This window comes from Kitasatospora aureofaciens (assembly GCF_001188955.3).
Lineage (GTDB): Bacteria > Actinomycetota > Actinomycetes > Streptomycetales > Streptomycetaceae > Kitasatospora > Kitasatospora aureofaciens.
The window spans coordinates 1-206,855 of sequence record NZ_JPRF03000014.1; the positions used below are offsets into that span (position 1 = coordinate 1).

General features: G+C 73.3%; 183 protein-coding genes, 1 rRNA gene, 8 pseudogenes and 4 riboswitches. Of the genes and pseudogenes, 102 read left to right on the forward strand and 90 right to left on the reverse strand.

The features are described from left to right. Window positions 1-2,082: ATP-dependent zinc metalloprotease FtsH (gene ftsH / locus HS99_RS07045; RefSeq protein WP_107406508.1), on the reverse strand; the 2,082-nt coding region annotated here is incomplete at its 3' end. Between the two features lie 504 nt (window positions 2,083-2,586). Here ftsH and HS99_RS07050 point away from each other — a divergent pair. Continuing rightward, complete coding sequence (locus HS99_RS07050) at window positions 2,587-2,976, forward strand: hypothetical protein (RefSeq protein WP_050366391.1); 390 nt, start codon at window positions 2,587-2,589, stop codon at window positions 2,974-2,976. A gap of 125 nt (window positions 2,977-3,101) precedes the next feature. On the opposite strand, the gene HS99_RS07055 is transcribed toward HS99_RS07050, so the two are convergent. Further along, window positions 3,102-3,740, reverse strand: coding sequence for a mycothiol-dependent nitroreductase Rv2466c family protein (locus tag HS99_RS07055; RefSeq protein ID WP_037829360.1), 639 nt, complete (start codon window positions 3,738-3,740; stop codon window positions 3,102-3,104). A 58-nt stretch (window positions 3,741-3,798) separates the two neighbouring features. Further along, window positions 3,799-5,367: an alpha/beta hydrolase gene (locus HS99_RS07060; RefSeq protein WP_030553567.1), complete on the reverse strand. Its 1,569-nt coding sequence runs from the start codon at window positions 5,365-5,367 to the stop codon at window positions 3,799-3,801. Window positions 5,368-6,053: 686 nt separating this feature from the next. Here HS99_RS07060 and HS99_RS46355 point away from each other — a divergent pair. Beyond that, window positions 6,054-6,596 (forward strand): MazG-like family protein, encoded by a 543-nt coding sequence (locus HS99_RS46355; RefSeq protein WP_107050783.1) that lies wholly within the window; start codon window positions 6,054-6,056, stop codon window positions 6,594-6,596. A 240-nt stretch (window positions 6,597-6,836) separates the two neighbouring features. On the opposite strand, the gene HS99_RS07070 is transcribed toward HS99_RS46355, so the two are convergent. Then, on the reverse strand, window positions 6,837-7,514 hold the full coding sequence (locus HS99_RS07070; RefSeq protein ID WP_046386810.1) for a DUF6461 domain-containing protein: 678 nt from the start codon (window positions 7,512-7,514) through the stop codon (window positions 6,837-6,839). A 150-nt stretch (window positions 7,515-7,664) separates the two neighbouring features. Here HS99_RS07070 and HS99_RS07075 point away from each other — a divergent pair, with 150 nt between their 5' ends. The 3 genes and pseudogenes from HS99_RS07075 to HS99_RS48360 all read left to right on the forward strand — a co-directional run bounded on the left by HS99_RS07075 (window position 7,665) and on the right by HS99_RS48360 (window position 10,404). After that, window positions 7,665-8,285: an ArsR/SmtB family transcription factor gene (locus HS99_RS07075; protein WP_232543155.1), complete on the forward strand. Its 621-nt coding sequence runs from the start codon at window positions 7,665-7,667 to the stop codon at window positions 8,283-8,285. Between the two features lie 92 nt (window positions 8,286-8,377). Then, window positions 8,378-9,592 (forward strand): annotated as a pseudogene (locus HS99_RS07080) (MFS transporter); the annotation flags it as partial. A 494-nt stretch (window positions 9,593-10,086) separates the two neighbouring features. Then, window positions 10,087-10,404 (forward strand): transposase, encoded by a 318-nt coding sequence (locus HS99_RS48360; protein ID WP_157846587.1) that lies wholly within the window; start codon window positions 10,087-10,089, stop codon window positions 10,402-10,404. A 665-nt stretch (window positions 10,405-11,069) separates the two neighbouring features. Here the strand turns inward: HS99_RS48360 and HS99_RS07085 are convergent. Next, a pseudogene (locus tag HS99_RS07085) lies at window positions 11,070-12,384 on the reverse strand (IS256 family transposase). Window positions 12,385-12,420: 36 nt separating this feature from the next. Further along, complete coding sequence (locus tag HS99_RS07090) at window positions 12,421-13,935, reverse strand: purine-cytosine permease family protein (RefSeq protein WP_030553575.1); 1,515 nt, start codon at window positions 13,933-13,935, stop codon at window positions 12,421-12,423. 71 nt (window positions 13,936-14,006) lie between these two features. Between HS99_RS07090 and HS99_RS07095 the strand changes: the two genes are divergently transcribed. From HS99_RS07095 to HS99_RS07105, 3 genes are all read left to right on the forward strand, one after another. Then, on the forward strand, window positions 14,007-14,639 hold the full coding sequence (locus HS99_RS07095) for a TetR/AcrR family transcriptional regulator (protein WP_030553577.1): 633 nt from the start codon (window positions 14,007-14,009) through the stop codon (window positions 14,637-14,639). An 82-nt stretch (window positions 14,640-14,721) separates the two neighbouring features. Continuing rightward, on the forward strand, window positions 14,722-16,371 hold the full coding sequence (locus HS99_RS07100; RefSeq protein WP_030554436.1) for an amidohydrolase: 1,650 nt from the start codon (window positions 14,722-14,724) through the stop codon (window positions 16,369-16,371). A gap of 252 nt (window positions 16,372-16,623) precedes the next feature. Then, entirely contained in the window at window positions 16,624-18,048 is a 1,425-nt protein-coding gene (locus HS99_RS07105) for an erythromycin esterase family protein (protein ID WP_078939041.1), read from the forward strand. Between the two features lie 116 nt (window positions 18,049-18,164). Here the strand turns inward: HS99_RS07105 and fabV are convergent, their stop codons facing one another. Beyond that, the gene (gene fabV / locus HS99_RS07110; RefSeq protein ID WP_030554442.1) at window positions 18,165-19,373 is read right to left on the reverse strand and encodes an enoyl-[acyl-carrier-protein] reductase FabV; all 1,209 of its coding nucleotides are present in this window, start codon (window positions 19,371-19,373) and stop codon (window positions 18,165-18,167) included. Between the two features lie 285 nt (window positions 19,374-19,658). Between fabV and HS99_RS44685 the strand changes: the two genes are divergently transcribed. Together HS99_RS44685 and HS99_RS07120 are read left to right on the forward strand one after the other, a co-directional pair. Then, window positions 19,659-19,994, forward strand: coding sequence for a hypothetical protein (locus tag HS99_RS44685; protein ID WP_030554444.1), 336 nt, complete (start codon window positions 19,659-19,661; stop codon window positions 19,992-19,994). Between the two features lie 74 nt (window positions 19,995-20,068). Next, window positions 20,069-21,193 carry an MFS transporter gene (locus HS99_RS07120; protein ID WP_046386602.1) on the forward strand — a complete coding sequence of 375 codons (1,125 nt, stop codon included), beginning with the start codon at window positions 20,069-20,071 and terminating at the stop codon, window positions 21,191-21,193. A 29-nt stretch (window positions 21,194-21,222) separates the two neighbouring features. On the opposite strand, the gene HS99_RS07125 is transcribed toward HS99_RS07120, so the two are convergent. Further along, the gene (locus HS99_RS07125; RefSeq protein ID WP_030283252.1) at window positions 21,223-22,173 is read right to left on the reverse strand and encodes an alpha/beta hydrolase; all 951 of its coding nucleotides are present in this window, start codon (window positions 22,171-22,173) and stop codon (window positions 21,223-21,225) included. 43 nt (window positions 22,174-22,216) lie between these two features. Here HS99_RS07125 and HS99_RS07130 point away from each other — a divergent pair, with 43 nt between their 5' ends. Then, the gene (locus HS99_RS07130; protein WP_046386601.1) at window positions 22,217-22,711 is read left to right on the forward strand and encodes a MarR family winged helix-turn-helix transcriptional regulator; all 495 of its coding nucleotides are present in this window, start codon (window positions 22,217-22,219) and stop codon (window positions 22,709-22,711) included. Between the two features lie 103 nt (window positions 22,712-22,814). Continuing rightward, entirely contained in the window at window positions 22,815-23,273 is a 459-nt protein-coding gene (locus tag HS99_RS07135) for a MarR family winged helix-turn-helix transcriptional regulator (RefSeq protein WP_030283247.1), read from the forward strand. Between the two features lie 143 nt (window positions 23,274-23,416). Here HS99_RS07135 and HS99_RS07140 read toward each other — a convergent pair whose 3' ends face one another. Together HS99_RS07140 and HS99_RS07145 are read right to left on the reverse strand one after the other, a co-directional pair. Further along, complete coding sequence (locus HS99_RS07140; RefSeq protein WP_050366392.1) at window positions 23,417-24,139, reverse strand: maleylpyruvate isomerase family mycothiol-dependent enzyme; 723 nt, start codon at window positions 24,137-24,139, stop codon at window positions 23,417-23,419. Window positions 24,140-24,146: 7 nt separating this feature from the next. After that, window positions 24,147-24,677, reverse strand: coding sequence for an SRPBCC family protein (locus tag HS99_RS07145; protein WP_030554449.1), 531 nt, complete (start codon window positions 24,675-24,677; stop codon window positions 24,147-24,149). A 243-nt stretch (window positions 24,678-24,920) separates the two neighbouring features. Here HS99_RS07145 and HS99_RS07150 point away from each other — a divergent pair, with 243 nt between their 5' ends. Continuing rightward, a complete protein-coding gene (locus tag HS99_RS07150) occupies window positions 24,921-25,844 on the forward strand; it encodes a LysR family transcriptional regulator (protein WP_030283241.1) in 924 nt (307 codons plus the stop codon). 153 nt (window positions 25,845-25,997) lie between these two features. Here HS99_RS07150 and HS99_RS07155 read toward each other — a convergent pair whose 3' ends face one another. Beyond that, on the reverse strand, window positions 25,998-26,768 hold the full coding sequence (locus HS99_RS07155; protein WP_030554452.1) for a GNAT family N-acetyltransferase: 771 nt from the start codon (window positions 26,766-26,768) through the stop codon (window positions 25,998-26,000). A gap of 274 nt (window positions 26,769-27,042) precedes the next feature. After that, on the reverse strand, window positions 27,043-28,014 hold the full coding sequence (locus HS99_RS07160) for a helix-turn-helix transcriptional regulator (protein WP_030554455.1): 972 nt from the start codon (window positions 28,012-28,014) through the stop codon (window positions 27,043-27,045). Between the two features lie 99 nt (window positions 28,015-28,113). Between HS99_RS07160 and HS99_RS07165 the strand changes: the two genes are divergently transcribed. Next, window positions 28,114-28,668: a DinB family protein gene (locus tag HS99_RS07165; protein WP_030554457.1), complete on the forward strand. Its 555-nt coding sequence runs from the start codon at window positions 28,114-28,116 to the stop codon at window positions 28,666-28,668. A 56-nt stretch (window positions 28,669-28,724) separates the two neighbouring features. Here the strand turns inward: HS99_RS07165 and HS99_RS07170 are convergent, their stop codons facing one another. Then, window positions 28,725-28,940 carry a heavy-metal-associated domain-containing protein gene (locus HS99_RS07170; protein ID WP_030283232.1) on the reverse strand — a complete coding sequence of 72 codons (216 nt, stop codon included), beginning with the start codon at window positions 28,938-28,940 and terminating at the stop codon, window positions 28,725-28,727. 355 nt (window positions 28,941-29,295) lie between these two features. Between HS99_RS07170 and HS99_RS07175 the strand changes: the two genes are divergently transcribed. Together HS99_RS07175 and HS99_RS07180 are read left to right on the forward strand one after the other, a co-directional pair. Beyond that, window positions 29,296-29,973 carry a DUF3152 domain-containing protein gene (locus tag HS99_RS07175; RefSeq protein ID WP_050366393.1) on the forward strand — a complete coding sequence of 226 codons (678 nt, stop codon included), beginning with the start codon at window positions 29,296-29,298 and terminating at the stop codon, window positions 29,971-29,973. A 156-nt stretch (window positions 29,974-30,129) separates the two neighbouring features. Next, window positions 30,130-31,050, forward strand: coding sequence for a glutaminase (locus HS99_RS07180; RefSeq protein ID WP_030283228.1), 921 nt, complete (start codon window positions 30,130-30,132; stop codon window positions 31,048-31,050). Window positions 31,051-31,113: 63 nt separating this feature from the next. On the opposite strand, the gene glmS is transcribed toward HS99_RS07180, so the two are convergent. Continuing rightward, complete coding sequence (glmS, locus tag HS99_RS07185) at window positions 31,114-32,940, reverse strand: glutamine--fructose-6-phosphate transaminase (isomerizing) (protein WP_030283226.1); 1,827 nt, start codon at window positions 32,938-32,940, stop codon at window positions 31,114-31,116. A gap of 109 nt (window positions 32,941-33,049) precedes the next feature. Beyond that, complete coding sequence (locus tag HS99_RS07190) at window positions 33,050-33,325, reverse strand: hypothetical protein (RefSeq protein WP_030283224.1); 276 nt, start codon at window positions 33,323-33,325, stop codon at window positions 33,050-33,052. Window positions 33,326-33,517: 192 nt separating this feature from the next. On the opposite strand from HS99_RS07190, the gene asnB reads away from it, so the two are divergent. The 4 genes from asnB (at window position 33,518) to HS99_RS07210 (ending at window position 38,868) form a co-directional block, all read left to right on the forward strand. Continuing rightward, complete coding sequence (gene asnB, locus HS99_RS07195; RefSeq protein WP_030554462.1) at window positions 33,518-35,368, forward strand: asparagine synthase (glutamine-hydrolyzing); 1,851 nt, start codon at window positions 33,518-33,520, stop codon at window positions 35,366-35,368. Between the two features lie 269 nt (window positions 35,369-35,637). Further along, complete coding sequence (locus tag HS99_RS07200) at window positions 35,638-36,753, forward strand: hypothetical protein (RefSeq protein ID WP_030283219.1); 1,116 nt, start codon at window positions 35,638-35,640, stop codon at window positions 36,751-36,753. A gap of 187 nt (window positions 36,754-36,940) precedes the next feature. Then, window positions 36,941-38,365 (forward strand): pyridoxal phosphate-dependent decarboxylase family protein, encoded by a 1,425-nt coding sequence (locus tag HS99_RS07205; protein WP_046386119.1) that lies wholly within the window; start codon window positions 36,941-36,943, stop codon window positions 38,363-38,365. Window positions 38,366-38,442: 77 nt separating this feature from the next. Further along, entirely contained in the window at window positions 38,443-38,868 is a 426-nt protein-coding gene (locus HS99_RS07210) for a hypothetical protein (RefSeq protein WP_030554464.1), read from the forward strand. Between the two features lie 12 nt (window positions 38,869-38,880). On the opposite strand, the gene HS99_RS07215 is transcribed toward HS99_RS07210, so the two are convergent. From HS99_RS07215 to HS99_RS07225, 3 genes are all read right to left on the reverse strand, one after another. Beyond that, the gene (locus tag HS99_RS07215; RefSeq protein ID WP_141763677.1) at window positions 38,881-39,558 is read right to left on the reverse strand and encodes a hypothetical protein; all 678 of its coding nucleotides are present in this window, start codon (window positions 39,556-39,558) and stop codon (window positions 38,881-38,883) included. Between the two features lie 149 nt (window positions 39,559-39,707). Continuing rightward, window positions 39,708-39,953, reverse strand: coding sequence for a hypothetical protein (locus HS99_RS07220; protein ID WP_030554467.1), 246 nt, complete (start codon window positions 39,951-39,953; stop codon window positions 39,708-39,710). 129 nt (window positions 39,954-40,082) lie between these two features. After that, entirely contained in the window at window positions 40,083-40,295 is a 213-nt protein-coding gene (locus HS99_RS07225; RefSeq protein WP_030283211.1) for a hypothetical protein, read from the reverse strand. A 149-nt stretch (window positions 40,296-40,444) separates the two neighbouring features. Here HS99_RS07225 and HS99_RS46360 point away from each other — a divergent pair, with 149 nt between their 5' ends. The 7 genes from HS99_RS46360 (at window position 40,445) to HS99_RS07260 (ending at window position 47,472) form a co-directional block, all read left to right on the forward strand. Beyond that, window positions 40,445-41,140, forward strand: a complete 696-nt coding sequence (locus HS99_RS46360; protein ID WP_030283210.1) for a GNAT family N-acetyltransferase — start codon at window positions 40,445-40,447, stop codon at window positions 41,138-41,140. Window positions 41,141-41,402: 262 nt separating this feature from the next. Beyond that, on the forward strand, window positions 41,403-42,665 hold the full coding sequence (locus tag HS99_RS07235) for a MurT ligase domain-containing protein (protein WP_030283208.1): 1,263 nt from the start codon (window positions 41,403-41,405) through the stop codon (window positions 42,663-42,665). Window positions 42,666-42,711: 46 nt separating this feature from the next. Further along, window positions 42,712-43,440, forward strand: a complete 729-nt coding sequence (locus HS99_RS07240) for a type 1 glutamine amidotransferase (protein WP_030283205.1) — start codon at window positions 42,712-42,714, stop codon at window positions 43,438-43,440. A gap of 397 nt (window positions 43,441-43,837) precedes the next feature. After that, complete coding sequence (locus HS99_RS07245; protein ID WP_030283203.1) at window positions 43,838-44,863, forward strand: 6-phosphofructokinase; 1,026 nt, start codon at window positions 43,838-43,840, stop codon at window positions 44,861-44,863. 148 nt (window positions 44,864-45,011) lie between these two features. Next, on the forward strand, window positions 45,012-45,206 hold the full coding sequence (locus tag HS99_RS07250; RefSeq protein WP_030283201.1) for a hypothetical protein: 195 nt from the start codon (window positions 45,012-45,014) through the stop codon (window positions 45,204-45,206). Between the two features lie 97 nt (window positions 45,207-45,303). Then, entirely contained in the window at window positions 45,304-47,067 is a 1,764-nt protein-coding gene (locus tag HS99_RS07255; protein WP_030554470.1) for a YcaO-like family protein, read from the forward strand. Between the two features lie 198 nt (window positions 47,068-47,265). After that, a complete protein-coding gene (locus tag HS99_RS07260) occupies window positions 47,266-47,472 on the forward strand; it encodes a hypothetical protein (protein ID WP_030554472.1) in 207 nt (68 codons plus the stop codon). Between the two features lie 82 nt (window positions 47,473-47,554). Here HS99_RS07260 and HS99_RS07265 read toward each other — a convergent pair whose 3' ends face one another. Next, entirely contained in the window at window positions 47,555-50,515 is a 2,961-nt protein-coding gene (locus HS99_RS07265) for an AfsR/SARP family transcriptional regulator (RefSeq protein WP_232543154.1), read from the reverse strand. Window positions 50,516-50,671: 156 nt separating this feature from the next. On the opposite strand from HS99_RS07265, the gene HS99_RS07270 reads away from it, so the two are divergent. Next, window positions 50,672-51,175: a DinB family protein gene (locus HS99_RS07270; RefSeq protein ID WP_030554476.1), complete on the forward strand. Its 504-nt coding sequence runs from the start codon at window positions 50,672-50,674 to the stop codon at window positions 51,173-51,175. A 9-nt stretch (window positions 51,176-51,184) separates the two neighbouring features. Here HS99_RS07270 and HS99_RS07275 read toward each other — a convergent pair whose 3' ends face one another. From HS99_RS07275 to HS99_RS07285, 3 genes are all read right to left on the reverse strand, one after another. Next, on the reverse strand, window positions 51,185-52,087 hold the full coding sequence (locus tag HS99_RS07275; protein ID WP_030554479.1) for a UTP--glucose-1-phosphate uridylyltransferase: 903 nt from the start codon (window positions 52,085-52,087) through the stop codon (window positions 51,185-51,187). 138 nt (window positions 52,088-52,225) lie between these two features. Beyond that, entirely contained in the window at window positions 52,226-52,969 is a 744-nt protein-coding gene (locus HS99_RS07280) for a 3-oxoacyl-ACP reductase family protein (protein WP_030283188.1), read from the reverse strand. A gap of 70 nt (window positions 52,970-53,039) precedes the next feature. After that, window positions 53,040-54,578, reverse strand: coding sequence for an MFS transporter (locus HS99_RS07285; RefSeq protein ID WP_046386992.1), 1,539 nt, complete (start codon window positions 54,576-54,578; stop codon window positions 53,040-53,042). A 210-nt stretch (window positions 54,579-54,788) separates the two neighbouring features. Between HS99_RS07285 and HS99_RS07290 the strand changes: the two genes are divergently transcribed. Both HS99_RS07290 and HS99_RS07295 read left to right on the forward strand, forming a co-directional pair. Beyond that, window positions 54,789-55,160 (forward strand): YciI family protein, encoded by a 372-nt coding sequence (locus tag HS99_RS07290; protein ID WP_030283185.1) that lies wholly within the window; start codon window positions 54,789-54,791, stop codon window positions 55,158-55,160. Continuing rightward, window positions 55,157-56,374: an RNA polymerase sigma factor gene (locus HS99_RS07295; protein ID WP_030554483.1), complete on the forward strand. Its 1,218-nt coding sequence runs from the start codon at window positions 55,157-55,159 to the stop codon at window positions 56,372-56,374. Before HS99_RS07290 ends, HS99_RS07295 begins: the two co-directional genes overlap by 4 nt. 100 nt (window positions 56,375-56,474) lie before the next feature. On the opposite strand, the gene HS99_RS07300 is transcribed toward HS99_RS07295, so the two are convergent. Then, a complete protein-coding gene (locus tag HS99_RS07300) occupies window positions 56,475-57,359 on the reverse strand; it encodes an NAD-dependent epimerase/dehydratase family protein (RefSeq protein WP_107050789.1) in 885 nt (294 codons plus the stop codon). 97 nt (window positions 57,360-57,456) lie between these two features. Here HS99_RS07300 and HS99_RS07305 point away from each other — a divergent pair, with 97 nt between their 5' ends. Further along, window positions 57,457-58,473 carry a cytochrome c oxidase assembly protein gene (locus HS99_RS07305; RefSeq protein ID WP_078958700.1) on the forward strand — a complete coding sequence of 339 codons (1,017 nt, stop codon included), beginning with the start codon at window positions 57,457-57,459 and terminating at the stop codon, window positions 58,471-58,473. Between the two features lie 154 nt (window positions 58,474-58,627). After that, window positions 58,628-59,266 carry a YdcF family protein gene (locus HS99_RS07310; RefSeq protein WP_050366399.1) on the forward strand — a complete coding sequence of 213 codons (639 nt, stop codon included), beginning with the start codon at window positions 58,628-58,630 and terminating at the stop codon, window positions 59,264-59,266. Between the two features lie 126 nt (window positions 59,267-59,392). Here HS99_RS07310 and HS99_RS07315 read toward each other — a convergent pair whose 3' ends face one another. Next, entirely contained in the window at window positions 59,393-61,612 is a 2,220-nt protein-coding gene (locus tag HS99_RS07315) for an NADP-dependent isocitrate dehydrogenase (protein ID WP_030554490.1), read from the reverse strand. Between the two features lie 403 nt (window positions 61,613-62,015). Here HS99_RS07315 and HS99_RS07320 point away from each other — a divergent pair, with 403 nt between their 5' ends. Both HS99_RS07320 and HS99_RS07325 read left to right on the forward strand, forming a co-directional pair. Further along, window positions 62,016-62,333, forward strand: a complete 318-nt coding sequence (locus HS99_RS07320; RefSeq protein ID WP_050366400.1) for an SAV_915 family protein — start codon at window positions 62,016-62,018, stop codon at window positions 62,331-62,333. Then, window positions 62,330-62,659: a hypothetical protein gene (locus HS99_RS07325; protein WP_033352980.1), complete on the forward strand. Its 330-nt coding sequence runs from the start codon at window positions 62,330-62,332 to the stop codon at window positions 62,657-62,659. The genes HS99_RS07320 and HS99_RS07325 overlap by 4 nt, the downstream gene beginning before the upstream one ends. A gap of 132 nt (window positions 62,660-62,791) precedes the next feature. Here HS99_RS07325 and HS99_RS07330 read toward each other — a convergent pair whose 3' ends face one another. Further along, window positions 62,792-63,043: a hypothetical protein gene (locus tag HS99_RS07330; RefSeq protein WP_030287673.1), complete on the reverse strand. Its 252-nt coding sequence runs from the start codon at window positions 63,041-63,043 to the stop codon at window positions 62,792-62,794. Between the two features lie 281 nt (window positions 63,044-63,324). Continuing rightward, entirely contained in the window at window positions 63,325-64,182 is an 858-nt protein-coding gene (locus tag HS99_RS07335; RefSeq protein WP_030554494.1) for a DMT family transporter, read from the reverse strand. Window positions 64,183-64,435: 253 nt separating this feature from the next. Here HS99_RS07335 and HS99_RS07340 point away from each other — a divergent pair, with 253 nt between their 5' ends. Both HS99_RS07340 and HS99_RS07345 read left to right on the forward strand, forming a co-directional pair. Continuing rightward, complete coding sequence (locus HS99_RS07340) at window positions 64,436-65,356, forward strand: serine/threonine dehydratase (protein ID WP_030554496.1); 921 nt, start codon at window positions 64,436-64,438, stop codon at window positions 65,354-65,356. A gap of 322 nt (window positions 65,357-65,678) precedes the next feature. Further along, complete coding sequence (locus tag HS99_RS07345) at window positions 65,679-67,337, forward strand: APC family permease (protein ID WP_030287679.1); 1,659 nt, start codon at window positions 65,679-65,681, stop codon at window positions 67,335-67,337. Window positions 67,338-67,437: 100 nt separating this feature from the next. Here the strand turns inward: HS99_RS07345 and HS99_RS07350 are convergent, their stop codons facing one another. After that, window positions 67,438-69,063: an FAD-dependent oxidoreductase gene (locus HS99_RS07350; RefSeq protein ID WP_030554499.1), complete on the reverse strand. Its 1,626-nt coding sequence runs from the start codon at window positions 69,061-69,063 to the stop codon at window positions 67,438-67,440. Window positions 69,064-69,369: 306 nt separating this feature from the next. Between HS99_RS07350 and HS99_RS07355 the strand changes: the two genes are divergently transcribed. The 9 genes from HS99_RS07355 to HS99_RS07395 all read left to right on the forward strand — a co-directional run bounded on the left by HS99_RS07355 (window position 69,370) and on the right by HS99_RS07395 (window position 76,313). Next, window positions 69,370-70,536, forward strand: a complete 1,167-nt coding sequence (locus HS99_RS07355; protein WP_030287683.1) for a SchA/CurD-like domain-containing protein — start codon at window positions 69,370-69,372, stop codon at window positions 70,534-70,536. Between the two features lie 31 nt (window positions 70,537-70,567). Next, complete coding sequence (locus HS99_RS07360; RefSeq protein WP_030287686.1) at window positions 70,568-70,993, forward strand: cupin domain-containing protein; 426 nt, start codon at window positions 70,568-70,570, stop codon at window positions 70,991-70,993. Next, window positions 70,990-72,246, forward strand: coding sequence for a beta-ketoacyl-[acyl-carrier-protein] synthase family protein (locus HS99_RS07365; protein ID WP_030287692.1), 1,257 nt, complete (start codon window positions 70,990-70,992; stop codon window positions 72,244-72,246). The genes HS99_RS07360 and HS99_RS07365 overlap by 4 nt, the downstream gene beginning before the upstream one ends. Before the next feature lie 5 nt (window positions 72,247-72,251). Next, complete coding sequence (locus HS99_RS07370; protein ID WP_030287694.1) at window positions 72,252-73,493, forward strand: beta-ketoacyl synthase N-terminal-like domain-containing protein; 1,242 nt, start codon at window positions 72,252-72,254, stop codon at window positions 73,491-73,493. 43 nt (window positions 73,494-73,536) lie between these two features. Then, window positions 73,537-73,797, forward strand: a complete 261-nt coding sequence (locus HS99_RS07375; protein WP_030287696.1) for an acyl carrier protein — start codon at window positions 73,537-73,539, stop codon at window positions 73,795-73,797. Between the two features lies 1 nt (window position 73,798). After that, on the forward strand, window positions 73,799-74,254 hold the full coding sequence (locus tag HS99_RS07380) for an SRPBCC family protein (protein ID WP_030287699.1): 456 nt from the start codon (window positions 73,799-73,801) through the stop codon (window positions 74,252-74,254). After that, entirely contained in the window at window positions 74,251-74,580 is a 330-nt protein-coding gene (locus tag HS99_RS07385) for a TcmI family type II polyketide cyclase (RefSeq protein WP_223885896.1), read from the forward strand. The genes HS99_RS07380 and HS99_RS07385 overlap by 4 nt, the downstream gene beginning before the upstream one ends. A 366-nt stretch (window positions 74,581-74,946) precedes the next feature. After that, a complete protein-coding gene (locus HS99_RS07390) occupies window positions 74,947-75,489 on the forward strand; it encodes a hypothetical protein (RefSeq protein ID WP_030554502.1) in 543 nt (180 codons plus the stop codon). Window positions 75,490-75,599: 110 nt separating this feature from the next. Next, window positions 75,600-76,313, forward strand: a complete 714-nt coding sequence (locus HS99_RS07395) for a class F sortase (RefSeq protein WP_046386239.1) — start codon at window positions 75,600-75,602, stop codon at window positions 76,311-76,313. Window positions 76,314-76,407: 94 nt separating this feature from the next. On the opposite strand, the gene HS99_RS07400 is transcribed toward HS99_RS07395, so the two are convergent. After that, entirely contained in the window at window positions 76,408-77,442 is a 1,035-nt protein-coding gene (locus tag HS99_RS07400; protein ID WP_030287708.1) for a methyltransferase, read from the reverse strand. 25 nt (window positions 77,443-77,467) lie between these two features. Continuing rightward, entirely contained in the window at window positions 77,468-78,541 is a 1,074-nt protein-coding gene (locus tag HS99_RS07405; RefSeq protein ID WP_030287710.1) for a right-handed parallel beta-helix repeat-containing protein, read from the reverse strand. A gap of 290 nt (window positions 78,542-78,831) precedes the next feature. Between HS99_RS07405 and HS99_RS07410 the strand changes: the two genes are divergently transcribed. Continuing rightward, entirely contained in the window at window positions 78,832-79,773 is a 942-nt protein-coding gene (locus tag HS99_RS07410; protein ID WP_030287713.1) for a deoxyribonuclease IV, read from the forward strand. A 98-nt stretch (window positions 79,774-79,871) separates the two neighbouring features. On the opposite strand, the gene HS99_RS07415 is transcribed toward HS99_RS07410, so the two are convergent. Continuing rightward, window positions 79,872-80,099, reverse strand: coding sequence for a hypothetical protein (locus HS99_RS07415; protein ID WP_030287715.1), 228 nt, complete (start codon window positions 80,097-80,099; stop codon window positions 79,872-79,874). 416 nt (window positions 80,100-80,515) lie between these two features. On the opposite strand from HS99_RS07415, the gene HS99_RS07420 reads away from it, so the two are divergent. Beyond that, window positions 80,516-81,943, forward strand: coding sequence for an amino acid permease (locus tag HS99_RS07420; RefSeq protein WP_030554507.1), 1,428 nt, complete (start codon window positions 80,516-80,518; stop codon window positions 81,941-81,943). A 520-nt stretch (window positions 81,944-82,463) separates the two neighbouring features. On the opposite strand, the gene HS99_RS07425 is transcribed toward HS99_RS07420, so the two are convergent. The 3 genes from HS99_RS07425 to HS99_RS07435 form a co-directional block, all read right to left on the reverse strand. Further along, window positions 82,464-83,438, reverse strand: a complete 975-nt coding sequence (locus HS99_RS07425; RefSeq protein WP_050366401.1) for a hypothetical protein — start codon at window positions 83,436-83,438, stop codon at window positions 82,464-82,466. A gap of 14 nt (window positions 83,439-83,452) precedes the next feature. Next, complete coding sequence (locus HS99_RS07430) at window positions 83,453-84,256, reverse strand: papain-like cysteine protease family protein (protein WP_050366402.1); 804 nt, start codon at window positions 84,254-84,256, stop codon at window positions 83,453-83,455. Window positions 84,257-85,098: 842 nt separating this feature from the next. Further along, complete coding sequence (locus HS99_RS07435) at window positions 85,099-85,530, reverse strand: aggregation-promoting factor C-terminal-like domain-containing protein (protein WP_030287723.1); 432 nt, start codon at window positions 85,528-85,530, stop codon at window positions 85,099-85,101. Window positions 85,531-85,533: 3 nt separating this feature from the next. Next, window positions 85,534-85,696, reverse strand: a riboswitch (cyclic di-AMP (ydaO/yuaA leader). A 414-nt stretch (window positions 85,697-86,110) separates the two neighbouring features. Here HS99_RS07435 and HS99_RS07440 point away from each other — a divergent pair. After that, a complete protein-coding gene (locus tag HS99_RS07440; RefSeq protein ID WP_030287724.1) occupies window positions 86,111-87,076 on the forward strand; it encodes a LysR family transcriptional regulator in 966 nt (321 codons plus the stop codon). A 77-nt stretch (window positions 87,077-87,153) separates the two neighbouring features. Here HS99_RS07440 and HS99_RS07445 read toward each other — a convergent pair whose 3' ends face one another. The 9 genes from HS99_RS07445 to HS99_RS07485 form a co-directional block, all read right to left on the reverse strand. Next, window positions 87,154-87,756: a metallopeptidase domain-containing protein gene (locus tag HS99_RS07445; RefSeq protein ID WP_050366403.1), complete on the reverse strand. Its 603-nt coding sequence runs from the start codon at window positions 87,754-87,756 to the stop codon at window positions 87,154-87,156. Between the two features lie 310 nt (window positions 87,757-88,066). After that, window positions 88,067-89,242, reverse strand: coding sequence for a M6 family metalloprotease domain-containing protein (locus HS99_RS07450; protein WP_030554511.1), 1,176 nt, complete (start codon window positions 89,240-89,242; stop codon window positions 88,067-88,069). Window positions 89,243-89,284: 42 nt separating this feature from the next. Further along, the gene (locus tag HS99_RS07455) at window positions 89,285-90,571 is read right to left on the reverse strand and encodes an alpha/beta fold hydrolase (RefSeq protein ID WP_232543153.1); all 1,287 of its coding nucleotides are present in this window, start codon (window positions 90,569-90,571) and stop codon (window positions 89,285-89,287) included. Further along, on the reverse strand, window positions 90,568-91,575 hold the full coding sequence (locus HS99_RS07460; RefSeq protein ID WP_050366404.1) for an ABC transporter ATP-binding protein: 1,008 nt from the start codon (window positions 91,573-91,575) through the stop codon (window positions 90,568-90,570). The genes HS99_RS07455 and HS99_RS07460 overlap by 4 nt, the downstream gene beginning before the upstream one ends. A 26-nt stretch (window positions 91,576-91,601) precedes the next feature. Further along, window positions 91,602-92,414: an ABC transporter ATP-binding protein gene (locus HS99_RS07465; RefSeq protein WP_050366405.1), complete on the reverse strand. Its 813-nt coding sequence runs from the start codon at window positions 92,412-92,414 to the stop codon at window positions 91,602-91,604. Next, the gene (locus HS99_RS07470) at window positions 92,411-93,403 is read right to left on the reverse strand and encodes an ABC transporter permease (protein WP_030287736.1); all 993 of its coding nucleotides are present in this window, start codon (window positions 93,401-93,403) and stop codon (window positions 92,411-92,413) included. Before HS99_RS07470 ends, HS99_RS07465 begins: the two co-directional genes overlap by 4 nt. Next, window positions 93,400-94,281, reverse strand: a complete 882-nt coding sequence (locus HS99_RS07475; protein WP_046385651.1) for an ABC transporter permease — start codon at window positions 94,279-94,281, stop codon at window positions 93,400-93,402. Before HS99_RS07475 ends, HS99_RS07470 begins: the two co-directional genes overlap by 4 nt. Further along, entirely contained in the window at window positions 94,278-95,960 is a 1,683-nt protein-coding gene (locus HS99_RS07480) for an ABC transporter substrate-binding protein (RefSeq protein WP_043480958.1), read from the reverse strand. Before HS99_RS07480 ends, HS99_RS07475 begins: the two co-directional genes overlap by 4 nt. A 568-nt stretch (window positions 95,961-96,528) precedes the next feature. Next, window positions 96,529-97,185 (reverse strand): hypothetical protein, encoded by a 657-nt coding sequence (locus HS99_RS07485; RefSeq protein WP_141763679.1) that lies wholly within the window; start codon window positions 97,183-97,185, stop codon window positions 96,529-96,531. A gap of 262 nt (window positions 97,186-97,447) precedes the next feature. On the opposite strand from HS99_RS07485, the gene HS99_RS07490 reads away from it, so the two are divergent. The 9 genes and pseudogenes from HS99_RS07490 (at window position 97,448) to HS99_RS07525 (ending at window position 106,468) form a co-directional block, all read left to right on the forward strand. Continuing rightward, window positions 97,448-98,836, forward strand: coding sequence for a UDP-N-acetylmuramoyl-tripeptide--D-alanyl-D-alanine ligase (locus HS99_RS07490; protein ID WP_030554520.1), 1,389 nt, complete (start codon window positions 97,448-97,450; stop codon window positions 98,834-98,836). Window positions 98,837-99,101: 265 nt separating this feature from the next. Beyond that, window positions 99,102-99,743 (forward strand): L-threonylcarbamoyladenylate synthase, encoded by a 642-nt coding sequence (locus HS99_RS07495; RefSeq protein WP_030554522.1) that lies wholly within the window; start codon window positions 99,102-99,104, stop codon window positions 99,741-99,743. A gap of 161 nt (window positions 99,744-99,904) precedes the next feature. Beyond that, window positions 99,905-100,630 (forward strand): annotated as a pseudogene (locus HS99_RS48365) (nucleoside hydrolase); the annotation flags it as partial. A 442-nt stretch (window positions 100,631-101,072) separates the two neighbouring features. Then, a complete protein-coding gene (locus HS99_RS07500) occupies window positions 101,073-101,261 on the forward strand; it encodes a YegP family protein (protein WP_030287750.1) in 189 nt (62 codons plus the stop codon). Between the two features lie 112 nt (window positions 101,262-101,373). Next, window positions 101,374-102,627: a glycosyltransferase family 4 protein gene (locus tag HS99_RS07505; RefSeq protein ID WP_078938550.1), complete on the forward strand. Its 1,254-nt coding sequence runs from the start codon at window positions 101,374-101,376 to the stop codon at window positions 102,625-102,627. Beyond that, entirely contained in the window at window positions 102,624-103,847 is a 1,224-nt protein-coding gene (locus HS99_RS07510) for a glycosyltransferase (RefSeq protein ID WP_078867507.1), read from the forward strand. The genes HS99_RS07505 and HS99_RS07510 overlap by 4 nt, the downstream gene beginning before the upstream one ends. Beyond that, complete coding sequence (locus tag HS99_RS07515) at window positions 103,822-104,736, forward strand: SGNH/GDSL hydrolase family protein (RefSeq protein WP_078867508.1); 915 nt, start codon at window positions 103,822-103,824, stop codon at window positions 104,734-104,736. Before HS99_RS07510 ends, HS99_RS07515 begins: the two co-directional genes overlap by 26 nt. Before the next feature lie 153 nt (window positions 104,737-104,889). Continuing rightward, the gene (locus HS99_RS47680) at window positions 104,890-106,086 is read left to right on the forward strand and encodes an NUDIX hydrolase (RefSeq protein ID WP_050366406.1); all 1,197 of its coding nucleotides are present in this window, start codon (window positions 104,890-104,892) and stop codon (window positions 106,084-106,086) included. Then, complete coding sequence (locus HS99_RS07525; RefSeq protein WP_030287761.1) at window positions 106,067-106,468, forward strand: DUF6188 family protein; 402 nt, start codon at window positions 106,067-106,069, stop codon at window positions 106,466-106,468. Before HS99_RS47680 ends, HS99_RS07525 begins: the two co-directional genes overlap by 20 nt. Window positions 106,469-106,555: 87 nt before the next feature. Here HS99_RS07525 and HS99_RS07530 read toward each other — a convergent pair whose 3' ends face one another. The 7 genes from HS99_RS07530 to HS99_RS07560 form a co-directional block, all read right to left on the reverse strand. After that, window positions 106,556-106,930 carry a hypothetical protein gene (locus HS99_RS07530; protein ID WP_030287764.1) on the reverse strand — a complete coding sequence of 125 codons (375 nt, stop codon included), beginning with the start codon at window positions 106,928-106,930 and terminating at the stop codon, window positions 106,556-106,558. 79 nt (window positions 106,931-107,009) lie between these two features. Continuing rightward, entirely contained in the window at window positions 107,010-107,405 is a 396-nt protein-coding gene (locus HS99_RS07535) for a roadblock/LC7 domain-containing protein (protein ID WP_305953101.1), read from the reverse strand. 82 nt (window positions 107,406-107,487) lie between these two features. Beyond that, complete coding sequence (locus HS99_RS07540; RefSeq protein ID WP_050366408.1) at window positions 107,488-108,327, reverse strand: hypothetical protein; 840 nt, start codon at window positions 108,325-108,327, stop codon at window positions 107,488-107,490. 260 nt (window positions 108,328-108,587) lie between these two features. Next, on the reverse strand, window positions 108,588-108,971 hold the full coding sequence (locus HS99_RS07545; RefSeq protein ID WP_030287771.1) for a hypothetical protein: 384 nt from the start codon (window positions 108,969-108,971) through the stop codon (window positions 108,588-108,590). Window positions 108,972-109,590: 619 nt separating this feature from the next. Further along, window positions 109,591-110,619 carry an LLM class flavin-dependent oxidoreductase gene (locus HS99_RS07550; protein ID WP_030287773.1) on the reverse strand — a complete coding sequence of 343 codons (1,029 nt, stop codon included), beginning with the start codon at window positions 110,617-110,619 and terminating at the stop codon, window positions 109,591-109,593. An 81-nt stretch (window positions 110,620-110,700) separates the two neighbouring features. Further along, window positions 110,701-111,378 (reverse strand): hypothetical protein, encoded by a 678-nt coding sequence (locus HS99_RS07555; RefSeq protein WP_078968653.1) that lies wholly within the window; start codon window positions 111,376-111,378, stop codon window positions 110,701-110,703. A gap of 200 nt (window positions 111,379-111,578) precedes the next feature. Next, window positions 111,579-112,760: a peptidoglycan-binding protein gene (locus HS99_RS07560; protein ID WP_030287777.1), complete on the reverse strand. Its 1,182-nt coding sequence runs from the start codon at window positions 112,758-112,760 to the stop codon at window positions 111,579-111,581. Window positions 112,761-113,506: 746 nt separating this feature from the next. Between HS99_RS07560 and HS99_RS42345 the strand changes: the two genes are divergently transcribed. From HS99_RS42345 to HS99_RS07605, 10 genes and pseudogenes are all read left to right on the forward strand, one after another. Then, complete coding sequence (locus HS99_RS42345; protein WP_030554536.1) at window positions 113,507-114,604, forward strand: hypothetical protein; 1,098 nt, start codon at window positions 113,507-113,509, stop codon at window positions 114,602-114,604. A 251-nt stretch (window positions 114,605-114,855) separates the two neighbouring features. Next, window positions 114,856-116,466 (forward strand): annotated as a pseudogene (locus HS99_RS07570) (AMP-binding protein); the annotation flags it as partial. Further along, entirely contained in the window at window positions 116,467-116,991 is a 525-nt protein-coding gene (locus HS99_RS46385; RefSeq protein WP_232543157.1) for an acyl-CoA thioesterase, read from the forward strand. Next, window positions 116,988-119,366, forward strand: coding sequence for an oxidoreductase (locus tag HS99_RS07575; RefSeq protein ID WP_046385929.1), 2,379 nt, complete (start codon window positions 116,988-116,990; stop codon window positions 119,364-119,366). Before HS99_RS46385 ends, HS99_RS07575 begins: the two co-directional genes overlap by 4 nt. 2 nt (window positions 119,367-119,368) lie before the next feature. Further along, on the forward strand, window positions 119,369-120,340 hold the full coding sequence (locus tag HS99_RS07580; protein ID WP_046385928.1) for a carbon-nitrogen hydrolase family protein: 972 nt from the start codon (window positions 119,369-119,371) through the stop codon (window positions 120,338-120,340). Next, a complete protein-coding gene (locus HS99_RS07585; RefSeq protein ID WP_030287787.1) occupies window positions 120,337-121,461 on the forward strand; it encodes a cupin domain-containing protein in 1,125 nt (374 codons plus the stop codon). Before HS99_RS07580 ends, HS99_RS07585 begins: the two co-directional genes overlap by 4 nt. 16 nt (window positions 121,462-121,477) lie before the next feature. Further along, window positions 121,478-122,371, forward strand: a complete 894-nt coding sequence (locus tag HS99_RS07590) for a fumarylacetoacetate hydrolase family protein (RefSeq protein ID WP_030554544.1) — start codon at window positions 121,478-121,480, stop codon at window positions 122,369-122,371. 120 nt (window positions 122,372-122,491) lie between these two features. Continuing rightward, entirely contained in the window at window positions 122,492-123,244 is a 753-nt protein-coding gene (locus HS99_RS07595; protein WP_030287791.1) for a maleate cis-trans isomerase family protein, read from the forward strand. A gap of 49 nt (window positions 123,245-123,293) precedes the next feature. After that, entirely contained in the window at window positions 123,294-124,136 is an 843-nt protein-coding gene (locus HS99_RS07600) for a PaaX family transcriptional regulator (RefSeq protein WP_030554546.1), read from the forward strand. Next, window positions 124,133-125,746 (forward strand): amidohydrolase, encoded by a 1,614-nt coding sequence (locus HS99_RS07605; RefSeq protein WP_030554548.1) that lies wholly within the window; start codon window positions 124,133-124,135, stop codon window positions 125,744-125,746. The genes HS99_RS07600 and HS99_RS07605 overlap by 4 nt, the downstream gene beginning before the upstream one ends. A 55-nt stretch (window positions 125,747-125,801) precedes the next feature. Here the strand turns inward: HS99_RS07605 and HS99_RS07610 are convergent, their stop codons facing one another. Further along, complete coding sequence (locus HS99_RS07610) at window positions 125,802-126,323, reverse strand: universal stress protein (protein WP_030287797.1); 522 nt, start codon at window positions 126,321-126,323, stop codon at window positions 125,802-125,804. A 131-nt stretch (window positions 126,324-126,454) separates the two neighbouring features. Continuing rightward, window positions 126,455-127,048, reverse strand: a complete 594-nt coding sequence (locus HS99_RS07615) for a hypothetical protein (RefSeq protein WP_030287799.1) — start codon at window positions 127,046-127,048, stop codon at window positions 126,455-126,457. Window positions 127,049-127,123: 75 nt separating this feature from the next. Between HS99_RS07615 and HS99_RS07620 the strand changes: the two genes are divergently transcribed. Both HS99_RS07620 and HS99_RS44695 read left to right on the forward strand, forming a co-directional pair. Continuing rightward, window positions 127,124-127,759: an alpha-ketoglutarate-dependent dioxygenase AlkB gene (locus HS99_RS07620; protein WP_030287801.1), complete on the forward strand. Its 636-nt coding sequence runs from the start codon at window positions 127,124-127,126 to the stop codon at window positions 127,757-127,759. 67 nt (window positions 127,760-127,826) lie between these two features. Further along, window positions 127,827-128,609: a VOC family protein gene (locus HS99_RS44695; RefSeq protein ID WP_030554550.1), complete on the forward strand. Its 783-nt coding sequence runs from the start codon at window positions 127,827-127,829 to the stop codon at window positions 128,607-128,609. Window positions 128,610-128,769: 160 nt separating this feature from the next. Here the strand turns inward: HS99_RS44695 and HS99_RS46390 are convergent. Next, window positions 128,770-129,103: pseudogene (locus HS99_RS46390) on the reverse strand (ABC transporter permease family protein); the annotation flags it as partial. Here HS99_RS46390 and HS99_RS07630 point away from each other — a divergent pair. Both HS99_RS07630 and HS99_RS07635 read left to right on the forward strand, forming a co-directional pair. Further along, entirely contained in the window at window positions 129,016-129,519 is a 504-nt protein-coding gene (locus HS99_RS07630) for an IclR family transcriptional regulator (RefSeq protein WP_420896644.1), read from the forward strand. The pseudogene HS99_RS46390 and the gene HS99_RS07630 sit on opposite strands and share 88 nt — an antisense overlap. Before the next feature lie 226 nt (window positions 129,520-129,745). Beyond that, window positions 129,746-130,459 (forward strand): alpha/beta hydrolase, encoded by a 714-nt coding sequence (locus HS99_RS07635; RefSeq protein WP_030287807.1) that lies wholly within the window; start codon window positions 129,746-129,748, stop codon window positions 130,457-130,459. 323 nt (window positions 130,460-130,782) lie between these two features. Here the strand turns inward: HS99_RS07635 and HS99_RS07640 are convergent, their stop codons facing one another. Beyond that, window positions 130,783-131,319: a universal stress protein gene (locus HS99_RS07640; protein ID WP_030287810.1), complete on the reverse strand. Its 537-nt coding sequence runs from the start codon at window positions 131,317-131,319 to the stop codon at window positions 130,783-130,785. Between the two features lie 184 nt (window positions 131,320-131,503). Then, entirely contained in the window at window positions 131,504-132,175 is a 672-nt protein-coding gene (locus HS99_RS07645; RefSeq protein ID WP_030287812.1) for a TetR/AcrR family transcriptional regulator, read from the reverse strand. A 120-nt stretch (window positions 132,176-132,295) separates the two neighbouring features. Between HS99_RS07645 and HS99_RS07650 the strand changes: the two genes are divergently transcribed. Further along, a complete protein-coding gene (locus HS99_RS07650; protein ID WP_030287815.1) occupies window positions 132,296-133,111 on the forward strand; it encodes an MOSC domain-containing protein in 816 nt (271 codons plus the stop codon). 79 nt (window positions 133,112-133,190) lie between these two features. On the opposite strand, the gene HS99_RS07655 is transcribed toward HS99_RS07650, so the two are convergent. Next, entirely contained in the window at window positions 133,191-133,583 is a 393-nt protein-coding gene (locus HS99_RS07655; protein WP_030287817.1) for a ribonuclease, read from the reverse strand. A 289-nt stretch (window positions 133,584-133,872) separates the two neighbouring features. On the opposite strand from HS99_RS07655, the gene HS99_RS07660 reads away from it, so the two are divergent. Beyond that, entirely contained in the window at window positions 133,873-135,558 is a 1,686-nt protein-coding gene (locus HS99_RS07660; protein ID WP_078867510.1) for a carboxyl transferase domain-containing protein, read from the forward strand. A 519-nt stretch (window positions 135,559-136,077) separates the two neighbouring features. Further along, window positions 136,078-136,452 carry an aggregation-promoting factor C-terminal-like domain-containing protein gene (locus HS99_RS07665; RefSeq protein WP_223885899.1) on the forward strand — a complete coding sequence of 125 codons (375 nt, stop codon included), beginning with the start codon at window positions 136,078-136,080 and terminating at the stop codon, window positions 136,450-136,452. Window positions 136,453-136,680: 228 nt separating this feature from the next. On the opposite strand, the gene HS99_RS07670 is transcribed toward HS99_RS07665, so the two are convergent. Continuing rightward, window positions 136,681-137,139, reverse strand: a complete 459-nt coding sequence (locus HS99_RS07670; RefSeq protein ID WP_030287826.1) for an HD domain-containing protein — start codon at window positions 137,137-137,139, stop codon at window positions 136,681-136,683. Window positions 137,140-137,359: 220 nt separating this feature from the next. Between HS99_RS07670 and HS99_RS07675 the strand changes: the two genes are divergently transcribed. Continuing rightward, window positions 137,360-138,286, forward strand: coding sequence for an AEC family transporter (locus HS99_RS07675; RefSeq protein ID WP_030287828.1), 927 nt, complete (start codon window positions 137,360-137,362; stop codon window positions 138,284-138,286). A gap of 34 nt (window positions 138,287-138,320) precedes the next feature. Here HS99_RS07675 and HS99_RS07680 read toward each other — a convergent pair whose 3' ends face one another. Then, complete coding sequence (locus tag HS99_RS07680) at window positions 138,321-138,755, reverse strand: MarR family transcriptional regulator (RefSeq protein ID WP_030554555.1); 435 nt, start codon at window positions 138,753-138,755, stop codon at window positions 138,321-138,323. 164 nt (window positions 138,756-138,919) lie between these two features. Between HS99_RS07680 and HS99_RS07685 the strand changes: the two genes are divergently transcribed. Further along, the gene (locus HS99_RS07685; RefSeq protein ID WP_050366410.1) at window positions 138,920-139,810 is read left to right on the forward strand and encodes an alpha/beta fold hydrolase; all 891 of its coding nucleotides are present in this window, start codon (window positions 138,920-138,922) and stop codon (window positions 139,808-139,810) included. 920 nt (window positions 139,811-140,730) lie between these two features. Here HS99_RS07685 and HS99_RS44700 read toward each other — a convergent pair. Further along, on the reverse strand, window positions 140,731-140,994 hold the full coding sequence (locus tag HS99_RS44700) for a dsRBD fold-containing protein (RefSeq protein ID WP_030288432.1): 264 nt from the start codon (window positions 140,992-140,994) through the stop codon (window positions 140,731-140,733). Between the two features lie 265 nt (window positions 140,995-141,259). On the opposite strand from HS99_RS44700, the pseudogene HS99_RS07700 reads away from it, so the two are divergent. The 3 genes and pseudogenes from HS99_RS07700 to HS99_RS48260 form a co-directional block, all read left to right on the forward strand. Continuing rightward, window positions 141,260-142,099: pseudogene (locus tag HS99_RS07700) on the forward strand (DMT family transporter); the annotation flags it as partial. Window positions 142,100-142,362: 263 nt separating this feature from the next. Continuing rightward, window positions 142,363-142,584: a DUF6629 family protein gene (locus HS99_RS48105; RefSeq protein WP_050366411.1), complete on the forward strand. Its 222-nt coding sequence runs from the start codon at window positions 142,363-142,365 to the stop codon at window positions 142,582-142,584. 250 nt (window positions 142,585-142,834) lie between these two features. Next, window positions 142,835-142,897 (forward strand): annotated as a pseudogene (locus HS99_RS48260) (hypothetical protein); the annotation flags it as partial. A 200-nt stretch (window positions 142,898-143,097) separates the two neighbouring features. On the opposite strand, the gene HS99_RS07710 reads toward HS99_RS48260, so the two are convergent. Both HS99_RS07710 and HS99_RS07715 read right to left on the reverse strand, forming a co-directional pair. After that, window positions 143,098-144,444 carry an MFS transporter gene (locus HS99_RS07710; RefSeq protein ID WP_030288430.1) on the reverse strand — a complete coding sequence of 449 codons (1,347 nt, stop codon included), beginning with the start codon at window positions 144,442-144,444 and terminating at the stop codon, window positions 143,098-143,100. Next, the gene (locus HS99_RS07715; protein WP_030554958.1) at window positions 144,441-145,064 is read right to left on the reverse strand and encodes an ArsR/SmtB family transcription factor; all 624 of its coding nucleotides are present in this window, start codon (window positions 145,062-145,064) and stop codon (window positions 144,441-144,443) included. Before HS99_RS07715 ends, HS99_RS07710 begins: the two co-directional genes overlap by 4 nt. A gap of 315 nt (window positions 145,065-145,379) precedes the next feature. On the opposite strand from HS99_RS07715, the gene HS99_RS07720 reads away from it, so the two are divergent. Continuing rightward, entirely contained in the window at window positions 145,380-146,078 is a 699-nt protein-coding gene (locus HS99_RS07720) for a sensor histidine kinase (protein WP_030554959.1), read from the forward strand. A 141-nt stretch (window positions 146,079-146,219) separates the two neighbouring features. Next, a complete protein-coding gene (locus tag HS99_RS07725) occupies window positions 146,220-148,046 on the forward strand; it encodes a DNA polymerase/3'-5' exonuclease PolX (RefSeq protein WP_030554961.1) in 1,827 nt (608 codons plus the stop codon). A gap of 53 nt (window positions 148,047-148,099) precedes the next feature. On the opposite strand, the gene HS99_RS07730 is transcribed toward HS99_RS07725, so the two are convergent. Together HS99_RS07730 and HS99_RS07735 are read right to left on the reverse strand one after the other, a co-directional pair. Continuing rightward, a complete protein-coding gene (locus HS99_RS07730; protein WP_030288423.1) occupies window positions 148,100-149,002 on the reverse strand; it encodes a carbohydrate kinase family protein in 903 nt (300 codons plus the stop codon). A gap of 3 nt (window positions 149,003-149,005) precedes the next feature. After that, window positions 149,006-150,034, reverse strand: coding sequence for a pseudouridine-5'-phosphate glycosidase (locus tag HS99_RS07735; RefSeq protein ID WP_078867550.1), 1,029 nt, complete (start codon window positions 150,032-150,034; stop codon window positions 149,006-149,008). A gap of 138 nt (window positions 150,035-150,172) precedes the next feature. Between HS99_RS07735 and HS99_RS07740 the strand changes: the two genes are divergently transcribed. Together HS99_RS07740 and HS99_RS07745 are read left to right on the forward strand one after the other, a co-directional pair. Continuing rightward, window positions 150,173-151,075: a LysR family transcriptional regulator gene (locus HS99_RS07740; protein ID WP_030554963.1), complete on the forward strand. Its 903-nt coding sequence runs from the start codon at window positions 150,173-150,175 to the stop codon at window positions 151,073-151,075. A 255-nt stretch (window positions 151,076-151,330) separates the two neighbouring features. Next, window positions 151,331-153,010 carry a peptide-N4-asparagine amidase gene (locus HS99_RS07745; RefSeq protein WP_046387003.1) on the forward strand — a complete coding sequence of 560 codons (1,680 nt, stop codon included), beginning with the start codon at window positions 151,331-151,333 and terminating at the stop codon, window positions 153,008-153,010. A gap of 375 nt (window positions 153,011-153,385) precedes the next feature. Here the strand turns inward: HS99_RS07745 and HS99_RS07750 are convergent, their stop codons facing one another. Together HS99_RS07750 and HS99_RS07755 are read right to left on the reverse strand one after the other, a co-directional pair. Then, the gene (locus tag HS99_RS07750; protein ID WP_272868951.1) at window positions 153,386-154,057 is read right to left on the reverse strand and encodes a response regulator; all 672 of its coding nucleotides are present in this window, start codon (window positions 154,055-154,057) and stop codon (window positions 153,386-153,388) included. A 153-nt stretch (window positions 154,058-154,210) separates the two neighbouring features. Continuing rightward, entirely contained in the window at window positions 154,211-155,395 is a 1,185-nt protein-coding gene (locus tag HS99_RS07755) for a sensor histidine kinase (RefSeq protein ID WP_050366412.1), read from the reverse strand. A gap of 149 nt (window positions 155,396-155,544) precedes the next feature. Between HS99_RS07755 and HS99_RS07760 the strand changes: the two genes are divergently transcribed. Next, window positions 155,545-156,123: a hypothetical protein gene (locus tag HS99_RS07760; protein ID WP_050366413.1), complete on the forward strand. Its 579-nt coding sequence runs from the start codon at window positions 155,545-155,547 to the stop codon at window positions 156,121-156,123. A gap of 171 nt (window positions 156,124-156,294) precedes the next feature. Then, window positions 156,295-157,056 carry a (2Fe-2S)-binding protein gene (locus HS99_RS07765; RefSeq protein ID WP_232543151.1) on the forward strand — a complete coding sequence of 254 codons (762 nt, stop codon included), beginning with the start codon at window positions 156,295-156,297 and terminating at the stop codon, window positions 157,054-157,056. A gap of 222 nt (window positions 157,057-157,278) precedes the next feature. On the opposite strand, the gene HS99_RS07770 is transcribed toward HS99_RS07765, so the two are convergent. From HS99_RS07770 to HS99_RS07790, 5 genes are all read right to left on the reverse strand, one after another. Continuing rightward, the gene (locus HS99_RS07770) at window positions 157,279-158,331 is read right to left on the reverse strand and encodes an ABC-2 transporter permease (protein ID WP_046386662.1); all 1,053 of its coding nucleotides are present in this window, start codon (window positions 158,329-158,331) and stop codon (window positions 157,279-157,281) included. Window positions 158,332-158,495: 164 nt separating this feature from the next. Next, window positions 158,496-160,091 (reverse strand): alpha-amylase family glycosyl hydrolase, encoded by a 1,596-nt coding sequence (locus tag HS99_RS07775; RefSeq protein WP_030554972.1) that lies wholly within the window; start codon window positions 160,089-160,091, stop codon window positions 158,496-158,498. Window positions 160,092-160,372: 281 nt separating this feature from the next. Further along, a complete protein-coding gene (locus tag HS99_RS07780) occupies window positions 160,373-160,996 on the reverse strand; it encodes a bifunctional 4-hydroxy-2-oxoglutarate aldolase/2-dehydro-3-deoxy-phosphogluconate aldolase (RefSeq protein ID WP_030288402.1) in 624 nt (207 codons plus the stop codon). Beyond that, window positions 160,993-162,609 carry an N-acyl-D-amino-acid deacylase family protein gene (locus HS99_RS07785; protein ID WP_030554974.1) on the reverse strand — a complete coding sequence of 539 codons (1,617 nt, stop codon included), beginning with the start codon at window positions 162,607-162,609 and terminating at the stop codon, window positions 160,993-160,995. The genes HS99_RS07780 and HS99_RS07785 overlap by 4 nt, the downstream gene beginning before the upstream one ends. Beyond that, the gene (locus tag HS99_RS07790) at window positions 162,609-163,946 is read right to left on the reverse strand and encodes a type III PLP-dependent enzyme domain-containing protein (RefSeq protein ID WP_305953102.1); all 1,338 of its coding nucleotides are present in this window, start codon (window positions 163,944-163,946) and stop codon (window positions 162,609-162,611) included. Before HS99_RS07790 ends, HS99_RS07785 begins: the two co-directional genes overlap by 1 nt. Before the next feature lie 123 nt (window positions 163,947-164,069). Between HS99_RS07790 and HS99_RS07795 the strand changes: the two genes are divergently transcribed. The 4 genes from HS99_RS07795 to HS99_RS07810 all read left to right on the forward strand — a co-directional run bounded on the left by HS99_RS07795 (window position 164,070) and on the right by HS99_RS07810 (window position 167,273). After that, the gene (locus HS99_RS07795) at window positions 164,070-165,206 is read left to right on the forward strand and encodes a sugar kinase (protein WP_046386951.1); all 1,137 of its coding nucleotides are present in this window, start codon (window positions 164,070-164,072) and stop codon (window positions 165,204-165,206) included. A 37-nt stretch (window positions 165,207-165,243) separates the two neighbouring features. Continuing rightward, window positions 165,244-165,993 (forward strand): IclR family transcriptional regulator, encoded by a 750-nt coding sequence (locus tag HS99_RS07800; RefSeq protein WP_030554980.1) that lies wholly within the window; start codon window positions 165,244-165,246, stop codon window positions 165,991-165,993. Window positions 165,994-166,022: 29 nt separating this feature from the next. Beyond that, entirely contained in the window at window positions 166,023-166,442 is a 420-nt protein-coding gene (locus HS99_RS07805; protein WP_030288392.1) for a RidA family protein, read from the forward strand. Between the two features lie 117 nt (window positions 166,443-166,559). Then, a complete protein-coding gene (locus tag HS99_RS07810) occupies window positions 166,560-167,273 on the forward strand; it encodes a DUF2470 domain-containing protein (protein ID WP_030554982.1) in 714 nt (237 codons plus the stop codon). A gap of 382 nt (window positions 167,274-167,655) precedes the next feature. Here the strand turns inward: HS99_RS07810 and HS99_RS46395 are convergent. Further along, window positions 167,656-168,021, reverse strand: a pseudogene (locus HS99_RS46395) (M23 family metallopeptidase); the annotation flags it as partial. Window positions 168,022-168,227: 206 nt separating this feature from the next. Continuing rightward, a riboswitch (cyclic di-AMP (ydaO/yuaA leader) is annotated at window positions 168,228-168,405 on the reverse strand. Window positions 168,406-168,722: 317 nt separating this feature from the next. On the opposite strand from HS99_RS46395, the gene HS99_RS07820 reads away from it, so the two are divergent. Next, entirely contained in the window at window positions 168,723-170,261 is a 1,539-nt protein-coding gene (locus HS99_RS07820; protein ID WP_030288387.1) for an MFS transporter, read from the forward strand. Between the two features lie 28 nt (window positions 170,262-170,289). Here the strand turns inward: HS99_RS07820 and purB are convergent, their stop codons facing one another. Further along, on the reverse strand, window positions 170,290-171,729 hold the full coding sequence (gene purB, locus HS99_RS07825) for an adenylosuccinate lyase (RefSeq protein WP_197697957.1): 1,440 nt from the start codon (window positions 171,727-171,729) through the stop codon (window positions 170,290-170,292). 202 nt (window positions 171,730-171,931) lie between these two features. Between purB and HS99_RS07830 the strand changes: the two genes are divergently transcribed. Next, complete coding sequence (locus HS99_RS07830) at window positions 171,932-174,058, forward strand: HelD family protein (protein ID WP_037830797.1); 2,127 nt, start codon at window positions 171,932-171,934, stop codon at window positions 174,056-174,058. Window positions 174,059-174,077: 19 nt separating this feature from the next. Here the strand turns inward: HS99_RS07830 and HS99_RS07835 are convergent, their stop codons facing one another. The 3 genes from HS99_RS07835 to HS99_RS07845 all read right to left on the reverse strand — a co-directional run bounded on the left by HS99_RS07835 (window position 174,078) and on the right by HS99_RS07845 (window position 175,820). After that, window positions 174,078-174,536 carry a MarR family winged helix-turn-helix transcriptional regulator gene (locus HS99_RS07835; RefSeq protein ID WP_030288381.1) on the reverse strand — a complete coding sequence of 153 codons (459 nt, stop codon included), beginning with the start codon at window positions 174,534-174,536 and terminating at the stop codon, window positions 174,078-174,080. Window positions 174,537-174,639: 103 nt separating this feature from the next. Next, window positions 174,640-175,032: a DUF3037 domain-containing protein gene (locus tag HS99_RS07840; protein WP_030288379.1), complete on the reverse strand. Its 393-nt coding sequence runs from the start codon at window positions 175,030-175,032 to the stop codon at window positions 174,640-174,642. Window positions 175,033-175,064: 32 nt separating this feature from the next. After that, window positions 175,065-175,820 carry a HipA family kinase gene (locus HS99_RS07845; protein ID WP_030554991.1) on the reverse strand — a complete coding sequence of 252 codons (756 nt, stop codon included), beginning with the start codon at window positions 175,818-175,820 and terminating at the stop codon, window positions 175,065-175,067. A 146-nt stretch (window positions 175,821-175,966) separates the two neighbouring features. On the opposite strand from HS99_RS07845, the gene HS99_RS07850 reads away from it, so the two are divergent. Then, window positions 175,967-177,325 carry an NAD(P)/FAD-dependent oxidoreductase gene (locus tag HS99_RS07850; RefSeq protein WP_030554993.1) on the forward strand — a complete coding sequence of 453 codons (1,359 nt, stop codon included), beginning with the start codon at window positions 175,967-175,969 and terminating at the stop codon, window positions 177,323-177,325. A gap of 130 nt (window positions 177,326-177,455) precedes the next feature. Here the strand turns inward: HS99_RS07850 and HS99_RS07855 are convergent, their stop codons facing one another. Beyond that, complete coding sequence (locus HS99_RS07855; RefSeq protein WP_078867545.1) at window positions 177,456-178,790, reverse strand: aminotransferase class I/II-fold pyridoxal phosphate-dependent enzyme; 1,335 nt, start codon at window positions 178,788-178,790, stop codon at window positions 177,456-177,458. Between the two features lie 34 nt (window positions 178,791-178,824). Here HS99_RS07855 and HS99_RS07860 point away from each other — a divergent pair, with 34 nt between their 5' ends. From HS99_RS07860 to HS99_RS07885, 6 genes are all read left to right on the forward strand, one after another. After that, the gene (locus HS99_RS07860; protein ID WP_030288370.1) at window positions 178,825-179,499 is read left to right on the forward strand and encodes a pyridoxamine 5'-phosphate oxidase family protein; all 675 of its coding nucleotides are present in this window, start codon (window positions 178,825-178,827) and stop codon (window positions 179,497-179,499) included. Window positions 179,500-179,512: 13 nt separating this feature from the next. Further along, window positions 179,513-180,217, forward strand: a complete 705-nt coding sequence (locus HS99_RS07865) for an FMN-binding negative transcriptional regulator (protein WP_046385492.1) — start codon at window positions 179,513-179,515, stop codon at window positions 180,215-180,217. Between the two features lie 116 nt (window positions 180,218-180,333). Next, window positions 180,334-181,746, forward strand: coding sequence for a sugar porter family MFS transporter (locus tag HS99_RS07870; RefSeq protein WP_030554999.1), 1,413 nt, complete (start codon window positions 180,334-180,336; stop codon window positions 181,744-181,746). Window positions 181,747-181,801: 55 nt separating this feature from the next. Then, window positions 181,802-182,503, forward strand: coding sequence for a dienelactone hydrolase family protein (locus tag HS99_RS07875; protein WP_030288364.1), 702 nt, complete (start codon window positions 181,802-181,804; stop codon window positions 182,501-182,503). A gap of 69 nt (window positions 182,504-182,572) precedes the next feature. Then, a complete protein-coding gene (locus HS99_RS07880) occupies window positions 182,573-183,847 on the forward strand; it encodes an MFS transporter (RefSeq protein WP_030288362.1) in 1,275 nt (424 codons plus the stop codon). A 99-nt stretch (window positions 183,848-183,946) separates the two neighbouring features. Then, window positions 183,947-184,483 carry an HAD domain-containing protein gene (locus tag HS99_RS07885; protein WP_030288360.1) on the forward strand — a complete coding sequence of 179 codons (537 nt, stop codon included), beginning with the start codon at window positions 183,947-183,949 and terminating at the stop codon, window positions 184,481-184,483. Here HS99_RS07885 and HS99_RS07890 read toward each other — a convergent pair. Continuing rightward, window positions 184,461-185,249, reverse strand: a complete 789-nt coding sequence (locus HS99_RS07890; RefSeq protein ID WP_037830789.1) for a CPBP family intramembrane glutamic endopeptidase — start codon at window positions 185,247-185,249, stop codon at window positions 184,461-184,463. The genes HS99_RS07885 and HS99_RS07890 overlap by 23 nt on opposite strands. An 80-nt stretch (window positions 185,250-185,329) precedes the next feature. Further along, on the reverse strand, window positions 185,330-186,835 hold the full coding sequence (locus HS99_RS07895) for a glutamate-cysteine ligase family protein (protein WP_030288356.1): 1,506 nt from the start codon (window positions 186,833-186,835) through the stop codon (window positions 185,330-185,332). A gap of 378 nt (window positions 186,836-187,213) precedes the next feature. Here HS99_RS07895 and HS99_RS07900 point away from each other — a divergent pair, with 378 nt between their 5' ends. Together HS99_RS07900 and HS99_RS07905 are read left to right on the forward strand one after the other, a co-directional pair. Continuing rightward, entirely contained in the window at window positions 187,214-187,792 is a 579-nt protein-coding gene (locus HS99_RS07900; RefSeq protein ID WP_030288354.1) for a hypothetical protein, read from the forward strand. A gap of 423 nt (window positions 187,793-188,215) precedes the next feature. Beyond that, entirely contained in the window at window positions 188,216-188,407 is a 192-nt protein-coding gene (locus tag HS99_RS07905; protein WP_030288352.1) for a DUF5999 family protein, read from the forward strand. Between the two features lie 170 nt (window positions 188,408-188,577). Here HS99_RS07905 and gcvP read toward each other — a convergent pair whose 3' ends face one another. After that, window positions 188,578-191,478 carry an aminomethyl-transferring glycine dehydrogenase gene (gene gcvP / locus HS99_RS07910; RefSeq protein WP_030598424.1) on the reverse strand — a complete coding sequence of 967 codons (2,901 nt, stop codon included), beginning with the start codon at window positions 191,476-191,478 and terminating at the stop codon, window positions 188,578-188,580. A gap of 104 nt (window positions 191,479-191,582) precedes the next feature. Next, window positions 191,583-191,714: riboswitch (glycine riboswitch) on the reverse strand. A gap of 1 nt (window position 191,715) precedes the next feature. Continuing rightward, window positions 191,716-191,819: riboswitch (glycine riboswitch) on the reverse strand. 223 nt (window positions 191,820-192,042) lie between these two features. Here gcvP and HS99_RS40815 point away from each other — a divergent pair. Next, window positions 192,043-193,113 (forward strand): PRC and DUF2382 domain-containing protein, encoded by a 1,071-nt coding sequence (locus HS99_RS40815; RefSeq protein WP_078867544.1) that lies wholly within the window; start codon window positions 192,043-192,045, stop codon window positions 193,111-193,113. A 194-nt stretch (window positions 193,114-193,307) separates the two neighbouring features. After that, on the forward strand, window positions 193,308-194,792 hold the full coding sequence (locus tag HS99_RS07920; RefSeq protein WP_030288348.1) for an MFS transporter: 1,485 nt from the start codon (window positions 193,308-193,310) through the stop codon (window positions 194,790-194,792). A gap of 147 nt (window positions 194,793-194,939) precedes the next feature. Here HS99_RS07920 and HS99_RS07925 read toward each other — a convergent pair whose 3' ends face one another. From HS99_RS07925 to rrf, 12 genes are all read right to left on the reverse strand, one after another. Next, window positions 194,940-196,325 carry a DNA polymerase IV gene (locus HS99_RS07925; protein WP_030555008.1) on the reverse strand — a complete coding sequence of 462 codons (1,386 nt, stop codon included), beginning with the start codon at window positions 196,323-196,325 and terminating at the stop codon, window positions 194,940-194,942. An 82-nt stretch (window positions 196,326-196,407) separates the two neighbouring features. Beyond that, window positions 196,408-197,130 carry a SanA/YdcF family protein gene (locus HS99_RS07930; protein ID WP_223885902.1) on the reverse strand — a complete coding sequence of 241 codons (723 nt, stop codon included), beginning with the start codon at window positions 197,128-197,130 and terminating at the stop codon, window positions 196,408-196,410. A 96-nt stretch (window positions 197,131-197,226) separates the two neighbouring features. Beyond that, window positions 197,227-197,871: a MerR family transcriptional regulator gene (locus tag HS99_RS07935; protein WP_030288340.1), complete on the reverse strand. Its 645-nt coding sequence runs from the start codon at window positions 197,869-197,871 to the stop codon at window positions 197,227-197,229. A 233-nt stretch (window positions 197,872-198,104) separates the two neighbouring features. Further along, entirely contained in the window at window positions 198,105-198,581 is a 477-nt protein-coding gene (locus HS99_RS07940) for a bifunctional nuclease family protein (RefSeq protein WP_030062493.1), read from the reverse strand. 115 nt (window positions 198,582-198,696) lie between these two features. Then, on the reverse strand, window positions 198,697-199,410 hold the full coding sequence (gene ftsR, locus HS99_RS07945; protein ID WP_037830786.1) for a transcriptional regulator FtsR: 714 nt from the start codon (window positions 199,408-199,410) through the stop codon (window positions 198,697-198,699). 182 nt (window positions 199,411-199,592) lie between these two features. Beyond that, window positions 199,593-200,474: a double zinc ribbon and FHA domain-containing protein gene (locus HS99_RS07950; protein WP_063737809.1), complete on the reverse strand. Its 882-nt coding sequence runs from the start codon at window positions 200,472-200,474 to the stop codon at window positions 199,593-199,595. Between the two features lie 226 nt (window positions 200,475-200,700). Beyond that, window positions 200,701-201,810 carry a DUF881 domain-containing protein gene (locus HS99_RS07955; protein ID WP_232543150.1) on the reverse strand — a complete coding sequence of 370 codons (1,110 nt, stop codon included), beginning with the start codon at window positions 201,808-201,810 and terminating at the stop codon, window positions 200,701-200,703. Then, window positions 201,794-202,126, reverse strand: a complete 333-nt coding sequence (locus HS99_RS07960) for a small basic family protein (protein WP_030062488.1) — start codon at window positions 202,124-202,126, stop codon at window positions 201,794-201,796. The genes HS99_RS07955 and HS99_RS07960 overlap by 17 nt, the downstream gene beginning before the upstream one ends. Further along, window positions 202,123-203,202: a DUF881 domain-containing protein gene (locus tag HS99_RS07965; protein ID WP_305953103.1), complete on the reverse strand. Its 1,080-nt coding sequence runs from the start codon at window positions 203,200-203,202 to the stop codon at window positions 202,123-202,125. Before HS99_RS07965 ends, HS99_RS07960 begins: the two co-directional genes overlap by 4 nt. A gap of 189 nt (window positions 203,203-203,391) precedes the next feature. Further along, window positions 203,392-205,887, reverse strand: coding sequence for a mannose-1-phosphate guanyltransferase (locus HS99_RS07970; RefSeq protein WP_030288328.1), 2,496 nt, complete (start codon window positions 205,885-205,887; stop codon window positions 203,392-203,394). Window positions 205,888-206,011: 124 nt separating this feature from the next. After that, window positions 206,012-206,632 (reverse strand): cardiolipin synthase ClsA, encoded by a 621-nt coding sequence (clsA, locus tag HS99_RS07975; protein WP_030288326.1) that lies wholly within the window; start codon window positions 206,630-206,632, stop codon window positions 206,012-206,014. A 99-nt stretch (window positions 206,633-206,731) separates the two neighbouring features. Beyond that, window positions 206,732-206,848: ribosomal RNA gene (rrf, locus tag HS99_RS07980) — 5S ribosomal RNA — on the reverse strand. Window positions 206,849-206,855: the final 7 nt, after the last annotated feature.

Sequence of the window (206,855 nt, forward strand, 5' to 3'; positions counted from 1 at the left end):
GTGCGGCTCCACGTCCGGAGCGGCGCCCGGCTCCGCCTCCGGGGCGGCGCCCGGACCCCCGCCCGGACCCCCGCCCGGACCGACGTGCGGCTCCGCGCCCAGGGTCCGGCCCGCCTCCGGTGCCGGGTGCCCGAGGATGTCGAGCACGACGCGCCCGTCCACGGTCTCCTGGGCGACCAGCAGCGCCGCCAACTCGTCCAGGTGGTGCCGGTGTTCGTGCAGCAGTCCGACGGACCGGCGCTCGGCGCCGCGCAGCAGGGCGGCCACCGCCTCGTCCACCGCGCGCTGGGTCTGCTCGGAGTAGGGGCGGCGCAGCAGGTCGTCGGGGTGGTCGCCGAGGTACTGCGGGGAGCCGCTGGAGTAGCCGACCGGTCCGAGGTCCGGGGAGAGCCCGAACTCGCGGACCATCCGGGTGGCGACCGAGGTGGCGTTGGCGAGGTCGTTGGCGGCGCCGGTCGAGCCCTCGCCGAAGACGACCAGTTCGGCAGCCCGTCCGCCGAGCTGGACGGTGAGCAGGTCGGTCAGGTAGCTCTCGCTGTAAAGGTGCCGTTCGGCCTCGGGGAGTTGCTCGGTGGCGCCGAGGGCGACCCCGGCCGGGAGGATGGTCACCTTGGCGACCGGGTCGGCGTGCTCGCACAGCGCGGCCATCAGGGCGTGCCCGGACTCGTGCACGGCGACGGCGTGCCGCTCCTCGGGCAGCAGCGCGTTGGAGGACTCCCGGCGCCCGAGCAGCACCCGGTCGCGAGCCTCGTCGAGGTCGGCGGCGGTGATGGTGGCGCGTTCGGCGCGCACGGCGTTGATGGCGGCCTCGTTGACCAGGTTGGCGAGGTCGGCGCCGGAGAAGCCGGGGGTGCCGCGGGCGATCCGGTCCAGGTCGGCGTCGGGGGCGATGGTCTTGCCGCGGGTGTGGACGGCGAGGATGGCCGCCCGTTCGGCCTGGTTGGGCAGCGGCACGGTGACCTGCCGGTCGAAGCGCCCGGGGCGCAGCAGCGCCGGGTCGAGGGCGTCCGGCCGGTTGGTGGCGGCGATGACGACGATGCCGGTGCTCTGGTCGAAGCCGTCCATCTCGGAGAGCAGCTGGTTGAGGGTTTGCTCGCGCTCGTCGTTGCCGCCGATGCGGGTCCCGCCCGCGCGGCGGCCGCCGACGGCGTCGATCTCGTCGATGAAGATGATCGACGGGGCTCGTTTGCGGGCCTCCTCGAAGAGGTCGCGGACCCGGGAGGCGCCGACGCCGACGAACATCTCGACGAAGCCGGAGCCGGTCACGGAGAGGAACGGCACCGAGGCCTCGCCGGCGACGGCCCGGGCGAGCAGCGTCTTGCCGGTGCCCGGCGGCCCGACCATGATCACCCCGCGCGGCCCCTTCGCCCCGGCGGCGGCGTAGCGCTCGGGGCTGCGCAGGAAGTCGACCACCTCGCTGACCTCCTGCTTCACCCCCTCGTACCCGGCCACGTCGGCGAACCCGGTGGCGGGCCGCTCGGCTTCGATGATCTTCGCCCGGGAGCGGCCGATCGCGCTCAGCCCGCCGCCGAGCGAGCGGGCGGCCATCCTTCCGGACCAGAGGAACAGTCCGCCGAAGATCAGTAGCGGCAGGAACAGCAGCAGGGTGGACCAGATCGAGCTGCCGCCGCCGCTCCGGGTGCCGGTGACGTTCACGTGCTGGTCGGAGAGCGCACGGCTGAGCTGGGAGGTGTCCAGGGCGGTCGGGATCTGGCTGGTGAAGTGGGTGCCGTCCTTGAGCGTGCCGGTGACGCCGCCGGTGTCGGTGACGTCCACGGTCTGCACCTGGCCGGTGTCGACCCGGTTCAGGAAGTCGGTGTAGCCGTAGCGGGGGCCGGTCGGGGGGGACTTGGAGAACAGGACCAGGAGGAGCAGGGTCACCAGCACCGCGACGGGCAGCAGCCAGCGGCGCAGCGGGGACGGAGACGGGGGCGGCTTGGGCGGGGTGCCGCCGGGGCCGGGGCCTCCGCCGGGGCCGGGGGGCGGCCAGCCTCCGGGGGCGCGGCCGGGACCGGAGCCGGGACCGGAGCCGGGCGGGGTAGCGGGGTGGCGGAGGGCACGCAGACGCGTTCGTACGATCATCCACGATCACCGCCTCTCGCTTGCACTGCCCGGGGCCTGCTCCGGGCCTTCCTCTCCATGGTCGACCCCTCCGGTCCCGGACGGGAGTCGAGCAGGTCCCGGCTGGACGCGAACGGCCCCGGGACCCGAGCCTCACCGTGCCTCCCGCCGCATCCTGTGGCTACCCGAGAGCGGGGAACCACCCCCCGCGCGGGGTGCCCGCCGACGGGCGCCGCACGGTTCGGCGGGGCCACTCCGGCGCCCGCGTCGCCGCGCCCGCGAGCAGCACCGTCACCGCCGTCACCGCCGTCAGTATGACCGCGCCGGCGCGGTCCCGCCGCTCCGCGCGTCCCACCCGGCTCGGACTGGTCCCTACTCCCTCACCGCGACCGGCATCCTCATCGGGGCCGCCCTTCTGGTGCTGCTCGCGAGCGCTCGCCGCGACCCTCATCGACCCGCGCCGGAACGGGAACCCGACTCGACCGCGCCTACGCGGCCAAAACCTACGGCGAACTCGACACCCTGGTGGCGGACCTGGGCGGCCGACCGGCCGACGGGGCGGACTCCGGCGACGACGTCCTCGTACTCAAGCCCAAGCTGGCCAACATCCGGCAGAGCGGGCGGTGGACGGTACCGTCCCGGATCGTCGCCGAGTGCCGGATGATGCACATCGAGATCGACTTCACCGAAGCCGTCTGCCCGCACCGCGAGGTCACCGTCGAGGCGACGTGCGGTGCGGGTCACATCCGGCTGGTCGTCCCGGCCGGGTGGGGCGTGCGGGTGGACGGGTCGAGCACCAACACCGGCCACATCGTCAACAAGGCGACCGAGGCCGCCGAGCCCGGGGCCCCGACCGTGACCGTCGTCGGCCATCCCCGGTCGGGGCTGATCAAGATCAAGCAGCGCCGCCACTGATCGCACGGGCCCCGACGCGGTGCGCGAGCCCCCACGCGGCAGCCGGGGCCCCGCACGCCGAGCGGGCGTCGCCGCATCGCGTGGGCGTCGCCGCACCGAACGGGCGTCGGCGCGCCCGGTAAGCGTCACGAGAAGTCGAGCGACCCCGTCCGGGTCCGCTTGAGCTCGAAGAACTTCGGGTAACCGGCCAGCAGCCGGACTCCCTCGAAGACCCGCAGCGCGTCCTCGCCGCGCGGGATCGCGCTCAGCACCGGGCCGAAGAAGGCGACGCCGTCCACGTGGATGGTCGGGGTGCCGACCTCTTCGCCGACCGGGTCCATGCCGTCGTGGTGGCTCTTGCGCAGCGCGATGTCGTACGCCGTGCTACCGGCCGCCTCGGCCAGCTCCTCGGGCAGTCCGGCCGCCACCAGTGCCTCGCGGATGACGGTGTCGTCGGCCTCCCGGTCCTGGTCATGCAGGCGGGTGCCGAGCTCGGTGTACAGGTCGCGAAGCACGTGCTCGCCGTGCTGCTCGGCGGCGGCGATGCAGACCCGGACGGGGCCCCAGCCGGTGGTCATCAGTCGCTGGTACCGCTCCGGCAGGTCGGTGCGGCCCTCGTTGAGGACGGACAGGCTCATCACCCGGAAGTTGAGGTCCAGCTCGCGCTGCTTCTCGACCTCCAGGATCCACCGGGAGGTGATCCAGGCGAAGGGGCAGACGGGGTCGAAGTAGAAGTCGACCTTGGTGGCGTTCTCGTTCGCGTGCGTGTTCACGTCGATGATCATAGGTTGCGATTGGACCAGTCCCCAGGGCCAATCGCAGACCCTTGCCCTGGGCCACTTCTCAGCTGCAGGTGGTCCCGTCGGCCGGTACCGTACCGTCCAGCAGGTAGGCGTCCACGGTCTTCTTCAGGCACGGGTTGCCGGTGTTGTAGCCGCCGTGGCCCTCGCCGTTCAGGGTGACGGCGACGCCGACCCCCGCGCCCAGCTGCTGCGCCATCGCGCGGGCGCCCTCGAGCGGGGTGGCCGGGTCCCCCGTGGTACCGACCACCAGGATCGGGGCGGCGCCCGCGGCGGAGACGTCCGGGTGGTCGGACTTGCCGGGGACGGGCCAGCCGGTGCAGGCGGTCAGGCCCCAGGCGGTGAAGGTGCCGAACACCGGGGAGGCGTTGCGGAACTGCGGCAGCTGCTGTTCGACGTCCTGGTCGGAGTAGCGCTGCCGGGAGTCCACGCAGCTGATCGCCCGGTTGGCCGCGTTCAGGTTGTTGTAGTGCCCCTGCGGGTCGCGGCCGAGCAGCGAGTCGGCCAGCTGGAGCAGGGTGTCCCCGGTGCCCTGCTGCATGGCCTCGGTGAGCCCGGAGGCCAGGGCGGGCCAGGTCTGCTGGCTGTACAGGCCGGCCGCGATGCCGGTGATGGCCAGGCCCTCGGTGAGCTTGCGGCCGCTGCTGGTGGGCAGCGGCGACTGCGACAGCTTCTGCAACAGGCCGGTGATCTTCGCCGTGCCCTCGGCTCCGCCGGGGCCGGTGGGGCAGCTGGGGTCCTGGGTGGCGCAGGCCTTCATGAAGTCGTTGAGGGCGAGCTGGAAGCCCTGGGCCTGACCGAGCGCGCTCTGCTGCGGGTCCTTGGTCGGGTCGACCACCGAGTCCAGGACCAGCCGGCCGACCTCCTGGGGGAACAGGTGCGCGTAGACCCCGCCGAGTTCGGTGCCGTAGCTGATGCCGAAGTAGAAGAGCTTCCGGTCGCCGACCACCTGACGCATCAGGTCGAGGTCCCGGGCGGCGCTCTCGGTGTCCACGTACGGCAGCACCGGGCCGGAGTTGTGTTCGCAGGCGGTGGTGAACTGCGCGTTGCTGGCGTCCAGGGCCATGACCTCGGCCGGGCTGTCCGGGGTGCTGTCGACGGCCGCGTTGGCGTCCATCGCCGGGTCGTCCAGGCACTTCACCCCGGCGCTGTTGCCGACCCCGCGCGGGTCGAAACTCACCAGGTCGTAGCGGGTGTTGAGGGAGGCGTACGCCGGGGCCAGGGCGGGCAGGGTGGCCACGCCGGAGGCGCCGGGGCCGCCGAAGTTGAAGAACAGCGAGCCGATCCGGTGCTGCTCGTCCTTGGCCCTGCTGCGGATCAGGGCGAGGTCGATGGTCTTGCCGCCCGGCTTGGCGTAGTCCAGCGGGGCCTTGAGGGTGGCGCACTGCCAGTCGCTCGCGGGCGCGGTACCGCCGCCCTGCGCGGTACTCGGGGCCGGGCACGGGCGCCAGTCCAGCCGCTGGGTGGCCAGGCCGGAGAGGCTCGGGCCGGTGGCCGGGGAGGTCGGCGCCGGGTCGGCGACGGAGCGGTCGGCGCCCTGGCATCCGGAGACGGGGGCGAGCAGCAGCGCGGTCAGGCCGAGCGCGCCGGCGCCGCGGACGACGGTGTGCATGGGGCAGGTCCACCTCTCGGGTTGGCCGGGCGGGGTCGGTCCGCCGCTCCGGCCCGGCGGGTCGGTCTCCCCGGTCCGGCGGGTCGGGGCTGCTGGACGGGTGTCCCGGACGGGGTTTCGGGACGGGGTCTCCGGACGGGGCTTCCGGACGGGGGTTCTGGACGCACCGGCGCGCGGTGAGACGGCGTGCGCCCCGGCGCTCGGCACCGTCGGCGCACCACAGACCCTAGGGGCCACGGGGCGGCGACGCCCGTCGGAATCCCCGGACGGGCGGATCGCGCCGAACCGACTGTCACCGGCCGACCGGGTGAGGGTTCAACCGGCCCACCGGGTGACAGCCTTACCGCCGGCCGACGGCCGCGGGCGCCCGCCCAGCGCGGACCGGTCGCGTCGTGTCGCGTCGTGTCGCGTCGCGTCGCGTCGTTTCGCGGAACGGACCTGGAGTCGAGCGGACCCGGAGTGGATGTGAACCCGGAGGACACCTTGAGCACCGACGATCCCGGCGTCGTCAGCGTGGACGTCTTCATCACCACCAGCCGGCAGGAGGTGCTGCTGCAACTGCGCGACGATCAGCCGGACATCCGGTGGCCCGCCCACTGGGTCGTCCCCGGCGGGCACCGCGAGCCCGGCGAGACCCCCCCCACCAGGCCGCCGTACGCGAACTGCTCGAGGAGACCGGGCTGCACGTGCCCGGCCTGCGCCCCTTCCACCCGGTGCCGGCCGAGACCGACCTCCGCGGTCCCCGGCGGCGCGCCGTCCACGCCCGGGTCGACGTCGACCCGGCCGAGCTGGTCCTCGGCGAGGGCCAGGAGCTGCGGCTCGTCCCGTTCGCCGAGGCGCAGCGGATGAAACCGCCACCCGCGCTCAAGGGCTACCTGCGCCAGCTGGAAGCCCGGCTGACCGCCGGGCGGACCCCGGAGTGGGCCGTGGTCGACGACATCCACCGCCATATCTCGGCCCATCGGGCCGGGCTCGGCCTGTCGCTGCTGCACCTCCAGGTGGTGAAGATCCAGGAGGAGGCGGGGGAGGTCGCCGAGGCCCTGCTCGGCGTGCTCGGCGCCAATCCGCGCAAGGGCGTCAGCCCCACCGTGGCGGACCTGCAGGGCGAGCTGTGCGACGTGATCACCGCCGCGATGGTCGCGCTGCGCGACACCACCGCCGACCCGGGCACCGTCCTCGCCGAACACCTGGCGCGCTGGCAACCGTCGCGGCTCGATCCGGAGGGGTAGCCGCCGGTTCAAGGCTCTTCCGTCGCGCTGGACCCCCCGCAGTTGCCCTGGCCGATCGGCACCCCTGGTGGGGGAAATCCGGAGGTCGGAACCTCCCGATCGGCACATGTGCGGGGAATGCGCGGCGGGCGAGGATGACGGTCATCGGGGCCCCGCCGGTGGGGCCCGGGAAGGAGCCCTGCCATGACCGCCCTCCTCGTCTCTCCCCTCGTCTCTCCCGTCCTCTCGCCCCGGCTCACCTCAGGGCAGTTCCAGCCCCGGGCGGCCGCGCACAACGTACGCCGGCAACCGCAGCTCGCCCAGCACCGCCCGGGGCAGCCTCAGCCCGAACCGCCGCCCGACCACACCGAGGGTCCGCTGCCACGCGCTCGGGTACGGCACGGCCCCGGGGGCGCAGCGGGTGACGCCGTCGGCCTCCAGGACGTTCGCAGCGACCAGTTCCGGGACGAGCAGGTCGGGCTCCTGCCCCCAGCGCCAGCGCTCCTCTCCCAGGCCGAACCCGCACAGCACGGCGCCGTCCCGGGCGTAGTCGAGCAGGGCCGGCGGCTGGTCCGGCATCGGCCGGAAGTGGACGACCTCGACGCCGCCGCGCGCTATCTCGGTGAGCAGTTCGCCGCCGGTCGAGTCCCCGTACTCGATAGCGAAGGACCACCCGTCCGTCTCACCGACCCGGATCACGCCGTCGCCGTCGTCACCGGGGCGGTAGACCTCGATGTCCAGGCCCCAGATCTCGGTCCCGCTGATCGGCCCGGTGGCGGCAGCCGGATCGGCGCCCATGCGGCGGGCGAGTTCCTCGGGCGGGATTCCACGCGCAAAGATCACGCCGTCCACTTCCCCGCCCGCGTCGGCCAGCCACTGGATGCCCTCACCGTCCTGATCCTCGGCCTCGCGCGAACCGTCACCGATGACGCCGATCATGACGCCCCTCCCCTCGCGCCGGCCCTGCGGTGGCCAGACGCAGCCGGTCCGCACCCTAACGGAGATCACCGACACCCCTCGCCGAACCCGGTCAGCCGCGCCCCGCCCACCAACGCCGTCGCAAAGTCTGAGAGTTGACTCTCACGCATTATGAGAGAACACTCTCATAATATGGAACACGGGAATCGCCTGGGCGACATCGAGATCACCGATCCGAAGGCCATGCGAGCGTTGGCGCATCCGGTGCGGCTGGCGATCCTCGAACGGCTGCAACGGCACGGGCCGGCGACGGCGACGCAGTTGTCACCGGACGTCGGAGCCACCCCGTCCGTGACCAGCTGGCACCTACGACACCTGGCGGGCTTCGGGCTGGTCCAGGACGCCGAGGCGGCGGCGGACCGGCGGGAGCGGCGATGGGAGGCCGTGGCGCGCGGCTTCCGCTTCGGGATGCCGGCGGACGAAGCGGGCCAGTCGGCCGCCCGGATGCTGTCCCGAGAGATGTTCGCCCGCTCCGCCGATCTGCCGCACCGGTGGGTGACCGAGACAGAGCCCGAACTCGATCCAATGTGGCGCAAGCCCGCAGGGCTGGCAAACACCCGCGTGGTGGTGTCCCCCGACGAACTCGCCGCCATCGAGGACGCGATCCAAGGCGTCCTCGCGCCCTATGTGACGCGCGACCCGGCGCAGCGGCCGAGCGGAAGCCGTGGTGTCCGGCTGCTCCGCTACGTCCTGCCGGAGGCCCACGAGGAGCGGGCGGGTGAGTCGGCGTGAACTCCTTGGCGGACACTGCCGCTCCGGTGTCCCTGTGGCAGGACGGACGCTTCGTCCGCTTCTGGGCCGGGTAATCGGTCTCCCAGTTCGGTGACCGGATCTCGGAGCTGGCGTTACCCCTGATCGCCGTGGTGTCGCTGGATGCCTCGGCTGGGCAGGTCGCGTGGCTGACGGCGCTCGCTTGGGCTCCGAATCTCCTCGCCATCGTGCTCGGAGCCTGGGTGGACCACCGGCCCCACAAGCGCCGCCTGATGGTCGCGGCTGATCTGGTCCGCGCGTGCGTGCTACTCACCCTGCCCGCGGCCTGCCTGTGGGGCACGGTGACGCTTCCCCACCTGTACGCGGTGGCACTGCTGACCGGCGCGGCAGCGGTGCTCTTCAACACCGCCTACCCGCCCTTCTTCGCCCACCTCGTACCGCGCTCCTCCTACGTCGACGCCAACAGCAAACTCAGCGCCAGCCGGTCCGCCTCCTTCGTCGCGGGCCCTGCCGTGGGCGGTGCCCTCGTCCAGGCCCTGACCGCACCGTTCGCCGTGGTCGCCGACGCACTGTCCTTCCTGGCCTCGGCCGCCCTGCTCGGGCCGGTCCGGGGCGACGAACCAACCGTCCCCGCCGCAGGAGCGGCAGAGCCCTCACTGCTGCGGCGGGCCAGGGAGGGGCTGGTCTTCGTCCTCCACCACCCGGTGCTGCGGGCGAGCCTCGGCTGCGCGACGACCGTCAACTTCTTCACCTTCATGGCGGGTTCCGGCCTGACCGTCCTGTTCGCCGAACGGGAACTCGGTCTCTCTGCGGGGACCATCGGGCTGGCCTTCGGTATCGGATCCACCGGAGCCCTCGCGGGCGCGATGATCGCCCCGAGGATCTCGCAACGCATCGGCGTGGGACGCAGCATCGCGGCGGGCGCCGTACTGTTCCCGGCCCCCATCGCCATCGCCGCCAGTGCGAGCGGTCCTACCTGGTCCCGCGTGGGGGCCCTGGGGCTTGCCGAGTTCCTCTCCGGAATCGGCGTGATGCTGTTCGACATCAACCTCAACTCCCTGCAAGCCGCCGTCATACCGGACGGCATGCGCAGCCGGGTGGCCGGCGCCTACAGCACGGTCAACTACGGCACTCGCCCCATCGGCGCCCTCGCCGGAGGCCTGCTCGCCACTCTCCTGGGACTCACGCCCACCCTGATCACAGCCGCCCTCGGAGGAACCCTGTCCCTCCTCTGGCTACTCCCCTCCCCGATCCCCCGCATCCACTCCCTCACCCTCACCCCAACCCCCAACACCCCCGAGCCAGCCACCCGCCCCACACCCCAATAGCCCCGGCCGCCTCAGCCGACCCGCGCCCGATCACACCCACGCCATCGCCGTCCGGCGCGTCAGCAGGAGGTGCAGCACACCAGCCACCACAATCCCGCCAGCTCCACACCCGCCAGACCAGCCACCACGAATCCGCGCCACGGCCCCAACCGACCAACGCCCCGACAACGCCCACCGCCGCAACCAGCGACACCCCACCCATGACCCAACCCGCCCCACACGTCACGCGCTTTCGCACATCACCACGAATCCGCGCCTCGGCCCCCGCCACCCGGCACCCCGACCACACCCGGTACGGGGCACACCCGCGCACGGGAAGTCGGCCGGTCGAACCTGCAGGCGAAGTCGGTTGGGGTGGTTGTGGGACAGTAAGCGTCCGCCGATTTGGGTGAACAACGCACCCAGCGCGTCCTCTCCATACCGCCGAAGAAGAACGGCCTGCTCCGCGTCGCCTTCCCCCGCGCAAACCGCTGCCCCTGCCCGATCCGCGCCCAGTGCACCACCGGTGTCTCCCTCTCGGCCGGGTCCTGGAGATCCATCCCGAACCGATCCATATCGCCCGGACACGGGTGCAGGCCGAACAGGATACCCCCGAGTGGCGCGAGGCCTACCAGGCCCGTGCCGGCATCGAGGGCACCGTCTCACAAGCGGTCCGAGGCCCCGGCCTGCGACGATCCCGCTACCAGGGCCTCGCCACAACCCACCTCCAGAACGTCCTCATCGGCTGGCCATCAACCACCGCCCAGACAGATCGCCGTCCCACCCGCATCCACGCACTCTGCACCCAACACGACATCGCAACGGCAGCCTGAGCCTGACCTGGATCAACTACTTCGCCAGCAGAGTCGCCGGATCCGACTTCCCGCGCACGGCCCAACCCCCCGGCCGGTCAAGCGCCTTCGCGCGCCACCGCCACCCGCCGCATCAGCAGGACACACACCCACAACAGCCACCCCCGACGCCCGACACATCCGACGACACCCGCCGTAATACACGCCAACGCGGGAAGTCGGACCCGCCGACTTCCCGCGCACAGCCCAACCACCCCCGCACATCAGGCCCTTTGCGCGCCACCACGAAGGCGCCCGCCCCCGACGGCCCCCAGTTGGCCAGCACTGCCATCACCCCCGGCCTTACGACACACCAACGCGTGAACTCGAGCCCACCGACCTCCCGTCCAGCCCACCCCCAGGGCCAGGCCATTTCGCCCGCCTCACCACGAGGACAAACGGCGCAACAGCCACCACGATCACCACCGCCGGTTCCACACCCGCCGAACCAGCCACCGCACATCCGCAGTACAGCCCGCCGCGTACCCGCCAGCGCAGGAAGTCGGGCTGGCCGACTTCCTGCGCACAGCCCCCGTCGGTCAGGCGCGTTCGCGCGCCGCTGCCGTCCGCCGCATCAGCAGGGCGTACACCGCTGCCGCCACCACGATCCCCGGGCGTGTAAGCGATCTCGTGTAAGTGCCTCGTAGTTATCGGATGCTGAGCCGGTCCTCGAAGAAGAGCGAGAACTGGTTCAGCGCCTCCTTCCAGTGTGCGGCGACGTGGTTGATGTCGCGGGCCCTGGGACTGATCTGCTCCTGGACGGCGAGCGAGGTAGATCACCTTCAACGCGGCCTGTTCCGAGGGGAAATGACCGCGGTTGCGGGTGGCCTTCCGCAGTCGGGAGTTCATCGACTCGACCATGTTCGTGGAGTACACGACCTTCCTTATCGCGGCTGGGAACGCGCGGTAGGGCGTGAACTCGCCCCAGGCCGCCCTCCAGGTGCGGACCACGGCCGGATAGCGTTCGCCGAGCTCGGAAGCGGCCAGCTCGTCCAGGGCCTGCTCGGCCGCCTGCTCGGTCGGCGCGCCGTAGATCGCCCGCAGCGCCGGCACCAGGGCGCAGTGGTCCCTGCCCGAGGACAGCCGCAGCGAGGCGCGAATCAGGTGGATCACACAGGTCTGCACCGTCGCCCGCGGCCAGGTGGCCGTCACCGCGTCCGGTAGCCCCTTCAGGCCGTCGCAGCAGACGGTGCACACGTCCTCGACACCTCGGTTGCGCAGTTCGGTCAGCACCGTCATCCAGGCGGTGGCGCCCTCGCCCTCGGCGCCGATCCACAGGCCCAGGACGTCCTTGCGGCCGTCAATGTCCACCCCGACCGCCACGTAGACGGGCTTCGAACTCACCGATCCGGAGCGGATTTTCACCCACAGGGAGTCGATGTAGATGATCGGCCAAACAGCGTCCAGCGGCCGGTTCTGCCAGGCGGCCAGCTCGTCCGTCACGGCATCGGTGACTTTGCTGATCGGGTCGGCGCTGACGTCGACACCGTAGATCCGGGCGAGGTGGGAGCGGATGTCGCGCACCGACATCCCGCGCGCGTACAGCGACAGGATCCGCTCGGTGAAGCCGGCCAGACGCCGCGCGTTCTTCGGGATCAGCCGGGGCTCGAACTCGCCGTTGCGATCCCTGGGCACCGCGACCGTCACCGCCCCGACATCGGTCAGCACGGTCTTCGGCGACGTCCCGTTGCGGCTGTTGCCCCAGCCACGGCCAGCCGGATCATGCTTCTCGTAGCCCAGGTGCTCGGTCATCTCCGCGTCCAGGGCCCGCTCCAGCACCGCCCGGGTGACCTGGGTCAGCAGCCCGCCCTCGCCCAGCAGGGCCGCACCCGAGGCGTCGGCACGGTCCATCAACCGCTCGACGACCTCGTCCACCAACCGCTCATCGACCAGCTCGACGACCGGCCCTTCCTTCTCGCCCATGTCCTGTCCCGGCCGGCCCGAGCCCTCAGCCGGGCCCAGACCAGCCTCCCAGATCACGGACTTGCACGAACTTTCTCACGCTCCCGTCCGCCGCATCAGCAGGGCGTACACCGCTGCCGCCACCACGATCCCCACCGGTAGGGCCAGGTCCACGCCGGTCAGGGCGGCTACCGGGCCGGTGTAGAGGGTGTCGACGCAGAGGGCGGAGGTGACTACGCCTGCGGCCAGGGCGAGGGCGCCGGCCGGGTTGATGCCAGCGCGGTACCAGAAAGGGCTGCTGCCCGGGGTTTCGTCGGTGAGGGCCCGGCCGTCGTAGTGGTTGCGGCGGAGCAGAATGTCGGTGGCGTAGATGGCGGTGCTGGGGCCGAGGAGGACGACGGTCAGCTGGAGCACGTTGCTGACGGTGTCGAGGAAGTTGGAGACCAGCAGGGCGTAGAGGGTCAGCGCGACGGCGACCGTGCCGTCCACGAGGACGCTGAGCGTGCGGCGGATGCGGATGCCGACGGCCTGCAGGGCGAGGCCCGCGCTGTAGGCGGTGAGGGCGTTGACGGCGATGGTTCCGATGACCAGGGAGAGCAGGAACACCGGGTTGAACCAGCCGGGCAGGATCTTCTGGAGCGCGGCCTGCGGGTCGGCCATGTCGACGGCGCTGGCCCCGAGCACGCCGAGGCCACCGACCACGACGCTGGGCAGGAACCCGCCGAGGGCGGTCCATCCGAGGACGGCGCGCGGGGAGGTGGTGGCCGGCAGGTAGCGGGAGAAGTCGGCGCTGGTGGTGTACGAGAGCGGACCGGAGGCGATCAGAGTGATGCCCGCCAGGACGGCTGCCCACAGCCCGCCGCCGGTGAGCGGCTCGGGCTGGCTCCAGCCGAAGTCGGCGTGCCGCAGGATCGCGTACCCGACGACGGCGAAGGCGGCGGCGAGGGCCAGGGTGATCGGGAGGTAGAGCCGCACGATCATGGCGTGTCCGTAGACGCTGATGGTGAGGGTGACCACCACGATCGCGATGACGATCACGATCTTGATCGGGGTGTTCGGCGTGATCCCGACCTGCTCGGCGAGGGAGAACGCCGCCACGGCCGCCGCCGCGAGGTTCAGCGCGAAGTAGCAGACGGAGATCATCCACCCGGTGACGGCGTTGTTCACCCGGTTGCCCCGGACGCCGTACATGGCGCGGGTGATCACCTCGCTGGGCGCCCCGGCGGCCGGGCCGGATACGGCGAGCAGCCCGGTGCTCAGCCAGAACAGGTTGCCGGCCACGACCACCGCGAAGGCCTGCCAGAGGCTGAGCCCGGTCAGGACGAGGGCGCCGCCGACGACGAGGTTCAGGTAGTTGACGTTGGCCGCTGCCCAGACCGAGAAGAGTTCGCGGGCGCGGCCTCGCCGTTCGCCCTCCGGGATGTGGTCGATGCCGTGGACCTCGACCCGGCCGCTCCGATCCTGCTCCGACGGGGAAACCGAGGACGGCGAGGACGGCGAGGACGGCGAGGACGGCGAGAACGGCGGGGCCTGCTGGGCCTGCTGGGCCTGCTGGGCCGGTGGTCCGGCGGGGGAGTCGGACTGGGGATGGTCCGGAAGTGTGGACGCCATTGGGGGCCCTCCGTGGGGGTGTCGTGCCCACCTGCTTGCTTATTGGTCGCACACTCAATAGCATCCGGCACATGACGTCAAGCGTTCAGCGCAAACGGATCCGGAAGTCCCCCGACGACCGCCGGGCGGAGATCGTCGAGGCCGCCGCCACCGTCGCACTCACCGAGGGCCTGGAGTGCATCACGCTGCGCCGGATCGCCGAGCAGCTGGACGTCAGACCCGGCCTGATCAGCCACTACTTCCCGGCCGTGGAGGACCTGGTCGCCGAGGCCTTCGGCAGCGCCGCCACCGCCGAACTGGAGACGCTGCTGCCCGCCGACCCGCCGGACGGGTCCCCGCTGAACCACCTCGCCCGGTTCTTCGCCCGCACCACCGGCCCGGCCTACGACGACATGAGCCGGCTCTGGCTCAACGCCCGCCACCTCAGCCGCTACCGCCCGGTCCTGCGCGAGCGGGTCCTCGGCCAGGAGTCGCTGTGGCGGGGCCGCCTCACCGCCGTCGTGCGGGCGGGCGTCGACCAGGGCCAGTTCCGCACCGAGGACGCGCAGCTGGCGGCCGTCCTGATCCTGGTCGTGATCGACGGCCTCGCCTCCCACGCCAACACCGGTCTGGGCAACCACCCGCCGTCCGTCACCCGGCTGGCCGCCGCCACCGCCGAACGCGAACTCGGCCTGCCGGACGGCGCCCTCGCCCCAACCTCCTGACCCGCTCCCAGCCCCACCTCCCCAGCCCCCACCTCCCGGCCCCCACCTCCCCCACCTCCCCCGCACCACCGCTGGAGCCGAAGTGCGCACCTCCCTCGTCCTCCTCTCCGCCCGCCTGCTCGACCCCGCGTCCGGCGGCTTCCTCCCCCAGACGGCACTCGCCGTGGTGGACGGCCGGATCGCCGCCCTCGGCGACGACCGAGCGATCCGCGAACTCGCCGGCGCCGCAACGACGGTGATCGACCTCAAGGGCGCCGTGGTCACCCCGGGCCTGGTCGACGGCCATCTGCACCCGGTCACCGGCGCCGAGCTCACCCATGGTCTGGACCTCTCCGGATGCACCGACCTGCCGTCCGTCCGCGACGCCCTCGCCGCAGAGGTCGGCACCCTCGCCCGGGGCGCCTGGCTGCACGCCTGGGGCCTGGACCCGAACGTCTTCGGCGACCGCCCGGTCGAGGCCGCCGCCCTCTCCCCCGTGCTGGACGGCGTCCCGGCGCTGCTCCAGCTCTTCGACGCCCACTCCATGCTCGCCAGCCCGCGCGCCCTGGAACTGGCCGGCGTCGACGGCCCACGCGCCTTCGCCCAGGCCGCCGAGGTGGTCTGCGACGCCGACGGCCGCCCGACCGGCCTGCTGCTGGAGGACGCGGCCTGCGAGCTGGTGGAACGCGCCGCCCCGCAGCCCACCCGCGCCGAGCGCCGCGAGCGCCTGGCCGCCGCCCTGCGCGCGATGGCCGCGAGCGGCCTCACCGGCGGCCACGCGATGGACGCGGGCGGCGACAGCCTCGACCTCTACACCGAGCTCGACCGGGCCGGCGAACTGCCGCTGCGGCTGCGGGTCGCCCCCTGGTGCCAGCCCGGCGCGGACCGGGACGGGCTGCGCGAACTGGTCGAACTGCAGGGTCGAGGCGGCGAGTTGTGGCGGGTGGACGGCGTCAAGCTGTTCATGGACGGCACGATCGACAACGGCACCGCCTGGCTGGAGCGGCCGGACTGCCACGGCGAGTCCACCCACGCCTTCTGGCCCGACCCGGCGCACTACACCCAGGTGATCGAGGAGCTGCACCGGGCCGGGGTGCCGACCGCCACCCACGCGATCGGCGACGCGGCCGTCCGCCACGCCCTGGACGCCATCGCCAAGGCGACCGCGAACGGGGCCGCCAACGAGACGAACAGCACGCCAAGCCCCGTCCGCCACCGGATCGAGCACATCGAGACCGTCCCGGACGACGTGGTGCGCCGCTTCGCCGGGCTGGGCGTGATCGCCTCCATGCAGCCGACCCACTGCTGCGACTTCACCCGCGCCGACCACACCGACAACTGGTCCCGCCGCCTGGGCGAGGAGCGCGCCGACCGCGCCTGGCGCTGCCGTGACCTGTGGGACGCAGGTGCCACCGTCGTCCTCGGTTCCGACTGGCCGATCGCCCCCTACCCCCCGCTGGGCGTCATGGCGGGTGCCCGCCACCGCCGCCCCACCCGCGACCTCTCCCAGCCCCCGCACAACCCCGGCCAGGCGCTCACCGCCCTGGAGGCGCTGCGCGCGATGACCGTCAACGCGGCCTTCGCGGCGGGCGAGGAGCAGCTGGCGGGCCGGATCGCCGTCGGTCACCGCGCCGACCTCACCGTCCTCGCGGCCGACCCGCTCTCCACTCCTGCCACCGAACTCGCCGAGGTCCCGGTCCTGCTCACCGTCCTGGACGGCCGCCCCACCCACCGCGCCGACCGGCTCTCCTGACGCGGAACACCGGAAACACCGGCCCCCGGAGCACCCGGACAACGCGCGGCCCGGTACCAGCATTTCGCCCAACCGTCCAGGTGGCCCCAGGGGAACCGCCCCAGTGCCCCCAGGGGCCCGGGGCGAGTGGGGAAGCCCCCCGGGAAACCGGGCGGCCCGCCCCAGCGCGCGCCACCCCCTCCTCGGCAGAGGATTCTCTCACCGGCCCACTCAGCCGGACGAGTTGAACCGACGAGCCGAGGAGTACCCGTCATGGCCGTGACCCGGAAGCCCACCCACCGGCGGACCCTGCTGGTCGCCACCGCCGGCAGCGCCGTCGCCGCGACCGCCGCCCTGCTCACCCCGGCCACCACGGCGGCGGCCGCCGGCGCCACACCGGGCCGGCAGGTCGCACCGGGCCCGCAGACCGTACCCGGCCCCCGGACGGTCCCACCGACCGTCACGGTGACCGAGGAACTGGACCGGATCGCCCACTCCCTGCGGTCCACCGAGCCCGACGCCCCGGCCGGCGGCCTGCGGGCGCTGGGCGCGATGATCGGCGACGCCCGGGTGGTCGGACTCGGCGAGGCCACCCACGGGTCGCACGAGTTCTTCACCATGAAGCAGCGGGTGTTCCGTTACCTGGTCGAGGAGAAGGGTTTCACCACCTTCGCCCTGGAGGCCAGTTGGTCGGCCGGCCTGCTGATCGACGCGTACGTCCAGGGCGAGGCCGAGGGCGACGGCGACGCCCGTCGGCTGGTCCGCCGCACCCTGGCCGGATCGCCCTGGCAGCGGCGGGAGTTCGCCGATCTCATCGAGTGGATGCGCGCCTACAACCGGAGCCACCCGCAGCGCCCGGTCCATTTCGTGGGCACCGACCTCGGCTTCCCCGGGATCGGCGAGCAGCCCTTCGCCGAGGTCACCGCCTACGTGCGGAAGGCCGCGCCCGCCTCGCTGTCGAGCGTCGAGCAGCTGTACGCCGGCCTGCGGCCGTTCGACGACGCCATCGGCTACCTGACCCGGGTCCCGCTGCCCCAGCGGCAGCGCAACGCGGACCTCGCACAGCAGGCGCTGGACCTGGTCACCGCCGCCGGGAAGGACGGCGACGCGCAGTACGAGTGGGCCGTCCAGCACGCCCGGAACATCGCCCGGACCTTCGCCTTCTCCACCATGCGGGCCGACGACGCCCCCTCCGTCACCGCCGCGCAGCTGCTCCGCGACCGGGCGATGGCCGACAACACCCTGTGGTGGCAGCGCCGCCTCGGCGGCAAGGTCCTGCTCTCCGCGCACAACGGCCACATCGGCTACCGGTCGAGCGCCCCGGCGCTGTACCCCACCACCCAGGGTTCCCACCTGCGCGACGCGCTCGGCGACGGCTACGTCTCCATCGGCTTCACCTTCGGCGGCGGCTCCTTCCTCACCGGGACCGACCCGTTCGCCGGCAACTGGCAGAGCACCACGGTGCCCCCGGCCACCCTCGGCATGAACGAGTACCTCCTGGACCGGGTCCGCCCCCGCGACTACTACCTCGACCTGCGCCAGGCTCCGCCCGCCGCCCGCACCTGGCTGGACACTGCCCACCCGACCTACGACGCCGGGACCACCTTCAGTCGCGACCCGCTGCCCACCCTCGCCCTGGGCGCCGGCTACGACGTGCTCATCCACCTCCACCGGGTCCGGGCAGCCGAGAAGCTCTGACGAGTGCCGCTCCCGCCACCCGCCACCCGCCACCCGCCACCCGCCTCCCGGTAGAGCTACGCCTGCGCGGCTTCGGCTTCACTGTTGCACGGACCCCTGACGTCTCACCGCCGCGATCAACGACCGGGCCAGGGAACGTCGGTCGCCACCGCGGCGGAGTAGTCGACCCCCGGCACGGAGAACCCGTACAGCCGCCGCACCTCCGCACAGAACCAGTCGAGGTCGGCGAGACCGGCGACGGTCCCGGTCGTGGCGGCCTCCCAGCGCTCGGCGACGGCCGCCTGGACGTCATCGGCGAGTTCCCAGCCGTCCAGCCGGATCCGACCCTCCTCGTCCGGGACGAGCGGGGCAGCGCCGGTGAGCTGGTCCCACAGGGAGGCGAACTGACGCACCGGTGGGACCATGTCCTCGCCCAGGACGCCGCGCAGCAGCCCGGTGTACAGCGCGATCCCGGGGACGGCGGTGGAGGACTGGGTGACGGCCGCGCCGTTGACGGAGGTCACGGCCCGGCCGCCCACCGTCCTGCCCAGCCGCTCGTTCAGCGTTCGGGCGGTGGCCTCCAGGTGGAGCTTGGCCGCACCGATGGTGCCCTGCCGGTAGATCGCCGCGGTCAGCGGCGAACCGATGTACGACAGCGCGGCGGTGGCGAAGCCCTCGCCGAGCAGTCCCCGTCCGGCCAGGTGGTCGATCCAGCGCTCCCAGTCCGCACCGCCCATCACGGCCACGGTCTGCTCGACGTCGTCGCCCTCCGCCGGCCCGGTCTCCACCTCCCGCACCTCGGGAACGCCCTGTTCGTCGAAGACCAGCGTCCTGGTGCGGTTCGCCCGGCCGATCGGCTTGAGGACGGAGGCGTACGTGGTGCCGGTGTCCGGATCGGTGCGCCGGGGCGCGGCCACCGAGTGGATCAGGTAGTCCAGCCGGCCGCCGAACCGCTGCTCGATGAGTTCGGCGACCTGGTCCTTCATCAGGTCGGAGAACGCGTCACCGTTGAGGAAGACCAGGTCACGACCGGCGGCACGGGCGAGGTCCGCGGTGGCCGCGGTGCGGTACCAGCCGGCCGTCGCGGTGCGCCGCCCGGAAGGGGCCTTCTCGTAGGAGACCGCTATGCCGCGGATTCCGGCCCGCTTGAGCCCGGCCACGGTGGCCGCCAGCCCGTACCCGGCCGAGGAGCCCATGATCAGGGCCACCGGCCCCTCCCCCTCCGGGAGTTCGGCGGCGCCGGGGCACGCCTGCCACATGTCCGCCACCAGCCGCGCGCAGCCAGCCGGGTGGGAGTCGAGGAAGAGGAAGCCCCGGTGACGGGGGGTGAGAACGCGCTCGCTCACGATGGCAGTCCTTGGATCTGGATCTGGAACTGGATCTGGGTCCGGGCCGAAGTCGCGGCCGACGAACGGGCCGCGCCACTCTGGAAGTCTGTGCCAGGACGGCCGCGGCCCGTGGCCCCCGCAAGGGACAACGATCAAGAGCCGATCTTGGCGCGTTCCACCACTTCCACCGCGACGGGCAGGCGGCTACGTCCGGCGGCGGACGCAGACCGGCGGCGGACACACGCCCAGCCCGACCGGCGGCGGGCGCGCACTCAGCCCGACCGTCGGCTCCGGTGGCCGGCCGTGACGTGCCCGGTCAGCCGCTCCCAGTTGCCGGACCCGACGGCCGCCTTCTCCGCCTCCGTGAAGGGCGCGTTCTCCAGGAACAACCGGGCGACGCCGCCGCTGGTGTCCAGGCACGGGAAGTCGCCGTGCCGGCTCTACGCCCTGATGTACGGCGAGCCCCACCGCTGCACCGACTCGGCCGCCTTCCACGCGGGCATGCGGGACGGCGGCGGTGACGGCCGCGGTGACGGCGACCGGGCTGCCGGCCGCGCCGACCCTGGTACGGCCGGTCGGCGCAGCGCTCGCCCGCGTGCCGCGGTGCGGCCGGACGGCGCACCTATCGTGGGCTGGTGACCGATCATCGGACTACTCAGCCCGCCCTCGCCCGAACGGGCTACCTCCTCGCCGCCTTCACCTTCGCCGTCTGCATGGCCGGCACCACCCTGCCCACCCCGCTGTACGGGCTGTACCGGGAGCGGATCGGCTTCTCCGAGCTGACGGTGACGGTCGTGTTCGCCGTCTACGCCTTCGCCGTCATCGGCGTCCTGCTGCTGGTCGGGAACATCTCCGACGCGGTCGGACGCCGTCCCGTCCTGCTCGGCGGGCTGGTCTGCGCGGCCTGCAGCGCCGTGGTCTTCCTGGCTGCGGACAGCGTGCCGCTGCTCTGCCTCGGCCGGCTGCTGTCCGGCCTGTCGGCAGGCCTGTTCACCGGCACCGCGACCGCGTACGTCCTGGAGCTCGCCCCGCGGGACAAGCGCGGGCGCGCCAGCTTCGCCGCGACCGCCGCCAACATGGGCGGCCTCGGTTGCGGACCGCTGCTGTCCGGCCTGCTCTCCCAGTACGCGCCATATCCCCTGCTGCTGCCGTTCGCGGCCCATCTGGTGCTGCTCGCCGTGTCGTTCGGGCTGCTCCTACTGCTGCCGGAGACGGTCGCCGAGGCCCGTCCGCTGCGCACCGCCCGCCCCGACCGGCCCGAACTGCCGCCGGAGGTGCGCCAGGTGTTCCTGCCGGCCGGGATCGCCGCCTTCGCCGGGTTCTCCCTGCTGGGCCTGTTCACCTCGGTCAGCCCGGCCTTCCTCGCCGAGGGCCTGGACGTCCACAACCGCGCGGTCGTCGGCCTCGTCGTGTTCACGACCTTCTTCGCCTCCACCATCGGCCAGCTGCTCGTCCCCCGGCTGGGCAGCGCCCGGGCGATCCCGCTGGGCTGCCTGGTGCTGATCGCCGGACTGGCTCTGCTGGCGGGCTCGCTCGCCTGGGCCGTTCTGGCGCTCCTGGTGCTCGCCGCGCTGGTGGGCGGTGCCGGTCAGGGCATGGGGCTGCGCGGCGCGGTGGGCGAGGTCGCCGACGCGAGCCCGGCGGAGCATCGCGGCGGCGTCCTCTCGGCGCTGTTCGTGGTCGCCTACTTCGGCATCTCGATCCCCGTCATCGGCGTCGGTCTGCTCACCGGCCCACTCGGCCTGGCCCACGCCGGCCTGGTCTTCGCCGCTTGCATGGCCCTGCTCGCCGCCGCCTCCGGCGCCTACCTGCTGCGCCGGACGAGCACCGAGTCCTGAACCCCGCGGCGGACGCGGCCTCGTCCCCCCTATGCGGCCGACGCCCGCGCGGCACCCCCGGCCCGGATCCGCTGACGCAGAAACAGGGCGGCCCGGTCCAGTGCCTCGTCCGCCTCGTCGAGGACGCCGGCGAAGGCCTGGAACACGTGCGGCACATCGGCGGTGACGTCCAGGATGACGTCCACGCCCGCGGCCCTCGCCCGCGCGGCCAGGCGGGTGGAGTCGTCCAGCAGCATCTCGTTGGCACCGACCTGGATCAGCATCGGGGGGAAGCCGGTGAGGTCGGCGTGGACAGCCGGGCTGAGCAGCGGCTGGCGCGGGTCGGCTCCGGCGAGGTACATGGCCCCGGTGTGTTCGAGGGCCGCGCGGGTGAAGATCGGGTCGACGCCCTCCTTGGTCCTCATGCTCTCGCCGGTCCTGGTCGCGTCGAGCCCCGGGGAGAAGGCCAGGACGGCGGCGGGCATCGGAAGGCCCGCGTCCCGGGCGGCGAGGCAGAGGGTGACGGCCAGGCCGCCGCCTGCCGAGTCCCCCGCGAGGACGACGGCGGAGGGGTCCTCACCGCTGTCGAGCAGGTCACGATAGGCGCTCAGGCTGTCCTCGATCGCGGCCGGGAAGGGGTGCTCGGGGGCCAGCCGGTAGTCCACCGAGTAGGCGCCGAGGCCGGTCCTGGCCACCAGGTTGCCGGTCAGCGAGAGGGCGGTCCAGGGTGAGCCGAAGACCCAGCCGCCACCGTGGAAGTAGAGGATCGTCCCGGCACCCGAGCCGCTCTCGACGCCTTCGGCGGGTCCGGACTTCGGCTCGACGCGCAGGGCGGGCCGGCCGCCGAGGGTCGTGGAGGCGGTCCGGATACGACCGTGGGGCACGATCATCCCGGCCATCAGCTCCCGGAATCCGGCCCGGATCTCCTCGACCGTCCTGGGTCCGTCCGGTTCCGGCCTGCGTAGCATTCCGTCGATCCGGATGCGCTGCTCCCTGCTCATAGGCACACTCCTGCCACAAGTAGCTTCCCGTACACTATATGCTATGGAAGATACATTGGACGGGGGCCGTCCCGCAGCCGGGCCCACCGGCCTGTTCAGCGAGCTGTTCGCCGACCTGGTCAGGTGCGAGACCCGGCTGTACAACGCCCTCAACGACCGCCTCCGCGAACGGCACGGGATCGTCACCTCGCAGTACGAGTTCCTCGACTACCTGCGCCGCCACCCCGGGTGCCGGGTCGCGGACATCGCCGCCGAGTTCGCCATCGGCGTCGGGGCGACCAGCAAGGGCATCGACCGCCTGGAGAAGCAGGGGTGGGCCGCCCGCCGGCCGAACCCCGCGGACCGCCGGTCCTCGCTGCTGGCCCTGACCACCGCCGGGACCCGGCTCGTCGAGGAGGCGCAGCGGACCTTCACCGACACCCTGGCCGAACTCCTCACGGGCACCCTCGACGCCGCCTCGCTCTCGGCGGCCGCCCGGACCTTCGCGACCCTGCGCGCAGCCCTCGAACGCGACCGGATCGGCACACCCACCGGCTGAGCCGCACCCCGCCCGGACTCGATGGCCGAGCTTGACCTCAAGTGGACTTCAACTTCTAGGGTCGGTGGCACCGAAGTGATCGACGGGGAGGGGCGGGCCGGCCGTGGAGTACTCGCACAGTGATGACGAACTGGTCAAGCAGCCGATCGGCTACTGGAGTTGGGCCGCCTACAAGGCCGTCGTCAGCCGCACCCGGGGCGCGCTGGCCGAGCTCGGCACCACCCAGCCGCAGTGGTGGGTACTCGCCCAGCTCGCCCGGGCCGAGGCGCCGAGGACCCGCGACGACGTCTGCGCCGTGCTGCGCGACTACCTCGACACCGGGCAGGACACCGTGGAGACCGAGATCGACGCGACCGTCGAGCGCGGCTGGGTCACCGAGTCCGCCGGCGGCCGGCTCCAACTGACCGCCGGGGGACGGACGTTCTTCGACAAGGTGGCCGCCGTCCAGGGCGAGCTGTGGGCCGAACGCCACGCGGGCATCTCGGACGAGGAGTACCTGACCACGCTGAAGGTCCTGCAGCGGTTCGTCCACAACACCGGAGGCACGGCCTGGCACCACTGACCGCCGGTTCGGCCGCCGCCCCGCCCGCACTGCCGGGCAGCCCCCAGGCCGACGGCGCCCTTACGGCCACCCCGGCACCGGCCGTACGACCGACCGGCGCGCCCTTACGACCACCGCCCGCCGGCCCGTACCGACCGGCGCCCTTACGACCAGCCCGGCACCGGCGGCAGCGGCCAGCCCGGCAGCAACGGCAGCGGCCCGTCCGCGCGCAGGCCCGCCACCGGGCCGCGCCCGGCGAACCAGGCGAGCAGCTCGTGCCCGGGACCGCTCACCACCGGTCCCGACCCGCCGACCGCCCAGCCCTGGCCGAGGTCCTCCGCCTCGACCCGGGCCACCGGCACCCCGCGCGCCGCCAGCGCCGCGGCCGTCTCCGCGAGGGCCGTCCGCACGAAGCCGTCCGGCCAACCGGCCGAGTCGCGACCGGTTTTCAGGTCGACGTGGTGCACCTCCAGCTCCCGCCAGGCCCGCCACAGCAGGTACCAGGCCGGGTGCCGCCAGCCCGCCAGCGCCGGGACCAGCACCGTCCTGCGCTCGACGGGCAGCTCCGCCGCGTCCCGCAGCAGCCCGTCCAGGCTCCCCCGCAGGTCCGCGGCCAGCGCGGCGGCGCTCCGCCCCGCGCCCTCGCCCAACTGCCGCTCCAGCTCGGCCGCGTCGGCCCGCGGCCCCGGTGCGGTGCCGGTACGGGCCAGGGCGAGCATCCACCGGTACGCGTCGGTGCTGCGGGCGAGATGGGTCAGCACATGGCCCCGGCTCCAGCCGGGGAGCCGGGACGGCTCGCGGGCCTGCCGGTCGGTCAGCGAGTCCGCATCCGCCCCGAGGCGCGCCGCCGACGCCCGAACCTCCCGGAACAGCTCGTCGAACTCCACCGGACGATCAACCCCCGGACTCGGCGAGCGACTTAATGCCCTCCAGGGTCGCCGCCATTCCGGTCCGCAGCTCCCCCAGCCGAAAGGCGACGATCTTCTCCTCGGCCTCCGGCCGGGACTCGATCGCCAGTACCACACCGCTGCGACCCGGTCCGATGACCGCCGAGTGGCGTACGCGGGTGCTGCCTCCCTCGGGGACCAGGTCGAAGCGCCACCGCGCCAGCGCGCCGGCCACCTCCGAAACCGGGTCGCCGAACCGGCCGTCGGCGTCCATGACGGCCCAGGCGAAGACGCGGTGCTCGGCCAGTTCCACCACCTCGGAGACCGTCCGCCAGTCGCGCATGCTCGGCCGGCTGTTGTGCCCCTCGAACCGCGCGCCGACGGCGGGGCCGGCCGCGCCGTCCAGCCAGGCGACCCGCTGGAGTTCCGGACTGAGCCGGGCGGGCAGCTCGATGTCGGTCACCAGCGCCCAGACCCGCTCCACCGGCGCCTGGACGAACACCTCGCACTGCGCGCCCGGACCATCGGCGTACCGCATACCGCTCCCCCTCCACTGCCTGACGTACTCGCCCTCACGGGTCGACACCCGCCGTACCCCCGCCTGAGCGTCCGGAACGCGCGAAGGCAGCGGGCGGGTTGCCGCCCTTCTCTCGGGCCCTGCCACCGATGATCGATCCTGGCGAAGTTCCAAGTCAATCCACTGATTTCCTGGGAAACCCCCAAGCTCGGCCTTGGGTCTCCCCCGACCGCGGGCCCGGGCCCGGCGGTACCCTGGGCGCTCGTGACCCTTGACGACCTCCGCGTCTTCGCCGCCGTCTGCCGGGCCGGCTCGCTCAGCGCCGTCGCCCGCGAACTGGCCTGCAGCCAGTCCGCCGTCAGCCAGCACGTGAAACGGCTGGAACGCGAGCTGGGGCTCGCCCTGATCGAGCGTCATCCGCGCGGCGTGGTGCCCACCAACGCCGGACGCCATCTGCAGACCGCCGTGGCCAACGGCCTGGGCGGCATCGACCACGCCCTGCGGACCATCGCCGAACTCGCCCGGGGCGAGGGCGGGTCGGTGCGGATCACCACCGGCGCCACCAGCATCCGGCATTTCATGTCCGCGGCCGTGGTGGACTTCCGCGAGCGCTACCCGCAGGTCAACCTGGAGTTCCAGACCGGTGTCTCCAGCCGCAACTGCCTGGAGGCGCTCACCGCCGGCCAGGTCGACCTGGCCTGGATCACCCTCGGCACCCCGGTCCGCGGCATCGAGCAGCGGCCGGTCGCCGACCTGCCCTGGGTCCTCGCCGTGGCGGCCGGCGACCCGCTCGCCGCCCGGGCCCGCATCGAACCCGCCGACCTGCAGGACGCCCGGCTCATCGGGCTGCCGCAGAACTCGGTATCCCGCTCCCAACTCGACGACTGGCTGGGCAAGTCGGGCATCCGGCCGGTCTTCGACACCAGCGTCACGGACTGGGACACCGCGATCCTGCTCGCCGAACTCGGCCTCGGCCACGCCGTCGTACCCGCACTCCCCGAGTGGCAGGGCCCCGGGCATCCCCGCCTGCGGCTGGTCCCGCTGCCCGACCTGCCCGGCCTCACCGTCGGCTGGGCCGCCCGGGAATGGGAGACCCTCGGCCCGCTCGCCCGCGCCTTCGCGGACACCGTCGCCACCCACTGCGCGACGCCGCTCCCCGTCGGCCCCGCGCCCGCCGCCACCTCCTGACCGGGGTCACCCCGCCCAACGCCGGCGGATCCCTGCCGCGAAGTCCGCCGACGGGACGACCAGCAGGCCCGGCACCCGCCCGCCTCGGAGCCGCCAGGACGGTTGCCGTGCGAGCGGGCAGCGCGTTCGCCCGTACCCGCGCCGGGTCCCCGGTCAGTTCGTGTGGAAGGAGTGGCTGCGCCCGATCCCGGTGAAGCCCCGGCGCGCGTACCACTCGCGCGGCCAGCCGTCCGCGTCCGCGAGGAGGAAGAGCTGCGGGATCCCGGCAGCTGCCGCCAGCGCCAGGCCGCTGCCGAGCAGGGTGTCTCCGTGGCCCGCGCGGCGGTGCGGAGCGGCGGTGACCAGGTCCTCCACCTGGGCCAGCCCGGCAGCCGGTTCGAGGTAGAGATCGACCCAGGCCGCGACCCCGCCGTCCGCCGACCGGGCGGCCAGGAAGTGCACCTGCTCGGCGCCTCGGAGCCGGGTCGGCCGGCGATCGGTGAGCTGCCGGATCAGCTCCTCGCCCTCGTACCACTCCGACTGCTGCCGCAGCACGGCCTCCCGCAGATCGGCGAACTCCGTGGGCAGAGCGGCCGGTTCGGGCAACTCACAGCCCGCCGTGTCCCGGACCATGACCACAGCGGTGCCCCGCTCGTACCCGGCCTCCGCCAGCACCGGCGTGGCCCGCTCCCCCCACTCCTCGTCCAGCACGGTGATCGCGTACTGCCTGCGCTGCCCGAGCCAGCGGGCCGCCAGACCGGGCAGCGCCGCCGGATCGGTGCCCGGCCCGGTGACGATCAGCTGGTTGTGCTCATGGGAGAGGACGTAGTCCGCATTCCGGACCGCGAAGACCCCGGGGTACTCGGGCAGTTCGACGATCTCTCCCGCGTCGCGGCGGGCGAAGGAGGCACGGAAGGCGCTCACGCGCTCAAGCAGGTCGGGCATCCTGCCATGGTCGCCCGACCTCCCCCTCCCGCCAAGCGAATTTCAGGCGGAGACCAACGGACCCGGGCGGCCCCGGGGCACGGGCGGTGGGACCGCGAGACCCTCGTCGATCGGCAGGTTGATCCCCCGGGCGACGGCCCGCACGTTCTCCGGCCCCTTCCGCATCGACCGCGCCCGGTACGGCGACACCCGCAGGCCCCCGATGCCATGACCACCACCAACGACGAACCGGCCCCGCGACGGCGCCGCGCGGAAAGTCGGCCGGGCCGACTTCCTACTCCGCCGGCCGCTCGACCGCGCGGGCGAAGCGGGTTGACCAGTCGGCGATGAGGGTGCGGAGTTCGGGTGGGTGGATGATCTGGAAGTCGGCGGCCAGGGAGCCGAGGGCCATGGCGGGCCAGTCCAGGGAGTCGGCGGTCATTCGGAGGCGGCAGCGGGTGGCGTCGACCTCCTCGACCTCGCCCCAGCGGCCGACGTGGGCGCGGACGTGGTCGGCCGGGGCTTCGACCAGGGCCTCGACGCGGTTCGACCGGGGCGTGGCGTTGAGGCCCGCGCGGACGTACTCGGCGGCGTCGGCGGCCGGGAGGGTGCGCGGGGCGAAGCGGGCGCCGGTTCCCTCGGCGGCGGTGAGGCGGTCGAGGCGGAAGGTGCGCCAGTCGCCGCGGTCGAGGTCGTACGCGACCAGGTACCAGCGCCGACCGAGGCAGACCAGCCGGTGCGGTTCGACGTGCCGGTCGCTGCGGTTCGCCGTGGCGGCGGTGTACGAGAAGCGGAGCCGTTCGCTGTCGCGGCAGGCGAGGGCGACGGCCGTGAGGGCGTCGGGGTCGACGCCGGAGCCGGCGGAGGCGCCCCAGTCGACGGGGACGGTGACCGCGCGCAGCGCCTCGACCCGGCGGCGCAGCCGGGCGGGCATCACCTGCACGACCTTCGCCAGTACCCGTACCGAGGCCTCGGCGACGCCCTCGACCGGGCTTTCGGCGGCCGCCTGGAGCCCCACCGCGAGGGCGACCGCCTCCTCGTCGTCGATGACCAGCGGCGGCAGTGCGGCCCCCGCCGCCAGCTGGTAGCCGCCGTCGACCCCGCGCTGGGCCTCGACGGGGTAGCCGAGTTCGCGCAGCCGGTCGACGTCGCGACGCAGGGTCCGGACGGAGACGCCGAGCCGGTCGGCGAGTTCCTCGCCGGGCCAGTAGCGGTGGGTCTGGAGCAGGGAGAGCAGTCGCAGCGTTCGGGTGCTGGTGTTCGCCATGTCCCGATTCTGTCCTGAATTCAGGACAGGAAGTGGCCGCAATGGTCCGTAACGTTGTTCTTGTCCGAGAGAGCAGGAACCGAACGGAAGGCCAGAGCCATGACCACCACCCCCGCAACCCCCACCACCCCCGCCGCCACCCCTGTCACCGGCGAGCGGGCCGACCTCCTGGTGGCGCTGGAGAAGCAGCGGCACTTCCTTCGTTTCACCACCCGCGACCTCACCGACGAGCAGGCGGGCCTGCGGACCACCGCGAGCGAGCTGTGTCTGGGCGGCCTGGTCAAGCACGTGAGCTCGGTCGAGCGGTTGTGGGCGGACTTCATCGTGGAGGGCGCGTCCGCGATGCCCGACTTCTCCGCCATGACGGAGGCCGACTTCGCCCGCCGGGCCGACGAGTTCCGGATGCTGCCCGGCGAGACGCTGGCCGGTGTCCTCGCCGAGTACGCCGAGGTCGCCCGCCGCACCGACGAGCTGGTGGCCACGCTGCCCGACCTGAACGCGACCCAGGCGCTGCCGAAGGCCCCCTGGTTCGAGGCGGACGCCGAGTGGTCGGCCCGCCGGGTGCTGCTGCACATCGTCGCCGAGACGGCCCAGCACGCGGGCCACGCCGACATCATCCGCGAGGCCCTGGACGGCGCGAAGAGCATGGGCTGAGCCGAGCGGGGGCTGCCTGCCGCGCCCGGCCGGGCAGCCCCCACCACGATCCGGGTTCAGGCCTCGCCGACGAGGGTGAACCCGGCCCCGTCCACCGCGCTGCGCACCGCCGCCGTCTCCAGCGGCCCGGCGGAGGCGACAGTGACCCGGCCGCTCGGCGCATCCGCGACGACGTCGATGACGCCGGGGATGGCGGCCAGCCCGGCGCTGACGGTGCGCTCGCAGTGGCCGCAGCTCATGCCGTCGACGGCGAGGACGGTGGTGATGGACATGGCGGTGCCTCCAATGGCGTGTCAGGGATGATCGGCAGGGCCCGGACGACCGTCGCGCCGGGGTGGTCTGCGGGCCGACCTGCACCACCACAGCGGAATCCGGCCGCCGCGCCCAGGGACACGCCGCCGGAAGGGCACCATCGAGTGGTTCCGGGAACCAGCCGGGCCGCGCGCCCGACGGAGGCCGTCGGGGGCTGCCGAACCGGGGCAGGGCCGGTCCGAGGTGCACGGGGTTGTCCGCCCGCACTCGCCACCGCACCAGCCACCGCACTCACCCCGCCTGAACCGCCCCCGCCCACCTGCCCGTTCCTCCTGACGAACCCTTTCGCCCCATCGCAGGAGCTGTTCTCCCACCATGAAGCGTTGGAAGCCCTGGCACGGCGCCCTCGCCCTGGCGCTGGTCGCGACGGTGACCGCCGGACTGCTCTGGTGGCAGCCCTGGCACGACGAACCCGCGCCGCTGGCCTTCACCACCGCGCCCGGCGGTTCCGCCCGCTTCGGCACCGGGGAGCACCTCTACCGCTACAAGGTGCGGGTGGAGGACGGCATCCGGGAGAGCCCCGAGCAGTTCGCCGCCGAGGTGGACGCGATCCTCGGCGACACCCGGCGCGGCTGGGCGGCGGGGAACACCGCGTCCTTCCAGCGGATGCCCGCCGACCCAGTGGACTTCACGGTCTACCTGGCGTCCCCCTCGTCCACCGACCGGATCTGCGGCCAGTACGGGCTGGACACCGGTGGCTGGGTCAACTGCGGCGTCCAGCACCAGGTGGTGATCAACCTCGAGCGGTGGACGGAGCTGTCCGAGTTCTACCAGGGCAGGCCCGAGCTGTACCACGCGCTCGCGGTCAACCACGAGGTCGGCCACATCCTCGGCAACGGCCACGTCGACTGCCCGGGCCCGGGCGCGCCGGCGCCGGTGATGATGCAGCAGATCAAAGGCCTGCACGGCTGCGTTCCCAACGGCTGGCCCTACTCGGACGCCGGCACCCTGCTCACCGGCCCGCCCGTCCAGGCACCGAGCAACGCACCGTAGGCCGGGCCGGTGCGGGCGCCCGGGCGGGAGCACTTCTCCGGAGCACGGATAATCACTGGTCGGACCGGGTGTCGCCGAACGACGGCCCCCGTCCCGATCGTGTCCGTACCCGTCCGTCCGCGCGTGGAGTGAAGAACCTTGAACGAGGTGGAGAACCTGGACTACCCGGTCCTGCTGGAGGCCGCCGAGGCTGCCGCCCGGGCGACCACGGGCCGGGGCCACGTCGCCGACTACATCCCGGCCCTCGCCGAGGCCGACCCGGAGGCCTTCGGCATGGCCGTGGCCACCGTCGACGGCGAGCTGTACGGCGTCGGGGACTGGGAGCAGCCGTTCTCCGTCCAGAGCGTCTCCAAGCTCTTCTCGCTCGCCCTCGCCCTGGCCTACAGCAGCGACGGCGGCGAGGAGCTCTGGCGGGGCGTGGGCCGCGAGCCCTCCGGCAACCCCTTCAACTCGCTGGTGCAGTTGGAGACCGAGCACGGCATCCCCCGCAACCCCTTCATCAACGCGGGCGCCCTGGTGGTCACCGACCGCCTCCAGTCGCTGACCGGCGACGCCTCCGGCGCGGTACGGGAGTTCCTGCGCCGCGAGTCCGGCAACCCGCTGCTGGACACCGACCCGGTGGTCGCCGCCTCCGAGGCGGCACACGGCCACCGCAACGCCGCGCTGGCCCACTTCATCGCCAGCCACGGCAACCTGCAGAACCCGGTCGAGACCGTGCTGGAGCACTACTACGCCCACTGCGCCATCGCCACCAGCTGCCGCGACCTCGTGCTGGCCGGTGCCTTCCTCGCCCGCTACGGCGTGCGGACCGACGGCACCCGCCTGATGACCCGCAGCGAGGCCAAGCGGATCAACGCCGTCCTGCTCACCTGCGGCACCTACGACGCCGCCGGCGAGTTCGCCTTCCGGGTCGGCCTGCCCGGCAAGAGCGGCGTCGGCGGCGGCGTCCTGGCCATACTCCCCGGCCGCGCCGCAATCTGCGCCTGGGGCCCCCGCCTCGACCAGGCCGGCAACTCCGTCGCCGCCGTGACCGCCCTGGACACCCTCACCACCCTCTCGGGCTGCTCGGTCTTCTGACAGCCGGAAGGCCCGGTCGAGAACGTCGCGACCGGGCCGAAACGGCCTTGCAAAGAAACGGACTTACTCCACCGTCACGCTCTTCGCCAGGTTCCGCGGCTTGTCCACGTCCCGGCCGAGGGCGACCGCGGCGTGGTAGGCGAGCAGCTGGAGCGGGATGTTGAGGAGCAGCGGGTCGAGTTCGGGCTCGCTCTTGGGCACCAGGATGCAGTCGTCGACGAGCTTGTCCTCCGGACGCCGGTGGGCGACGGCGATGACGCGGCCGGAGCGGGCCTTGATCTCGCCGAGGGTGGTGAGGTTCTTGTCGAGCAGCTCGTCGTCCGGGACCAGGGCCACGGTAGGCAGTTCGGGGCTGATCAGGGCCAGCGGGCCGTGCTTGAGCTCGCTCGCCGGGTAGGCCTCGGCGTGGACGTAGGAGATCTCCTTGAGCTTCTGCGCGCCCTCCCGGGCCACCGGGTAGCCGCGGACCCGGCCGATGAACATCATGCCGGTGGAGTCGGCGTACTCGGCGGCCAGCTTCGCGATCGCCTCGCTCTGGTCGAGCACCTCGCGGATCTGGTCGGGCAGCGCCTGGAGGGCGGCGACGATCCGGCGGCCGTCGGCGGGCGAGAGGTCGTGGATGCGGCCGAAGTGCAGGGCGAGCAGGGCGAAGGCGACCACGGTGGAGGTGAACGCCTTGGTGGAGGCGACGGAGACCTCGGGCCCGGCGTGCAGGTAGATGCCGCCGTCGCACTCCCGGGCGATCGCGCTGCCCACGGTGTTGACGACGCCGAGCACCCGGCCGCCCTTGCGCTTGATCTCCTGGACGGCGGCGAGCGTGTCGTAGGTCTCGCCGGACTGGCTGACCGCGACGTACAGGGTGTCGGCCTCGATCACCGGGTTGCGGTAGCGGAACTCCGAGGCGGGCTCGCTGTGCGCGGGGATCCGGGCCAGCTCCTCGATCAGCTGGGCGCCCATCTCGCCCGCGTAGTAGGCGGATCCGCAGCCGAGGATCTTCACCCGGCGGATCTCGCGCAGTTCCCGGGCGTCCAGGTTGAGGCCGCCGAGGTGGGCGGTGCTGAAGCGCTCGTCGAGCCGGCCGCTGAGGGTGCGCTCGACCGAGCCGGGCTGCTCGTGGATCTCCTTGAGCAGGTAGTGCTCGTAGCCGCCGGTGTCGAAGGAGTCGATCTCCCAGTCGACGGTGGACGGCTGACGGTGGGTGGTGCGGGCGTCGGCGGTGAAGGTGCGGAAGCCGTCGGCCCGGACGGTGGCGAGCTCGCCGTCCTCCAGGTGCACGACCTGGCGGGTGTAGCGGACCAGCGCGGAGACGTCGGAGGCGGCGAACATCTCCTTCTCGCCGATGCCGAGGACGATCGGGCTGCCGTTGCGGGCGACCACGATCCGGTCCGGCTGCTCGGAGTCCAGCACTGCGATGCCGTAGGTGCCGACGACCCGGCCGAGTGCGGCGCGCACGGCGTCCTCCAGCTCGACGCCCTCGGCGGCGTGGGCGGCGATCAGGTGGGAGAGCACCTCGGTGTCGGTCTCGGAGCGGAACACGGCGCCGTCGGCGGTCAGCTTGACGCGCAGCTCGTCGGCGTTCTCGATGATGCCGTTGTGGACGACGGCGATCCGCTCGGCGTTGTCCAGGTGCGGGTGGGCGTTGGCGTCGCTGGGGACGCCGTGGGTGGCCCAGCGGGTGTGGCCGATGCCGGTGCCGCCCTTGAAGCGGGCCGGTACGGCGGCGGCGAGGTCGGCGACCCGGCCCTTGACCTTGCGGAGCTTCAGCCCGCCGGTGCGCCCGGCGACGGCGACGCCGGCCGAGTCGTAGCCGCGGTACTCCAGCCGGGCCAGCCCCTCCAGCAGGAAGGGGGTCGCGTCCTTGGGGCCGATGTAGGCCACGATTCCGCACATACGTGGACTCCTCCAGAGATAGGGGATGGACCGGGCTCAGCCGCGACCGGGCCGGCTGCCGGGCCCGGCTGTCGCGCTCAGCCCTCACTGCACTCAGCCGAAACCGGGCTCAGCCGTACACGATCCGGCGCAGCTGGCGGGCCGAGAGTTCCGGCGCCGCGACGCGGCGGGCGGGCAGTTCCTCGGCGAGCCGGGCGAAGATCCGTTCGTTGGTGAGGCCTCGTGCCTGCAGCTCGCCGTGGCGGCGACGGACGTACTCCTCGGTGGTCTCGGAGAAGTACGCCAGCACCTCCGCCACGACCCTCGCCGCCTCCCGGGGCCCGAGCGGGCTGGTCCGGGCGAGGTGGGCGAGGAGGTCTTCGTGAGGGTGGGGTGAGCTCGGCACGAGTGAAGACTCTAGGCCGCGTCACTCCTCGAAGCCAAAGATCTTGCCCGGAATCGGGCAGACTTCGCGACTTTCGGTCCAGGTAACCCCTCGGACCCCCTCCTGCCACCTTCCCGACGGTCTCTTGATGCCGCGCCGACTCCGCCCTTAGCGTGATCTCCGGCACACCGCCGAAGACCGGAGGGCTTGCTGATGTGCGGGATCACCGGATGGATCGCCTACGACCGCGACCTGACCGCCGAACGGAACGTCCTCGACGCCATGACGGCCACCCAGGTCTGCCGCGGCCCCGACGCCGGCGGCGTCCACCTGGAGCCGCACGCCGCGCTCGGCCACCGCCGCCTCGCGGTGATCGACATCGAGGGCGGCGTCCAGCCGATGACCGTCGACCACGACGGCCGCCCGCTGGCCGTGCTCAGCTACAGCGGCGAGGTGTACAACCACCGCGAGCTGCGTGCGGAACTGGAGGCGGCCGGGCACCGGTTCCGCACCCGCAGCGACACCGAGGTCGTGCTGCGCGCCTACCTGGAGTGGGGCGAGCGCCTGGCCGAACGGCTGAACGGCATGTTCGCCCTCGCGGTCTGGGACTCCCGGCGCGAGGAGCTGCTGCTGGTCCGCGACCGGATGGGCGTCAAGCCGCTCTACTACCACCCCACCCCCGACGGCGTGGTGTTCGGCTCAGAGATGAAGGCGGTCCTGGCCCACCCCTGGGTCCGCGCCGTGGTCGACCTGGACGGGCTGCGCGAGCTGCTCGCCCACACCCGCACCCCCGGCCTCACCCCGTACCGGGACGTCCTGGAGGTCCGGCCCGGGCACGTGGTGCGGGTGCGCCGCGGCGGCGTCTCGGTGCGCCGCTACTGGGCCCTGGAGGCGCGTGAGCACGCCGACAGCCTGGAGGCGACGATCGCCACCGTCCGGGCGCTGCTGGACGACATCGTCCACCGCCAGCTGGAGTCGGACGTGCCGCTCTGCTCGCTGCTCTCCGGCGGCCTGGACTCCAGCGCCGTCACCGCCCTCGCCGCCAGGACGCTGGCCGCCGCCGGCGCCGGCCCGGTGCGCTCCTTCGCGGTGGACTTCGCGGGGCGACCGCAGGACTTCCACGCCGACCCGGTCCGGCAGTCCCAGGACGGCCCGTTCGCCCGGCTGCTCGCCGACCACGTCGGCGCCGACCACAGCGTGATCGAGCTGGACGCCGCCGAGCTCGCCGACCCGGCCCTGCGCTCCGCGACCGTGCGCGCCCGCGACCTGCCGAACGGCGTCGGCGACATGGACGTCTCGCTGCTGCTGCTCTTCCGGGACGTGCGCCGCCACTCCACCGTCGCGCTGTCCGGCGAGTCCGCGGACGAACTCTTCGGCGGCTACCGCTGGTTCCACGACCCGGAGGCCGTGGCCACCGACGACTTCCCGTGGGCCGCCAGCGTCGCCGCCATCGCCGGCACCGGCTCCGCCCCGCGCGAGCGGCTGCTCGACGCCGACCTGCTCCGCAAGCTCGACCTGGAGGGCTACCGCCGGGCCCGCTACCGCGAGGCGCTCGCCGAGGTCCCGCACCTGGACGGCGCCGACCCGCTCGAGCGGCGGATGCGCGAGATCTCGTACCTCAACCTGACCCGCTTCGTCTGCATCCTGCTCGACCGCAAGGACCGGATGAGCATGGCCAACGGCCTGGAGGTGCGGGTGCCGTTCTGCGACCACCGGCTGGTCCAGTACGTCTTCAACACGCCGTGGGCGATGAAATCCTTCGACGGCCGGGAGAAGAGCCTGCTGCGCGCCGCCGTCCGGGACGTGCTGCCGGCCGAGGTCGCCGACCGGGCGAAGAGCCCGTACCCGGTGTCGATGGACCCGCGCTACCCGGCGCAACTGCGCACCGAGCTCGCCCGGCTGGCCGCCGGGCGGAAGTCCCCGGCCCTCGACCTGCTCGACCGGCGGCGCCTCGCCGACGCGCTCGCCCCCGACACCGACCCCCAGTCCGTGCGACTGGCCGTCGACCTCGCGCTGGACCTCGACGCCTGGCTGACGGAGTACCCGGTGACCCTGGAGCTCTGACGCCCGCCCGGACGGTGCGGCGGCCCCCTCGGGCGGGCCGCTGAGCCGTTCGGGTGAGCGGGCGGCACCGTGGCTCCCGGCGGGCGGTTGGTCACCCGTACCGCCGCTGACGCATGATCACCCGGAACGGTCCCTGCGCGTCGGGCTGCACGAGCGATGCGGTAGCGTCGCCGACACCTCCCGAATGGCGGGCGAAAACGCGGACTCCCGCCCCCGTGCCGTCAGGATGGGAGCGAACCGTTCACCTCGATCCGCCGGGGGATCCCGTCATGCAGCCGCGATTCTTCGCGATTCTCACCGCCCTGCTCCTGGGCGTCCTGGGCCTGGGCTCGGTGGCCGTGACCGACTGGTCGCCCGCGGCAGCCACGTCCCCGGCCGCCACGACCGCGCCGGGAGGCGGTGCGGGCGCCCGGCCGGCCGCGGTCGGCGGGGCGAGCGCCACCCCGACCGGCGACCCGGCGGTGTGGACCCGCTCGACGCTGCGCAACAAGATGATGGCCGAGATGGACGCCACCGACCCGGGCGTCGCCCTCGCCGACCTCGACAAGATCACCAAGGAGAAGCCGTACACCGTGCGCTTCTGCCACCCGATCGCGCACGAGCTCGGCCACGCGGCGGTCAAGCGCTACCACGAGGACTTCCAGAAGGTCATCTCCTTCCCGCACGAGACCTGCGCGGCCGGCTACCTGCACGGCGCGGTCGAGGAGATGCTCAACGCCTCCACCCAGCCGGAGGTGGACCTGCTCAAGCTGTGCGCCCCCCAGAACACCGGCCCCTGCATCCACGGCGTCGGCCACGGCACGATGTTCGTCGCCAAGCAGGACGTCGCCAAGGCCCGCGACCTGTGCAACAAGTTCACCTCCGACCAGAACCGGATCCGCTGCTCCGAGGGCCTGTTCATGCAGCTCTTCGGTCCGGACGAGGAGGACGAGCAGGCCAAGGCCAACCTGCCCGCCGACAAGCTCGCCCAGGACCCGCTGTACCCGTGCAAGGACCAGCCGTCGCTGTTCCAGTCGGCCTGCTTCTTCTACGCCCCGACCTTCTATCTGTCCTCGCACGACTACCCGAACCACCCCGAGGTCTACGCCGAGGCACTCAAGTGGTGCCTCAACGGCAAGGCCAGCGGCGGAGCCGCGGACTGCAGCCGCGGCGTCGGCTCCCGGACCATGAAGTACAACCTGGACCGCGAGGACTGGGCCGCCCAGCAGTGCGCCACCGCCGCCGACGGCTGGCAGCGCAAGGCCTGCGCGGAGGGGCTGGTCAGCTACTACACGGTCAACTACACCGACGGCGGCGCGGCCGGGCGGCTCTGCGCGAAGATCACCAACAAGGAGATGCAGGGCTACTGCCGTTCGGCGGGCGGACTGTCCCGCTCCCTGGACTGACCGCCGGACTGACCGCCGGACCGGTCGAGGGACCGGTCAGCGAACCGGTCGTCCCCGTCCCACCTGCTGGGCCCGCGCCGCACGGCGCGGGCCCGTTTGCGTAGGATCACCCGACCATCGCCTGATCAGGGTGCGCCGAGGACGCCGCGCCTGGCCCGGTCCCACCACGGCCTCCCTGGAGCACGCCATGACCACCGAGGACTTCCGCAGCGCCGCCCGCGCCACCGCCGACCTGGTCTCCGACTACCTCGCCGAACTGCCCGCGCGCCCGGTCTGGCAGCCGATGGGCGACACCGCCCGGAAGACCCTGCTCGACGCCCCGCTGCCCGCCGAGGGCCGCCCGCTCGGAGAACTGCTGGCCGCCATCGAGCGGGACGTCCTCCCCCACCCCATGGGCAACGGCAGCCCCCGCTTCTTCGGCTGGGTCAACTCCGCCCCCGCGCCCGCCGGGGTGCTCGCCACCCTCGCCGCCGCCGCGATGAACCCCAGCTCGGCCGGTGGCGACCACGCCGACATCCACCTCGAACGCGCCGTCGTCCGCTGGATAGCCGAACTGGTCGACTTCCCGCATCCGCCCGGCGGCGGGCTGCTCACCTCCGGCACCTCGATGGCGACCATCGTGTGCCTCGCCGCCGCCCGCAACCGCGCCGCCCGCCGGGCCGGGCACGACGTCCGCGAGGAGGGCCTGGCCGGGCTGCCGCCGCTGATCGGCTACGTCACCGGCGAGACCCACTCCTGCGTGCGCAAGGCCGCCGAGCTCCTCGGCCTCGGCAGCAGGCACCTGCGCACCGTCGCCACCGGGCCGGACGGGCGCTTCGACCCCGTCGAGCTCGGGGCGGCCGTCGAGCGCGACCGCGCGGCCGGGCTGCTGCCCTTCCTGGTGGTCGCCTCGGCCGGCACCGTCGGCACCGGCGCGGTGGACGAGTTCGGCCCGATCGCCGACCTCTGCGAGGAGCAGGGCCTGTGGCTGCACGTGGACGGCGCGTACGGCGCCTTCGGCCGCCTCGACCCCGCGATCGCCCACCGCTACGCCGGCCTGGAGCGCGCCGACTCGCTCGCCCTCGACCCGCACAAGTGGCTCGGCGTCCCGGTCGACTGCGGCTGCGCCCTGGTGCGCGACACCGACGAACTGCGCGCCACCTTCAGCCTCGTCCCGTCCTACCTGCGCGACGAGGCGGCCGGGGCGCTCGGCTGGTTCTCCGAGTACGGCACCGAGCAGACCCGCCCGTTCCGCGCCCTCAAGGTCTGGGCCACCATCGCCCACCGCGGCCGCACCGGCCTCGCCCGGGACATCGCCCACTGCACCGCCCTCGCCCGTCGGCTCGGTGAACTGGTCGAGGCGGACGACGAGTTGGAGCTGCTGGCCGAGGTGCAGACCTCCATCGTCGCGTTCCGCCACCGGACCACCGGACTGGACGGGACGGAGCTGAACGCCCTCAACCGCGACCTGCCGGTCGCCGTCCAGCGGCGCGGCCGGGTCTTCGTCACCGGCGCCCGGTTCGGCGGGCAGGAGATGCTCCGCGCCTGCCTGCTGAACGCCGCGACCACCGAGGAGGACCTCCACCTCCTGCTCGCCGAGGTGAAGGCCGCCGCCCGGACGCTGCTGCCGTAACACACCGTCGCAGACCTTTACCACCAGGTCACGGCCGCTTCGCGATCAGGAAACACCGGTCGGGCACGGTGGAGGCCATGGAGCACTCGAAGACTTCCCTGCACCGCGCCCGCCGCTGGCGCCGCGACACCGTCGAGCTCGCCGCCGCCTTCCTCTCCGTCACCGCGGCCGACCTGATCGCGAAGGTCGTCCTCCACGGTTCCGACGGCCCGATCGTCCTCGCCACCTCCGCCCTCGCACTGCTCACCGCGGCCCTGCTGCACGCCTGGTGGTCCCCGCACGCCCCTCCCCCGACCGTCCTGTGGCGGGTGCGCACCACCGCGCTGGCGCACACCCACACCACGCTCGCCGACCACCAGATCACGCTGCTCTCGCTCCACCCCCACCCCACCACCGACGAACTCTTCCTCCGCACCCCGCACACCCTCACCCCCGCCGCCCTGAGCACCCTCCTCACCACGAGCGGCCACACCCTCCAGGACACCCCGACCCGGATCGCCTGACCGGAACGGGCCTCAGACCTCGACCTCGACGGCCGTGCGGATCTCCAGTGCGCGCTTGGCCAGGTCGTCCGGGCGGGTCTCGCCGGTCCCGTCGATGACGGCGCCGACGGTCGTGCCGTCCGCCCAGATGCAGATGGTCCGGGAGGTGGCGGAATCGCCCAGGACGGCGCAGTCGAGCGCGCCGCCGAGCGGGCCGGCCGGGTGGTCCTGGCGCTCCCGGATGGGCTCGTTGTCGGGCCAGCGGGAGACGTCGGAGCCCCAGCCCGCGCCGAACTGCCGGTCCAGTTCCCCGCGGGCGTCCGGGAAGCTCCCCGTCATCCCGGCCACCAGCAGGCTCCTCCGGCCCGAGCCGGCGGGGCCGTAGCCCGCCACGGACACGTCCCGGTAGGGCCTCAACGCGGTCAGGGCCCGGTGGAGGCGGGCGCGTTCGGTCGTGACCACCTTGTCGTCCGGCGTCCGCTCCTGGTCGCCGATCCGGTCCGCCAGGACGATCCGGTGCGAAGGTGGGGCCCCGGCACCGGTCACCGCGGCCACGGTCAGGGCCGCGAACAGGGCGACGACCACCCCGCCCGCGATCCAGGCCTTGCGGGGAACCGTGCGGTACCGGGGCAGCGGGGCCACCGGTTCCAGGGTGTTGGCCCAGATCGCCTGCAGGCCGGTGGGTCTCTCGGACGGCTGCTGGTTCTCCATGCCCGGCATGTCATCCCATTCGTGCAAACAAGCGTTCAACAGATCGCCGGATGACACGTCAGCACGCGAATGGTCCGCGCCGGTATTCAAAGCCGACGGACCGGCGGCGGGCGCCCCAGCACCCGCCGCCGGTCCGGTCGGTTTTCCGCTCAGCCCTTGGTCGCCGGCTGCACCGTGCACAGCGTGTTGCCCAGCATGGCGCCGAAGCCGCCGAGCAGCGAGTTGACCACGCTCCGGCAGGCGGCCGCCTCCTGCGGGGTCTTGGGGCCGTTGTTGCCGGTGTTGCTGGTGCTGTTGATGCTGGTGTTGGCGGCGGCCGACTGGGCGAGGGCGAGCGGCGCGGCCAATAGCAGGGCGCAACAGGCCGCGGCGAGGGCGGAGTTCTTCACGGACATCGGGGAGCCCCTTCGGATCGGGATGGGTTCGGTGGGGAAGCCGAGCCATCCCTATCCGAAGGGGCTCCCCGCGGTCACGGATCCTGGGCCATCCGTGAGTGTGTCCGGTCAAAAGTCGTCAATGCCCCGTCAGGTCGCCATCCGCGCCACCGCCCGTACGGCGGCGGCGCGGCCCAGCACCCCGTGCGGCTTCAGCACCCCGTAGTGGTCCCCGGCCAGGCGGCCGGTGCTGCCGAAGGTGTGGAGGACGTGGGCCGTCGAGGCCTCCCCGAAGGTGACGATCGCGGTGCCGGACGGGCCGGCGCGGCCGGCGGGTCGCGCAGGTGCCGGGCACGCCACCACCGTCGGCCGCCCGTTGTCCCGGCCGCATGAGGCACCGGTCCGGACCCGTGCCCGCGGGCGTCCCGGTGGGACACCCGCGCACCTGCGGGCATTCGTGCGTTCACGATCACGTAACCGGACGGAAGCGAGCCGTCGGTAGCGTCGGCCCCATGACGGCATCCCGCACTCGCCTCGAACGGCTCTGGCACCGGCCCTTCCACAGGTCGAAGCACAGGTGCGCGGTCCCCGGCGCCCAGGACACCCGGCTGCCCGGGCTCGCCGCCTCCCCGGCCCGGCCGACCCGTCCGCACCCGGTGCCGGCCGCCCGGGCCGGGGAGGCGGTGTCCCGGCTGTCCCTGCCGGACGGGACCGGGCTGGTGCTGCGCCCCGCCGGACCGGCCGACAAGGCGGCGGCCCTGGCGATGCACGGCCGCTGCTCCCCCGCCGCGCTGCGGCTGCGCTACCACGGGCCGGTCCGGGACGCCGCCCGCTACCTGGACCACCTGCTGGACCCGCGGCACGGCCGCAGCCTGGTCGCGGCCGCCCCGGACGGGCGGATCCTCGCACTCGGGCACCTGATGTGGGACGACGAGGAGGCGGAGCTGGCCGTGCTGGTCGAGGACGCCTGGCAGCGGCGCGGGCTGGGCCTGGCCCTGCTGCGGCGGCTGACCGCGGCCGCCAGGACGGCCGGGATCGGCACGGTGTACGCGGTGACCCAGGCCGCCAACACCGGGCTGATCGCCGCGATGCGCCGGCTGGCGGCGCCGCTGGACTTCCGCGCCGAGGACGGCACCCTGGTGATCACCGCCACCCTGGCCGCCGGAGCCGCTGCCGCCCCGGCGCCCGCACCCGCGCCGGGGCGCTGACCATTTTCTTCACCACATCCTCACCGGATGCCCGGGGAACCCGGGACCGGCGGCGGAGCGTCCCCGGGGAAACGAAGGTCCCTCCGTACACCGCCCTCCTTGACGGGCCGTCAGCGGCCCCCGGGGCCGCGTCGCAGCAGGCGGCGCGGGGTCCGGTTCGTCCGGTCGGGCGACGGAGTCGGTAGGCTGACCCCGTCCCCGCCGCCCGACGGCCCGTTATCCGGCCACCGGGCGGTGCCGCAGCAAGGAGGAACCACTGAGCATGGCAGGCACCGAATCGGAGCCCACAGGCGCACGCGACGCCTCGCTGCCGGCCCGCGCCAAGATCGCGGTCACGGCCGGCAAGGTCGCCGCCGCCGTGTCCCGTAAGGCCGGTCGCGGAAGCGGCTCGGTGATCGGCGGCAAGGTCGCCCTCAGGCTCGACCCCGATCTGCTCGCCACCCTCGCCGACCACCTCGACGTCGTCCTGGTCAGCGCCACCAACGGCAAGACCACCACCACCCGCCTGATCGCCGAGGCGCTGCGCGCCGCCGGCCCGGTGGTCTCCAACGCCCTGGGCGCCAACATGCCGGCCGGCATCACCTCCGCGCTGGCCGGTGGCACGGACGCCCGCTTCGGCGTGATCGAGGTCGACGAGAAGTACCTGGCGACGGTCGCGCGCGACACCCACCCCAAGGCGATCGCCCTGCTCAACCTCTCCCGCGACCAGCTCGACCGCGCCGCCGAGACCCGCATGATGGCGGAGAAGTGGCGCGAGGGCCTGCAGGACACCGAGGCCGTGGTCATCGCCAACGCCGACGACCCGCTGGTGACCTGGGCCGCCTCCTCCTGCAAGAAGGTCGTCTGGGTGGCCGCCGGACAGGCCTGGAAGGAGGACGCCTGGTCCTGCCCCGCCTGCGGCGGTGTGATGCAGCGCCCGGGCGACGACTGGTTCTGCCAGGAGTGCGGCTTCCGGCGCCCCAACCCGCACTGGGCGCTCCAGGGCACCCACGTGATCGACCCGCAGCGCGGCGCCTGGCCGATCCAGCTGCAGCTGCCCGGCCGGGCCAACCTGGCCAACGCCACCAGCTCGGCCGCCGTCGCCGCCGTGTTCGGCGTCTCCCCACAGGTCGCGCTGGAGCGGATGCGCTCGGTGAGCGCGGTGGCCGGCCGCTACGACGTGGTCCAGTACCAGGGCCGGGACATCCGACTGCTGCTCGCGAAGAACCCGGCCGGCTGGCTGGAGACCTTCTCGCTGATCGACGGCCCGCCGGCGCCGGTCCTGCTCTCGGTCAACGCCCTCGACGCCGACGGCACCGACACCTCCTGGCTGTGGGACGTCGACTACGAGCGCCTCGCCGGGCACCCGATCTTCGTGATGGGCCAGCGCAAGCTGGACCTGGCCGTCCGCCTGGAGGTCGCCGGGCTGCAGTTCCACGTGGTGGACACCCTGGAACAGGCCGTCCGGATGGCCCCGCCCGGCCGGATCGAGGCGATCGCCAACTACACCGCCTTCCAGCAGCTGCGGAAGGTCGTGGCCGGCTGATGCCGCGCCCGCACACCAGTCTTTTCGTGACGGAAGGCCTTCGAGGATGAGTGAGAGCAGCCTGCGCGTGGTCTGGGTCTACCCGGACCTGCTCAGCACCTACGGCGACCGGGGCAACGCCCTGGTCGTGGAGCGCCGGGCCCGCCAGCGCCACCTCAACGTGACCCGGATCGACGTCCGGTCCGACCAGGCGATCCCCACCAGCGGGGACATCTACCTGATCGGCGGCGGCGAGGACCGCCCGCAGCGGCTGGCCGCCGAGCGGCTGCGCGCCGACAGCGGCCTGGTGCGCGCCGCCGAGAACGGCGCGATCATCTTCGGCGTCTGCGCCGGTTTCCAGATCATGGGCCACGAGTTCGTCAACGACCTCGGCGAGCGCGAGCAGGGCCTGGGCCTGCTGGACGTCTGGACCACCCGCGGCGAGGGCGCCCGCTGCGTCGGCGACGTGCTGGCCGACATCGACCCGCGACTCGGCCTGCCGCAGCTGACGGGCTTCGAGAACCACCAGGGCGTCACCCACCTCGGCCAGGGCGTCCAGCCGTTCGCGACCGTCACCGTCGGCCGGGGCAACGGCACCGGCGACGGCACCGAGGGCGCCTGGCGGGACACCGTCTTCGGCACCTACATGCACGGCCCGGTGCTGGCCCGCAACCCCGCCGTCGCCGACATGCTGATCCGGCTGGCGCTGGACGTCAACGCCCTGCCGCCGGCCGACACCACCTGGTACGACGCACTGCGCGCCGAGCGCATCGCCGCCACGACGCGCCCCGCGTAGTACCGGGCAGTAGTACTCAGTAGTACCCAACGACGCACCCCACGTCGTACGTCCGGACGCCCGCCAGGGTGCCCGCGATGCGGTCACCCGGCCCGCGGGCGGCCCCGGACGTACGACAATGGGGCTGCCGGCTGCACACCCTCCTCGGCAGCAGGCTGCAATTCCGCGCGGGGGCGCCGACGGCGCCGCTCCCGCGTCGGCTCCTGCCCGGCCGGACCAGGGGCCGTATGCTCGACTTCACGGCCGTTCCCGGACCTCCTGTCCGGACCGGCCGGTCCTTCACCCCGCGGCCACCTCCCCGCCATCCCGGTGCGGGAGCGCCTCGTCACGGTGTCGGCTCGTCGTCCCAGCCTGTAGTCCGGCCGTTCCTCGGTTCTGCTCGGGAGTTGCAAAGCTAATGCGTATCGGAGTGCTGACCAGCGGCGGTGACTGCCCCGGCCTGAACGCGGTGATCCGTTCCGTGGTGCACCGTGGGGTGGTCGACCACGGCGACGAGATCATCGGGTTCGAGGACGGTTGGCGCGGTTTCCTGGAAGGGCACCACCGCCCCCTGACCCTGGACTCGGTGAGCGGCATCCTCGCCCAGGGCGGCACCATCCTCGGTTCCTCCCGGGTGCAGCCGAGCCACCTGCGGGACGGCGTCGAGCGGGCCAGGCAGTACTGCTCGGACCTCGGCCTGGACGCGGTGATCCCGATCGGCGGCGAGGGCACCCTGAAGGCCGCCAAGCTGATGAGCGACGCGGGCCTGCCGATCGTCGGCGTGCCGAAGACCATCGACAACGACATCGCCGCCACCGACGTGACCTTCGGCTTCGACACCGCCGTGTCCGTCGCCACCGAGGCCCTGGACCGGCTGAAGACCACCGCCGAGTCCCACCAGCGGGTGATGGTCGTCGAGGTCATGGGCCGGCACACCGGCTGGATCGCGCTGAACGCGGGCATGGCGGCCGGTGCCCACGCCATCGTCGTCCCGGAGCGCCCGTTCCACATCGAGAAGCTCACCGCCGTCGTCCGCGAGCGCTTCGACCGGCAGAAGAAGTTCGCCATCGTGGTCTGCGCCGAGGGTGCCAAGCCCGAGCCCGGCACCATGCACTGGGAGGAGGGCACCAAGGACATCTACGGCCACGAGCGCTTCACCGGCATCGCCACCCAGCTCTCCCGCGAGCTCGAGCACCGCCTCGGCAAGGAGGCCCGCCCGGTCATCCTCGGCCACACCCAGCGCGGCGGCACCCCGACCGCCTACGACCGGGTGCTCGCCACCCGCTTCGGCTGGCACGCCGTCGAGGCCGTCCACAAGGGCGCCTTCGGGCACATCACCGCGCTGCAGGGCACCAAGATCAACCTGGTGCCGCTGGCCGAGGCGGTCGCCGAGCTGAAGACCGTCCCGCAGGAGCGCTACCAGGAGGCCGAGACGGTCCTCTGACCGCCTCCACACCCGTGCGGGAGCCCCCGGTCGCCCGGCCGGGGGCTCCGGCACACCCGGCGGGCGGTGCCCCGCACCCGCCGGTTAGCGTGGGCCGGGGCGCGTCCGCCCCGCCCCGGGAGCCCACCCACCGGAGGGACGACGGCCCGTGGAGACCCTGGCCTACGGAGTGCAGGCCGACGAACGGCCACTGCTGGAACGGGCCTTCGCGGGCCGGCACGGGCTGCGCTGCCTGGACGTCACCCGCACCGCCGTCGGCCAGATCATCGACGCCACCGCCCGCAACATCGACGACTTCGCCGCCGGCCGGCGCAGCGAGAACACCCTGGGGCCGAAGGACTGAGCGGACCCGGTACCCGGGCTGCGTATATCGGCTGTAGATCAGTGCCTGTGAAGGTCTTCCTGTCGGACCCGACGGACCCAGGAGGACGACCCTCACCATGGACTCCCAGCTGCTCCCGCTCGCCCCGGACCCCCGTGAGGACCTGCCGCACGGCCTCGGCGAGCGCGAACTCCGCCAGTACGCACCGGAGATCGCGCTCCTGCGCCACGCACTGGACTCCCCCGAGCACCGCTTCCAGCGCTACCGCGACACCCGGGTGCGGCTGCTCGCCGACGAACCGCTGCGAGCGGAAGTGCTGCGGGCACTGCTGCGGACGGGCTGCCGGGACATCGAGGTGGTCGCCGAGCCGGCCCGGTTCGGCGAGTTGAGCCGGGCCGCGGAGCAGGAGCGCCGGGACCCGGACCAGTGGGTGCACCTGACGGACGGGGCCGACGCTCCGGACGTCCCGGGAGTGCCGCGCACCGGGGCCGTGCTGGAGGTCCGCACGGTGCGCGGGAACTTCGAGACCGCGCGCCGCGCCCTGATCGCGACCGCGCAGCACTGCGCCGCCGCCGGCCTGACGCCCGCCCAGCTGCTGGTGGGCGACGACGAGGTCTGGTTCGGCCCCACCGCGGCACGGGCCGCCGCCGCCGGCTGGCTCCGGCTGCTGCCGCCCAGCGGCGGGACCCGGCAGACGCCGCTGGACGGCGCCGTCCCCGGCCTGCTCGCCCACCGGCTGGTCCTCAGCCTGTTCCTCGCCCTGACCGGCCTGGACGAGCTGCCGCCCGCGCCCGGGTCCCCCGCCGACCCCGTACTGACCCGTACCGACCTGCGCACCCTCGCCGGATCCCGCCACCCGGCCCTGCCCCACCCGGCGGCCGCCACCGCCGGACTCCGTGCCGCGGGCACGGAGCAGGCGACGCCCCCGACGCCCTCCGACGAATCCGGTGCGGAGCTCCTCGCCCGCACGGCACGCGTCGTGGACGCCCGGACCGGCCTGCTCGGCGCGGTCGACGAGGCCGACTTCAGCCAGTCCCCGCTCCGGGTCTGCCGCGCCGTCCCGCACGGCTACCGGGGCGGACCGCTGGACGCCCCGGCCATCGGCTCGGGCCTGGAACGGGAAGAGGCCCGGCTCGCGGCCGTACTGGCCGGCCTGGCGGCCTACGCGGCGGACGCCGCCGCCTGCCGGACGGCCGACGAGGGCCTGGCCGCCGTCGAGGGCGTGGACCTGGCCGACGGACGGCCCGTCCTGATCCCGGCGTCCGCGGCGTTCCCGGAGCGCGCCCCCGGGACGCGGCTGCGCGGCGCGGCTGGCGGCCGGTCCCCCGAGGAGGCGCACTGGCACGGCCTCGCCGACCAGGTCGAGGCGCTGCTCGCCCTGCCCGCCCACCCGGCCGGGCGGATCACCGCGCTGGACCCGGCGGACTTCACCGCCGACCCCCGCACCGCGCAGCTGCTGCGGCTGCTCGAAGCGGACGGCGAGCCCGCGCTGTACGACCTCACGACGGTGACCGGCGTGCCGGCCTGCGCCACCCGGCTCGGACCCGCCGGGCAGGACCCCCGCGCCGAGACCGTCGCCGCCGCCGGACGCGACCTGGCCGAGGCGGTCGCCCGCGCGGCCGAACGCGCGGTGCTGGCCCGGCAGTGCAGGACGGAGGGCCGGCCCGCGTACCGGCCCGAGACGGTTCCGGGGATCACCGCGCTCGCGCCCGTGGCCGCCGCCGCGCAGCGGTCGGACGCTCCGGGCACCGACCTGGCCGCCCTGGCCGCCGCCCTGCGGGCCACCACCGGCCTGCGGGCCGTCGCCGTCCCGCTGGACCGCGATCCGCTGGCGACCGCGGTCCTGCCCGGCCTCACCCGGGTGGTGCTGCTCCCTGACTGACCTCGGGAGACCCGCACGGCGGACGGGCTGACCGGCCTGGGCGCTCTGCACGTCGGCCCCCAGGCCCGGACCGGTGCCCGGCTTCCGGTGCGGCGGTGAACGCCGGAACCGAAGGCGTTGATCTTTCGTCAATCGGTGACTGAGAAGCTCAGCGAGTCGCACACACCGTGCGCCTCCCGACCGACCAGGAGCCTTCCGATGAACCTCGTTCCGTCCGCCGCCAAGCGCACCGCAGCCCTCCTGCTGGGCCTCGCCGCCGGTGCCGCCCTGCTCACCGCCACGACCGCTGCGGCCGCCCCCGCCCCGGCGACCACCAACCAGGCCGGCGGCCCGCACACCAAGCCGACCCCCGAGGAGTGGAACACCATCGCCTCCGTGGTGGTGCCGCCCCGCCAGCAGGCCTGATCCGGCCGGCCGCAGCGCGAGCGGCGGAGTGACCGGGAATCCCCCGGGCCTGCGCCGCCCGCCCTGACGGCGCCTCCGACGCTCAGTCCCCGGACCGCACCCGGTCACGGAACTCCCGCAGCTCCGCCGCCTCCGGCAGCCCCAGCGAGCTCAGCAGCTCGTACGCCCGGGCCGCGTGCTCCGCGGCCGCCGCCCGGTCGCCGAGCTCGGCCTCGGTCCGGGCCAGCACCTCCAGGGCGTACGCCCGGTCGCGTTCGCCGTCCCGCGCGGTCTCCAGGTGGGCCACCGCCGACCGGGCCTGAGCCAACGCCTCGTCCAGCCGCCCGACCGCACGCAGGGTGTCGGCGCGCCGGTAGCGGGTCATCGCCTCCTGGCGGGGCAGCCGGGCTGTCCGGCACAGTTCCAGGCACTCGCCGTAGGTGGCCAACGCCTCCTCGTGGCGGCCGAGTTCGTGCAGCGCCCGGCCGCGGATCCCGAGCGCGTGGGCTGCCCCGTGGCTGTCCGGGGCGTCCCGCAGGGCGCGCAGTTCCTCGTCGCAGATCGCCACCGCCTCCGCGGCGTCGCCGTTGCGCAGTCGGGCGAGGGCGGCGTTCAGGGCGGTGGCGAGCGCGCCGGAGCGGTGGCCGAGGTGCCGGGCCAGGACGAGGGCCTGGTCGAAGCTGCGCACCGCGTCGGCGTGTCGCTGCTGGAACAGCGCGATCACGCCCAGGTCGTTGCAGGTCTGGCGGAGGATCACGGTGTCGTCGGCACGCCGGCACGCCTCCGCGGCCCGGGTGGTGTGCTCGCGGGCCTCGTCGAGCCGGGTGGCCTGGAGGGCGACGTTGCCGCAGACGAAGCGGGCCCGGCCGGCCGCCCGGTCGTCGCCCGCCAGTTCCGCGGCCTCGGCCACCTCACGGGCGACCGAGGCGAGCCGGGCGGACGGGACGTCCCGTCCGAAGGCGCTGCACGCGACCAGCAGGTCCGCGGCGGCGCCCAGCAGGGCGGGATCGGCGGCGGACCGCAGCGCGACCCCGATGGTGTGGGCGATCCCGTCGAACTCCCGCACCAGCCAGGCCCTGGCCTCGGGCAGGTCGGCGAACCGTGAGGCGTGCTCGACGGCGAAGGTGGTGCCGGCGGGGTCCCCCGGCACCGCCCACTGGAAGGCCGCGACGGCACCGGACAGCAGGAAGCGGAGCAGCCGGGCGGCCACCGGCGGCCGCCCGCGGTCGACCAGCCGCTGCTCGGCGTAGTTGCGCAGCAGTTCGTGGTAGCGGTACCGGCCGGGCCGCGGCGACTCCAGCAGGGCCGCGTCCACCAGGGACTCCAGCACCTCCTCGGCGTCCTCCCGGCCCAGGCCGAGCGCGGCCGCCGCCGCGTCCAGCGCGATCGTGGGCCAGGTGAAGGGCGCGAGGGTGCGGAAGGCGTACGCCTGGACGCCGTTCAACTGCCGGTAGCCGTGCTCGAACACGGTGGTCACGGCCAGGTTGCCGGCCCGCAGCCGGTCGATCCGGTGGCGCTCGTCGGTGAGCGCGGCGACCAGCCGGGCCAGTGCCCAGCGCGGCCGGGCCGCCAGTCGGGCGGCGACGATCCGTACGGCCAGCGGCAGCCCGCCGCAGAGCTCGACCAGCTCCACGGCCGCGGCGGGCTCGTCGGCCACCCTGGCCCCGCCGACGACCTGCCGCAGCAGCTCGAGCGCCTCGTCGGCGGCGAAGACCTCGAGGTCGACGTGGGCGCGGGCGGAAAGCCCGGGCAGCCGGGTGCGGCCGGTGAGGATCACCCCGCAGTCGGCGGAGCCCGGCAGCAGCGGCCGCAGCTGCTCGTGGTCCCGGGCGTCGTCGAGCAGGAGCAGCACCCGGCGGCCGTCGAGCAGACTGCGCAGCAGCCGGGAGCGGTCCTCGACGGCGCGCGGCAGATCGGCGGCGGCGACGCCGAGTGCGCCGAGGAAACTGCCCAGGACGGCGCCGGCGTCGGCCGGTTCCCCGCTGCTGCCGCGCAGGTCGGCGTGGAGCTGGCCGTCGGGGTAGCGGTCCCGGATCCGGTGGGCGACCCGGACGGCCAGCGTGCTCTTGCCGATGCCGCCCATGCCGCTGATCGAGACCACCGCGAGGGCGGACCGGTCGGCCCCGGCCAGGGCCTCGGCCAGTTCCCGGACGGCCTCCGCGCGGCCGCTGAAGTCCGATATGTCCGGCGGCAGTTGGGCCGGCCGGACGCTGCCGTCCGACGCCGTGGACGAAGCGGCGGACAGGGCCGCGGAGGGGCCGGCGGCGACCGGGGCCAGCAGCGCCGGGTCACCCACGAGGATCCGGCCGTGCAGCTCGGACAGCTCCGGGCCGGGGGCCAGCCCCAGCTCCTCGTCCAGCGTCCGCCGTGCGCGGGCGAAGACGGCGAGCGCGTCGGCCTGTCGTCCGGCGGCGTACAGGGCCTGCATCAGGAAGCCGTAGGACCGCTCGCGCAGCGGGTGCTCCCGGACGAACGCGGTGAGGTCGGACACCAGCACGTGGTGCCGGCCGCGCGCGAGGTCGACGGCGAAACACTGCTCCGCCAGCGTCACCCGCAGCTCGGCGAGGCGGGAGCGCTCGGTCTCGGCGAGCGGCCCGGGCAGGCCGGCCAGCGGCTCGCCCTGCCAGAGCGACAGCGCGTCGGCGAGCAGCCCGGCGCACTCCTCCTGCCTCCCCTGCCGCCAGGCCCGGGCGGCGGCGGCACCCAGCCGTTCGGCCCGGTGGGCGTCCACGGACTCGGGCGGCACGGACAACCGGTAGCCGTCGCCGATCGAGGCGAGCAGCTGCACCGCGGGCTCGGTGCCCTCCGGGGCGGGCAGCCGCTGGCGGATCCGCCAGGCGTAGGTGCGCAGGATCGTCACGGCGGACGAGGGCGGCTCCTCGCCCCACAGCGCATCGATGAGTTCGCACAGCGTGACGGCGCGGCCGGCCCGCAGCAACAGCGCGGCCAGCATGGCCTGTTGCTGCGGCGGGCCGGGCGCAACGGCCCGCCCCTCGTTCTCGATGCCGAGCGGCCCGAGGAGGCTGAACCGCAACCGCTGCGCCCCGCACTCCTGCTGTACCACGTCCGCTCCCCTCCGGCCCCCCGGCAAAGTTCGTCCACCCTACACACAGCGGAGCGGTCTGCCAGGAGTGCCACGAGCTGGCCGGACCACGTCCGACCGGCGCGAACGCGGACCACCGGCGGTGTCGGCGGCCCTTCAGTCTGCTAGCGTCCGGACATGGTCAAGATCGTGCCGTTCACCGGCGGTGAGAAGGAAAGCCTGCACGCGGCGCTGGACCGGCACCGCGACGTGGTGCTGTGGAAGCTCCGGGGCCTGGACGACGAGCAGCTGCGCCGACCGATGACGCCCTCGGGGACGAACCTGTTGGGCCTGGTCAAGCACCTCGGCGGCGCCGAACTCGGCTGGTTCCGGGAGACCTTCGGCCTGGAGACCGGCCCGCTGCCGTTCGACGTCGACGCCGACGACAGCTCCGACATGCGGATCGAGCCGCACGAGTCGACCGCAGACGTGCTGGCCTTCTACGCCCGCGCCCGGGCGGCCGCCGACGAGGCGATCGGCCGGCTGGAGCTGGACTCCCTGGGCACCTCCTGGTCGGGCCGGACGGTCTCACTGCGCTGGGTGCTCATCCACATGACCACCGAGACCGCCCGGCACGCCGGGCACATGGACATCCTGCGCGAGCTCACCGACGGCGCGACCGGGGACCACGACCGCGGCTGAGCCGCCGACTCACTCCACCGGCGCGAGCTCGCCCGCCAGTTGGCGCAGCTCGTGCCCGAACTCGGGGTTGGCCAGCGCCGCGGCGAACTGGGCGCGCAGGTAGGCGGCCGGGTTGCCGGTGTCGTACCAGGTGCCGGCGATGACCTGCCCGTAGACGGCGCGGCGGGCCGCGTAGGCGTTGATGGCGTCGGTCAGGTAGACCTCGTCCTCCGGCTTCTCGAGCCAGCGGCGGGTGAGCTCGCGGAGTTCGTCGACGATGCCGGGGGTGATGACGTACCCGCCGATGGCGGCGTACCCGGACGGGGCGTCGGCCGGCTTGGGCTTCTCGACCAGGCCGGTGATCCGCAGAGAGCCGCCGCCGAGGTCCTCCTTCACCACCGGCACGCCGTAGCGGTAGGAGTCCTCGGGGGCCATCGGCATCAGCGCCAGCACCGGCGCGTTGGTCTGCTCGTACGCCCTGATCAGCTGCTGCGCGCGGGGCACCTCGGCGACGAAGACATCGTCCGGCCACAGCACCAGGCAGGGCTCGTCCCCGAAGTGCCGGGCGGCGTTGAGCACGGGGGTGCCGTTGCCGTACGGGCCGTGCTGGTAGAGGTAGCTGATGTGCCCCTTGCGGGACAGCTCCCCGACCTCCTCGACGGCGTCCGCGAACGCCGCCTTGCCGTCCCGGCGCAACTGGTCGACCAGCACCGGGTTGGGGCGGAAGTGCTCCTGGATCAGGCCCTTGTCGCCGTTGACGACGATGGTGATGTCCGTGATGCCGCTCTCGATCAGCTCGCGCACGGTGTGCTCGATCACCGGCTTGTCACCGACCGGCAGCATCTCCTTCGGGGTGGCCTTGGTCAGCGGCAGCAGGCGGGAGCCGAGTCCGGCGGCGGGGATGACGGCTCGGCGGATCGTCCTGGGGGCCATGTGATGTTCTCTCATGTCGACTGCAGTGCGTCGCAGTTGAGCGGCGCCAGGACCGACGCTACCAAGGATGACGGCGTGATCACCCGCCGCACGCGCGGGGCGGCGGCCCCGACCACCGCCCCCGCACCGGCCGTTCGCTCAGGCCGTGTAGCCGCCGTCCACCGCGAGGGCGGTACCGGTGACGTAGCGCCCGCCGGGGCCGGCCAGGAAGGCGACGGCAGCGGCGATGTCCTCGGCCTCGCCGAAGCGGTCCAGCGCGGTCAGCGAGCGCTGGAAGGCGGCGGAGTCACCGTCGGCCGGGTTCATGTCGGTGTCGATCGGGCCCGGGTCGACGACGGTGGCCGTGATCCCGCGCGGGCCGAGCTCCCGGGCCAGGCCCTTGGTCAGCCCGACGAGCGCGGTCTTGGCCGTCGCCTGGAGGACGAAGTTCGCGCCGGGGACCCGCCCGTTGAAGCAGGAGCCGATGCTGATGATCCGCCCGCCCTCGCCCATGTGCCGGGCGGCGGCCTGGGCGGCCAGGAAAACCGAGCGGACGTCCACGGCGAGCACCCGGTCCAGTTCCTCGACCGACACCTCGTCGAGCGGGCCGTAGGTGAGGAAGCCCGCGTTGTTCACCAGGACGTCGATCCCGCCCAGTTGCCGGACCGTCTCCTCCACCGCACGCGTCGCGGCCTCCGGTTCGACCAGGTCGGCGCGGATCGCCACCGCCCGGCCGCCCGCCGCCTCGATCTCCTTGACGACCGTCCGGGCCTGTTCCTCGGCCCGGACGTAGGTGAGCGCCACCGCCGCCCCCTCGGCCGCCAGCCGCTTGGCCACCGCCGCGCCGATCCCCCGGCTGCCGCCGGTCACCAGGGCCGCCTTGCCGGTCAGCTCGTTGCTCATCGTTCTTCCCCCTTGAGTGGATGCTGCGTTCGTCGCGCCCCGAAGGTAGGGCCTGACACAGGTGTCAGGTTCAAGCCCGCTCGTACGCGGGCGCCTCCTCCTGCCCCTCCACCGTGTCCGCCGTCGTGTCCGCCATCGGCTCCTCCGTCGGCGCGGGGCCCTTCGCCGGGCGCATCACCAGGGTCAGCGCGGCCAGGGCGGCGAACAGCGCGGCCGCGATCAGCCCGTTGACGTGCAGTGCCGCCGTGAACGCCGAGCGCGCGCCGTGCAGCAGCTCGGCGCCCTGCCCGGCGGGCAGGTGCCGGGCCGCCTCGACCGCGGCCGCCAGCGAGTCGGAGCCGCCGCCGGTACGGCCGCGGTAGACCGCCGCCGCGACGGTACCGAGCAGGGCGAAGCCGAGCGAGCCACCGAAGTAGTTGCCGGTCTCCGACATCGAGGCCGCCGAGCCCGCCCGCTCCGGCGGCACCGAACCGAGGACCAGTCCGGTGCCCAGCGCGAACAGCGGCCCGGTGCCCAGCGCCAGCACCGCGATGCCGGTCATCACCAGCGGCAGCGAGCCCTCGTCCTGGCCCGCGGCGACCAGCAGCAGGGCACCCAGCGCGGACAGCGCCAGCCCGCCCGCGATCGCGGTGGCCCGCTCCACCCGGCCGGTCAGCCGCGGCGCGGCCATGGTGCCGACCGCCACCGCCAGGCCCATCGGGGCGAACAGGACGGCGGAGGCGAACGGCGAGTGGCCCAGCACGCTCTGCAGGTACTGGGTCACCAGCAGGCCGGTGCCCGCCATCGCGGCCCCGGCCAGCACCAGCGAGACCAGTACGGCCGTGAGCGGACGGCTGCGCAGCAGGCGCAGGTCCAACAGCGGCCGCTCCGAGCGCAGTTGCCGCCGAACGAAGACGTACCCGACGCCGGTGCCCGCCAGCAGGGCCGCCACCGGGACCAGCGGCGCGCCCCCGACCGGCAACTGCTTGATGCCGTACAGCACCAGTAGCACCGCCACCAGCGACAGCCCGACCCCGGCCGGGTCCAGCCGCCCGGCCGTCCCGCCGCGGAACTCCGGCAGCACGGCGGGCCCGGCCGCCAGCAGCAGCGCCATGGCCGGGACGGCGGCCAGGAACACCGACCCCCACCAGAAGTGCTGGAGCAGGAGCCCGGCCAGCACCGGCCCCAGCGCCCCGCCCGCGAACTGGCAGGTCGCCCAGACGGCGACGGCCCGGCCGCGCTCGCGCTCGTCCCGGAACATGTTGGTGATCAACGCGAGCGTGGACGGCGCCAGCGTCGCCCCGGCGACGCCCAGCAGGGCCCGCACGACGATCAGCATCAGCGGGTCGACCGCGAAGGCGGCGACCACCGACAGCACCCCGAAGGCCGCCGCGCCGCCGAGCAGGAGGCGCCGGCGGCCGATCCGGTCGCCCAGCGTGCCCATGGTGATGACCAGCCCGGCCACCATCAGCCCGTAGCCGTCGCTGATCCACAGCTGTTGGACGCCGGAGGCGCCCAGGTCGGCGCTCAGCCTCGGGAGGGCGAGCAGCAGCGCCGTCATGTCCATCGCGACCAGCAGGGTCGGCAGCATCAGCAGGGCCAGTCCCAGCCGTGCCCGGTTCACTCTCATCCCGGCGACTCCTCCGCCTCGGAAACGTTCCGCCGGGCGGTCGGAGCGGCCGCCGGATTCTTGACACCGGGTCCTCGGCGGCGGTGAACGGTGCGACGGGAGGGAAGTCGTGGGAGATTTCTCCGGCGGGGATGTCAAGACGTCGGCGCCGGCTCCGACCGTACGGTCGAGGGGCCCGACCGGGGCCCGACCACGGACGAGGAGTACGCCATGAAGTTCCTGATCAGCCTGCACATCAACCCCGCCGTGCTGGACGCGCTGACCGACGACGAGAAGGCGGCGATCGGCGCCGGGCACGGCAAGTTCATCGAGGCGCTGAAGTCCTCCGGCGAACTGATCGTCACCCAGGCGCTGGTCGACCCGTCCCAGGCCGCCGTCGTCACGGTGCGCGACGGCCAGCCGGCGGTCACCGACGGCCCCTTCCTGGAGGCCAAGGAGTTCCTGGGCGGCTTCTACCTGGTCGACTGCGAGGACAAGGAGCGGGCGATCGAGCTCGCCGCGCAGATCCCGGACGCCGCGATCGAGGGGCTGGGCGTCGAGGTGCGCCAGGTGATGTTCTCCGACGGACACTTGGAGGCATGACAGCACCGGACTTCGAGGACCTGCTGCGCGACCTCACGCCGCAGGTCCTCGGCACCTTGGTACGACGGCACGGCCGCTTCGAGGGCTGCGAGGACGCCGTGCAGGAGGCCGTCCTGGCCGCGAGCGTGCAGTGGCCCGAGGAAGGCGTGCCGGACAACCCGCGCGGCTGGCTGGTCACGGTCGCCGCCCGGCGGCTGGTCGACCAGATCCGCAGGGACCACGCCCGCCGCGAGCGCGAGACCGCGACCACGGCCGCCGAGGTGGTGCCCGAGGAGGTGCCGGACACCGACGACACCCTGCTGCTGCTCTTCCTCTGCTGCCATCCGTCGCTCACCGCCGCCTCCCAGACCGCGCTCACCCTGCGCGCGGTCGGCGGGCTGACCACGGCCGAGATCGCCCGGGCCTTCCTGGTGCCGGAGGCCACCATGGCGGCCCGGATCAGCCGGGCCAAACAGCGGATCCGGGCGGCCGGCAGCTCCTTCGCCCTGCCCGAGGGCGCCGAGCGGGAGGAGCGGCTGCGGGTCGTCCTGCACGTGCTCTACCTGATCTTCAACGAGGGCTACACCGCCTCCTCGGGCAGCGAACTGCACCGCGCCGATCTCGCCCAGGAGGCGATCCGGCTGGCCCGGATGGTGCACGCCCAGCTGCCCGAGGACGGCGAGGTGACCGGTCTGCTCTCCCTGATGCTGCTCACCCACGCCCGCCGGGCGGCCCGGACGACGGCAGCGGGCGACCTGGTGCCACTGGCCGAACAGGACCGCAGCACCTGGGAGCGCGACCTGCTCGACGAGGGCACCGCGCTGGCCAAGGCCGCCCTGGCCGGCCCCGAGCTGGGCCCGTACCAGCTCCAGGCCGCCATCGCCGCCACCCACGCCGACGCCGCCACCGCCGAGGAGACCGACTGGGCGCAGGTGCACGCCCTCTACCTGATCCTGGAACGGATCGCCCCCAACCCGATGGTCACCCTCAACCGGGCCGTCGCCCTCGCCGAGCGGGACGGCCCGAAGGCCGGGCTCGCCCTGCTCGCCACCCTGGACGGGGACCAGCGGATGGCCGGCCACCACCGGCTGCTCTCCGTCCGGGCGCACCTGCTGGAACGGTCCGGCGACCGGGCGGGCGCGTACGACCACTACCGCCGTGCGGCGAAGGCCACGGCGAGCCTGGCGGAACAGCGGTTCCTGGAGGCGCGGGCCCGACGACTGCGGGCGCAGTAACCACGGCCGCAGTAACTACGCGCACAGTAACGACAGCTGCAGTAACTACAGGCGTAGTAACGACAGGTGTCGTCACTACAGACGTAGTCGAACCCTCCGCTCATCCCAGTCCGAGGGCCGCCCGGTACCAGGGCGCCGCCCCCGCCAGACGGGCCAGCGGCCCCGGGCCGGGCGGGCAGGCGGCCAGCCGCCAGACGTCGTCGCTGCGGTACCAGTGGTCCCGGGCGATCATCGCCAACTGACGCTCGGAGACCGTCCCCGGCCTCGCCGCGAGCAGTCGGCGGCACTCCTCCCAGGACAGCGCCGGGCCGTCCAGGGCGGGCAGCAGGCCGAGCCCGGCCAGCGCGTCGAGCAGGTCACCGCTGCGGACCGGCTCCGGGTGGGCCGCGTGGTGGACGCCCGCCACCGGCGCCGGCGCGTCCAGGGCGAGCGCGGTGATCAGCCGGGCCAGGTCCGTGCGGTCCACCAGGGAGATCCGTACGTCGCCGCCCGCCCAGCGGCCCGGCACCCGCCGCGCCAGCTCGGCCAGGCCGGGCACCACCCAGCGGTCGCCCGTCCCGGTGACCAGCGCGGGCCGCAGCACCACGGCACCCGCCGCCAGGGCGTGGCCCTCGCCGAGCAGCCTGGTGCGGCTGGCCTCGGACAGCGGCGCGGCGAGCACCTCGTCGACGCCGACGCCCGTGTGCGGGCCCTCGCCGTACACCGCCGTCGTCGACAGGTGGACGATCCGGTCGGTCCCGGCCCGGGCGGCCGCCGCCATCACCGCCACCGTCCCCCGGTCGTTGACGGCCGCGCACTCCTCGGCGCCACCGCCGACCAGGGAGGCGAGGTGGAGCAGCGCTCCGGCGCCCGAGCAGAGCTCGGTCAGCGCCGACCGTGGCGCCCACGCCGGGGAGCCGCTCGCACGGAGCCCGCACCGAGTCCGGACGGGGCCGGTACGGGGCCCGTACAGAGGGGGCGGCGGTACGGCCGAGGTAAGGCCCACCTAGGCTGTATGCCAAGCAAAACGGGCGAACCGGACCCCCAGCGGGGACCACGAGGACGGAAAGCGGGACCCGCCGATGGGCGACGGAATGTCAGGAATGCACCACCACGGCGGGATGACCCGACTAGACCCGTTCAGCCTCTCCCACGCGTGGACCTGGTCCCCGGACTGGGTGTTCCTGCTCGGCGGCCTGGTCGCCCTGGCGCTGTACCTGGTCGGTGTGGTCCGGCTGTACCGGCGCGGCGACCGCTGGCCGGTCGGCCGGGTCGTCGGCTGGGTCGCGGGCGTCGCCAGCATGCTGCTGGTCACCTGCAGCGGCCTGAACGACTACGGCATGGTGCTGTTCAGCGCCCACATGATCCAGCACATGGTGCTGTCCATGCTGACGCCGATCCTGCTGCTGCTCGGCGCCCCGATCACGCTCGCGCTGCGGGCCCTGCGCCCGGCGGGCAAGGGGCGGCCGCGCGGGCCGCGCGAGCTGCTGGTGGCGCTGCTGCACAGCCGGTACGTCCGGGTGGTCTCGCACCCGGCGTTCACCATCCCGCTGTTCATCGCGAGCCTGTACGGGGTCTACTTCACCCCGGTGTTCGACGTCCTGATGCAGTACCGCCTCGGGCACATCTTCATGATGGTCCACTTCCTCATGACCGGTCTGGCCTTCTTCTGGCCGATCATGGGCGTGGACCCGGGCCCGCACCGCCCCGGGCACGTGATGCGGATCATCGAGCTGTTCATGGGGATGCCGTTCCACGCCTTCTTCGGCGTGGCGGTGATGATGGCCAGCCACCCGCTGGTCTCCACCTTCACCGTCCAGAGCGCACCGCCCGGGACGGACCTGCTGGAGGACCAGAAGCTGGCCGGCGGCATCACCTGGGCGTTCGGGGAGATCCCGACCGCGATCGTGCTGATCGCGCTGGTCTACCAGTGGATGGGCTCCGAGCGGCGGCAGGCCCGCCGCCGCGACCGCGCCGAGGAGCGCAGCGGCGACGCCGAGCTGGAGGCGTACAACGCCTACCTGGCCTCGCTTCACAAGGGCGGCGGACGACGCCCGGCGACCCCCGCCGCGCCCACCGCCCCGGCCGCCCCCGCGACCCCGGCGGCCGACGCCGGCTGAGCCCCGCCCCCGCGCCCGAAGCGCCCCGGAACATCCGCCCCCGGAACCCCGGCCCCCGCTGGAGCCCACGTCCTCCCCCCGAGGACGTGGGCTCCGTCATACCGCCCTCCCCCGCGTTCCGGAACGGTGTTCCCACCGGCCGCGTTCGACGGGTATGCCCGCCCTGTTCCCGCCCGCCGTCCTGCTCGGCGGGTACGTCCTGCTCTGGCTGCTCGGCTTCCTCGCCTGCGCGCTGCACCAGAGCCGCCGCCCGGTGGCCGTCGGCGCCGACTACCTGGTGGTCCTGGGCGCCGCGCTGGACGGCTGCGAGCCGGCGCCGATCCTGGCGGCCCGGCTGGACGCCGCGCTGGAGCACCTCGCCGCCGAGGAGGCCGCCGGGCACGCCGCGCTGCTGCTGGTGACCGGCGGCAAGGGCCCGCACGAGGAGTGCACCGAGGCCGGCGCGATGGCCCGCTACCTGATCGCCCGGGGCGTCCCGGCCGAGCGGATCCGGCGCGAGGAGCGGGCCGTGAACACCGCCGAGAACCTGCGCTTCAGCGCCGCCCTGATGGCCGCCGAGCGCCCCGGCTACCGCTGCACCGTCGTCACCAGCGGCTTCCACACCGTCCGCTCCGCCCTGGCCGCCCGCCGGGCCGGCGCCCCCGGCCGGGTGCTCGGCGCGGACGGGCCGCTCGCGCACGGCCCGTACCAGCTGCTGCGCGAGGCGGTCGGCACGGCCCTCGCGGTGCCGCGCGTCAACGGCGCCGCACTCCTGTTGCTGACCGGCACCGGGGTGGTGCTGGGACTGGCCTGAACGGGCCGCTGGATCATGGCGCCCGGTCCGTCGGCATGAGGACGGAGACCGGGCGCACACGCGGGGAGGCCCCCGGGTCCGCCGCAGCGGACCCGGGGGCCTCCCGGTGCTTCAACCCGCCCGGTGTCAGGCCAGGTTGGCGATCGCCTCGTTGAAGGTCTTCGACGGGCGCATCACGGCCGCGGCCTTGACCGGGTCCGGCTGGTAGTAGCCACCGAGGTCGACGGCCGAGCCCTGGACGGCGATCAGCTCGTCCACGATGGTCTTCTCCTGCTCGGTCAGCGCCTTGGCCAGGCCGTCGAAGGCCTGGGCCAGCTCGGCGTCGGCGGTCTGCTTGGCCAGCTCCTGGGCCCAGTACATGGCCAGGTAGAAGTGGCTGCCGCGGTTGTCGATGCCGCCGAGGCGACGGCTCGGCGACTTGTCCTCGTTGAGGAAGGTGCCGGTGGCGCGGTCCAGGGTGTCGGCCAGCACCTTGGCGCGGGCGTTGCCGGTGGTGGTGGCCAGGTGCTCGAAGCTGGCGGCCAGCGCGAAGAACTCGCCCAGGCTGTCCCAGCGCAGGTAGTTCTCCTTGACGAGCTGCTGGACGTGCTTCGGGGCGGAGCCACCGGCGCCGGTCTCGAACAGGCCGCCGCCGGCCATCAGCGGGACGACCGACAGCATCTTGGCGCTGGTGCCCAGCTCCAGGATCGGGAACAGGTCGGTCAGGTAGTCGCGCAGCACGTTACCGGTCACCGAGATGGTGTTCTCGCCGCGACGGATGCGCTCCAGCGAGAACTTGGTGGCCTCGACCGGGGACTTGATCTCGATCTGCAGGCCGGTCGTGTCGTGCTGCGGGAGGTAGGTCTTGACCTTCTCGATCAGCACGGCGTCGTGGGCGCGGTTCTCGTCCAGCCAGAACACCGCCGGGTCGCCGGTGGCGCGGGCGCGGGTGACGGCCAGCTTGACCCAGTCCTGGATCGGCAGGTCCTTGGTCTGGCAGGCGCGGAAGATGTCGCCCGGCTGAACGGCCTGCTCCAGCACCACGTTGCCCTCGGCGTCGACCAGGCGGACGGTGCCGGCCGCCTCGATCTCGAAGGTCTTGTCGTGGGAGCCGTATTCCTCGGCCTTCTGGGCCATCAGGCCGACGTTCGGGACCGAGCCGATGGTGGCTGGGTCCAGGGCGCCGTTGGCGCGGCAGTCGTCGATGACGGCCTGGTACACGCCGGAGTAGCTGTGGTCCGGCAGGACGGCGAGGGTGTCGGCCTCCTGGCCGTCCGGGCCCCACATGTGGCCGGAGGTGCGGATCATGGCCGGCATCGAGGCGTCGACGATGACGTCGCTCGGCACGTGCAGGTTGGTGATGCCCTTGTCGGAGTCGACCATGGCCAGCGCCGGGCCCTCGGCCAGCTCGGCGTCGAAGGAAGCCTTGATCTCGGCGCCGTTCGGCAGCTTGTCGAGGCCGGCCAGGATGCCGCCGAGGCCGTTGTTCGGGTTCAGACCGGCGGCGGCCAGCGCCTCGCCGTACGCGGCGAAGGTCTTCGGGAAGAAGGCGCGGACGACGTGGCCGAAGATGATCGGGTCCGAGACCTTCATCATGGTGGCCTTGAGGTGCACCGAGAACAGCACGCCCTCGGCCTTGGCACGGGCGACCTGGGCGGCCAGGAACTCGTTCAGGGCGGCGGCGCGCATCACCGAGGCGTCGACGACCTCGCCGGCCAGCACCGGGACCTTCTCGCGCAGCACGGTGGCGGTGCCGTCCTCGCCGACCAGCTCGATGCGCAGGGCGCCGTCGGCGGCGATCACCGTGGACTTCTCGGTGCTCGCGAAGTCGTTCTCGCCCATGGTGGCGACGTTGGTCTTGGACTCGGCGGTCCAGGCACCCATGCGGTGCGGGTGGGTCTTGGCGTAGTTCTTGACCGACAGCGGGGCGCGGCGGTCCGAGTTGCCCTCGCGCAGGACCGGGTTGACGGCGCTGCCCTTGATCTTGTCGTAGCGGGCGCGGACGTCCTTGTCCTCGTCGGTCCGCGGGTCGTCCGGGTAGTCCGGCAGGGCGTAGCCCTGGCCCTGCAGCTCCGCGATGGCGGCCTTCAGCTGCGGCACGGAGGCCGAGATGTTCGGCAGCTTGATGATGTTGGCGCTCGGGGTCTTGGCGAGCTCACCCAGCTCTGCCAGGGCGTCACCGATCCGCTGGGCCTCGGTCAGACGCTCCGGGAAGCTGGCGATGATCCGCCCGGCCAGGGAGATGTCACGGGTCTCCACCCGCACACCCGCCGTCGAGGCGTACGCCTGGACCACCGGCAGGAACGAGTAGGTCGCCAGGGCCGGAGCCTCGTCGGTGTGCGTATAGATGATGGTCGAGTCAGTCATCGGTACTCCGCTTCACGTCTCCAACGTCTTGACGTCAAGATATCTCGTTCTGGGCCCCTCGCTCCACCTCCCCCCGCCCCGGAGCGTGCGCCGGCCGGATCCGGAGGCGCCGGGAGGGCCGACTCCACCGTGGTCCGCAACCGCCCCGGCGGCAAGCGGAGGGCTCCTGCACCGTCCCGATCAGGCGGCGGTCGGTCGGAGTTCCGGAACCCGTCGGGCAGTGTTCGGGCGGCCGCGAGACAGGCGTAGTCCAATCGAATGAGTCGGGTGTCAGGAGTGCGTCAATGCACCACCCCATTCGGTCAACGCCGCGTCAGGACCGGCGACGCGCGGCCCGACCCGACCTAGCGTCGGGACAGAGCAGCATCCGGCAGCCACCACCACCCCACCCGGGAGCATCCGCATGGCCCGCGTCGTCTGGCACGTTCCGGTCACCACCAACGCCACCGGAAGCACCACCGCCCTCCGCCTCTTCCGCACCCGCGACGGCCGCCGCTGCGCGGTGGGGTTCAGCAGCCCCGAGGCCCTCGCCGCGCTCCTCGGACCGGAGCAGGCCTACACCGAACTCGGCGAGCCCGCCCTGCGCACCCTCACCAGCCCGCTCGGCGTCGACACCCTCGTCCTCGACCCCCGCCTGGTCGCCCCGCCCGTCCCCACCCCCGCCGCGGCACCCGCCGCAGCGCCCGCCCCGACCTCGGCCACCCAGCTCCAGCACCGGTGACCGCCCCCCTCCACCTCGTCCCGGACGGCTTCACCCCCGCCCCGGGACGACCCGAGCAGGCCCGGGCCCTGCACGCCATCGCCCGGATCAGCCATGGACCCGTCCCGCTCGACTTCGACCGCCTCGCGGCGGAGTTCCCCGCCGTACAGAGCGGCCTCGCCCTCGCCGGCGAGGCCGACCTGGAACTCCGCCTCGCCTGCACCGGCCCGGAAGAACTACGGGCCGTCTCCGCCGCCCTGCACCGCGCGGGCGCCACCAAGGTCCGCATCGACCTGGTCCTGCGCACCCTGACCCCTACCCCAGTCACCCTGCGACCAGTGCCCTGACCCCCGCCCGGCCCGGCGCCCCGGACGCGCCGGGCCTGGGCGGCTCCCACCACACCCCGCTCATCCGGTCCGCGGCTCTCCATCGCCGGACGGCGAGTCCCGGCACCGCCACTGGCCGACTCTCGTTGCGCCTCACTCGAAACCGGGGCGCGGGTTCGGATTGACCGCCTGGCCGTCGATCTCCGCGCCCCAGGCGTCCTTCCCGCTCGCGTCCACGCAGTAGCCGCTGCCCTCTACGTGCCCGCCTGCGGCCCGACAGGTGTCGGCGGTGACATCGCGCCGGCCGCTCGCCGCCGCATGCGCGGCCGGCACCGCGGCGCCCACGGCGAGGAGGACGGCGGTCGCGGTCGTGACGGCCACCCGGGCCGCGCGTGAGGTCTTCATGCCGCCACGACAGCACGGTGGCTCGCATCCGGCGACCTCAGCTCGCCCGCCCGGGTGCTCGCCCCGGCACACCACGCCGGTCCGGCGACGGGAGACCGGGCCCGGTAAGCCGGGACGACGATTGCGGAGAGGTCGGGCCCGGAAGGTCGGAAGGGCCGGACCCCGGGGACCGCCGAGGCCAAGGCCGGAGCCTCGAAGGCCCGCAAGCCCGAGGCCCGGAAGCCGAACGCCCGGAGCCGGGGCACGCCCCTGCGGTGGCGTGCGCCCGGCTCCGGTCGCCGTCAGGCCCGGGTCAGTGCCGCGATCGCGGCGAGCAGCAGTGCGGAGCCCGCTGCCAGTCCCACGGTGAAGGACTCGCCGAGGAAGAGCACGCCGATCACCGCCGCCGTGGCCGGTTCCAGCAGCACCAGCACGGAGGCGGTGGTGCCCGGTACGGCTGTCAGACCGCTGAAGTACCAGCGGTAGGCGAGCAGCGTCGGCACCGTCCCGAGGAAGAGCAGGGCTGCGCCGGTCAGCGCCGGCTGCCCCGCGGCCGGCAGTACGCCCTGGACCGCCGCGAAGGGGAGCAGGCAGAGCAGTCCGGTCGTGAAGGCGCCCGTACTCGCCCGGGCCGAGCCGCCGCCGCGGGCCCACACGGTGAGTCCGCTCTGGCCTGCGCCGGCGAGCACCGCGAGGGAGACGCCCAGGGCCGGGCGCGGTCCGGCGGCGGGTGCCGCGACCAGCAGGGCGAGCCCGCCGAGGGCGAGCAGGACGGCGGCCGCCGACCGTCGGGTGAGGTGTTCGCCGAGCAGCAGGTGTGCGCCGAGACTGGTGAGCACCGGTCCGGCGCCGATGGTGATCAGGGTGCCCAGTCCGAGGCCCGCGTAGTGCACGGAGCCGAAGTAGGCGCACTGGCTGACGGCCAGCCCGAGGCCGGTCAGCACGGTGGAGCCGGGCTTCCCGGAACGGGCCGCCGCCGGGGGCAGCAGCGCCAGGCAGAGCGCCGCGACGCCGAAGCGCCAGCAGGAGACGGCCACCGGGCCGAGTCCGCTGGTGCGCATCAGGAGTGCGGCGACGGCTCCGCCCACCCCCCAGGCGACGGCGGCGGCGGAAATGGACAACAGGCCGTGCCGGAACGGCACGGCGGTGTGCGAGGTCATGCGTCGTACTCCACGATGGTTCGCCGGTTCTGGTCCGCGGGGTACGCGGGCGGCAGACATCGCCCCGGGAACCGAGGGGCTCTCCCGCTCGGCCGGGCCAGGTGGGTACGCCGCCCGCTAGCGGACCGGCGGCGGGAGGATCACGAAACGCACGGGTCCAGGCTACGCCCGCCCGTCGGCGATCTTCTCGGGCTCGTCCCCGCGCACTACCGTCGGTCGGACCGGTCCGCATCACCGCACGAAGGAGCCGACGATGGAACAGCTGACGTACGACGAGGTGGAGGCCGCCGGGCAGCGGATCGCCGGGCGGGTGCGGCCGGTCGCGGTGGCACCGGGGGACGACGGCGGCAGGACGTGGCTGGCGCTGGAGTTCCTGCAGCACACCGGCAGTTTCAAGGCGCGCGGCGCGCAGAACTTCCTGCTCGCCCATGCCGAGGCGGGCACCCTGCCGTCGGCCGGGGTGACCATCGCCTCGGGCGGCAACGCCGGGCTGGCCTGTGCCTGGGCCGCGCGTGAACTGGGCGTCCGGGCCACGGTGTTCCTGCCGGAGACTGCTTCGCCGGTGAAGCTGGACCGGCTGCGTTCGTACGGGGCGCAGGTGCGGTTGGTGGGCCGGGAGTACGCGGAGGCGCTGGCGGCCTGTGAGGAATTCGCCTCGGGCAGTGGGGCGTTGGCCTCGCACGCGTATGACCACCCGTTGATCGCGGCCGGGGCGGGGACGGTCCTGGACGAGATCCGCGCCCGGGTCCCCGGCCTGGACACGGTGGTGGTGTCGGTGGGCGGCGGCGGGCTGTTCGCCGGGGTGGCGGTCGCGGCCCGCGAACACGGGGTGCGGGTGGTCGCGGTGGAGCCGTCCGGGAGCCGGGCGCTGAACGCGGCGCTGGAGGCCGGCCGCCCGGTGGACGTCCCGGTGGCCTCGGTGGCCCAGGACGCGCTGGGCGCCCGCCGGGCCACCGCGCTCGCCGTGCACGCGGCCGGGCACCAGGGGGTGCGCTCGGTCCTGGTGGAGGACGAGGTGATCGTGGCGGCCCGCCGTCGGCTCTGGGAGGAGCGCCGGATCGCCGTGGAGTACGCGGCGTCCACCGCGCTGGCCGCCCTGGACCGGGTGGAGGGTGAGCGCATCGCCGTTCTGCTCTGCGGCGCGAACACCGACCCCTCGGATCTGGCGAATTGACGCGATGTCAGCAGGGGGCCCCGAGCGCCGGCGGCACGACGACGGCATGACTATGCAATGGACGTCATTCTCATGAATGCCCGGGGTGGTCAATACTGCATGATCGAATCGCGAAGCTCAATTCCCGCTCAAATGGTGAACCTACCAGCGGGTAACGTAACAGACAACTGAACAGAATGCCTCCTACCTGCGCGGATATCAGGCAAAGAAAGTAAACATTCAGTAATGAAATCTGTGCAGAGGTCTCTGAATAGCCCTACTGTGTGGCAACTCTCCGCGCTCCGACCCTTCCCCGGAGCCCCCACACACAGAGAGATCGCCCATGGCTTCCCTCAACCAGATCTCGCCGCCCGACCAGAACTCCGGCACTGCCGGGACCGCCCACCGGTCGCTCAAGCGTCACGTCGGACTCGTCGGCCTCATGTGGGCCTCGGTCGGCTCGATCATCGGCTCCGGCTGGCTCTTCGGCGCGAAGAGCGCCGTCACCGCTGCCGGACCGGCAGCCGTCATCTCCTGGGGCATCGGCGCCGTCGCGATCGTGCTGCTCGCACTCGTGCACGCCGAGCTCGGCGGACTCTTCCCGGTCTCGGGCGGTACGGCGCGCTACCCGCACTACGCCTTCGGCGGCCTGGCCGGCATGTCCTTCGGCTGGTTCTCCTGGCTCCAGGCCGCCACCGTGGCACCGATCGAGGTCGAGGCCATGATCGGCTACGCCAAGGACGCGCCCTGGGCCAGCGGACTGCAGAACGCCAACGGCACCCTCACCACCAGCGGATTCATCGTCGCGACCGCGCTGATGGCGGTATTCGTCGCGGTCAACTTCCTCGGCGTGAAGGCCCTCGCCCGGACCAACAGCGTCGCCACCTGGCTGAAGATCTTCGTTCCTCTGTTCACGATCTTCGTGCTGGCGATCACCAGCTTCCACGGATCCAACTTCACCTCGCACGGCTTCGCCCCGTTCGGCGCCAAGGGCGTGCTCACCGCGATCAGCACCAGCGGCATCATCTTCGCGCTGCTGGGCTTCGAGCAGGCCATCCAGATCGCCGGTGAGAGCCGCAACCCCAAGCGCGACATCCCGCGCGCGGTGCTCGGTTCGGTCGCCATCGGCACCCTGATCTACACCCTGCTGCAGGTCGTCTTCATCGGCGCGCTGCCGGTCACCGCCTTCGCCAACGGCTGGGCGAAGCTCGACTTCCCCGGTATCGACGGCCCCTTCGCCGGTCTGGCCACCCTGGTCGGCCTCGGCTGGCTGTCCTACGTGCTGAAGGCCGACGCGGTGATCTCCCCCGGCGGCACCGGCCTGATCTACACCACCTCCACCTCGCGCATCTCCTACGGCCTGAGCCGCAACGGCTACGCGCCGCAGAAGTTCGAGCAGCTGGACAAGAACGGCGTGCCGTGGTTCGGCCTGATCATCGCCTTCGTGACCGGTGTGATCTGCTTCCTGCCCTTCCCGAGCTGGCAGCAGCTGGTCAGCTTCATCACCTCCGCCAGCGTGCTGATGTACGCCGGCGCGCCGCTGGCCTTCGGCGCTCTGCGCCGCCGGCTGCCCGACCGCGAGCGCTCCTACCGGCTGCCGCTGGGCGGCGTGATCTCCCCGGCCGCCTTCGTGGTCTCCAGCCTGATCATCTACTGGGCCGGCTGGCAGACCCTGTCCCGCCTGGGCATCGCCATCGTGCTCGGCTACGCCCTGCTCGGCAGCTACGCGGTGTACGCGATCAAGAAGCGCCTGCCGAACGCGCCGCGGCTCAACTGGAAGTCCGCCCAGTGGCTGCCGGTCTACCTGGTGGGCCTCGGCCTGATCTCGTGGCAGGGCGGCTTCGGTGACGGCACCGGCCGGATCCCGATGTGGTACGACATGGCGCTCGTCGCGGTGTTCTCGCTGGTCATCTACTACTGGGCGATCCGGGTCGCCCTGCCGGCCGAGGAGATCGAGCGCGAGGTCGCCGACGTCGAGGTGGTCGACGCGGGCGGCCACTGATCACCGGGCCACACCCACACCTGGGCACCTGATCACCGACACCTGACGGGACGGGCCCGCCGGTCGCCGAGTCGACCGGCGGGCCCGTCCGTGTGTGTCCCTACAGATCCAGCACCGCCCGCAACGCCGCCTCCAGCTCGGCCTCCGGGTCGGCGACCGGTCCGGGCGAGCGCCAGGCGACGAAGCCGTCCGGGCGCACCAGCAGCGCGCCGCCCGGGCCGAGGCCGTGCAGCGCGGCGAAGTCCGTGCCGGGCTCCGGCGCCAGGTCGTCCTCGGCGCCGTCGCCGATCCGGTAGACGTCCAGCGGGACGGCCACCCGGTCGGCCGCCCGCCGGGCGCCCTGCTGCCAGGCGGTGCCCCCGGGACCGGTGAGCAGCACCATCGCCTGCTCGTAGAGGTCCAGGGTGGACAGCCGTACGCCCGCGCGCAGCAGCCACTGGTGCGGGGCCCGGCTGCCCGGCTCGCCGTTGGACTCGAAGGTCTCCGGGACGACGGCGCCGGCCGGGTCGGTGCCGAGCACCGCGCCGCGGGGGTAGCGGTAGCCGAGCGCCACGGCCAGCACCCCGGCCTGGCGGCCGACGCCCGGGACCACCGCGTAGCCCGGGTGGCTGTGCTCTGCGGAGCGGGCCGAGGCGCGCTCGCTGGTGACCTCGGCGACCGGGCGACGCTCCTGCCCGTACGTCTCCAGCAGGCCGGGCCCGGCCCAGCCGCACAGCACGGCGGCCAGTTTCCAGGCGAGGTTGTGGGCGTCCTGGATGCCGGTGTTGGAGCCGAAGGCGCCGGTCGGGGACATCTCGTGGGCGGAGTCCCCGGCGAGGAAGACCCGGCCGACGCCGTACCGCTCGGCGACCCGTTCGGCCGCGTGCCAGGGCGCCCGTCCGGTGACCTCGACGTCCAGTTCGGGCAGGCCGACGGCGGTGCGGATGTGCCGCTCGCAGCGCTCGTCGGTGAAGGCCTCCAGCGGCTCGCCGTGCTCGGGGTGCCAGGGCGCGTGGAAGACCCACTCGGACTGGTTGTCCACCGGCAGCAGCGCGCCGTCCGCCTCCGGGTTGGTCAGGTAGCAGGCGATGAAGTGCCGGTCGCCGACCACCTCGGCCAGTCGCTTGGCACGGAAGGTGATGCTGACGTTGTGGAACAGCTCGCCCTTGCCGGTCTGGCCGATGCCGAGCCGCTCCCGGGCCGGGCTGCGCGGGCCGTCCGCGGCGATCAGGTACTCCGAGCGCACCACCCGCTCCTCGCCGGTCTCCCGGCTGCGCAGCAGGGAGGTGACGCCGTCGGCGTCCTGCTCGAAGGAGACCAGCTCGGTGCCGAACCGCACGTCGCCGCCGAGGTCGCGGGCCGCGCGCAGCAGTACCGGCTCCAGGTCGTTCTGGCTGCACAGGCACCAGCCGCTGGGGCTGAACCGGGCGAGCTTGCCGCCCGGGTCGATCTCCCGGAACAGCCACTCCTGCTCCTCGCCGGTCAGCGAGGGAGCCTGGAGGATGCCGTGGTTCGGGGCGAGCACGGAGGCCGCCTCGCGGATCGCCGGCTCGATCCCGGCCACCCGGTACAGCTCCATCGTGCGGACGTTGTTGCCTCGTCCGCGCGGGTGATGCGAGGTGTCGGCGTGCTTCTCGACCAGCAGGTGCCTGACACCCAGTCGGCCGAGGAACAGTGAGGCCGACAGCCCGACCAGGGAGCCGCCCACGATCAGGACCGGCACCCGGTCGTCAACCTTCGGATTCATCAATTGCTCCACCCTGTAAGGGGATTCCGCGGCCCGGCAGCTGGACTCGGCGCCGCGCTCGACGGGCCCGCTCAGCCGGGGGCCCCGCTCTTCCATCCCCAGCCGGAGGGGGACTGTGCCGCCCCTTCGCCCGGATGGCTCGCAAATCTCGCGCCGCGCCCGGTCGGCCGCTCACGATCGACCTCAGGCCCTGGGCCCCGGGCCCCGGGCCGACCGTCACCGCACCCCCTCCCCCCAGGCCGGGAGCACCCGCCGGACGCGGCCGGCAAGGGCCCGCCGCGAGCGGCCGAGAGCAGAAAGTGGATCATGACAACTCTGTCCGAACCGCAGCCGAAGCAGCACGAAGACTCCGACACCCGGCTGAGGGTGGTGCTGATGCTGGAGATCCAGGACGGCGCCCAGCAGCGTTTCCTCGACGTCTACGAGCAGCTGCGCCACCAGGTGGCCGCGGTGCCCGGCCACGTCAGCGACCAGCTGTGCCAGTCCATCAACGACCCCCGCCAGTGGCTCATCACCAGCGAGTGGGAGGACCAGGAGACCTTCCTGGAGTGGGTGGACAGCCCCGCCCACCGCGAGATGGTCAAGCCGATGCACGGGTGCGTCAGCGACAACTTCCGTTCGCTGCGCTACGCCGTCCTGCGCCAGACCTCGGCGGCCGGCTCCACCGGCAGCCGGGCCCCGATGGAGGTGCCGCCGGGCCTGCCGCGCAGCGAGCCCGCCGGACACGTCGGCCCGCCCAGGGCCGAGCCGGGCCCGGACGGCATCGTGCGCCACGCGCTGACCTTCACCGTCAAGCCCGGCAGCGAGGCCGAGGTCGCCCGCATCCTGTCCGCCTACGCCTCCCCCAAGGCCGAGGTCGACGAGCACACCCGGCTGCACCGCACCTCGCTGTTCATGCACGGCAACCGGGTGGTGCGGGCCGTCGAGGTGGTCGGCAACCTGGGCGACGCGCTGCGCCACGTCTCGATGCAGCCCGAGGTGCGGGCGGTCGAGGAGGAGCTCAACCCGTACCTGGAGGAGGCCCGGCAGTTCGGCGACCCGCAGTCCGCCCGCGCCTTCTTCGCCAAGGCGGCGCTGCCCGCCCGGCACCAGGCGATCGCCAGCTCCCCCACCTCGGGCCGGCTGCACCGGCACGCCGTGCTCTACCCGGTGCGCCCGGGCCGCGGGCAGGCCGTCGCCGAGCTGCTCTTCGACCACGACAACCTCGCCACCGCCGACCCGACCGGCCCGGTCGCGGCGGCCACCGTCTTCCAGCGCGACGACACCGTGGTGCGCCTGGTCGACCTGCGGGTGCCGGCCGAGGCCGACCCGGCCGCCGCGCTCGGCGTGGCGGGCGCACAGGAGGCGGCCGAACTGGCCCAGCTGCTGGACCTCGGCCCCGCCGGCGACCTGCGCACCGTCGCCGGCCTGAGCGCCTTCCTCGCCGCCCGCGCCATGAGCCCGGTCACCGACCGCAGCTCGCTGAGCGACTGACGCCCAGACGATCCACTGGAGGAACACCATCATGACCACGAAGTACCCGAGGATCATCAACGTCGACGAGGCCCCGGAGAACCGCCGCCACGGCGCCGAGCTGCGCACCATGCTCACCCCTCCCAGCTGCGGGGCGACCAGCGGCTTCATGGGCCTGGCCATCATCAAGCCCGGGGAGCGGATCAACGAGCACTACCACCCGTACTCCGAGGAGTTCGTGTTCGTCGTCTCCGGCGACCTGGAGGTCGACCTCGACGGGAAGGCGCACCCGCTCAAGCCGGACCAGGGCCTGATGATCCCGATCAACATGCGCCACCGCTTCCGCAACGTCGGCAAGACCGAGGCCCGGATGGTCTTCCACTGCGGCCCGCTCGCCCCCCGCCCCGACCTCGGCCACGTGAGCACCGAGGAGTCCGCCACCGCCGGCCCGCCGGAACACGCCAAGGTGGGCTCGTGACGCGGCGCGTCGCCGTCACGGGGATCGGTGTGGTCGCGCCCGGAGGGATCGGGATCCCGGCCTTCTGGGACCTCCTGACGGCCGGCCGCACCGCCACCCGGGGCATCACGCTCTTCGACCCGACCGGGTTCCGCTCCCGGATCGCGGCCGAGTGCGACTTCGACCCGCAGGCCCACGGGCTGAGCCCCGAGGACGTCCAACGGGCTGACCGCTACGTGCAGTTCGCGATGGTCGCGGCCGCCGAGGCGGTCGCCGACGCCGGGCTGGACCTGGCCACCGAGGACCCGTGGCGGATCGCCGTCTCGCTCGGCACCGCCGTCGGCGGCACCACCCGGCTGGAGCACGACTACGCCCTGGTCAGCGCCACCGGCGCACGCTGGGACGTGGACCACCGGCAGGCCGAGCCGCAGCTGCACCGGGCCTTCGCGCCCAGCACGCTGGCCTCCGCGGTGGCCGAGCGGGTCGGCGCGCAGGGCCCGGTGCAGACCGTCTCCACCGGCTGCACCTCCGGTCTGGACGCGATCGGCTACGGCTTCCAGGCGGTCGAGGAGGGGCGCGCCGACATCTGCGTCGCCGGCGCCTCCGACTCCCCGATCTCGCCGATCACCGTCGCCTGCTTCGACGCCATCAAGGCCACCAGCGAGCGCAACGACGACCCGGAGCACGCCTCCCGCCCCTTCGACGCCCACCGGGACGGCTTCGTCCTCGGCGAGGGCGGCGCCGTCCTGGTGCTGGAGGAGCTGGAGCACGCCCGCCGCCGCGGCGCCCGGATCTACGGCGAGATCGGCGGCTTCGCCACCTTCGGCAACGCCTACCACATGACCGGCCTCACCAAGGAGGGGCTGGAGATGTCCCGGGCGATCGACCATGCGCTCGATCACGCCCAGGTCAACCGCACCGACGTCGACTACGTCAACGCGCACGGCTCGGGCACCAAGCAGAACGACCGGCACGAGACCGCCGCGGTCAAGCGCTCGCTGGGCGACCACGCCTTCGACACGCCGATGAGCTCGATCAAGTCGATGGTCGGGCACTCGCTCGGCGCGATCGGCGCGATCGAGGTGGTCGCCTGCACCCTGGCGCTGGCCCACGGCGTGGTGCCGCCCACCGCCAACTACGAGACTCCGGACCCGGAGTGCGATCTCGACTACGTGCCGCGCACCGCGCGCGAGCTGCCGCTGCGCCACATCCTCTCGGTCGGCAGCGGATTCGGCGGATTCCAGTCCGCCGTCGTTCTCAACAGAACGGGGTGAATGTCATGACGTCACGTCAGCAGGGACGCCGGGCGGTGGTCACCGGCCTCGGCGTGGTGGCGCCGAACGGTGTCGGTGCCGACGCCTTCTGGAAGGCCACCAGGCAGGGCGTGAGCGTCCTCGACCGGATATCCCGCGAGGGCTGCACCGACATGCCGCTCAAGATCGCGGGCGAGGTGCGCGATTTCGATCCGCATTCGGTGATCGACAGCCGCTTCCTCGTACAGACCGACCGCTTCACCCACTACGCGATGGCGGCCGCCGACCTGGCGGTGGCGGACGCCGGGTTCCGGCCCGACCCGGAACAGCCCTACGCGGTCGGCGTGGTGACCGCGGCCGGCTCCGGCGGCGGCGAGTTCGGCCAGCGCGAGCTCCAGCAACTCTGGGGCCAGGGACCGCGGTTCGTCGGCCCGTACCAGTCCATCGCCTGGTTCTACGCGGCCAGCACCGGCCAGATCTCGATCCGCGGCGGCTACAAGGGCCCGTGCGGCGTGGTCGCCAGCGACGAGGCCGGCGGCCTGGACGCCCTCGCCCACGCCGCCCGGTCGGTCGAGCGCGGCACCGACGCCGTGGTGGTCGGCGCCGCCGAGGCTCCGCTGGCGCCGTACTCCATGGTCTGCCAGCTCGGCTACCCCGAGCTGAGCCTGTCCGACCGGCCGGAGACGGCCTACCTGCCGTTCACCGCGCAGGCCTGCGGCTTCGCCCCCGCCGAGGGCGGCGCGATGCTGCTGCTGGAGGACGAGCAGGCGGCCCGGCGGCGCGGCGCCGACGTCCGGGCGCACCTGGCCGGGCACGGCGCCACCTTCACCGGCGCCTCCCGCTGGAAGGAGTCCCGGGAGGGGCTGGCCGCCGCGATCCGGACGGCGCTGGACGAGGCCCGGATCGCGCCGGAGGAGATCGACGTGGTCTTCGCGGACGCCCTCGGCGTCCCCTCCGCCGACCGGGCCGAGGCCCTGGCGCTGGCCGACGCGCTCGGCCCGGTCGCCGAGCGCGTCCCGGTCACCGCACCCAAGTCCGGCACGGGCAGGGCCTACTGCGGCGCCCCGGTACTGGACGTGACGGCCGCCGTACTGGCCATGGAGGACGGCGTCCTGCCGCCCACCCCCAACGTCACCGAGGTCTGCCACGACCTCGCTCTGGTGACCGGCCGCGCCCGCCCGGCCGAGCTGCGCACCGCGCTGGTGCTCAGCCGCGGGCTGATGGGCTCCAACTCCGCGCTGGTGCTCCGGCGCGGGGAGCGGCCCTGAATCCCCCGCACCCCCGATCCGCTGTACCTCCGAAGGGAATCCCGTGAGCCACAACCTCAGTTATCCCGAGCTGGCCGCCCTGCTCCAGGCCCGGGCCGGCGTCACCGTCACCCCCGACGACCTCGAGAAGCCGGGCGCCCAGTTCGACGAGTTCGGCGTCGACTCGCTCGGGCTGCTCGGCGTCGTCGGCGAGTTGGAGAACCGCCACGGCCTCAAGGTCACCTCCGGCGCCGAGTCCGCCAAGACCCCGGCCGAGTTCCTGGAGCTGGTCAACGGCTCCCTTTCCGCGAAGGCAGGCGCCTGAGATGCCCGGACACACGGACAACGAGATCGTCATCAACGCTCCGCTCGACCTGGTCTGGGAGATGACCAACGACCTGGAGAACTGGCCCGAGCTGTTCAGCGAGTACGCCTCGGTCGAGGTGCTGGAGCGCGACGGCGACCGGGTGCGGTTCCGGCTCACCATGCACCCCGACGAGAACGGCAAGGTGTGGAGCTGGGTCTCCGAGCGCACCACCGACCGCTCCTCGCTCGCGGTCGAGGCCCGCCGGGTCGAGCCCGGCCCGTTCGAGTTCATGGAGATCCGCTGGGAGTACGCGGAGGTCCCGGCCGGCACCAGGATGCGCTGGATCCAGGACTTCGCGATGAAGCCGACCGCACCGGTGGACGACGACGGCATGGTCGAGCACATCAACAGGAACTCCCGGATCCAGATGCAGCTGATCCGCGAGAAGGTCGAGAAGCGGGCGGCCGAGCAGTGACCGGGACCCACCGCGCCCTGATCGTCGCCCGGATGAAGCCCGAGGCCGCCCCGGACATCGCCGAGGTGTTCGCCGACTCGGACCGGGGCGAACTGCCGCACCTGATCGGCGTCACCGGGCGCAGCCTCTTCCAGTTCGGCGACGTCTACCTGCACCTGATCGAGGCCGACCGCCCGCCGGGCCCGGCCGTCGCCAAGGTCCTCGGCCACCCGGAGTTCCGGACCGTCAGCGACCGCCTGACCGCCTTCGTCCAGGCCTACGACCCGGCCACCTGGAGGGAGCCGAAGGACGCGATGGCACGAGAGTTCTACCGCTGGGACCGCTGACCCCGGTCCCGTCTGGGCCCGCCCCCGGCCGTGCGCCGGGGGCGGGCCCATGTTCGCGCCCTGGTACCCGCACGCACCGCCTTGGCGCGCGGGCGCGTCACCCGTGCGCCAACACCTACCATCCGGTCGCCCTTGCGCCCGCACCTGTCGCCCGACACCAGCGCGTTTTCACCCGGATCGCCGAGGCACTCGGGTGAACACACGCAGGACTCCACCCGAAGGGGTCACTTTCCGTGCCAGTGCCGCCACTCTCAGGTGGCAGGCGGCCACGCCGTGGTTGACGGTGGATCAGACGCCACTTCCCGCGAGTCCCACGACCGGCATCCTGCCGGCGGTCGCGGTCAGCGCGTCGAAAGGATCGATCTCATGCGTTCTGCACGCACGCTAGTCGCCGGAGCGGCCGTCGCCGCCCTCCTCACCGTCGGCGCCCCCATGGCCTTCGCCGACGGCTCCTCCTCGGACCAGGCCAGGAACCTCAGCTGGCAGGAGAAGTCCGACAGGGGCGACGAGGGCCGCGGCAACGAAGGCCGGGGCAACGAAGGCCGCGGCGACGAGGGCCGTGGCCACGAAGGCCACGAGGGCCGGGGCAACGAGGGCCGCGGCAACGAGGGCCGCGGCAACGAAGGCCGCGGCAACGAAGGCCGCGGCAACGAAGGCCGCGGTGACGAGGGCCGCGGCCACGAAGGCCGCGGCAACGAAGGCCGCGAGGGCCGGGGCAACGAGGGCCGCGGCAACGAGGGCCGGGGTGAGGGGCGCAGCCCGCACGGCGGCGTGCACACCGGCGGCGGCGGTACGGCGCTGTCCGGCGGTGGCCTCGCCTCCGGTGCCGTGCTGCTGATCGGCGGCCTCGGGGCCGGCGCGTACGCGCTGCGCCGCGGGCGTCGCGCGTCCGGCGCCGCTGCGGTCTGACGCCTACTACCGCCGCCTCTGGGCGCCTCCCCCGGCCGGGGCGGGGCGCACGGGGGCGGCGGGCCGTTGCGGAACAGGCACCTGACGAAGACGTCGAGCGGAGGACAGGAATGACTGGCGGTCCCGGCTCCGGAATGACCCGGCTGCTGCGCGGCGGGATGGCCACGGCGGCGGCCGGCCTGCTGCTGATCTACAACGCGGTGGACACCGGGCCGGGCCCCGGTTCGATCGCGGGGAAGGCCGCTCCCCCGACGGCCGTCGCACCCGCCGTGCCGGTCCCGTCGGCCACCGCCGCCAAGCCGGCGGCGCCCACCGCCAGGCCGGCGGCGCCCGCCGCGATCCCGGGCGCACCGGCACTCAAGCGCTCCAAACCGACCCGGCTGCGGATCCCGCAGATCGGCGTGGAGGCGCCCTTCACCGAGCTCACCCTCAACCCGGCCGGCCAGCTCAACCCCCCGCCGCCGGACAACAAGAACCTGGTCGGCTGGTACCGGGACGGCGTCACCCCCGGCGAGCGCGGCAGCGCGGTGGTCGCCGGGCACGTGGACACCACCAAGGGCCCGGCGGTGTTCCTGCTGCTGAGCCTGCTGGTTCCGGGCAACAAGGTCGAGGTGAGCCGCGAGGACGGCACCGTGGCGGTGTTCAACGTCGACTCGGTGCAGACCTTCGCCAAGGACGCCTTCCCCGACCAGAAGGTGTACGGCAAGACCCCTGACGCCCAGCTGCGGCTGATCACCTGCGGCGGCGCGTACGACAAGAAGCGGCGGGACTACCTGGACAACGTGGTGGTCTTCGCCCACCTGGAGTCCTCGCACAAGGCCTGACGCCGACGACGGACGACGGCCGCTGCTCCCCCGTGGTTCGGGGAGCAGCGGCCGTCGTGTGTTCTCGTAAGCCCCCGGTGGGCGCGGGCCGGGGTCAGCCCCGGACGGTGGCCTCGAAGGCGTGCAGGTAGGGGTTGACCGGGCGGACGGCGACGACGTCGAGGCCGGCCTCCTCCATCAGCTGGACCATGCTCTCCTCGGAGTGCTTGGCGCCGCCGACGTTGAGCATCAGCATCAGGTCCATGGCGGTGGTGAACCGCATCGACGGGCTGTTGTCGACCAGGTTCTCCACCACCACGACCCGGGCGCCGGGGCGGGCCACGGCGACCACGTTGGCGAGGGTGCGGCGGGTGCTGTCGTCGTCCCACTCCAGGATGTTCTTGATGATGTAGAGGTCGGCGCGGACCGGGATCTCGATGCGGCAGTCGCCCGGGACGAGGCGGGCGCGGGCGGAGAAGGCGCCGCCCTCCTGCAGCCGGGGGTCGGCGCCGGCGACGACCTTGGGGAGGTCGAGCAGGGTGCCGTGCAGGGCCGGGTGCTTCTCCAGCAGGCTGGCCAGCACGTGGCCCTGGCCGCCGCCGATGTCGGCCACCGAGTCGATGCCGGTGAGGTCCAGGTACTCGGCGAAGTCCTTGGCGGACTGGCGGCTGGAGGTGGTCATCGCCTTGTCGAAGACCTTCGCCGAGTCGCCGGCGTCGGTGTGCAGGTAGTCGAAGAACTCCTTGCCGAAGAGCTCGGGGAAGACGTTGCGCCCGGAGCGCACCGCCTCGTCCAGCTTCGGCCAGGCCTCCCAGGTCCACGGCTCGGTGCACCAGAGGGCGATGTGTCGCAGGGAGTTGGGGGCGTCCTCGCGCAGCAGGCGGGACATCTCGGTGTGCTCGAACTGGTCGTCGCCGGTCTCGGCGAAGAGCCCGTAGCAGGTGAGCGCGCGCAGCAGGCGGCGCAGCTGGCGTGGTTCGATGTCGAGCCTGGCGGCGAGGTCGGTGACGCTGACCGGGGTCTCGTCGAGGAGGTCGGCGACGCCGAGCCGGGCGGCCGCGCGGACGGCGGCGGCGCAGGCCGCGCCGAAGACGAGCTCGCGCAGCCGCATCGCGGCCTGGGCGGTGGGGTTGACGGGGGCGGTGGTCATGGGTGGTCCTTCCCGATCGGGGGCGTCAGCAACGGCCGGACGGCTCGGAGACCGCGCACGTGTTGCGGGTGAAGGTGTTGGCGGTGCCGGTGTCGCGGTCGGCGAGGTCGGCGGGGCTGTTGCCGCTCAGCTTGTTGTTCGTGACGGTCGCCCGGGTGTTGGGGATGCCGACGACGCTCTTGAACAGGACGATGCCGCCGGAGAAGTCCGTGCTGCCGACGTTGTCGTGGACCTCGTTCCCGGTGACCCGGGTGTCCTCGGTCCCGGTGAGCACGATGCCGGCGCCCTGGATGGCGCCGAGGCGGGGGTTGGCCGGGCAGAACTTGTTGTTGGCGACCACCCGGTTCTTCCGGACCTCGAGGTCCCCGGCGCGGGGCACTCCCTCGTCGCCGACCACGAAGACGCCGGCGCAGTTGCCGCTGATCTCGTTGCCCTGGACGGTCAGCGCGCGCAGCCGGCGCACGGTGACGCCGACCCGGTTCCCGCTGAGCTCGTTGCCCTCGACGACGGTGCCCCCGGTGTCGGGCGCGCCGCCCTCGCGGTAGGCGTAGTTGGCGAGGAAGACACCGGACTGGCCGTTGCCGGTGGCGCGGTTGCCGAGGATGGCGGCCTTGGTGGACATCTCCTGGCTGATGCCCTGCTGCCCGTTGTCGTGGACGTAGGTGGCGAGGACGGTCAGGCCGGTGGTGCCGCTGGCGTCGATGCCGTTCTTGGTGAAGCCGGTGACGGCGAGGGCCTCGACGGTGACGTCGGACAGCGGGGCCGCCTCGGTGCCGACCACGCAGACGCCGTGCCCGGCGGTGGCGCAGGCGTTCTCGGTGCCGGTCCCGGGGGTGATCACGCTGGCCGGTCCGGAGCCGCGCAGGGTGAGGCCGGGGGTGGTGATGCGGACGCTGCCGCGGTAGGTGCCCGGGAGCAGTTGGACGGTGTCGCCGGGCTTGGCGGCGTCGACGGCCTGCTGGACCGAATCTCCCGGCTGGACGAGGCGCAGGGTGCCGCCGGCGGCGTGGGCCGCGGGTGCGACGGCCAGGGTGGCGAGGGCAGTGGTCAGGGCGGTGGCGGCTGCGGTGGCCGCGGCGAGGTGATGGACCCGACACATGGACATGAGTGGTGACCTGTCTTTCGGCGCACGGTGGGGCTGGTGGGACTGGTGGGACGGTCGTCGAGTTGTTCGGGGAGCCCGTCCGACCCGCCGTGTGCGGGTGGTGACGGAAGGTGAGTACGGCCGAGTCGACGGTACGGGCGCCCCGGGGGGGCCGCCACCAGGGCTGGGCTACCGGACTGACGGGGCGTCGGCCGCCGGGAGGACGGCCCGGCGTGGCGTGCCCGTCCGGCTGGACGACGGGCCCGCGCGCCGTCGCCGCCCCGGCCCGTGGCATCCTCGGGGGCATGAGCACCGCGCCCGTACCGCCCGCCACCGCCCGCCGCAACCCGATCGGGGCCCACGTCCCGGTGGCCGGCCGCGGCCTGGCCGGGACGGGCCTGGCGTACGCGGAGAAGGTCGGCGCCGAGACCGTACAGGTGTTCGTGGCCAATCCGCGCGGCTGGGCCACTCCGGCCGGCAGTCCGGCGCAGGACGAGGCGTTCCGCGCGGCCTGTGCCGAGCAGGGCATTCCGGCCTGGGTGCACGCGCCGTACCTGATCAACTTCGGCTCGGACAATCCGGCCACCCGGGAGCGCTCGGCCGACTCACTGCGGCACTCGCTGCACCGCGGCCACGCGATCGGCGCGCTCGGTGTCGTGCTGCACACCGGCTCGGCCGTCGGCACGGCCCCCGGCGGCGGCTCGCGCCGGGCCGAGGCGATGGCGCAGGTGCGCGCCGACGTCCGGCCGCTGCTGGACGAGCTGGACGCGCTCGGCGACGACGCGCCCTGGCTGCTGCTGGAACCGACCGCCGGCCAGGGCAGCTCACTCTGCTCGCGGCTGGAGCAGCTGGCCGAGTACCTGGAGGCGCTGGACGGGCACCCCAGGGTGGGCGTCTGCCTGGACACCTGCCACGCCTTCGCCGCCGGGCACGACCTGGCCGTGCCCGGCGGGGTGACGGCCGCGCTGGACGCCCTGGCCTCGGCGGCCGGCCCGGGCCGGCTGCGACTGATCCACGCGAACGACTCGGAGGACGTGGTCGGAGCCCGCAAGGACCGGCACGCCAACATCGGCGCCGGGATGATCGGCGCGGAGCCGTTCCGCGAGCTGTTCGAGCACCCCGAGACGGCCGGGGTGCCGCTGCTGGTGGAGACCCCGGACCGCAAGCACGGCGGGGACGGCACCGGGCACGCGATGGACATCGCGGTGCTGCGGGAGCTGCGCGAGCGGGCGGCCGTTCCGGCCTGAGACCGCTCCTGGCACCGCGGCGGCGGCCCCGGGGCGGGCGGGCAGCACCGAGCCCGGGGGCCGACGGGCGGCCTCCGGGCTCGGGGTGCGGGTGGGGATCAGCAGCCGCAGTCGCTCTCGCTGTCGCTGTGCTCGTGGAAGTTGAACCAGTTGGCGTGCGGGCCGAACAGGCCGACGCCCGCGGAGCCGGACTCCAGGCTCTGGCTGGACTCCTGCGACTGCATCGGCGTGTGGCCCCCCGCCATCGCCGAGGTCGGGACCGCCACGACGGCACCGGCCACGGCAACGATCACGGCGAGCTTGCGGATGTTCCCACGAAGCGACATCTGATGTCCTTTTGGTTCGTCTCTCTGGTCCTCAACCCGGGCCCCCGGACGGCCAGTTCGAGCCGAATCGACGGGCCGGGCGACGCCTCACCGGGAGGCGCCGCGCCAAGGCTGGCACACGAACGCGCAACCGCGGCGCGCGCCGCAACCGGGCTGGGGCATCCGGGTGACACATCTCCCCCGGCCGGAGGAACGCGCCGGACGAAAGCGGTCGTACGCCGTCGTTCCGGGTCGAACGGCCTCTCGGAGTGCGCCGGACGAGTGCCCGTCCGACCGGCGTGCGACCGCAAGTCTTGCGGTGATCCGCCGGGCTGGATGAACAAATCCCGCCGATTTGGCGCAAGGTACCGCCCGGTCCGAGCATGAACGGTCGCTCCACCGAGCACGAGCAGGACCACGAAAGGCGCACCACCCTCATGCAGACCAGCCCCGCCGCGACCCGGCAGGCGACCCGACCGAGCGGCCCGGCAGACCCGGACCCGGTCACCCCCGATCCCGCCCCGGCTCCCGGCCCCGCTCCCGCGAAGGGCCGCCGCTTCGGGCTGGCGACCGCCACCGCGCTGGTGATGGGCAACGTCATCGGCGGCGGCATCTTCATGATCCCGGCCGCCGTGGCGCCGTTCGGGACGGTCAGCCTGCTCGCCTTCGTCGTCCTCACCGTGGGCGCGATCGCGCTGGCGCTGGTCTTCGGGCAGCTCGCCCGCCGCAACCCGCGCACCGGTGGGCCGTACGTCTACGCCCGCGAGGCCTTCGGGGACTTCGCCGGGTTCCTGTCGGCCTGGTCCTACTGGATCACCACCTGGGTCAGCAACGCCGCGCTCGCCGTGGCCGCCGTCGGCTACCTGGACGTGCTGGTGCCGATCGGCCACAACCGCGTGCTGGAGATCACCGCCGCGCTGGCCTTCCAGTGGCTGCCCGCGCTGGCCAACCTGGCCGGCACCCGGTTCGTCGGGGCGGTCCAACTCGTCTCCACCGTCCTGAAGTTCATCCCCCTGCTGCTGGTCTCGGTGGGCGGACTGTTCTTCTTCGACCCGAAGAACATCGGGCCCTTCGACGGCAACGGCCAGGGCTGGATGGGCGGCATGACGGCCGCCGCGGCGATCCTGCTGTTCAGCTACCTGGGCGTGGAGTCGGCCGCGATGAGCGCCGGGCAGGTCCGCGACCCCGAGCGCAACGTCGGCCGGGCCAGCGTGCTCGGCACCAGCGGCGCCGCGGTGGTCTACCTGCTGGGCACGCTCGCGGTGTTCGGAACCGTCGCGCACCAGCGGCTGGTCACCTCCAGCGCGCCGTTCTCGGACGCCATGAACGCCATGTTCGGCGGCACCTGGGGCGGCACGGTGATCGCCGTCGCCGCGCTGATCTCGATGACCGGCGCGCTCAACGGCTGGACCCTGCTGGCCGCCCAGGCGCCGTACGCGGCCGCCAGGGACGGCCTGTTCCCGGCCGCCTTCGGCAAGGAGAAGCGCGGCGTGCCGACCTTCGGCGTGGTCGTCAGCGTCGCCCTGGCCTCGGTGCTGACCGTCGCCAACTTCGCCAGCGGCGCCAAGGGTGCGTTCGACATGCTGGTGCTGGTCACCACCTTCACCGCCGTCGTTCCCTACCTGCTGTCCACCGCCGCCCAGTTGTACTGGCTGGTCCGCGGCGCCACCGACCGGGTCGACGGCGGCCACCTGGTGCGCGACGCCGTCCTCGGCCTCGGCGCCTTCGCCTTCTCCCTCTGGCTGCTCGCCGGCGCCGGGTACGCGGCCGTCTACCAGGGCGTGCTGTTCCTGTTCGCCGGGATCCTGGTGTACGTCTGGCAGGCCGGCCGCCGCCGGGCCCGGCCGGAGGGCGCCGCCCGCTGACGTCCTTGACGGAGGTGGCCCCGGTGCGCGGTGCACCGGGGCCACCTCCCTGGTGTCGGGGCTCGGTCGCCGCCAACGGCCGTTCGCGGAAGCGGTTGACGGCGGGCAGCCCGCGGCATCCGTGGCCCCTGGCCCCACCGTCCGATGCGCCCAACCAGCGAGCGGCGGACCTGGAGTCGACTCCCCCAGGCTCGACCGCGGACCGACACGCGGTGCCCGCGGAGGCCCGGAACGGTCGCTGCGGCACGATGGCCGACCGCCGGATTGTCGCCACTGCGGCTCGGCCGACTCCTGCCACGCTCCCCATGACGCGCGACGACGATGACGACGTGCACCACGCCAACCTGCCGCCGGGAGTACGCCCCGACCGACGAGGACTTGGTCAGGTGCCACACCGAGCCGTACGACCGTGGCGGTTCGTGCCACCGGCAGGCGGGTTCGGCCGGGACGGCTGTCGAGGCACCGGGCGTCCGGGGCGTGCGTCCGCCGCCCGGTGCCTCGTGTGTCACCGTTCGGGGCGTCAGTCCGTCGCTGCGGCGCGGCGGCGACGGCGAAGGCCGAAGCCGGCGGCGCCGGCGGCCAGCACCGCGGCTCCGAGCGCCGGCAGCTGCCAGGACGGCGGGGGCGACTGCTCGGCCGAGGCGGAGTCCGACGAGGTCGTCGGTGTCTGCGTCCCGGCTCGCGCTTCGGGCTGGGCCTGGGGCGGCGTCCCGGCCGCGGATCCGGCCGTGGGCCCGGCCGCGGACCCCGTACCGTCGAACAGACCGAACCCTCCGGCGAGCCCGTTGCGGTCGTAGCCGGACCCGGGGAGCTTGTCCGCGTACCGGCCGGTCACCAGCTTCTGGTAGGCGGCCAGCGGGAGGCTCTGTTTGCCGCCGAGACCCGTGGTGGCCTCGGTGTTGAGCGGTTCGACGTCGGCGCTCGCGGTGAGGCGGTACCAGGCGTGGATCTGCGGCTCGGTGAAGGTGCGGGCACCGGCCGTGGCCCGTTCGGCGAGCGTGAGCTCGTTGTCGCCGTCCCGGATGCCGGCGAGCCGCCAGCCCCCGCCGTTGCCCGGCGGGGCGAGCAGGACGGCGGCCTGGTGGCCGTCGGCCGCGCTCACCCGCGAAGCGAGGTAGGACAGCCTGAGCGCGTTCTGCGGTGTCGGCTGGGCCTTGCCCGTCACGAAGTCCACCGACAGCTCGTACATCGGAACCGGGTCCTTGAGCTCGAACGACGGTGGCGCGGCCACCGCGTTCGGGGTGTTCGGCCGACCGCCCGCACTGCCGCCGTCGGCACCGGTCCCGGTGCCGGGACCGCCGCCGGGCGAGACCGCGGTCCTCGCGGCGCCGAGGAAGCGGGAGACGGTGTCGTGCGTCTGGCCGGAGCGCAGCACCTGCCGGGCGGCGCCGTAGTCGGGGACGTCGCTCCCGCTGTCGGCCCGGGCTGTCGTGGTGGCGGCGCCGACGCTCACGAGCGCGGCGGCGGTGAGGGCAACCGCCTTCAGTGTCCTCATGGTTGGTTGTCTCCTCACGCGTGGATGCCGACCCGCGAGTGGGTCCACTGGAACGAGCCGTTGCTGACGTAGGTGTTGAAGTTCCACCAGGTGTACGTCTGCGTGCTGGGCCACGGATCGCCCACGGCGATCATGTTGCTGGTGCTGTCGTAGCCGTAGATGACGTTCATGTGCCCGCCGCCCGAGGTCCAGCCGATGCGCACCGCGAACGGCCGCCCGTTGGCTATCTCGTTGGTGACCTCGCTGAACGAGGCGTTGCGGTTCAGGTCGTAGCCGCTGTTGCGGAAGCCCATGGCGGACAGGCCGTTGGCCATGTCGTCGAGCGTGGCGGGCCGGTCGTTGCAGTCCAGCCAACGGCCCTGCTGGGCGAGGCGGCAGAAGTCGTACTGGTTGTACTGGTTGTAACCCCAGTAGGTGGCGACCGTCAGGCCGGAGGCGTCCCAGCACCACTCGTCCTGGACCTGCTTCTGCATGGTGATGTCGAGCGCCGTCCAGCTGGTGGGCCGGGTGGAGCCGCAGAGCGGCAGGTTCCCGGTGTCCTCACTGATGAAGGCGTCGGCGATGTAGTAGCCGCCGGACCAGATCCAGCGGTTGTCGTTCTCGACGGTGTCCCCCGTCGTCCGGCAGATCATCGGGATGCGGTCGCCCGGCGCGGCTTGACCGGAGACCCTGGCCGAGAGCGAGGGAAGCACCCGCTCGTTGACGGTGCTGTAGTTCCCCTGCCCCCCGATGACGGTTCCCTTGACCAGGCCCGCCTGGGCCACGGCGCCGATACCCAGCGCGGCCGCACCGGCCAGCACGGCGGCGGTTGCCGCCATGGCCCATCGGCGTGATTTCCTGCGGTGTCTGCTCATGCGTCAGATCTCACTCCCCGTTAGGTGAAACCGAATGCGGGGGAGTCTGGCAGAGCCGCTTCAAAACCGGAACGGAGGAGTCCGGGACGCCTTGCGGCTACGCGCATAGAGGGCGAGGATTCATGAGCCAACAGGCGCCGCACGAGCGCGACTTGGTGAACATCGGGACAATTGGTCTAGTCCACCGTTATTCTATCGTTATCGATCTCGAGATGTCCTTCAGGCTGTGAAATTTCACAGCGTGAGTGCAATGTTACTCACGATGAGGGTTTCAGAAGCGGGGATTCGGAACTCCGAAGAAGCGCTTATGCGAAACGAGCGGCGGGGCGTACGGCGCCCGGCCGAGCCGCTACGGAAGGGGCCGCAGCGTCGACGGCGCCACGCACTCCATGGCCGTCCACCTGCGCAGCCAGGAGACGAGCCCACGCGACATCGCCGCCCGGCTCGTCATCACCACGGCAAGAGGAAATCCGATTCGCCCTGGATGACGAGCGCCGGGACCGGGACAGCGGCTCGGCCCGGTCCCGGTTGCCGTAGGCGCCCATGGCCGGCGACTGCACCAGGGGCCGCCGACCGCAGACAGCGTCGGGCCCGGCCGGAGCGGGGCCCGCCTTGCCAGGTGGCGGGGAAGGACGAGGGCGTCCGGGACCGGCCCCGCGGCATGAATGGTGGGGCCGGACCCGTGTTGTTCGGCCGACCGAGGACGGGGCGACCAGCCACCAGGCCGCCGCGTTACGCGTCAGGGGCGGAGGGGAGCCGCAGAAGGCCCCGCTGCGGCAGATGACACGACCCTGCGGCCACGAGGATCAGTACCAGTGGTGGTTCTGCCAGAAGACCCACGCCTGGTTCGGGCTGCCGTAGCGGCCGTTCATGTACTTCAGCGCCCAGCGCAGCTGGGTGCTGGGGTTGGTTCGCCAGTCGGATCCCGCCGACGCCATCTTGCTGGCGGGAAGGGCCTGCGGCAGACCGTAGGAGCCGGAGCTGGGGTTGGTGGCGTTGACCCTCCAGCCGCTCTCATGAGAGATGATCTGGTCGAACGAGGCCAGCTGGTTGGCCGGCACGATCTGCGCGGCCAGCTTCTGCAGGGCGGCGGGGCTGTTGGCGGTGGCGGCTTCCGCCGAGCCGGCGGAGACGACGGGGACGGCGATGGTGACGCCGGCCATGACGGCGGCGGCGACGGCGCCCTTGAACCGGCGGGCGATCGGGCTGGACAGGCCGAATCGGCTGTTCGCAGACATGCGGTGTTTCCTCTCCCACGCCTACGAGGTGAGCTGTCGGGTTCGGGCTGGAGTTGCCCGGCCGCGCCAAGCGCGACCTCACCCCTAGCGCTGCCCGGACCAGTCCGGGCAGCGCGACTTACCTGTGGTTCCCCCGCTCCTGCCGTGATGCTGGTGTTGCGCGTGCCCGCTCGGCCCGGCGACAGGATTCGGCGTTCCGGAGAGTGGGGTTCGTGTGGGGACGAACGAGAGGAAATGTAAACAAACCATCACACGTACGACAAGGAGATGTGACGCGTCTCACGCTCGGGTTGAACTCGGAGGCCGGCCCACCCGGCCGATGGCGGCGGCTCGCTGTTGGACCTGATGCTCCGCCACTTCGCCCGTTACCCCGGCTCGGTGGGCGTCCAACGGCGGCACGGTGCGCTGAGGCAGCCGTAGGACCGCTGCGCCGACGGCGGTGCCCGCGATGGCGGCCCGGGTCGCCGCCGGGCGGGCCCGTGCAACGGCCGACGCGAGCAGGCCGGCGCAGACCGGCGGTGGCTGGTCCGTTACCGCCAAGCATCTGTTGAAGTGGGCTTGATCTCCATACCATCTCGCCATGGAGCTCGAATTCCGGCACCTCCGGATCATCTGCAGCATCGCGGACTGCGGCAGTCTGACGCGGGCCGCCGCGTCGTTGCGGCTGACCCAGCCCGGCGTCAGTGCGCAGCTGGCGCGGATCGAGCGGGCGCTCGGAGGGGAGCTGTTCAGCCGCGCGCAGTCGGGCGTCATTCCGACCGCATTCGGGGAGGAGGTCCTCAGCCGGGCACGGGCGGTGCTGCCGACCGTCGACGAACTGCTGGAGGTCGCCACTCTCGCCCCGCAGGCGGGCTGGTCACAGCATCGTTTCCGGCTCGGCTCCGTCAACGCTCCGCTACTCGGCGGGTTGATCACCGCGATCAGGTCGCACCATCCGGAGGCCGAGATCAGTACGCGGGGGCAGGGGTGCCCCGTCCCGCTCGTCGAGGCCGTCGCGGGCGGCCGGCTCGAAGCGGCCGTGGTGGGCGACAGCCCCGGGTACGAGCTTGCGCTCCCCGCAGGGGTCGCCGGCGAACCGATAGCCACCGAACCGCTTTTCGTGGCGCTGCCCGCGGCTCATCCGCTTGCGGCGCTGGAGGAGGTTGCGCTGGAGGATCTCGAAGGCGAGGACTGGGCCGCTCCTCGGCCGGACAACGACCGGATCCGTGAGTACTGGTCCAGGACCTTGCTCGTCCTGGGCCGTCGCCTTCGTGTCGTCCACGAGGTGGAAGGTCGGCTCGTCCTGGACCTCGTCCGCAGCGGCCACGCGGTGAGCTTCTGCCAGGCCACCTTCGAGGAGGTGCCGGGCCTCGCCGTACGGCCGATCGTCGGCAATCCGCTCTGGTACCGGCATGTGCTCGCCTGGCACGAGGAGGGACCGCTGGCGTCGCTGCGTCCTTCGCTCGTGCAGACCGTCACCGAGGCGTACTGGACGGCAGCCGCTCGCAGCGCGGTCTACCGGAGCTGGCTTGAGCGCCAGGGAGCCACGGCGCCGGCCCCGGCATGACCCGTGCGGCGCGGCACCGTGGTGGTGCGGTCGATGCGATGTCGTGTCGGCCGCACCGCTCATATACCGTTCCGGCGCTACGCGGTCACCACTTTGTAGGTCCAGACGGTGTCGGTGGACGCGTCGGAGGCGTTGACGTGGATCCGGATGCGGGCCGTGTCGTCCTGGAACCACTGGCCGGGCTGCCAGGTCTGCATGTCCAGCGCGGTGCAGTTCCCGGTGGGTGCGGCGGCGTTGGGGTTGGTGACCACCTGGATCGGCCCGTTGCCAGTGGTGGTGGAGGTGTCGACCTCGTAGATGAGGACACCGGTGGCGCAGGCGTTGGAGTCGTTGTAGGCGACCTTGCGGGACTCGGCGACGTAGGCGGTGGTGGCGCCGGTCCTGATGACAGCCAGCCGGTGGCCGTTCCCGCCGTACTCCAGTCCGGTCAGGGTGGTGGCGTAGGTGTTCGCCGTGTCCAGACAGGACACCTGGCTGTCGGTGATCCAGCCGAACTTCCAGGCCTCCCAGCCGAAGTAGGACGGGGCGGGGCCGGAGATCCTCCCCATGAGGTCCCAGCCGCCGACGTACTGGTCCAGGTCGCCGTTGAAGGCGTAGAGGTCGGGCAGGCCGAAGGTGTGGCCGGTCTCGTGGTCGGCGACCTTGTAGCCCCAGGTCCACATGTCCTGGCCGAAGGTCACCGCCCAGTGGATCGTCACCCAGGTGCCGCAGGGCGAGCAGCGCGGCCAGGGCGAGGACGAGCGCTGCCGGGAGCAGGTGCCGGGGTCTGGCTGAGGGGTCCATGGTGGGGGCCTCCGAAGATGTCGGGCGGCACCAGCGCGGTGTTCGCGCCGCCCGGTTCGGCCGGTATCGGTGTTCCGCGCGCGTTCGCCGTGGCCACGACGGCTCGGCCCACGGCGGTGGAGCTGGTGAACCGTGTCACCGGCTGCCGGTGCGGGCGCGGTTGCCCGGCGGCTTCACGACCCGAGCTGATGGGTGGTCACGCCCGGGTCACTGCTTGGTGACCCGGATGGTGTCGGACACCGGTCCGCGGCGCAGGACGTCGATCCGCACCCCCGTGGCGGGGTCGGTGAAGGACTGGCCGGGCTGGTAGGCGGCCATGTCGAGGGCGGCGCAGCCGGCCGGCGCCGTGGCGCCCGGGTTCCCGTTGACCACCTGGACGGGTCCGTAGCCGGTCTGGGTCGAGGTGTCGACCTTGTAGATGAGCACGCCGGTGGAGCAGGCCGTGTCGTCCGCACCGACGGCCCGGCGGGACTCCGCCACGTACGCGGTCGTGCCGCCGGTCCTCATCACGGCGATCTTGGTGCCGCCGGGGCGTTCGACGGCCTTCAGGCGGACGGTCCGGCTGCCGGTGGCGGGCAGACAGGCGACCTGGCGGTCGTCGATCCAGCCGAACTTCCAGCGCTCCCAGCCGATGTGCTGCGGGGCCGGGCCGGCGATGTTGCCCATCAGGTCCCAGCCGCCGACGTAGCGGTGCACGTCGGTGCCGGTGAAGGCGTAGAGGTCGGGCAGGCCGAAGGTGTGGGAGGTCTCGTGGTCGGCGACCTTGTAGCCCCAGTGGTACATGTCCTGGCCGAAGGTGATCGCCCACTTGATCCGGGTGCCGTTGACGGTGATGCCGGCGGTGGTCGGGTCGTAGAGGTAGGTGGGTGAGAAGCTGATCGCGGAGGCGGACTTGGTGGGGACGATGTAGAGCATGTCGTACTTCGAGAAGTCCACGTACGGGGCGGCGGCCTGGGCGGCCTGCTTCACGTACAGCTCCTGTTGCTCGAAGGTGATGCCTCGTTGGAATCCGTAGGTGGCCGAGGCCTGCGGCATGGTGATCCACCGCTTCAGCGGATCGATGTCGAGCCGGACCCGGCCGTAGGAGTCCTGCTCCATCCACTCCTGCGCGGGGGCGAGTGCGCGGTAGTAGTCGTCCAGGGAGCCGGCGGCCGGCGCGTCCGGGAAGTCGACGAAGAGCATCAGCACGTGTTTGGTGCCGAACGGCTGCTGGAACTGTGTGTGGTCGGTGTTGTGGCCCTCGTCCGTCCAGCCGGTCTTCCCGGGCAGGGCGCAGTCGGAGGCCGGCGCGGTGGTGGTGGGCTGGGCGGTGTCCGCCAGGGCCGGGGTGGCGGCGACCAGGAGCGTCGCGGCCAGGGCGGCGGCGAGGGACCGGAGTCTCATCTCTTCGTTCCTTCCCTACGGCAGGTGTGGGGTGGCGGGTGATCAGGCGCGGTCGGCGGCGAGGTCCATCAGGCGGGCGAGGACGCGGTCGCCGGAGGCGGTGACCCCGTCGTGCTCCCACTCGTTGGTGACCCAGGTGCGCAGGGAGCCGACCGCGCGGGCGGTGCGGAGCGACAGGCCGGCGTCGACGTACATGTCGTCGTGGTAGACGGCTGCGGCGACCGGAACCCGGTTGGCGGCGAGCCGGACCGGGTCGTACAGGGCGGTCCAGTCGGTGCGTTCGGCGAGCAGGTGGACGGCCTCGGCGAACGGGCGCAGCCCGGCGATCTCCGCGAACATCCACGGGTAGAACATCTCGCCGGTGAACAGCAGCGGGTCGGCGTCCTCGGCGAACTCGGGGCGGTCGGCCATGGCCCGGGCGGCGGCCCAGCCGGTGGCTGCGCCCGGGTGGCCGTAGATGGTCTCCTGGAGGACCGCGAAGAGCGGGTTGTCCGTGAAGCCGGTCAGGTTCGCCACCTGGTGCAGGAAGGTGGCCGCGAGCTCGCCGTCCGATTCGAGGGCCTGGTCGAGGAGCCAGTGCAGGCGTTCGAAGCCGTCGCCCATGCCGAGCACCAGACCAAGGGTGCGCAGGCGCCGGACTGTCAGCCAATCGCCGTCGGGCAGTTGCGCGGCACGCTGAGCGAGCCGGTCGGCGATCCGGCGGACGAGCGGCCGGTCCTGCGGGTAGCGCGCGTAGTAGGTGTTCACCTTGTCGCGCACGCGGGGATAGGTGGCGGCGTAGACGTCATGGGCGGCGGCGTCGAGGCCGGGCAGGCCGCCGGTGACGTAGCAGGCGCGCAGGCCTTCGGGGGCGAAGGAGAGGTAGCTGAGGGTGACGAATCCGCCGTAGCTCTGCCCGAGGGTCTCCCAGCGTTCGCCCTCGCCGCACAGCTGGCGGCGAATCAGTTCGGCGTCGGCGACGATCGAGTCCGCGCGGAAGCGGGCGAGGTGGTGGGCCAGTCCACTACCGGAACCGAACCGCTCCGCCGCGCGAGCGGTGATCGGGGTGGAGCGGCCGGTGCCACGCTGGTCCAGCAGAAGCACCCGGTGAGTCCTGAGCGCATGGCCCAGCCAGCCGGCCGTGGCGTTCATCGGACGGGGCGACTTTCCGCCCGGGCCGCCCTGGAGGTAGAGCAGCCAGGGCAGCGGGTCGTGGGCCCGTGCCGGGTCGACGACCTCCCGCGCGAACACCTCGATCGTTCCCTGTCCGGGTTCGGCGTGGTCGAGCGGCACGGTGAAGACGTGGTCGGTCACGGCGAGGCCGGGCAGCCGGTACTGGGCGCGGATCACGGCGTCCTCTCGGGGTAGTGGCAGGCGACCTGCTGTCCGAGTGCGATCGTCCGCAGTTGCGGACGTTCGGCGGCGCAGAGTTCGTCGGCCTTGAGGCAACGGGTGCGGAAGCGGCAGCCGCTGGGCGGGTCCAGCGGACTGGGCAGGTCGCCGTGGAGCACGATCCGCTCCCGGGAGGCCTCCAGGTCCGGGTCGGGCAGGGGCACGGCGGACAGCAGCGCGTGGGTGTACGGGTGCGCGGGTTGGGCGAACAGGGTGTCGCGGTCGGCGGTTTCGACGACCGAGCCGAGGTACATCACGGCAATCCGGGTGCTGATCTGGCGCACGGCGCCGAGGTCGTGCGCGATGAACAGGTAGCTCAGCCCGTACTCGTCCTGGAGGTCCCTGAGCAGGTTGAGGATCTGCGCCTGGACCGACACGTCGAGTGCCGAGACCGGCTCATCGCACACCACCAGCTTCGGCCGCAGGGCCAACGCCCTTGCGATCCCGATGCGTTGAGCCTGGCCGCCGGAGAACTCGTGCGGGTGCCGGTCGGCGTGCCCGGCCTCCAACCCAACCCGGGCGAGCAGTTCCTCGGCCGGTTGGTCGGGCTCCAGACCCTGGTAGCGGTAGGCACCGGCGAGGATCTGCCGGACGGTGTGTCGGGGGTTGAGGGAGGAGAAGGGGTCCTGGAAGACCATCTGCAGGTCGCGCCGGAGCGGGCGCAGAGCCGTCTCGTTCAGCCCGGCGAGGTCGCGCGCGGCGAAGTGGATGCTGCCCGAAGTGGGGCGCTCCAGGCGGGTGATCAGCTTGGCGACGGTGGACTTGCCGCAGCCGGATTCGCCGACCAGACCGAGGGTCTCTCCGGGCCCGACGGTCAGGGAGACGCCGTCGACGGCCGCGACGTGACCGGCCAACCGCTGGGTCAGGCCGTGGCGTACCGGGAACCGCTTGACCAGGTTCCGCACCTCCAGCAGGGGGCTGCGGTCGGCTGCCCGCTCGTCACGCTGGTCGTCCTCGTCCACGGTGCCCCTCCTGATGGCTCGCTCCTTCATGTGATCGCCCCGAGGGTGGGCAGCCGGTCGGGCAGGGGCCCGTCGATGCGCGGAACACAGGCCAGCAGGCCTCGGGTGTACGGCTCCTGTGGGCGGTGGAAGACGTCCCGGACCGGGCCGCGCTCGACCGCGCGACCCTGGTGCATCACCACGACCTGGTCGGCCAGTCCGGCGACCACGCCCATGTCGTGGGTGATCAGCATGATCGCCGTGCCGGCCTCCTCCCGCAGCTCGCGCAGCAGTTGGAGGATCTGTGCCTGCACGGTGACGTCCAGCGCGGTGGTCGGTTCGTCGGCGATCAGCAGGTCCGGTTCCAGGCAGAGCGCCATCGCGATCATCACCCGCTGGCGCATGCCGCCGGAGAACTCGTGCGGGTAGCAGCGGGCGCGCCGTTCCGGTTCGGGGATGCCGACCCGGTCCAGCATGCGCACCGCGACCCGGTGCGCCTGTTTGCGTCCGGCACGGTGGTGGGCGCGGTACGCCTCGGCGATCTGGAACGCCACCGAGTAGTACGGGTTGAGGCAGGACAGCGGGTCCTGGAAGATCATGGCGATCCGGTTGCCGCGCAGTCGACGGAGCGCGCGCCGGTCGAGCGCGGTCAGCTCCTGCCCGTCGAAGCGGATCTCGCCGCTGACCTGGGCGTCGCGCAGCAGGCCGAGGACGGCGAGGCTGGTGACGGACTTGCCGCTGCCGGACTCGCCGACCACGCCGAGTACTCGGCCGGTGTCCAGGTCGAGGTCGAGGCCGTCCACGGCGCGGACGCCGGAGCGGAACTCCACAGCCAGGTCACGTACGGTCAGCAGGGTCATCCGACGGCCCTCACTCTCGGGTCGAGGACGGCGTAGACCAGGTCCACCAGCAGGTTGGCGAGCACCACGAAGGAGGCCGCGAACAGCGTCACGCCGAGGATCACGGGCTGGTCGGCGGAGGAGATGGCATCGGCCGCGAGCTTGCCGACACCCGGCAGGCCGAAGACGGACTCGGTGATCAGTGCGCCGCCGAGCAGCGCGCCCAGGTCCATGCCGAAGATCGTCACGATCGGCATCAGGGCGGGCCGCAGGGCGTGCCGCCGCACGACCGTGATCTCGGGCAGGCCCTTGGCGCGGGCGGTGCGGACGTAGTTCTGGCCGAGGCTCTCCAGCATCTCGCCCCGGGTGACCCTGGCGTAGATCCCGGCGTACAGCATGGCGAGGGTGATCCAGGGCATCACCATCGACTGCGCCCAGCCCACCGGATCGGTGGTGAGCGGCTCGACCTGCGGGTAGGGCAGCAGGTCGAGCTGCACCACCAGCAGGTACTGCAGCACCAGGGCGGTGAAGTAGATCGGCAGCGACACACCGCCGAGGGCGGCCGTCATCGCGGCCCGGTCCCACAGGCTTCCGCACCTCAGCGCGGACACCACGCCGGCCGCCACTCCGACGGCGAGCCACAGCACGGCGGCCCCGACGGCGATCGAGAAGCTGGCGGGCAGCCGGCTGGTGAGCATCTGCCACACCGGCTGGTTGGTCTGGAAGCTGAACCCCAGACACGGGAAGGGGCAGTTGACGGCGTGCTCGCCAGTGCCGTAGGTGCGCCCCGAGACGATGCCGGTCAGGTAGTCGCCGAACTGGCTGAGCGGCGAGTGGTTCAGCCCGAGGGTGGTGCGGATCTCCGTGATCCGCTCCGGGCTGCACGCCTTGCCGCAGGCGCCCTGGGCGGGGTCGGCGGGCATCAGGTAGAAGATGGCGAAGGTGGCGGCGCAGATCACCAGCAGGATGGCCGCCGTGACGGCCAGTCTGCGCAGCAGGTAGAGGATCATCGTCGCTGGCTCCGGGGGTCGAGCGCGTCGCGGACGGCGTCGCCGAGCACGTTGAAGGCGAGCACGGTGACGAACAGGAAGACGCCGGGGATGAGGAAGTAGGCGGGGTCGGAGGCGTACCAGGGCACGGCGGTGGCGATCATCTGCCCCCAGGACGGGGTGGGGGCCTGGACACCCACGCCGAGGAAGGACAGGCCCGCCTCGGTCGCGATGTAGCCGGGGATCGACATGGTCGCCACCACCAGCACCGGCCCGGTCAGGTTCGGCAGCACCTCGCGCACCAGCAGCGCCCGCCGGGAGGCCCCGAGCACCCGGGCCGCCGCCACGAACTCGCCCCGAGCGAGCACCATCGCCTGCCCGCGCACGATCCGCCCGACATACGGCCAGCCGAAGAAGCCGAGCACCACGACCAGCAGAAGCCGGCGGTCCGTGCCGGGCGCGGCGGAGATCAGCGCGATCATGAAGATCAGGCTGGGGAAGGACAGCAGCAGGTCCATGGTGCGCCCGATCACGGTGTCGACCCAGCCGCCGAAGAAGCCGGCGACCAGGCCCAGCGCCGTTCCCAGCAGTACCGACAGCACGGTGGCGAGCACCGCGATCAGCAGTGACACCTGTGCGCCGTACACCACCCGGGCCAGCACGTCCCGGCCGTTGACCGGCTCCACGCCCAGCCAGTGCCGGGCGCTGATTCCGCCGGCGGCACCGCGCGGCAGGCCACCGAGCCCCGGGTCCACGGCATCACCGTGGAAGGCGGTCGGCGAGCTTCCGGCGATCCAGGTGATCAGCGGCGCGGCCACCGCGAGCAGGACCAACCCGGCCACCACGGCGAACGCCAGGGCCGCCGACCGCTGGGACACCAGCTTTCGGATCACGGTCACTTGCGCAGCCCCAGGGAGACCAGGTCGAGCCGGCCGACGTAGGCTACGTGCCCGTACGCGCCCGCGACGTTCCCGCCGACCAGGATCGGCGCCTTGTCCCACAGGAACGGCACCACCGGGGCGTCCTGCATGATCTGCTGGGCGAGCTGCCCGTACGCCGCCTGGGCCGCCGCCGGGTCGCCGATCGCGGCGATCTTGTCGATCTGAGCCTCCACGGCCGGGGAGTCGTACTGCGCGTAGTCGTTGTTGCCCTGGCTGGTGATCAGCCGACCGTCGAAGACGATCGGCAGGTAGGTCGATGCGCCCGGCCAGTCCGGGGACCAGCCGGCGATCACCAGGTCGTGTTCCTGGGAGGTGTTGCCGACCGTGCTGTAGAAGGCGGAGGAGCTGATCTCGTTGATCTTCACGCTGATGCCCGCCCGGCCGAGCGAGGCCTGCACCGCCTCGGCCTGCGCCTTGCCGGCCGCCGAGGCGGGCGCGTCGAGGGTCAGGGTGAGGTCGGAGGCGTGGCCCGCCTCGGCGAGCAGCGCCTTGGCCCTGTCCGGATCGCCCCTGCCGTCCTTGCTCGGGTAGGGGTCCTCGGTCTGGTAGCCGAGGGACGGCGGCAGCAGGCTGGTCGCCAGGTCGCCGGCGATCGGCCCGCCACGGGTGGTGCGAAGGGCGTCCTTGTCCAGCGCGTAGGCGATGGCCTGGCGCACGCGGACGTCGTCCAGCGGCTTGTGCCTGGTGTTGATGCTCAGGTACCGGGTGTTGATCGAGTCGCCGGTGACCAGCCGGCTCTTCAGCTGCGGATCGGTCAGCACCCGCCCCACCGATGCCGGGCCGATGGGCTCCATCGCGACGGCGTTCGCGTCCTCCCCCTGTCCGGCGATCAGCCGCTGGTCGACCACCGCCGTGTCCAGGCCCAGGTCGATGACGACCTTGTCGGGCAGTCCCTTGCGGACGGTGTCGGTGGCCGGATCCCAGTTGGTGTTGCGGACCAGGGTGAGCCGCTTCTTGGGATCGAAGCTGTCGATCTTGTAGGGGCCGGAGGAGAACGGCCTGGAGTCGTAGGTGACGCCGGTGTCCTTGTCCTGCGGCACCGGAGCGAACATCGGCAGCGACACCGCCGAGCCGAAGTCGGCCACCGGGCGGTTGAGGTGGAAGACGACGGTGCTGTCGTCCGGGGCCTCGATCGAGGCCAGCCCGGCCGGATCCTTGTACGGCCCCTTGTAGCTCTCGCCACCCGCCAACCACATCCGGGCATACGGCGGCCCTTCAGGAAGCTCGGCGGCGAAGGTTCGCTCCACCCCGTACTTGACGTCCCTGCTGGTGATCGGGCGGCCGTCCTCGAACTTCGCTCCGGGCTTGAGGGTGAAGGTCCAGGTCTTCGCGCCGTCACTGGGGCGGCCGGTGTCGGTGGCCAGGTCCGGCACGACCTTCCCGCCCGCCTGTCCGGGCGCGGCGGCGAAGGTGGTCAGCGTCCGGTAGATCAGCCGGCTCACGTCCTCGGAGGACGTGACGTAGTTGCGCGCCGGGTCCAGGTGCTCCAGGTCAAGGGTGGACAGCACGTGCAGCGTGCCACCCTTCACCGCTACCGCGTTCGCCCCCGCTGCGCCGCCACCGCCGCCCGTACAGCCGGCAACCGACACCAGCCCCAGGGCCGCGCCGAGGGCCAGCCCGATCCTTGCGTGTCTCACTTCTCCTCCATGCATGATGTGACATTTCATGCGTGGGAGGAGATTGACCGACCGGACGGCCTCACAGAAGATCCCAGCTCACCATCACATCGTGTTATGGAGCGTCGGCACCACGCGTGACAGTGGAGGAAGGCCGCGGCCCCGACGCGCAGGGTCCACGCTCCGGGGCGCGTGTGGGCGGTCGCGGCCGGGCAGGTCACCGAGGATGCGGGCCGGGCGAACAAGGCGGCCCTGGCCGCCGCCGTCGCGGACTTCCGGGCCGGCCGGCACGTCGGTCGACGAACACGCCCTCGCCCCGGCCGCGGTCGCGGCGCTGCACGAGTTCGCCCGCTCCTGGAGCGTCTGCGACAGCCATCCGACCGCAGCGCGGCGAGCACCACGCGCTGCTCCGGCTCGTACGGAACCACGCCCGCCGCCTGACCGGCGGCGCAGGTACGAAACAGCGTTCTCGGTCGTCGGCCGCTCGCGCTGCCCCTTGCGTCGCCGGCGGAGTAGGCCGGCCTCGGAAGGGTGCCCCGCCCGGCGCGGCGGCCGAGGGCGGACAGTAGCCTGCGACCATGAGGCACGGTCAGGGCTGCCTGCTCCGGGCGGCGGGGCTCGCGACGCCGGAGGCGGTTTCCGTGGGCAGGGCGGAGCGCTCCGCGGTGGGCGCGCCGCCTCCGGGGGCCAGGGACGGCGAGGCACCCGACGTCGTGCCCGCGGTGGGCGAGGGGGAGCCGGGAGTCTGCGATGCGACGCCTCCCCCGGGGGACGGCGAGGCCGCGCTGACAACGGAGGCGTTGACCGTGCCGCGCCCCGCACGGGCGAAGGTGAAGGTGACCAGCTCGTAAGTGCCGGGGCTGACGTTGCCCGAGACCTGCACCTCGGGTTGCCCCGGTGCTCCCACCAGGACCGGCTCCCCGGGCGGGAGGGTGATGCCCGCCCCACCTCCCCCCGCCGGTGCACTGCCGGCGCCCGCCAGGCTGACCGCCGTCAGGGTGTCGGGTTCCGCGCCCGGGTTGAGGATGTACGCCGCCAGCGTGGCGGACCCGCTACCGCCGGGGCCCGCGACCAGTCGTACGTCGCGCAGTTCGAGGTCACCGATGTCGGCGTTGGCGTTGTCCGGCGCGATCCGGTACGTCTCCGCATCGGGGCCGGCCGCGCAGGCCGCCGTCGAGGTCGTCAGCAGCAGCAGAACGGCGGAACGCACCACGGCGCTGCGACGCGGGACGGATTGGGCTCTCATTCGGGGATCCTCCAGGCATCCGGTTCCAAGACCGCCATGTTTTCCCCGCTCACCATCCGTGCACGCCGTCCCTCACCCGGCCGCCCGCACACTTCCAGTGGCGACCGACGCCGCGCACCTGATGCCGCTCGTGGGCCTCGGCGCCACCCTCGGCGACACGACCCGGTGACTCACGCACGCTGTGCGGGGCAGCCGTTAGCGTCGAACGCACCCCCTGGCCCGAAACGAGGGGCGGGGACGTGCCGACGGATCGGAGCCCAACGTGGTCCCCATGACCCTGCACGAGATCGCCCAGGCCGTCGGGGGCGCCCTGCACGACGCCGTCGATCCGGTCGCGGTGGTGGACCGGCCCGGGGTCATCGACTCGCGGCTGGTGGAGCCGGGAGCGCTGTTCATCGCGCTGCCGGGCGAGCACACGGACGGGCACCGGTTCGCCGAGGCCGCTGTCCGCGCCGGGGCGACGGGCGTGCTGGCGGCCCGGCCGGTCGGGGTGCCGGCGATCGTGGTGGCGGACGTCCAGGCCGCGATGGGCGCGCTGGCCCGCGCGGTGCTCGACCGGCTGAAGGCACCGACCGTGATCGGGCTGACCGGCTCGGCCGGAAAGACCAGCACCAAGGACCTGCTGGCCCAAGTGCTGGAGACCATCGACACCACGGTGGCAACCCCGCTGTCGTACAACGGCGAGATCGGCCTGCCGCTGACCGTCTTCCGGGCGGACGAGGACACCCGCCTGCTGGTGCTGGAGATGGGAGCGCGCGGTGCCGGGCACATCAAGTACCTGACGGGGATCGTCCCGCCGAAGGTCGGCCTGGTGCTGAACGTCGGGACCGCGCACGTGGGCGAGTTCGGCGGCGGGAAGGAGTCGATCGCCGCCGCGAAGGGCGAACTCGTCGAGGCCCTGCCCGCCGACGGCCTGGCGGTGCTCAACGCCGACGACCCCTACGTCATGTCGATGGCCCCCCGCACCGTCGCGCCCGTCCTGACCTTCGGCGTCAAGACCGGGGACGTCCGCGCCTGCGGCATCGAACTGGACGCCGCAGGCCGGCCGTCGTTCACCCTCACGTACCGCGGCCAGAGCGCCCCCGTGAAGCTGGGGCTGCACGGCGCCCACCACGTCTCCAACGCCACCGCAGCCGCCGCGGTGGCCGTCGGACTGGGCGCGAGCCTGCGGCAGACCGCCGACGCGCTGGCCGGCGCCCGGCAGCTGACGCCCGGCCGGATGGACATCACTGACCGCCCCGACGGCGTGACGGTCATCGACGACGCGTTCAACGCCAACCCGGAATCCATGGCCGCCGCCCTCGCGGCACTGACCGCCATCGCCGGTGGGCGAAGGACGGTCGCGGTGCTGGGCGAGATGCGCGAACTCGGCGCGCAGTCCGGGGACCACCACGCGCGGCTCGGCCGGCTCGTCGCCGACAGCGGCATCCACCACCTGATCGCGGTCGGCGACCAGGATGCCGCCCTGGTCCACGCCACGGCTGCCGAAGGCGGCGTCAACGCCACGCTGGTCCCCGACCGCGACGCCGCCCTCGACCTGCTGCTGGCGTACCTGAAGCCCGGCGACGTGGTGCTGGTGAAGGGTTCCCACAGCACCGGGCTGGAGGAGACCGCGCTGCACCTGGCCGAACCCGACGCCACACGCGGCTGAGTGGCGAACTCCCGCGTCTGCCGAGTGCACACGCCCCCACGGCGCCCGGCCGCCGCCGCGGACCGCCGGGGCCCGCTCCGACCGGCCCGACACGCGTTCTGTGGATGCCGGTCTGTAGTGAACAGGCCCGGCGCCGCGCGCAGGCCGTGCGCCGCATCGCGTCCGGGCCGTCGCCGGGGACCAGGCCGAGCGGCGCAACGATAACCTTCTGGCGACGCCCGTCCGGCAAGGGCCGCGGGATCGGGCCGGCCAGGATGGAGGATGGATGTCTGCTTTCAACTGCTCGAAGCCAGCGGAGCGTGCCGCGGGTCTGCGCGAGGCGGTGGCGGCGGTACGGCGCGGTGAACTGGTCGTCCTGCCCACCGACACCGTGTACGGCATCGGAGCCGACGCCTTCGCACCGGCGGCCGTCGCCCGGCTGCTGGAGGCCAAGGGACGCGGACGGAACATGCCCTCTCCGGTGCTGGTCGGCTCCTTGGCCGATCTGGACGCCCTGGTGGACGACCTGCCGCAAGTCGCGCGGGAGTTGGTGGCCGCGTTCTGGCCGGGCGGGCTGACCGTGGTCGCCCGCCACAAGCCGTCGCTCGCCTGGGACCTCGGCGACACCTCGGGAACGGTCGCCGTGCGCATGCCCGACCACCCGGTCGCCCTCGACCTGCTCAGGGCGACCGGACCGCTGGCTGTCTCCAGCGCGAACCTGACCGGTAAGCCGTCCCCGCAGGACTGCGGCTCCGCCCAGGGCATGCTCGGCGACGCTGTCGCCGTCTACCTGGACGGCGGGCCCACCGAAGCCGCGGTGCCGTCCTCGATCGTCGACGTCACCGGCGAGGTGCCGGTCCTGGTGCGCGCGGGCGCGATCAGCGCGATGCGGCTGCGCGAGGTCGCCCCGGGCCTGCGGGAGCGCTGAACGTCACGTGGCCGTGCCGGCCGGCACGGCCACGCCACGGGCGGTGACCAGACGCGCGGCGTACCGGAGCTGCCGGGCTGGTTCGATGCGCCGATATTCCGTTGGTGACGCACCGTCGGATCGGTACGGTCGCGGGCATGGCAATCCCGATCGTGTTCGATATGGAGACCGGAGACCCCGACGACGTCTTCACCCTGTGCGCCCTCGCGACCCATCCGTGGGCACGCCTGGTGGCCGTGACGGTCATGCCCGGATCGGATGAGCAGGTCGGCATCGTCAAGCACCTGCTCGGGCGCCTCGGGGTGAGCGCGCCGGTCGGCGCGCACCGGCCCGGCGCCGACGTGAAGCCGGTGTCGGGCTTCCACCGCCGATGGCTTGGCAAGGTTCCGGCTCGCGAACCCGATGCCGAGGCCTGGCAGCTGCTGCGGGACGCCTTCTCCAGCGGGGACGCGACGCTGCTCACGGGGGCGCCGCCGAAGAATCCCGGCGTGCTCCTGGAGCGGGAACCGGACGTGCGCATCGCCCGCTGGGTCGCGCAGGGCGGCTTCGCCGGCGACTCCGTCGTCCCGCCCGAACACCGTCTCCCCAAATTCGAGGGACGCGAGACCTGCCCGACGTTCAACTTCAACGGCGCTCCGGCCGCCGCGTTGAAGCTGCTGGAATCGCCCCACGTCGGTGAGCGGGTGCTCGTCTCGAAGAACGTCTGCCACGGCGTCGTCTACGACGGCGCGATGCACGCCGCCCTGTCGGCGCGGCGACTCACACCCGGGATGGCGCTCGTGCGGGAGGGCATGGGGGTCTACCTGGCCAAGCGCCGCGCCGGCAAGGCCTTTCACGACCCGCTCGCGGCGGCCGTGGCCCTCGACGAATCCGTCTGCGCGTTCCGCGAGGTCGAGGTGTACCGCGAGCGCGGCGCCTGGGGTGCACGTCCGGCCGGCCGGCACCCGGACGCGGATCTCGGTCTCGGTCGACCACGCCCGATTCCTGGACGTCCTCACGGCTACCGGCTGACGGCCCGCGATTGCGGCACGCAGGAAGAAGGCCTGGGCCTCACCGTTCGCGGTGAGGCCCAGGCCTTCTTCGTGCACCGTGTCGCCCGGTCGCTCGACAAGGCCCGGGAGGCGACCGGGCGGCGTTACCGCACAACGGGGTGGACTGCCCCCGGCCGGATGTGCACCGGATGTGCGCCGGGTTCGCGAGCACCTGACCCGAACGGCTCAGGTGGTCAGGGGCCCGCTGACTCGGATGCCTCACCCGGCGGGCGGCGCAACGAGGTTGGACCTACCGTGCGGTGCGAGGGGGTTACCCGAGCGAGAGGTGTCGACTGGCATGGCTGGAAAATTCGAGCTGTACAAGGACGAGAGCGGGATGCACCGGTTCCGGCTCAAGGCGAGCAACGGGTCCATCGTGGTGACCGGCGACCCGCAGGAGAGCAAGGACGACTGCCTGAAGAGCATCGAGTCGATCCGCAAGCTCGCGCCGTACGCGGAGCTCAAGGAGACGGCCGGATCGTCCTGAGGTTCGGACAGCGCTCGATGCGCGGGTCGGTGGTGCAAATCGCCGACCCGCGTTCGCTTGTACGACAGATCCCTTTGGCCGGGTGCACGCCGGGCGCGGACACAACACGGGCATGCGCGTCGCCATCGTCACCGAATCCTTCCCGCCCGAGGTCAACGGAGTCGCCCACAGCGTGCTGCGGACGGCCGAGCACCTGGTCCGCCGGGGCCACCGGCCCCTCGTCGTCACCCCCGCCCCGGCCCGTGGCGCCCAGTGCCCGTCCCGGAGCTTCGGCTCCGGGGCCGAGGGGGAGCGGATCCCCGTGGTGCACATCCCCTCGATGCCGCTTCCGGGCTACCCGCAGGTGCGGATCGCGCTGCCGAGCCGGCAGCTGACGGCCGCGCTCGCCGGGCACCGGCCGGACATCGTCCACCTGGCCAGCCCGTTCGTGCTCGGGGCACGCGGGATGCAGGTCGCCGCCCGGCTCAAGGTGCCCGCCGTCGCCGTGTACCAGACCGACCTCGCCGGGTACGCCCACGCCTACCGCGCCGGGCGGGGCCTCGGGGAGGCCGCGGCCTGGCGGCGGATCCGGGCCGTGCACCGGGCCGCCGCCCGCACCCTGGCGCCGTCCACCCCGGCCGCACAGGACCTGACCGCGCACGGGGTGCCCCGGGTGCAGTTGTGGCCGCGCGGGGTCGACTCCGTGCGTTTCCACCCGCGCCACCGCGACGAGGCGCTGCACCGGGCGCTCGCCCCGGGCGGGGAGGTGCTGGTCGGGTACGTCGGACGGCTGGCCCCCGAGAAGCGCGTCGACCTGCTGGCGGCCGCCTCCGCCCTGCCCGGGGTGCGGGTGGTGGTGGTCGGGGACGGGCCGTCGGCGCCCGGGCTGAGGGCGTCCATGCCCGGCGCGGTGTTCCTCGGCCGCCGCACCGGGGAGGAACTGGCCCGCTGTTTCGCCACCCTGGACGTGTTCGTGCACACCGGCCCGCTGGAGACCTTCTGCCAGACCATCCAGGAGGCGATGGCCAGCGGCGTGCCGGTGATCGGTCCGGCGGCCGGCGGCCCGCTCGACCTGGTCGCCCACCACCGCACCGGACTGCTGGTGCCGCCCCGGGACGGCGCGGCGGTCGCCCGGGCGGTGGCCGCGCTGGCCGCCGAACCGGCCCGGCGCGCCGCGTACGGGCAGGCGGGGCGCTCCGAGGTGACCGCCCGGACCTGGGAGGCGGTCGGGGACCTCCTGCTGCGGCACTACGCCGAGGTGCTGGCCGAGCACGGTGGCCTGCCCGCCTCCCTTCCTCCGGTGGTGGGGGCGGCTCCGGCCGAGCCCGTGGTCCCGGTCCTGCCGTCGGAGCTGCCCGAGGAGCTGCCGGAGGAGTTGTCGGCATGACATCCCAGTCCCCCCGTACCGGACCTTTGACGATCGTGCGGCTCGCCAACTTCGTCACCCCGGTCTCCGGCGGCCTGCGCACCGCTCTGCGCCACCTGGGCGCCGGGTACCGGGCCGCCGGGCACCGGCCGGTGCTGATCGTGCCCGGCGAGCGGCGTTCCACGGAGGAGACCGAACAGGGCCTGGTGATCACCCTGCCCGGCCCGGAACTGCCGGCCGGCGGCGGCTACCGGCTGCTCACCGACCGGCGCGCGGTGGCCGCCGAACTCACCCGGCTCAGCCCCGACCGGCTCGAGGTGTCCGACCGCACGACCCTGCGCTGGACGGGAAGTTGGGCCCGGCGGCACGGCGTGCGCTCGGTGATGGTCTCGCACGAGAGCGCCACCGGGGTGCTGCGCACCTGGGGTGTGCCCGGCCCGCTCGCCGTCGCGGCCGCCGACCGGCTCAACGCCGCCACCGCCCGCGCCTACGACTCGGTGCTCTGCACCACCGACTGGGCGGCCGCGGAGTTCCGCCGGATCGGCGTGCCCAACCTGGTCCGGGCCCCGCTCGGGGTGGACCTGACCGCGATGCGGCCGCTGCCCGCCGTCGCCCGCGCGGCGCAGCGGGCCCGCTACGCGGCGCCAAAGGACGTACTGCTCGTCCTCTGCTCACGGCTGTCCCCGGAGAAACGGCCCGAGCGCGCGATCGAGGCGCTGGCCCGGCTGCGGGCGCGCGGGCTGCCCGCCGTCCTGGTGGTGGCCGGGACCGGTCCACTGCGGCCGCGGCTGGCCTCCCGGGCCGCGCGGCTGCGGCAGCCGGTGCGCTTCCTCGGCCACCTCGACGGGCGTGCGGAGCTGGCCGGGCTGCTGGGCAGTGCGGACGTGGTGCTGGCGCCCGGGCCGGTGGAGACCTTCGGGCTGGCCGCGATGGAGGCGCTGGCCTGCGGAACACCGGTCGCGGTCAGCCGCTCCTCCGCGCTGCCCGGACTGATCGGACCCGCCGGGGTGGCCGCCGCCGACACCGGGGCCGGATTCGCCCGCGCCGTAGGGCAGTTGCTGGCCCGGCCGGAGGAGGCACGGCGGGCCGCCGCCCGGGCTCAGGCCGAGCGGTACGGCTGGCCGACGGCGGTGGAGGCCTTCCTGGCGGCGCACGGGGTGCGGAGCTGCGGCGCGGCGAAGGTGTCCGATCCTGCTGCGGCGGAAGGGGTTCGGAATGAGCGTGCTGGACGCCTGGCCTGACCGGACGGCGGAGGAACGGCCCGCTGAGGAGGGGCCGGCGGAGGAACGGCCGGCGGCCCGCGAGCTGCTGCGCTTCGTCGCGCTCGGGGACTCGCTGACGGAAGGGGTCGGGGACCAGGTCGACGCCCGGTGGCGCGGCTGGGCCGCGCTCCTCGCCCGATCGCTGGCGCCCGAGGGCCGGACGGTCGAGTTCACCAACCTGGCGTGCAGCGGGGCGCTGACCGCCGACCTGTCGGAACGCCAGCTCCCGGCGGCACTGGCCCGCCGGCCCCAGTTGGCGGCGGTCCTGGTCGGCGGCAACGACACCCTGCGGACCGGCTTCGACATCCGGCGCACCACCATGGAACTGGACGCCACTCTGGGCGAACTCTCCGGCGCGGGCGCGGTGTTGCTGACCGCCTGCCTGCCCGACCCCGGCATGCTGCTCCGACTCCCCTCACCGCTCGCCCGGCCGCTGGCCCGACGGATGCGGGCGGTCAACACCGTGGTGCACGCCCTCACCGCGCGGCACCGGGCGATCCACCTCCACATCGCCGACCTGCCCTGGTGCGCCCGACGGGGACTGCTGAGCGTCGACCGCCTCCACCCCAGCGCCGAGGGCCACCACCTGATCGCCCGGCGCTTCCACGCACTGCTCACCACGGCCGGCCACCCCCTCGGCCCGCCACCCGCCGCCGAACCCGCCGAAGCCCCACCGGGCCTGGGCGCCGACCTGTGGTGGATGGCCACCCAGGGCACCCGCTGGGTCGCCGCCCGCAGCACCGACCTGCTCCCGGGCCTGCTCGCCCTGGCCGCCGCCGAGGGCGCCGCCCGGCTGCGCGGCTCCAGCGGACGGCACGACGACCAGATGGCCCGGGCAACGGCCCGGGCCCTCGCGGAGCTGGGGTGACGGCATGCGACCGGGTGCCGCGGTCGCAGCGGCTGGGCATGTACACCGTGTGACGGCACGTCACCCGGTGGTGATCGGCACAGGGTCGGCGCGGGAACCATCGGGTCTGCGGGGGTGTCGTCCCCGGGGAGCGATGTGGTGGAAGGAGCCGGGGTGGAGACGTCGGACAGGGCGGGACGGGGGATTCTGGCGGCGGCCGGGGTGCTGTTCCCGGACGGGCAGGGGCGGGTGATGGTGGTGCGGCTGCCGTACGACCGGAAGCACCCGGTGGCGGTCCCGGGCGGCGGGTGGGAGCCCGCCGACCGCTCTCCGCGGGAGACGGCGGCGCGGGAGATCGCCGAGGAGCTGGGGTTCACGCCGCAGCTGGGGCCCTTGGCGTGTGTCGACTGGGCGCTCTCCCCGAGCCGCCCGCCGATCGTGGCGTACCTGTACTGGGGTGAGCCGCTGACGGCGGAGCAGGTGGCGGCGATCCGGCCGGACGCGGCGGAGGTCGGCGGGTGGGTGTGGCTGACGGCGGAGGAGGCGGCGCACGCCCTGCCGCCCCGGCTGTCCCGCCGCGTGACGGCCTGTCTGCGGGCGCCGCGCACGGCCGGGCCGCTGGAGCTGGAGGACAGCCGGCCGGTCGGGCACACCCTGTACGAGCTGGCCGCCGACGGACCGGTGCCCGAGTACACCGGGCTGGCCGCCGCGCCGGGCCTGGGGGCGGCGACCGGGACGGGCCCGACCGGCGCGCAGCCGCCGGAGCCACCGGAGCCGCTGGAGCCACTGGAGCCGCCGATGGACCGGGACACCTACTACGCGACCCGGCCGCGGATCCGGGCGAAGGCGCGGGCCCTGTTCACGGACGCCGACGGGAGGGTGCTGCTGGTACGACTGCGGCCGTGGTCCGATCCGGACGAGCAGTACTGGACGCTGCCGGGCGGCGGGGTCGAGGCGGACCGGGAGACGCCCCGGACGGCGGCGCGCCGGGAGATCCGCGAGGAGCTTGGCTGGGAGGTCGAGCCCGGACGGCTGCTGGCGCTGGACTGGCAGCCCGGGGCGGCGGCCGGTCCCGGCGCGAATCCGGCCACCGGCCGGGACACCGCCGTCCTGGTGTACCTGTACGACGGCGGCACGGTGTCGGAGGAACTGCTCGACTCGATCGCGCTGCAGGAGCATGAGCTGGTGGAGTGGCGGCTCTGCGCGCCGACCGAGGCGCGGGCGCTGCTGCGGGGGCCGTCCTGGGACCGGGTGGCGGCCGCGCTGGCCGCCCGGGAGCGGTCGGCCGGGCCGGCCGAGCTGGTGGGCGGGCAGGCGGTTGGGGACCGTCCGGCGGGTGAAGACTGGGGGCATGCAGAACGCGATCACTGAGGTGCTGACCGGTCGGCGGGTCGAGGCGGTCAACGGCGGAGGCGGGCTCGCCCTGCGGCTCGACGGGCCGGTGACCGTACGGGTGGCACACGAATTCCGCTTCGCGGCGCCGTCCTTCGCCGCGCCGTCGGAGGTCGAGCACTTCTTCCCGGCGCTGACCGTCCGGCCGACCCCCTCCCTGCTGGCGCTGGTCGGACGGACAGTCGGCGCCGCCCGGGTCACCCCGGCCGGCGGCCTGGAGCTGGGCTTCGCGGAGGGCGGTGCGCTGTCCGTACCGCCGCACGCGCTGGTCGCACCGTGGAGCGTGCTGACCCCGGAGGGGGCGGTGTGTGCGGGGCTGCCGGGCGGGGAGGTGCGGTGGACGGAGCCCGGCGGGGCGTGAGCCGCCGCCGGGGCTTCTTCCGGGGCTTCTTCCGAGGGCCTCGTCCGGGGGGCCTCGTCCGCAAAGTCCTTCGCGGGCCGGTGCCGGTCAGACCTCCAGGTCGGCCTCGACCCTGGTGAGCTGGTGGCGGGCCATGGCCAGGTTGGCGCGGCTCTTGTCCAGCGCGAGGTAGAGGAACAGGCCCTTGCCGGTGCGGCCGCCGAGCGGACGGATCAGGTGGTACTGGCTGGTCAGCGTGATCAGGATGTCCTCGATGCCGTCCTGCAGGCCGAGCATGTCCATGGTCCGCATCTTGGCGCGCACCACGTCGGTGTTCCCGGCCGCCGCCACGTTGAGGTCCAGGCCGCCGGGGCCGTCGAGGGTGGCGAGCGCCATGCCGCTGTTGTAGTCCACCAGGGCCGCGCCGATGGCGCCCTCGATGGAGGTCATGGCCTGCTTGAGTGCGCCTGCTGCGTCGGTCATTCTGTTCAGCTCCTGTTGGGTGGTTCTGGTTGGCGGTGGGTCGATCAGGGGTGTTCGGTCGGCGGTGTCGGGCGGCTGGTCAGCCCGGGTCGCGCGGGTCCTTGGGCGTCAGGGCGTCGTTGAGCAGCTCGGCGATGCGCCGGGCGCAGCGGCGGGCCTCCAGGTGGAGCCGGCCGACGTTGACGTCCGGGTGCGCCAGCAGGGTCAGCACGCAGCTGCCGCCGGCCGCGTAGGTGGCGACGTAGCCGTGCTCGCCGCGCACCACCGACTCGCGGAACTCGCCCTGGCCGGTGGTGTCGGCGAGCCGCTGGGCGAGCGAGAGCGAGGCCGCCGTCATCGCGGCCAGGCCGGAGGGCTCGGCCCCGTGGGTGTCGTGCGCGACCAGCAGGCCGTCCACGCTGGCCACCAGGCCGCCCGCGAGGTGCGGGACGCGGCGTTTGACGGCGCGGAGTTCGGCGAGCAGCTCGGTCTCCAAGGCGATCAGTTGTCTCCTTCCGACACGCTGCTTGAGCGCCCGCCTCATGGCCGGTACGACGGGGTCGCGGGCGGAGAGTGGCTCAAAGTCGGGCCTCCAGAAGGTCTCGGACCCGGGTCAGCAGCGCGATGTCCGGGTCGGGGACGGTCAGCGGGTGGGCCGCTGCCGTGGTGGGCGGTCGATCGGAGCGGGTGGGGGCGGTGGGGGCGGCGGCGCCCGCAGCGGCTGGGTCCGGGGTGCCGGGGGCCGAGAAGCCGGGGGCCGGGGTGCTGCGGAGGGTGGCGCCGGGGACCCTGCGGTGCAGGCCGCCGCCCGGTCGTCCGGGCGCCGTGGCCGGGGGTACGGCGGTCGGCGCCGCGTGCCGCGGGGCGTCGAGCAGACCGGCGGCGGCCAGGCGGCGCACGTCCGCCGTCACGCCGAAGCCGGAGCGGCCGAGCAGCCGGGCCAGGTCCGCCGGGGTTCTTCGGCCGTCGGCGTGGTCGAGCAGTTCGCGCCGGCGTCGGCCGGGCGGGCGGTGCGAGGGGCGGCGGCTGTGCTCGACCGGACGGACGGGGGCGGTGTCGAGCTGCGGCCAGGGCCAGATCCCGTCGAGGAGTCGGCGTCGGCGCTCGACCTCGCGGCCCAACCGCGCCGGGTCGACCAGCGCCACCGTGCCGAGCCAGTGCCGGGCGTCGGACTCGAACCGCCAGGTGCCGCCGGCCGGGTCGGCGAGGACGAAGTAGGCGGCGTCGAACAGCGTGCCCAGGTGGCCGAGTTCGAGTTCGCCCCGGGTGAGCAGCTGCCGTTCGACCAGCACCTGGGCGAGCCGCCCCTGGGGGCCGTGGCGGTGCAGGAGCTCGGCCCACGCCTCGGGGGCGATCCGCCCGCAACCGGTGAGCAGGTCGGCCAGGCCGGGCGCGCGGGAGGACTCGGCGGCGGCCACCTGGCCGTCGACCAGGTGCAGGACGCCCAGCGGGCCGTGCAGGGCACCGGTGGCCCGGCGGGCGGCGAGCAGGGCGACGGCCTCGCCGGGGGGTCCGCGGTGCGGCGGGCTCGGCCCGGCCGACCGGTTGCGCCAGGGGCGGGGCGGCGGTCATGCGGGCCACCGCCGGCGGGTCCGGCGCGGGGTCGCCCGGCGGGCCGTTCGCGAGTGGTCCGCGCGGGCGGGTGGCCGGAATGCGGCGGTCGGTGCGGGCCCGGTGCTCACCCGAGCACCAGGTCCTCGGCGAGGGCCTGGAGCCGGAAGCGGGCGACGGCGAGGTTGCCCGACTGGCGGTCGAGCCAGAGGTGCAGGACGAGCCGGCTGTCGAAGGCGGTGTCGATGAAGCGGATCAGGTGGTAGCTGCGGCCGGCGGTGACGATGATGTCCTCCAGCGGGGAGTGCCGGTCCTCGGCCACGGTGAAGGTCTGGCTCTCAACGGCTGCGCGCACCAGGTCGGTTGTCTCGGCGGCCGCGGTCTCGTGCTCACCTACCGGACTGTCGCCTAGGCTGCCGAGGGCGAGTCCGCTGCTCCAGTCGACCAGGCTCGCCGAGCGGGCTCCGGCGATCGCCATCGCTCCGGAGAGGCATTCGTCGATACCCGGCACACCGGCTCCTTCGAGGGGGTCTGGGTGGCCGGGCGCAGCGCGGCTCCGGCCGGGTCGCCACCAGCAGTGGCAGGTTCGACACGGAAGGCTACTGCCGGATTCCGTATGACGAACATTCCAATGGCATATTCACACCATCTTCAGCGAGTTCCGGCCAAGGTATGACAGGGCGTCAAGCCTGCCGGTGGGGCAAAGCCGCTGGCAGGCCCGCCGCTACGGAGCGTCGTGCACCCGCTACCTGCTGCGGGACCTTGGCCGATACCGACGGGAGGCCCAGGGTTTCGAGGCCGAAAATGCGATAAGAGGCACGGGCCCGTCGACAACTCAGCGGACGACCGTGACGGGGCGGGGAAGCGCGGGCAGGCACGGGAAGGTGCGGGGAGGTGCGGGAAGCTGCGGGAAGCTGCGACGGGCAGGAATCCGCGGGCAGGCATGACGAAGGGGCCCGTTCCGCTGGACGGAACGGGCCCCTTCGGGTGGAGCGCCAGGCCCGGGTCGCACGGACTCTTCCCACTGAAAGTGGGACGTGCTCTGGTAGCACCGCTGACGCATGTTCGAAGGATCCGATCCCCGCTTCGGAAGATCATCTCCTCTCGACGTGATGAACAGTAGCAGGTCATCACGCCTGCTCAGAAATCGGCCAAGCCTGGCCGACGGCCTCGGCGAGCAGCCGGTAGGAGTCGAGCAGCGCGGTGCGGTCGTAGGTGCTGGTCGCGACCAGGAACTCGTCCGCGCCGCTGCGCTCCACCAGGGCGGCCAGCTCGGCGGCGGCCTGCTCGGGGGTGCCCGCGATGTGGCCCTTGAGCGACTGCTCGAACGCGGCCCGCTCGCGTGCGGTCATCGCCCGTGCCCGGATCTCGGCGGCCGGAGCCAGCGGCGGAAACTCCCCGTGGGTGCGGGAGTACGCGCCGGCCCAGGCCTCCGGGACGAGCAGTTCGCGCGCCCGCTCCTCGGTCTCGGCCACCGCGACCGTGCCCGAAACCACCACGTACGGCTCGGCGGCCTGTGCCGAGGGGCGGAAGCGGCTGCGGTAGTCGTCGATCGCGGCGAGCATCCGCTCCTCCCCGCGCGCGGCGGCGATGACCAGCGGCAGCCCGGCCTCCGCAGCGAGGTCGGCGCCGGCGCCGGTGGCCAGGACGAAGGCCGGCACGTGCAGGCCCTCGGCCGGGCGGGCGTGGACGTCGCGGTGGACCTGCTGCGAGCCGTCGAAGTAGCCGAGCAGCTCCGTCAACTGGCCGCCGAAGTCGTCCGCGGCGTCCTTCTCCCGCCCCAGCGCCCGCCGGACGCCGTCCGTGAAGCCCACCGAGCGGCCGAGGCCCATGTCGATCCGGCCCGGGAACAGCGCCGCCAGCACCCCGAACTGCTCTGCCACCACCATGGGACGGTGGTTGGGCAGCATCACCCCGCCGGTGCCGACCCGGATCCGGGAGGTGGCCGCCGCGACCGCCGCGGCGAGCACCGTCGGTGCCGATCCGGCCACCCCGGGCACACCATGGTGCTCCGAGACCCAGAAGCGGTGATAGCCCAGCCGCTCTGCCTCCCGGGCGAAGGCCACCGTGTTCCGCAGCGCCTGCGCCGGCTCCTCGCCCCGCCTGGTCCGGGAGCGGTCGAGGACGGAGAGCCTGGTCCTGGGCGTAGCGGTGGTCACGTGGGTGGACAACACCCGCCTGCCACACGGGCATTCCCGGCGCCCGCGCCGCCGACCGCACCCGGAGCGCCCGGAGCGCCGTCACCGCCCCGCCGAGGGTATTCGGACCGCGCGCCGCTCCGCGGCCTTGCGGCGGCCCCAGGGCTTGTACACCGACAGGATGACGTTGAACAGGTAGAGCGAGAGCGCTACGGCCGGGACGATCACCGTGTTGTACCGGACGAACCCGAGGTCCGCGACCGGGATCGGCCCGGTCGGGTGCGTGTCCGCCACCCGGACCGCGTCGTGCAAGCGGGCGGTGAGGGCGAAGACCGAGGCCGCCATCGCCCCGAGCGTCAGCCAGAACTTGGTGCTCACCCAGTAGTACCGGAACAGGCCCCAGGATGTGCCGAGCCCCAGCGCCACCCCGCTCAGGAAGGTGAGCAGGCTCAGCGGCAGGACCAGCGCGTCTCCCAGCATGCCCATCGCCCGGTAGGTCGTTCTCAGCCGGTCGCCGTCGTCGGTGGTCAGGGCCGTCACCGCCAGGGTGAGCAGGCAGAGCATCAGCGCCAGCCAGCTCACCGAGACGACGACGTGCAGGGCCACCAGGCGCTTGCGCGCCCCCGGCGACAGGCGGCGGCCGGCGGACCGCCGCCCCGCGCCGGGGGCCGCCCCGGGCGCCGTGACGGCCCCGGTGGACGAGCTGGACGAGCTGGACGGGCTGGACGGGCTGGACGGGCTGGACGGGCTGGACGGGCTGGACGGGCTGGACGAGCGCACGGGTACCTCCTTCAAGCCGGGGTCACGACGACGCGCCCAGGCTCTCCCGTCCGCCCCTCACCGGTCATCTGCCAGGGGAAGTAACCTCGCATACTCCCGGGCGAGTACGCGCCCGCGCGTCGCCGCGCCCGACGAACTCCCCCGGAAGTACCCCGGCCTCCTCCCCAACTCCCCTGCCCCGGCACCGTCCGCCCCCCGGTTCAGTCCGTCACATCGAACCCCTGCGCCGCGCCCAGCCGGTGCAGCGAGTCCCGCCCCGGTATCCCGTCCGCGGCCCCCGCCGTGTACCCGCACCGCCGCTGCCAGCCCGCGTACGCCGTGACCGTGAGGCTGCCGTACGAGCCGTCCACCCAGCGCTGTTCGAGCAACCCCTCGTCCGCCAGCGCCTGTTCGACGATGGCCACCTCGGCCCCGTACGTCCGGTGCCCCTGCTCGGCCCCCGGGTCGCTGCGCGCCGCCGCGACGACGTGGGCAAGCGAGACCGTGCGCGGCCCGGGCAGGTAGCCGAGCAGTCGGCGCAGCGAGTCCTCGCCCGGCACCCCGTCCGCGGCCTGTCCGGAGTAACCCAGGCTCGCCTGGTAGTCCGCGTAGTTCTCGGTGTCCGCGTCGGTCCAGGTCGGCCCGGGCCCGGACCGGTAGTGGGAGCCGAAGCCGCCCGCGACCAGCGCTCGGCCGACGGTGGTGACCTGGTAGCCCTGGGCGCCGTAGCCGTACGCCAGGCCGTTGAGGGTGACCTGGTACCGGGCCGGGACGGACTCCCCGGGCGGCGGCGGGGAGGACGGGGAGCCGGAGCCGCCGAGGAAGGCGGGCCAGGACCCGGGGTCGGTGTGGTCGTTGAACGGCACGTGGGCGTGCGCGTACCAGCCGCCGCTCGTCTCCCACACGTGCTCGTCACGGTGCGAGGAGAAGTCGGTCGGCCGCCCCATCGGCCACGCGTCGGGCACGCCCCAGGAGGAGACCCAGGCGTGGATCCGGTCCCAGCCCGCACACGGGGTGTCGACCAACTGCGCGTAGACGGTGCCCTGGTGGCGGCAGTACGGGAAGAAGACCGCTTCGATCTGGATCACCACCCGCCCGGCCCGGTTGGTGCGGGTCGGGCTCTGGGAGGGGCTGAGCAGGCTCTTCGAGCGGGAGTCGGCGGGGAACAGCTGGGCGGCGCGTCCGCTGAACGGGTCCCAGACCAGGTGCGGGGCGTCGCCGGCACCGGCGCCGGTGAAGTACCCGACCAGGTCCTCGAAGGAGCACCAGTCCTGCGGTGCGTCAGCGGTGGCGTTGCGGTCCCAGGTGATGTGGGCGATGGCCTTCGGCGGGTACTGGTGGTCGGTCGGCGCGTGGTCGCCGAGGTCGTGGACCTCGGCACCGGGCAGCCACAGTTCGGGCATGATGGCTCCTCCGAACGGCGTCATGACATCATCTCCCTTTTCGGCAGGTCCACGTCGGGAATTGACCCCGACGGCGGAATCGGCGGCATTGAACCGCCCGCTACCGTACGGCCGTTCGGATCATCGAGGGGAGTTCGTCCTGGCGTGCGGGCCCGGGTCCGTGGTGCGCACCACCACCCTCCCACCTCGAGCTGCCCGAAGACGGCTCCCGGGAAGGCTCGGAGACCGCCGGGCGGCGGCGCATTCCACCTCGCCGCGGCCGCCCTGTCAATCGTTGATGTCGAAAATGGTCTAGTCCATGGTGGTGCGCTCGTAGCACTCATCTCTCCTCGAATGCGTTCGGGTCCGTGGTGACCCCCGCCGTGGCCGCGACCCGCACGCCCCCGGCTCGGTGCTCGACCGGATCGTCGCGACGCCGCCCACCCCCGTCAAGGCCCTGCGCGCCGTCGCCGCCCACCCCAACGCCTCCCCACGGTCCTGGCCACCTGCCTGGCCTCCGTGGACCCCCGCACCACCGCGGCGGCGGCCGCCAACCCGGCCCTGCCGGTGGCGGTGATGGCGGAACCGGTCTCCCAGTGCACGGCCGGCCCGTGACGGGTGGGGCCGGTGCGTCTCCTGGTGACCGCCGGACTCTGTCACGTCCGCACCCGGTTGCAGTTGCGTCTCCGTTCGGTTCGGCGGGGGTGTGCGGTGGCCGCCGGTCCGGGAGCCTGGTGTCAAGGACTCATGCGGCGGGGGGAGTTGCCATGGGGGACGGCCGGGAGCGGGCACCACGCGTGGTGGGGGCGCTGGTACGGCTGACTCGGGGCACGGCCGGGCCGGACCGGGCGGTGGCCGAGGTGGTACGGGCCCGGCTGCAGCTGATGCCGGAGGGGGCGCGAGCCCTTGCGGCGATCGAGGCGGGCCCGGCCGATCCGCGGGCACGGGGCGAACTGACCGCAGCCGTCGCCCAACTGCTGGCCACCGACCCGGGGTTCGCACAGTACCTGACCACCACCGAGCTCGGCGGACCGGCCGACCCGACCACCGTCCAGCTCCGGACGGACCCAGAACCCGACCCGACCACCGTTCACCTGCGGGTCGGTCCCGAAGACCGGTCCACCGTCCAACTCCGGGTCGAGCCCAGGAATCCGTCCACCGTCCAGCTCCGGGTCGACCCGGCCGCCGCCGGTGCCCGGGCCCTGGCCGCCCGGCGCAGCAACACCGCCCTCGTCGTCGCCCTGGCCCTGGTGCTGATCGCCGCGCTGGTCGCACTCGGGATCCACCTCGGCTCGCGCCCGCTGCTGCAACCCACCGGGCCCGATTTCGCCCACGCCGCGCGGACCGTCCGAGACCCCGCGCAGGCGCAGGGCGTACTGCCGGATCTGACGGCGATGCCGAGCGGCTGGCAGGTGGCGAGCGGGCCGCGCTCCGGGGCCAGCAGCGGGCCGGACGTGCCCTGCCTGCTCCCGGGCGCCTGCGACCAGCAACTTGCCTACGCCACCGTGACGTTCAGCACCACTCCGCTCCCGTCGGTGCAGTTCACCGTGGTCACCTTCACCTCCGCCGAAGCGGCCGGACGGGCCTTCGACACCAGGCTCGACCTGCTCGACGCCCGGGGCGACGCCACCGTGGCGACGGTGCCGTCGATAGGCGACCGGAGCGCCGCCCGCACCCGGGGCGGGTCGACGGCGGAGACACTGGTGCGGGTCGACTCGGTCTTGCTGTACGTGCACTACTCCGGCCCGGGGGCGACGGTCGCACTGCCCGGCCTGACCCCGTTCGCCCGACTGCTCGCCGAGCGCGCCCAGCAGGCCGAACAGGGCCGCACCCCGGACGCCGTCTTCCACGCCACCGCGCCCTGAGCACCCCGAGCGCCCCGACCGCCCCGACCGCCCCGACCGCCCCGAGTACCAGAACCGCCAGAACCGCAGGAACCGCCAGAACCGCCAGGAATACCCCTCCCGCCCCGCAGGCCGCACCGGCCCGCGGGGTGTTCCGTTTGCCCTGGCGCACCGCACGCCCCGTCGCCCGAATGCATGTATCGCTCCCTTGACTGGCGTCACCAGCACGCCATACTGGCTTCACTCCCGCTCGCACGATGAGGTGCCCGCCCATGGAGCTCTCCCCCTCAGCGCATGTGGACACGTTCTGCCGCGACCATCTCCCGCCCTTCGAGCAGTGGCCCGAACTCCTCTTCGAACTTCCGGAGTTGGCCTACCCTGACCGTCTGAACTGCGCGGCCGCCCTGCTCGACGACACCATCGCCCGCCTCGGACCCGAACGCCGCTGCCTGCTCACTCCCACCGACCGGTGGAGCTACGGCGAACTGCGCGACCACGCCGACCGGATCGCCCGCCTGCTCACCGAGGAACTGGAGCTGGTCCCCGGCAACCGCGTCCTGCTGCGCGGACCCAACACCCCCTGGCTGGCCGCCTGTTGGCTCGGCGTGCTGAAGGCCGGCGGGGTGGCGGTCACCACCATGCCGCTGCTGCGCGCGGCCGAGCTGACCGAACTGGTCCGGATCGCCCGCCCCACCCTCGCCCTGTGCGACCACCGCTTCCTCGCCGAGCTCGACCGGGCACACGCCCCCGACCTGCGGATACTCCCCTTCGGCGGCCCCGGCCCCGAGGACCTCACCACCCGCTCCGCGAACCAGTGCCCCGGCTTCACCGCCGTACCGACCGCCGCCGACGACGTCGCGCTGATCGCCTTCACCTCCGGCACCACCGGCCGCCCCAAGGCCACCCTGCACTTCCACCGGGACGTCCTGGCCAACGCCGACACCTTCTCCCGCCACCTGCTCCGCCCCACCCCCGACGACCTCTTCGCCGGCACCCCGCCGCTCGGCTTCACCTTCGGCCTCGGCGGCCTGCTGGTCTTCCCCCTGCGGGCCGGCGCCGCCAGCCTGCTGCTGGAGCAGGCCACGCCCGAGCAGCTCGCCGAGCAGGCCCGGAGCCACGGCGTGAGCGTGCTGTTCACCGCGCCGACGGCCTACCGGGCGATCCTGGCCGCCGGGCTGGCCGACCGGCTGGAAGGCGTCCGGCGCTGCGTGTCGGCCGGCGAGCCGCTGCCCGCCACCGTCTGGAAGGACTTCCACACCGCCACCGGCCGGCGCCTGATCGACGGCATCGGCGCCACCGAGCTGCTGCACGTGTTCATCTCGGCCGCCGACGCCGACATCCGCCCGGGCTCCACCGGCCGTCCCGTCCCCGGCTACCGGGCGGCGATACTGGACGCGCAGGGCAACCCGGTGCCGGACGGCGAGCCCGGACTGCTCGCCGTGAAGGGCCCGACCGGCTGCCGCTACCTGGACGACGAGCGCCAGCGCGACTACGTCCGCAACGGCTGGAACCTCACCGGCGACACCTACCTGCGCGACCGCGACGGCTACTTCTGGTACCAGGCCCGCAACGACGACATGATCGTCTCCGCCGGCTACAACATCGCCGGCCCCGAGGTGGAACAGGCGCTCGCCGCCCACCCCGCCGTCGCCGACTGCGCCGTGGTGGCCGCCCCGGACGAGCGGCGCGGCACGGTGGTCAAGGCGTACGTGGTGCTGCGCGAGGGCGCTTCGGCCGGCGCGGAGACGGTCAAGGAGCTCCAGGAGCACGTCAAGCGCACCATCGCGCCGTACAAGTACCCGCGTGCCGTCGAGTTCGTCCCCGAGCTGCCGCGCACCGCGACCGGCAAGCTGCTCCGCGCCGAGCTGCGCAGAAGGGCCGCCGTGACCAAGGACCTGACCCGGGACGTGACCAAGGACGTGACCAAGGACCTGCCCCGCACCGCGTCGCAGAACGCGACCCGGAACACGCCGCAGGACGCGCAACAGGCTCCGCTCCCCGCCGCCATCACCGTCGAGCGCCGGGTCGAGTGGTCGGACACCGACGCCGCCGGGCACTACCACTTCTCCGCCGTGCAGCGCTGGGCCGAGGCCGCCGAGGCGGCGCTGCTGCGCCGGCTCGGGCTGGCCGAGCTGTTCGGGCGGATCCCCCGGGTGCACTTCGAGGCCGACTACCGCGAGCGGCTCTGGTTCGGGGACGTGGTCCGCACCGAGCTGCGAGTGGTCCGGGTCGGCGGCTCCTCGCTGCACTACGCCTTCGAGGTGCACGGCCCGACGGGTCTGGCCGCCAGCGGCCGGATGTCGGTGGTGCACGCCGCGCCGCAGGCCAAGGGGGCCGAGCCCTGGCCCGCACCGGTCCGCCGGGCACTCGCGGAGGCCGGCCCCCAGCAGCCGGAGGTGGTCGCATGACGGCGCTACCCCGCGCATTCCCCGGACCGCAGCGGATCGCGGTGATCGGCGCCGGTCCGGGCGGGCTCTACTTCGCCGCCCTGGCCAAGCAGTTGGCCACCGAGCGGGAGATCACCGTCTACGAACGCGACGCCCGGGAGCACGAGTTCGGATTCGGCGTGGTGTTCTCCGACGAGACCCTGGACGGCATCGCCCGGGCCGACCCGAAGGTCTTCGCCGCGATCAGCGCCGAGTTCGCCCGCTGGAGCGACATCGACATCCGCTACGCCGGCCAGGTCCGCACCAGCGGCGGGCACGGTTTCGCCGCCCTCGACCGCAACCGGCTGCGCGCCGTCCTGCAACAGCGCTGCGCCGAACTGGCGGTGGACGTGCGCTACCGCACGCCCGCCCCGCCGGTCGACCGGCTCACCGCCGAGTACGACCTGGTGGTGGCCGCCGACGGCATCCACTCCGGCACCCGGACAGCTCACCCGGACGCCTTCCGCACCGAGCTGGACGAGCGGAACTGCCGCTACATCTGGCTCGCCACCGACCGGGTCTTCGAGGCCTTCACCTTCATCGTCGAGGAGCTCGACTTCGGCACCCTCCAGGTGCACGCCTACCCGTACAGCGCCACCCGCTCGACCTTCATCGTCGAGATCGCCGAGGACGCCTGGCGCCGCGCGGGCTTCGAGGCCCTCGCCGCACGCGAGTTGGCACGTGGCGAGAGCGACACCGCGAGCGTGCGGCGCTGCGCGGAGCTGCTCGCCGGGCACCTGGACGGCCACCGGCTGATCCCCAACGCCTCCCGGTGGATCCGCTTCACCACGGTGCGCAACGCCAGTTGGCGCCACCGCAACCTCGTCCTGCTCGGCGACGCCGCGCACTCCGCACACTTCTCGATCGGTTCGGGCACCAAGCTGGCCCTGGAGGACGCCCTCGCCCTGGCCGCCGGACTGAGTGAACAGCCCGCCCTGGACGCCGCCTTGGCGGCCTACGAGGCCGAGCGGCGACCGGTGGTGGAGTCCACCCAGCGGGCCGCCCAGGCCAGCCTGGAGTGGTTCGAGACGGTCGGCCGCCGTACCGGCCTGGGCGTCGACCAGTTCGCCTTCAACCTCCTCACCCGCAGCCGTCGGGTCACCTACGGTGGTCTGCGCGCCCGCGACCCGGAGTTCACGGCCGCCGTGGAGACCGCCGTCGGCGGCTCGTCCGGGGCGCCTCCGATGTTCCGCCCGCTGAAGCTGGGCGCCCTGGAGCTGCGCAACCGGATCGTCGTCCCGCCGCTCGCCACCTTCACCTCGCCCGACGCACTGCCCAGTGCCTTCGACCGGGCCCAGCTGACCGCCCACGCGCTCGGCGGCGCCGGGCTGGTGATCGCCGGGATGACGGCCGTCAGCCCCGAGGGCCGGGCCACCGACCGCTGCCCCGGGCTGTGGACCGACGGCCAGGAGGCCGCCTGGACCGATCTCCTGGACTCGGTGCGAGCGGTGAGCGACACCCCGGTCGGCATCCAGCTCACCCACGCCGGCCGCCGGGGCGCCACCGCCGCGCCCGGACCGGACGGCATCGGCCGCCCGCTCACCGAGGGCTGGCCGCTGCTCGCCCCCTCGCCCCTGCCCTGGGGCCCCGGTAGCCCGACCCCGCACGAGGCCAACCAAGTCCAACTGGCTGCCGTGGCCGCCGACTTCGCCGCCTCCGCGGAGCGCGCCGCCCGGGCCGGTTTCGACGTGCTGGAGCTGCAGTTCGGCCACGGGCACCTGCTCTCCTCCTTCCTCTCTCCGCTCACCAACCGCCGCACCGACCACTACGGCGGCCCGCTCGCCCACCGACTGCTGTTCCCGCTGGAGGTACTGGCCGCCGTGCGCGCAGTCTGGCCCGCCGGGCGGCCGCTGCTGGTGCGGATCTCGGCCGCCGACTGGGCGCCCGGCGGCACCACCGAGACCGCGGCGGTGGCGATCTGCCAGGCCCTCGCCGAGGCCGGGGCGGACGCGGTGGACGTCTCCGCCGGCGAGGTGGTGGCGCACCAGCGGCCGCCGTACGGGCGCGGCTACCAGACGCCCTTCGCCGAGCTGATCCGCACCTCCACCGGCCTGCCGACCGTCGCGGTCGGCGCGATCTCCGGCCACGACGACGCCAACTCCGTCCTGCTGGCCGGCCGTGCCGATCTGGTCGCGATCGGCCGGGCCCAGCTGCACGACCCGTTCTGGACCCTGCACGCCGCGGCCGACCAGGACTACACCGGCCCCGGCGCCCACTGGCCCGAACCCTGGCTGGCCGGCCGCCGCAGACCGCCGGGCCCCGGCGCCGACCGGGTCGCCCCCCGGCTGCACCTGCTGAGCGAACCCGCCCCGCCCGTCCACCGCCGCTGGCTGCCGACCGCCCCGCCGAAGGAGTGACCATGCTGGACCTGCCCCGCTTCACCGCCGCAGCCGTGCAGGCCGCCCCGGTCTACCTCGACCCGGCCGCGACCGTGGACAAGGCCGTCGCCCTGATCCAGGAGGCGGCCCGGCACGGCGCCGGACTGGTGGTCTTCCCCGAGGTCTTCGTGCCCGGCTACCCGTACTGGAACTGGACGATGACCCCGGTGCAGGGCTCGCCCTGGTACGAGCGGCTGTACCGCGCCGCCGTGAACGTCCCCGGGCCGTACGTCGACACCCTGCGCGCCGCCGCCCGGCAGGCCGGCGTGGTGCTGGTGATCGGCGTCAACGAGCGAGGCCGGCACAGCCTCGGGGTGCTGTACAACACCCTGCTGGTCATCGGATCGGACGGCGAACTGCTCGGCGTGCACCGCAAGTTGGTGCCGACCTGGGCCGAGAAGCTGACCTGGACGCCGGGCGACGGCAGCTCGCTGCGGGTGCACCGCACGGCCGTCGGCCCGCTCGGCGCGCTCGCCTGCGGGGAGAACACCAACACCCTGGCCCGCTTCACCCTCCTCGCGCAGGGCGAACTCGTCCACGCCGCCAGCTACATCGCCCTGCCGGTGGCCCCCGAGGACTACGACATGGCCGAGGCGATCGCACTGCGCGCCGCCGCCCACTGCTTCGAGGGCAAGCTGTTCACCGTGGTCTCCTGCTCGACAATCTCGCCGGAGATGGTCGACCTGATCGCCGGGGAGGACCAGCAGGTCCGCAAGCAGCTCGCCCGCCCGCGCAACGCGCTCTCCGGGATCTTCGGCCCGGACGGCCGGGCGGTCACCGAGTCGCTGGTCGACGAGGAGGGCATCGTCTACGCCGAGATCGACCTCGGCCGGTGCGTCCAGCCCAAGCAGATGCACGACATCGTCGGCCACTACAACCGCTTCGACGTGTTCCAACTGCACGTGAACGACCGCCCACTGCGGCCCCTGGTGCTCCCCGAGGAGGAGGCATGACCAGCGAGAACAGCTACGACGACGAACGGATCGGCCGGGCCCGCGTCAACGACAGCCCCGAACTTCTCGCCTACTACGAGGAGTTGGCCAAGCACGAGGCCGGCGCCCTGTGGACGGTGGCGAACGAGATCGAACCCTGGTACCCGCAGCCGAAGTCCGTCCCCGTGCTGTGGCGCTACGCCGACCTGCGTCCGCTGGTCCGCAAGGCGCTCCCGCTGGTGAAGGCCGACGACGCGGGCCGCCGGGTGGTCATGCTGGTCAATCCCGGCCGACGCGAACTCAGCGCCGCCGTCGGCCTGTTGTACACCGGCCTGCAGATCATGGGCCCCGGCGAGGCGATGACCGCCCACCGTCACCAGGCCTCCGCGCTGCGCTTCGTCCACGAGGGCGCCGGCGCCTGGACGGTCGTGGACGGGCAGAAGCTCAAGGTCGGTCCGCGCGACTTCGCGATCACCCCCAACAACACCTGGCACGAGCACGGCAACGAGGCCGAGGACCACCCGGTGATCTGGCAGGACGGCCTGGACATCCCGCTGGTCAACACCCTCGACGCCAACTTCTACGAGGTCCACCCCGAGCTCTACCAGCGTCCCGGCCCGGTGACGAACTCCTCGCTGCTCAGCTACGGCGGCAACCTGCTCCCGTACGGCGCCGAGAAGTGGACCCGCCCGTACTCCCCGCTGCTCGGCTGGCCCTGGGAACCCAGCTACCACGCGCTGTGCCAACTCGCCCGCGCCACCGAGGGATCCCCGTACGACGGCGTGATCATGGAGTACACCAACCCGGTCACCGGCGGCCCGGTGATGCCCACCATGGCCGCCCACCTGCAGCTGCTGCGCCCCGGCCAGGCCACCCGGGCCCACCGGCACACCGGTTCGGTCGTCTACACGGCGGCCAAGGGGCGCGGCGTCTCGGTGATCGCCGGGCAGCGCTTCGAGTGGCAGCAGGGCGACATCTTCGTGGTGCCGTCCTGGGCCTGGCACGAGCACGCGAACCTCGACCAGGGCGAGGACGCCTGCCTGTTCTCCTTCAACGACTTCCCGGTGATGCACTCGCTCGGCCTCTACCGCGAGGAGCCCTATCCGGACCACGACGGGCACCAGCCCACCACCAACCCGTAACAGGAGCCCTGGAACCATGCACCTGCTCACCTACTGCATCGACGGCGACGAAACCCCCCGCCTGGGCGCCCGGATCGGTGCCGACCGGGTCGCCGATCTGACCGCCCTCGCCTCTGCCGCCGGAGTGCAACTCCCCGGAAGCGTGCTGGAGTTGATCCGTGCCGGCAAACCCGCTCTGAGCACCGCCCGGCAGCTGCTCGGCGACGCGCCGGACACCCGGCCGCTCGCCGAGGTGTCGCTGCGCGCCCCGCTGCGCCCGGGAAAGATCGTCGGCGTCGGCCTCAACTACGTGGAGCACGTGGACGAGTCGCACCGCAGTCTGGACACCGACCGCGAACTCCCCGACCGTCCGGTGCTGTTCGGCAAGCCCGCCACCGCCGTCACCGGCCACGGCCAGCCGATCCTGCACAACGCCGACCTCACCAAGCAGCTCGACTGGGAGTGCGAACTCGCCGTCGTCATCGGCGAACCCGCCCGCCGGGTGAGCGAACAGGACGCCTGGCGACACGTGTTCGGCTACAGCATCGTCAACGACGTCAGCGCCCGCGACCAGCGCCGCTCCGGCCAGTGGTTCTTCTCCAAGGGCCAGGACAGCTACGCGCCGTTCGGCCCGGTCGTGGTCACCGCCGACGAGATCCCCGACCCGCAGCGGCTCGACCTCTCGCTGCGGGTCAACGGCGAGCTGCGGCAGAACTCCAACACCCGCCACATGCTGTTCGGCATCGCCCGGCTGATCGCCGACATCTCCGCCGGCATGACCCTGGAGCCCGGGGACGTGATCGCCACCGGCTCCCCCTCGGGGGTGGGCGCCGGGATGGTCCCGCCGCAGTTCCTGCAGCCTGGCGACCTGGTGGAGGCCACCATCGAACGGATCGGCACCCTCGCCAACCCCGTGATCGACGCCCGCTGAAGCAAGGCCCGCCGCATCGACACCCGCGAATCGACACCCGCCGAATCGACACCCGCCGAATCGACACCCGTCGGACCAACGCCCGCCGCATCGACACCCGCCGAGAGGAGTCCGGTGCAGATGACCACCTACCGGATCGGCCAGATCGTCCCGAGCTCCAACGTCACCATGGAGACCGAGGTCCCCGCCCTGCTGCGGGCCCGCGAGGCGGTCGCCCCCGAACGGTTCACCTTCCACTCCAGCCGGATGCGGATGACCAGGGTCACCCCCGAGCAACTGCGCGCCATGGACGCCGAGTCCGACCGCTGCGCCGCCGAGCTCTCGGACGCCCGGGTCGACGTGATCGGCTACGCGTGCCTGGTCGCGGTGATGGCCACCGGCCCCGGCTACCACCGCGAGGCCGAACAGCGGCTGCACCGCCGTACGGTCGAGAACGGCGCGCCCGCACCCGTGGTCACCAGCGCCGGGGCCCTGGTGGCCGGCCTGCGGACGCTCGGCGCGAAGAAGGTCGCGATGGTCACCCCCTACCTGCGGCCGCTGGCCCGGACGGTGGTCGACTACCTCGCCCAGGAGGGCATCGAGGTGCTCGACCACGCCGCCCTGGAGATCGCCGACAACCTGGACGTGGCGGCCCACGACCCGGCCCGGCTGCCCGCGATCGCCAAGGGCCTCTCGCACGGCGGGGCCGACGCCGTGGTGCTCTCCGCCTGCGTGCAGATGCCCTCGCTGTCCGCCGTCGAGGAGACCGAGCAGCAACTCGGCAAGCCGGTGGTCTCGGCCGCGATCTGCACCACCCACCAGCTGCTGCGGGCGCTCGGCCTGCCCGCCGTCGCTCCGGGCGCCGGGCACCTGCTCTCCGGCGCCTACGCGTAGAGCCGCCCCGCTATGATCACCACCAGCCGTCGGGGAGGAGGGTCCGCACATGCCGGAGAGCACGGCCCGGCCCAGCTCCCTGATCCACACCGTCTACGGCGAGTTCGTCCGCCGCCTCGGCGGCTGGATATCGATCGCCGACCTGATCGCGCTGATGGCCGAGCTGGACGTCGACGCCCCGGCCGTCCGCTCGGCCACCTCCCGGCTGAAGAAGGCCGGCACCCTGCTCCAGGAGCGCCGCGCCGGCACCGGCTACCGGCTCTCCCCCGCGATGGCCCCGGTCTTCGACGAGGGCGACCGCCGGATCTTCCACAGTCTGGAGCCCGCCGAGCTCGCCGACGGCTGGGTGGTGGCGGTCTTCTCGGTGCCCGAGTCCGAACGCGCCCACCGCCACCAGCTGCGCTCCCGGCTCAGCTGGCTCGGCTTCGGCAACGCCGCCCCCGGGGTCTGGCTGGCCCCCGCCCGGCTGCTGCCGGACGCCCGGCTGCTGCTGGAACGCCTGGGCCTGAGCGCCTACGTGCACCTCTTCCTCTCCGCCGAGTACGCCGGCTTCGCCGAACTCCGCACGGCGGTGGCGAGTTGGTGGGACCTCCCGGCGATCGAGGCGCAGTACGCGGCCTTCACCGACGCCTGGCGCCCGCTCGCCGAGGAGTTGCGCGGGCGGGCGCGGATCGACCCGGCCGAGGCCTTCCGGGACTACGTACCGATGCTCACCCAGTGGCGCCGGCTGCCGTACCTCGACCCCGGGCTGCCCGAACCGCTGCTGCCCGCTAACTGGAACGCCGTCCCGGCCCGCGCCGTGTTCACGGAGGTGCACGGGCTGCTCGCCGGACCGAGCCTGCGGTTCGTCGAGAAGGTCACCGGACTGTCGCACCCCCAGGAGCTGCCATGACCACCCCAGCCGACCTGCTGATCCGCGCCGCCGCCGTGCACACCCTCGCCCCGGGCGAGCCGCCGCAGCGGGCGGTCGCCGTGACCGACGGCCGGATCACCGCCCTCGCCGCCGAGCCCGACGGCCTGGACGCGCTGATCGGGCCCGGCACGGAGGTGGTGGACGCCCCGTCGGCGACCGTGCTGCCCGCCTTCGACGACACCCACACCCATCTGATCCTGGCCGGACACAGCGTTCACGGCGTCCCGGTGCACGAGGCCCGGGACCTCGCCGGGTTCCTGGAGCTCATCCGCGAGCGCGCCGCCCGCACCCCGGTCGGGGAGTGGATCCTCACCACGGTGAACTGGCAGGAGGTGCTGCTCGCCGAACAGCGGATGCCGACCACCGGGGAACTGGACGGCGCCACCGCCGACCACCCGGTGCTGGTGCGCCGCGGCGCGTACAACATGGTGCTCAACTCGGCCGCGCTGCGGCTGGCCGGGATCGACGGGTCCACCGAGGCACCGTCCGGCGGGGTGATCGAACGCGACGAGCACGGTCGGCTCACCGGCCGGCTGATCAACCGGGCGACCGAGCTGGTCGAGCGGGTGCTGCCACGCCCGACCCTCGCCGAGCGGATCGAGGGCCTGCGGGCGGCCTCCGCCGACTACGCCGCCACCGGGATCGGCACCGTGCGCGACTGTCTGGTGCCGGTCGAGGACCTCGACGTACTGGACGCGGCACGGGCCGAGGGCGCGCTCGCCGTCCGGGTCCGAGCCCTGGTCTCCGGCTTCGCGGCGCGCACCCCCGAGCAGGTGGACGCACTGCTGGACCGGATGGACCGGTGGCGCACGGAGGGCCGGGACGATGCCCGACTGCGCCTCTGGGGCGTCAAGTTCGGTATCGACGGCGGCTTCGAGGCGGGCGCGCTGGAGGAGCCGTACCAGGGGCAGCCCTGCTACCACGGGCGGCTGCTCTGGGAACCGGAGCAGCTGTTCGCCGCGGTGGACCGGGTGGTCGAGCGCGGCTGGCGGGCGGGCGTGCACGCCTGGGGTGACCGCGGGCTGCGCGTGCTGCTGGACGTCTTCGAGCAGGTGCTGAAGGGCCGCCCCGGTCTGCCGCCGGGCACCCTCGTGGTCGAGCACGGCGGACTGGCCCGGGCCGACCAGCGGGCGCGGGCGATCGCGCTCGGCATCCCGGTGACGGTGCAGCACCCGCTGCTGCACGACGGCGCGCTCACCCAGCAGCGGGCCTGGGGCGAGGAGCGCACCGCCGCGCTCTTCCCGCTGCGGGAGTGGCTGGACGAGGGAGCGCAGCTCTCGGCCGGCTCGGACTTCCCGGTCGGCCCGTACGGCGCGATGGTGTCGGTGTGGGGCATGACCACCCGCGGCACCACGGCCGGGGTGGTCGGCGCCGAGCACGCGATCGGGCGGGACGAGGCGGTCGCACTGCACACCGTCGCCGCCGCCCGACTGACCGGGGAGAGCGCCGAGCGCGGCAGCCTGCGCCCGGGCGCGCTCGCCGACCTGACGCTGTGGCCCGTCGACCCGCTGAGCTGCCCGGTGGAGGAGCTCCGGGAGCTGCGGCCGGTCCGCACGGTGGTCGGTGGCCTTACCGTCCATCGGAGTTGACGGACCAGTTGACGGACCAGTTGACGGACCAGTTGACGGACCAGTTGGCGGACCGTCAGGCCGCGATGAGCTCCCGCAGGTCGATGCCGTCGCGGTGCAGGGCACGCAGGTCCTCGTGGAGGTCGGACGGCGGGACGACCAGCACGCCGCCACGGGCGTGGTCCAGGCAGTAGCGGGCGACCGAGCCGCGCAGCAGGCGGCGCAGCCGTCCGCGCATCGAGCCGTGCCGCCCGGCGCTGATCACCAGCAGGTCATCGGGGCGGTCGGCCATGGCGGTCAGCACCGGCCCGGCCTCGCCGCGCATGACCAGCGGCTGCACGGGCAGGCCGATCGGCAGGCCGCCGAAGGCCTGGCCGAGCGCGCTCTCCAGCCGGGCCTCGGCGGCGTCCTGCCAGGCGCGGAGCAACGGCGGGCAGGGGCGGGCGCGGTAGCTGCGCTCGCCGCCGACCGGGGTCCAGGCGAGCACCGGGACCAGCACGGCCCGCCGGGCCCGGGCCTCCTCCGCCGCCCGGTGCAGGGCGGTGAGGCTGTGCAGTGAACCGCTTACTCCGACGATGACGCGCGCGTCGCCCGACATGATCCTTCACTTTCCGATGCCAAACTCATTCAGTGTCTGCGTTTATATTGCCATGGTCGCGCTTGAGCCTGCAAATCAAAGGCATTCACTGAATATTGCCTTGAAACACTCGGAAGCTGGGTGATCGTCCCTCAGCCTCCCGGACCAGCCTCCCGGACCTCCTGGAGCAGCCCCCAGGTGAAGTCGGCCGTCCAGCAGCGCACCCGCCCGTCGGCGCCGGGAGCCGCGAAGTCCAGCCGGAAGCGGGTCGGCGCACTCCCCTCGCGCGGTACCGCCCCCGGGAACGCCGTCCCCACGTCGCCCACCACGCAGTTCCACGGCGCCAGGTCGGCGGCGGTACGCAGCACGGGCGGCGGGGCGCCGTCTGCCCGGACCAGCCACTCGTTCAGCACGGGCGCGCCGATCTCCGCGGGGCCGAGCAGCACCTCGAAGCGCAGTTCGGGCCAGAGCGGCAGCGCCCACTGCCGCGCCGTGCAGGCGAGGTCCCCGATCCGGCGCGGCCGGCTCGCCTCGGCCGGCCCGAGCACGGCGGCGTACCGGGCGGCGCCGCGCGGGAAGCGGGGCGACCGGACCATCGCCTGCCAGCGCTTGTTCGCCTCCCGCATCGAGGCGCGGGTGGCGCCGAGCCGCCGTACGGCCTCCTCGACCAGCTCGGGGTGGTAGTCGGCCATCCGACGCAGCAGGAAGAGTTGGAACTCGGTGACGCCGAACCCGTTGACCGCCATATCGGCAGGCTAGCGCCCATCTTTTACCCGCCCCATGTTCGAGCATCTGTTCGATTCACGGCGTAGGCTGGACCCATGCACGACACCGTCCACCTCCAGCCCTCGCTGTTCGAAGAAGCCGCCGACCTCCGGCTCGGCCCGCTCGACGGCGTGCAGCGCCTGGTGCTCGGCGACGGCGCCTGGCTGGACGTGCTGCCCGGCTGGCTGCGCGGGGCGGACCAACTGTTCGAACAGCTGGTCGCGACCGTGCCCTGGCGGGCCGAACAGCGCGAGATGTATGAGCGGACGGTCGACGTCCCCCGGCTGCTCGCCTCCTACCCCGCCGACGCCGAACCGCCGCACCCCGTCCTCGGCGAGGCCCGTGCGGCGCTCAGCCGGCACTACGCGGCCGAGCTGGGCGAGCCCTTCCGCACCCTCGGGCTCTGCTACTACCGGGACGGCCGGGACAGCGTCGCCTGGCACGGCGACCGGATCGGGCGCGGCGCCCGCGAGAACACCATGGTGGCGATCCTCTCCGTCGGCGAACCGCGCGTCCTCGCCCTGCGACCGCGCTCCGGCGGCGCGGCCGTCGTCCGCCGACCGCTCGGACACGGGGACCTCGTGGTGATGGGCGGCTCCTGCCAGCGCACCTGGGAGCACGCCGTCCCGAAGACCGCCCGCCCGGTCGGCCCGCGGATCAGCATCCAGTTCCGCCCGCGCGGGGTCGCCTGAACCGTCCGCTTGCCGCCCACCCGCCGGGAGCCGAGGCTGACGGAGTGGGGGTCGACCAGGAGGCGGCATGCCGAAAGCGGGCAGGTACCACGAGGGCGTCCCCTGCTGGACCGTCCTGACCACCCCGGACCTCGCCCGGGCTGAGCGCTTCTACGGCGCGCTGTTCGGCTGGCAGTTCGTCCCGACCGGCCTCGCCGAGGCGGTCGCCACCCGGCACGGCGCCCAGGTCGCCGCGATCACGTCCGCGCCGCGGACCGCCACGGCCGGCCCCGCACCCCCGCCGCCCGCCGCCTGGACCACCTGCCTCGCCTCCCGCGATCTGCCGCGCACCGCGGTCGCCGTCCGCGCCGCCGGCGGCCGGATCGCCCGCGAGCCGTACGAGGTGCCCGACCAGGGCCGCGCCGCGCTCGCCGTCGACCCGCTCGGCGCGCCCTTGGGCCTCTGGCAAGGCGGCGCCGTCGACGGCGCCGGGCTGGTGAACGAGCCCGGCACCCTCACCTGGAACGAGCACCTCTCCCCCGACCCGGACGCCGCCCGCGCCTTCTACCACCGGGTCTTCGGCTACGGCTACGACCGCCCCCGGGCGGGCCACACCCTCGCCCGGGTCACCGGCCTGCCCGCGTGCAGCATCGGCCCCGCCGACCCGTCCGGGACCACCCCCGGCTGGCGAGTCCACTTCGGGACGGCCGACACCGACCGCGCCACCGCCGCCCTGCGCGCCCTCGGCGGCACCGTACGCACCGGCCCGGGGCCGACGCCCTTCGGCCGCGCGGCGCTCGTCCGGGACGACGCCGGGGCGGAGTTCGTCCTGGTCGCCGTCCCGCCCGAGGAGTCGGCGGCGGCCGCCTGAACGAGGTCGCCGGACGGCTGCGCACGGCGCGGGAGTCCGAGGGGTAGGGGTCGTCGGCTCCGTGTCCTGGATTCGCGCCCCGACGTGTCCGACCGCCGGTGGTCAGTCCTTGACCGCGCCCGCCAGGCCGGACACCAGCTTCCGCTGCACCGCGACGAAGAACAGTCTCCTCCGGGATGGCGCGGATGCCCGCGTAGAGGGTCACCATCACGAACGGGTAAGGAGTGCCAGACCACCACCGCGCCGACGATCAGGAACGCCGTCCACTTGTCGTAGAACCAGTTGAACTCGTGGAAGCCGCTCAGCCCGAGCCCCTCCAGGGCGTGGTTGACCAGCCCGAGGTTGGTGTCGAACAGGAAGCTCCACACCGTCGAGCCGGTCATCGCGGGCGCCGCCCAGGCGGCCGTTGCCGCCGTGGTCAGCACCAGCCGCGGCCAGCGGCCGACCCTGGTCAGCAGCACCGCGAGGGTCGCGCCGACGGCCAGGGTCGCGACAGGACGAGGCCAACGTCCGGATGGCCTCCCGGGTCGGCAGCCGGGCGCCCGCCTACTGCACCGCCACCGGAAAGGCGATCCTCGCCTGGCTGCCCGAGGAGGCGGTCACCGAGGTGGTCGCGGCCGGACTGCGCCCGGTCACCGCCTGGACCATCTCGGACGAGACCCGGCTGCGCGCCGACCTGGCCCGGATCCGCGCCCGCGGCTACTCGATCGACGACCGGGAGAACGAGCCCGAGGTGCGGTGCGTGGCCGCGCCGATCTTCGACCACACCGGCGAGGTGACGGCGGCCCTGTCCGTCTCCGGCCTCACCTCCCGGATGACCGCCGCCCGGGTCCGCGCCCTCGGCCCGGTCGTCGCCCAGGCCGGCCTGCGGATCTCCCGAGAACTGGGCTCCGACCGCCAGCCCTCCTGAGGTCGTCTTCCGGCGGCCTGGAAACGCGGACGGGGCCCGGCACCCTTCAAGGCACCGGACCCCGTCCGATCATGGAGCGCCAGGCCCGGGTCGCACGGACTCTTCCTACTGAAAGTAGGACGTGCTCTGGTAGCACCACTGACGCCTGACGAGAGATCATCTCCCTCGCGACAGGAAGTACAGTACCAGTTCCGTGATCATCCACCGAACCGGAGGCGAACCCGGCATGACGAGCACCCGACCGCAGGCCGTCCCCTACGCGGACGGGCGGCTGCTGGACGTCCACCGGCCGACCACCACCGCCGGCGGGCCCGCACCGGTCGTACTGCTCTGGCACGGCTCCGGCCCCGACGAGCGCGACGTGCTGCACACGCTCGCCCAGGAGGCCACCGGACTGGGCCTGTTGGTGTTCGTCCCGGACTGGCGCCCCGACCGGGAGGACGGCGGCCGCGCCGACCTGCTCGCCTCGCTCGCCTTCGCCCGCCGCAACGCCGCCGCGTACGGCGGGGATCCGGAGCGCTTCGTCCTGGCCGGCTGGTCGCTCGGCGGCCGTGAGGCCGTCGCGGTGGCCACCCACCCCGGCACCCCGGCCGACCTGCGCCCGACCGCCGCCGTCGGCATCGCCTCCGCCTACGGACGCCCGGCCGCCACCACCGGCGACATACCGCTCGACCACCTAGCCGAGGGCCCGTCCCCGGTCCCGATCTGGCTGGTGCTCGGCACGGAGGACGAGGTGGTGCCCGGCCGGCTCACCCACCAACTGCACGCCGCCGTACCGGCGTCCGAGCTTCTCGAACTCCCCACCGACCACGCCGGCGTGGTGATGACCACCTACAGCCCCGAGGCCAACCGCTGCCTGCCCGCCACCGACCCCGCCACCCTGGCAGCCGGGCGCCGGACCGCCGCCGTGCTGGCCCGGGCGGCGGGGATTGCGGCGTAGCGGGACTCCACGGGTCGAACTGTCACAGGCGGCCGGCACCCTTGCCGTCATGGACGAGGACGCCCTGGTCGAACGGCTCCGGCGGCACCGCCGTGCCGCCCCCGGTCACCACCGCGCAACCGCGCCCGTCCTGCTGGTCGACCTCAACGACGAGACGGATCCCTCACGGGCCGATTCCCCGTCGCTCGCCCGCTGGCTGACGGACCGGCTCGACGGACGCGTCTGGTGGGAGGAGGAGGTCATGCTCGCGGGCGAGGGCGAGATGCTCCCGCCCTGGCCCGCCGCCGCACTCGCATCGCTCGCCAACGGCCTGGAACGGCAGGTCAGTTGCCGGAGACCAGCTCCCGGAACCCGTACCCGCGTTCCAGCGCCTCCAGGTCCCGCTGGAGGGGCGGGCGCGGGACGGTGAGCACCGGACAGGTGGCGTGCCGGACGCAGTAGGCGGTGATCGACGGCCGGATCAGCCGGGAGAGGAGGCCCCGCGCCCGGCCCGCGCCGAGCACCAGGACGTCGCCCGGTCGGTCCGCACAGCGCACCAGGGTGTGGCCGGCCTCCCCGCGCACGGCCTGGCAACGCAGCCGGACCCCCGCGTAGCACCCGGCGAAGGCCTCGTCGAGCGCCAGCCTCAGCCGGGCGACGGCGGCGTCGCGGCCCGCGTCGAGCACCGGCGGGCCGACCGCGCGGCGGTACCCGAGCTCCTCGCCCGGCGGGGTCCAGCAGAGCACCACGAGCACCTCGGCGTCCGTGCGCCGGGCCTCGGCCACCGCGTGGTGCAGGGCGGCGAGGCTGCCGAGTGAGCCGCTGACACCGACCACGATCCGGCCCGCGTCCGTACCGGTGTCCGCACCCGTGTCCGTCATGGGCCGTCCCGCCTTTCCGCACTGCCGCTCCGCACTGCCTTCTCCGTGCGCGTCGCCGAACCCGAACCGCGCCGCGTCCCAGCAAAGCGGCGCGGCGCCCGCGGCATCCCGCCAGTTGACGCGGCTCTGACGCGGCGCCCGGCGTTCCGTACGCGTCCCTGATGCCCACGAGGCCCCGGGCAGCTCAGGCCTCCGGCGCCTGCGCCTCCCACAGGTCGGCGAACATCCGGTCCAGGTGCTCCTCGCCGACCGGCGGGACCGGCAGCGGGTGGGTGGCCCGGGCGCGGAAGCCGTCCAGCAGCAGGGCGAGGTAGCGGCGCCAGAGGTCGGGGCGCAGCTCGGTGGCGGCGGGCAGAGCGCGGCAGAGCGGGCCGAGCAGGAAGAGCAGGTCCATGGTGACCACGTCGCGCCGCATGCTGCCCTGTTCCTGGGCGCGGGCGATCAGGGCGCCGACGGTGGCGGCGTGCCCACGGCTGATCTCGGTCATGCCGGGGACGGTCGGGATGGCCCGGGTGACCAGGTCGTTGATGCCCCGGTCGGCGGCGACGAGTTCGAAGATCCGCTCGAAGTAGCGCTCCAGGCCGGTCCAGGCGTCCTCGGCGGCGAGCGCCTCCTGCCCGGCCGCGGCCAGTCCGGCCCCGGCGTCCGCGAAGACCTCGGCGACCAGCGCCTCGCGGGTCGGGAAGTTCCGGTAGAGGGTGGCGTTGCCGACGCCGGCCTCCTTGGCGATCTGGTCCAGCGGAACGTCGAGGCCGTGCCGGGAGAACATCTCCCGGGCGGCGGCCAGCAGCAGGTCCCGGTTGCGCTGCGCGTCGCGCCGGAGTCGTCCCGGGGGGTTCGCGCTGCTCTGTGCCATGCGCAGACCCTAGCAACCGCGCCGCCGCAGGGGGCCGTCGGCTCGACGACCGGGCCGACAACTACCCTACGGGCAATGATCAGGAGCGGTCCGGAGCGGCCGCGGGGGTACGGGGGCGGCATGGCCACGGTGACGGAGTTGCGGTACTACCCGGTGAAGGGCTGTGCCGGAGTGCGGGTCGAGCAGGCGGAGTTGACCCCGGCCGGGCTGGCCCACGACCGGGCCTTCATGGTGGTGGACGAGCGGGGCGTGTTCCGTTCCCAGCGGCGCGACGCACTGCTGGCCACCGTCCGTCCGACGGTGGAGCCGGGCGAGCGGCTGGCCCTCGCCGCCCCCGGGGTGGAACCGGTGGCGTTTTCCGTGGACACCGTGGGCCCGCGCCGCAAGGTGGAGTTGTTCGGCGCACCCTTCCTCGCCGTCGACCAGGGCGACGAGGCGGCTGACTGGCTCTCCCGGGTGCTGGGCGTTCCCAGCCGGCTGGTCCGGGTGCCGCCGGAGCACGACCGGGTGACCGACGGGCTGAACCCGGGGACGTCCGGCTTCGCCGACAGCAGCGCGGTGCACCTGCTGTCCCGTTCCAGCCTGGACGACTTCAACGAGCGCACCGGCGGAGCGCCGCTGCCCGTGGAGCGGTTCCGCCCCAACCTGGTGGTGGACGGCTGGCCGGAGCCGCACACCGAGGACCTGCTGCGCCGGTTCACCGTCGGCGGCGCCGAGTTGGGCTACACGAAGCTGGCGATCCGGTGCTCGGTGACGCTGGTGGACCAGTCCACCGGCGCCAAGGCGGGCCCGGAGCCGCTGCGCACCCTGGCACGCTACCGCCGGGCGGCGGCCGGCGGGGTCGCGTTCGGCAGCAAGTTCTCGGTGCTGCGCCCGGGCACGCTGCGGGTCGGGGACGAGCTGACGGTGAGCGACTGGGGGTCGTCCGAGCTGTAGCCCGCCTTCGACGAACCGCGTGCCGCGTCCGTGGCCCCGGCGGGGACGCCCGCCGGGGCCACGGACCTGCCGGCGGACGTCAGCAGGTCTGGTCGATCAGGGAGAACGTGGCGTAGTGGTCGCCGGTGTAGTAGTCCTCCTGGGTGGCCTCACCGGTGATGATCCGGCGGGTACCGCGAGTCCGGGCGCCCGGGGTGATGACGGTGTACTCGTGGTAGTACCCGTACGACTGGGTGGGCAGGACGCTCTCTCTGTTCTGGAACACCACGCCGTCCTGCGAGTACGGGAACGGACCGTCCGAGGCGATCAGGTTAAGGGTGTCGGTGGCCTCCGGCGGAAGCGCGGACAGGCACACCGTGCCGCTCACGTCGGCGTGCGCCTCGGTGGCGACGGCGACAGGAGCGAGGGTCATCAGGGCGACGGCGGTGATGGCGGCAGCGCGGGTCTTCCACGCGCGTAGAGTGCGGGTCATGCCCCCAGTGTGTCGAGCCACCGACAACCTCGAAAGGCTTTCGAACACTTTTTACCGGCGGGTAACTCTCGCTTTCCATAAGCGACTTGAGCTGTACGTCGACCTCCGGTGACACACCGTCGGGGCCGCCCACGAACCGCCCGTCCCGCCCTTGGGTCGACCGCCGTCGAACTACTGCAGGCCCCGCTGTCGGGCTGCTCACACCTTCACAGCACTCCCACAACGGCCCGCCCGCGCCGCATAGAGTGACGGACCGGGTCGGACCGGAACGATCTCTGACGGGGTGGACATGGATACGGGCAGCAGCACGGGTTCGGGCACGGCTTCGGGTTCGGGTTCGGGTTCGGCCGTCGGCAGGGCCACAGGCGCGGGTTCGGCCGTCGGCAGGGGCACGGCGCTGACCGCCCACCAGCTGATCGGACTGCTGGTCGACCCGGGCGGCTTCCACAGCTGGGACGAGCCACTCACCGCGCCGCCGTCCGGGTCGGCACCCACGCCCGCACCGCCCAGCACGTCGCTTTCCGCGCTGTCCGCCTCGGCGCCCACCGATCCCGGCTACCGCGCCTCGCTCGACCGGGCCCGCGACCGCACCGGTCTGGACGAGGCCGTGCTCACCGGCCTCGGTCTGGTCGACGGACGACCGGTCGCCCTGGTCGCCTCCGAATTCGGTTTCCTCGGCGGCTCCATCGGCGTCGCCACCGCCGAACGGATCACCCGGGCCGTCGAGCGCGCCACCGCCGAGCGGCTCCCGCTGCTCGCCCTGCCGGTCTCCGGCGGCACCAGGATGCAGGAGGGCTCGGCGGCCTTCCTCTGCATGCTCCGCATCACCGCCGCCGTCCAGGCCCACCGCGCGGCCGGCCTCCCCTACCTCACCTATCTGCGCAACCCGACCATGGGCGGGGTCTTCGCCTCCTGGGGCACCCTCGGCCAGCTGGTCTTCGCCGAGCCGGGCGCCCGGCTCGGCTTCCTCGGCCCGCGGGTCTACGAGGAGCTGCGCGGCGTGGAGCTGCCGGCCGACGTCCAGCTGGCCGAGACGCTCGCCGGGCACGGGCTGGTGGACGCCGTGGTACCGCCGCAGGAGCTGCGCGAACTGCTCCGCCGCACGCTCTCCGTCCTCGGCACGGCGCCTCCCCCTCACAGGGGTACGGCCGGGTCCGCACCCAGCGGTCCCGCTCGGTCCGACCACCCCGTCGAGCAGCCCGCCCCGCACCCCGACGCCTGGGACTCCGTCCGCCGCACCCGCCGTCCCGACCGCCCCGGCACCCGCGAGCTGCTGCGCCGCACCGCCGAGGAGCTGGTGCTGCTGGACGCGCCCGGCGGCCGCGCCGGCGCACTGGTCCGGGCGCTCGCCGTACTCGGCGGCCGGCCCGTCCTGGTCGTCGGCCAGCAGCGGCAGACCCCGGAGCACGAGCGCCCCTTCACCGCCGCCGACCTGCGGGCCGTCCGGCACACGGCGCGCCTGGCCGAGCAGCTGCGCCTACCGCTGGTCACCGTGGTGGACACGGCCGGGGCCGAACTGTCCGCGCAGGCCGAGCTGGACGGGATCGCCGTGGAGATCGCGCACTGTCTTACCACCCTGCTCGCACTGCGCACGCCCGTCCTCGCCGTCCTGCTCGGTCAGGGGTCCGGCGGCGGCGCACTGGCACTGCTCCCCGCCGACCGGGTGCTCGCCGCCGGCCACGCCTGGCTGGCGCCGCTGCCGCCGGAGGGCGCCTCGGCGATCGTGCACCGGGACGGCGCGCACGCCGCCGAGCTGGCCCGGGCCCAGGGCATCGGCGCCCACGACCTGGCGCGGGTCGGGCTCGTGGACGAGGTCATCCCGGAGCTGCCGGACGCCGCCGAGGAGCCGGAGTCCTTCTGCGCGCGCCTGGGAGCGGCGCTCAACGCGGCGCTCGCCGAGCTGTCGGTCACCGGCGAGGCGGACCGGCTCGCCGCCCGGGCGCTCCGGCACCGGCGCCTCGGCGACCGTCGGTGACCGCGGGTGAGCCGGGACGGTCGGGGCGTGACCGGATTCTGTGGTGCCGGACACAGATCGTCAGTACCCAAAGTACTGTGAGCGGTTCGTCTGGTCACCGCCCCCGCCCCCAAGCGGTGAGTGCGCTCACAGCGGATTCACGGCTACGACGGATGGTAGTGATGGGCGCACAGCGGTTTCCGCACCCGCCACATTCCCTGCCCACGGCGTCCTGACCGACGTTCGCCCAGGTCAGGGACTGTACCAGCGACGGCAGCCGGCACCCCTTCGAATCCATGGCGACCGCCGTGCGTACGACCGTGCGTCGTACCAAGGGGGTCTTGGCGGGGGCCGATCCGGTCTGGCAACAATGGCTCTCGTCGTCAGCCGCACCGGCTCCTGTCCCGCCGGTGAACGGCTTGCCGCCGAGTCGCGCTCCACAACCGCAACGGCCCCTGTCCGGCCCGTGGTCCTGGGCGGGGCGCGACTCGGCCCAACCCGATTGAGGTCCTGCCCTACATGCCCGCTTTCAAGCTCCGTATGCGCACTTCCGCCGCGATCCTCGCCGGCGCCGCTGGTCTGACCGCCCTGGGCGCGGGTGTGCTGCCCGCCACCGCCAACGCCGCCACCGCCTCCCCGAAGGCCATCGCCGCCCGGATCGTCCCGGCGAACCAGCTGGCCTCGTTCAGCCAGATCATCTCCCACGAGTCCGGCTGGAACGTGACCGCGACCAACCCGAGCTCGGGCTCCTACGGACTGGGCCAGGCGCTGCCGGCCTCCAAGATGGCCTCCGCCGGCGCGGACTGGAAGACCAACCCGGCCACCCAGATCAAGTGGGCGCTGGACTACATGAACACCCGCTACGGCAGCCCGAACGCCGCCTGGGCCTTCTGGCAGACCCACCACTGGTACTGAGCCGACCGACCACCGGCCTAACCGGCTTCCACCCGTCTCCTGACCATTTCCCCCCTCACCCCGGGGGTCGGACAGGGACCACCGGGGTGACCCGACAGGGCCCGGGCCCGCGCGAACCGCGTGGCCCGGGCCCTGTCGCACTTGCCGCGACGTCCGCCGCCCGCCATCCGCTCTCCCCCGTCCCCCGTCGGCTGTCCCCCGTCAGCTGTCCGCTGTCCGCTCTACGGTTCAGAGCTCACCGGTGAGCCCCAGCAGCTCCCGCATCCGCGCGTACTTGGCCGTCAGCCGCTCCGCGGTCGCCCGGTCCAGCGCGGCCAGCCGGGACGGGTCGGAGTTGTGTGCGAGGTCGGCGCGCTTGACCAGCAGCGCGCCGGGCGTGGCCAGGATGCGCGCGGTGTACGCCTCGACCGGCTCCTCGGGCCGCCGGGTGAGCGCGTCCACGATCGCCTTGGTCGCCTCCGGCAGCGCGGCCCCCGCCAGCCACTCCCGGCTCAGCCGCCCGTCCTCGACGGTGTCGTGCAGCCAGCCCGCCGCGATCTGCGCCTCACTGCCGCCGCGGGCCGCCGTCCCCTCGGCGACCGCGGCGATGTGCTCGCCGTACGGATGGCCGTTCTTGTCCACCTGCCCCTCGTGGGCACGGCGCGCGATGGTCTCCACCTCGGACAGGCTCAGGTACTGGTCCTCCACCGGCTCATCGTAAGCCCGTCCGCCGGGCGGCTCTCCGGCACGTCCCGGCGGGCTCCGGTTCCCGTCCTCGTCAGTGGCCCCTTGACCGGCCCGTTGATCAACTCGTCGAAGGCCACTGATTTACTCCTCCGGGGGTTCTCGGCGGTCCCGGTGGTCCTGCGCCCTCGGGCGGGCGACACCCGCCGCACCCGGCAGACCCGTACGAGCGATCCGAGGAACCATGCCCGCCCTCCATCCGCTGCTGTCCGCCTTCGCCCCGATCTGGGCCCTCACCGCAGTCGGCTACCTCGTCGCCCGTGCCGGGCTGATCGGGCCGCAGGCGGAGATGGTGCTGACCCGCTACGTCTTCCACGTCGCGATGCCGGCCGCCCTCTTCCTGATGATCGCCCGCACCCCGCTGGGCCACTTCGCCAACCCGTCGATGCTCGCGTTCGTGGCCGGCGCCGCCGTCGCGACCGGCCTCGGGCTGCTCGCCGGGCGCGTGCTCTTCCGGCGCGAACGCGGCGAACTGGCGATCGGTGCGATGGCCGCCGGTTACGTCAACTCCGCCAACCTCGGCATCCCGGTGACCATGCAGGTCGTCGGCGACGCCTCCTTCGTCGGACCGGTGATCCTCTTCCAGATCCTGCTGGTCACCCCGGCCGTCCTGGCCGTCCTGGACAGCGGCGCGGCCGGCCGACGGGCCCTGCTCACCCTGCCGCTGCGCAACCCGGTCCTGCTCGCCACCGCGCTCGGCGCCCTCGCCTCCGCGACCGGGCTGCACCTTCCCGCCGAGCTCCACCACTCCGCCGAACTGCTCGGCGGCGCCGGAGTGCCGACCGCCCTGGTCGCCCTCGGCATGTCGTTGCACAACCGGCCGCCGGCCGACGGCCTCTCCCGCCGCGTCGAGGTCGGGCTGACCGTCGCGATCAAGACCCTGGTCCAGCCGCTGGTCACCCTGCTCGTGGCCGGCCCGGTGCTCCACCTTCCCGCCCACCAGCTGCTCACCGTGGTGCTCTTCTCCGCCCTGCCGACGGCGCAGAACATCTACACCTACGCCCGCGAGTACGGGCAGGGCACCGACCTCGCCCGGGACACGGTGCTCTGGTCGACGCTGGTGTCGATGGTGACCCTGTCCGTGATCGCCTGGACCCTCGGACCCGCGTGACCTCCTCCCTCCTGCGCCCCGCCTTCCCGACTGCTCACTCCCGCCGGGCGGCGGCCACCACGGAGGTCATCGCCTCCAGAAAGCGGCGGGCCGTCGCCAGCTCGGCCGCGTCGAACCGGTCCATCGCCGCGACCAGGTCCCCGATCAGCCCGCCGAAGAAGCCCTGACCCAGCTCCATCGCCCGCTCCTCCACCATCAGCCGGATCCTGCGCCGGTCCTCCGGATCGCGCTCGCGGCGGATCAGCCCGAGCCGCTCCAACCGGTCCACCAGGCCGGTGGTGCCCGCCGAGTTCAGCCGCAGCGCCTCCCCGAGCCGGCCCGGGGTGACCACCTCCCCGGCCCGGGCGGCGTCCAGCAGGTGGATCAGCGCCCGCAGGTCGGTCGGATGCAGACCACTGCGAGCCGCGAACTCAGCCCCGAACAGGTCGAGTTCGACCGTCAGACCGCGCAGCAGGTGTACCAGCCGCATCGGCTCCCCAACCTCGGACACCCTCTCGTCCTTCCTCGGGCACGTACGTGCCATTATTCTCTCGTTCAGCGAGATACTTGTTCAACGAGTGATTCAGCGACTGATCCAGCAGCTGATCGCGTGCGTCACCCGCACGTGATCACACCACGCCGCGGAGGCCCATCATGTCCGCCCGCACCGCCCCGTCCCACCCGGCGCGCCTCGCGCCCTTCCTCGCCGCGTACGACGCACTCCTCGCCCGCTGGCCCGTACCGGTCGAGCCGCTCACCGTCCGAACCGCCCACGGCACCACCCGGATCAACGCCTGCGGCCCCGCCGACGGCCACCCCCTCGTCCTGCTCCACGGCGGCGGCGCCACCTCCGCCATGTGGTACGCCAACGCCGGTGCCCTGGCCGAGGCGGGCCACCGCGTCCTCGCCGTCGACCTGATCGGCGACCCCGGGCGCAGCGTCCACGACGGCACCCCACTCGGCGACGTCCCCGGCCTGCTCGGCTGGCTCGACGCCGTGCTCGACCAACTGGGCATTCCCGCCGCCCACTTCTGCGGCCACTCGTACGGCGGCTGGATCGCCCTCGAGTACACCCTGCACACCCCCACCCGGGTCAGCAGCCTCACCCTGCTCGACCCCACCCAGTGCTTCGCCGGCTACCGCCCCGGCTACCTCCTGCGCGCCCTGCCCCTCTTCCTCCCCGGCCGCACCCCGCCCCGCGCCCGCAACTTCCTGGACTGGGAAGCCGCCCCCGGCTCCCACACCGACACCGACTGGCGCGAGCTCTACGCCCTCGGCTACGCCGACTTCCCCGCCTCCCCCGTCATCACCGGCCCCCGCCCCACCCCCACCCGGCTCCGCACCCTCACCGCCCCCCTCCTCGCCCTCTACGCCGAACACTCCCGCGCCCACGACCCCCACCGCACCGCCGCCGCCACCCGCCACACCCTCCCCCACGCCACCGTCACCACCATCCCGGGCGCCTCCCACCACACCCTCCCCATGGCCGCCGCCCCGGAGGTCAACCACCACCTCCTCAACTTCCTCCCCCCACCTCACCCCTGACCCCGGGCTCCACCAGGGCCCCGTCACCGGCCGAACTCACGCTCACCGCCACCCCGGGGCCGGCTCCTCCTCCCACCACCTCCCCACAACCACCCCGCACAGCCCCCGCCACCAAGGCCCCCAACCGCAGCTGCCGCAACCCACCGCACAGAAGGTCGACCCCACCGACTTCCTACGCAAAGCCCCCCTGAAAGCGCTGCCCACAACCGGCCCACGACCGCCACGCCCAAGGCCACCCGGCAACCCCCCCGCCACCCAGACCCGCGCCACTGCGCAGGAAGTCGACCCCGCGGCTCTGCCGGAGAGTGTCGTGAACACGTGGACTCCCCGGCGCTGCGCGATCTGGCCGGGCGGTCCCGGGTTGACCGTGCCCACGAGGTCTTCCGCGAGGCGCTGTACGAGATCGGCACCGCTCTGCCCGACGGGCACACCGCCGACCTCTGTTTGCTCCACCACCTGGCGGGCCGACTGGCGGCCGGGGAGGTCACGGCCGGTGAGGTGGTGGGCGAGGCCTGGTACCGCTGTCTGTCGGGGGGACACCGAGGCCGAGCGTCAGTTCATCGACACCATCGGCCCCGAATACTGGGTCGAGACCCTCGCGTCCGGGCCGCCCGAGGGGTACCAGGCCTGGCAGGACTCGGTGGGCGCGGCGGCCGAGCTACTGTGCCGGGCCGAGGCGCCGAGCTGGTAGCCCACGGACCGTCGCGCCGCGCGGAGGACGGATACCGAAGGCGCCCCCAAGTCGTTGCCTCAGACAGCCGCCCGCCCCCAAGGACACCCGTCCAGCGGCACCCTCCCGGAGGGCATCCGCTTCCGGACGGCGATCGACGACCGACCGGCCGGCCAACCCGTCCCGCTCGGGCGGGTCGGCCGTATCGGTCGTGGGTGCCGTTCGACGCGCCGAGTTCGTCGGCCGATGGTCAGTAGATCAGATAGCCCGGGCGGTGCCCCTCGTCCTCGATCTCTCCGGTGGCCTGTGCCCGCAGCTTGCGGGACAGTTCCTCCAGGGCTCGGGAGGCCGCGACCTCCTCGCCGATCCTGGCGAGCGGACGGTCATCCGCGCTCTTCTCGGCCTCGCCGTGCGCGCTCAGGCCCGGCGCCCTCGCGCCCGTCAACCTGGCGTCGCACGTCGTGTGCACGCCGTCCTCGTCGAAGCTCAGTTCCACGTCCCATTGGTTGTGCATGCCACACCTCCTGGCGCCGGCCCCCGCCACGCCGGTCCGGGCCGGCCAGGACGGTGGGTCCGTGGCGGCCGCTGACACCAGCGTGCGCCGCCCCACCGGTGGCGGCAAGCGCGGCGGTTGCCGCCACGGACCGGCCTGGTACTGTCGCGTCCGGTCGGCCCGGCCGCCGCCCCGGCGGTACGCTGACGGAAGCGCGCCGCGACCGCCGTCCCTCCCCCGGCCCCGCCTACGCGGCGCGGGGTAGCGACAACCTGGTGGTCCCTCCGTGGCGGTCTTCCTCCTCGCTCTGAGCGCGGCCTGCTGTCTGGGACTCGGCTTCGTCCTCCAGCAGCACGCGGCGCAACGCGCCCCGCGTGCCGACATGCTGCGCTGGCGCCTGCTGCTGGACCTGGTGCGGATGCCCGAGTGGCTGCTCGGCACCGGGTTCATGGTCGGCGGTCTGCTCCTCTCCGCGCTCGCTCTCCACCAGGGCGAGGTGTCGCTGGTCGAGCCGCTGCTCGCGACCAACCTGCTCTTCGCCATGGCTCTCTCCCGGGTGCTGACCCGTCAGACCCTCGGCCGCTCCGGCTGGGCCGGGGTACTGCTGCTGGGTCTGGGGGTGACGGCGTTCATCGTGGCCGGGCAGCCGACCGGGGGCGGTCCACCCGCCGGGGAGCTGCGCCACTGGCTGGTGGTCGGCACAGTGGTCGGGCTGACCCTGCTGCTGGTGACGCTGGCCCGTCGACTGCCGTTGTTCGAGGAGGCCACCCTGCTGGCCCTCGCCGCCGGACTGCTCTACGGCCTCCAGGACGCACTGACCCGCACCACCACCCAGCGCCTCGACCACAGCGGACTCGCGGTGGTGCTGCGCAGCTGGCAGCCGTACGCGGTCGTGGTGGCGGGCGTGGTCGGACTGCTGCTGGTGCAGAGCGCCTTCGAGGCCGCACCGCTGCGGATGTCGCTGCCCGCCCTGACCGCCGCCCAGCCGCTGTCCGGGATCGCCTGCGCGGTCGGCTTCCTCGGCGACCGGCTGCGGGTCACGCCGGGCGCGCTGGCCTGGGAGGCCGCGGGACTGGTGGCGATCGTGATCGGGGTGATCGTGATCGGCCGACATCCGGCGATGCCCGGAAGCGTCCGGGAGACCCTGGAGAACATCGGGGCACCGCCGGGGAACGAGTCGGCCGGCGGTGATGTCGGTCCGGACCAGGGCGGCGGTGGCAGCAAGCGCACCGCCGGCAGCGACGGTAATGACGACGGTGATGACCACGGCAGCGACGCTGACCCCTACGACGGCACCGGCACGAGCACGAGCACCAGCACCAGCACCAGCACCAGCACCAGCACCAGCACCAGCGCTGACGCGAACGGGAAGGGCGAGTAGGCGGATCGATGTGCTGGAGCGCCCAGGCGGACGCCGTGGTCGGCGGGGCGGTCGCGGGCGTCGGCGTGGCCTGTCTGGTGCGCGCCCGGCGGTCGGGGCCACCGCAGCGCCTGCTGCTCGCCGCGCTCCCGCTGGTGCTGGGCGTGCACCAGCTGATCGAGGCGCTGGTCTGGCTCGGTACCGACGGTGAGCTGCCGTCGGCTCTCGCCGGGGCGGCCCGCACCGCCTAGGCGGCGATCGCCCTACCCTGCTGCCCGCCCTGGTGCCCACCGGGGTTGTGGTGCGCGACCCAGGGGCCCAGGCATCCGGCCGCGCCGAACCGGCGCCGCGTGCTCGCCCTGCTCACCCTGCTCACCCTGCTCACCCTGCTGGGCGCAGCGGTCTCGATCCCCCTCGCGGCCGCCGTCGCCCCTACCCGGTGACGGCCTGCTGGCAAGGTCACACCCTCGGTTACGCCATCGGCATCCGCATGCGGCCCTCCTGCTCGCCGGCTACCTCCTCACCACGGTCGGCTCCTTCCTCGTCAGCGGCGACCGTCTGCTCCGCCGCCTCGGCCTGCTCACCGGAGCGGGTGCCGTCCTCTGCGCCCTGCTCTGGCGATCGCGTTCGTCTCCACCTGGTGCGCCCTCGCCGCCTTGGCCAGCCTCCTACTCCTCCACTGGGCGGGACACCCGCCCGCGAACCGTTGATGAAGGGTGGGCTTTCGCCCTGCCCCAGCCCGTCCGTCGTTCGATGCCCGCCCCCTACGGCCGTGCCGCTTCCAGCGCGTCCTCCGCGCCGTCCGTCACCTGCTCACCGGCCTCGGCACGCCCGTGCCCGCGCTGGCGGTCCATCTCCCGCCACTCCGGCCGCAGTCCGGTCAGCGTGGTGGTGGCGAAGTACAGGACCCCGGCCGTGAGCAGGCTGGGTATCAGGCCCACCAGAGCGACCGCCGCGCCCGCGAGGAGGCCCCCGAGAGGGATGCCGGCCCAGGCCAGGGAGTCGCTGAGGGCGTGGACGCGGCCGAGCAGGTGGCGGGGCACCCGTTCGAAGAGGACCGCGCCGAGGATCGGGTTGAGGAATCCGGACCCGAAGCCACCCACGGCGAAGACCGCGACCACCGCCCACATCGGCGCGTCCAACGCGAGCACCAGGTAGCGAGGCGCCCCGGCGAGCAGGAAGCCGACGAAGAAGACCGTACGCCGGGGCAGCCGGTGGGCGAGCGTGGCCGCGATCAGGCTGCCGGCCACCGCGGTGACGCCCAGGACACTGCCGATCAGCCCGATACCAGCCGGGCCGTTGCCGGACTCCCGGGCCCAGACCGGGAGCAGGACGGTCGAGAACCCGGCGTCGAGCAGGTTGGTGATGCCGACCATGATGGTGACGGTGAGCAGCAGCGGTTCCGTCCGCAGGAAGCCGAAGCCCTCCCGGAACATCCGCCAGTAGCCGCCGTCGCGCTGGTCCGGCTCGACGGGGACCGTGCTTGAAGCCGCCTCCGGGACGGCCGAGCGCCCCATGCCGGGTGGCAGCGCCAGGGCGATGATCAGCGATCCGAGCGCGAAGGTGCCCGCGTTGACCGCCAGCCCGGCCAGCGGCCCCACCAACGCGACCAGCCCGCCACCGACCGCCGGCCCGATCGTGGAGGCCAGCCGCTCGGTGACGCCGGACAGCCCGGTGGCCCGCTCCATCGGCACCCGGGCGCGGTCGGCCGCCTCCGGGACCATGACCGACTTGGCCAAGTCCCCCGGCCCGCGCATCGCACCGATCACCGCGACCATCACCAGCAGCGTCCAGAACGGCAGCAGTCCCTGGGCGTGCAGCAGCGGAACGAGCCCGGCCGCGACGGCGCTCGCGGCGTCCGTCGTCCAGGACACCACGCGCGGCCCGAGCCGGTCGACCAACGGCCCGGTCAGCGCCTTGACCAGGACGTACGGCGTCATCTCGGCGAAGGCGACCAGGCCGGTCAGGGTGGCGCTGCCGGTGGTGGCCAGGACGAACCAGGGCAGGGCGATGGCGGAGACCCGTGTCCCGGTCAGGGAGACCGCCGTGGCTGCGAGCACCCCGACCAGCGGCCGCAGGCTGCGCACCGGCGGAGCGGCGACGGTGGTCATTCGGCACTCCCCTCGGCGGGTGCGGACGGCCCCTGGGCATCGGGAAGCACGTGGACCACCACGGAGACCTGCTCGCTGCCCTCCGGCACCGGCCCCTCGGCGCCGACCCGCCGGTAGCGCCGGAGGACCGCGGACAACTCAGCGGTGAGCTGCTCGGCCTCGCCCGGCGTGATCTGCAGCAGCATGTCGCTGAAGTCGACCGCCTTGCGCCACTCCCTGGGCATCGTCTCGAAGGAGTCGAGCACGCGCTGCCCGGTCAGGGTGTGGCCGGCCAACACGGCGCGCAGGAAGCCGACGGCCGTCTCGGGCTCCTCGTCCGCCATGTCCTCCCCCGTCCAGACCGTCATCCGGTGTGCCGAACGCCACCACCGCTCCCGGGCGTTGCCGCGCTCCGCGTCCTCCTCCACGAAGCCCGCGGCGGCGAGCTGGCGCAGGTGATAGCTGGTGGCTCCGGAGTTGAGCCCGAGCTGCTCGGCGAGCCTGGTCGCCGTGGACGGGCCGTGCTTGCGCAGCAGCCCGACCAGTCGCATCCGCACGGGGTGGGCCATCGCCTTCATGCCCTTGGCAGTGAGGACGACGTGCGGGTCGTCACTGTGCATCCAGCCGCGGTCTTCGGTCATAGCAGGAGACTAGGACCACAAAGATCTGTTTGCAAAGCCCTTTTTGCGAAGGATCCTTTGCGCTCGTCGAGCGCGCCATTGCGCCCCGCGAGCGGGCCACGGCCGGTCTACCGACCGGCTCGCGCCCGGCGTCCCCGCCGGTCGACGGGCCACCCACCCGCCGCTCGGCGGGGGCCGGGGCCGGGTACGGGTCCCGGAGCCGGATTGTCACCCGGGCGGAGGAGGAGCAGGCTGGCAGCAGGGCCAGGGAAGCGGCCCGCCCCGGTCGGCCGCGGACTCTACGACGGCCGCCGGTCAGGCACGAGGGGCAGGGCAATGGCACGCGGGAAGCTCTGGGGCTACGTCGCTTCGGGGGCTCGGGCGCTCGGTGCGTTCGGCGGCGCGGGCGGCGCGGGCGGCGCCGAACGCAAGGGCGCTGCGGGCACACCGGGGGGCCTCGGCCCGTACCCGCCGGTCGCGATGGCCGGCCCCCGGACGCTGTCCAGGACGGAACTCGACCAGTTGCGCTGGACCGGCCGCCAGGCCGGGTGCGAGCCGCAGGCGCGGCACGTCCAGGTCGCCGAGGTGGTGCGCCGGGTGCTGCGCGGCGGCGGGCGGGCGGCGGCCGTCACGGTCCGGCTGGCGCCCGGGCTGCCGGTGGTGGCCGGGGACGCCCGCCGGATGGAGGCCGCGGTGGCCGGGCTGGTCGACCATGCGATCCGGCGCAGCCCTCTGGGCGGCCGGGTGCTGGTCCGGGCGGACATCAGGCGCACCGGACCGACGGCGCCCCGGACCGGGGTCGGACGGGGCACGACCGCGCACCGCCGGGAACGAGTGGAGATACGGATATCCGACCGCGGCACGTACGAGCCGCCCGAGGCCCGCGAGTGGCTGCTCACAGGCGTGCGGCCTTCCGAGCCGGTCGGCCCGGCGCTGCACAGCCTGGTGCTGGCGGCGGGCGGGCGACTCGTGGTCGAGCCGACACCCGGCGGCGGCCTGACCGTCGTGCTCCTGCTGACGGTCGCCTACGACTGACCGGCCGGCCCACACCGCCGCTCCCCGCCCGCCCCGCCGATCCGCCCGCGCCACCGGTCGGCGTGCCCCACCGATCGACCCGCGTCACCGATCGGCCCGCGCCGCGCGGCGAACGTCGGCCGCCGAACCTAGACTTGCCCCATGCCCCGGCTCAACGACCAGGTCGGAGAACTGCTCCAGGAGTACGCCGACCTGATCAACATCACCGGTGGGGACGCCTTCCGGGCCCGCGCCTACGAGAAGGCCGCCCGAGCCGTCGGCGGCCACCCCGAGGACCTGGCCGATCTGGACGTCAAGGGACTGCAGCAGATCCCCGGCGTCGGCAAGTCCACCGCCGAGAAGATCGCCGAGTACCTCGCGACCGGCAGGATCCCGGCGCTCGAGTCCCTGCGTGCCAAGATCCCGTCCGGCGTCCGGGAGATGATGGCCGTCCCCAGCGTCGGCCCGAAGCGTGCCCTCGCCCTCTACCGGGACCTCGGCATCGCCTCCGTGGAGGAGCTCGCCGAGGCGATCCGCGCCGACAGGCTGGCCGGCGTGGCCGGCTTCGGCGAGCGCAGCGGCGAGAAGATCCTGCACGGCATCGAGCTGATGCGGCAGTCCGGCGGACGGACCCTGCTCGACACCGCCACCGAGCTGGCCGAGCAGTTGGTCGAGGCGCTCTCCGCCGTCCCCGGCTGCACCCGCTGCGCGTACGCGGGTTCGCTGCGCCGGATGCGCGAGACGGTGGGCGACATCGACGTGCTGGCGACCGCCGCCGACTCCGCTCCGCTGATGGCCGCACTCACCGAACTCCCGTACGTGGCCGAGGTGATCGGCAGCGGACCGACCAAGACCTCGGTCCTCACCACCCAGGGGATCCAGGTGGACCTGAGGGTCGTGCCCGAGGAGGACTGGGGCGCCGCTCTGGTCTACTTCACCGGCTCGAAGGCGCACAACATCAAGCTGCGCACGATGGCGGTGCGGGCCGGGCTGAAGCTCTCCGAGTACGGCCTGTTCGAGGTCGACGGCGACGCCCGGAAGGGTGCCAAGGGAGCACAGGGCGCCAAGACGGAAGGCACCAAGGGAGCACAGGGCGCGAAGGGGGCACAGGGCGCCAGGACAGAAGGCACCAAGGTGGTCTCCGCGACCGAGGACGAGGTGTACGCGGCCCTCGGCCTGCCCTGGATCCCGCCGACGCTGCGCGAGGACCGCGGCGAGATCGAGGCCGCGCTGAACGGTGAACTCCCTGACCTCATCGAGGAGTCGGACCTGCGCGGCGATCTGCACACCCACACCGACCTGACCGACGGCCTGGCCACCCTCACCGAGATGATCGACACGGCCGCGGCCCGCGGCTACTCCTACTACGCCGTCACCGACCACGCGCCGGACCTGGTGATGCAGCGGATGACGAACGAGAAGATGCTCGCCCAGCGCGAGGAACTGCGCCGACTCGCCGACCGCCACAAGAAGTTGCGCCTGCTGCACGGCACCGAGCTGAACATCGGCCCGGACGGCGGCGTGGACTGGCCACCCGAGTTCCTGGCCGGCTTCGACGTCTGCGTGGCCTCCGTGCACTCGCACTTCAACCTCGACCGCGCCGCCCAGACCCGCCGGTTGATCCGCGCCTGCGAGAACCCGTACGTCCACATCATCGGCCACCTCACCACCCGGCGGATCGGCCGGCGCGGACCGATCGACGTCGACCTGGACGCGGTGTTCGAGGCCGCCGCGCGCACCGGAACCGCGATCGAGATCAACAGCTCCCCGCAGCGCCTCGACCTGCGCGACGAGGACGTCCTGCGGGCCAAGCGGCACGGCGTGCGCTTCTCGATCGACAGCGACGCGCACGCCACCGGCCACCTCGCCTACCCGCGCTTCGGCATCGGTACGGCGCAGCGCGGCTGGCTCACCACCGAGGACGTGATCAACGCCTGGACCTGGCAGAAGCTGAAGCGCTTCCTCCACAAGGACGCACTACAGAAGTAGTACTACCGACGTAGTGCTCCCCTGGCCGGCCGGAACCGCACCGCCGACGTCTCCTAGCACCCGCCCCCGCACCCGCCCCCGCCGCCGCCGAGCGAGGCCCCCGGCGAGCCCAGGACCCGGGCCGCGCTGCGGTGCCCGAGCCCGGCCGCCAGCCGCAGGTCCCCGTTCCTCAGGAACCCGGCCAGGAAGCCCGCCGCGAAGGCGTCCCCGGCCCCGGTGAGGTCACGTACCTCGGCGACGGGTGGCACCGGCACGGTGAACAGGTCCTCGCCCGGCACGTCGACCGTCGTCGGCTCCGCCCCCGACTTGGTGACCACCGTGGTGGCGCCCAGTCGGGCGCGCTCCGGCCCGGGCAGGCCGTCCACCAGCAGGCCGAGGAAGGCCGACTCCGAGCGGTTGGCGAACACGAAGGTCGGCGCCAACCCGACCAGCAGGGCGAGGAACCGCTCCCGTCCGAACTGCTCCAGCATCCCGGTGGAGGAGGCGTCCACCGACGTGGTGCCGCCCGCCTGCCGGACCCGGGCGAGCGCGTCGACCGCCGTCCGTCCGACCGGCTCGCCGTCGAAGGAGTAGGCGGGCACGTGCAGGTGGGTCAGGCCGGCCAGCCACTCGTCCGGGGCGCGTTCCAGCAGCTTGGCCGCACCGCGGTCGGGCAGCATGGTGCGCTCGCCGTCCGGGTCGATCAGCACCACGATGCTGCCGGTCCGGCCGTGCCGCTGCACCCGTACGTCCACGCCGTGGCCGCCGAGTTCGGCGACGACGCCGTCCCCGACCGGGTCCGCGCCGACGCAGCCGAGGAAGCGGACCGGGTACTGCCCGGCGGCGAAGCAGGCGACGTTGGCCGCGCTGCCACCGCGCCGGCGGAACACCCGGGCCCCGGAGTCGGTGCCGTGGCGCAGCGGGCCGTCGGCCCAGACCACGATGTCCTCCACGAGGTCGCCGAGCACCCCGAGCACGGGTCAGGCCCCGGTGGACGCGGGAGCGGACCCACCGGCCCGGGCGGCCAGGGCGACGGCGATCTCGCCACCGAGGCGGACGTTGCCGCGGTAGACCTCGACGTTGACCTCCAGGCTGCGGCCGCCGGTGTCACGCTGGATGTGGTCGAGCAGGAACGGAGTGGAGGCGTTGCCGGTGATGCCCCGGCGCTCGGCCTCGGCCCGGGCCCGGGCCAGGATGCCGTCCAGCTCCTCCGGCGGCAGTTGCTTGGCGGGGTCGACCGGGTTGGCGACCAGGACGGCCTGCGGCAGGTCGAGCCGGTCACGGGCGTCGATGACGGCGGCGGCCTCCTCGGGCGACCGGACGGCGAAGTTGATCTCGTGGCCGGAGTCGGTGACGTAGAAGCCGGGGTACTTGGTGGTGCGGTAGCCGATGACCGGGATGTTGAGGGTCTCGAAGCGCTCCAGGGTGGCCCGGATGTCGAGGATGGACTTCACGCCCGCGCTGATCACGGTGACCGGCGTGGCCGCCAGGGTGGTCAGGTCGGCGGACTCGTCGAAGCTCTCCGAGGCGCCGAAGTGGACGCCGCCCAGGCCGCCGGTGGAGAAGACCCGCACGCCCGCGCGGTGGGCGAGGAAGGCCGTGGCGGCGACCGTGGTGCCACCGTGGCGTCCGAGCGCGGCGACGACGGGCAGGTCGCGCAGGCTGACCTTGTCCAGGCCGTCGGTGGCGGCCAGTTCGGTGATCTGCTCGGCGCTCAGACCGACCGTGGGGACGCCCGAGTGCACGCCGATGGTCGCCGGCACGACTCCCGCCCCGCGCAGCTGCTCCTCGGCCTCCAGCGCGACCGCCAGGTTGCGGGGCCGCGGCAGGCCGTGGGTGAAGATCGTCGACTCCAGGGCGACCACCGGACGGCCGTCGGCGACGGCCTGCACGACCTCCTCGGAGATCCGGATGGCGGCGGTGCCGCTGGTGGCGCTGCCGGTGCCGGGGGCGCCGGCCGTGCTGGGAATGCCGGCAGTGCCGGCGGTGCTGCGGGGCAGTCCGGTCATGATGCGAGCTTCCTGTGAGATGCCACTGCGGTGGGGCAACGCGACGATCAGCGTATGGACGGTTCGGATCGGAAACCAGAATGAGTCCTGGGGTTTTCGATAGGTGGTCAGCTATTGGTTCTCACTAGGCTGATCCTCATGGGCTTCACCTTGCGTCAGCTGGAGGTCTTCCTGACCGTCGCGGAGACGCTGCACTTCGGCCGGGCCGCCGAGCGGCTGCACATCTCGCAGCCGACGGTCAGCCAGGAGGTCGCCCGGCTGGAGCGGACCGTCGGCGTGGAGCTGTTCGACCGCAGCCGCCGCTCGGTCGCGCTGACCGGGGCCGGCGAGGTGATGGCCGCCGAGAGCGCGCGGCTGCTCGAACAGGCGGGGGCTCTGCTGACCCGGGTCCGGCTGCACGAGGAGTCCCGACTGGGGACGGCCCGGATCGTCGCCTCGCCGAGCGTGGTGAACCGGCTGCTGCCCGCCGTGGTCAGCCGCGCGGAGCAGGAGCTGCCCGCGCTCGACACCGCCGAACTCGCCGTCGACACCGGGCAGGTCTCCGCCACCTTGGCCGGCGAGCTCGCCGACATCGGCCTCGGCCGCTTCCTGGAGGAGGTGTCCGGCTACCGGCTGGAGCGGATCGCCGACGAGCCGGTCCGGGTCGCCCTCGGCCGGGACCACCCGCTGGCCGGGCGGGTGAGCCTGGGGCTGACCGAACTGCGCGACCTCCCACTGCTGTTGTGGCCGCGCGAGCAGCACCCCCGGTACTACGACCACGTGCTCGGCCTGTGCGCGGAGCGCGGCGTCGACCCGCCGGTGCTGGTCAGCCCGCCGCGGATCGTCGGCTCCCGGCTGTACCTGCTCGCCCGCAACCGCGCCTTCTCGCTGGTGCCCGGCTCGTTGACCGGCCACCTCACCGAGGACGTGGCCACCGTACCGCTGGAGGGGCGGGCCACCCTGCCGCTGGAGATGCAGTGGCGCACGGACGACCGGCGGCCTGCGCTGGCGACGCTGCGCAACGTGATCCGGCAGGAGGCGGCGAAGCTGGAGGACCGGTAGGAGCCACCGGACCTCAGCCCCGGAAGACTGAACCGACCATAGGCACCACCGGAGTTGTGGAAGCCCAGAGCCTCCGGCAGCAGCCCTTGACGCTCACATGCCACCGCCGAAAGGATGCCCGGATCACCCACCCGGCCCGTCGCGCGCCGACGGACCGCCCGACGACCCCGGGGATCCACCTTGGCCCTGCGCTCCCTGTTCCGCCGTCCCGAGTCCCGAACGCCCGCACTCGGCCGAACCGAGTCCCGGATGCCCATGACCCGGCGTCCCGAGTCCCGAACGCCCGTACTGCGCCGCGTCGCCGGACTGATCGGCGCCGCCGCCCTCGCCCTGTCCGGCACCCTCACCGCCGCCGCCCCCGCCCACGCCGACTTCGGCAGCGACTACCACGACCCGGTCACCGCCACCAAGCCGCTCACCCGCCCCGACACCCGCTCCTGCACCGTCGACGTGATGCGCGACCGCGAGTTCCGCAACGGCTACGGAAACCCGCCAGACACCCCGTACACCGCCACTCTCACCCCGCCCGCCGCCTGCGCCGGCCCCTGGTCCGCCGTGGTCCTGGACATCCACGGACAGGTCGCCGGGCGGCAGTTCGACCGGATCTTCAGCGTCCGCGTCGGCGGCGTCCAGGTGCTGCTGTCCTCCACCCCGGAGCCGTCCAAGGACGGCATCCAGTGGAACGTCGAACGCGATCTCACCCGCTACGCCCCGCTGTTCACGGCCGGCCCGCAGCCGTTCTCCTTCGACCTCGCCAACGTCACCGACGCCACCTACACCGGTGTCTACAAGATCTCGGCGAGCCTGACCTTCTACACCGCCGACGACCGCTGGCCCGCCACCCACAACGCCGACCAGGTCCTCACCACCGGCCCGTTCTCGCTCACCCAGGCCGCCCCGAGCACCGGCAAGGACCTCACCTTCCCGCCGAACCTGGAGCGCCTGACCGCCGAGGTCTACGCCCGGGGCGGCGGCGCCTGCGAGGAGTTCGCGTACGCCTCCGCACCGGACGCCTTCGTCGCCGCCAACCCCTCGATCGGCGCCTGCGGCAAGGGCCCGTTCCGCGAGCTGCGGCTCACCGTGGACGGCCGGGTGGCCGGCGCGGTCTGGCCGTACCCGGTGATCTACACCGGCGGCTGGGACCCCCTGCTGTGGCGGCCGGTCCCGGGCATCTTCGCCTTCGACCTGCCCGCCTACCGGCTCGACCTCACCCCGTACGCCGGCCTGCTGCTCGACGGCCGCCCGCACAGCCTCGGCATCACGGTCAACGCGGCCGAGGCGCAGAGCAACGACGTCTGGACGGGCCAGGTCAACCTGTTCGCCGAGGTCGATCACGGCGCCGCCCGCACCTCCGGGCAGCTCACCGACTACCGCGTCGCCCCCGAGGCGACCGTCGGCACCGAGCTCACCGACCACGGCGGCGGCAGCGGCGACTGGACCGTCACCGCGGCCCGGCACGATCTCGCCCGCGGCTGGGTGCAGACCTCGCACGGGCGGATCACCACCGAGGTCCGCGACGACCTCTCGTTCAGCTCCGCCCAGCAACTGCGCGATGGCGGCAACGACGTGACGCTGCACAACGGCACCGACCTCACCCGCACCACCGCCACCTGGGGCGGCGGACCGCACCGCACCACCACCGTGCACGAGGGCGAACCGCTGGACGTCACCTACAAGGTGACCCACGACGCGGCCGGGAACACCGACCAGAACACCGCGATGGACCTCGGCTACCACCGCGAGGCCACCACCTCGACCGGCAACCACGTCACCGAGCGCTCCACCGTCGACCACACCCTGCAACCCACCGCCCAGCGGCACGACGGCGACCGCACCGTCCGCACCGGCAGCAGCGCCGAGGACTACCGCAGCACCGGACCGGACGGGCCGTACCACCGGACGCTGAGCTCCGTCGACGGGTGGCCGAAGCCGTAAGCGGCTCGGACTCCGAGCGGCCGAAGCCGCAAGGCCGAGGCACATCGCCCCGACTTGCGAAATTTGCCCGAATTCGTCCCCTTGACCCCTGGTGCACACGTCGCGGGAGGCGCATGATGGGAGATGGACCTGCGAGGTAGCTGAAGGAAGTTCGACCGCAGGAGGCAGTGGCGACAGGTCGAGACGGATCAGGGTCTGCCGCTGGAAACTACCTCGGTCGACGATCGAACTACCGGCTGGAGGACGTCAAGTCCGTAAGCCACCCCCACCTCGTAGGTTCCGCGCGTCCACGGAGCATCCCCTCGGCTCCGTGGACGCGTCCATTCGCGCGACCGCAGCCGTGACCGCCCCCGCAACCGCCCCCGCGACCGCCCGCTACTGCGGCACCGGGTACCCCATCTCCCAGGCGTGCACCGCGATCCCGACCCGGTTCGCCACGCCCAGCTTGCGCTGGATGCTGGCCACGTGGGTCTTCACCGTCCCCGCGGAGATGAACAGTTCGGCCGCGATGTCGGCGTTGGTCCGGCCCGCCGCGACGTGTCCCGCGATCTCCACCTCCCGCTCGGTCAGCGCCACCACCGGTGCGGCCGACCGGGCCGGCCGACGCGGCGCCGTCACGTGCTTCAGCAGCCGCACCGTCACCGACGGACTGATCAGGCTCTCGCCGTTCGCCGCCGCCCGCACCGCCTCGGCCAGCAAGGACGGGCCGGAACGCTTCAGCAGGAATCCGGCCGCGCCGTGCTGCAGCGCCGGGTAGACGTACTCGTCCAGGTCGAAGGTGGTCAGCACCACCACCCGCACCGAGCCGGACAGCCGCCTGGTCACCTCCAGCCCGTCCAGCCTCGGCATCCGGATGTCCACCAGCGCGACGTCCGGCCGCAGGTCGGCCGCCAGCTCCAGCGCGGCCAGCCCGTCGACGGCCTCGCCCACCACCTCGATGTCCGGTTGCGCCTCCAGGATCCGCCGCACGCTGCGCCGCACGGCCTCCTGGTCGTCCGCGACCAACACCCGGATCACCCGCGGACACCCACCGTTCGTACTCGTCACGCCCGGCAGTCTTCCGCACGACCCGGCAGGCGGGGAAGTTCACGCTCGGGAAAGTCCACGCCGCCGCTCCGGCGCGGTTCACCTCCGCCCGGTGAGGCCGGCCGTCATGAACGCATCCAGTGGACCTCCCTCCGCTCCTCCGTCCGTCAGCCGTCACCTCCCCGGCAGAGTGCAGCACACCTCCCAGCCCGACGGGCCGAGCGGGCCGGAGGTCAGGGTGCCGCCGTGGGCGGCGGCACGGGCCGCGAGGCCGGCCAGGCCGGTACCGCCGGTGCCGGGGCGGCGGCGCAGCCGGAGCCTCCGGGTGGCCGGCCCACCGGTGTCACCGACGGTCAGCCGTACCGCGCGGCCATCCGGCTCGGGGGCCACCCGGACCGTCACCACGGCGGCCTGCGGGGCGTGGCGGCGGACGTTGGTCAGGGCCTCCAGGACGACGGCGTACGCGGTGGCCTGGGCCTCGGCGGAGAGCAGTCCGACGACCCCCGGGGCCAGATCGACGGTGGCGCGCGGACCGCCCTTCGTCCCGAAGCGGGCCACCAGCTCCGGCAGATCGGCCAGACCGGGGCGGCGGGTGGTTCCGGCCGCCTCCTGGTCCCCGCGCAGCGCGCCGACCATCTCGTCCATCGAGTCCAGCGCACGCAGCCCCGCCTCCTCCAGCCGGCGCAGCAGCGTCGCCGTCTCCTCCGTCTCCGGCCCCGGGAGCTGGCCGGCCTGGGCCTCCAGCACGATGCCCGTGATCTCGTGGGCGACGAAGTCGTGCAGTCCGCGCGCGACTTCGAGCCGCTGCTCGCGCCTGGCCCGGGCTACGGCCCGTTCCCGGCGGGCGTCCAGGACGCGCAGGTAGAGACTCGCTCCGCCGACCCCGAGCACCGGCAGCAGGGAGAACAGCACGCCACCCACCGGCCCGGCCGCGCCGCCCTGGGGCATCCGGAGGGCGAACCGCAGCGGCAGCACCACGGCCGCGAGGCCGACCAGTCCGCCGATCGGCCCGGCCCAGCGGTCGGGAAGCCTGCGGACAGCCCGGAACAGCACACCGATCAGCGCGAGCCATTCGAACGGCGCCCAGAACGCGGGCAGCCGGTAGGGCCCCGGGTAGCACAGGTCGACCAGCAGCGAGGCCCCGGCGGCCGCGCCGGCCGCGGTGGCGAGCGTGACCCGGCCGAGCGGCCACGCCAGCAGCGCCACCACGGCGGCCAGCGCGGCCGTCAGGGCGAGCAACAGGGCCGCGCCGCGGTCCCCCGGGTGCGCGAGCGCGGCGGGCGCGAACAGCAGGAGGGCGGCGGTGACGGTGGGCCAACGCCGGGACCGGTCGGGGCGGGTCAGTGGATCGGTACGCACACCGCCGAGACTACGGGCAGCTCTCCCGGGGGAGGCGGGCCTCCTCCCCCAGGTGGAGCCAACTCCCCTCCCTGGCGGGAGGTTTGCCCGACCCTCCCGCGGGAGACTCGTTGCCGTCGGAACGACCCCGCACAGGAGGATGAACCATCGTGAACCGCCGTCCCGCCGTCACCGCGGCCGTGCTCTGTCTCCTGGCGGCGACGGTCGCCACCGCCGCCCCGGCCTCCGCCGGGGCACCGGCCCCATCAGGGCCGCCGACCTCCTCGGCGGGACCGGTCGCCGCGACCGATGCGTCGGTGAGCCTGCACGGCACCGGTGACACCGTTCTCGGCTCCGGCTTCAGCACCTTCGAGGGCGACCCGGTCCAGTTCACGATCGACGCCCGCGCCGACACCCTCAAGCCCTCGGAGACCACCCGCGGCCACTTCCACGTCCGCCACGTGCACACCGACGGCCGGCTGGTCGCCGACTTCGAGGGGGACATCACCTGCCTGGCCGTCGGCGGCCGGGAGGCCATCGCCACGGGCGTGGTCACCAGGGGCGAGGCGCCGTGGTTCCCTGGCAAGCCGGTGGTCGGCCAGAAGGTGGCGCTCTCGGTGGAGGACCACGGCCGGCACGGGGACCGGATCGGCTGGATCTGGGGCTTCTTCGGCGCGCCGGTCTCGGACTGCCAGGGCACGGTACCGTTCATCCGCACGACCGGTGGCGACTTCACCGTGCGCGGCTGACCTCCGCCTGAGCACCGCCTGACCAGGGCCTTCCGGCACGCCGGGCCGGGGTGTCACCACCTGCCCGATCACCCGGACCCCCTGGAGGCACCGATGCTCCCCGACCGCCCGACCACCCCCGGGCCGACCGAAGCCGGGCGCGGGGTCCAACGACCGCACAGGGGAGGGCCGTTGAACCCCGCGCCCCAGCCCCCGCCGGGCACCTCCCCCCAGCCGGGCCTCGCACCTCGGCACCCCGACTACGCCCGACTCGCCGCTGTCGGCCCCTACTTCGCCCTCCACACCTCGACCGCCACCACCCCGCCGCCCGGCTTCCGCCCCCTCCCCGAGCTGTACGGCACCGGCCCGGACGCGCCGCTCGCGGCCCGGATCCGGGTGGTGGCGCAGCGCCTGGGTACGGCCGAACTCCGGGTCGCCGCCTCGATCCTGCACCTCGGTCTGGCCGCCCGCTTCTGGTCGGTGGGCCTGGGGTCGGCCGTGCTACTGGGGACGGTCCCGACGCTGGAGCACGCCTGGGTGCGGGTCCCGGACCAGGGGCCGATCGACCTCTGGACGCCGCCGGAACCGATCCGCCCCACCCCCGGCGGTCTCGTCGACCAGCTGCACCAGGCCGTACTGGTCGGGCAGTTGGAGCCACTGGCCGAAGCGGTGCGCACCGCCGTGCCGCTCGCGGCGCGCCTGCTGCGCGGCAACGCCGCCTCCGCGCTGGCCGGTACGCTCCGGATGCTGGACGCCCATGCCCCGGGCGCGGCCCGGGAGTTGGTCGCACAGCTACTGGACCATCCGCCGCTGGCGGGTTCCGGCACACTGCTCACCGGCCCGCACGGCGCGGCGTTCCGGCGGACGAGCTGCTGCCTCTACTACCGGATCGGTCCGGGTGCGGGGCTCTGCGGGGACTGCTGCTTCACGCGGCCACCGGCCCGACGGCGGTAGAGCGACCGGCGGGCCCGCGGCCAATGACCAACGGGCTCGCGGACAGCGACCAGCGGATCCGCGGTTCAGGCGCGAGCGGGCCCGCGCCCGGCTTGTCCAAGGCCGGGCGCGGGCCTCCGATCCCCACCCGGCGCGATGCCCGTGGCGCCGGGTGAAGCCTTCGAGGTTCTGCGGTCGGACGGTCGCCCCGCAGTCGGACGCGCGCCCCGCAGTCGGCGGTCCTCAGATCGCGACCGCCTCCTCCATCTCCTCCTCGGCCTCCACCGGCGTCTCCACCGGACGGCGCCCGCGGCCCTCGTACAGCGCCGCGGCCACCAGGGCCGCCCCGCCCAGCAGCAGCCACACCACCAGGGTCAGCACGTGACCGCCGAGGCCGGCGCCGCCGTCGAAGTACATGATGCTGCGCGCGCCCTCCAGATAGCCGGCGCCGGTCCAGAAGCCGTGCAGGCTCCCGAAGAAGCCGTTCTGCAGCTCGGGCCGGTAGATGCCGCCGGAGGAGGTGAAGTTGAGCATCACGAACAGCACCATCAGCGCGAGCGTGGTCCACTTCTTCAGGAAGCTGTGCAGGCCGATGCCGATCAGGACGATGCCTGCGGAGTAGAGCCAGCCCAGCGCCCAGATCGCGGCGTAGTCGTGGTCGACGACGTGGAAGACCGGCCCGGCGGTGACGATCCCGATCACGCTGACCACCAGCGAGACCGCCACTCCGACCAGCGCCCGGATCCGCAGGCTCAGCCCGGCACCGGCGGCGCCGATCGCCGCGACGCTGGCGTAGGAGCCGATGCTCAGCGCGACCAGCAGGAAGAACAGGCCCTGGCCGGTCGGGTCGCCCTCGGCGAGGGTGGTGAGGTCGGTGACGTGCAGCGGGACGCCCTGCTTGTCGGTGACGTTGGTGAACACCGCCGTGGCGGCCACCACCGAGGTGTCCGAGTTGCCCTTGGCCACGATCAGCTCGGGACTCCCGGCGTCGGGCACGAAGGCGCCGACCAGGTCTCGCTCGCGCAGCTGCTGCTCGGCGGTGGCGCGGTCGTCGACGGTGCGGACGTCCAGCGCGTCGCCGGCCTTGCCCTGGATCGCCTGGGCCAGGCCGTGCGCCTGGGGGCCGGCCCCGACCACGGCGACCTTGAGGTGGTGGGGTTCCGGCTGGTGGAAGGCGCCCTGGTAGGCGAGGGCCATGCCGAGACACATCAGCAGCGGGGTGAGCAGGTGGACGGCGAGGTGCTTGAGCGAGTGCCCCAGGGTGGGCGCTGCCGCGATGGTCTGGGGTGTGCTCATGGCGTTCGTACCGTCCTCCGGCGAATCTTTTCGATCAAGGTGGCAAATACAACCAATGCAGGTGGTAAATGCAACCATCTATGGATGTAGCTTACAACTATCCGACATCGATCGGAAGCCGGGGCCACTCTCCGGGACGGTCCGGCGCCCGCCGGACCGTCCGCTCAGCCCAGCTCGAACACGCCGTACGAGAAACCGTCCGCCCGCAGCTCTTCGTCCACCACCCGCACGCCCTGCACCTCCAGCGGCCGCACCGGGCGCCCATCGCCGGTACCGTCCGCCACCCGGACCACCCCCGGCTCCCGGCGCGGGTTCACGGCGACCAGGTACCGCCCGGACCGGACGTACACCAGCGGGTACCCGGCGTGCCGCACCTCGACCCCGCCGGCCGTTCCCAGCCCCGGGTGGGCACGGCGCAGCGAGATCAGCCGCCGGACGGTGTGCAGCAGCGACGTCGGGTCGGCCCGCTGGGAGAGCACGTCCGGCCGCCGCGGGTCCGGGTCCACCGGCAGGTAGAACCGGTCGGGAGTCGCGGCCGAGAACCCGGCCGACGGGCCCGGCACCCATTGCATCGGCGTCCGCGAGCCCGCCCGGTTGTAGCGAGGGCCGAGCACGCTGCCCTCGACGTCCGGCAGCCCGGGCAGGTAGCGCATGCCGATCTCGTCGCCGTAGTACACCGCGGGCAGGGTCGGCCAGGTGAACAGGAAGGCGAGGGCGGGGGCGAGTTGCTCGCCCGAACGGGGGCCGGTGGCGAGCCGGGAGAAGTCGTGGTTGGCGGTGGGCAGCACGATGTACCCGTCGCCATCGGTGAGTTCGGCGGCGGAGCGCCAGGCGTCCAGGAAGGTCTGCGGGGTGCCGCGGCCCTCGGCCTCGAAGTAGCACGGGCCCTGCTGCCAGAACTCCTCCACCGTGCCGCCGCCGTTGTTCCACAGCGAGCGCAGCGGAAGGCCGTGGTCGTTCCCGCCGAAGTGCAGGAAGAAGTCCGCGTGGAACCCCGCTGAAACGGCGGCGGCCGGCTCGCCCCACTCGGCGAGCAGCGCGGCCCGGGGGTGGGCGCGGTCCAGCCAGTCGCGCAGTTCGGTCCAGAGCTTGGCGGTCTCGACCCGGCCCGGGTCGTCCTTGACCAGTGAGTACGCCATGTCCACCCGGAAGCCGGACACCCCCAGGTCCAGCCAGTGCGCCATGATCCCGCGCAGCGCCGCCCGGTTGGCGCGCGGGCCCTCGGCGTCCACCGGCTGGCGCCAGGGCTCCTCGGAACTACCGCGGGCGTAGCCGAAGTTGAGCGCGGGCTGGCAGTCGAAGAAGTTCGGCAGGTACCAGCCGGGGCGGCTCCCGGGTGAGGCGACGAAGCCGTCCGCCTGCCGGTCCGACCAGATGTAGCGGTGGTCGGCCCGGTCCTCGGCGGCGGCCAGGAACCAGGGGTGGCGGTCGGAGGTGTGCCCGGCGACCAGGTCGAGCAGGATCCGGATGCCCTTGCGGCGGGCGGCCTCGACCAGTGCGACCAGGTCCTCGGTGCGGCCGTAGCGCGGGGCGGGGGTGAGGTAGTCGGTGACGTCGTATCCGGCGTCGCGGAACGGCGAGGCGAAGCAGGGGTTGAGCCAGACCGTGTCCACGCCGAGCCAGGAGAGGTGGTCCAGGTGCTCGGCGATGCCGGCGAAGTCGCCGATGCCGTCGCCGTCGGAGTCCGCGAAGGTCTGGGGGTAGATCTGGTAGAGGACGGCATCGGCCAGCCAGTCGGGGCCGGGGCGGGTCGAGGTCATGGGGTGGGTCCTCCTGCCGGGTCCGGGGGCCGCGCGGGCCGAGAGCACGAGACGGGCCGGGCTGAGCCGGGAGCCGAAGGGCCGGGCCGGGCCGAGCCGGGTGCCACCGATTCTCGTCCAATCCCGGCCGTCCCGACAGCCCTCCACGCACCTTCACGGAACCACCGCCGTACCCGCCCGCGCCCCGCCACCCCGCCCCTGACGCCCCTGACGCCCCTGCGACGCCCTCGACGCCCCGCTCCCGACGCCCTCCGCTGCTTCTTCACCCCCGGGCGCCAGCGCTACGCCCGCGCCGCGCAGGCCCTGGTGAACTCCCGGGCCCGCCGGGTGATCTCCGCCCAGTCCCCCGCCTCGACCGCGGCCGGCGGCACCACGTCCGTGCCCGCGCACACCGCGAGCGCCCCCTGCGCCAGGAACTCGGCCGCGTTGCCCGCGTTCACCCCGCCGGAGGCCACCAGCGGCACGTCCGGGTACGGGCCGCGCAGGTCCTTGAAGTAGCCGGGGCCGAACGACCGGGCCGGGAAGATCTTGACGGCCGCGGCGCCCAGGTCGACCGCCCGGGCCACCTCGGTCGGAGTGAGCGCCCCCAGCACCACCGGCACTCCCCGGGCCCGCGCGGCCTGCGCGACCTCGGGCCGGCAGCCGGGGGTGACCAGGAACGACGCCCCCGCGTCGATCCCCCGCTCGGCCTGCTCCGCGGTCAGCACCGTCCCGACCCCGACCCGCCATCCGGACGCGGACGCCCGTGTCAGGTGGCCCGTCACATCCTGTGTGGTGTAAGTGAATTCGGTGAACCTGATACCTCCCTCGGCAAGTGCGGAGCACAGCGCGGCGGCGTCCGGGATCCGGGGCGCGCGGACCACCGCGATCACCGGGTCGTCCCACAGCTCGGAAAGGTGGTTCATCGGGCCAGAGTCCCTCGGTCGGTGCGGCGCAGGGCGCGCCCGGGCCGGGCGCCGGTGGTGCGACCCTGCCGGACGACGGCGGTGCCGTTGACGTACACGTACTCGATGCCCTCGGCGGGCAGCCGGGGTTGCTCGAAGGTGGCGGCGTCCCGGACCCGTCCGGGGTCGAGGAGCACCAGGTCCGCGTGGAAGCCGGGGGCGATCCGGCCGCGCCGGTCCAGTCCCAGCCGGGCGGCCGGCCTTCCGGTCATCCGGGCGACCGCCTCCTCCAGGGTGAGCACGCCCAACTCCCTGCTGTAGTGGCCGAGGTAGCGCGCGAAGGTGCCCCAGGCGCGCGGGTGCGGCCGGGCACCGACCAGCAGGCCGTCGCTTCCGACGGTGTGCGTCGGGTGTCGCATGACCGCCCGGACGTTCTCCTCGTGCCCGACGTGCTGGAGCACGGTGGTGCCCAACTCGTCCTGGCGCAGCAGGTCGAGGAAGGTCTCCGTCCCGCCGCGCCCGTGCTCGGCGGCGAGTTCGGCGACGGTCCGGCCGACCGCCCCGGCGAGCCGCTCCGAGCGGACGCCGGAGATCTGGATCGTCGTCCAGTCGGCGACCACGCCGTGGCAGCCGTCGCTCCCCTGCTCCTCCATCGCGCACCGGATCCGCTCACGGTCCGCCGGGTCGGCGAGCCGGGCCAGGGTCGCGCCCGGGCCGCCCTCGGTGGCCCAACTCGGCAGCAGGGCAGCCAGGGTGGTGGAGCCGGGCAGGTAGGGATAGCTGTCCAGGGTGAGGTCGATGCCGTCGGCGAGTGCCCGGTCGACCAGTTCCAGCAGTTCCCCCGCCCGGCCGCGGTTGACGCCGAAGTTCATCGTGGCATGGGTCAGGTGCAGTGCGCAGCCGGATCGCCGGGCGATCTCCACCATCTCCGCGTAGCCCTCCAACGCGCCGCGCCCGTACGAGCGTTGGTGTGGCGCGTGGAAGCCGCCGTAGGCCGCGACCACGGTGCACAGCTCGACCAGTTCGGCGGTGTCCGCGTACATCCCGGGGGTGTAGCTGAGGCCGCTGGACATGCCGACCGCGCCGTCCAGCAGGCCCTTCGCCAACTCCCGCCGCATCCGGTCGAGTTCGGCGGGAGTGGGCGCGCGGTTCTGCCAGCCCGTGGCGAGCATTCGCAGCGAGCCGTGCGGGACCAGGTAGCAGGCGTTGACGGCGGGCCGGGTGCGGTCGATCCGGTCCAGGTACCCGGCGACGTCGTGCCAGTCCCAGTCGAAGTCCGCCGGATCGCCGTTCCAGCCCGCCAGTTGGCGGCGCAGCGCGGGCAGGGTGGTGTCGTCCACCGGGGCGAAGGACAGGCCGTCCTGGCCGAGGACCTCGCAGGTGACGCCCTGGGTGACCTTGGCCGGGTGCTCGGGTTCGAGCAGCAGGGCGAGGTCGGAGTGGGCGTGCATGTCGATGAAGCCGGGGGCGAGCACCAGCCCATCGGCGTCCACTGTCGAGGGCCCGTGCAGTCCGGTGCCGATCTCGGCGATCAGCCCGTCGGCGATCCGCACATCGGCGCGGTAGCGTTCGGCGCCGGTTCCGTCGACGACCGTCGCCCCCTTGAAGACCTCACCTCTCGCCGCCTCCGGCATCAGAAGAATGTCCTGACCAGCCCGGTGACCTTCGGCTCGGCCGCATCCGCGGAGTCCAGCACCGGGATCGCGGTCCACTTGTCGAAGGCCGTGCACGGGTGCGAGACGCCGAGCCGCAGCACCGCGCCGATCGGCGCGAGGTCGCCCGCGTCGCGGAGGAAGGCGTGCTGGTCGTTGAGCGCGGTGATCCGCGCCGCCGCTCCCGTCAACCGGGCTCCGCCGCGCACGAGTTGCGGCTCGGGCAGACCATCGTCGAAGGGCAGGTCGCGCTTGCCGGCGTCCAGCAGCGCCAGTTGCGGCTCCGGCCGGGAGGCCACCCGGGCCCAGCCGTGCAGCGCGCCGCGGAACGGGGTGTCGCCGCCGCCCCGGACGAGCGGCGAGATGCCCCGGTAGAAGCCGTCGTCGTGGGCGATGTACGCGCCCGAGCGCAGCACCACGAGGGCCTCCGGCAGGGCGGCCAACTCATCGACCACCAGGTCGAAGTAGGCGCTGCCACCGGCCGAGACGACCGGCGGCACGCCGTCCGGGTAGGCGTCGGCGAGCCGGCCGTGCAGCTCGCCGAGCGCCTTCAGGTAACCGCGTACGGTGGCCAGCCCCTCGGTCGTGGCGTCGTGTGCGAGGGCTCCCTCGTAGCCGCCGACGCCGGCCAGCCGGAGGGTGGGCGCGCGCAGCACGGCGGCGGCGACCTCGACGGCCGCGTCCACGCCGCGCGCGCCGGTCCGCCCGCCCGGACCGCCGAGTTCGACCAGCACCTCGACCGGCCGTTCGGCCCCGGCGGCGCGCAGCGCCTCGTCCATCAGCCGTACGCCCTCGCTGGAGTCGGTCCAGCAGAGGAAGGCGAAGCCCGGGTCGGCGGCCAGTTCGGCGGCGAGCCAGGCGAGTCCGGCCGGGTCGAGCAGGGTGTTGGCGAGCAGGATCCGCTGGACGCCGAAGGCCCGGGCGACCCGCACCTGCGGCAGGTTGGCGAGGGTGATGCCGTGGCTGCCGGCGGCGAGTTGGGCCTGCCAGAGTTCGGGCGCCATGGTGGTCTTGCCGTGCGGGGCGAGGGCGACGCCCGCCTTGGCGCACCAGTCGGCCATGGTGCGGACGTTGTGGTCGAGCGCGGCGCCGTCGAGGGTGAGCAGCGGGGTGCCGAGCGAGGACAGGGTGGGCCCGGTGGCCAGCCAGTCGCGGACGGTGTGGCCCCAACTCTCGGGCGGGGCCGCCTTGAACCGCCAGTCGAGGGTCTCCTCGGCCAGTGCCGCCACCGCCCCTTCGGCGATCCCCGGCCCGGTCGCGGCGCTCGCGAAGGCGCTGCCGTCCGCCGGGCCACCGTCGCCTGCGTAGGTCTGCTCCACCGTCTTCCTCCATCCATCATGTTGCAGCATGTGCAACGAGGGTTGCACATGCTGGCAGCACGGTTCTAGCATCGGCGCCGGATCACGGTCAACGGACCCGACCGCAGACGAGGAGCCCAGCAGATGCCGCGACAGGACACCCCGGGCCCGACCCGCCCCGGGCCTCCGCCGACGGCCGTCTGCGTGGGCGAGTCGATGGCCGTCCTGCTGCCCGACCGCCCGGGCCCCCTGGAGGCCGTGGAGAGCTTCCGGATGTCGGTCGGCGGCGCGGAGTCCAACGTGGCCGGCACGCTGGCCGCGCTCGGCGTGCCGACCGCCTGGATCAGCCGGGTCGGTGACGACGGCTTCGGCCGCCGGCTGCTCGCCGAGGTCTCCGCCCGCGGCGTGGACGTCTCCGGCGTCACCGTCGACCCGCACCGCCCGACCGGCCTCTATCTCAAGGAGGTCGGCGGCGCCACCGGCCACCGGCACGACCTCGGCCCCGGCCGCAGCCGCCTCCACTACCACCGGCGCGGCTCCGCGGCCGCCGCGCTCTCCCCCGCCCTGCTCGCCGATCCGGCCGCCGCCGCCCTGCTGGCGGGCGCCCGCCTGCTGCACCTGTCCGGCATCACCGCCGCGCTCTCGGACGACTGCCTGGCCCTGCTGCGCGCCCTGCTCGCCGACCGCCGCCCGCACCGGCTGGTCAGCTTCGACCTCAACTGGCGCCCCGCGCTCTGGCGGGACCGCGACCCGGCCGTGCTGCCACAACTGCTGGACGCCGCCGGCCTGCTGCTGCTCGGCGCCGACGAGGCCCAGGACGCCTTCGGCACCGACGAGCCCGCCGCACTGCGCCGCCGCTTCCCCTCCCCCGCCACCGTGGTGGTCAAGGACGCGGCCCGGGTGGTCACCGCCCTGGAGCGGGACGGCACCGCGGTCGCCGAACCGGCCCTGGCCGTCGAGGTGGTGGAGGCCACCGGCGCGGGCGACGCCTTCGCGGCCGGGTACCTGGCCGGCCTCCTCCGCGGCCTGGACCAGCGCGGACGGCTGCGACTCGGCCACCTGGGCGCGGCCTGCGCGCTGACCGCCCACGGCGACCAGGCCGAGCTGCCGTCCGCCCCGGTGGTGGCTGCGCTGCTCGACGCCTCCCCGGCCGACTGGGCCGCCACCCGGGTCACCGCCGAGGGCATCACCTCCCCGGCCCTGCCCTCCGGCCGGGCCCCCGTCACGGCACCGGCCGGGTCCCGCACCAGGCCGCCGGCCGATCCGGCCCGGGCACAATGAGCACGAACCGCAGCCACCCGACCGGAGCCCGAGCCCGATGAGCCAGACCGTCACCCGCGCCCTGCGCATCCTCGCCCAGCTCGGCGAGGGCGAGCGCTCCCTCGACCAGCTGGCCGAGGTCCTCGGCGTGCACAAGACCACCGTGCTCCGGCTGCTCCAGAGCCTCGAGGAGGAACGGTTCGTCTACCGCGACGCGGCGTACCGCTACCACCTCGGCGCCGGCCTGTTCGCGCTCTCCGGCCTCGCCCTGGAGCAGCGCGGCATCCGCCGGATCGCCGCCCCGCACCTCGCCGAGCTGAACAACGCCACCGGCCAGACCGTGCACCTGGCGGCCTACGAGGGTGGCGAGGTGGTCTACATCGACAAGTTCGACTCCCGTCACCCGGTCAGGATGTACTCCCGGATCGGCCTGCGCGCCGCCCTGCACAGCGCCGCCGTGTCCAAGGTGCTGCTGGCCGACCTCCCGCTGCCCGAACGCCGCCGGGTGGTGGCCGGGATCGACTTCGCCCCGCACACCGAACGCACCCTCACCACGCCCGAGGCGCTGCTCGCCGAGCTGGAGAAGGTCGCCGCCCAGGGCTGGGCGCAGGACCACGCCGAGCACGAGGCCTTCATCAACTGCGTCGCCGCCCCGATCCGGGACGCCACCGGCCGGGTCGTCGCCGCCGCGTCCATCTCCGTCCCCGACGTCGTTCTCCCGTACGAGCAGGTGCTGGACCTCCTCCCGCAGCTGCTCGCCACCGCGCGCGCCGTCTCGGCCGACTGCGGCCGCCCCGAGGCCATCTGACCGACCGCACCGGATCCACAAGGAGCCCCATGTCCCCCGCGTCCTCCGACAAGACCGAGATCCGTACCGAGGGCGCCCCCGCCCCCGCCTGGATGTTCTCCCAGGGCGTCCGCAAGGGCCCGATCCTCCAGGTCTCCGGCCAGGGCCCGCAGGACCCGGCGACCGGCGAGTACCTCCACCACGGCGACGTGAAGGCGCAGACCCGCCGCACCCTGGAGAACGTCAAGGCCATCGTCGAGGCGGGCGGCGCCACCATCGAGGACGTGGTGATGTTCCGCGTCTACCTGACCGAGCGCGCCGACTTCCCGCTGATGAACGAGGCCTACGCCGAGTTCATCGAGGAGAACATCCCGCCGGGCGGGGTGAAGCCCTGCCGCACCACGGTGTTCGTCGAACTCCCCCAGGAGCCCATGCTGGTGGAGATCGACGCCCAGGCCGTCGTCGTCTGACCCGCTACCAGAGCCGCGAGGGCCCGGACGCCACCACGGCGCCCGGGCCCTCGCGCACTTGCCACCGCCCCACCGGGATATTAGGTTAGCCTCACCTAACTATCAGGAGGTTCGCCCATGAACTCGTCCGAGGCCGAGGTGCCCGAGCCCACCACCGCTGACCGGGTCCACAGCCTGCTCAGCGCGACCTCCTCACTCACCGTCCGCGCCCTCGGCGAGCACCATGACCTGGACACCCCGATCTCCGTCCACGGGTCCCGGCTGCGCCTGCGCGCCCCGCTGGACGCCCCGCTGACCGCGGCCGCGGCCGCCGCCGCCGACGGCCTGGCCGTCGTGCTCGACGTCACCGACGTCTCCCCCGTCGCCGTCCGCGACCGCATCCGCGCCCGGCTCACCCTGGCCGGCCGACTGCACCTGGCCCACCTCGCCGACGACGGCCTGAGCGTCCACCTGCGGGTGGACGTCGCCCATGCCGTCCTCGCCACCCCGTACGGAACCGGCGCACTCACCGCCGCCGACCTCGCCCTCGCCACCCCGGACCCGCTGGCCCGCCACGAGGCCGCGCTGCTCACCCACCTGGCCGACGACCACGCCGACGCCCTCGAGCTGCTCACCGGACTGCTCGACCCAGCCCTGCTCACCCACCACCCGGCCGTCCGCCCGCTCGCCCTGGACCGCCACGGCCTGGTACTGCGCCTGGACCACTCGCACGGGCACCGCGACGTCCGCCTGGTCTTCCCCGAACCCGCCTGCGACACCGAGGACTTCGGCCACCGGATGCACGAGCTGCTCACCGCCGCCCAGCACGGCCTGCCGGTCCACCGAAGCTGAGGCCCGAGTCACGCTCCGCCGCGTCCTCCAGCACGATCCGCCCCATCCGCGCGTACAGCTCCGGCCGCCGGCGCCGAAGCACCGGCGCAGTAGCGATCCATCCAGTAGAAGCGATTCTCACCGCAGGAAACAGCCGAGTTGACGCCATGCTCGAAACACCGAACACCGAACACCGAACACCGAACGCCGCACGGGACCGGAAACGGCAATGGCCGGCCCGGCTCCGGGGGGAGGTGTCCCGTGGAGCCGGGCCGGCTGTGGGCGTGTCCCGCGCCCAGGTCCACTGCCGCGGCGATCATCCGGTCGAGCGGTCACCCGACATGACCATCCCGGAGGATCGATTCGCCCCCGCGGCAGCGGTGGTTCCTGAAACCCGGTCGGGTCAGAGCGCGACGCCGTGCGCCCGCAGGTAGGTGACCGGGTTGATGTCCGAGCCGTAGTTCGGACCGGTGCGGATCTCGAAGTGCAGGTGCGGGCCGGTCACGTTGCCGGTGGCGCCGGAGCGGCCGAGCTGCTGACCGGCGGTGACGCTCTGGCCGACCTTCACACCGATCAAGGACAGGTGCGCGTACTGCGCGTACTTGCCGTCCGCGAGCTTGATCTCGACCTGGTTGCCGTAGGCACCGCCGTTGCCGGCCTGCACGACGACGCCGTTGGCGACCGCGCGCACCGGGGTGCCGGTGGAGCAGACGAAGTCCTGGCCGGTGTGGTGGCCGGAGGCCCACATCGAACCGGCCACGCCGTAGGCCTCGCCCAGCACCGGCTTGGCCAGCGGAGCGACGTAGCCGGCGGTGGCGACCCGAACGGCCGGAGCGGCGGCGGCCTGCCCACTCATCGTGGTCACCAGCGGCAGGACGAAGGAGGCACCGGCGACGGCGGTGGCGATGCCGACGCGGGCGGCACGGGGCAGGGCGAAACGGGGCAGGACGAAACGACGAGCCTGTGCAGGCATGGGATTTTCCTCTCCGACGCCTGCGAGGTGAGCTGTCGGGTTCGGGCTGGAGTTGCCCGGCCGCATGTGCGGCTTCACCCCGAGCCGGTCCTGGACGTCCGCGCCGTGAAAAGCGCGAACTCCGATCCGGCGACTTACCTGTGGGTCCCCCGCTCCTGCCGTACAGAGCTCAGTTCGAACCACCGGGCAGCGGCAGGACTCGGCGTTCCACCCGGCGGATCCGTCCGGACTGGCCGGGCGGTCGCTGAACTAAAACTCATCCGTTCGGGTGAAGCAATGTCGATCTCTTGAACGGGCAACCCATCCGCTGAGCCCGGTGACCCCTCGCATGGTCCGCTGCACCGTACGTGCACAATCCATTCACCGCGCGCCACTGATCCACGACGGTGCGCCGATCACCGCGCCCGTGCGCGACCGCCCCGTCACGCGGTGTCGCCGACCGACACACCGCCCGGTGACCCTTGTCACGTCCGCCCCACCGGGCGCAGGATCGGGCCGTGGCCACCTCTGAAGCCGGCTCCCTGCGCCTGGGCACCGCACAGGGACGCTGGGTACTGCTCGCGACGGTGCTCGGTTCCAGCATGGCGATGCTCGACGGCACCGTGGTGAACGTCGCCCTGCCCCGGATCGGCACCGACCTCGGCGCCTCCCTCGCCTCCCTGCAATGGACCCTGAACGCCTATCTGCTCACCCTGGCGGGCCTGATCCTGCTCGGCGGCGCGCTCGGCGACCGCTACGGGCGGCGCAGGGTCTTCCTGATCGGGGTGATCTGGTTCGCCGCCGCCTCCGCGGCCTGCGCCGCCGCCCCGACCATCCACGTGCTGATCGCCGCCCGCGCCGTCCAGGGCATCGGCGGAGCCCTGCTCACCCCTGGCTCGCTCGCCATGCTCCAGGCCGTCTTCCACCCTGACGACCGATCGGCCGCGGTGGGCCTGTGGTCCGGCCTTGGCGGGGTGTCGGCGGCCATCGGCCCCTTCCTCGGCGGCTGGCTGGTGGACGGGCCCGGCTGGCGCTGGATCTTCCTGCTGAACCTGCCGCTGGCGGCCGCGGTGATCGCCGTCACCTCCCGGTACGTCCCGGAGAGCCGGGACGAGACCGCGACCGGCCGCTTCGACGTGCCCGGCGCACTGCTCGCCGCGCTCGCCCTCGGCGCGATCACCTACGCGCTCACCGCCGCCGGGGAGGGGCTGTCCCCCGGCGTCTGGGTCAGCGGCGCGCTCGGCCTGCTGCTGGCCGCCGCGTTCGTGGCCGTCGAACGACGGGCCCCCGATCCGATGCTGCCGCTCGGGCTGTTCTCCTCCCGGCTGTTCACCGCGGTGAACCTGGTCACCCTGTGCGTCTACGCGGCGTTCAGCGGGGTCTTCTTCCTGCTGGTGGTGCAGCTGCAGATCGTCTCCGGCTTCTCGCCACTGGTCTCCGGTTTCGCCCTGGTGCCGATCACGCTGCTGATGCTGACCCTGTCCGCGCGCGCCGGGCGACTCGGCAAGCGGATCGGCCCGCGCGTCCCGCTCACCGTCGGCCCGCTGCTGTGCGCAGCCGGGGTGTTGCTGATGCTGCGCATCGGCCCCGGCTCCTCCTACTGGGCGGACGTGCTGCCCGCGGTCGCGGTGATGGGTTCCGGGATGACCCTGCTGGTCGCGCCGCTGACCGCCACCGTGCTGGCCGCCGTCGAGGTGCGGCACGCGGGCATCGCCAGCGGCGTCAACAACGCCGCCGCGCGGGCGGCCGGCCTGCTCGCGGTGGCAGCCCTCCCGGCAATGGCCGGGCTGAGCGGCGACGCCTACCGCGTGCCCTCCTCGGTGGACTCCGCCTTCCACACCGCGATGCTGATCTGCGCGGGCCTGCTGGCCGGCGGTGGACTGATCGCCTCCGTCACCGTCCGGGGCAACGTGCTCGCGCCCGAGGAGCAGCCGGTGGCCGAGCCGAACTGCGACTGGCCGTGCTCCACCACCACCCCGCCCTTCGACCCCGGACACGCCCGGACGCCAGAGGGCCCCGCCACCGGAACGGCGGCAGGGCCCTCGTCGGAGAACTGAGGCTCCGTCAGCTGAGGCTGATGTTCCGTCAGAGGATGTCGGCGGGCGCGTACTTGGCCGCATCGGGGTAGGCCGCCGCGACGGCCTCCACCTGGCGGACGACCTCGGCGACCTGCGCCCCGGCCGCGCCGGTGAAGGACAGCTTGTCGGCCAGCAGCGCGTCCAACGCGGCCCGGTCCAGCGGGATGCGCTCGTCGGCGGCGAGGCGGTCCAGCAGCTCGTTCTCCCGGGCGCCCGCGCGCATCGCCAGCGCGGAGGCGACGGCGTGCTCCTTGATGACCTCGTGGCCGGCCTCCCGGCCGACGCCCGCGCGCACCGCACCCATCAGCACCTTGGTGGTGGCCAGGAACGGCAGGTAGCGGTCCAGCTCGGCCTCGACCACGGCCGGGAAGGCGCCGAACTCGTCCAGGACGGTCAGGAAGGTCTCCAGCAGGCCGTCGAAGGCGAAGAAGGCGTCCGGCAGCGCGACCCGGCGCACCACCGAGCAGGAGACGTCGCCCTCGTTCCACTGGTCGCCGGCCAGCTCGCCGGTCATCGAGGCGTAACCGCGCAGGATGACGGCCAGGCCGTTGACGCGCTCGCAGGAGCGGGTGTTCATCTTGTGCGGCATCGCGGAGGAGCCGACCTGGCCCTCCTTGAAGCCCTCCGTCACCAGCTCGTGGCCGGCCATCAGACGGATGGTCTTGGCCAGGCTGGACGGCGCGGCGGCCAGCTGGACGAGAGCGGTGAGCACCTCGAAGTCCAGCGAGCGGGGGTAGACCTGGCCGACGCTGGTCAGCACGTTCTCGAAGCCGAGGTGCGCGGCGACCCGGCGCTCCAGCTCCGCCAGCTTGTCGGTGTCGCCGCCGAGCAGGTCCAGCATGTCCTGAGCGGTGCCGACCGGGCCCTTGATCCCGCGCAGCGGGTAGCGGGCGATCAGCTCCTCCAGGCGGCGGAAGGCGACCAGCAGCTCGTCGGTGATCGACGCGAAGCGCTTGCCCAGCGTGGTGGCCTGCGCGGCCACGTTGTGCGAGCGGCCGGCCATGACCAGCTCTGAGTGCTGGGCGGCCAGGTCGGCCAGGCGCACCAGGACGGCGACCGTACGGTCCCGGACGTGCTCCAGGGACTGGCGGATCTGCAGCTGCTCGACGTTCTCGGTCAGATCCCGGGAGGTCATGCCCTTGTGGATCTGCTCGTGGCCGGCGAGTTCGCTGAACTCCTCGATCCGGGCCTTCACGTCGTGGCGGGTGATCCGCTCACGGGCGGCGATCGAGCCGAGGTCGACCTGGTCGATCACCCGCTCGTAGTCTGCGACGGCGTTCGCGGGCACCTCGACACCGAGGTCCTGCTGGGCCTTCAGGACGGCGAGCCACAGGTGGCGCTCGAGGACCACCTTGTGCTCGGGGGACCACAGCTGGGCCAGGGTCGCCGAGGCGTACCGGGAGGCCAGGACATTGGGGATCTGGGGCTTCGCGCTCACGCTTCGCAAGCCTAACAGCCGAGGTCACGCCGAACGCAGGCGGATGGGGTACGCTGAGTCGGTTCAACACCTATCGGAACGCACTCTATAAACTCCTCACCGCAAGGATACCACACCGATGTACGGAACTCCAGCGGAACCCACGGAGCCCAAGGAACCCGCCGACCCCGCGGAATCTGCGGAACCCACCGAACCGGCACTCGCCGAAGCGATGCGCATCGAACAGGCCCACCTCGACCTGCTCTACCGCCACCTGGACACCGCCCGGGAACGCGCCCACCGCACCAGCGCCGGCGCCCACCACGGCGCGGCCGCCGGCGGCACCCACCAGGCCCGGCTGGAACGCGAGGTCCGTGCCCGCGAGGCCGCCCGCCACGCCGCCCGCCTCGACGCGGTGGAACGCGGCCTCTGCTTCGGCCGCCTGGACGAGCGCGACGGCACCGTCCACCACATCGGCCGCACCGGCCTGACCGACGAGGCGTACGAACCGCTGCTGCTCGACTGGCGCGCCCCCGCCGCCCGCCCGTTCTACACCGCGACCCCCGCCCACCCGGGCACCGTGGTGCGCCGCCGCCACCTGCACACCGAGGGCCGCACCGTCACCGGTCTGGACGACGAGGCGCTCGACCTCGCCGGGCTGGACGAGTCCGGCCGCCGCGCCCTGGTCGGCGAGGCCGCACTGCTCGCCGCACTCGCCCGCGAGCGCACCGGCCGGATGGCTACCGCCGTCGCCACCATCCAGGCCGAGCAGGACCGGGTGATCCGCTCCCCGCTGCCCGGCGCGCTGGTCGTCCAGGGAGGGCCCGGGACGGGCAAGACCCTCGCCGCCCTGCACCGCGCCGCCTACCTGCTGTTCACCCACCGCGCCGCGCTGGAGCGCCGCGGCGTGCTGGTCATCGGCCCCACCACGGGCTTCCTGCGCTACATCGAGGAGGTGCTGCCCGCGCTCGGCGAGACCGAGGTGGTGCTGCGCACCGTCGGCGAACTCTTCCCCGACGTCACCACGGCCCGCACCGACGCCCCTGCCACGGCCGTCGCCAAGGGCGGCCCGTGGATGACCGAGGTGCTCCGGCGCGCCGTCGCCGCCCACCAGTCGGCGCCCGCCGAGGGCATCGACCTGGGCGACGGGCTGCGCGTCTCCGCCCGCGCGTGCGCCCAGGCCCGGGACGCCGCCCGCGGCCTGCGGGCGCCGCACAACCGGGCCCGCACCCACTACCTGCGCACCCTGCTGGACGCCCTGGCCATCGCCCAGGCGCTCTCCCTCGGCCGTCCGTACGACGAGGAGGAGGCGCACTACGCCCCGCGCGAGCTGTGGGCCCGGGAGGACGTCCGCGCCGCGCTCGACCCACTCTGGCCCGCTCTCACCCCGCGGCAGCTCGTCGAACGGCTCCTCACCGACGGGGAGTTGCTCGCCGAGGTCGCCCCCGAGCACGCGGCCGCCCTGCTCCGCCCGCCCGGCTCGCCCTGGACGGTCGAGGACGTCCCGCTGCTGGACGAGGCCGCCGAACTCCTCGGCGACCTCCACCCGACGGACCGGACCGGGTCCGCGACCGGGTTCGCGACCGAGACCTCGACCGAGGCCGGGGCCGCAACCGAGGACGAGGAAGAACTCGCCTTCGCCCAGGGTGTGTTGACCATCACCGGCCAGACCGACGACGCCCTGCTCGACGCCGCCGCACTGGCCGGGCGGTTCCGCGAGGACAGCCCGTACCGCTCCACCGCCGAACGCGCCGGCGCCGACCGGACCTGGGCGTACGGCCACGTCGTGGTGGACGAGGCGCAGGAACTCTCCGCGATGGCCTGGCGCACCGTCCTGCGCCGCATCCCGACCAACTCGCTCACCGTCGTGGGCGATCTCGCCCAGACCGGATCGCCCGCCGGCGCCCGCAGTTGGGCCCAGATGCTCGACCCGCACCTGCCCGGACGCTGGCGCGAGGAGCGGCTCACCGTGAACTACCGTACGCCGGAGCCGATCATGGCCCTCGCCGCCGCCGTGCTGCGCACCGCCGCCCCCGGGCAGCAGCCGCCCGAGTCCGCCCGCCCGGGCACCGACCGGCCGCGCGCCGTCCCCGTCCCGGACGGCGATTTCGCCGCCGCACTGGCCGAACTTCCCGCGCCTGTCGGCACCTTGGGCGTCATCGCGCCGGACGGAAAGGCACCGGCCCTGGGCGCGCTGACGGTCACGGCGGCCAAGGGCCTGGAGTTCGACAACGTCGTGGTGGTCGAGCCGGCCGCGCTGGCCCCGCGGGACCTGTACGTCGCACTCACCCGCGCGACCCGCACGCTCACCCTGCTGCACCACCGGCCGTTGCCACCGGAACTCGCCGGAGCGCTCTGAACCGCGGGCGGGCGGCCGGCTACTGCTGCGCGCCGCCCGTCCGGCCAGCCAGCACCGGCAGGACCTGCCCGCAGATCGAGTGCAACGCGACCCGCTGCTCGTCGGTCATCGCCTCGAAGGCCTGGTGGGTGCGGGCCATCTCGCTGCGGATGCGGCTCAGGATGTCCCGGCCCTCGGCCGTGATCACCACGATCTTCACCCGGCGGTCACCGGCGGCCGCCTCCCGGTTGGCCAGGCCCAGCGACTCCAGCCGGTCCACGATCCCGGTCACGTTCGACGCGTCGCAGCCCAGCCGCCCGGCCAGCGCCCGCATCGGCACCGGCTCCTGCACCGCACCCAGCGCCTTGGCCTGCGAGGAGGACAGCCCGTGCCGGGCCGCGGCCGCCGCGAAGTCCTGGAAGTACGCGGCGCCGACGGCGGCCAACGCCTCCATCAGTTCGGCGTTGGTCGGTACGGTCGTCGTCGAGGTCGAACCCATGGGGCCAGCGTACGACCGAGTGCTTCAGTAACTCAAGCTTTGACCACGGCAACCGTCCGCGAGCCAGCTCACACTCCGCCGGACGAGCAGTCCCGGAAAGTCCTCAGAGCACGAGCTGGTCGAACAGCCGCCGCAGTTCGGCGTCCGCGTCCGCCGTCAGCCCGGTGTGCACCGGCCCCGGCTGGACGATCGCGCTGCGCGGCGCGGTCAGCCAGCGGAACCGCTGCCCGGGGCTGTCCGAGGCCGCCGGACCGGCCTGCGGCCCGCCCAGGCAGACCGCCTCGATCCCCTGCAGCGCCCGGCGCACCCCCTGCACGTCCGCCACCGGGTCCAGCGCCAGCAGCCGGGCCTGGTCCAGGTGGGTGCGGGCCGCCAGGTGGGCGCTCTGCCGGCAGTACAGCAGCACCCCCACGTTCACGCACTCGCCCCGCTCGACCCGCGGCACCGCCCGGATCACGGCGTACTCGTAGTCGTGCAGCTCGACGACGGCCGGCAGCCCGGCCGACGGTCCGCCCGACAGCGGCTGGTTCACGCGGACACCTCCGGCAACCAGTCACGCGGACCGGCCAGTCGCTCGATCAGCTGGGCGCGATACGCGGCGCGCACGTCCTCGGGCGAGTCGAAGCCGAACTCGTCCACCAGCCACACCTCGGGGATCTGCGCCACGGCCGCCTCCACCGCCGCCTCCGCGAGCGGCGCGAGCGCCTTGTCCGCCGCCGCCAAATCCGGCCGGGCCCGCAGCAGCGCGTGGTCGGACGCGTCGTACGGGCGGCGCACCCAGCCGGCCGCGCCGGCCCAGTTGTGGTGGAAGATCAGGCTCGCGCCGTGGTCGATCAGCCGCAGACCGCCGGTCGCCACCAGCAGGTTGGGGTTGCGCCAGGAGCGGTCGACGTTGCCGATCAGCGCGTCGAACCAGAGCACCTGCCCGGCCAGTTCGGGGTCCACCTCGAAGCACAGCGGGTCGAAGTTGAGCGCGCCGCTGACGAAGGCCATCCCGAGGTTGGTCCCGCCGCTGGCCCGCATCTGGTCCTGGATCTGGTGGTCCGGCTCGCTGCGGGCGAGCACCGGGTCCAGGTCGATCGTCACCAGCTCCGGCACCGGCAGCCCGAGCCGCCGCCCCAACTCCCCGGCCAGCACCTCCGCCACCAACGCCTTCCGGCCCTGCGCCGCACCGACCCATTTCAGCGCGTACAGCCGCCGGTCGTCGGCCTCGACCAGGCCCGGCATCGAGCCGCCTTCTCGCAGTGGCGTCACATAGCGGACCGCCGTCACCTCGGGGAGCACGCCCGACAGCTTATCGGTGCCGTCCTCCTCTCCCTTCCCCCCGACCCCTTCCGCCCCGCCCCGGTGGCAGGCCCCGCTGCTCCGTGCGAGTGTGGCGGACAGTAATGGGGACCTTCCGGTACGACCCGCATGACAAGGGATGAGCGATGGAACGACCTCGGATCCTGATCGTGGGCGGCGGCTTCGCAGGCCTGGAGTGCGCCCGCCGTCTCGAACGCAAACTCTCGCCGTCGGAGGCCGAGATCACGCTGGTCACGCCGTTCAGCTACCAGCTGTACCTCCCCCTCCTGCCGCACGTCGCCGCCGGCGTCCTCACCCCGCAGTCCGTGGCCGTGTCCCTGCGCCGGAGCCTGCGCCGCACCCACATCGTCCCCGGCGGCGCGATCGGCGTGGACCCGGCCTCCAGGGTGTGCGTGGTCCGCAAGGTCACCGACGAGGTGATCGCCCAGAAGTACGACATCCTGGTGCTCGCCCCCGGCAGCGTCACCCGCACCTTCGACATCCCCGGCCTGACCGACTACGCCCGTGGCATGAAGACGCTCGCCGAGGCGGCCTACGTCCGCGACCACGTGATCGCCCAACTCGACCTCGCCTCGGCCACCCTGGACCAGCGGGAGCGCGAGTCCCGGCTGCAGTTCGTGGTGGTCGGCGGCGGCTACGCGGGCACCGAGACGGCCGCCTGCCTCCAGCGCCTCACCACCGCCGCGGCCCGCCGCTACCCGCGCCTGGACGCCGGCCAGATCAAGTGGCACCTGATCGACATCGCCCCCAAGCTGATGCCCGAGCTAGGCGACCCGCTGGGCGCCGCCGCCCTGGAGGTGCTGCGGGAGCGCGGCATCGAGGTGTCGCTGGGCGTCTCGGTGGCCGAAGTCGGCGCCGAGACGGTCAAGTTCACCGACGGCCGGGTGCTCCCCTGCCGCACCCTGATCTGGACGGCCGGCGTGGCCGCGAGCCCGCTGATCGGCACCCTGGACGCGGAGACGGTCCGCGGCCGGCTCGCCGTCACGGCGGAGATGCGGGTGCCGCAGTTCGAGGGGGTGTTCGCACTCGGTGACGCGGCCGCCGTCCCGGACCTCGCCAAGGGCGACGGCGCGGTCTGCCCGCCCACCGCCCAGCACTCGGCCCGTCAGGGCCGCGCGGTGGCCGACAACGTGATCGCCTCGCTCCACAACCAGCCCCTGGAACCGTACTACCACAAGGACCTGGGCCTGGTGGTCGACCTCGGCGGCAAGGACGCGGTCTCCAAGCCGATAGGCGTCGAACTGCGCGGCGTACCGGCCCAGTTGGTGGCCCGCGGCTACCACCTGATGGCGATGCGCACCAATGTGGCCAAGCTGCGGGTGGGCGCGAACTGGCTGATGAACGCGACCGCCGGGGACGACTTCGTCCGCATCGGCTTCCTCGCCCGCCAGCCGGCCCGGCTCCAGGACTTCGAGTACACCGACGCCTATCTGTCGAGGGACCAGGTCCGCGCCCACGCCCAGTCCCTGCTGGCCAAGGGCTGAGCGGAGCAGTGCGCCCCGGCGCCCCGCCACGGTGAGGAACCACCGCGGCGGGGCGCCGAAGCACGCGCGGCCGAGCGCGTGCACCCGTCAGCGCGCCGCCAGGACCAGGGCCCCGTCCCGAGGCCCTGGCTCACACCAGCCGGGACCCTCCCCCGCCCGAGCCCAGGACCTCCGCCAGGTCCTCCGCCAGCCGCCGCGCGTCGGCGGCCTCCAGCCGCGCCGCGGTGAACCGCAGCCCGGGCGGCGACTGGATCCGGTACCGCGCCCCCGGGGCCGCCACCCAGCCGCGCTGCACCAGCGCCGCCAGCGCCGAGGTCTCGTCCGGCACCGGCACCCAGACGTTCAGCCCGCTCACCCCGTGCGCCTCGATGCCGCGCGCCGCCAGCTCGCCCAACAGCGCCTCCCGGCGCGTCCGGTAGGCGGCGGCCACGCTCGCGGCGGGCGCCGCGTCGGTGCGCCACAGCTCGGCGACGGTGCGCTGAAGCAGGTGGCTGACCCAGCCCGCGCCCAGCCGCAGCCGCCCGGCCACCCGCCCGACCGTCTCCTCGTCGCCGACCATCACCGACACCCGCAGGTCCGGCCCGTACGCCTTGGCGGCCGAGCGCACCACCGCCCAGTGCCGCGGTCCGGCGCCGACCAGCGGGTGGTACGGCTGGTCGACCATGCCGTGCCCGTGGTCGTCCTCGATCAGCAGCACCCCGGGGTGCCCGGCCAGGACGGCCCGCAGCGCCGCGGCCCGGCGGGCGGTGAGGGCCGCGCCGGTCGGGTTCTGCGCCCGGCTGGTCACCACCACGGCGCGGGCGCCCTCGGCCAGCGCCGCGGCCAGCGAGTCGGGCAGCAGTCCCTGGTCGTCCAGCCGGACCGGCTCGGGCCGCAGCCCCATCGCGGGCAGCAGGTCGAGCAGGCTGCCCCAGCCCGGGTCCTCGACCGCCACCGCGTCACCGGGGCGCAGCCAGGCTCCGAGGGCGCGCTCCACGGTGTCCAGTGCGCCGGAGGCGACGGCGATCGGGCCGTGCAGCCCGTCGGCCTCGAAGGACGTGCGGGCGAGGTCGAGCAGTCCGGCGTCGATGCGCGGGTGCCCGTACAGCACGGGTTCGGCCCGCAGGGCCTCGGCGGCGGCCGCGAGGGCCGGGCCGAGGTCGGGCAGCAGGGCCGGGTCGGGGTTGCCGGTGGACAGGTCGCTGGCCTGGGCGGGGACGGGGATGCGGATCAGGTCGCGCGGGGTGAGCGCGGGCCTGGGGAGGATCCGGCTGCCCTTGCGGCCGGCCGTCTCGATCACGCCGCGGTCGCGCAGCAACCGGTACGCCGCGGCCACGGTGTTCGGGTTGACGCCGAGTTCGGCGGCGAGGTCGCGCAGCGGGGGCAGCGCGGTTCCTGGTGCGAGCTGCCCGCTGCTCACGCCCTGTTCGATGTGGGCCGCGATTTCGCTGGCGCGTCGCCCTTTCAGCGGATAGTCTCCTAGCACAAAGCAGATTATGCACTAGTACATAGAGGTTGTCATGTCGACCACGCCGACGAACACCGGTGACACCAGCTACTCCCGCACGCCGCGCACCACCCCCACCCGTTACAAGGACCGCGCCACCTGGGAGAAGGAGGCGATCCACGCCATCCTCGACGAGGCCTACGTCTGCCATCTCGGGTTCGTCGCCGACGGCGCCCCCGTCGTCCTCCCGACGGTCTTCGCCCGGGTCGGCAGCCGGCTCTACGTCCACGGCTCCACCGGCAGCCGTCCGATGCGCGGCGCCTCCGACGAGCAGGGCATGCAGGTCTGCGTCACCGTCACCCACGTCGACGCCCTGGTGCTGACCAAGTCCGCGTTCAACCACTCGGTGAACTTCCGCTCGGTGGTCGCCCACGGCACCGCGTACCAAGTCACCGACCCCGAGGAGCTGGACGTCGCGCTGGCCGCTCTGGTCGACCAGGTCGTCCCGGGCCGCTCCGGGGGGATCCGCCCGGCCAACCCCAAGGAGCTCGCCGCCACCGCCGTGATCCGGCTGGAGCTCGACGAGGTCTCGGCCAAGACCCGCTCGGACGGCGCCAACGACGACCCGGAGGACGCCGACCTGCCGCACTGGTCCGGCATCGTCCCGGTCACCACCGTGCACGGCACCCCCGAGCCGTACGACCGGAACATCCCGCTCCCCGCGCACATGCGCCGCTTCCCGCGCTGAGGAAGGCCCACCGATGCTGATCAGGTCCTGGGACCGCGGCGACGAGGACGAATGGCGAGCCTGGCTGGCCGAGGGCCGCGACTTCGGCCTGCTCGCCGCCAACGGCGGCCCCGACGAGGGCCCGGTGCTCGTCCCCACGCACTTCCTGCTGGACGCCGGGCGCGGCGAGATCCTGCTCCACCTCGCCACGCCCAACCCGCTGCTGGCAGCCGTCCGGGCCGACCCGAACGTCACCCTCGCGGTCACCGACGGCTACGCCTTCGCCCCCGGGCACTGGCGCGGTGAGCCCGGCACGCCCACCAGTTACTACGCCTCCGTCCACTTCCACTGCACCGCCGAGGTGGTCGAGTCCGCCGAGGGCAAGGCGGAGATCCTCAACCGCCAGCTGGCGCACTTCCAGCCGGAGACCCCGGACGTGCGGGTGGTCCCCGGCGCGAACGAGTTCGGCCGGCTGCTGTCCGGCCTGCGCGGGCTCCGCCTGACGGTCCGCGAGGTGCGCGCCAAGTTCAAGTACGACGACAAGAAGCCCGCCGAGGCGCAGTACGCGATCGCCGACCGGCTCGCCGAGCGCGCCGAGGGTCCGCCCGGTCGCCGCGACCAGGACGCCGCCGCCCGCACCCAGTTGCTGCGCCGCCACCAGCGGCGCATCGCCCGGGCGGGTGGCGCCCCCGGAGCGGCCGGCGCGCGGCGCACGTCCAGGCCCCACGCCGCCGACTGACTCCGTTTCACCCGTTCGGGTCCCCAACGCGGGCAGGCCGGCCGCCGCGCTGCTCGAATGTGAGACGAGTCCTGCCCAGCCGTCAGAAGCGGGCCCGTCCACCTCGGGGAGCGCGCGTGTCCACAGCCCACAGCCAACGGGCGTCCGGCGAGGCCCACCTCGGGCACGTCATCTTCATCTCGGCGGCCGCCGCGATGGGCGGCTTCCTGTTCGGTTACGACAGCGCCGTGATCAACGGCGCTGTGACCGGCATCCAGAAGCACTTCGCGGTGGGCAACGGCACCACCGCCTTCGTGGTGGCCATCGCGCTGCTGGGCTCGGCAGTCGGCGCGGTGGTCGCCGGCCGGCTCGCCGACCACCTCGGACGGGTCCGCACGATGCTGCTGGCCGCCACGCTGTTCGCGGCCAGCGGCGTCGGCTCGATGTTCCCGCCGAACATCGAGGCGCTCGCCGCCTGGCGCGTGGTCGGCGGCATCGCGATCGGCATCGCCTCGGTGATCGCGCCCACCTACATCGCCGAGGTCGCCCCCACCGCCTATCGCGGCCGGCTCGCCTCCTTCCAGCAGATGGCGATCGTGCTCGGCATCACCGTCTCCCAGCTCGCCAACTGGGCGCTCAACCAGGCCGCCGGCGGCGAGTCCACCGGCCACCTCGGCGGCATCCAGGCCTGGCAGTGGATGCTCGGCGTCGAGACCATCCCGGCCCTGGTGTACGGCCTGATGGCGCTCGCCATCCCGGAGTCGCCGCGCTACCTGATCGCCGACCACCGCGAGGCGCAGGCCCGTAAGGTGCTGGTCGAGGTCGAGGGCGAGGACGTCGACCTGGACGCCCGGGTGGCGGAGATCCGCGCGGTGCTGGCGTCCACCCACAAGCCCCGGCCCAAGGACCTGCTCGGCGGTCGCTTCGGACTGCTGCCGATCGTCTGGGTCGGCATCGGCGCCTCGGTGTTCCAGCAGTTCGTCGGCATCAACGTGATCTTCTACTACTCCTCCTTCCTGTGGCAGTCGGTCGGCATCAACGAGTCCAACTCGCTGCTGATCAGCCTCTCCACCTCGATCATCAACGTGATCGGCACGGTGATCGCGATGGTCCTGGTGGACCGGATCGGCCGCAAGCCGCTGGCCCTGGCGGGCTCCACCGGCATGGCGCTCGCGCTGGCCACCGCCGCCTGGGCGTTCTCCTACCGCAGGGGCACCGGCGCCACCGCCACCCTCGACAACACCCACGCCACCGTCGCCCTGATCGCCGCGCACGTGTTCGTGCTCTGCTTCGCCTTCTCCTGGGGCGTGGTGGTCTGGGTCCTGCTCGGCGAGATGTTCCCCAACCGGATCCGCGCGCTGGCCCTGTCGGTCGCCGCCTCGGCCCAGTGGATCGCCAACTGGGCCATCACGGTCAGCTTCCCCGACCTCGCCGACTGGAACCTCTCCGCCACGTACGTCATCTACGCGGCCTTCGCGCTGCTCTCCATCCCGTTCGTGGCCTTCTGCATCAGGGAGACCAAGGGCCGCGCCCTGGAGGAGATGGGCTGAGCGAGCGCCCCCGCACACCCACGCCGCACGCGGCCCGACCCACCGAGAGGAAGCCATGCCTGACCAGGGCGGCTCCCGGCAGAACGTCAGCTTCCCGAGCAACGGCCGCACCGCGCACGGGTACCTGGCCCGCCCTCCGCAGGGGGTCGGGCCCGGCCTGGTGGTGGTGCAGGAGTGGTGGGGGCTCACCTCGCACATCGCCGACATGGCCGACCGCTTCGCCGCCGAGGGGTTCACCGTCCTCGCCCCCGACCTGTTCGGCGGCGCCACCACCCACGACAGCGCCGAGGCCGCCCGGCTCAAGCGCGAGCTCCCCGTGGAACAGGCCGTCGCGGACCTCGCCGGCGCGGTCGACTTCCTGCTCGGGCTGGACGGCGTGGTCGGCGACGCGGTCGGCGCGGTCGGCTTCTGCATGGGCGGCGGCTTCGCCCTGCTACTGGCCGCCCGGGCCGGCGACCGGGTCGCCGCCGTTGTCCCGTTCTACGGCCTCCCGCCCGACCCGGACTTCGACTACCGCGGCCTGACCGCCCACGTCCTCGGCCACTTCGGCGAACTCGACCGCGCGAACCCGATGGACGCCGTGGACGAGGCCGCGATCCGGATCGGCGAGGCCACCGACGTCCGCCCCGAGATCCACTTCTACCCGGCCGGGCACGCCTTCATGAACGACGAGAACCCGCTGGGCACCTACGACCCGCTCCAGGCCCGGATCGCCTGGCGGCGCACCCTCACCTTTCTCCGGGGGCACCTGGGCTGACGCCCCGCCCGGCCGGAACCGGCCCGAAAACCGGATGACACCTGTACGAACTCCGGCGATAGTCGCTGGGTGCCGACCCCACACCCCCGCCGCCTCGCCTGGGCGAGCCGCAACTTCCGCATCCAGACCGCCGCCACGGTGGTCAGCGGCCTCGGCAACGCCGGCGCCCCCATCGCCACCGCCTTCGCCGTCCTCGGGAACGGCGGCACCACCGCCGAGGTCGGCTACGTCACCGCCGCCCGACTGCTGCCCACCGTACTGCTCCTGGTGGTCGGCGGCACCCTCGCCGACCGGCTGCCGCGCCACCGCATCATGGTCGCCGCCAACCTGTTCAGCGCCGCCGCCCAGGCCGTCCTGGCCGTCCTGGTCCTGGCCGGGGACGTCCGGCTGTGGCAGCTGCTGGTGCTCTCCGCCGCCGGCGGCGCCGGCTACGCCCTCTACTCCCCGGCCGCCGGCGGCATGATCATGCAGGCCGTCCCCCAGGAGCACGCCAACCGGGCCTTCTCCGTGTTCCGGATGGGCCAGAACGGCTCCCAGATCGGCGGCGCCGCCCTCGGAGGCGGGCTCACCGCCGTGTGCGGCCCCGGCTGGGTGCTCGCACTGGACGCCTTCTGCTTCCTGGTCGCCGCCGTCCTGCGCTTCTTCCTGGCGCCCGAGGCCGCCCCCGCCCCCTCCGGCGGCAGCATGCTGCGCGACCTGCGCGAGGGATGGCGGGAGTTCTCCTCCCGCCGCTGGCTCTGGGTGGTCGTGGCGCAGTTCGCCGTCCTGGTCGCCTGCATCAACGCGGTCGAGTCGGTGTACGGCCCGGCCGTGGCCGACCAGCGGCTCGGCGGCGCGGGCGCCTGGGGCCTGGCGATGTCCGCCTACGGGGTCGGGCTGGTGGTCACCGGTCTGCTGATGGCGCGCTGGCGCCCCCGCCGGATCCTGCTGGTCGGCAACTGGGGCGTGTTCCTGTTCGGCGTCCCCGCCCTCGCCCTGGCCCTGGAGGCCCCGCTGCCGTTGCTGATCGCCGCGATGTTCCTCTCCGGCGTCGGCGTCACCGTCTTCGCCGTCAACTGGATGGTCGCGCTCCAGCAGGAGGTCCCGGAGGAGATGTTCTCCCGGGTCACCGCGTACGACGAGCTCGGCTCCTACTCACTGGCACCGGTCGGCACCGCGCTGGCCGGCCCCGCGGCGGTCGCGCTCGGCCTGTCCGGCGCGCTCTGGGCCTGCGCCGCGCTGTGCCTGGTGCTCAGTGCCGTCGTCCTGATCGACCCGCAGGTCCGCCGGCTCACCCGCCGCGACCCGCGGCGAAGCAGCCCGGACGCACCGGTGTCCGCCGTCGAGCCCGCGCCCGCGCCGTGAGCGCCCTGTGCGCCCCGCGTGCGCCCGCCGGCGAGCAACCACCGGTGCGCGTGGTTCGTCCGACCAGACAGGAAACACCGTCCACCTGGGGGCCCACCGGTGCCTAAGCCACTGCTGTTCCTGGATGTCGACGGGGTGCTGAACCCGGTCTGTCCGCATCCGGACGCCGGGTTCGACTCCCACACCCTGCTCGGCTACGCCGTCCTGCTCGCCGCCAAGCACGGCGTCTGGCTGCGCGAACTCGCCGGAGCGTACGAGCTGGTCTGGGCCACCACCTGGGAGGAGCACGCCAACACCCACATCGCCCCGGCGATCGGCCTGGACCCGCTCCCCTTCGTCCGCTTCACCGGGTACGTCCCCCAGCCCGGCGACCCGCGCGTCCCCCTGATGGAACTGTTCTCCGCCGCCAAGTGGGCCCCGCTGCTGCGCTACGCCGGGGGCCGCCCGTTCGCCTGGGTCGACGACGTCATCCCCTCCCGGCTGGTCCGCCGCTCCCTGTGGCGCCGCGACCGGCTGCTGCTGCCGATCGACCCGGGCCAGGGCCTGGAGCGCCGGCACGTCGAGCGCCTGCTGGCCCGCCCGCCGCGCAGCCACTCGCTGCCGGGACCGCAGGTCAGGGGGTCGGCAGCCAGCTGACGTGCCCGGCGAGCAGCGCGTACCCGACGAAGGCCACCGTGTCGATCAGCGCGTGCGCCGCCACCAGCGGCATCACCCGCCCCCAGCGCCGGTACAGCAGGCAGAACACCGCCCCCATCACCATGTTGCCGACCAGCCCGCCGACCCCCTGGTACAGGTGGTACGAGCCGCGCAGCACCGAGCTGGCCGCCACCGCGGCCGGCCAGGACCACCCCTGCTGCGCCAGCCGGCGCAGCAGGTAGCCGAGGACGACGACCTCCTCCAGGACCGCGTTCTGCCAGGCCGACAACACCAGCACCGGCACCCGCCACCACACGTCCGGCAGCCCCGAGGGCGCCACCGTCAGGTTGTACCCGGCCGCCTGCGAGGCCAGGTACAGGGCCAGCCCGGAGCCGCCGATCGCCGCCGCGACGCCCGCGCCCCGGCCGAGGTCGCGCAGCTTGTCCCGCAGGTCGAAGCCCAGCACCCGCAGCGAGGCGCCCTCGCGCACCAGCAGGTAGCCGACCAGCACCACCGGCATCAGCCCGCGCCCGATGTAGTACAGCTGCCACACCAGGTCCAGCCAGGGCCGCCCGGGCGCGCGCGAGCCGTTCAGCGTGGCGACCTGCTGGCCGAGCCGGAGCGGTTCGGTGAGCGAGCCCGCGAAGCTGATCAGGGCGCTGATCCCGCTGGCTCCGAGGGACAGGCCGAGGACGATCAGCAGTTCCACGCCGAGCAGCCGCCGGGTGCGCTCCGCGGTCTCCGGCACGGTCGGGCTGGTTGTCACGGGCGCTCCATCGAACGGACGATCGCTCCGGCGGTCGGCCGAAGACCGGAGCGATCATCCTGACACAGGGCGCGGACCCGTCAGCCGACCGGCCAGGTGTGCACCGGCTCGCCTCCGCGCATGTGCTCGGCGTAACGCCTGGTCATGGCGGCGAGCGCGGCCGGGCGGTCCATCCCGTACTGCTCGCGCAGCCGGTGGAAGGTGGCGCTCTGCCAGGCTGCGCCGTTGGTGCGGCGCAGGCAGCGCTGCTCGATGATCCCCAGGTAGCGGTCGCGGTCGGCGGGCTCCACGCCCCACTCGTCCAGCCCCTGGTGGGCCATCGGCAGCAGTTCGTTGAGGACCAGGTCGACCGCCGAGACCGTCTGCAGCCCGCCGCCCCGGCCCGCCCGGCCGGGGCGCGGCCACTGGAACACCGCGTCGATGCCGTAGCGGGCGCCCTGGCGGAAGTTCTCGTCCGCCCGCTCGAACGGCAGCCGGGTCCAGACCGGCCGGGGCTGTTCGGCGAGCACCCGCACCAGCCCGTAGTAGAAGGCGGCGTTGGCCAGGGTGTCGGCCACCGTCGGCCCGGCCGGCAGCGCCCGGTTCTCCACCCGCAGGTGGGCGACCCCGCCGGCGACGTCGTACACCGGCCGGTTCCAGCGGTAGATGGTGCCGTTGTGCAGCCGCATCTCGGCGAGCCTGGGCGCGCCGCCGGAGGTCAGCACCTTCAACGGGTCCTCGTCGTCGCAGATCGGCAGCAGCGCCGGGAAGTAGCGCAGGTTCTCCTCGAACAGGTCGTAGGCCGAGTCCACCCAGCGCTCCCCGAACCAGGTGATCGGGCGCACGCCCTGGGCCTTGAGCTCCGCCGAACGGGTGTCGCAGGCCTGCTGGAAGAGCACCGGGCGGGTCTCCCGCCACAGTTCCCGCCCGAACAGGAACGGGGAGTTGGCGCCCAGCGCGAGCTGCGGTCCGCAGATCGCCTGGGCGGCGTTCCAGACCGAGGAGAACCGCTCCGGGGTCACCTGGAGGTGCAGCTGCAAGGAGGTCGCGGCGGCCTCGGCCACCATGGTGATGGACTCCAGCTGGAGGTGTTCGACGCCCTCGATGTCCAGCGCGATGTCCTCCCCCCTGGCGGCCAGGATCTGGTCGCTGAGCAGGCTGTACCGCTGGTTGTGGCTCATCGCGTCGAGCCCGGTGTGGTCGCTCTCCAGGGTCGGCAGGATGCCCACCATGACGATCCGGGCGCCGGCCTCGGCCGCCTGCCGGTCGGCGTAGCGCAGCCCGGTGTCGATCTCCTCACGCAGTTCCTCGAAGACGTGCCCGCACAGCCGGTGCGGCACGATGTTGACCTCGATGTTGAACTGGCCCAGTTCGGTCTGGAAGTCGCTGGAGCCGATCGCGCTCAGCACCTGGGCGTTGCGCAGCACCGGCAGGCCCTGCTCGTCGGCCAGGTTGAGCTCGATCTCCAGGCCCATCACCGCCCGCGGCCGGTCGAAGCGGTCCTCGCGCAGCATCCGCCCGAGCGCGTCCAGACAGGCCTGGAGCTTGAGCCGGTACTGCTGCCGGTCCGCCAGATCCGCCCGAGTCGCCACGACCTTCTCGCCCACGGTCCCCTCCTCCTGAGACACCCGGCCGGTCGACCGTGCCAGCATCATGCCCACCTCGAAGATCGATACCCGAATGCTTGTACTGGCTTGCAATGCAAGGCATCTGACGGAAATTCAGACCATCTGCAGACTTGCCCGGCACCACGGCCTGTGATAAACAGATCACCCTGCGCATTTGTTCGATGAGTTCGCTGAGTTCGCACTGCGCGCCGACCGGTCCGTTCCCCATTCCTCGGCCCTCGCCGAGGACGGGCGACCGCGCCGGCGCCGCGATCCTGCACAACCGGACAAGGCCGGCCCCCGTCAGCGAAGACGCACCGCGCCGTGCCGGTATGCCGCACTCGCACGCCGATCTCGCTTGGAGAGGCGGACCCCGCCATGACCCTGCAGACCCCCCAGCCCCCACCGAGTGCCCTGCGCGCGGTCCTGGGCGCGCTCGACTCGGAGACCGCGCTGCGCCAGCCCGCCGCCGCAGCGCTCCGTCATCCGACCGGTCCGCTGCTTCCCGCGCACCCGCTCGCGGTGCACGTCCTGGACGGCCCCCATCCCGAACTGCCCGCCGCCCGTCGGACCGGCTGGCGCTTCCTGATCAAGCACGGCCCCGACGTGGCCGCCGCCGCCGAGGTGGTGCAGAGCGCGGAGGGCCACACCTTCTCCCACTTCACCGCCGGCCCGTACCTCTCCTCCACCGTCCGGGCGCTGCGCGAGGCCTGGCAGCTCGCCCAGGGCTCCCGCTCCCGCTGCCAGCCCCGGCTGCTCACCTTCCCCGGCCAGTACGCCACCGCGCTCTGGCTGCACAGCCCCGACGCCGGCCCGGGCGCCGACCTGCTCATCCCGCTGGCCCCGGCCCCGCTCGGGGTCACCGCGCACCGCGCCTACCCCGCCGCCGAGCTGCTCCCGCTGCTCACCCGCGCCCCGCTCGCCGGGCCGCCGCCGCTGCTGCTCGGCTCCTCCTGACCCGGCCGGGAGCCGAAGCACCGCACCGGCCGCCGGGCACCTCGCCCGGCGGCCCTCCGCCGTGCGCTCCGACGCCCCCGGACGGCCTCACCCGAACGGCTACCACCCGCTCGGGCCACCCGCCATGGCCCCACCGGGCCATGCCCTGGCTGACCCGGCGGTGCGCTTTTCCCCCCGGGCCCCACCTGAACGGGTGATCTCTGTCCGGGAGTTGTGGCGCATGTCACGAAATACCTGCGCGCGCGTCCGCGGATGCCGACACTGGGAACCAGCGTGGAAGGACCACCTATCCTACCCACTTGAGCGCCGGTCCACACCTGGTCGGCGCGCGGACAGGATCCGACCACCACGGCGGCTCCGGACGGCTCGACCTCCGGGGACCGCACCACGGGGAGGATCGCAGAGCGAAGCGAGGGTACGCGTATGTGCCAGCACCGTCCTGAGTGCCCGACGGCCGAGTCCGAGGACCGCGAAGCGGCCGTGCCGGTGGCCTGCCACCCGGAGCAGGGCTGGAGCCTGCTCTGCAACGGCGTCGTCCTGTTCGAGGACACCGGAGAGCTGCTGCCCGACGGCCGGGTGATCGCCCCGCGCCGCCCCGTCGCCCACGCGGCCTGAGCCCACGCGGCCCGACCCCGTACGGCCGGAACCGTACGGCCCGGGGCCGCGCCCGGCGGGGGCAGCCGCCGACCCGACCGCACGAAGCGCCGCGCAAGGCGCAACACGAAGGGCAGGGCCCCGGCGGAAACCTTCCGCCGGGGCCCTGCCCCGTGCCCGTCCGATGAGGATCAGACGCCGTACTCGTCCAGCGGCGGGCAGGAGCAGACCAGGTTCCGGTCGCCGTACGCGCCGTCGATCCGGCTCACCGGCGGCCAGTACTTGTCCGCCGGGTTCACGCCCGCCGGGAAGACCGCCTCCTGCCGCGAGTAGCCGTGCGCCCAGTCGCCGGCCAGCTCGGCGGCGGTGTGCGGGGCGTTGCGCAGCGGGTTGTCGTCCGCGGCCCACGCGCCCGAGCCGACCTTGTCGATCTCGCCGCGGATCTCGATCATCGCGTCGCAGAACCGGTCGATCTCGTGCAGGTCCTCGGACTCGGTCGGCTCGATCATCAGCGTGCCGGCCACCGGGAAGGACATCGTCGGCGCGTGGAAACCGTAGTCGATCAGGCGCTTGGCGATGTCGTCCACCGTCACGCCCGTCTCCTTGGTCAGCGGGCGCAGGTCGATGATGCACTCGTGCGCGACCAGCCCGCCCGGGCCGGTGTAGAGCACCGGGAAGTGCGGGGACAGGCGCTTGGCGATGTAGTTGGCGTTCAGCACCGCGACCTGGGTCGCGCGCTTGAGGCCCTCGCCGCCCATCAGCCGGACGTACGCCCAGGAGATCGGCAGGATCGCCGCCGAGCCCCACGGCGCGGCCGAGATCGGGCCGACCCCGGTGGCCGGGCCGGCCTCCTCCTGCAGCGGGTGGTTCGGCAGGTACGGCGCCAGGTGGGCACGCACCGCGACCGGGCCGACGCCCGGGCCGCCGCCGCCGTGCGGGATGCAGAAGGTCTTGTGCAGGTTCAGGTGCGAGACGTCCGCGCCGAACTTGCCCGGCTTGGCCAGGCCCACCAGGGCGTTCAGGTTGGCGCCGTCCACGTAGACCTGGCCGCCGGCCTCGTGCACCAGGGCGCAGATGTCGGTGATCTGGGTCTCGTACACGCCGTGGGTCGACGGGTAGGTGACCATCAGCACCGAGAGGTTGTCGCGGTGCTGCTCGATCTTGGCCTTCAGGTCCTCGACGTCCACGTCGCCGTCGACCAGGGTCTTCACCACGACCACGCGCATGCCGGCCATCACCGCGGAGGCGGCGTTGGTTCCGTGCGCCGAGGACGGGATCAGGCAGACGTCGCGCTGGGTGTCGCCGTTGGCGTGGTGGTAGGCGCGGACGGCCAGCAGGCCGGCCAGCTCGCCCTGGGAGCCCGCGTTCGGCTGGATCGAGACGGCGTCGTAGCCGGTGACCTCGACGAGCTGCTGCTCCAGCTGGCGGATCAGGGTCAGGTAGCCCGCGGCCTGGTCGACCGGCGCGAAGGGGTGCAGCTGGCCGAACTCCGGCCAGGTCACCGCCTCCATCTCGGTGGTGGCGTTGAGCTTCATGGTGCAGGAGCCCAGCGGGATCATGCCGCGGTCGAGCGCGTAGTCCCGGTCCGACAGGCGGCGCAGGTAGCGCAGCATGGCGGTCTCCGAGCGGTGGCTGTGGAAGACCGGGTGGGTCAGGTACTCGTCCTCGCGCAGCAGCGCGGCCGGCAGGGTCTCGGCGGCCTCGGCCACCTCGACGGCGGGGACGCCGAACGCGGCCCAGACGCCGGCCAGGTGCTCGCGGGTGGTGGTCTCGTCGGTGGAGACCGAGATCCGGTCCTCGCCGTCCTGGTACACGTTGATGCCGTTGGCGCGGGCGGCGGCGGCGATCTCGGCGGCGCGGCCCGGGACGACGGCGGTGACGGTGTCGAAGAACTCGCCGTGCAGCAGCTCGACGCCACCGGCCCGCAGGCCCTCGGCGAGGGCGGCCGCGTAGCGGTGGGTGCGGCGGGCGATGTCGGCCAGGCCGTCCGGGCCGTGGTAGACGGCGTACATCGAGGCCATCACGGCGAGCAGCACCTGGGCGGTGCAGATGTTGCTGGTGGCCTTTTCGCGGCGGATGTGCTGCTCGCGGGTCTGCAGCGCCAGGCGGTAGGCGCGGTTGCCGTCGGCATCGACGGAGACGCCGACCAGGCGGCCGGGCAGCGAGCGGGCGTACTCGGCGCGCACCGACAGGTAGCCGGCGTGCGGGCCGCCGAAGCCCATCGGCACGCCGAAGCGCTGCGAGGTGCCGCAGGCGATGTCCGCGCCCAGCGCGCCCGGGGACTTGAGCAGGGTGAGCGCCAGCAGGTCGGCGGCGACGGCGACGATCGCGCCCAGGCCGTGCGCCTGCTCTATCACCGGGGCGAGGTCGCGGACCACACCGGTGGCGCCCGGGTACTGCAGCAGCACGCCGAAGACGCCGCGCTCGGCGATCTCGGCCGGGATGCCCTCGGAGAGGTCGGCGACGACGACCTCGACACCGGTCGGCACGGCGCGGGTGTTGATCACCGCGACGGTCTGCGGCAGGGTCTCGGCGTCGACCAGGAAGACGCCGCCCTTGACCTTGGTGACGCGGCGGGCCAGCGCCATCGCCTCGGCGGCCGCGGTGCCCTCGTCCAGCAGCGAGGAGCCGGAGGTGGGCAGGCCGGTCAGGTCGGAGACCAGGGTCTGGAAGTTGAGCAGCGCCTCCAGGCGGCCCTGCGAGATCTCCGGCTGGTACGGGGTGTAGGCGGTGTACCAGGCCGGGTTCTCCATGACGTTGCGCAGGATCACCGGCGGGGTGAAGGTGCCGTAGTAACCCAGGCCGATCATCGGCTGGAGCACCTGGTTGCGGCCGGCCAGCTCGCGCAGCTCGGCGAGGACCTGGGCCTCGCTGCGGCCGGCGGGCAGGTCCAGGGCGGTGATGGAACGGATGGCCTCGGGAACGGCCGTGGCGGCGAGCTCGTCCAGCGAGCCGTAGCCGACGGACGCCAGCATCTTCTCCTGGGCGGCGGCGTCGGGGCCGATGTGGCGGTTCTCGAAGGGGCTGGCCAGCTCAAGCTCGGTGAGGGTCGAGGCGCCGGTGGGGCGTCCCGCGTTCGGCTGGGCGTTCATGGTGGTCGAGGCCTCCTGGTCACGGACCGGCGGGGGTACGCACGCCGGCTGGCCGACGCCGCTGCGGACAGCGGACCGGCCTGGGCGGACGGACCCGAAAGGCCTCCCCCTCTGTCATCGGGACCTGAGAGCTTCGCCCGCACGTCGCGCTGTGGCGCTCCGTCGGCTTGCACCGTCGGTGAGGGTGGTGATCACCGGCTCCCGCGCCGGCGGTCCTGCCCTGCTTTCCAGAGTGACCTATCCCGCACGGTACGGATGCCTGAGAGATTCCGGGGAGGAGTTGCTCCTTCGGCGCCCCGACCAGTGGTTTTCGCCGTCGGGGACTCTCCCGAGCGGGCTCGGCGGTCGCCGCCCAGGGTACCAGCGGGAGGCCTTCCGATCACGGGTGCTTCGGGTCACTCCGGGTCTACGCGCGTCCCCCGTCCGGCCCAGTGCCGACCCGTCCGGGCGCACCCCGGTCGCGCGCGTCCTTTTCATGGCTTTTCGTGTGAAGTGGCGGACGGGACGGGTGGTCCGGTCGCCGATCTGTGGGACTTCCGCAGGCGCAGCGCACTGGAGGAAAGCGTGCAGACCGACATCGATCCCCGCGACCTCATCGGCCACAAGGCTGTCGACCGCAACGGAGACAAGATCGGCACGGTCGACGAGGTCTACCTGGACGACGCCACCGGACAGCCGGAGTGGGCGGCCATCCGCACCGGCATCTTCGGCCGGGACGCCTTCGTCCCGCTCACCACGAGCGAGTTCTCCGGCGAGGAACTCCGGGTCCCGTACGACAAGACGCTGGTCAAGGACTCTCCGGACTTCGGCGTGGGCCAGCACCTGTCGCCCGCCCAGGAGCTCCAGCTCTACCGCTACTACGGCCTCGACACCCCGGTGGACGGCCATCCGATCTCCGGGGAGCCCGGCCGGGACGCCCAGCCCGACATCGACTTCGGCACCACGCCGGCCGCCACGGTCGCCGAGCCCCTCGCCTTCCACTCCCCCGTCCCCGACTCGACGATGACCGCCACCAGCACCGGCACCAGCACCAGCACCAGCACCAGCACCAGCACGGAGGCCTACCTGCGATCCCTCGACACCCCCGCACCGGCCCCCGCCCACGCCGCCGAGCCGATGTCCCGGCCCGTTCCGACCGCGGCCGGCCCCCTCGCGCCCGACACCGACACCTCGGCCCCCGGCGCCCCGGTGGAGTTCACCTGCCGCGAGGAGCGGCTGGACATCAGCACGGAGTGGCACGTCCTGGGCACCGCGAGGCTGCGCAAGTACGTGACCACCGAGCAGGTCGAGCGCCGGGTGCCGGTGGTCCGCGAGCGGGTCCGGGTGGAGCGGGTACGGGTCAGTGACGCCGAGCGCGCATCGCTGACCGAGGAGGAGATCGCCGAGGCGGTGGAAGAGGTCACCGTCCGCGAGGAACGGCCGGTGGTCCGCAAGTACCTCGCCCCGATCGAGCGGGTCCGCCTGGTGGTCGAGCGGTACACCGAGGAGGAGTTGGTCCAGGACGAGCTCCGTCGCGAGAACGTCGAGATCCACGACACCACCGCCTCGGCCACCCCTGCGCCGAGCCCGACCAACGGCTCGATGCCCCTGGCCCCGGAGGGCCCCCACTCCACCACCCTGCGCCCGATGGTCTGATCGCAACACCCGACGGCACCGCCGAAGGGCCCCGGGACCCCGGTCCGGGGCCCTTCGCCGTGCCCGCGATCCGCCGGTCGGTCATAGGCGAACCTTCACCTTTGCCAAACCTTAACCAGTCGATATTTGACACTCTGAAGTATCTTCCGGCAGGGTTACTTCAGCACATTCACTATGTACGGGAGGAAGCAACCGTGAGTGAGGCACCACAGCCCACCACCGCGGCCGAGAAGCAGAGCAACGCCCGGGTCCTGCCGGCCCTCATCCTGGCGATGCTGTCGTTCAGCGTGGTGCAGACCGCGGTCGTCCCGATCCTGCCGTCGCTGGCCAAGGAACTGGACGTCTCGGGCTCCAACATCACCTGGCTGATGACCGCCAACCTGCTGTCCGCCGCCGTGCTGACTCCCCTGCTGGGCCGCTTCGGCGACCTCCGGGGCCGCAAGCCCATGCTGCTGATCTCGCTGGCCGGTCTGGTCGCCGGTTCGGCCCTGGCGGTCAGCACCCACTCCTTCACCTGGCTGGTCGTCGCCCGCGTCCTCCAGGGCGCCGGCGGTGGCGTGATGCCACTGGCGATCAGCATCGTCCGCGACGAGCTGCCCAAGCAGAAGGTCACCGGCGGCGTCGCCGCCATCAGTGCCTCGATGGGCGTCGGCTCCGGCCTCGGCCTGGTCGCCACCGGCCTGCTGCTGGAGCACTGGAACTACAAGTCCATCTTCTGGATGGGCCTGGTCTTCGGCCTGATCGCGGTCGCCCTGGTCGCCTTCCGCGTCCCGACCGACCCGGTGACCGACAAGGAGGGCGGCGCCGACCCGATCGGTGCCCTCGCCCTGGCCGCCTGGCTCTCCGCCCTGCTGGTCGCGGTCAGCCAGGGCAACCACTGGGGCTGGACCTCCACCAAGACCCTCGGCCTGTTCGCCGTCGCCGCCGTGGTGGCCCTGGTCTGGGGCGTCATCGAGACCAAGGTCTCGCACCCCCTGGTCGACCTGAAGATGATGTCCCGCCCGGCCGTGGCCTTCACCAACCTGTCCGGCCTGCTCATCGGCTTCGGCATGTACGGCTCGTTCATGGTCATCAGCAACTTCGCCCAGACCCCGGAGAAGTACGCCCACTACGGCTTCACCGCGACCGTCCTGCACGCCGGTGTGATGCTGCTGCCGTCCGCCATCGGCTCGATGGTGGCCGCCCCGGTCGGCGCCCTGCTGATCGCCCGCCGCGGCCCGCGCCTGCCGCTGGTCCTCGGTGGCGTCCTGGGTGCGGTCTCGATGGCCTACCTGGCCCTGCGGCACAGCCACGAGGGCGACATCTACACCGCCTCCGCCATCTTCGGCCTCGGCATCGGCCTCGCCTTCGCCGCGATGCCGGCCTTCATCAACGGCGCCGTCCCGGTCGAGCAGAGCGGCATCGCCAACGGCATGAACTCCGTGCTGCGCACCGTCGGCGGCGCCATCGGCACCGCCGTGATGACCGCCATCCTGACCGGCGACGTCATGAAGCTCCCGATCCCGGTGCTGCTGCCCACCCTGGACGCCTACAAGCACGCGTTCTGGACCACGGCCGTCGTCTGCGTCATCGCCGGCGCCGTCCCCTTCCTGATCCGCACCGTCAAGTCGGCCCCGGCCGTCGCCGACGGCTCGGCCCCGCAGGACTCCAGCCCCCAGCTGGCCAAGACCGACGCCTGACGAGGCGTCCGGCCCGCGCGCTCAGGGACAGGACGCGCGGGCCCCGGTCTCCGCTCGGTCGCGAGGGCATCACGACCGTCCGGAGTCCGGCACGGTATGCGGCCCCACCCGGTGCTTCCACCGGGTGGGGCCGTTCCGCATCCCGCCTCACTCCCCCTCGCTGCCCGGCTCCTCGGCCTGCCGCAGCGGCAGCGGCGGGGCCGGCTCCAGCGCCGGATCGTCCACCGCGAAGGTCCGCACCCGCCCCGGCCCGCTCCACGGGGTCTCGAACCGCACGGTGACCCGCCCGACTCCGCTGCCCTGCACCCAGCCCGGCCCCCACTCGGCGTGGTGGACGTCCTGTCCGGGCATCCAGCGGCGCACCACCGGCTCCTCCGGCTCCTCCTCGGCCACCGCCGCCTCGGCCGCCTCGGCGTGCTCCGCCGCCTCCTCCCGCAGGGCCTGCGCGAACAGGTCCTCCTGGGTGTAGTCGGCGAGTTGGGCGACTCCCACCCCGAGCAGCCGGACCCCGCCGGTGATGTCCACCTGCTCGGCCAGTCGCCGCGCCGTCGAGGTGATCACCGCCTCGTCGTCGGTCGGGCCGCCGAGGGTCTCCGAGCGCGTCAGCGTCGAGAAGTCGAACCGCCGGACCTTGAGCACCACCGTGCGCCCCGAGCGCCCGGCCGCCCGCAGCCGCCGCACGCACCGGCCCGCCAGCGCCTCCACCTCGCGCAGCACCCGGTCCCGGTCGGCCAGGTCCACCTCGTAGGTGTCCTCCACCGAGACCGACTTGGCGTCCTGGTCGGCCACCACCGGCCGCTCGTCCAGCCCTATCGACATCTGGTGGATCCCGGCGCCGTGCGCCCGCCCGAGCAATTGGACCAGCTCCGCCTCCCCCGCGTCCGCCAGGTCCGCCACCGTGCTCAGCCCGGCCCGCCGCAGCACCTGCTCGGTGGCCGGGCCGATCCCCGGCAGCGCCCGGACCGGCATCGGGCCGAGCACCGCCCGTTCCCGCCCCGGCTCGATCAGCACCAGCCCGTCCGGCTTGGCCTGCTCGGAGGCGATCTTCGCCATCAGCTTGGAGCCCGCCGCCCCGACCGAGCCGGTCAGCCCGGTGCGCCGCTGGATGTCCGCCCGCAGGTCCTCCGCCACGGCGAGCACCAGCCGCTCCCCGGTCTCGTGGTCGGTCTCGGCCAGCACCGGGCCGTAGGGACCGGCCTCCAGGTCGACGAAGGCCTCGTCCAGGCTCAGCGGCTGCACCAGCGGCGACAGCTCGCGCAGCAACCCCATCACGATCTCGCTGTTCTGCCGGTACGCCTCGAAGCGCCCGGTCAGGAAGGCCGCGTTCGGGCACAGCCGCCGCGCCTGCGCCATCGGCATCGCCGAGTGCACCCCGAACCTCCGCGCCTCGTACGAGGCCGTGGAGACCACCCCGCGCCCGCCGAGCCCGCCGACGATCACCGGCTTCCCGCGCAGGCTCGGCTTGGCCGCCTGCTCCACCGCCGCGAAGAAGGCGTCCATGTCGAGGTGGATGATGCTCGGCAGAGATCGCACCCGCCGATCATCGCGCACGGGTCCGACAGTGCGTACGAACCCGGCCGGGACCCCGCGCCCGGCGGGAACCGTCGGACACGCCCTACCGCGCCGCGGCCGCCGCCAACGCCTTCGGGATGCCGTCCTCCTTCGGCCCGAGGAACTCCGGGTCCGGCCGCAGCAGGACGTTCACCGCCGCCTTGCCCGCCCCGGCGACCTCCCGCAGCCCGCCGTACAGCCAGGTGATGTCGTGCGGCTCCGGCACCCCGACCGCGTAGGAGCGGATGCCCGCCGCCTCGCACAGCGCCAGCGCCCGCCGGACGTGGAAGTCCTGGCTGACCAGCACCGCCCGGTCCACCCCGAAGATCCGGTGCGCCCGGGTGCAGGAGTTCCAGGTGTCGAAGCCCGCGTAGTCCCGGACCACCCGGTCCCCCGGGACCCCGTGCTCGGTCAGGTACCGGTACATCGCGTCCGGCTCGTCGTACTCGGTCCGCCCGTTGTCCCCGGTCACCAGGACGGCCTTCACCTTGCCCTCCCGGTACAGGTCCAGCGCGGCCACCAGCCGGTGCTCCAGGTACGGCGACGGCTTGCCCTGGTCCAGCCCGGCGCCGAAGACCACGGCCACCGGCGCCGACGGCGCGCTCTCCACCGTGCCCACCCGGTCCCCCGCCGCGAACCACAACCAGGCGCTCGGCGCCAGCGCCAGCGAGCACAGCAGGGTCGTGACCTGGAAGACCCTGCGCTGCGTCCGGCGCTCCCGCAGCCGCGCCCGCAGCCCCCCGGCCCGACGCCGCAGCAACCCCGATATCCCGGTACCGGCCTCCACGTGCCCCTCCCTCGATCGCTCCACCAGGCAACACGACGGGGCCGTGGCCCGGAACGGTTCCCCGTTCCGGGCCACGGCCCCGTCGGAATCGCTCCGTCAGACCGCCCGGTTGCGCCGCTGCGCCAGTTCGTCCGCCGGATCGTTGCCCACCAGCGTCTCGCCGGTGTCGGTTCGCTCCGCGTGCAGCCGCCCGAGGGTCAGCTCCAGCTCCTGCCAGACCGCTCCGACCGCGATGCCGAACACCCCCTGACCGCCCTTCAGCAGATCGACCACCTGCTGCGGCGTGGTGCACTCGTACACCGTCGCACCGTCACACATCAGCGTCAGCCCGGTCAGGTCGGCCTGATCGGCGGACTGCAGATGGGCGACGGCCACCCGGATGTTCTGCAGCGAGACGCCCGCGTCGAGCAGCCGCTTCACGATCTTCAGCAGCAGGACGTCACGGAAGCTGTAGAGCCGCTGACTGGTCGCCGGGTACGCGGTCCGCACGCTGGGCTCCAGCAGTCCGGTGCGGGCCCAGTAGTCCAGCTGGCGGTAGGTGATCCCGGCCGCCGCACAGGCCGTCGGACCGCGGAAACCGAGCAGTTCGGACGTCGGGGCCAGCCGCTCGATCGCGGGCTGGCCCGGCTGCACGGCCGGGAACCGGCCCACCCTGGGAAGGTCCGACACGGTGCGAGCGGTGCGCGGCATATGCACGGCGCACAGGCCTCCCACGGCCGCGTCATCGCCGGTGCTGCTCATGCCTACCTCCGTCCGCTCGTGCTGCGGGCAATCCGACTGCGGGCATCGGCCACCCGGACAGCCACTCCTGACGGTAGGCAGTCCCCTATGACCCGTCAACGATCGCCACGCCGGGCCAGACAAACCACATCACTCAGGAGAGTGGTTTTTCGTGCCCCTAGTGTGGGTAGATGGACGGATTTTGGCAAAACGGCACGCTGAAGAGCTGACCGAACCGTCCGCACCACTGCGGACTACTGGGGACCGCCCCCGCCGAAGTCCTCGGGCGACACCTGGTCGAGGAACTCGCGGAACTTCTCGACCTCGTCCTCCTGCTCGTCCGGGATCGCGATGCCCGCCTCCGCGAGCACCTCCTCGCTCCCGTAGATCGGCGTGCCGGTGCGCAGGGCCAGAGCTATGGCGTCGGACGGCCGCGCACTCACCTCGACCCCGCCGGCGAACACCAGCTCGGCGTAGAACACGCCCTCCCGCAGGTCGGTGATCCGGACCTCGGTGAGCTGCTGACCGAGCGCTTCCAGGACGTCCTTGAACAGGTCGTGCGTCAGCGGGCGCACCGGAGTCATGCCCTGCTGGGCGAAGGCGATCGCGGTCGCCTCGCCGGGGCCGATCCAGATCGGCAGGTACCGGTCTCCCCCGACCTCCCGCAGCAGCACGATCGGCTGGTTGGAAGGCATCTCCACTCGGACACCCACGACGTCGAGCTCATTCACACAGGCAACCCTATGGCTCCGATCCCGGATATGAAAGCGCAGGGCCGACGCCGCTGGTCAGCGCGGTGCACCGGCCACGCCGGGGACGCCTCGGGGGCCGTCGTCCGGGCCCGGGTCACGCCCTGGACAGGCCCTGGCCGCAGGTGCGCAGACCGGCCTGGACCATGGCCGCGTGCAGCCGTACGGACAGCATCGCCAGCTCCCGCGCGGTGGCCTCCGCGTGCGCCCGGGTCTGCGGGTTCCGGTGCCGCCGCAGCGGCGCCACCACCTGCTCCACCAGCGCGATCTCGCGGTCCGCCGCCGCCTTCATGGCCCTCAGGTGCCGCGGCTCCAGTCCGTACCGGCCGAGTTCCGCGACCAGCCGGGCCACCTGCAGCGCCTCCCCGTCGTACCCGCCGTCCGGGCCCGGCGCGACCAGCCCGTACGACTCCCACTCGGCCAGCTCCCGCTCACCGGCCTCGGCCGCCGCCAGCAGCTCGGCGCGCCCCAGACGGACCCCCGAGGAGGCGTCGGCCGAGGCCACCAACTCACGGTCGGCCTCCTCCAGCGGCCCCCGCCGGGTTTCGGCCGCGGACGGCAGCGCGGGCGGGGCCTCACCGCGCTCGATCGCGTCCAGGTGCTCGCGGATCACCCGCAGCGGCAGGTAGTGGTCCCGCTGCATCCGCAGGACGTAGGCCAGCCGCTCGACGTCCGACGGGCTGAACTTGCGGTACCCGGAGGGGGTGCGCTGCGGCTCGACCAGGCCCTCCGCCTCCAGGAAGCGGATCTTGGAGATGGTCACTTCGGGGAAGTCGTCACGCAGGAAGGCCAGCACCGCGCCGATGCTCAACAGCTCGTCACCACCGCGCCGCCGCCCGGCGGGCCGGTCCGGCCGGACCGGCTGCCTTGGGCCCGCGACCACCCCGCGCCCACCCCGGTCCGCGTGCGGACCGGACGACGACGCAGGGTTGGCCGCCCCGAGAGAAGAGGAAGGGGTATTCGTATTCACTCGGGCTCCTACCGACGTTGGCTTCAGTACCCCCGGTGGTGGCCGGCGAAGAACACCAGCCGGTACTTCCCGATCTGGACCTCGTCGCCGTTGTTCAGCGGCACCTCGTCGATCCGCTCCCGGTTGACGTAGGTGCCGTTCAGGCTGCCCACGTCGGCGACGATGAAGCCGGCCGGGGTGCGGCGGAACTCCACGTGCCGCCGGGAGACCGTGACGTCGTCCAGGAAGATGTCACCCTGCGGGTGGCGCCCCGCCGTGGTGATGTCCGAGTCCAGCAGGAACCGGCTGCCCGAGTTCGGGCCGCGCTGGACGATCAGCAGCGCCGAGCCCGGCGGCAGCGCGTCGATCGCCGACAGCACCTCGGCCGACAGGGCCGGCGTGGTGCCGGTGCCGGTCGTGGCGGAGGGGTCGTAGGACTCCAGGCCGGAGATCGAGATGGTCGACGTGGTCTCCGCCGCCCCCTCGGGCAGCAGGCCGCCGCGCAACGCGGTGCCGCAGTTGGAACAGAAGCGGGCCGCGGCCGGGTTCTGGTTGCCGCACCTGGGGCACGGAGTGGGGCCAGCCATGTTCACAGCCTCCTGGCGCGGCACACCCGACGGGTTGTGCCCGGCGTACGGGTCCGGTGCAAACCCTCCACCAGAGGTTGAGGGTGTTGACGGGAAACCTATGCGCGGGTCGCCGGAGGGGTCAACCGACGCGCCGTAACCCGCCGGATTCGCCGCGTACTGGGCGGCGGCGCCGTCCCGGTACAACTGCTGTCCGGCGTACGTCCCGGCCTCGGGAGCGGAACGCATGCCCGGCACCGCGGGCTCGTCCTCCGCCCGGCGGTGCCGCGCGGTCGGCGCCTCGACGGCGGCGGCGTCACGGCCCTTGTTGCGGCCGAACAACTTCGAGAAGAAACTCACGGGCGAATCCCCTTGCGTGTGACAGACCCGCCCGCGGGGCAGGGTGAGAACCTCGGACAGGCTGCGGGCCCGGTCGCGGCCCGGGCCTGCTGGAGTGGTACTCCGACGGTTGTTGCTGCGGTTGGTGCTACGGAGCGTACTGGTGCGAACCAGTCTCTCCCACGCGACGACGGCGCCCCGCACCGGGTGCCGCCCGCCCTTGACGGGCCGTTCGTCGAGCGCCTCGTCACTTCGAGGCCGGCTTGGCGTACTGCGGCGTCTTCAGGTCCACGAGGGCGTCGACGACCACCTTCTGCTGCTGGGTGATCGTCGCCCGCGCCTGGTGGCTCTCCAGGGTACGGACGACGCCCCCCGGGATGTTCAGCGCGGGCGTCAGGTCCTGCGGGTTCCCCACGACGGTGAACCGGTAGGGCTGCGAGACCTTCTTCCCGTCGATCTGCACCCCACCGCCCGACAGGTCGGTGAAGTAGGTGTTGACCACCACGCGCACGTCGTTGATCTGAATCGCCTCCGCCCCCGCCGCTCGAAGTTCCTGCAGGGTGTCCAGCAGCATATCTGCCTTCACCAGCCCTTGGGGATCGTCGACCGTGAGGACGATGCCAGGACCTGTGGCTTTGACCGTACCGGCCAGCACACCCAGTTCGGTCATCTTCTTCCTGGTCTGCTCCTGGGCCTCCTTGGCCTGGTTGGAGCTGTTCTCCAACTTGCCCAGGGACTGCTCCAGCTCCGCCTTCTCCTGCTGGAGACGCTGCTGACGGCTGTCCAGTTCGTCGAGGATCCGGACCAGGTCCTCCTGCCGGGCCCCGCGCAGCTGGTTGTGGTGGTCGTTGGTCGAGCGCACCTGGATCGCCAGCGCCAGGCCGAGCGAGAACAGCAGCAGGGCCACCACCAGCTGCCCGCGCGACAGCCGCGGCGGCCACAGCGCGGCCTGCAGCCGCCGCCGACCGGCGTTCCGGTCCACGGCGGGCGGCTCCTCGGCGGCCTCCGACGGTTCGACGGCCGCTGCCTCGGCCTCAGCCTCGACCGGCTCCGGCTCCGGCTCCGGCTCGGGACGGGCCGCCTTCACCAGCCGTACCGACGGCTCCGGGTCCTCCGCCCCGCCCTCGAACTCAGCCTTGGCGTCAGTCTCCTCCGGCCGCTCCTCGGCCTCGGCACACCCAGCCGCCTCCGGCTCCTCCGACTCCGCCGGAACGGATTCCTCGGGCGCCTTCCCGGTCGGCTCCTCGACCGGCTCCTCCACCGGCTCCTCGACGGTCTCCTCGACCGCTGGCGCCTCCGCCTTCTGCTCCTCCTCCGTCGCCGCCGTCTCGCGGCCCGACTCAGGCCCGGAAGACATGGCGCCGGATCGCGGCCGCGTTGGAGAAGATGCGGATGCCGAGGACGACGACCACACCCGTGGACAGCTGCGAGCCCACGCCCAACTGGTCACCCAGGAAGACGATCAGCGCCGCAACGACCACGTTCGACAGGAACGAGACGATGAAGACCTTGTCGTTGAAGATCCCGTCCAGCATCGCCCGGACCCCACCGAACACCGCGTCCAGCGCCGCCACCACCGCGATCGGCAGGTAGGGCACGACAGCGTCGGGCACCTCGGGTTGGACGAAGAGGCCGACGACCACCCCGATCACGAGACCCAGTACGGCAATCACGGTCTAGCTGCTCCTGTCCCTGTCGTGGTCTTGGCGGATCCGCTGGTCGGACGCCGCTTCGCGGTCGGTACGCTCCGGGTCACGGACGGTGAAACGGACGCGCCCGGGCTCTCCGCGGTTCCCGAGCCGCCCGACGGGGTCCCGCCAGGGCCGGTCGACGAGCCGCCCGAGGGCGTGGGGGTCGGCGTGGGCGAGGGTTCGGGCGTGACCGGCTGGGCGGTCCGCAGCGTCACGCCGACCGCCGCGGGCAGCGTCAGGCTCTTCTGCGCGGACAGCGTCGACTTGATGCCGTACTTCTCCTCCAGCAACCGCAGGTACTGCCCGGCCATGTCGTTCTCGAAGGCGGAGAGGAGTTTCGGACCGTCGCCGATCGCCTGGATGTTGTACGGCGGCACCAGCGGCCGGTTGTCCACCAGCACGGCCTCACCCGCGGCCCGGATCGCCGACAGCGCGGTCAGCCGCTGCCCGTTGATCGAGACGGCCTCCGCACCGGATCCCCACAGCCCGTTCACCACCAGCTGCAGGTCGCGGTCGCGCAGCCGCCCGCTGTTGGAGAAGCCCTGCCCGGCCCGCGGGTCGACGTTGCCCCCGCTCCCCGTGCCCGCGGCGTCCTCCAGGACCAGCTTCACCCCGGGCCCGGTGACCTCTCCGAGCCCCACCTGGTCGGTCAGACCGGCCGCCCCGGCGTCGCCCGAGGGCAGCGCCTGCTGCTGGGTGTCCTCCACCTTGCGCCGCAGGTCCTGGACCTCCTTCTGGAGGTGGTCCGCCGTGCCGTTGCTGTCGTTGATCCGGTGGATCAGCGCGTCCCGCTCCTTGGCCAGCGTCGGCTCGGCCTTGTGCGCGTTCACCGCACCGACCGTCACCACCGCCCCGACCAGCGCCAGACCGGCACCCAGCGTCAGTAGACCCCGCAGGGTCCGGGGTATCCGGCTGTCGTGCTCACCGCCGCGGGCCGCGGCCGCTTCGGCGTAGCCCTCGTCCAGGCTGTGGTCCATCACGTTGGTCAGCAGGGACATCGAGGCGTCCGGACGGTTGTACCGTCCGTTCGGAGCACTCGGCGTCGGCGTCGCTGGCATGCGGACCATCGTCCCATGGCCGCCGAGGGGGTCGCGCACGGCCCCTGAGCTGCACACACGCCGCACACATCAGCAGAAGTGTCAGACCGTTCCGAATGATGCGAAAACGGACGGCGGGGCGCGCGAACCGTTCCGCACACCCCGCCGTTCAGGGACTCGTCCGATCAGCGGACCCGTCCGCTCAGACCGTCACCTTCCCGCGCCCTCGACCACGGCCGCCCACTCGTCCAGCAGCGCCTCGGTCGCCTCGTCGTCCGGACCCTCGGCCCACAGGTGGGTGACCGCCTCGGCCGGGTCCGGCAGGACCAGCGTCCACCGCCCGTCCGCCTCGACCACCCGCACGCCGTCCGTGGTGTCCAGCCGCCGACTGCCGGCCGCCTCCACCACCGAGCGCATCACCATGCCCTTCGCGGCCCACGGCGTCGCGATGTCCCGGCGCCGGATGTGCGCCTGCGGGATCCGCGCGTCGATCTGGCTCAGCGTGAGCTGGGTACGGGCCACCAGACCGACCAACCGGACGAAGGCCGCCGCACCGTCCAGCACCCCGCTGAACTCGGGCACCACGAAGCCGCCGCGCCCGTCCCCGCCGAACACCGTGCCCTCGGCGGAGGCCGCCTTGGCGAGGTCGTCCGGCGTCGTCGTGGTCCAGATGACCTGGGTGCCGTGGTAGGCGGCGACCTGCTCGGCGATCCGGGTCGTGGTCACCGGCAGCGCAACCTGCCCGCTGCGCCGCTCGGCCGCGACCAGGTCGAGCAGCACCAGCAGTGCCCGGTCGTCGTCGATCACCCGGCCGAGCTCGTCCACGAACGCGACCCGCTCGCCGACCGGGTCGAACCGCACACCGAAGGCCGCCCGCGAGGAGGCCACCAGCTCGCCGAGCCTGGCCAGCCCGGCCCGCCGGGTCTCCGCGTCCTCGGTCGGCCGAGCCTCGTCCAGCCCGGAGGAGACGGTGAGCGCCTCCACGCCGAGCCGGCCGAGAATGCTGGGCAGCACGAGCCCGGCACTGCCGTGCGCGGTGTCCACCACCACCTTCAGCCCAGCCTCCCGGACCCCGGTGGTGTCCACCGTCCGCAGCAGGTTGCCCGCGTAGGAGTCGAACACGCTGGACGGGAAGGTCAGGTCCCCGATCTCGCCCGGGAAGGCCCGCCGGTACTCCTGGCGCGCGTAGACCCGGTCGAGCTTGCGCTGCCCGGCCTGGGAGAGGTCCGCCCCGCGCTCGTCGAAGAAGAGGATGTCGAGCGAGTCCGGCACCCCCGGCGTGGTCCGCAGGAAGATCCCGCCGGCGCTCCCCCGCGCGGTGTGCTGCCGGGCCACCGGCATCGGCACGTTCTCCAGGTCGCGGACGTCGATCGCGGAGGTCTGCAGAGCCGAAATCATCGCCCGTTTGAGCGCACGCGCACCACGCGAGTGGTCACGCGCAATGGTGACGGTGGCGCCCTTCTTCAACGTCGTGGCGTAGGCCCCGGCCAGCCGGACGGCCAGCTCCGGGGTGATCTCGACGTTCAGGATGCCGGAGACCCCGCGGGCGCCGAAGAGGTGTTCCTGGCCGCGCGACTCCCAGATCACCGAGGTGTTGACCACGGCGCCGGCCTCGATGGTCTTGAACGGGTAGACCCGGACGTTGGCCGCGATGATCGACTCCTCGCCGACCAGGCACTCGTCTCCGATCACCGCGCCGTCCTCGATCCGCGCGGCCCGCATCACGTCGGTGTTCTTGCCCACCACGCAGCCGCGCAGATTGCTCTGAGGACCGACATACACGTTGTCGTGCACCACCGCCTTGTGCAGGAAGGCACCGCGCTTGACCACCACGTTGCTGCCCAGCACGGTGTGCTCGCGGATCTCGACGCCGGCCTCGACCTTGGCGTAGTCCCCGATGTACAACGGCCCGCGCAGCACCGCCTCCGGGTCCACCTCGGCGCCCTCGGCCACCCAGACGCCCGGCGAGATCTCGAACCCCTCCAGCTCGACGTCGACCTTGCCCTCCAGGACGTCCGCCTGGGCCTTGCCGTAGCTCTCGTGGGTGCCCACGTCCTCCCAGTAGCCCTCGGCGACGTAGCCGTAGACCCGCTTGCCCTCCTTCAGCAGCTGGGGGAAGACGTCGCTCGACCAGTCGACGGACTCACCCGCCGCGACGTAGTCGAAGACCTCTGGCTCCATCACGTAGATACCGGTGTTCACCGTGTCGGAGAAGACCTGCCCCCAGGTCGGCTTCTCCAGGAAGCGCTCGACGCGGCCTTCCTCGTCCGTGATCGTGATCCCGAACTCCAGGGGATTCGGCACCCTGGTGAGACAGACGGTAACCAGTGCGTTCTTACTGCGGTGATAGTCGATCAACTTGGTGAGATCGAAATCGGTGAGCGCGTCGCCGGAGATCACCAGAAAGGAATCGTCCTTGAGCGCGTCCTCGGCGTTCTTGACACTCCCCGCAGTGCCGAGTGGCGTCTCCTCATGGGCATAGGTGAGATGCATGCCCAGTTCCTCACCGTCACCGAAGTAGTTCTTGACGAGTGACGCCAGGAACTGGACGGTGACGACGGTATCGGAGAGGCCGTGCCGCTTCAGCAGCCGAAGCACGTGCTCCATGATCGGCATATTGGCGACCGGAAGCAGCGGCTTCGGCATGCTGGAGGTCATCGGGCGGAGTCGGGTACCCTCGCCCCCTGCCATGACTACGGCTTTCATTACGGGTGCGTCCTCCTTCGCGGTGGTGGACCTACGGGTCCATCAAACCGTTCCAGAGGGTTCTCTACCCGGAAGGTCTCGTCCGACGCACCGGGGCGGCGTGGGACTTCTCTCAGATCGCGTCTCAGGCTGTGGACGTCGAGCCCGCGGCGGCGCGCTTGATGATCTGCCGCGCCTGAACCGCGTAAAGAATCGCGGACCACCAGTACAGCGTCGTCCCCCACCAGATGAAGGCCCAGCTCACCACCTCGGCCGGCCGCGCGATCCAGCTGTCGATGCCGCCGAGCAGCAGGAGCGGAAACGCATACATCAGATTGAAGGTCGCGGCCTTCCCCAGGAAACTCGTCTGCAGCGGACCGTAACCGTGCCGGTTCAGCATGGGCAGCAGCGACGCGATGAAGACTTCCCGGGCCAGCAGAATCGCCGTCACCCACCACGGCAGGAACTCACGCCACGTCAATCCGACCAGCGTGGACAAGACGTAGAGCCGGTCGGCCAGCGGGTCCAGCAGCTGTCCCACCCGGCTGATCTGCCCCCACCGCCTGGCGAGCTTTCCGTCCAGGTAGTCACTGACCCCGCTGAGCGCGAGGATCAACAGCGCCCAGCCGTCATTCTTGGGTCCGCCGAATGCGGGCCACAGGATGAGCCAGAGAAAGAGCGGAACACCGACCAGCCGGCCCATGCTCAGCAGGTTGGGGATGGTGAGGACGCGATCGGTCTGGACCCGCGTCTCCTGGACCTCCACCCGGGGGCCCTCCTGTCCTGTGTCACGACAATGCATGTTGACCCTACAACAGAGAAGCCCCCGTCCGGTTCACCCGGCGGGGGCTTCTCTCGAAGAATTGTTCGGCGGCGTCCTACTCTCCCACAGGGTCCCCCCTGCAGTACCATCGGCGCTGTGAGGCTTAGCTTCCGGGTTCGGAATGTAACCGGGCGTTTCCCTCACGCTATGACCACCGAAACACTAT

Excerpts from the sequence above, each read along its gene's own strand:
- HS99_RS07935 (WP_030288340.1), bottom strand. The coding sequence starts at position 197,871 with ATGAGCAGCACCGGCGATGACGCGGCCGTGGGAGGCCTGTGCGCCGTG.
- HS99_RS07380 (WP_030287699.1), top strand. The coding sequence starts at position 73,799 with ATGCCCGGACACACGGACAACGAGATCGTCATCAACGCTCCGCTCGAC.
- HS99_RS07295 (WP_030554483.1), top strand. The coding sequence starts at position 55,157 with ATGACAGCACCGGACTTCGAGGACCTGCTGCGCGACCTCACGCCGCAG.
- HS99_RS07355 (WP_030287683.1), top strand. The coding sequence starts at position 69,370 with ATGACAACTCTGTCCGAACCGCAGCCGAAGCAGCACGAAGACTCCGAC.
- HS99_RS07740 (WP_030554963.1), top strand. The coding sequence starts at position 150,173 with ATGGGCTTCACCTTGCGTCAGCTGGAGGTCTTCCTGACCGTCGCGGAG.
- HS99_RS07215 (WP_141763677.1), bottom strand. The coding sequence starts at position 39,558 with ATGGAGAACCAGCAGCCGTCCGAGAGACCCACCGGCCTGCAGGCGATC.
- gcvP (WP_030598424.1), bottom strand. The coding sequence starts at position 191,478 with ATGAACGCCCAGCCGAACGCGGGACGCCCCACCGGCGCCTCGACCCTC.
- HS99_RS07420 (WP_030554507.1), top strand. The coding sequence starts at position 80,516 with ATGCAGACCAGCCCCGCCGCGACCCGGCAGGCGACCCGACCGAGCGGC.
- HS99_RS07345 (WP_030287679.1), top strand. The coding sequence starts at position 65,679 with ATGGCTTCCCTCAACCAGATCTCGCCGCCCGACCAGAACTCCGGCACT.
- HS99_RS07600 (WP_030554546.1), top strand. The coding sequence starts at position 123,294 with ATGCCGGAGAGCACGGCCCGGCCCAGCTCCCTGATCCACACCGTCTAC.
- HS99_RS07145 (WP_030554449.1), bottom strand. The coding sequence starts at position 24,677 with ATGCGGTACGCCGATGGTCCGGGCGCGCAGTGCGAGGTGTTCGTCCAG.
- HS99_RS07655 (WP_030287817.1), bottom strand. The coding sequence starts at position 133,583 with ATGACCCGCACTCTACGCGCGTGGAAGACCCGCGCTGCCGCCATCACC.
- HS99_RS07720 (WP_030554959.1), top strand. The coding sequence starts at position 145,380 with ATGGCACGCGGGAAGCTCTGGGGCTACGTCGCTTCGGGGGCTCGGGCG.
- HS99_RS07170 (WP_030283232.1), bottom strand. The coding sequence starts at position 28,940 with ATGTCCATCACCACCGTCCTCGCCGTCGACGGCATGAGCTGCGGCCAC.
- HS99_RS07165 (WP_030554457.1), top strand. The coding sequence starts at position 28,114 with ATGACCACCACCCCCGCAACCCCCACCACCCCCGCCGCCACCCCTGTC.
- HS99_RS07680 (WP_030554555.1), bottom strand. The coding sequence starts at position 138,755 with ATGCGGCTGGTACACCTGCTGCGCGGTCTGACGGTCGAACTCGACCTG.
- HS99_RS07590 (WP_030554544.1), top strand. The coding sequence starts at position 121,478 with ATGCACCTGCTCACCTACTGCATCGACGGCGACGAAACCCCCCGCCTG.
- HS99_RS07160 (WP_030554455.1), bottom strand. The coding sequence starts at position 28,014 with ATGGCGAACACCAGCACCCGAACGCTGCGACTGCTCTCCCTGCTCCAG.
- HS99_RS07710 (WP_030288430.1), bottom strand. The coding sequence starts at position 144,444 with ATGACCACCGTCGCCGCTCCGCCGGTGCGCAGCCTGCGGCCGCTGGTC.
- HS99_RS07640 (WP_030287810.1), bottom strand. The coding sequence starts at position 131,319 with ATGACGGACACGGGTGCGGACACCGGTACGGACGCGGGCCGGATCGTG.
- HS99_RS07635 (WP_030287807.1), top strand. The coding sequence starts at position 129,746 with ATGACGAGCACCCGACCGCAGGCCGTCCCCTACGCGGACGGGCGGCTG.
- HS99_RS07470 (WP_030287736.1), bottom strand. The coding sequence starts at position 93,403 with ATGATCCTCTACCTGCTGCGCAGACTGGCCGTCACGGCGGCCATCCTG.
- HS99_RS07335 (WP_030554494.1), bottom strand. The coding sequence starts at position 64,182 with ATGACCTCGCACACCGCCGTGCCGTTCCGGCACGGCCTGTTGTCCATT.
- HS99_RS07610 (WP_030287797.1), bottom strand. The coding sequence starts at position 126,323 with ATGTCGGGCGACGCGCGCGTCATCGTCGGAGTAAGCGGTTCACTGCAC.
- HS99_RS07645 (WP_030287812.1), bottom strand. The coding sequence starts at position 132,175 with ATGGCACAGAGCAGCGCGAACCCCCCGGGACGACTCCGGCGCGACGCG.
- HS99_RS07665 (WP_223885899.1), top strand. The coding sequence starts at position 136,078 with ATGCGCACTTCCGCCGCGATCCTCGCCGGCGCCGCTGGTCTGACCGCC.
- HS99_RS07830 (WP_037830797.1), top strand. The coding sequence starts at position 171,932 with ATGCGCATCGAACAGGCCCACCTCGACCTGCTCTACCGCCACCTGGAC.
- HS99_RS07395 (WP_046386239.1), top strand. The coding sequence starts at position 75,600 with ATGACTGGCGGTCCCGGCTCCGGAATGACCCGGCTGCTGCGCGGCGGG.
- HS99_RS07725 (WP_030554961.1), top strand. The coding sequence starts at position 146,220 with ATGCCCCGGCTCAACGACCAGGTCGGAGAACTGCTCCAGGAGTACGCC.
- HS99_RS07255 (WP_030554470.1), top strand. The coding sequence starts at position 45,304 with ATGGACTCCCAGCTGCTCCCGCTCGCCCCGGACCCCCGTGAGGACCTG.
- HS99_RS07090 (WP_030553575.1), bottom strand. The coding sequence starts at position 13,935 with ATGGCGTCCACACTTCCGGACCATCCCCAGTCCGACTCCCCCGCCGGA.
- HS99_RS07800 (WP_030554980.1), top strand. The coding sequence starts at position 165,244 with ATGAGCCAGACCGTCACCCGCGCCCTGCGCATCCTCGCCCAGCTCGGC.
- HS99_RS07350 (WP_030554499.1), bottom strand. The coding sequence starts at position 69,063 with ATGAATCCGAAGGTTGACGACCGGGTGCCGGTCCTGATCGTGGGCGGC.
- HS99_RS07285 (WP_046386992.1), bottom strand. The coding sequence starts at position 54,578 with ATGAGAGTGAACCGGGCACGGCTGGGACTGGCCCTGCTGATGCTGCCG.
- HS99_RS07405 (WP_030287710.1), bottom strand. The coding sequence starts at position 78,541 with ATGTGTCGGGTCCATCACCTCGCCGCGGCCACCGCAGCCGCCACCGCC.
- HS99_RS07235 (WP_030283208.1), top strand. The coding sequence starts at position 41,403 with ATGGCAGGCACCGAATCGGAGCCCACAGGCGCACGCGACGCCTCGCTG.
- HS99_RS07240 (WP_030283205.1), top strand. The coding sequence starts at position 42,712 with ATGAGTGAGAGCAGCCTGCGCGTGGTCTGGGTCTACCCGGACCTGCTC.
- HS99_RS07770 (WP_046386662.1), bottom strand. The coding sequence starts at position 158,331 with ATGAGCACACCCCAGACCATCGCGGCAGCGCCCACCCTGGGGCACTCG.
- HS99_RS07580 (WP_046385928.1), top strand. The coding sequence starts at position 119,369 with ATGCTGGACCTGCCCCGCTTCACCGCCGCAGCCGTGCAGGCCGCCCCG.
- HS99_RS07505 (WP_078938550.1), top strand. The coding sequence starts at position 101,374 with ATGCGCGTCGCCATCGTCACCGAATCCTTCCCGCCCGAGGTCAACGGA.
- HS99_RS07095 (WP_030553577.1), top strand. The coding sequence starts at position 14,007 with ATGACGTCAAGCGTTCAGCGCAAACGGATCCGGAAGTCCCCCGACGAC.
- HS99_RS07510 (WP_078867507.1), top strand. The coding sequence starts at position 102,624 with ATGACATCCCAGTCCCCCCGTACCGGACCTTTGACGATCGTGCGGCTC.
- HS99_RS07340 (WP_030554496.1), top strand. The coding sequence starts at position 64,436 with ATGGAACAGCTGACGTACGACGAGGTGGAGGCCGCCGGGCAGCGGATC.
- HS99_RS07430 (WP_050366402.1), bottom strand. The coding sequence starts at position 84,256 with ATGGCGGCAACCGCCGCCGTGCTGGCCGGTGCGGCCGCGCTGGGTATC.
- HS99_RS07390 (WP_030554502.1), top strand. The coding sequence starts at position 74,947 with ATGCGTTCTGCACGCACGCTAGTCGCCGGAGCGGCCGTCGCCGCCCTC.
- HS99_RS07370 (WP_030287694.1), top strand. The coding sequence starts at position 72,252 with ATGACGTCACGTCAGCAGGGACGCCGGGCGGTGGTCACCGGCCTCGGC.
- HS99_RS07900 (WP_030288354.1), top strand. The coding sequence starts at position 187,214 with ATGACCCTGCAGACCCCCCAGCCCCCACCGAGTGCCCTGCGCGCGGTC.
- HS99_RS07805 (WP_030288392.1), top strand. The coding sequence starts at position 166,023 with ATGTCCCCCGCGTCCTCCGACAAGACCGAGATCCGTACCGAGGGCGCC.
- HS99_RS07675 (WP_030287828.1), top strand. The coding sequence starts at position 137,360 with ATGCCCGCCCTCCATCCGCTGCTGTCCGCCTTCGCCCCGATCTGGGCC.
- HS99_RS07435 (WP_030287723.1), bottom strand. The coding sequence starts at position 85,530 with ATGTCTGCGAACAGCCGATTCGGCCTGTCCAGCCCGATCGCCCGCCGG.
- HS99_RS07850 (WP_030554993.1), top strand. The coding sequence starts at position 175,967 with ATGGAACGACCTCGGATCCTGATCGTGGGCGGCGGCTTCGCAGGCCTG.
- HS99_RS07615 (WP_030287799.1), bottom strand. The coding sequence starts at position 127,048 with ATGGCGGTCAACGGGTTCGGCGTCACCGAGTTCCAACTCTTCCTGCTG.
- HS99_RS07415 (WP_030287715.1), bottom strand. The coding sequence starts at position 80,099 with ATGTCGCTTCGTGGGAACATCCGCAAGCTCGCCGTGATCGTTGCCGTG.
- HS99_RS07835 (WP_030288381.1), bottom strand. The coding sequence starts at position 174,536 with ATGGGTTCGACCTCGACGACGACCGTACCGACCAACGCCGAACTGATG.
- HS99_RS07070 (WP_046386810.1), bottom strand. The coding sequence starts at position 7,514 with ATGATCGGCGTCATCGGTGACGGTTCGCGCGAGGCCGAGGATCAGGAC.
- HS99_RS07660 (WP_078867510.1), top strand. The coding sequence starts at position 133,873 with ATGGATACGGGCAGCAGCACGGGTTCGGGCACGGCTTCGGGTTCGGGT.
- HS99_RS07175 (WP_050366393.1), top strand. The coding sequence starts at position 29,296 with ATGAAGCGTTGGAAGCCCTGGCACGGCGCCCTCGCCCTGGCGCTGGTC.
- HS99_RS07310 (WP_050366399.1), top strand. The coding sequence starts at position 58,628 with ATGCCCGCCCTGTTCCCGCCCGCCGTCCTGCTCGGCGGGTACGTCCTG.
- HS99_RS07245 (WP_030283203.1), top strand. The coding sequence starts at position 43,838 with ATGCGTATCGGAGTGCTGACCAGCGGCGGTGACTGCCCCGGCCTGAAC.
- HS99_RS07450 (WP_030554511.1), bottom strand. The coding sequence starts at position 89,242 with ATGAGACTCCGGTCCCTCGCCGCCGCCCTGGCCGCGACGCTCCTGGTC.
- HS99_RS07575 (WP_046385929.1), top strand. The coding sequence starts at position 116,988 with ATGACGGCGCTACCCCGCGCATTCCCCGGACCGCAGCGGATCGCGGTG.
- HS99_RS07220 (WP_030554467.1), bottom strand. The coding sequence starts at position 39,953 with ATGTCCGTGAAGAACTCCGCCCTCGCCGCGGCCTGTTGCGCCCTGCTA.
- HS99_RS07530 (WP_030287764.1), bottom strand. The coding sequence starts at position 106,930 with ATGACCGACGCAGCAGGCGCACTCAAGCAGGCCATGACCTCCATCGAG.
- HS99_RS07795 (WP_046386951.1), top strand. The coding sequence starts at position 164,070 with ATGCCGCGACAGGACACCCCGGGCCCGACCCGCCCCGGGCCTCCGCCG.
- HS99_RS07560 (WP_030287777.1), bottom strand. The coding sequence starts at position 112,760 with ATGCCCGAACTGTGGCTGCCCGGTGCCGAGGTCCACGACCTCGGCGAC.
- HS99_RS07055 (WP_037829360.1), bottom strand. The coding sequence starts at position 3,740 with ATGATCATCGACGTGAACACGCACGCGAACGAGAACGCCACCAAGGTC.
- HS99_RS07865 (WP_046385492.1), top strand. The coding sequence starts at position 179,513 with ATGCTGATCAGGTCCTGGGACCGCGGCGACGAGGACGAATGGCGAGCC.
- HS99_RS46360 (WP_030283210.1), top strand. The coding sequence starts at position 40,445 with ATGACGGCATCCCGCACTCGCCTCGAACGGCTCTGGCACCGGCCCTTC.
- glmS (WP_030283226.1), bottom strand. The coding sequence starts at position 32,940 with ATGTGCGGAATCGTGGCCTACATCGGCCCCAAGGACGCGACCCCCTTC.
- HS99_RS07595 (WP_030287791.1), top strand. The coding sequence starts at position 122,492 with ATGACCACCTACCGGATCGGCCAGATCGTCCCGAGCTCCAACGTCACC.
- HS99_RS07315 (WP_030554490.1), bottom strand. The coding sequence starts at position 61,612 with ATGACTGACTCGACCATCATCTATACGCACACCGACGAGGCTCCGGCC.
- HS99_RS07485 (WP_141763679.1), bottom strand. The coding sequence starts at position 97,185 with ATGAGAGCCCAATCCGTCCCGCGTCGCAGCGCCGTGGTGCGTTCCGCC.
- HS99_RS07060 (WP_030553567.1), bottom strand. The coding sequence starts at position 5,367 with ATGCACACCGTCGTCCGCGGCGCCGGCGCGCTCGGCCTGACCGCGCTG.
- HS99_RS07210 (WP_030554464.1), top strand. The coding sequence starts at position 38,443 with ATGGAGCACTCGAAGACTTCCCTGCACCGCGCCCGCCGCTGGCGCCGC.
- HS99_RS44700 (WP_030288432.1), bottom strand. The coding sequence starts at position 140,994 with ATGCACAACCAATGGGACGTGGAACTGAGCTTCGACGAGGACGGCGTG.
- HS99_RS07905 (WP_030288352.1), top strand. The coding sequence starts at position 188,216 with ATGTGCCAGCACCGTCCTGAGTGCCCGACGGCCGAGTCCGAGGACCGC.
- HS99_RS07735 (WP_078867550.1), bottom strand. The coding sequence starts at position 150,034 with ATGACCGGACTGCCCCGCAGCACCGCCGGCACTGCCGGCATTCCCAGC.
- HS99_RS07290 (WP_030283185.1), top strand. The coding sequence starts at position 54,789 with ATGAAGTTCCTGATCAGCCTGCACATCAACCCCGCCGTGCTGGACGCG.
- HS99_RS07515 (WP_078867508.1), top strand. The coding sequence starts at position 103,822 with ATGAGCGTGCTGGACGCCTGGCCTGACCGGACGGCGGAGGAACGGCCC.
- asnB (WP_030554462.1), top strand. The coding sequence starts at position 33,518 with ATGTGCGGGATCACCGGATGGATCGCCTACGACCGCGACCTGACCGCC.
- HS99_RS07200 (WP_030283219.1), top strand. The coding sequence starts at position 35,638 with ATGCAGCCGCGATTCTTCGCGATTCTCACCGCCCTGCTCCTGGGCGTC.
- HS99_RS07260 (WP_030554472.1), top strand. The coding sequence starts at position 47,266 with ATGAACCTCGTTCCGTCCGCCGCCAAGCGCACCGCAGCCCTCCTGCTG.
- HS99_RS07320 (WP_050366400.1), top strand. The coding sequence starts at position 62,016 with ATGGCCCGCGTCGTCTGGCACGTTCCGGTCACCACCAACGCCACCGGA.
- HS99_RS07495 (WP_030554522.1), top strand. The coding sequence starts at position 99,102 with ATGTCTGCTTTCAACTGCTCGAAGCCAGCGGAGCGTGCCGCGGGTCTG.
- HS99_RS07305 (WP_078958700.1), top strand. The coding sequence starts at position 57,457 with ATGCACCACCACGGCGGGATGACCCGACTAGACCCGTTCAGCCTCTCC.
- HS99_RS07410 (WP_030287713.1), top strand. The coding sequence starts at position 78,832 with ATGAGCACCGCGCCCGTACCGCCCGCCACCGCCCGCCGCAACCCGATC.
- HS99_RS07780 (WP_030288402.1), bottom strand. The coding sequence starts at position 160,996 with ATGAACCACCTTTCCGAGCTGTGGGACGACCCGGTGATCGCGGTGGTC.
- HS99_RS07440 (WP_030287724.1), top strand. The coding sequence starts at position 86,111 with ATGGAGCTCGAATTCCGGCACCTCCGGATCATCTGCAGCATCGCGGAC.
- HS99_RS07715 (WP_030554958.1), bottom strand. The coding sequence starts at position 145,064 with ATGACCGAAGACCGCGGCTGGATGCACAGTGACGACCCGCACGTCGTC.
- HS99_RS07810 (WP_030554982.1), top strand. The coding sequence starts at position 166,560 with ATGAACTCGTCCGAGGCCGAGGTGCCCGAGCCCACCACCGCTGACCGG.
- HS99_RS07130 (WP_046386601.1), top strand. The coding sequence starts at position 22,217 with ATGGAAGATACATTGGACGGGGGCCGTCCCGCAGCCGGGCCCACCGGC.
- HS99_RS07970 (WP_030288328.1), bottom strand. The coding sequence starts at position 205,887 with ATGAAAGCCGTAGTCATGGCAGGGGGCGAGGGTACCCGACTCCGCCCG.
- HS99_RS07525 (WP_030287761.1), top strand. The coding sequence starts at position 106,067 with ATGCAGAACGCGATCACTGAGGTGCTGACCGGTCGGCGGGTCGAGGCG.
- HS99_RS07685 (WP_050366410.1), top strand. The coding sequence starts at position 138,920 with ATGTCCGCCCGCACCGCCCCGTCCCACCCGGCGCGCCTCGCGCCCTTC.
- HS99_RS42345 (WP_030554536.1), top strand. The coding sequence starts at position 113,507 with ATGGGGGACGGCCGGGAGCGGGCACCACGCGTGGTGGGGGCGCTGGTA.
- HS99_RS07605 (WP_030554548.1), top strand. The coding sequence starts at position 124,133 with ATGACCACCCCAGCCGACCTGCTGATCCGCGCCGCCGCCGTGCACACC.
- HS99_RS07360 (WP_030287686.1), top strand. The coding sequence starts at position 70,568 with ATGACCACGAAGTACCCGAGGATCATCAACGTCGACGAGGCCCCGGAG.
- HS99_RS07620 (WP_030287801.1), top strand. The coding sequence starts at position 127,124 with ATGCACGACACCGTCCACCTCCAGCCCTCGCTGTTCGAAGAAGCCGCC.
- HS99_RS07860 (WP_030288370.1), top strand. The coding sequence starts at position 178,825 with ATGTCGACCACGCCGACGAACACCGGTGACACCAGCTACTCCCGCACG.
- HS99_RS07465 (WP_050366405.1), bottom strand. The coding sequence starts at position 92,414 with ATGACCCTGCTGACCGTACGTGACCTGGCTGTGGAGTTCCGCTCCGGC.
- HS99_RS07775 (WP_030554972.1), bottom strand. The coding sequence starts at position 160,091 with ATGACCTCGACCCGCCCCGGCCCCGACTGGCTGGCCGATGCCGTCCTC.
- HS99_RS07205 (WP_046386119.1), top strand. The coding sequence starts at position 36,941 with ATGACCACCGAGGACTTCCGCAGCGCCGCCCGCGCCACCGCCGACCTG.
- HS99_RS07965 (WP_305953103.1), bottom strand. The coding sequence starts at position 203,202 with ATGCCAGCGACGCCGACGCCGAGTGCTCCGAACGGACGGTACAACCGT.
- HS99_RS07075 (WP_232543155.1), top strand. The coding sequence starts at position 7,665 with ATGAGAGAACACTCTCATAATATGGAACACGGGAATCGCCTGGGCGAC.
- HS99_RS07400 (WP_030287708.1), bottom strand. The coding sequence starts at position 77,442 with ATGACCACCGCCCCCGTCAACCCCACCGCCCAGGCCGCGATGCGGCTG.
- HS99_RS07425 (WP_050366401.1), bottom strand. The coding sequence starts at position 83,438 with ATGAGGACACTGAAGGCGGTTGCCCTCACCGCCGCCGCGCTCGTGAGC.
- HS99_RS07785 (WP_030554974.1), bottom strand. The coding sequence starts at position 162,609 with ATGCCGGAGGCGGCGAGAGGTGAGGTCTTCAAGGGGGCGACGGTCGTC.
- HS99_RS07330 (WP_030287673.1), bottom strand. The coding sequence starts at position 63,043 with ATGAAGACCTCACGCGCGGCCCGGGTGGCCGTCACGACCGCGACCGCC.
- HS99_RS07585 (WP_030287787.1), top strand. The coding sequence starts at position 120,337 with ATGACCAGCGAGAACAGCTACGACGACGAACGGATCGGCCGGGCCCGC.
- HS99_RS48105 (WP_050366411.1), top strand. The coding sequence starts at position 142,363 with ATGTGCTGGAGCGCCCAGGCGGACGCCGTGGTCGGCGGGGCGGTCGCG.
- HS99_RS44695 (WP_030554550.1), top strand. The coding sequence starts at position 127,827 with ATGCCGAAAGCGGGCAGGTACCACGAGGGCGTCCCCTGCTGGACCGTC.
- HS99_RS07120 (WP_046386602.1), top strand. The coding sequence starts at position 20,069 with ATGGCCGGCACCACCCTGCCCACCCCGCTGTACGGGCTGTACCGGGAG.
- HS99_RS07745 (WP_046387003.1), top strand. The coding sequence starts at position 151,331 with ATGACCCGGCGTCCCGAGTCCCGAACGCCCGTACTGCGCCGCGTCGCC.
- HS99_RS07875 (WP_030288364.1), top strand. The coding sequence starts at position 181,802 with ATGCCTGACCAGGGCGGCTCCCGGCAGAACGTCAGCTTCCCGAGCAAC.
- HS99_RS07155 (WP_030554452.1), bottom strand. The coding sequence starts at position 26,768 with ATGCCCGACCTGCTTGAGCGCGTGAGCGCCTTCCGTGCCTCCTTCGCC.
- HS99_RS07275 (WP_030554479.1), bottom strand. The coding sequence starts at position 52,087 with ATGGCCCCCAGGACGATCCGCCGAGCCGTCATCCCCGCCGCCGGACTC.
- HS99_RS07105 (WP_078939041.1), top strand. The coding sequence starts at position 16,624 with ATGGCCGTGACCCGGAAGCCCACCCACCGGCGGACCCTGCTGGTCGCC.
- HS99_RS07500 (WP_030287750.1), top strand. The coding sequence starts at position 101,073 with ATGGCTGGAAAATTCGAGCTGTACAAGGACGAGAGCGGGATGCACCGG.
- HS99_RS07650 (WP_030287815.1), top strand. The coding sequence starts at position 132,296 with ATGGCCACGGTGACGGAGTTGCGGTACTACCCGGTGAAGGGCTGTGCC.
- HS99_RS07125 (WP_030283252.1), bottom strand. The coding sequence starts at position 22,173 with ATGAGCAGGGAGCAGCGCATCCGGATCGACGGAATGCTACGCAGGCCG.
- HS99_RS07270 (WP_030554476.1), top strand. The coding sequence starts at position 50,672 with ATGGTCAAGATCGTGCCGTTCACCGGCGGTGAGAAGGAAAGCCTGCAC.
- HS99_RS07955 (WP_232543150.1), bottom strand. The coding sequence starts at position 201,810 with ATGTCTTCCGGGCCTGAGTCGGGCCGCGAGACGGCGGCGACGGAGGAG.
- HS99_RS07280 (WP_030283188.1), bottom strand. The coding sequence starts at position 52,969 with ATGAGCAACGAGCTGACCGGCAAGGCGGCCCTGGTGACCGGCGGCAGC.